Below are 230,686 nucleotides of genomic sequence, written 5' to 3'. Positions count from 1 at the left end.
GATCGGCGGGCTGCGGCAGCGGCTCGTCGGTCTCCCGCCGCGCGGCCAGATGCTCCGGGAACCAGACGGTGACCGGGCCGAGTTCGGAGGCGGGGCCCCAGTTGTCGATCGGTGCCATGCGCGCGGTGTCGACCCGCGCCTGCCAGCTCGATCCGTAACTGAACGCGTGCGAGAGCTCGTTGCTGCGCTGTGCGGTCGTCGTCTGCACGATCTGCGTGACGGACGTCGACAACGACAGCTGGTTGTGCGTCAGTGCCAGCGACGGGCCGAAGTCCACCCCGCGCACCGGCCCTGCGGCCGGGATCGGCAACGTCGCCGACCAGGGCACCGACAGCGTCCGTACGGTCCCCGAGGACTCCGTGTCGCCGGACTCCTGCGCACCGACCCCGCGCCGCTCGACGCGCACGTCCGGGTCGGAGGGGTCCCGCGTGCCCTGACGGGGCGAGGGCACCGGGTCGTGCAGGGACAGCCGTACGTCGACGGTCCGCCGCCGCCCGCCGACCTCCACGGTCAGACGGTGTCCCATGCTGCTCAGCAGATAGGGCAGGTTCAGCACCAGCTGCTCGCCGCCGAGATCACGGCGCAACTGCTCGCGCACCGGGTGCGTCGCCTGTTGATCCGCCGGGACGCCCAGCAGGTTCAGCACATGCCGGTGCAGGCCCTCCACGATCCGCGCCGGAAGCGGCTCCACCTGGACCAGTCCCACGTTGCCGTCGCGGCGACTGCCGTAGGTCTCGACGTACGACGACGGGACGACCGGCGCGAGCGGATCGGCGCCCTCGGTCCGGGCGCGCCGGGGCATCGAGCCGACCGGGTCGTCGGGGCCGCCGACGAGGGCGCTGAGCAGGGAGAGGTGGCGGGGGCGCAGACCGCCCCGGGCGTAACTGCCCCGCTGGTCCTCGGGGACGTCCTCGGTGACGGGGCGCTGGTGGACGCCCATCAGGCTGCCGTCGATGTGGGGGCGCTGCGGCGCGGTCGCGTCGCGGTTCTCGTCGCGCAGACCGAGCTGATGGCCGATCTCGTGGGCGAGGTCCTGTGCGGTGGCGTCGGAGCGCCAGGTGTGCTGCGAGGTGCGCGCCCCGGGGCCGGGGTGCGTCAACTCGACCGCCAGATGCGGCTGCCGGCCGGCGACGGCGGGCACCACGCTGACGTGCAGGCGTTCTCCGGTGGCGAGGCGGTGGCCCGGATCGTTGAACGTCCGCTGCACTCCCGCCGCCATCCGGTCCCACAGCGCCCGGCGCTCGGCGTCGGTGACCGTGTCTGCGCCGGTGAGGGCGAGCTCCACGGTGAGGTCCACGACGGTCTCGCCGTCATGGGTGAAGCGGCGGACGTCGAAGGAGGAGTCGACGGTGTAGCGGGTGGGCCGGCCGTCGGCGGTCAGGGGTGTGGAGACCGGGTCCGTCCAGGTGTGACTGCGGGTGACGGGCGGCACGGCGGACCGTGCGGCGTCCCAGTCCGGCCTCGTCGGCGCGGGACTCGGGGGCGTCGGCCGCTCCGGTGCGGATGCGGTCGCGAGGGGTGTCGGCGGAGCGAAGGACGAGGACGTCGTCACCGGGTCCCCGGCGGTGTCGGAGGTCGTCGCAGGACGCTCCGGACCGGACGACGTGGTGACCGTGTCCCCGGCGGGCGACCCGTCGGCGGGTACGGCCGACGAGGAGAGGGTGCGGACGGGCGTCGGCGCGGCCGGCGGGGCGGAGTCCTCGCCGGGGTCGCCCTCGGTCCCGGAACGGCGCGGTCCGGCGCCGGCGCGCGCCGGCTGGCGGGCGTTCCGGGACGGCTCCGGCGAGGGCGCGGCCGAACGAGGCGTGTCCCGGCCCTCGGCACCGGTCGCCGGCGCGGCGGTGGCCGGGCCGGACGCCGTCTCCTGGACGACGTCCACGGCGCCGTTCGTGTCGACGTGCGCGTCGCCGTCCGCGGCGCCGTTCGCGTCGGACCCGGTGATCTGCGACGAGGACGCCGTCATGGTCGTGGACGTCGTCCCGGGCCGGGCCGCGGACGCGGGGGAGGAGCCGGGCGTGGACCCGTCCGCCGGCTCGGTGTCGGAGGCCTCCGTCAGGCCCTTGTGCGCGCGCTGCTGCGAGGCCGTGCCGCTCGCCGGACCTGCCTGCCCCGGTCCGTGCCCCTGCGCCGCGCCGGTGCCGCCGGGCGTGCCGGAGGCCGTGGCGACGGTCGGGGCGACAGTCGTGCCGACGGTCGGTATCGCCCCGCCGTTCTCCGCCGAGGTCTGCCCGTCCACGGCTGGGGAGGCGGCCTCCTGGGTGCCGGTGCCGGTGCCGGTGCCGGTGCCGGTGGCTGGGTCCTGTCGGCCGGAGTCGGGGCCCCCGCCGGTCGTCTCCTGCGCCGGGGCGATCTCGCCCGTGCTTTCGCCCGAGCCCTCGACGGGGCTGTCGTCCGTGCCGGAGGCCGTCGGATCTTCCTGTACGGCGTCGGAGTCGCCGTCCCGCCGCTGGGCGCCGGGGGTCGTGCCGGGCCGGGCGCCCCCGCCCTGCGGGCTGCCGCTGCCGCTGCCGCTGCCGGTCGTCGGGGGCGCGGAGGCGGAGGAGGAGGTGGGGACCGTGCCGGTACCCACGCCGCCCCCGCGGGGCGTGGTGACGGTGGAGGCCGAGAGGTTCGGCGTACCCGTACCCGTGACGGACGGGTCGGCGGAGGACGTCGTCGGCACCGTCTCCCGTGCGCGGTCGTCGTCGCTCCCGTCCCGCCCGGCGTTCTGCCTGCCGTTCGCGGAGTCCTCGTCGCCGGTGACCGGCAGGACGTTGACACTGCCGAAGTCGAAGCCGGACCCGAACGCGCCGCCGAACTTCGCGGCCGCCGCGAACAGCGCCGCGCCGACCACGGAGCTGACGCCCGCGCCGATGAACGTGTCCGCGCTGCCTTCCCACTTGCCGTGCAGCACACCGTTGACGACGATCTCGGCCACGGCCTCCGAACCGCCCGCCACCAGGAACTCGTTGGCGCCGTCGCCGGTCCCCCGGACGAACCGGTCGCCCACGGACCGCGTCGGCGGCGGATCGTCGAACTTCGAGGTGACGTCGTCGGTGATGTTCTTGGTGTTGGTCTTGCCGAACCGGCTCGCGTCCGGCCCGTCCAGGATGTTGCGGAAGCCCTTGCCGAGGTTCTTGGTCAGGGACTCGAACGCGCCGTGGAACATGCCGGTCACGGCGCCGAAGAAGCCGTCCTCGACGATCTGCTTCCAGTCGAAGCCGTCGGGCCGGCGGCCGGGCGGGGCCATGGTCATCATGGCGAGCCGGACCACGAAGGTCTGGAACGCCTCGTCGAACGCCTCCGAAAGGCTCGGCAGCAGATGCGTCCGCTTGAGCAGCTGGTCCAGGGTGGAGAGGATCGTCACCCGGCTGCGGGCCTTGGCGGTCGCGGTCTGGCTGGACGAGGCCCCGCCGGTGAAGAACGACAGTGCCGCGATGATGGCCAGCTCGATGAGCAGGCGCACCAGTTCGGCGATGATCGACCACTTGGCCTCCATGATGTCCATGGAGATCTTGACCCGGCCGTCGCCGACGTCGTCCAACTGCCGGGCGAACTCCCTCAGGTAGTTCGTCCCGCCGTTGTCCACGAACAGCCGCATGGCCCGGACGTACTGGCGGCCGACCTGCGGGGGCAGCGCCTGGCCCACGCCGAAGACCGACTGCTCGATCAGATCGGACAGTTCCCGGACGTTCTTGCCGAGCCGCTTGTAGGGCTGGTGGCTCCGGTAGGCCAGGTCCTCGTCCGCTTGCAGCATCTTCTCGCCGATGAGCACGAAGAGCAGGTTGTTGAGTTGGGGCGAGACGATGATGCTCATCGCAGTGTCAGTGCTTTCCGCGGCGGGCCGAGTTGATGGAGTCGAGCACACCGCTCTGGGTGGTGCGGATGTTGTCCAGGTTGGCCAGCGTGCCGTCGGCGACACCGGTCACCGCCTCGACGAGCGAGGTCCCGGTGTCCACCGCCATCGTGCGCTCGCGCTTCTCCTGCGGGATCACCTCCTCGGCGAAGCTGTCGTCGTGGCCGGGCCAGCCGACCGTGGCGTTGAGGCCCATGGTGAAATCGCGGAGCATCTCGTGGGCGAGCGTGCTGATCTGGTCGATCTGGCGCACACCGGCCACCAGTCGGTCGGGCTCGGCGTAGTACGCGTTTCCTTCGCTCATCGCTGATCAGTCCTCCTGGTCCTCGTGGATCTCGTCGAGCAGTCGGCGCGACGAGGCATGGCGGTCCCCGCCCGAGGGGCCGTCGAGGACCCCCGGGCCGAAGATCTTGTGCCAGTCGATGTCCACGCCCGGCAGTTCGGGCACGGACTCGTGCGGCCGGGTGAACGGCTCGAAGGTCTCCATCACCCGGCGGGCCATGACCGCCCGCGCCTCCTGGGCGGCCTCCAGCACGCTCGCGGCCAGTTGTCCGGCCGGCATGGTGCGGTACTTGCCCTCCAGGAACCGCACGTCGGTCAGATCGCCCTGCGCGCTGACGGTCACCTCGACCGACCGGTCCTGGGAGCGGATCGTGCAGCTGGCGTGACTGAGCTCCGCCTCCGCCTCCGCGACCGCCGCCGTGGTGGTCTCCAGGTCCGCCACGGCGCGGGCGAGCCGCTGCTCGATCGTCTCTTTCCTGTCGCTCATGCCTGTGCCGTCCTTCTCGTCCGCCGCACCGCGCTCAGCGCCCGATCACGGCGGGCGCGCCGCCCTCGTCGGTTCCCCACACGTCCTCGTCCTCCTCCGTCCAGCTGACGCGGGCCCGGTCGCCGCTCTCGGTGGAACGGCCGTTCTGGCCCGCGCCCGCGCCCGCCGGGTAGACGGATCCGGCGGCGGCGCCGGTCGTCGCGGTCCGGCCCCGCGTCACCACCACGTCCTCGTCCTCGTCCGCGGCCTTCCGGGTCCGGGGCCGGCCACGGCCGGCCGCCGCGGGTCCCGCGTCGGTCAGCACGTTGCGGACGCGTTCCCCGTTGTTGCCGTTGCCGCCGCCGGCTCCCGTGCCGCCCATCCCGCCCATGCCGCCCATGCCCGGGAACAGCGGGCTGCCGCTGGCGCCGGCCGACGGGTCGGCCCCGCCGGCCGGCGCGGCCGTCCCGGCCGGCAGATCCGTGCTCCCGGGCGCGCGCACCGCCCCGCCGGACAGCAGGTCCGCCGAACTGGCGTCGTCGTAGTCGGCGTAGCCGGAGTCCCCGTACCCGCCGCTGTCGAGCAGGGAGGAGCCGCTGCCCAGGGCGAGGCCGTCGCCGAGCGCGCCGCCGGAGGACAGGTTCGACGTCAGGCCGTCCAGGTCCAGGCTGCTGCTCGTGGTCGGCGTCGTGGAGGGGTCGGCGAGGTCGAGGTCGCCCAGGGAGTCGCCGAGACCGCTGCCGATGTTCCCCGTGGTGACCGTGCCGTCGGGGTCGCGCGTGGTGAGCTGTCCGGTCTCCGGGTCGATGGTGGTGGTCGTGCCGTCGGGGAACGTGGTGGTCAGGGTGCCGTCCGGGTTGAGCGTGGTGGTGCTGCCGTCGGGGTTGAGGTGCCCGCCGGGGACGGTCAGGTCACCGGTGGTGACGGTTCCGTCGGGGGACGTCGTCCTGACGATGCCCGTCTCCGGGTCGAGCAGCTGGGTCGTGCCGTCCGGGTAGCGGGTGGTGAGGGTGCCGTCCGGGTTGAGCGTCGTGGTGCTGCCGTCGGGGTTGGTGAGCGTGGACCCCTTGGTCTTGTCGTTGCCGTCGTCGCCGCCGTTCAGCAGGTTGCCGAGACCGGCACCCAGGCCGATGCCCCCGGTGCCGCCGAGGCCGTCGCCCAGCCCGTCCCCGAGGCCGTCGCCCAGCCCGCCGCCGAGGTCACTGAGGCTGTTGCCCAGTCCGTCGCCGAGATCGCTGAAGCTGTCGCCGAGTCCGTCCCCGAAGTCGCTGAGACTGTCGCCGAGCCCGTCCCCGAGGCTGCTGAGGTTGTCGCCGAGCCCGTCGCCCAGGTTGTTCAGCCCGTTCCCGAGGTTGTCGCCGAGGTCGTTCAGCCCGTCCCCGAGGTTGTCGCCCAGGTTGTTCAGGTTGTTGCCGAGGTTGTTGAGCGCGTTGTTGTACTCCTCCTGCTGCCGGTTCGCCTCGTCCTCGGCGATCTGGCGCCGGTCGTCCTGGTACGACTCCGTCAGTGTCGAGGTGTCCTTGGTGCGGATCTCGCTGAAGGCGTCCGAGACGTCGCTCCACGCCGTCTTGAGCGCGGTGAGCGAGACCTGGGCCTTGGCGACGAGGACGTCCTCCACGTGCTTGTTCCACCGGGTCACGGCCTCGTCGCCGATCTTCACCCAGGTGGCCATGTCGCGGAGGTTGCCGTAGGTGGGATGGTGCTGGATGAACCCGGCATCGGTGTTGTAGTCCTTCGCCGCCCCGTTGCTCGTCACCCGGGTGTGCTTGATCTGGTTCTCCAGCACCCACACGGAGACCTCCTGGAGGACCTCCATCAGGATCCGGTGCGGGTCGTGCCTGCCCTCGGCGGCCCAGGTGTCCCAGGCGTCGCTGAGCGCCTTGGCCTCCGTCATGAGGGCCGTCTGGGCGGTCGCCAGCGCCCGGGCGAGCTTCGACTTGGGCACATGACCGTCGAGCATGGCCGCCGCGGTCGTGGTGCCGTCCTCGGTGAGCTGCTCGACGTAGCTGTCGTAGTTCTTGTTGAGCTGGTGGACCAGCTGCCAGAACAGCCCGGCCGCCTGGCCGCGCCAGGCGGCGTTCTCCTCGCCGAGGGACGTCTGCCACTGCTTCAGGACCGCCGCGTGGTCCTCGAAGAACTTCAGTCCCCGGTCGTAGGCCTGTGCGGTGCGCTCGAAGGAGTCGACGTCGACGGCCTCGGTGTCCTGGACGCTCAGGCCGCTGAACTCGAAGTGCCGGGTGGTGTGGTCGGCGCGCAGCTTGTTGAGCGCCGCCTTGGACCCGCTCTGGTACTGCTGGAGCAGGCTCAGGTCCCACTCGTTGCCGAGGACGCCGGTGAACTTCCCGGCGCTCCACAGCTCGCCGGCGTCGAGCAGCCGCCCGTTGCCGTCGGTGGTGGGTATGCCGATGAAGACGATGGTCGCCTGGTACAGGGTGCCGCCGTCGTGCTTGCCGTTGCCGCCCGCCTCGACGAACGCCAGGTCGTAGTCCTCGCCGTGCTGGGTGTGCCAGCCCACCAGGGCGGTGAAGTTGTTCACGGTCAGCTCGGTCGACGCCAGGACCTCGAACCCCAGCCGCATCAGCGGCACGCCCTCACTGCTCTTGAGGGTGTCGAACAGCTTCTTGCGGCTGGGGACGTTGTACCCGGTGTAGAGGGTGACCGCCTGACCCCAGTAGTCGCCGGAATCGGAGGTGACGGGCATGACGGGACTCCGCTGGGTGGAGAGAGGTGGACGTACGGGAGGGGGGGCGCCGGCGGCGCGGTGCCGGGGGAGGCCGCGGCTCAGTCGTCGGAGTCCGACGAGCCTTCGAGGTCTTCGTCGACCCCGGACCAGACGTCCAGGAACTTCTCCCCGCTGATGTTCTCCAGGGAGGAGCCCTGGGTGTTCAGCAGGGTGGTGATGGTGGTCTCCAGGCTGTCGTCGATGTCGTCGAAGAGGAAACCCTGGTCGCCGAAGACGTCGTCGATCGACTTGGCCGACTTGAGCGCGGCGTCCACCAGCGTCTTGCCGTACACCGTGTCGTCGCCCGTCATCAGACCGATGCCGAGCACCGAGTTCTCGCCGATGTACTGCGAGGGGATCGTGCCCCTGACGATGCTGTGCAGCGCGAGGACCCCGTTGGGGTCGTCCTTGACGATGCTCTTCAGGTCGGTGATGAACGTCGCCAGGTCGTGCTCACGGAACTGCTTGAGCTGCTGTCCGTTCAGGTGGGTCAGGTCCGCCATGGCGTGGTCCTCGTGGGTGTTCGGTCGGCGAAGGGACGGGGAGAGGGGCTGGGGCCGGGGGAGGAGGCGCGCGGTGGCAGGGGAACCGGACGGGCGGCGCCCTGGTGGCCGTCAGCCCGGTTCACCGGAGGCCTGGTTCCGCGACGCCCCTCGGTCAGCGGCCGATGCGTACTTCGGACCACATCTGGGAGAGCGAGTTCTCGCTGTAGCGGTAGTTGTCGGAGATGTCCGTCAGCAGCGCGGAGTGCGAGGTCAGCAGGTTCTCCATGTTCTTCACCGCCTGGTCCCACGCCGCCTGCTTCTGGCGGTAGACGTCGGCGTCCTCGCCGTACCAGGACTTGACCAGCTCGTTGAGTTCCGCCTCCAGCGACGCCAGCGTGTTCGCTATCGCCTTGGTCTGCTGGACCATGTCGTCGGCGGCGTTGTTCATGTGGTTGTAGTCGACGTAGATGTAACCGTCGGTCAGATTGTCGGGCATGGGGCCTCCTGCTCGATGGGGACCGCGCCACGCGGGCTGCGCGACGGGAGAGGCGCGGTGGGGATCCGGACTCCGGGGAAGGGCTCGCTCAGCCGATGAGCTGGTCGTAGGCCGCCTGCGACTGGCTGTAGGCCGAGTTGATCGCCTCGTTCGAGGAGCCCTGCGTCTTGCCGTGCTGGGTGAGGCTCTGGTTCAGCTTGTCGACCATGTCCTCAAGACTGCGCAGAATGCCGTTGCACTGCTCGTCCCACTGCTTGAGGAGACCGCCGAACTGGCCGCCGTCACTGCCCTGGTAGCCCGTCGACAGGGTGGCGCGGGTGTTGTCCACGTCCTGCCGGGACTTCAGGATGCCGCTGAAAGCGCTCTCCAGGGCCTGGATCCCGTTCCGGGTCGCCTGTTCGTTCGACTGCTGGCCTGCGCCTGCCATGGGTCCGCCTTTCGAGAAAAACCGGGTGCCGACACAACTGCGGCACCGGCGAGCCTAGGCTCGCCAGGGAGAAGGGTGCAATGCGAAGCGATCGGTGCGTCGACGTATTGACGAATCGTCAACTTATTTAACCCGCTGGCAACTTGCCGCCGTCCGGGGCGGACGGACCGGACGGTGCGCCGGATCCGCCGGATCCGCCGGATCCGCCCGGGGTGTCGGCAAAGGCTTTCGCGCAGGTGCGCGCCGACGACGCGGACGTCCCGCCCGAAGGCGCCGCGCCGGTCGCCGCCTGCGGGCTCAGGTCCGGGCCGGTCGGCACCATCGCCAACAGCGGGGAGGGCAGCCCCCGCACGTCGGACTCCGTCCAACCGAGCGCCGCGAGCGCCTCCTTCGAGCCGACCCGGTACTTCACCCCGTCGTCGGCCACGAAGTACGTGGTGGCGCCGACCGTCCCGCCGCCCGCGCCCAGCGCCCGTGCCAGCACGCCGTGACCGGGCCGGACCACCACCGCGTCCACCGGCAGACAGGCCTGCGTCACCGCGTCGCCGCTGTGCTGGGCGACCGGGGTCAGCGCGTCGGCGGGCACCAGCACCGAGCTGACGCGGACGCCGTCGTCGCCGGGCTGCACCCGCGCGCACGCCGCCCGGCCGTCGGGCACCCGGGCCGCCCGGGGCGGCCTGTCCGGCAGCCCGGCCACCGACGGGTCACGACCGGTGGCGCCCGGCGCCTGGTGGTCCTTGAGCAGGTCCGTGCCGAGGGGCAGCGCCGTCGGCGACGCGCCGCCGTACGCCTTCGACCGCACCGCCGGATCGCCCAGCAGCAGCGCCACCGCGGTCGGCGTCACCGGGACCAGGCCGGAGTCCCGCAGCAGGAAGTACTGGACGTCGTCCGGATCGCCGGAGCCCGTCGCCGTGCCGCCCGGCACCGTCACCTGGAAGACCTGGCCGATCCTGGTCGCCGTGCCGCCCAGCGAGGGGCCCTGCTTCCCCAGGCCCGTCACCGACGGCGGCGCCAGGGCCGGACCGGGCACGAACGCGTCCAGGAACGCGGCCGACACCGTACGGGGCGCCACCGAGCTGTAGCCCAGCGAGAGCAGCGCCCCGGACGCGGTGTCGAGCGGCAGCCGGCTGCCCTGCCAGATCAGGTACTTCTTCTTGTCCGGTCCGCTGACCAGCAGCGCCTCGTCCGCCCCGAGCGCGGTCGAGTCCAGGGGTGTGCCCGCGGCCAGCGCGGTCAACGCCCGTGTCGTCGTCCTGTCGCTCCCGTCGTCGCCGGACGGCGTGGCCGTCGCCGAGCAGACCATCCACGCGTCCGACTCCAGGTCGCCGGAGGAGGGCACCGAGTCCGGCGCTCCCGGGATGCCGACCGCGGCGCCCACCGGGGTGTCCCGCAGCGAGGCCGTCCCCACGTCCGTGGTCTCCAGGTCCGCGCCGCCGATGAGCAGGGCGGAGGAGTAGTTGCGGACCGGCCGCAGCCGTCCGTCGAGGTAGAGGTAGCGGGCCCCGGTGTCCCGGTTGACGATCAGGTTCTTCCCGCTGCGCCAGGAGTCGTTGCCGCCCGGCGAGATCAGCCCGAACACCACCGCCCCCGCGCAGATCAGCACCGTGATCACCACGCCGATGCCGGCCCCGCGCGTGGTGCGCGCCAGCGGGCTCTCGGGGGCGTCCGGGTCGGCGAGCAGCATGCCCGAGGTGAGGCGGCCCATGACGAAGGCGTGCGCCTGCACCTGGTCGCGCTTGGATTGCATGAACCGCGGTCCTTCCGGTCAGCCGGTCCGCACCGGCCGCCGCAGCGCGGGGCCGTTCGCGTCGAAGTTCTCCTGCACGTCGTTCCCGTGGCCCGGGTCAGCCGTTGATGGCGCGCAGCGCGGCGAAGACGCCGAGCACCCACAGCGTCAGCGGCAGCAGGGCGATGGCCAGCAGCGACTGCATCAGCTCCGCCGCCCTGCCCCAGTAGGGCAGCATCCGCCGGCCCGGCACCGTCCAGGAGGCGACCGCCAGCACGGTGGCCGACGCCAGCAGCCCGGCCACCACTGCGGGCCGGTCGGCCGCGGCGGTGGCGGACGTCAGGGCGAACACCAGCAGGGCCACCCCCCAGGCGCCGGGCAGCACCAGCGCCAGCCGCTGCCACACGTTGACCATGCCCCGCCCGTGCACCAGCAGCAGCAGGGCGAGCACCACGGCGGTCAGCGCCTCCGGGAGCACCGGGTTGCGGGCCAGCGGCGCCAGACAGCCCGCGCACAGGACGCCCGAGGCGGCGTAGAGGGCGGTCATCCAGCCGCTCGCCAGCTCGGTGCGCATCGTCACGTCCTCGCCCCGGTAGGGCTCGATGCCCTCCTGGAGCTGCTGCGGGGTGGTCGGCAGGGCCGGCATGCGCATCCCGGCCAGCCGGAACGACAGGGCGGGCACGAAGCCGCCCAGCAGCACGGCCAGCGCGGCCACGGCGGCCGCGGCGCCGTCCACCTCCAGGTCGAACAGGCTCATCAGGACGCCGGCCGCCACCCCGGCCAGCGACACCAGCGCGGAGGCCACGAACAGCGGTGTGCGCACGGCGGTCAGGGCGAGGGCGAGCACCGCTCCGCCCGCCCAGGCGGCCGACGCGGCCAGCAGCCGGGCACCCAGCACCTGGTGGGCCTGGGCGCCCGCGATCTCGCCGCCCGGTTGCAGCCAGCCGGCCAGGGCCAGGAAGGGGCCGGCCATGAACCCGAGCGCGGCGCCGGCCGCCGCGTCGCCCACCGCGCGGCTCGCGGAGGCGGCCCCGGCGAGCAGCAGCAGGCCCGCCACGCCGGCGGTGGCGATCCGAGGCCCCGCCGGACCACCGGGCCACGCCAGTACCGCGAGGGCCAGTGTCAGGACGGCCACCGCCATGCCGAGCAGCAGTCGCCGGCCGGTCGCCGCCTCCCAGCTGTGCAGCCGGTCGCGGGTCACCGTCGCCATGCCGTCCACCAGGTCGTCGAGCCGGACCTCGGGCAGCGACTCGGTCTGCGGACGCAGATACAGGACCTCGCCGTCCTTGAGTTCGAGTGCGGCCAGGGTGGCCTCGTCGTCCAGCGCGGCCCCGCCGAGGCGTTGCAGCAGCCAGCCGTCGTGCTCCAGACCGTTCTCCTCGACCTCCTCGCCCGCGTATTGCAGGACCGTGGGCAGCAGATCGGCCACCGGCACGTCCGAGGGCACGGCCAGATCGATGGTCCTGGCCGGGGCCCGGACGGTGAGGCGGCACAGGCCCGCAACGGAGCTGTCGGTCATCGTGGGTCTCACGTCTCCATGAGTCGAGCCGGGCGAGGCCGGAGGTCGGGCGCCGAACTGGCAGGGCTCCGACGGCAGTTAGGCCGGTGGCTGCTTGGACGTATGTGTCGTCGCCATGCAGACTACCGATGGGCAGTCGAACAGAATTATGGGCCCCGAACCGACGGCGTGTCACAACGCCGGGGGATCAGCGCCCCGTTCCGCGGCGCGAAGCCCCGATCCCGCTAAGGAGCAGTTGCGTTGAGTGTGGTTCTCTTTCGCAGGCCGGCCCGTCGCCGAGGCCCCGACATGCCCGAGGGCGAGCTGAGCCTGCAAGAACCCCCGACGCTCCCGGAGACCGTGCCGGACAGCTCGGCGGTCTGGACGTACCTGCCGATGGCCATGATGTCCGTGTCCATGATGATGATGTTCATCAGGCCGGGCGGCGGCAACAGCTCCTTCACCTACATAGCGCTGGGCATGATGGTGCTGGCCTCCGCGGCCATGATGGTCGGTCAGGTCATGCGCAAGTCCGGCGAACGCAAGCAACGGCTGCGCGGCGAACGCCGGGACTACCTGCGCTATCTCACCCAGATCAGACGCCAGGTCCACCGGGCCGTCGTCGAACAGCAACTGGCCCTCGCCTGGCGGCACCCGCACCCCCGGACGCTGCGCGCGATGGTCCGCACCACCCGGCTGTGGGAACGGCGGGTCAAGGACGAGGACTTCGGCGAGGTCCGGATAGCCGTCGGCGAACAGCAGTTCGCGATGCGGCTCAACCCGCTGTCCACCAAGCCCGTCGAGGACCTGGAACCGCTCAGCGCGCACGCCCTGCGCCGCTTCATCCGCGCCTACAGCACCGTCCCCGGCCAGCCCATCGCGCTCTACCTGCGGTCCTGGTCGCGGGTGCTGACCCGCGGTGACGAGAACGCCACGCGTGCCATGGTCCGCGCGGCGTTGTGCCAGCTCGCGGTGTTCCACCCGCCGGAGGAGCTGTGGATCGCGCTGTGCGTCCCGGACGAGAGGCGCGCGGACTGGGAGTGGGTCAAGTGGCTGCCCCACAACCTGCATCCGCAGGAGCAGGACGGCGCCGGCGCCGCCCGCATGGTGGCCGGCACCTTCAACGACCTGGAGGACCTGCTGGGCGCCGAGTTCACCGAGCGCCCGGTCTTCGACCCGGACGCCGTGCCGGGCCGGGACGAGCCCTACACGGTGATCGTGGTCGACGGCGTCACCGTGCCCGCCGGTCACCGCCTGGACGGCCCCGGCTTCCGCAACACCGTCGTGCTGGACCTCTCCGGAGCCTTCACCTGGCGCCCCGGCCGCACCACCCTGCGCCTCGACGTGACCCCGGAGGCGGTCCGCCTGGTGCGCACCGACCGCAGCCGCAAGGAGCAGACCACCCTCCTCGGCCGCCCCGACCGGGTCGGGCCCGTCGCGGCCGAGGCACTGGCCCGGCTGCTCGCCCCGTACCGCATGAGCCTGGCCGTGGACGTCGCCGAACCCCTCAGCGCCGACGTGCAGCTGACCACCCTGCTCGGCATCCCCGACCTGCACCGGCACACTCCCGACACCCTCTGGAAGCGCCACACGGGGGCCGCCCGGCTGCGGGTCCCCGTCGCGGTGGGCGCCGACGGCACCCCCGTGGAACTCGACATCAAGGAGTCCGCGCAGGGCGGCATGGGCCCGCACGGCATGCTCATCGGCGCCACCGGCTCCGGCAAGAGCGAGCTGCTGCGCACCCTGGTCCTCGGACTGGCCCTCACCAACTCCTCCGAGACCCTGAACTTCGTCCTGGTCGACTTCAAGGGCGGCGCGACCTTCCTCGGCCTGGACGAACTCCCGCACACCTCCGCCGTCATCACCAACCTCGCGGACGAAGTCGCCCTGGTGGAACGCATGCAGGACGCCCTGCACGGCGAACTCATGCGACGCCAGGAGCTGCTGCGGGCGGCCGGCAACTACACCTCCGCCCTGGAGTACGAGAAGGCCCGCGCCTCCGGCACCCCGCTGACGCCGCTGCCCAGCCTCTTCGTCGTCGTCGACGAGTTCAGCGAACTCCTCGCCGCGCATCGCGAGTTCATGGACCTCTTCGTGATGATCGGGCGCCTCGGCCGGTCGCTGGGCGTGCATCTGCTGCTCGCCTCCCAGCGCCTGGACGAAGGGCGCATGCACCAGCTGGAGAGCCATCTGTCCTACCGGATCGGCCTGCGCACCTTCTCGGCCATGGAGAGCCGCGGAGTGCTCGGTGTCCCGGACGCCTACCAGCTGCCCTCGCAGCCCGGCGCCGGCTATCTCAAGAGCGGGGTGGAGGCGCTGACCCGGTTCCGCGCCGCCTACGTCTCGGGGCCCTACCGGCGGCGCCGCGGCGCGGCCGTGCAGGCCAGGGTCGCCAGCCAGGTCGTGCCCTGGACGGCCGGCTGGGTGGTCCCGCGGACCACCGCCGCCCCGGCCCCCCTGCCGGAGGAGGAGACGGAGTCCGCCGAGAGCCTGCTGGCCGTGGCCGTCGACCGGCTGCGCGACTCCGGCCCCGGGGCCCACCAGGTCTGGCTGCCGCCGCTCGACGAGCCGCCCACCCTGGACGCCTTGCTCCCCGGCCTCGAACCCACCGCCGACCGCGGCCTGAGCGCCACCCGCTGGCCCGGCACCGGCCGGCTGCGGGTCCCCGTCGGCCTGGTCGACAAGCCCTTCGACCAGCGACGCGAGCCGCTGGTGCTGGACCTGTCCGCGGGCGGCGGCCATGTCGCGATCGCCGGCGGCTCGCAGAGCGGCAAGTCCACCGTGCTGCGCACTCTCCTCGCCTCCCTGGCCCTCACCCACACCCCGGCCGAAGTGCAGTTCTACTGCCTCGACTTCGGCGGCGGCACCCTCTCCTCGCTCGCCGGGCTGCCGCATGTCGGCGGGGTCGCCTCCCGGCTCGACAGCGAGCGGATCAGCCGCACGGTGGCCGAGGTCACCGCCGTCCTCAACCACCGCGAGCAGTTCTTCCTCGACCACGGGATCGACTCCATGGCCGGCTACCGGCGGCGGCGCGCGGCCGGCGAGTTCGCCGACGAGAAGCACGGGGACGTCTTCCTGGTCGTGGACGGCTGGGCCCAGGTCAAGCAGAACTTCGACCACCTGCTGCCCACCTTCAACCAGCTCGCCACCGGCGGTCTCAACTACGGCATCCACCTCGTCGTCACCACCACCCGCTGGGTGGAACTGAGCGCGCAGGTCCGCGACCAGAGCGCGACCCGGCTGGAGCTGCGGCTCGGCGACCCCATGGACTCCGTGGTGGACGTGCGCAAGGCCGCCGTCGTGCCCCGGCTGCCGGGACGCGGCCTCACGATCGACGGCAAACTCCACTTCCTGACCGCGCTGCCCCGGCTCGACGGCGCCGTCACCACGGAGGACCTCGTCGACGGCGTCACCGCCCTGGTGGAGAGGACCGCCGCGCACTGGCCGGGCGAGCCCGCGCCCGCCGTCCGGATGCTGCCGCACCGGCTGCCGGCCTCGGCGCTGCCCGCCCCCGAGCTGGGCGACGGGCTGCGGCTGCCGTTGGGCCAGGACGAGGAGAAGCTCTCCACGGTGTGGCACGACTTCAGCCGCACCCCGCACCTGGTGGCGGTCGGCGACACCGAGAGCGGCAAGACCAACCTGCTGCGGCTCGTCGCGCAGGCCGTCACCGCCCGCTACGCTCCCCACGAGGCGCGGGTCCTGGTCGTCGACTACCGGCGCGAGCTCGTGGACGCCGTCCCGCCGGAGTACCAGCTCGGCCACGCCGTCTCCGTCGACGCCCTCAAGGAACTCGTCGCCGGCTCGGCGCGCGCGCTCAAGACCCGGCTGCCGGGGCCGGACATCACCCCGGCCCGGATGCGTCTCGCCGACTGGTGGAACGGGCCCCGGCTGTTCGTACTGGTCGACGACTACGACATGGTGGTCGGCAGCGGCAACTACGACCACCCCTTCGCCCCGCTCTTCGACCACCTGGCCCTGGGGCACGAGCTGGGACTGCACGTCGTCGCGGTCCGCTCCGCCACCGGCGCGGGCCGCGGCCTCAACGACCAGTTGCTGCGCCGTCTGGACGAGGTCAACACCCCGGGGGTGCTGCTGTCCTGCCCGCCGTCGGAGGGTTACGTCTTCGGCAACATCAAGCCGCGCAACCTGCCGCCGGGCCGTGCGCAGTACATCGCCCGGCGCAAGGCGAATTTGATCCAGACGGCGCTGGCGCAGCCGGCGGAGCCCGCCGGGGGAGGGGAAGCGGAAGGGGAAGGCGGGAACGCCTGACGGAGGGCGCCCGGGAGTGCCGGGCGCCCTCCGCGTTCGGCTCCGGACGTCCGGGCCTCGGCTCCGCCCCTCAGCTCCGGGCGCCGCCGGGTTCGTCGGCGGCCGGGGCGCCGGCCGGCCGCCAGTTGCGGGTGCGGGCCCGGGGGAGGGCCAGGGCGGCCCAGATCACCAGGAGGACCAGGGCCGCGCCCGCCGCCGCGAACAGCCCGGCCCGCCGGACCGGTCCGGCCGCGTCGTCCCCGGGCAGATGAAGCGGGGCCTGTGGCGCGGGGGCCGCGGCCCGCACGGGCGTCTGAGGGACCACCCCGGTCACCGCCGCGAACGGGTCGAGCCGGGGGACGTCGTCCGGGTAGGCGCTCGCGGTGAGGCGGGCGGCCGTCTGCGCGGCCGTCAGGTCCGGGTGGGAGGAGCGCACCAGGGCCGCCGCCCCGGCCGCGTACGCGGCGGCGAAGGAGGCTCCCGAGCCGATGAAGTGCCCGCTGCCGCGCGGCCCGATCCCGACCACCCCGTCGCCGGGGGCCGCCAGGTCGGCGGCGCGCGGCAGCAGGGCGTCGTCCGGACGCTGTCCCCGCGCGTCGACGTCCAGCACCGACAGCACACCGGACTGCGCGGCGGGCCAGTACGCCCGGGGGACCGGGGCCTCGTCCCGGGCCGAGGACCCGGTCGCGGGGTCGGGCACGGCCGCCGCCACCACCAGCACGTCCTTCGCCAGGGCCGCCTCGACGGACTTCGTCAGCGCGGGCGACCCCTGGGCCAGAGCCGACGAGACGGTGATCACGTCGGCGCCGGCCGCCGTCGCCTCGGCGATCCCCGACGCGACGCTCTGCGCCGTGGCCGCGCCCCGTTCGTCCGTGCCGCGCACCGCGAGGATCCTCGCCCGCCGGGCGACCCCCGCGAACCGCACGCCGTCGGCCGTGGCCGCCGCGACCAGCCCCGCGACGAACGTCCCGTGTCCCACGCAGTCCTGGCCCGCCGCCCCGACCGCGGTGACCCGGCCGGACAGGGCGGGCGCCTTGATGGACACCCCGGTGTCCACCACCGCCACCGTCACCCCGGCGCCGTCCGAGAACGGCCAGGTGGCCGTGAGCTGGAGGTTCCCCTGCTCCCAGGGCGCGGTGGTGGCCCGCTGGGCGGAGGCCCCGGTGCAGGCGGCGTCCGCGTCCAGACGTGCGGGCATCACGGGCAGCCGCACCGGGCCGTCGTCCGCGGCTGCGGTCTCCTGCCCGCTCACCAGCGGAAGGAGGGTTCCCAGGCACAGGGAGACGGTCAACATCCGTGCCGTACGCGGGAGATGAGCCAGTCGGGGGCGGCGAGACATGATCCGCATCCTACGGGCAGCCGCCGCCCGTGAGCGGCCCTCCCCTCGCCCCACCCCTCGCTCCCCGGACCGCCGCGGACGGCTCTCCGGTCAGCTCTCCCCGGCCGGCGTCCGCATCCCCGGCACGTCGTCGGGCAGCAGGAGCCGCAGGTCGTCCAGGCCCGGTGCGGCCATGGCGCTGACCCGGCCCGCCTGCCGGGTCATCATGGACTCCAGCACCTGCCGGGCCAGCCGCCCGTTGCCGAAGAAGCGGTCCCGCGGCAGGGAGTCGAAGTACGCGCGCAGCAGCGCGCCGACCCCGGGCCCGCACTCGTAGCCCGAGGCGTCCGCGTGCATGCGGACGATGGTGACCAGCTCGTCGGAGGTGTAGTCGGCGAACTCGACGCGCCGGGAGAACCGCGACGACAGGCCCGGGTTGGACGCCAGGAAGGACTCCATCTCCCGGGTGTAGCCGGCCACGATGACGACCACCTCGTCACGGTGGTCCTCCATCAGCTTCAGCAGGGTGTCGACCGCCTCCTGGCCGAAGTCGGAGCCGGAGGAGCCGCCCGCCGGCGTGAGCGTGTAGGCCTCGTCGACGAACAGCACGCCGCCGCGCGCCCGTTCGAAGACCTCGCGGGTCAACTGCGCGGTGTGGCCGACGTAGCGGCCCACCAGATCGGCCCGCGCCACCTCGACGAGCTGACCCTGCGGCAGCACCCCGAGCGAGACCAGCAGTTCGCCGTAGAGCCGGGCGACGGTGGTCTTGCCGGTGCCGGGCGGTCCGGTGAAGACGAGATGGTGGCTGACCCGGGGGCTCGGCAGCCCCGCGGCCTCCCGCCGTCGGGCGGTCGACAGCAGGTTGACCAGATCGGTGACGTCCCGCTTCACGGCCGCCAGCCCCACCATCGCGCCGAGCCGCGCCAGGGGATCGCCGCCCCCGGACTCGTCCGCGTCCCCGTGCGGGCCGGCCGGGACCTGCGCCCCGGTGTCCTCGGCGAGCAGCAGGCTCAGGTCCCGTTCGCTCACCTCGGGTCGGGCGGCCAGCCGTACCGCCTGCCGGTCGACCATCTCCTCGAACACCTGGCGGGCGGCGCGGCCGTTGCCGAACGCGGCGTCCTTGGGCATGCGTTCGAAGTGCGCGGCGAGCGCCGCTCCGGCGCCCTCGCCCAGCTCGTACTGGTGCCGCGCGCACATGCTCTCCACGATGGCCACCAGCTCGTGCACCGCGTAGTTCTCGAACTCCACGGTCCGCGAGAAGCGGGAGGCCAGCCCGGGGTTGCTGTTGAGGAAGGACTGCATCTCCCCCGAGTAGCCGGCCGCGACGACCACCACGTCCTCGCGGTGGTCCTCCATCAGCTTCAGCAGGGTGTCCACGGCCTCCCGTCCGAAGTCGGGGCCCGAACGCCCGCCGTCGGCGGTCAGGGTGTAGGCCTCGTCGATGAACAGCACCCCGCCCAGAGCCCTGTTGAAGGTCTCGGTGGTCTTGATGGCGGTGCCGCCGATGACCTGCGCGACCAGATCGGCGCGCGAGACCTCGACCAGGTGCCCGGAGCGCAGCGCGCCCAGCTGGGCCAGGACGGTGCCGTAGAGGCGGGCGACGGTGGTCTTGCCGGTGCCGGGCGGGCCGGAGAACACCAGATGGCGGCTCATCGGCGGTGCCTGCATGCCCAACTGCGCTCGGCGCTGGGCGAGTTGAGTGAGGTTGACGAGGGTGCGGACCTGCTGCTTCACGTTCGACAGTCCGATCAGCGCCTCCAGTTCGGCGAGCGGACCGTTCTGCTCGGGCGCGTCCGGGCCGTCCGGCGTGGTGCCCGCCGGGTCGGTGCCCTCGGCGTCGCCGTATCCCCAGGCGTCGCGACGGCCGTTGCCGCCGGAGGTGAGGCCCTCGACCGCCAGCCGGTCGCCGGGCTGGGACTGGACCAGGCCGCTGCCCGCGTTGTCGCGGACCGTGCAGTTGACGACGGACACCGGCAGGGTGGTCTCCACTCGCAGCCCGTCCTTGCCACTGCCGGCCAGGGTGCACCCGTTCAGCGCGGCCCGCCCGCCCTGCCGGATCACCGCGCCGCACTCCGGGGCGCCCACGACCTGGAGCCGGGCGCCGGTCAGCTCGCCGTCCGCCTCGACGACCACGCCGTCGGCGCCGGCCTCGCGGATCTCGCAGTCGCGGGCCGTGACGGTCCCGTCCGCGCCCACGGACAGGCCTGCGGCGGTCGGCGCGAGCACGGTGGTGCCGCCGACGTAGAGATTGCCCGCGCTCTCCACCTGGATGCCCGCCCCGCCGGTCCGGGCGATCTCGCTGTCCTCCAGCCGGCCCCGGCCGTCCTTGACGACCTCGACGCCGTTGCCGCCCGCGCCGCTGATCCGGGCGCGGCGGATCATCGGGTTGGCGCCGGTCGCGATCCGGATCGCTGCGCCCGCGGCGTCGATCACCTCCACGCGGTCGAGCTCGGCGGTGGACTCCTCCTCCAGCAGCAGGGCGGCCGCGGCGGCGCAGTCCCGCACCGTCAGCGAGGCCAGCGACGGCGAGCCGGAGCCGGTCACCCGCAGCGCGGGCGCCTGGGAGGAGTCCAGCCAGCAGTCCTCGTAGGTGCCGCGCCCCCGGTCGGTGACCAGCAGGCCGTTGCCCGTCGTGCGGGCCGTGCGGCAGCGGCGCAGCAGCGGGTCGCTGCCCTGCGACACGACGAAGGCCGGACCGGTGGTCGCGGTGACCCTGACGTCCTCCAGCACGGTCCGGGAGGCACTGCTCACCAGCACCCCGATCGCCACGTCGTGGACGACCGTGCGCAGCACGCGGGTGGTGCTGCTGCCCTCCAGCGCCACGGCCGGCTGGTCGGTGGAGGAGATGTCGCAGTCCTCGACGGACCCCTGGGCGTCGCCGTTGGCCAGGATCCCGTTGGCCCGCGCGTCGCGCACGGTGCAGCCGCGCACCGTGGCCCGGCCGCGTTCGCCGATGACCACGCCGGACGTGCCCAGATGCTCCACGGTGCAGGACTCGAGCGAGCTCTCCACGGCCGAGGTGACGACCACCCCGGCCCCCGTGCCGTTGCTGATCCGGCAGTCGCGCATGGCCAGCGAGCCGGTCTCCCGGGCGAGGACGGCCGTCCACGCGGAGCCGGTCACGTCGCAGCCTTCCAGTGCCGCCTGACCGCGGACCGCGTCCACGACGGGCAGGTCCTCGTCCCGGCCGCGCAGCACCAGGTCGGTGAGCATCACCGCGTCGGCGCGCAGGCTGACCGCGCTGCCGCGCCGGGGGCGTATCTCCACCGTCCCCCGCGACTGTTCGGCGACGATGGTCACGCGGGTGCCGACGACGAGATTCTCCTCGTAGGTCCCGGGCCCCACGCTGATCACCGCGCCGCTGCGCGCCCCCGCCAGCGCTTCACCGATCGTGCGGAAGCCGCCGGATCCGTCGGGGCGGACCGTCAGTACCTGGCGTGACACGCGCTCTCCATCTCTCGCAGCCCCTCACGGCGCCGGTCGCCCCGTGGCAGGGTGCCGACGGCCCCATCATGCCTGTCGGCAAGGGGTGTTGACACGTCGGCCCGAGTGTCAGGCGCCGGTCCCGTGAGCCGTCGTGTCCCAGTCCAGGCGGAGCACGGCCAGGTCGTCGGTGTGCCGGTCGGCGTTGAGCGTGCGGGTCCTGGCGATGAGCTGGTCGAGGTGGGCGCTCGGGTCGGTGGCCCCGATGGTGTCGATGATGCCCAGCAGGCCTTCCACGCCGAGCCGGGTGCCGCCGGTGTCCGCGAAGCCCTCGATGAGGCCGTCGGTGTAGGCGACGAGGGAGCCGCGCACGGGCAGCCGGAGGGTGGTGGACGGCCACTTGCCCAGACCGGGGGCGACCCCGAGCGCGATCCCGTGGGACGCGGCCACCTGACGGGCGCCGTCGGGAGTGATGAGCAGGGGCTCGTGATGACCGGCCAGGTGCAGGGTGAGGGTGCCCGCGGCGGTGTCCAGCGTGATCAGGGTGCAGGTGGTGAACAGGTCGCTGCCGGTGCGTTCGGCGATGTGGAGGCGCTCCAGCAGGTGGAGCAGCTGCTGGTCGCGGTGACCGCCGAGGGTCAGGGCACGCCAGGCGATGCGCAGACAGACACCGAGCGCGGCGGCGTCGGGACCGTGCCCGCTGACGTCACCGATCACGGCGTGCACCTGCCCGTCGTCGGTCTGGACGACGTCGAGGAAGTCCCCGCCCAGCAGGGCCTGCGCCCGTCCCGGGTAGTAGCGGCTGGAGGCGGTGACGGCGGACGCGGACAGCAGCGGTTCGGGCAGCAGCCCGCGTTCGAGGCGCGCGTTCTCCTCGGCCCGCAGCCGGCCGATCTGGAGCGCGGCGTTGGCCCGCTCGGCCTGCTTGCGCTGGACGGCGTAGCGGACGGCCCGCTGCATCAGGTCCGGCTCGACCTTGCCCTTGATCAGGTAGTCCTGCGCACCGGCGGCGAGGGCGTCGACTCCCGCGCGCGGTTCGTCCAGCCCGGTCAGGACGATGATGGCGGCCTCGGTGTCCGTCTGGATGGCCTGCACGGTCTCCACGCCGGAGGCGTCCGGCAGGTGCAGGTCCAGCAGGACGCAGTCGACCCTGCCCGAGGCGAGCGAGATCCGCGCGTCCGCGGCCGTACGGCAGCGGACGAGGGTGTGCGGCAGATCCGTGTCGTAGAGGAGTTCCTCGACCAGCAGGGCGTCCCCGTCGTCGTCCTCCACCAGCAGAATGCGGTACGGCTCGGCGCGGCCCGCGGCTTGGTAGGTCACTGCTCGGTCTCTCTCTCCGCGGCGGCCGCGGGAGCGGCCGGGGAGACGGGGAGGGTGAAGACGACGCGGGTGCCCGGCGTGTGACCGGGGTCGATCCCGATCGTGCCGCCGTGGAACTCCACGACCTTCTTGCACATGGCCAGGCCGATACCCGTGCCCGGGTAGGCGTCCTTGGTGTGCAGCCGCTGGAAGAGGACGAACACCTTCTCCTGGAACTCCGGCGCGATACCGATGCCGTTGTCGGCGACGGCGAACTTCCAGTCCTCGCCGTCGGCCGCGCAGCTGATGTGGATCCGCGGGGCGCGGTCGGGGCTGCGGAACTTGATGGCGTTGGAGAGCAGGTTCTGCCAGAGCATGCCCAGTTGGGTGCTGTCCCCGACGACGCCGGGCAGCGGGTCGTGCGTGATCTCGGCGCCGCTCTCCTCGACGGCCACGCTGAGCGAGTCGAGGACGGCGCCCAGCGTCTCCTCCAGATCCACGCTCCGTTGGTCGTTGTGCACCCGGCCGACCCGGGAGAAGGCCAGGAGGTCGTTGATCAGGACCTGCATCCGGTTGGCGCCGTCCACGGCGAAGGCGATGTACTGGTCGGCCCGCTCGTCGAGCTGACCGCCGTAGCGCCGTTGCAGGAGCTGGGTGAAGCTGGACACCTTGCGCAGGGGTTCCTGGAGGTCGTGCGAGGCGACGTAGGCGAACTGCTCCAGCTCCGCGTTCGAGCGTTTGAGGTCGGCGGCCTGTTCGTCCAGGAGCGTGCGGGACGTCTCGCTGGACTCCAGTTCCCGCACCAGGCGCAGGCGCATCGATTCCACGTCCGAGGCCAGCCGGCGCAGATCGGCGGGTCCGGTCCCGGTGATGGCCCGGTCGAAGCGGCCCTCGGCCACCTCGCGGGCGGCCAGGCCCAGCCGGTCGAGCGGACCGGTGACGGTGCGCCGCAGACCCTCGAAGACCAGAGCCGCCAGCAGGACGATGACGAGCGCGATGAGGGCGAACACCCAGTTGCGCAGGGTGACCGAGCGACGCAGGTCCCGGGTGGCCGCCGTCCGCTCGGTCTGGAGATGCGCCTGCTGGCGCGCCATCGCGTGCCGCAGCGCGTCGAAGGTCGACTTGCCCTCCGTCGCCCGCAGGCCGGCCAGCTTCACGGCGTCCCCGGCGGAGGCGGTCGAGACGGGCCGGGCTATCCGCTCCTGCCAGCGGCCGGCGAGCGTCTCCACGGCGGCCAGGTCGGCGCGGGCCCGGGTGTCCCCCTGGACCAGGGGCCGCAGCCTGCGCAGCGCGGCCCGCTCGTCGGCCACGCCCTGCTCGTACGGCTGGAGGAAGTCCGCCTCGCCGGAGAGCCCGTAGCCGCGGACGCCCGTCTCCTGGTTGACCAGGGCCTCCTCCACCTGGAGCGAGGCGATCAGGGCGGGGGAGCGCCGGTCCACCAGCTCGCCGGTCAGCTGAGAGGTACGCCACATCGCCCAGCCGCCCAGCGACCCCAGCACGGCCAGGACGACCAGCGCGGCCGCGACCCCGGCCTGAAGCCGGCGCCGGACGGTCCACCCTGCGAACGGTCCCTCGGTGGCGGACGGCCTGCTGCTCATCGCGGTGCGCACTCTTCCTGGACGGCGGGACCACGACGGGGCGCGCGGCAACCACACTGTACCCACCACCCGACAACACATGTTGTCCCCGGTGAGATCGTCGTTCTAGGGTGGGGCCATGTCTGGACCACCTCCCCCTCACCGGCCACCCGGCCACGAGACGACCGCGCTGGTCGTCCAGGTGGTCGACGAGCTCGCCGGACGGCTCGCGCAGGACATCGCCGGGCCGCCCGCGGGACGCGCGGACCCGGTCGGCGACCCCCGGCGGCACGCCCTGGAACGGCTGCGCGTCCTCGCCGGCGTGAAGGAGGCCGTCCGGCACCTGGAGGACCAGGCGGCCCGGACCGCGGCGGCGAACGGCGCGGGCTATCCCGAGATCGGCGAGGCCGTGGGCATCAGCCGCCAGGGAGCCCGGCGCCGCTGGCCCGGACTGACCGCCCACCCCGCACACGGCACCACCCCCGACACACACCCCGGAGCTCGTGAATCATGGCCGCCGCCGCAATCCGCCCCTACGACGTCCTGCTGATCGAAGACGACGTCGCCGACGCCATGCTCATCCAGGACGCCCTGGCCGAGCGGGGCACCCGCAACCTCACCCAGGTCTCCGACGGCATCGAAGCGCTGGAACACCTGCGGGACCCGGACAACCCGCGTCCCGACCTGATCGTCCTCGACCTCAACATGCCGCGGATGAACGGGCGTGAGTTCCTCGCCGTGGTGAAGGAGGACGCCGACCTGCGCACGATCCCGGTCGTCGTCCTGACCACGTCCGCCGCCCCCGACGACGTCACCGGCGCGTACAGCCACCACGCCAACGCCTACGTCACCAAGCCGGTGAACCTCGACGAGTTCGAGGCGGCGGTCCGCAGCATCGACGCGTTCTACCTCGACATCGCCGTCAAGCCCCCCAAGCCGTAGGGCCCGCGCGAGGGCCATCCGAAGGGCGGCGCAGGGGCCGCCGCGACGCCGCGGGGCCTGTGCTCCCGCATTGTTCATGCCCCGGCAGGGGGTGTGATGCACAGTGGTGGGTACACGCATCGGGCGTGACACACGGGGCCGAAGGTTGAGAGCATTGGGTTCAGATTCCGGTACTGACGGCGGTGAGCCGCCGCACGCGTCGATGACGCGGCAGAGCGTGGCACTGGACGGGTCGGGCGGCTGCATCGCCGAGGCCCGCCGGCTGGCGACCGCTTTCCTCGCCCGTGCCGGAGCCGAGCACGGCCTGTCGGTCTCCGACCGGGCGGTCAGCATGGCGCAGCTGGTGGTGAGCGAACTGGTCACCAACGCGCGCAAGTACGCCCCCGGACCGCTCCTGATGGAACTGGGCATCGCCCCGGCCTGGGTCGAGGTGGTCGTGTGGGACAGCGCTCCGGTGCTGCCCGTGGCGCAGGCCGCTGACCCGGGCCGGGTCGGACAGCACGGCCTGGAGATCGTGATGGCCGTGGTCCAGAGTTTCGACGTGCGGCGCGAGGCCGTCGGCAAACGCATCACGGTCCGCATAGCCCTCCAGGACGACCCCGAGGGCGACCTCGTGCAGCGTCCGCTCTCCTAGGGGGCGGGGCGGGGCGGGCGGTCAGGACGGGGGAGCGGGCAGGGGCATCGCGTTGAGCGCCCGGGCCGCGTGGACGAGGTTGGAGGCCATGGCCCGGCCGGTGGACGCGGCCCAGTCGTGCCCCCGGCGGTCGTCGAGGTAGTCGGCGCCGGGGCCGGGACCGAGGTGCCAGTAGGTCCAGGCCTGGCCGGGGATGGTGAAGCCGATGTCCCCCAGCGCGCCGCTGATCTCGCTGATGACGTGATGGGCGCCGTCCTCGTTCCCGGTGACCAGCACACCGGCCACCCGGTTGTAGGCGACCGGGCGTTCCTCGTCGTCTGTCTCGGAGAGCATCGCGTCGAGACGTTCGAGCACGCGCTGGGCGACCGAGGAGGGACGGCCGAGCCAGGTCGGCGAGGCGATGATCAGGATCTCGGACGCGAGCACCTTCTCGTGCACGGCGGGCCACTCGTCACCCTGTCCCATGTCGGTCTCCACCCCCGGCCGCAGGTTGAGGTCGACGGCCCGTACGACGTCCACCTCCACCCCGTGCCCGCGCAGTGCCGTGACGACGGTGCCGGCGAGGGCCTCGGTGTTCGAGGTCTGCGGAGACGGCTTGAGTGTGCAGTTGACGACGAGTGCGCGCATGGAACCACCTGTTCCCCGATCGGCGGCTCCTGCACGGGCGGGCGCGTACCTCTTCTCCCGGACGGTGCGCGGCCGCGCGGCAACACCCCCGCTGACCGGGCAAGATGGGCAGATCGGGTGATGTCGCGGGGATCGGGGGAAGAAGGGGCGGGAACCGACAGGAGGTCGTCGTGGAGGGTGGAGATCTGGAACTGGGCGAGTTGCTGGCCGCCGCGGAGGCGGCCCCGCCCGGAGAGTCCGTCGATGTGGTGGCGCACGACCTGCAGAAGCGCTTCGGTGCCGAGCGGGTGTCCTTCTTGTTCGTCGACCTGATCGGCCGGCGGCTGGTCCGGCTCACCGGGGCCGGCGGTGAGGCCTCCGGGCGGAGCGAGCCCGTCGAACTGCTGGGGAGCGTCTACGACGAGGTGCTGCGCAGCCAGCGCCAGCACGTGGAGCCGGACGGACAGGGCGGGCGGCGCGTGATCACGCCGGTCACCAACCGCGGTGACTGCATCGGGGTCCTGGAGGTGACCTTGCAGTCGGCCGACGAGACCGTGCTGCGCCAGGTCCGCGACGCGGCGCACGCGCTGGCCTACATCATCGTCACGGACCGCCGGTTCACCGATCTGTACCACCTGGGCCGGCGCACCACCGAGACCAGCCTGGCCGCGGAGATCCAGCACCAGCTGCTCCCGTCGTCCCCCTGCTGCGAGGCGGCCCAGTTCACCCTGGCCGCCGGGCTGGTCCCGGCCGACGACATCGGGGGCGACACCTACGACTACACCCTCGACCGCGACACCCTGCACCTGTCCATCACCGACGCCATGGGCCACGACACGAACTCGGCGCTGCTGGCCACCCTGCTGGTCGGGGCGCTGCGGCGGGCTCGCCGCAGCGGCGGCGACGCGCTCGATCAGGCCGAGCACGCCCATCGGGCCCTGCTGGGCCACAGCCGGGGTCTGGCGACCGGGCAGCTGCTCTGCGTCGATCTCCCGACGGGCCGGTGCGAACTGGTCAACGCGGGTCATCCGTGGCCGCTGCGGCTGCGGGACGGAGTCGTCGAGGAGGTCCGGCTCGCCGTCAACCTGCCCTTCGGCGTGGCGGCCCCGACCGCCTTCCGGGTGCAGGAGCTCCAGTTGCGGCCGGGGGACCGCCTGGTCCTGTTCACCGACGGAATGCAGGAGCGCGGTGCGTCGGCGGTGGACCTGGCCTCGGTGGTCCACGACACCCGCGCGCAGCATCCGCGGGAAGCCGTGCGGAGCCTGACCTCCGCGGTGCTCGACGCCTGCCGCGGCAACCTCAGGGACGACGCCACCGTGCTGATACTGGACTGGCACGGCGCTCGCGGCGGGGCGGCGGCCGGGAAGAGACCCGACCGGCGCCGGTGACCCGCGAGGGGCCGCGGCGCGTGCGTCCCGCGACCCGGCCCGGCGGGGGAGCTCAGCCGGCCAGCGCCTGTTCGACGGTGGGGTGGCAGGGGATGAGGGTGTCGATGCCGACCATGCGCAGCAGCCGCACGACGGACTCCTGGGCGCCGGCGATGCGCAGCCAGCCGCCGGCCTCGCTCACGCGCCGGTGCGCCGCCACGAACACGTTGATGCCGCTGGAGTCCATGAAGGTCACGCCGCGCAGGTCCGCCACGATCCGGGGCGGCGCCGGGGCGTCCCGCGACACCAGCGCCGAGCCGAGGACGTCCCGTACGTCGTGGTCGATCTCGCCGTGCACGGTCACGACGAGGACGCCGTCGACGATCACCTGGTGGGCGGAGAGCCGGCCGGGCCGGTCTTCCTTCTGAATGTCGCTCACCGTCTCCTCGACCGTGCCTGAGCCCGCCCCCCGAGGGCGTGCGCGGACGATTCTGCCCCACGACCACCGCCTCGCGCACCCGGACGGCCGTACCCGTTGACCTCCCGGACGGTCCGATCGCGACGAGTGCGTACCCACCGGTAGGGCAGGGCGCCCCCGGCGGGGCCCCCGGCCGGTCGCGCACTGCGCGTACCGGCGACTTTCACACCCCCGTCACCCGGCCCTTCCCTGACGTTCGGTGCCCTTGGAACACTCCTTGCGCGCGCATTGCGCCATGAACCGGCAGGCGCAGCCCTTCCGTACGAGAGGTGCCTCACCCATGCCCGAAGTCAACCGGCGCCGTTTCCTCCAACTCGCGGGCGCCACGACGGCGTTCACCGCGCTCTCCAACAGCATCGAACGCGCCGCGGCGCTGCCCGCGAACCACCGCACCGGGTCGATCGAGGATGTCGAGCACATCGTCGTCCTCATGCAGGAGAACCGCTCCTTCGACCACTACTTCGGCAAGTTGAGGGGGGTCAGGGGCTTCGGCGACCCGCGCCCGGTCACCCTCGCGAACGGCAAGTCGGTCTGGCACCAGCCGGACGCCACCGGCAAGGACGTCCTGCCCTTCCACCCCGACGCGGACGACCTGGGACTCGCCTTCATCCAGGACCTCCCGCACGGCTGGAACGACGGCCACGCCGCCTTCGCCGGCGGCCGGTACGACAAGTGGGTGCCCGCCAAGAGCGCCACGACGATGGCGTACCTGACCCGGGAGGACATCCCCTTCCACTACGCGCTCGCCGACAGCTTCACCGTCTGCGACGCCTACCACTGCTCCTTCATCGGCTCCACCGACCCCAACCGCTACTACCTGTGGAGCGGTCACACCGGCAACGACGGCACGGGCGGCGGCCCGGTCCTCGGCAACGACGAGGCCGGCTACAGCTGGACGACGTACCCCGAACGCCTGGAGAAGGCCGGGGTCTCCTGGAAGATCTACCAGGACGTCGGCGACGGCCTGGACGCGGCCGGAAGCTGGGGCTGGATCCAGGACGCCTACCGCGGCAACTACGGCGACAACTCGCTGCTCTACTTCAAGCAGTACCAGAACGCCGTGCCGGGCGACCCGCTGTACGACAAGGCGCGCACCGGCACCGACGCGCGGACCGGCGAGGGCTACTTCGACCGGCTGAAGGCGGACGTCAAGGGCGGCCGGCTGCCGCAGATCTCCTGGGTCGTCGCCCCCGAGGCCTTCACCGAGCACCCCAACTGGCCCGCGAACTACGGCGCCTGGTACATCGCCCAGGTGCTCGACGCGCTCACCGCCGACCCGAAGGTGTGGGCGAAGACGGCGCTGTTCGTCACCTACGACGAGAACGACGGCTTCTTCGACCACCTGCTGCCGCCGTTCCCGCCCGCCTCGGCGGCCCAGGGCCGCTCCACGGTCGACGTCACCCGCGACGTCTTCCCGGGCGACAGCGGCCACACCGCGGGGCCCTACGGACTCGGCCAGCGCGTCCCGATGCTCGTCGTCTCGCCCTGGAGCAAGGGCGGTTACGTCTGCTCCGAGACCCTCGACCACACCTCGGTCATCCGCTTCATGGAGCGCCGCTTCGGCGTCCACGAGCCGAACATCTCGCCGTGGCGGCGGGCGGTGTGCGGCGATCTGACCTCCGCGTTCGACTTCTCCCGCCGGGACACCCGGCCCGTCTCCCTGCCCGCCACCGACGGCTACGAGCCCCCGGACCGGGTACGTCACCCGGACTACGTGCCCGTCCCGCCGGCCCACCCCGTCCTGCCCAAGCAGGAGCGCGGCACGCGGCCCACCCGTCCGCTCCGTTACGCGCCGTCCGTGGACGCCGCGGTGGACCCGACCGCCGGCACCCTGAGCCTGACCTTCGCCTCCGGGCCCCGGGCGGGCGCCGCCTTCCTGGTCACCTCCGGCAACCGCGCCGACGGGCCGTGGAGTTACACCACGCAGGCCGGCCGCACCGTCTCCGACACCTGGGACCCGGCCCGTTCCGGCGGCTCCTACGACCTGACCGTCCACGGCCCGAACGGCTTCCTGCGCGGCTTCAAGGGAGCGGGCAGGGCGGCCGGGGCCGAGGTGACCGCCCGGCACGCCGGGGACGACCTCGAACTGACCTTCACCCACCGGGGTCACGGCACGGTCGAGCTCCGGGTGTCCGACGGCTACGGCGGCAGGCCCACGACCGTCAGGCTGCGGCCCGGCGCCGTCGTCCGGCGCACCCTGGACCTGCGGGCGAGCCACCGGTGGTACGACCTCACCGTCACGTCCGGCTCGGACCCGGCGTTCCTCAGGCGGCTCGCGGGACACGTCGAGAACGGCAGGCCCGGCGTCAGCGACCCGGCGATCGCCACGGAGTGACCCGCGCGGGCCGAAGGCGCGGCAAATGGGCGGTGCACACCGCATCGTGGGGGCTGGTCAGGTCCGGGCGGGCTCGGGGTAGTGTGCCCCGGTGACCACGCAATCGAACACACCTTCAGGTTGGTACCCGGACCCGCACGGGGCCGACCGGACCCTGCGGTACTGGGACGGCACCCGGTGGACCGAGCACACCCACGCGGAGGGCGCCGGCCAGGCCGCGCCGACGGTGCCCCCGCAGGCGGGCCCGGACGACCGGGTCCGGCGTCAGGTGCAGCAGCAGGCCGGGGTCGCGGCGAGCGGCCCCGGCGGCGGCACGCTGTTCAGCGAGCCGGTGCTGGTGGTGAACCAGAAGGCCAAGCTGATCGAGCTGACCAACGAGTACAAGGTCATGGACCAGCAGGGCAACCAGCTCGGCTCGGTCGTCCAGGTCGGCCAGAGCGCGCTGCGCAAGGTCATTCGCTTCGTCGCCAGCATCGACCAGTACCTGACGCACCGGCTGGAGATCCGGGACGTCCACGGACAGCCCGTGCTCCTGCTGACCCGCCCGGCGAAGATCTTCAAGTCGCGGGTGGTCGTGACCCGGCCGGACGGCGCCACGGTCGGTGAGATCGTCCAGCAGAACGTCTTCGGGAAGATCAACTTCGCGATCAACGCGGACGGCCGGCAGATCGGCGCGATCAAGGCCGAGAACTGGCGGGCGTGGAACTTCGCGATCGTCGACCACGACGGCAACGAGGTCGCCCGCATCACCAAGACGTGGGAGGGCCTCGCCAAGACGATGTTCACCACCGCGGACAACTACGTCCTCCAGATCCACTACCAGTTGCCCGAGCCGCTGCTGAGCCTGGTGGTCGCCACGGCGCTGACGGTGGACACCGCACTGAAGCAGGACGCCCGCGGCCTGGGCTGACGCCCACTCCCACCCGCGAGACCCGGCCGACGCGCCCGCCGCCCACGCGGCCGTGCCGTCCGCCCGGACGTGACCCCGCCGTCGGCGGGGTCACGTCTTTTCCTGCGGAAGCGCGGGAGCGCGTCGGGTCCCGGACCTCTCGGGTCAGAGCGGCGTGAGATGTTCCGGGCCGGGGGCCGGGCGGGGCAGGAGTGCCGGTTCGGGTGACGCGGTCTCCGGCCTGAGGGCCAGCACCGCGGCCACGGGGTGGTCCTCGTCCTCGACGGCGGCCGGTTCCGGCGCGGCCCGGGAGAGCAGCACCACACCCCGGCCCGCTATCCCCGCCCCCGCGAGGGCGAGCAGCACACCCGCCGCCCCGCCCTGGAGGCGTTCGCCGAGGAGCGCGAGGCCGATCACCGCGGCGGCCACCGGGTTCGCCAGGGTGACCATCGCCAGCGGCGCGCCGAGCCCGTCGCGGTAGGCGGTCTGCGAGAGCAGCAGCCCGGCCGTCGCGAAGGCCGCGACCAGCAGCGCCACCCCGATCACCTGCACGCTCAGCAGCGGGCCCGAGCGGTCCGTCGCGGCCACCGTGACGGTCTGGGTGAGGGCCGAGGCGACGCCGGACGCGAACCCGGAGGCGGTCGCGTGCCGCAGGCCCGGCCTCGCGCCGCGGCGGGCGAGCAGTCCGATGAGCGCCGCCGTGGCGCCGGCCACGGCCACCGCCTCCGGCATGCTCAGGACGTCCTCGGGGGCCGGGCCCGAGGCCGTGACCAGGATCGCGGCGAGCCCGGCCAGGGTGAGGGCGGTGCCCCGCCACTCGGCGGCGCGCACCCGGCGCCCCGCGACGCGCGCGCCCATCGGTACGGCCGCGACCAGGGTGAGCGCGCCGAGCGGCTGCACCACGGTGAGCGGCCCGTACCGCAGGGCGACCACGTGCAGCACCGCGGCCGCCGCGTTGAGGCCGACCGAGCACCACCAGGCGCCGTTGCCGAGCAGCCGCAGCAGCCCCGTGCCGGGGTGCCGGGCGGCCAGCCGCTCCTGGGCGACGGCGGCGGCCGCGTAGGCGGCGGCGGAGAAGAGGGACACGACGACGGCGGTCAGGGTGGCGTTCATCGGGCCGCTCCCACGAGGACCGGCTCCTCGGCCGGGACGACGGTGCGCGCGCCCGGTACCGCCGAGGTGACGGCGGGCCGGGGCGGGCGGATCAGGGCGAGGGCGAGGCCGAGCAGCACGGCCGCGGCGATCGCGTCGAGCCAGTAGTGGTTGGCGGTGCCCACGATGACGAGCAGGGTGAGCGCCGGATGCAGCAGCCACAGTCCACGCCACCGCGACCGGGTGGCGACGATCAGGCCGATCGCGACCATCAGTGCCCAGCCGAAGTGCAGGGAGGGCATCGCGGCGAACTGGTTCGACAGATGGTCGGTGCGGGGCGGGCCGTACACCGAGGGCCCGAACACGCGCGCGGTGTCGGTCAGCCCGGTCGCCGCCAGCATCCGCGGCGGGGCGAGGGGGAGGGCGAGGTGCAGCACGAGGGCGGCGGCGGTGACCGCGGCCAGCACCCGGCGGGCCCACACGTAGTGGGCCGGGCGGCGCAGGTAGAGCCAGATCAGGAAGGCCAGGGTCGCCGGGAAGTGCACGGTCGCGTAGTAGGTGTTCGCGATCCGGACGAGGGTGTCGCCGTGGAGCAGCAGGGACTGCACGGAGCCCTCCTCCGGCAGCCGCAGCAGGCGTTCGAGGTGCCACACGTCGTGCGCGTTGCGGAAGGCCTCGCCGGTGTGCCCGGCGGCCAGCTGCCGGCCCAGTTTGTAGACGACGAACAGTCCCGCGACGAGCAGGAGCTCGCGGACTACGGGCGGCCGCGCCGGCGTGACCGGCTCCCCTTGTGCAGGCTCGGTGCGGGCATTCATCCCCCGGCCCCTTCACTGACGGTGGTGCGTGAGGTGGTGCTGCCGTGCTCATTACTCGTGCATGCACCATCGATACGGTGTCGTATCGATACGTCAGTGTACCGGTACGCCCGCGTACCGGTACACTGACGTATCGATTGATGTGCGCCACACTGGACCTAGGCTCCTGCCGGGGCCTCGAGAGACACCGGAGAATCGGTGGAGCGCACCGGAGAAACGGTGGAGAAGGAGGAGGGCGGCCATGACGTCGCAGGCAGCGGACGGACCCGAGTCGGTCGCCGCCACGAACCGTTCCAAGCTCACGCCCGAGCGGGAACAGGAGTTCTTCGACGCCGTTCTCGACCAGGTCCGCGAATGCGGGTACGAAGCCGTCACCATGGAGGGCATCGCCGCCAGCACCCGGTGCAGCAAGTCCACGCTCTACCGGCAGTGGAAGACCAAGCCCCAGTTCGTGGTGGCCGCCCTGCGCTCGCGCCGCCAGGCCAGGCTCACCGGCATCGACACCGGCTCGCTCGCCGGGGACCTGCGCGAGGCCGCCCGCGCCACGGGTCGCTGGTCCACCAACGACACCAAGCTGCTCCAGGCCCTCGGCCACGCCGTCAACGGCCACGAGGACCTCGCGCTCGCGCTGCGCGAGGCGATCGTCCACCCCGAGATCGAGGCGCTGCGGGACATCCTGCGGCGCGGGGTGGAGCGCGGTGAGATCGCCGCCGACCACCCGGCGCTGGAGTACGTCCCGGCGCAGATGTTCGGCGTGATCCGCGCGCGTCCCGTCGTCGACGGGGAGTACGCCGACCAGGAGTACCTGGTCCGCTTCGTGGAGGCCGCCGTGCTGCCGGCGCTCGGCCTCACCTAGAGAACCGCACCTGACCCAGGCCGCCGTCCACGGGATGACTGGACGGTGACCTGTCACGCGCCGCACCGTGGGGACGGGGGCGGCGCGCGCCACCCGGCCGGGTGGGGCACCCCTTGAGCGGAGGGGCGCCCCACCCGGCCGAACGCGTCAGACGTCCTGTCCGCTGCCGCCGCCCGTCGACACCTTGATGCCCTTGGTGACGGTGTCGATGACCGACAGGCTCTGGTCGGCGTCGAGCCCGAACCGCAGCACCACCAGCCGCTTGCCGTCCGCCGGCGCCGGGAAGGCGAGCGATTCGACATAGCCGTCCGCGCCCTTGCTGGTGACCGCCTTCCAGCGCACCAGGTAGCCCTTCTGCCCGGCCACCGTCACCGCCTTGGAGGCGAGCACCTGGTGCGAGGTGATCGCGCCGTAGGTGGTGCCGCCGTAGGACTCCTCGGCGTTGGCGGAGATGTCGGCCTTGGCCACCTCCTCGGCGGTGGCGCCCTTGGTCTTCAGCACCTCCACGGGCGCCGAGTACACGCCCCCCTTCGTGCAGGTCTTGGAGGTGTCGCCCGGGCACTTGTAGGAGGCGTCGGAGGTGATCTGCGCGCCGACGCTCAGCTCCTGGCCGGTCCACCCGGCCGGGATCGGGATGCTGATCCCGTTCAGCGCGTCGGTCACCGAACCGCTCTTGATCTTCGGCGCCTCGGACTCCCCGGGCCCGGGAGAGGCCCCGTCCGAACCGCCGGAGCCGCCGGAACCGCCCTGCCCATCGGACCCGCCGGAGTCGCCGAAGGGGCCGCCCTGGCCGCCCGTGCCACCGGGACCGCCCTGCCCGCCCGGCCCTGGGCCGTGCCGCCGCTCCCGGAGCCGTCGTCACCGGCCAGCGCGTACACGCCGACCCCGATGCTGACGAGGACCGCGACGGCCGCCGCGACGGCTATGCCCGTCCGCAGCCCGCGCCGCCCGCCCGTGCCCGCCGGCGCCGCGGGGTACTGCGGATACCCCGGATGCTGCGGATACGGCCCGTACGCCCCGTGGGGGCCGTCCGCCGGCGTCTGCGCCGGCGGACCCCATGCGGCGGCCGGACCCGCGGCACGGGTCTGGTCCGTCCATGCCTTGCCGTCCCACCAGCGTTCGGTGGCGGGACCGTCACTTGTCTGCCCCGGATCGGGATACCAGCCGGGAGGAGTCACCTGCGTCATGACACCACCGTATGAGGCGTCGGTGAAAGCCGGATGAGAGGGAGGGCACTTCGCCGGAATCCGTTGCGGGCGCCGGTCCCCGGGACTGGCGTGAAGTCGACGTCAATTCGGGTCCCGTCGCTCGCCGTTGACGTCGGGGGAGCACCTGCGCAGGCCCGCCGGGGCCTCCCGGACCGTCCCGTGTCACCCGTCGAGGCGGGACCTGCCCGGACCGCCCTGCGCGCGGGCCCCCGGAGGGCTACGCTCGACGTCGGTACGTCGTTCGGGCGACTTGGGGAGGTAGCGGGATGACGGAGGGCAGGCCGGCGACGGCCGCCTCGGCTTCCCTGTGGGAGCGCGAGCAGGAGGTCGCCGCCATCGCGCAGGCGGTGGAGACGCTCTGCGCCGACCGGTCCTCCTCGGGCCACCTGCTGGTGCTCCGGGGCGAGGCGGGCTTCGGCAAGACCGCGCTGTTGGCCGAGACACGTCGCATCGCCGAGAGCCGCGGCTGCACGGTGTGGTCGGCCCGCGGCGGCGAGACACTGAGGTCCGTCCCCTTCAACGTGGTGCGCCAACTGCTCCAGCCCGCGCTGCTGTCCCTGCACCCGGAGGAGGCCCGCGAATACCTCGGCGACTGGTACGAGATCGCGGGCCCCGCCCTCGGCATCGCCGAACCCGGCGAGGGCCACGCAGACCCGCAGGGCGTCTGCGACGGCCTGGTCGCCGCCGTGACACGGCTGGCCCGGCGGGACTACCCGCTGGTGCTGCTGATCGACGACGCGCACTGGGCCGACCAGGAGACCCTGCGCTGGCTCGAGGCCTTCGTCGAGCGCCTCGGCGAACTCTGCGTCCTCGTCGTCGTGGCCCGCCGCCCCGGCGAGATCACGGGCGACGCCGCCCGGCACCTCGACGCCGTCGGCCAGGCCGCGGGCCGCGCCGTCACCAGCCTCAGCGCCCTGACCCCGGCCGCCGTGGCCGGCCTCACCCGGGCCACGCTCGGCACGCACGCCGACGCGGCGTTCTGCCGCGAGGTGTGGGCCGTCACCGACGGCAACCCCTACGAGACCGTCGAACTCCTCGCCAAGGTCCGCGACAGCGAACTGGAGGCCAGCGAGTCCTCGGCCGGCGAACTGCGCGCCCTGAACCGCGCGGCCCGCGGCGGCGGCCTCGTCGACCGTCTGGAACAACTGGGCGTCGACGCCACCAAGTTCGCCATGGCCGCGGCGATCCTCGGCGCCGACATCTCGGTCACCCAGGCGGCCCGGCTCGCCGGACTCGGCCAGGACGAGGCGGTGCGCTGCGCCGAGCTGCTGCGCAACGCCCGTATCCTCACCGAGCCTTTGCCCGGCGCCGTCCCGGTGGGCGACGGCGACCTGGAGTTCGTCCATCCGCTGATCGCCTCCGCCGTCTACGACTCCATCCCCGGCGGACTGCGCACCGCGATGCACGGCATCGCCGCCCAGGTCGTCACCGACGCGGGCAAGGGTCTCGCGGCCGCCTCCCGGCACCTGCTCCAGGTCCACGCGGAGGGCGACGAGGAACTCGTCGAGCAGCTGCGCGAAGCCGCCCGCGAACACCTCGCCGTCGGCGCCCCCGACGCGGCCCGCCGCTGCCTGGAACGCGCCCTGCGCGAACCGCCCGCCCCCGACGTCCACGCGCACGTCCTCTACGAACTGGGCTGCGCCACCCTGCTCACCGCGCCCGCCAGGACCATCGACCACCTGCGCACCGCCCTCGGCATGCCGGGCCTCGACGGCGCCGAGCGCGTCGACGCCGTCTACCGCCTGTCGCAGGCCCTCCTGCACAACGACCAGCTGGAGGAGGCCGTCCGCACGGTCGAGGCGGAGGCCGCCCGGCACGCCCCGGGCCCCGCCCGGCTGCGGCTCTAGGCCGTGCAGTACATGTGGGAGGGTGTGCACGCCGGAGAGACCATCTCGCCGCGCCGCTCCGAGAAGCTGGCCGCGCTCGCCGCGACCTGCGCCGGCCGGGACAACGCCGAGCGGGCCCTGCTCATCCTGCGCGGCTTCGACGCCATGACCCACGGCGAGAACGCCGAGGAGGTCGTCGAGTTCTGCGACCGCGCCCTGGTCAACGGCGGCCTCGCCCCCGGACTCGGCTGGACCGACCAGGAGTGGGGCATCGAGCTGCTGATGATGCTGGCCAGCTCCTACGCGTACACCGACCGGCTCGACCGCGCCGACGCCCTCTTCAACGAGGCACTGCGCGCCTATGTGTCCGCGGGCTGGAGCGGCGGCCACCTCGCCCTGGCCCACGCCTACCTCGGACTCGGCCTGCGCCGGCGGGGCCGTCTGAAGGAGGCGGAGGAGTCCCTCAGGGAATCCCTGCGGGTCGCCGAACGCGTCGGCCGCGGCCTGCCCCTGTACTGGTCCGCGACCTGCAACCTGATCGACACGCTGCTGGTCCGCGGGCATGTCGCCGAGGCCTGGGAGACGGCCGAACAGTACGGCTTCGCCCCGCCGTACCCGTCGACGATCGTCCTGCCCGATCCCCGTTCGGTGCGCGGCCGGCTCCTCCTGGCCGTCGGCCGGACCAAGGACGGCATCAACGAACTGGAGGCCGCCGAGAAGGCGGCCGCCGCGCGCGGACACCTCAACCCGGTGATGGTGCCCTGGGCCGTCGATCTCGCCCGGGCCCTGGCCACCGAGGATCCGGCGCGGGCGAACCGGCTGGTCTCCGAGGCGCGCCGGCAGGCCGAGCGCTTCGGCACCGACACCGCGATCGGCGAGGCCCTGCGCTGCGCCGCCGCCCTGGAGACCGGCCAGCGCGCGGTCCGGCTGGCCCAGCAGGCCGTCACCTTCCTGGAGTCCTCACCCTGCCAGTACGAACACGCGGCCGCCCGCGTCGAGTACGGCGTCCTCTCCCGCTCGGTGTCCGAGCTGGGCCGCGGCCTGTCACTGGCGCGCTCCTGCGGAGCGGACGGCCTGGTGGACAAGGCGCAGCAGGCACTGCGGGGCCTGGGCGCACCCCAGGTGGGCCTCGTGCCCGGCCAGCAGACCCGGAGATGACCGAGGCCCGGCCGGGTTCCTACCGGCCGGGCCGGCCGGGCGTGTCCCCGGTGTCCGCCCCGTCCTGCGCCTCGTCCTCCGCCAGGACGGGTTCTTCCTCCGCGAGGACCCGCTGGGCCGTCGCGAACGCCGAGTTGGCCGCCGGGACCCCGCAGTAGACGGCCGTCTGGAGCAGCACGGCGCCGATCTCCTCGGGCGTGAGTCCGTTGCGCCGGGCCGCCCGCACATGCATGGCCAGCTCGTCGTAGTGGCCGTGCGCGACCAGGGCGGTCAACGTGATCATGCTGCGTTCGCGGCGGCTGAGCGTCGGGTCGGTCCAGATCTCGCCCCAGGCGTAGCGCGAGATGAAGTCCTGGTAGCGCGCGGTGAAGGCGTTCTGCCGGGACTGCGCCCGGTCCACGTGCGCGTCCCCCAGCACCTGCCGCCGTACCTCCATGCCCCGCTTCGCCGGGCCGTCGAGATGCGTGCGCAGCGCCGTCAGCACGGCCTCGGGACACTGCGCGGGCGCGAGGTGCGAGGCGCCCGGGAGCTCGACGAGGGCGGCGCCCGGCACCGCGTCCGCGATCTCCCGCAGATGCGCCGGCGGTGTCGCCGGATCCTCGCGCCCGGCGATCAGCAGGGTCCGCACGGCGATCTCCGGCAGCCGCTCGCGCACGTCGAACGCGCCCAGCGCGTCGCAGCAGGCCGCGTAGGCCGCCGGGTCGGCGGCCCGGTGGTCGGCGACGAGCCCCGGGACGGAGAAGCCGGGCGTGAACCAGCGGGTGTCCGCCTGGTCGGCGAGCCGGGCGAGTCCCTCGCGGCGCACCAGCGCGGCCCGCTCCTCCCACGGACCGGACCCGTTGAAGTGGGCCGAGGAGCAGATCACCGCGAGCGACGACAGCCGCCCCGGGTGGTGCAGCGCCAGATGCAGCCCCACCGCGCCGCCCAGGGACACGCCCGCGTACGCGAACCGCTCCAGGCCGAGCGAGTCGGCCAGGTCCAGCACCAGGCCGGCGAGGTCGGCCACCGTGGCGCCGGGGCCGATCAGATCCGCCGCCGAACCCCCGTGCCCCGGCAGGTCCCAGCGGACCACCCGGTGGGTCACGGACAGCTCAGGGGCGACCTTGTCCCACAAGGCGTACGACGTGCCGAGCGAGGGGCCGAGCAGCAGCGGACGGGCACCGGCCGGCCCCTCGGCACGGTGGTTGAGCAGTTTCTCGGTCAACGTCGCTCCAGCGCACGGTCGGTGAGGATCCCCGCGGAGCCGGTGTAACGGGCGGGGTCGGTGAGGTCGTCCAGGTCGACGCCCGCCAGCTCGGGCTCGGCGGCCAGGAGTTCGCCCAGCGGACGGCCCTCGGCGCCGGCCCGGCGGGCCAGTCGGGTGAGCAGTTCCCGGGCGCGGGCGCGGCCGAGCACGGCCGACAGCTCGGCGGAGAGCCGCTCGGAGACGATCAGCCCGTGGGTGTCGTCGAGATGCGCGCGCATCGCGGCCGTGTCCACCCGCAGTCCCTCGGTCAGGGCGACCGCGTCCCGGGCGGCCCCGCCGGCCAGTCGCAGCAACTCCCTGAGCGGCTCCCACTCGGCGTGCCAGGCCCCGGCCGGCCGTTCGTCCTCGGCCACCAGCGACCCGTACAGCGTGGCCGCGAGCTGCGGGGCGCGCCGGGCGGCGGCCGCGATCAGCGTGGCCCGCACCGGGTTGGCCTTGTGCGGCATCGCCGACGAACCGCCGCCGCCGTCCTCCGCCAGCTCACCGATCTCCGTGCGCGCGAGGGTCAGCACGTCGGTGGCGGTCTTCCCGAGCGCGCCCGTGACGTGGGCCAGGCAGGCAGCCAGGTCGGCGATCGGGGTCCGCAGGGTGTGCCACGGCAACAGGGGCGCGCGCAGGCCCAGTTCACGGGCGTACGCGGCGGGCAGCGCGGTCGGGTCGGCGGCGCCGTACGCGCCGAAGGCCGCCAGTGTCCCGGCGGCGCCGCCGAGCTGGGCGGGCAGCGCGTCGCGTACCGCCGTCACCCGGTCCCGCGCGTCCAGCACCAGCGACCGCCAGCCGGCCGCCTTCAGACCGAAGGTCGTCGGTACGGCGTGCTGGGTGAGCGTCCGGCCGGGCATCGCCGTGTCGCGGTGCCGGGCGGCCAGCGCGGCCAGCGCCCGCTGGACCCGGTCGAGGTCGCCCAGCAGGAGGCCGAGGCCGCGCACCGCGACCAGCATCGCGGCCGTGTCCATGATGTCCTGGCTGGTCGCCCCGCGGTGGACGTAGGGGCCGTACTCCGCGCCGACGGCCTTCGTCAGATCGGCCACCAGCGGGATCACCGGGTTGCCGCCGGCCCGGGCCCGCTCGGCGAGGGAGCGGGCGTCGAAGCCGTCGCCGTCGGCCGCCGCGGTGACCGCCGCTCCGGCTCCCCGCGGGGCGAGCCCCAGCGTCTCCTGGGCGCGGGCCAGCGCGGCCTCCGCATCGAGCAGCGCCCGCACGAAGGCGCGGTCGCCGGTCGCGGCCGCGACCGCCGAGCCGGTCCAGCCGGGGGCGAGCAGGGAGACGTCGTCAGGGGCAGCTGTCACCGGAACTCCAGGAATACCGTTTCGCCTTCGCCCTGAAGGCGGATGTCGAAACGGTAGGTGCCGAGGTCGCCCCGGCCCGCGACGAGGGTGTCCCGGCGCGCCGGGTCCACCCGGGCCAGCAGCGGGTCGGCGGTCAGCGCGGCCTCGTCGTCCGGCAGGTAGATCCGGGTGAACAGGTGCACCAGCAGCCCGCGGGCGAACACGCACACGCTCAGGTGGGGGGCGCCGCGCCCGCGCCGGCCCGGGCGCAGGGTCCGCGCCGACCAGTGGCCGTTCGCGTCGGTCTGGACGCGGCCCCAGCCGGTGAACTCCACACCGTTGCGGCCGAGGAATCCGCCGCTCGCCGGGTCGCGCCGCATGGAGCCGTCCACCCGCGGGAGGTTCCCCTCGGGGTCCGGGCCCCACAGTTCCAGGAACGCGTCCGGCAGCGGGTCGCCCTGGCCGTCGTACACGTACCCCTGGAGCGTGATCGTGTCCGGGTGGCCGAGCGGGGCGATGTCACCGCCGCCGGGGAAGGGCAGGGCGTGGCCGTAGAACGGGCCGACGGTGTGCGAGGGGGTGGGCAGCACGCTCTGCGGACGGCTCGTGTCGATCTTCGTCATGGCGGGTCAGCGTCCTTCTTCGATCCAGGTGGCCTGCGGCCCGTCGAGCACGATGTCCCAGTGGTAGCCCATGGAGAACTCGGGCACCGACAGGCTGTGGTCGTAGGTGGCGACGAGCCTGGAGCGGGCCGCGTCGTCCGTCACCGACTGGATGATCGGGTCGTAGGGGAACAGCGGGTCGCCCGGGAAGTACATCTGCGTCACCAGTCGCTGGGTGAACGCCGTGCCGAAGAGCGAGAAGTGGATGTGGGCCGGCCGCCAGGCGTTGAGGTGCTGGCGCCACGGGTAAGGGCCGGGCTGGACGGTGGTGAAGCGGTAATGGCCGCCGTCGTCGGTCAGGGTGCGGCCGACACCGGTGAAGTTGGGGTCCAGCGGCGCGTCGTGCTGCTCGCGCCGGTGGGCGTAGCGGCCCGCCGAGTTGGCCTGCCAGATCTCGATGAGCTGACCGCGCACCGGGCGGCCGTCGCGGTCGAGCAGCCGGCCGGAGACCGTGATGCGCTCGCCGACCGGTTCGCCGTCGTGCTGCCGGGTGAGGTCGTTGTCGATCTCGGTGATGTCCCGTTCGCCGAAGGCGGGGGAGGCCAGTTCGACCAGTTCGGGGTCCTGGGTGACGTCGATGGTGACCGGGGGCTGCCCGGGGTGCCGCAGCACCGAGGAGCGGTACGGCGCGTAGTCGCGGCGCGGCTGGTGCTCGACGGGCGCGCCGTCGGCCAGCCGCTTCTCGTACGCGGCGTGCTCGGCAGCGATCTCCCGGTCGATGTCGGCCTGTGTGAGAGTCATGGGGGTTCCCGGATTTCCTAGCGTTCGAGGACGAGTGCGAGGCCCTGGCCCACGCCGATGCAGAGCGTGGCGACGCCCACGCCGCCGCCCCGGCGGGCGAGTTGATGGGCGACCGTGCCGGCGAGCCGGGCACCGGAGGCGCCGAGGGGGTGACCGAGGGCGATCGCACCGCCCTGCGGGTTGAGGACGGCCGGGTCGAGCTCGGGCCATTCGGCGACACAGCCGAGGACCTGGGCGGCGAAGGCCTCGTTCAGTTCGAGCACCGACAGGTCGGCGAAGTCCCGGCCCGCCTTGGCGAGGGCGCGTTCGACCGCCGTGACGGGGGCGAGTCCGAAGTACTGCGGGTCGACGGCGGACACCCCGGTGGCACCGATCCGGGCGAGCGGTTCGCGGCCGGTGGCCCGCAGCCCGTCCTCGTCCACCAGCAGCAGGGCCGCGGCGCCGTCGTTCAGCGGCGAGGCGTTGCCCGCCGTCACGGTCCCCTGCTCGGCCTCCGTCCGGAACGACGGCCGCAATGCGGCCATCGCCTCGGGAGAGGCGTCCGCCCGTACGCATTCGTCGGCGTCGAACACGACCGGCTCGCCCTTGCGGCGCGGGACGGACACGGGCGCGAGCTCGGCGTCGAACAGACCCGCCTCCTGGGCCGCGGCTGCCTTGCGGTGGCTGGAGAGGGCGAACGCGTCCTGCTGCTCGCGGCCGATCCGGTGCTTGTCGGCGATCAGCTCGGCCGACTCGCCGAGCGGGATCGTCCACTGCGGGTCCATCCGCGGATTGACCATCCGCCACCCCAGCGTGGTCGAGTACATCTCGGTGTGCCCGGCGGGGAACGCGCGGTCCGCCTTCGGCAGCACGTAGGGCGCGCGGGTCATCGACTCCACGCCGCCGGCCACGGCGACGCAGGCGTCACCGGCCGCGATCGCGCGGGCCGCCTGGACGACCGCCTCCAGGCCGGAGGCGCACAGCCGGTTGACGGTGACCCCGGGCACGGAGGTGGGCAGCCCGGCGAGCAGGGCGCCCATCCGGCCGACGTTGCGGTTGTCCTCACCCGCCCCGTTGGCGTTGCCGAAGTAGACGTCGTCGATCCGTGAGGGGTCCAACGCGGGTGTACGGGCGACGAGTTCACGGATGACGTGGGCGGCGAGGTCGTCCGGGCGCACCGAGGCGAGCGCGCCGCCGTAGCGGCCGATCGGCGTGCGGACGGCGTCGACGACGTAGACGGTCCTGGAACCGTTGCTCATGACCGGGCCTCCTCGGTGACACGCAGCGGTGCGGCGGTCCTCGCCGCGACCTCCTCGGGGGCGACGCCCGGCGCGGTCTCCACGAGGACCAGACCGCCGGGGGTGACGTCGAGGACGCCCAGGTCGGTGATGATCCGGTCCACGCACGCCTTGCCCGTCAGGGGCAGCGCGCACTCGGTGAGGATCTTCGGTGAGCCGTCCTTGGCGGTGTGGGTCATGACGACGATGACCGTACGGGCGCCGTGCACCAGGTCCATCGCCCCGCCGATCCCCGTGATCAGCTTGCCGGGGACCGCCCAGTTGGCCAGATCGCCGCGCTCGGAGACCTGCATCGCGCCGAGTACGGCGACGTCGATGTGCCCGCCCCTGATCATGCCGAAGGAGAGCGCGGAGTCGAAGAAGGACGCCCCCGGCAGGACCGTCACGGTCTCCTTGCCCGCGTTGATCAGATCCGGGTCCACGGCGTCCTCGGTGGGGTAGGGGCCGGTGCCGAGGATGCCGTTCTCGCTCTCGAGCACCACCTCCACGCCCGCGGGCAGGTGGTTGGGGATCAGGGTGGGCAGTCCGATGCCGAGGTTGACGTACTGGCCGTCGCGCAGTTCGCGGGCGGCGCGCGCGGCCATCTCCTCGCGTGTCCAGGCCATCAGCGGTTCACCGTTCCCTTCGCCGCGGGCGCGGAGACCGTCCGCCGCTCGATCATCTTGTCCGCCGCCTGCTCCGGCGTGAGCGCGACCACGCGCTGCACGAAGATGCCGGGGACGTGCACCGCGTCCGGGTCGATCGCGCCGGGCTCGACCAGCTCCTCCACCTCGGCGACCGTGATCCGTCCGGCCATCGCGGACAGCGGATTGAAGTTGCGGGCGGACCGGTGGAACACCAGGTTGCCGTGGCGGTCCCCCTTGGCCGCCCTGACCAGCGCGAAGTCGGTACGGATGGCATGCTCCAGCACGTACTCCACCCCGTCGAACTCGCGGACCTCCTTGCGGGGCGAGGCCAGCGCCACGCCGCCCTCGCCGTCGTAACGCCACGGCAGTCCGCCGTCGGCGACCTGCGTGCCGACGCCCGCGGGGGTGTAGAAGGCGGGGATCCCGGCGCCGCCGGCCCGCAGCCGCTCGGCCAGGGTGCCCTGCGGGATCATCTCGACCTCGAGCTCACCCGCGAGGTACTGGCGGGCGAACTCCTTGTTCGCGCCGATGTAGGAACCGGTCACCCGGGCGATCCGCCCGGCGGAGAGCAGCACCGCGAGGCCCGACTCCATGGCGCCGCAGTTGTTGGAGACGACCGACAGCGCGGTGACGCCGCGCTCGTACAGGGCCTGGACGAGGACGTTCGGCACGCCGCTCAGACCGAATCCGCCCACTGCCAGGGACGCACCGTCCGGCACGTCGGCCACCGCCTCCAGGGCCGTGGCGACCACCTTGTCCATCCGTGAAGCCCCCTCTCTTCCATGCCCCCCGGCCGCAATCAATCAGGGCACTGATCAATTCCCCGAGGCTGCCCACACGCTGCCACCGTGCGAGGGGGCAGTCAAGACCCCAGGCAGTGGGTCTGCTCCAGGTCACTCCAGCGCGAGACCGGGCCCGGTCCCACGCGCTATCGTTCAGTGCACCGACGAAAAATCGACGACGAAGCTGAGGAGCGCACATGGCCGCGGTGGACCTCACCAGCCACCCCGGGCACCTGGCCCGGCGGCTCCAGCAGGCGCATCACCTGCTGTGGAACGCGATGGTCTCCGAGGAGATCACCTCGCCGCAGTTCGCCGTGCTCAACGCGCTCGTCGCCGAACCGGGGCTCGACCAGCGCACGGCGGGGGAGCGGGTGGGCCTGGACCGCTCCACCATCGCCGAGGTGATCAGCCGGCTCGTCCGCCGGGGGCTCCTGGACAAGGTCCGCGACCCGCGGGACGGGCGCCGTTTCCTGCTCGGGCTCACCGACGACGGGCTGCGCACCCATCGCCGGCTGACCGTGCGCACGGCCCGGATGAACCAGGTCCTGCTGTCCCCCCTCTCGGCCGCGGAGCAGACCGTCTTCCTCGAACTCATCCAGCGGGTCGCGGACGCCGCCGAGGGGCTGCGCAACCCCGCCGAACCCGTGGCCGCCCCCTCCTGATCGCGGGCCGCCGGTCAGGGACGCTGCGCGAACACCACCCACACCTGGCCCCGCGCGAAGTTCACCGGGCTGCCGTCGGCGGTCGTGAAGTCCGTGCCGCCGTCGGCCGCCGGGCGTCTCCAGTCCACGTCGTAGGCCCGCCCGTCGCGCAGCACCCGCGCCTTCCCGGCACCCACCGTCTCGGTGTACGGCGTGTTGTTGCCGAGGAAGTCGTGGAAGCCCGACGCGCGCACCTTCACGTACTGCACGACCACCGTGGCCGGGGCGACCCGCCGCCCGTCGGCCGTCACCGTCGGCGCGCCGTCGGTCGAGACCAGCCAGCGCGCCCGGTCCGCGGACCAGGTGAAGGTGAACCGGGCCGCCGGGTAGCGCACGGTGAGCGAGGGCAGAGCCGTACCGCCCTCAGGCGCCGCCCCGTAGCGGAACCCGGTGGTCAGCGCGGCCGGACCGGGAACGCCGGGCAGCAGCCGGCCCGGACGCAGGAACAGGTTGTGCGGTGCGGCGCGGTCGCCGCCGCGGTAGTAGGCGCCGGACGCGTCCTCGGGGGTGACGGCGTCCAGCGGCGCCCGGTCGATCAGCGGCAGCAGCTTGCCCTGCGCGCCGGAGAACGCCAGCACCGGCTCGTGGAACTGGCGCAGCAGCTCCAGGTCGGACTCGCGGGCACTGCGGACCGGGCCGACGGCCTTCGGGAGCGTGCTCGCGTAGACGGCCATCAGCCGGCTCAGCCCGCCCTCGACCTGCTCGGCGTACACCACGTCCGCGGTGTCCAGGCCGGTCTGCGGCCGGGCGTCGGGGGCGTTGTCGATCTTCACGGCGAGCACGGAACCGGCGACGGACGCCGGACCGGTACCGCTCGGGCTGGGTTTCACCGACGTGGTGCGGCCGTCGTCGGGCGAGGGCTCCCGCGAGCCCGTCGTGCAGCCCGCCGCGAGGGATATCGAGAGCGCGGCGGCCAGGAGCGCCGTGACCACCGCGCAGTGGCCGGCGCGCACCGCGCGCGCCGGACGTCCCGGACGACTCGTGCCCATCGTGACACCCCCGTTCCGTCCCTCGATTGTGCGCTCGGATGTTCGAGTACGGCCATCCGTGGGGCCCGGCGCCTCCGCGGACCGGCGGTTCGGCTGCCCGGAGGCCGGGCGCTCGGGCGGTTCGGTGTCCGGGGGCCGGGTACCCGGCCCGCAGCCAGGCCCGGTGGCCCGGACCCGCCGGGACGTACGGGGCCGGCGGAGGGAGCGCGGCACGATGAAGGCAGTGACCTGGCAGGGCAAGCGGGACGTACGGGTGGAGACCGTCGCGGACCCGAAGATCCAGGAACCGACCGACGCCGTCATCCGCATCACCTCCAGCGGACTGTGCGGCTCCGACCTGCACCTGTACGAGGTCCTCACCCCGTTCATGACGCCGGGCGACATCCTCGGGCACGAGCCGATGGGCATCGTCGAGGAGGTCGGCGCGGCGGTACCCGACCTCAAGGCGGGCGACCGGGTCGTGGTGCCCTTCCAGATCGCCTGCGGCAACTGCTGGATGTGCCTGAACGCGCTGCCCACCCAGTGCGAGACCACCCAGGTCACCGGCGAGGGCATGGGCGCCGCCCTGTTCGGCTACACCCGCCTGTACGGGTCGGTGCCCGGCGCCCAGGCCGAGTACCTGCGGGTCCCGCAGGCCCAGTTCGGCCCGGTCAAGGTGCCCGAGGGGCCGCCGGACGACCGCTACGTCTACCTGTCCGACGTACTGCCCACCGCCTGGCAGGCCGTCGCCTACGCCGACGTCCCCCAGGGCGGCAGCGTCGCCGTGCTCGGCCTCGGTCCCATCGGAGACATGGCCTGCCGCATCGCGCAGGCGCGCGGTGCCGGGCGGGTCTTCGGCGTCGACCTGGTCGGTGACCGGCTGCGCCGGGCCCGTGCCCGCGGCGTGGAGACGTACGACCTGCGCAGCTTCGACAGCGAGAAGGAGCTCGTCGCTGCGATCCGCGAGGAGACCGACGGCCGCGGCCCCGACGCCGTGATCGACGCGGTCGGCACCGAGGCGCACGGCAGCGCGGCCGCCCGGATGGTCCAGAACGCCTCCGCGCTGCTGCCGCGCAAACTCAGCGGCCCGCTCGCGGAACGGTTCAGCGTCGACCGGCTCGCCGCCCTGCACACCGCCATCGAGCTGGTGCGCCGCGGCGGCACCCTGTCCCTGGTGGGCGTCTACGGCGGCATGGCCGACCCGCTGCCGATGCTCACCATGTTCGACAAGCAGCTCCAGATCCGCATGGGACAGGCCAACGTGCGCCGCTGGGTCGACGACATCCTGCCGTACCTCACCGACGACGACCCGCTCGGCGTCGACGACTTCGCCACCCACCGCGTGCCGCTCTCGGAGGCCCCGCAGGCCTACGAGACGTTCCAGCACAAGCGGGACGGCGCGGTGAAGATCCTCATGACACCGTGAGACGGTGACACCGCCCGCGGGTCCGCCCCCGGCCGGGGAACCGGTGGCCGCTCACGCCTCCGGCGGCGTCCCGAGGACCTCCGCCAGGTCGTAGCGCACCGGTTCCTCCAGCTGCGCGTACGTGCAGCTGTCCGCGGTGCGGTCCGGGCGCCAGCGCCGGAAACGGGCGGTGTGCCGGAACCGCGTCCCGTTCTCCATGTGGTCGTACGCCACCTCGGCCACCCGTTCGGGCCGCAACGGCACCCAGGACAGGTCCTTCTTGCCCGACCAGCGGCTCGGCGCACCGGGCAGCCGGGCCGTCTCGTGGGCCGCCTCCTCGGACCAGGACGCCCACGGGTGACCGGACGCGTCCGTCATCCGCAGCGGTTCCAGCTCCTCGACGAGCTCGGCCCGCCGCTTCATGGGGAACGCGGCGGACACGCCGACGTGCTGGAGGACGCCCCGGTCGTCGTGGATGCCGAGCAGCAGCGAGCCCACCACCGGGCCGCTCTTGTGGAACCGGTACCCGGCCACCACCACGTCCGCCGTGCGCTCGTGCTTGATCTTGAACATGGCGCGCTCGTTCTGGAGGTAGCGCAGACCGGGCGGCTTGGCGATCACGCCGTCCAGGCCCGCGCCCTCGAACTCCTCGAACCACCGCCGCGCCAGCTCGATGTCACTCGTCGCCGGCGCCACGTGCACGGGCGCCGTCACCCCCGCGAGCGCCCCGGTCAGCGCCTCGCGCCGCTCGCTCAGCGGCGCGCCGAGCAGCGAGCGGTCGCCGAGCGCCAGCAGGTCGAACGCGACGAACGACGCCGGCGTGCGCTCGGCGAGCGTGCGCACCCGGGAGTCCGCCGGATGGATGCGCTCGGTGAGGGCGTCGAAGTCGAGCCGCCCCTCCCGGGCGATCACGATCTCCCCGTCCAGGACGCACCGCTCGGGCAACCGCTCCCGCAGCGCCTCCACCAGCTCGGGAAAATACCTGGTCAGCGGCTTCCCGGTACGGCTGCCCAGCTCGATCTCGGCTCCGTCGCGGAACACGATCGCCCGGAACCCGTCCCACTTCGCCTCATAGCGCATGCCCGCCGGGATGGCCGCCACCGACTTGGCGAGCATCGGCTTCACGGGCGGCATCACCGGAAGATCCATGGTCCGAGCCTACGAGTCGGCCATGGTGTGCGCACGCTGCGCGTTTCCTCCGGCCGAGCCCGGCTGCACCGGGAGGCGGCCGCGCCATGCGCAGGGCCCAGGGCCTCGCGGACGGCCCGGTTTCAGAGCTCGCGCAGGCCCGCGCCCCACAGCGCGGATTCCTGCATGGCCTCGGCCCGGCCGTCTGCGCTCAACACCCTGCGCAGGAACTCCGCCATGCCGCAGTCGAAGAGCGTCCAGGTGTCCACGCCGTGGCTGAAGAGCACCACCGGCCAGTCCTCGGGATCGCCGTGGGTGAGCCAGCAGTACAGGTCGGCACTGCCATCCGCTCCCCAGGTCACCAGATCCTCGGCTGCCGCATCGACGCCGGTGGGTTCGGTGTCCACCCACGTGGCTCGCGTGTCCGCGGTGATGAACCCCATGCCGCCCTTCGGGGCGCCCGGCTCGTCACAGGTCTCAGGAGTCACCGTGGCAGGAACCAGCACACCGAGGTCCAGGTCCGACAGGCCACCACCGTAGTGCGCGAGGAACTCCTTGAAGTCCGGGGGGAACACGAGCCCCCAGGCCCTTTCCACGGCCTCCCAGTCGACCGTCACCCCCGCTCCGGCCGACGGCGGTATCAAGCGGAGCAGACCAGCGAGAGCGGCTCGGTCGGTGGGGCGCGACCGGGGGTCCGCGACGAGTCGGGCCAGTTCGTGCAGCCGCTGCCAGTACGGGGGATCGTCGGCGTCGCTGAGCGTGGGCAGGATCTGTTCCAGGCGGGCGACGCAGTGAACCAGCACACTGTGTCCGCGCGCGTCGAGCGAGCCGTCGTTCGCGATCCAGGTCGACACGCAGCCCGCGGTGTCGGAGTCGATCATCACCATGTCGAATCCGGCCCGGTCCGCACCGCGCAGTCGAGCCGGAAACGGTGCGCTCATGTGTTCGGTCCACAGGCGCGAGGCAGTCTCGAATGCAGTTCTTCCGGTCACGCGAGCCATCATGGTGCACCGTTCAGCCGGGTGGGTCGGCCAGGACATCGTTCGCTCGACGTCGACCCGGCGATGTGTCCCCATTCCGGTCGCCGGTGCCCGGCCCGTCACGCGTTCGGGTCATGACCCGGGCACACACCGCACGTCGGGTCCCCATCCGTCGCATGATGCGGCCTCCAGTACGCACACGCCGTGGGGGATCCATGAGCCATGACATGCCGCCGCCGATGCCCGACACCCCGCCCCTGCCGCCGGAGCCGGAACCCAGGAAGTCCCGCACGAACGCAATCATCATCGGGTCGGCCGCCGCCGTCATCGCCGCAGTCGTCGCGACCGGCATCGTCATCGTGCAGTCCGGCGACGGCGACAGCAGGCCGAGCGCCACCCCCGGTCCGAGCCTCTACGGGATGGAGGGCACGGCCGCCGCCGTGACGGAAACGTCATCGGAACCGGCCCCGGAGCCCACCTATGCGGCGCTCGACGCCGACAGCTTCACCATCGGGCTCAAGACGAAAGCGAAGCAATGCTTCGGCTCCGCGGGCTGCAACGTGACCGTGGAACCGGAGTTGACCTATGTCGACCTCAGTGCAGACGTCGACCCGGATGCGGTGTACGAGATCACTTATGAGATCCGGGGCGACGAGTCAGGGCCGGTCATTCAGACGGCCACACTGTCGAACGGGACAAGCCTGAACTACCGGCCGTCCATGATCAGTACCGTGTCCTCGGACACGAAGGTGTCTGTGAAGATCACCGACGTGACGGCCCAGGGCGGATGAGACGGCCGGGGGCGCAGGGGCTGCCCGATTCCGGGGATGCGGGTGGTCGTGGGTGTGTTTACCGTGGCTCGCATGGGTGATGCGGTGGAACTGGAAGTGGCCGGGCGGACGGTGCGCCTGTCCAGCCCGGACAAGGTCTTCTTCCCGGAGCGCGGCTTCACCAAGCTGGACCTCGCCCGCTACTACCGGGCGGTCGCCCCCGGGATCCTGCGCGCCCTGCGCGAGCGCCCCACCACGCTGGAGCGCTACCCGGACGGCGTGGGAGGCGAGTCCTTCTTCCAGAAGCGGGCGCCGAAGAACATGCCCGACTGGATCCCGACCGCGCACATCACCTTCCCCAGCGGACGCAGCGCCGACGAGATGTGCCCCACGGAGGAGGCGGCGGTGCTGTGGGCCGCCCAGTACGGCACCCTCACCTTCCATCCGTGGCCCGTGCGCCGCTCCGACGTCGACCACCCGGACGAACTGCGCATCGACCTCGACCCGCAGCCCGGCACCGACTACGAGGACGCGGTCTTCGCCGCCCATGAACTGCGGGCGGTACTGGACGAGTTCGGCGGGCTGCGCGGATGGCCCAAGACCTCCGGCGGACGAGGCCTGCACGTCTTCGTGCCGATCGAACCCCGCTGGACCTTCACCCAGGTCCGGCGCGCCGCCATCGCCGTCGGGCGGGAGATGGAACGCAGGCTGCCGCAGCGGGTGACGATCAAGTGGTGGAAGGAGGAGCGCGGCGAGCGCATCTTCCTCGACTACAACCAGACCGCCCGCGACCGCACCATCGCCTCGGCGTACTCCGTACGGCCCCGCCCGCACGCGCCCGTCTCGGCGCCGCTGCGCTGGGAGGAGGTCGCCGACGCCCGCCCTCGCGACTTCGACCTCGCCACGATGCCCGCCCGCTACGCCGAACTGGGCGATGTGCACGCCGACATGGACGACCACGCGTTCTCCCTGGACGCCCTGCTGGAACTCGCCCGCCGTGACGAGCACGACCACGGCCTGGGCGATCTGCCCTATCCGCCGGAGTACCCGAAGATGCCCGGGGAGCCCAAACGGGTGCAGCCGAGCCGGGCACGGCACGAGGGCGCCCCGGGCGGACCCGGGACGCCCTGAACGCTCCTGCCGTCAGAGCTCCTTGATCCGGATGTCACGGTACGAGACGACGTCCGTCGTGCTGTGCACCTGGAGCCCGATGTAGCCGGAGGCGAACCGCCGGCCGTCCGTACCCGGGTCGTCCGCCCGCGCGGGGTAGAACTCCTGGCCGCCGGTGTTGTCGAACTCGTTGATCAGCACACCGTTGCGGTAGACCGAGTAGTGCTGGTCGACCACCCTGATCTCGTAGTCGTTCCAGGTGCCCTTCTGGGTGACGCCGGCGCCGGCGAGTCCCACCCGGTCGAAGCCGTACACCGAACCGGTCTTGTACATGTCGCCGTCCGGCCGGTCCAGTACCTGCACCTCGTGCCCGTACTTGATGGCGACCCACTCAGGGCGTGACTCCTCGGGATGGTCGAGCACCCACGGGAAGCGCACGAACACACCGGAGTTGGCATTGCCCGTGCCCGGGGCGTCGTCGCGCCACTGGAGCTTCAGCGAGAAGTCGCCGTACTTGCGCTCGGGGAACCACAGCATGCCGAGGCCGTCCCGCGCCGTACCGGAGGTGATCGTCCCGTCGGCGTTGCGCGCGAACGAACCGCCGCCCACCTGCTGCCACTTGGCGAACGACTCGGCGCTGCCGTCGAGGATCGTGCGGTAGCCCTCGGTCTGCCCGGGCTCGCCGATCCCCGACCTGCGCGCGGCCTCCTCGACGGCGTCGTACTCGCGCCGGTCGACGACACCCTCGGCGAAGAGCCGGTCCATGACCGTCTTCACGTGCTTGAGGAACAGCGCGTGCGAGGTCCACTCGCGCTCGTCCTCGATCAGCTCGTTGATCCGGCACCGGTTGCCGGTCAGCCGGTTGAGCACCCCGGAGTCGACCGTGCCGACGATCACCGTCGTCCGCTCGTCGAACTCGGGGCAGCCGGGCGCCGGGACCTGGCTCGGCACCACCGTGAAGCTCACCGTGCGGGCGGCGGCGGTGTTGCCCGCCTTGTCGCTCGCCCGGTAGGCGAGGGTGTGCGCACCCGCCCGGTCGACGACCACCGCGGCGCCGTACGCGAGGTACGGCCCGCCGTCGAGGGAGTACTCGATCCGGTCGACCCCCGACCCGTGCGCGTCCGTCGCGCTCACGGTCACCAGGGCGCGGCCGACGTAGGCCCCGGCGGCGTTGCGCGTGCCGTCGATCGTCACCCCGGTCACCGGCGGTGTGGTGTCCTGGGCCGGCGCCGCCACCACGGTGAACGCGACGCTCTTCTCGGGGGAGACGTTGCCCGCCTTGTCGGTGGCCCGGTACCGCACGGTGTGGCTGCCCGTCTGATGCACCATCACGGGCGCGGTGTACGGCTGCCAGGGGCCCGAATCGACGGCGTACTCGACCGTGTTGACGCCGGTGCCGGTGTCGGATGCCGACACGGTGACCGTCGCCATGTCGATGTACGTCCCGTCGGGGTTGCGCTCGCCGGACACCGTCCCGGAGGTGTCCGGCGGGGTCGTGTCGCCGGACGGGGGAGCGACGACCGTGAACTCGGCGGTCTTCTCCGCGGAGACGTTGCCGGCCTTGTCGAACGCCCGGTAGCGGATCGCGTGGCTGCCGACCTCGTCGACGACGACGGGCGCGGTGTACGGGATCCAGTCGCCCGCGGCGCCGACCGCGTACTGGACGCGGTCCACCCCCGAGCCGCCCTCGTCGGTGGCGCCGATCGCGACGCTCGCCGAGCCGACGTACGCGCCCTGCGCGTCACGCACGCCGGTGACCTGCGCCGACGTCTGCGGGGGCGTGGTGTCCTCGCCGCCGGCCTCGGTCACCACGAGGATGCCCTGCATCTGGCCGTGGCCGGGGATCGTGCAGTGGTAGAAGTAGCGGCCCGGGGTCAAGGTGACCTCGGCGGTGTGCCGGCCGCCCGTGTCGTCGTTCGGGTTGGCCAGGATGTTCAGTGTCACGTCGTCGTTGAACTCGGGGTCGGTGGTGGCGAACGTCAGGGTGTGCGGCATGCCCATGGTGTTGCCGGTGGCCGCGCTGTTCTCGAAGACGATCGTGGCCGGGCCCGCGACCGCCGTCGTGGGCGCCGTACCGTACCGGGTGATGTCGTCGCCGGCGGTCCAGGTCAGCACCTGGGCCGCGGCGGCCACCGGCTCGGACCGCGCCACCGTGGGCGCCGGCCGCAGCCCGAGCGTCAGCAGGACGGCGGCCAGCAGGACCGTCAGGATGCTCCGTTGCCGGATCCGTCGTCTCACAGCGACCCCCTCGCCAGCAGACCGGCGGCCGGTGTCGGACCACCGCCTCGGTAAGTGACCTTCCAGAGCGCCGACTTGGCGTCCGAGGTGAAGAACCCGCGGCCGTAGTCGAGCACGTACAGGGCGCCGTCGGGACCGAACTTCCAGTCCATGAGGTTCTTGATGCCGTCGTTGCCGACCGGCACGATCTTCTTCAGCGACTCCGAGTGGACGGGCAGTCCGCCCGTGCCCTGCGTCCGCGGGTCCATGACCACCGCGTTGCGCGGCTGGTCGGCGTCGTAGAAGTCGCCGACGAACCACTTGCCGTCCCAGTACGCGGGCCACTTGGCGGTGCTCGCGCTCGTGGCGTCGTAGCGGTAGACCGGCCCGTTCATCGCCGCCTGCCCGCCGCCCTTGAGCCACGGCAGCCCGTAGGTCGCCTGGTCCTTGCGGTAGGAGGGGACCCCGTTCGCGTCCCGCGGATAGTCGGGCGCCCCGCCCTGGGGCGAGTACCAGATGTTGTTCCCGGTGACCGGCGGCAGGTTGACCAGCCCGTCGTTGTTCGGCGACTCGTTCTTCGGGTGGTCGCAGTCGTACCAGCCCAGCGGCTTCGAGGGGTCGGGCAGGTTGCGGTCCCGGTAGGGCTGCTTGTTGCCCATGCAGTACGGCCAGCCCCGGTTGCCCGCGCCGGTGATGACGGCGAACGTGTCGTACTTCGCCGGTCCCCACGTCGGCGACGGCTCGCCCGCGTCCGGACCGACCCAGCCCGCGTACAGGACGTCCGTCGTCCGGTCGACGAAGATGCGCGCCGGATTGCGCACGCCCATCACATAGATCTCGCCGCGGGTCTTGCCGCCGCCCTCCGCGGTCTCCCGGCCCGTGAACAGGTTCCCCGCGGGGAGCGTGTACGTGCCGTCGGCCTCCGGATGGATGCGCAGGATCTTGCCGTTGAGGTTGTGGGTGTTCCCGGCCGTCCGGCGCGCGTCGGCGAAGGACACTCCCTTGTAGTTCGGCTGCGGATTGTTGCCGGAGTAACCGTCGCTGAAACCACTGGAGTTGTTGTCCCCGGTGGCGATGTACAGGTTGTCCTTGGAGTCCCAGGCCATCCCGCCCCCGGCGTGACAGCAACTGTGCACCTGGACCGGCCACTCGAGCAGCACCTTCTCGCTGCCGAGGTCGAGCCGCTCGGTGGCCCGGTCGAGCGTGAAGCGCGAGACGCGCCGCTCGGCCATTCGGGTGCTGCGGTCGACGCCCGAGTGCGGCGTGTAGTGCAGGTACACCCAGCCGTTCTGCTCGAAGCGCGGATCGAGCTCGATGCCGAGGAGGCCCTCCTCGACCTTGACGAGTTCGTCCCCGCCGCCCTTGTTGCCGAAGACCGTCAGCTCGCCGGCCAGCGTGACCTTCCCGGTCGCCGGGTCGTAGACGTGGATCTGCCCCTTGCCCTTGCCCACGTCCGGGTTGTTCCAGTCGGTGATCACCGGCTGGGACGAGTCCGCCCCGCCGCGCCCGATGTACAGGACGCGTCCGTCGGGCGCGGTGACCAGGCCGTGCGGTTCGCCGATCTGGTCGTTGCGCCCGGGCAGATTGGCCGCAGTCAGCCGCTCGGCCTTGTAGTTGCCGGTGATGGTCGCCTTGCAGTCGGCCTGCACCAGCCGGGTCGTCCACAGCAGGGCGCCGCGCAGATGCGCCCGGAAGTCCGTCTCGTCGTACGAGGATGCCGTGCCGCCCATGCCGGTGTAGAAGGAGCGGCCCCCGTCGTAGTCCCGGCACCAGCTGATGGGGTGGTCGGCCCCGTTGGCGCCGGTGCCCGGCCGGTACGTCGACTCGCGCACCCGGGCGACGGTGTGCACCTCGCCGGACGGGTTCTTCACCCAGTTCGCCCAGATGTCGGGCCGCTTCCACTCCAGCGGCAGTTCCCCGGTGGCCGGATGCCGGCGGTCGCCCACCTCGACGGTCGCCCGCTGCACGGCCGTCGGACTCGTGGCGGCCGGACGGGCGCCGATGAGGCCGGTGAACCAGTCCGAGTACGGTTCCGCCCGGGCGGCGTCGTGGACGCCGACGAATCCGCCGCCGGCCTCCATGTAGGTCTCCAGCCCCGCCTCCTGCTCGGGGTCGAGGACGTCACCGCCCCCGGTCAGGAACACGACCGCGTTGTACCTGCTCAGTCGCGCTCCGTCGGTGAAGACCGAGGCGTCGTCCGTGGCCTCGACCTCGAAGCGCCGGTCCGCCGGTCCGGACAGGCCGATCCGCTCGATCGCCTCGATCCCGGCGTCGACGACCGGCGACTCCTCCCCGGCGGCGGCCGAACCGTGGAAGATCAGCACCTGTACGTTCGCGCCACCCGGCGGCGACTTGACGGACATCGTTGTCAACGGTGGTTCCGGAGCCGGGCGAGCGTCCGCGGCGGGCGCGGACAGCAGGCCGGCGACGAGCGTTCCGCACGCCACGACGGTCGCCCGGATCCGTTTTCCGGTTCTCAACCCTCGTAAGTGCATGGGCACCTCCTCGGTCACGGCGGCAGCGCCAAGGAAGCTAGACCCCGTTTGCGTGATTCGCCAAGAGCTATGACCGCAATGGCACGAACTTTGTCCTGGGTGTGGAGAAACTGCGGAACGCCCGGTACCGTCTCACGGGTTCACCACGGTCTCGCCCGCTTCATCGTCGCAAATTCCGTACCGGGATGGGGAGTTCGGCATGGACAGACGCGGATTCAACCGCCGGGTGCTGCTGGGCGGCGCCGCTGTCGCGACATCGTTGTCGCTCGGCCCGAGGGCGGCGAGCGCCGAAGGACCGGCGAGCACCGCACCCCCGGGCGGGGCCGTCAGGCACCTCAAGCTCTACATGGAGAAGCTCCCCGACGGGCGGCTCGGCTACGGCCCGGCGAAGGGCGAGGCGACCGTCCCCGGCCCCTTGATCGAACTGACCGAGGGCGACACCCTGCACATCGAGGTGGAGAACACCCTGGACGTGGCCGCGAGTCTGCATGTCCACGGCCTGGACTACGAGACGTCCAGCGACGGCACCAGGATGAACCACAGCGACATCGAACCCGGCGGCACACGCACCTACACCTGGCGCACCCACGCCCCCGGCCGCCGCGCCGACGGCACCTGGCGGACGGGCAGCGCGGGGTACTGGCACTACCACGACCACGTCGTCGGCACGGAACACGGCACCGTCGGCATCCGCAAGGGCCTGTACGGCCCGGTGATCGTCCGGCGCAAGGGCGACCTCCTGCCCGACGTCACCCACACGATCGTCTTCAACGACATGACCATCAACAACCGGCCCGCCCACGCGGGCCATCAGGGCCCCGACCTCGAGGCGACGGTGGGCGACCGGGTCGAGTTCGTGATGATCACGCACGGCGAGTACTACCACACCTTCCACCTGCACGGTCACCGCTGGGCCGACAACCGCACCGGTCTGCTCACCGGTCCCGACGACCCCAGCCAGGTGATCGACAACAAGATCGTGGGCCCGGCCGACTCCTTCGGTTTCCAGGTGATCGCGGGGGAGGGGGTGGGGGCCGGAGCGTGGATGTACCACTGCCATGTGCAGAGCCACTCGGACATGGGGATGGTCGGACTGTTCCTGGTGAAGAAGCCCGACGGCACGATCCCCGGCTACGAGCCCCACGGGGCCCACGAGGCCGGCGAGACCCACGGGGCCGCCGGGACGGGCGGGGCGCACGAACACTGAGGACCGCAGGTCGGAGAGCGCTCTCACCCGGGCCCTCCGCGGAGCTATCCTGAGCCGCAGCCGGCCAGGAGGAGCTCCGAAGTGACCGAGACAGCGTCGCGCCCCACGCTGGAGGCCGTGGCCGCACGGGCCGGGGTCTCCCGGGCGACCGTGTCACGGGTCGTCAACGGCGGGGACGGGGTGCGCGAACCGCTCGTCGAGAGGGTCCGGCAGGCCGTGGAGGAACTCGGCTACGTCCCCAACCAGGCGGCGCGCAGCCTCGTGACGAAGCGGCACGACGCGATCGCCGTGGTCATCGCCGAACCGGAGACCCGGGTCTTCGCCGACCCCTTCTTCGCGCTCCAACTGCGCGGCATCAGCAAGGAGCTGACCGCCCACGACAACCAGCTCGTCCTGCTGCTCACCGAGGGCCGCGACGACCACGCGCGCGTCGCCCGCTACCTCGCCGGGGGCCATGTCGACGGGGCCCTGGTGTTCTCCCTGCACCTCGACGACCCGCTGCCCGGACTGATCCAGGGCGCCGGCGTCCCCACCGTGTTCGGCGGCCGTCCCGGCTGGAGCGACGGCACGCGGGACGTGGTCTACGTCGACAGCGACAACCGCGGCGGCGCCCGTGAAGCCGTACGCCTGCTCGCCGGGCTCGGCCGTACCCGTATCGCGCACATCACCGGCCCTCTCGACCAGACGTCCGCCGCGGACCGGCTCGACGGATACCGCGAGGTCATGGGCGACAGCGATCCGCGGCTGGTCGTCGAGAGCGACTTCACGCCGGGCGGCGCCGAACGGGCCATGCGCGAACTCCTCGCACGCCGTCCCGACCTGGACGCCGTGTTCGCCGCCAACGACCTCGCCGCCTCGGGCGCCCTGCGGGTCCTGCGGGCACACGGACGGCGGGTGCCCGAGGACGTCGCCGTGGTCGGCTTCGACGACATGCTGCCGGTCGCCGAACAGAGCGACCCGCCGCTGACGACGGTCCGTCAGGACATCGAGGAGATGGGCCGGATCATGGCCCGCCTCCTGCTGCGCCGCCTCGACCGCCGGGTCGCCGACGAGGAGACGGGCGCGGTGGTCCTGCCGACCACCCTGGTGCGCCGAGCATCGGCCTAGGCCTGCCCGACGGACGGACGGGGGCGGCGCATTGTGGAGGTCGGGGGTTGGGGGCCTGGGGCGACGGCGTGGTCTCACATGGTCTGCGCCGCGCTCCTGATCACCGCGAAGCGTGCCCCGGAAGGGTCGGCCAGCTTGGCGATGCGGCCCACGCCCTCCACGTCGGTGGCGGGCATCCGCACCCGGCCGCCCAGCTCCTGCGCCCGGCCCGCCACCGCGTCCACGTCGGTGGCCTCGAAGTAGGGAAGCCAGTACGCGCCGGACCCGGCCTCGGTGGGGTCGTCGGCCAGCGGGACGATCCCGCCGAACATCGCATCCTCCCCGGCGCCCGCCGGGTTGACACAGGTGTAGACGCCGCCGGGGAAGGGCGCGGCCGAGGTCTCCAGACCCAGCGTGGCGTCGTAGAAGGCGGCAGCCGCGGCGATGTCCGGCGTGTACAGCTCGACCCAGCACAGCGAGCCCGGTTCGTTCGCCACGTCCACGCCCTTGGTCCCGCCCGGCTGCCAGAGGCCGAACGGCACCCCGGCCTGATCGGCGAGGACCGCCATCGTGCCCTGGCCCATGACGTCCGTCGGCGCGAGGAGGACACGGCCGTGCCTGCGCTCGGCGGTCTCGGCCGTCGCCTGCGCGTCCGGTGTGCGGAAGTAGACGGTCCACGCGGGCGGTCCCTGTCCGGGGCCGGTCTGCATACCGCCGGCCACGGTCCTGCCGTCCAGCCGGAAGAAGCCGTAGCCGCCCGCCTCGGGTCCCGCCGACTCGAACCGCCAGCCGAAGAGAGCACCGTAGAAGGAGGCGGCGCGGTCGATGTCGGTCGCGCCGACGTCGACCCAGTTGGGGGCGCCGTCGACGAAACGGGTGGTGAGCATCATTGCCCTCCTCGCAGGGGTCCCGTCCTGTGCACTGCCGAGTCTCGCACCGCCCACCGACAATCGCTGCCGCAAGACGGTCGGGCGTGCCGCGCGCCGCCGTGCGCCGGAGGGTCCCGCGGGAGCATCATCGATGGGCCGGGGGCTTCGCGACGCCTCGTATATCCGGCGTTGATCGAACGTTTTTCGCCGCCGGGCACGATCCTGGCCATGTACACCGACACGATCCCGACACCCGACCTCGGCTGGCAGCGTGAGGCGCTGTGCGCACAGACCGGGGCGGAGTTCTTCTTCCCCGAGCCCGGCAGTTCGGTCCGGGAGGCCAAGCGCATCTGCGGCATGTGCGACATGCGGCCCGCGTGCCTCGACTACGCCCTGGCCAACGACGAACGCTTCGGCGTCTGGGGCGGCCTGTCCGAGAAGGAGCGCCTCGACCTCCGCCGCACGGCCCGCTGACCGCACGGCCCGCTGACCGCACGGCCCGCCGGCCACCCGGTCGGCGTCGGCGGCCCCGAAAATCCGATGACCGCGTCGCGGGGGTGCGGTTACGATCCGGGGGCACGTCCGGACGGGGTGCGAGGACAGGCGATCCGCCCGACCCGGGAGGATCACGCCGGTCTCGCATCCGGCGGTCCGGACACGTGCGCGGTCCCGTAGAGCAGAGGCAGACTCGCCACCTTCTCAGGGTGGATACGCCGGTTCGAATCCGGTCGGGACCACGGTACGGCGATCACGGGGCGGGGACGGGCGGGGCGGGACGGATGAGCGACGGCACCGAGGGGGCGGCGTCCGGCTCGTCGGTCACCGAGCAGGAACTGGCCGCCTTCCACGACGTCGTGGGCAAGCTGCGGGCCCTGCCCGTGGACGATCCCGTACGCATGCGGGCCGAGCAGGTCGCCGCGTCCTTCGCACGCGACGGACGGCTGCGCCGGCGCAAGGAGCGGAGCACGGAGCTGGCCGCCGCCGACGCGGCGGTGATGGCGGCGACCGCGACCGGCGCCCTGGACCGGCGCGAGGACGCGCCTCTCGCGGACGCGGGCGGCGGCGGCCGCTTCCGCCGGCCGCGCACCTGCTACGTGTGCAAGACGCCCTATCGGGACGTCGACCCCTTCTACCACCGGCTCTGCCCCGGCTGCGCCGCCGACAACACGGCCCGTCGTTCGCTGAGCACCGACCTCGCCGGGCGCCGGGTCCTGCTCACCGGCGGCCGCGTCAAGATCGGCTTCCAGCTGGCGCTGATGATGCTGCGGGACGGCGCGCAGACCGTCGTCACCTCCCGCTTCCCGCACGACACCGTCCGCCGCTTCCGCGCCCAGCCGGGCAGCGCCGCCTGGCTGGACCGGCTCACGGTCGTCGCCGTCGACCTGCGCGACCCGCGCCAGGTGCTGGGGCTGTGCGACGAACTGCGTCGGGAGGGCGCGCCGCTGGACATCCTCGTCAACAACGCGGCGCAGACGGTACGCCGTCCGCCCGAGGCGTACGCCCTGCTGGCCTCGGGCGAGCACGACGCGCTGCCCGAAGGGGCGCGCGGGGCACCCGGGTTCACACCGATGCGTGCGCTGACGGGGCCCGGCGGCTCCGCGGCGGCGCTGCCCGCCGCGCTGCGCGAGGCCGACGAGGCCGGGCTGCTGCCCGATCCCTCCCCGGAGAACTCCTGGTCGGCCCGGCTCGGCGCGCTCGATCCGGCCGAGGTCCTGGAGACCCAGCTCGTCAACGCCCTCGCCCCCGCGCTGCTGTGCGACCGGCTGCTGCCGCTGCTGCTGGCCTCTCCGCACCCGCGGCGGTACGTCGTCAACGTGACGGCCGTCGAAGGCCGGTTCGCGGTGCGCAACAAGATGCCCGGGCATCCGCACACCAACATGGCCAAGGCGGCCCTCAACATGCTCACCCGCACCAGCGCCGCCGCCCTCGCCGAGCAGGGGGTGCACATGTGCGCCGTCGACACCGGCTGGATCACCGACGAGAACCCGGCGCCCAAGAAGGCGCGGATGGCCGGCGCGGGCTTCCGCACCCCGCTGGACGTCGTGGACGGCGCTGCCCGCGTCTACGACCCGATCGTGCGCGGCGAGGCCGGCCACCCGGTGTCCGGCGTGTTCCTCAAGGACTACCGGGAGGCGCAGTGGTGAACGGGGAGAAGGCGACGGAGCCCGGACCGGCCGGGTTCGCCGGTGTCCCGCGGGTCGTGCCCCGCCCTCTCGCCGAACTCGGGCCGCTGCTCGACTGGTTGCGCGCCGGCCGGCCCGCGGGGGAGCGGCTGGACTTCACGGCGGGCACCGCGCTGCCCGACGGCCGCCTCGACCTGTGCAAGCAGGGGCTGGGGCCCCGGGGCGCAGCCCTGGTCGCCGAGGCCCTGGCCGACGGCCCCTCACCGGTACGGCATCTGCTGCTCGGCACCGACGCGCTCGGGGACGACGGCGCGGCCACCGTGGCCGGTGCGCACGCCCCGGTCGAGACGCTGTACCTCGGCTGCAACGGCATCACCGCGGGCGGCGTCTGCCGCATCGCCGACCAGCTCCGTGCCTCGCCCCAGGTGGTCACGGGGGTGTGGCTCAAGCGCAATCCGCTGGGCCGCGACGGAGGCGGCGCGGCGGCCGGACTCCTGGACTCCGCCCGGACGTTGCGCACGCTCGACCTCGTGCAGACCGGGCTGGACGCGGCCGGCGTCGCCGTACTCGCCGACGCGCTGCTCGCCGCCGCGGCCGACGGACGCCGGATCACGCGCCTGTTCGCCGGGGGCAATCCACTGGGGGAGGCGGGTGCCGAGGCGCTCGCCGCGGTGGTCGCCGCCGGGGCGGTCGGTGAACTGTACGTGTCCGCCGCCGGGTTGGGCGACGCGGGCGCACTGCGCCTGGCCGACGCGCTGGAGCGGGCGCCGTACGGACGGCTCACCCGGCTGTCGGTGGCGAGCAACGGGATCGGCCCCCCGGCCGCCGCCCGCCTGGTCCGCGCCGCCACCGCCGCGGGTGTCACCCTGCTCGACCTCGGCCGGGTCCGGGCGGCGGGAGTCCTCGGCGCGGCGGACAACCGGATCGACGGGGCAGCCGCCGAGGAGGTCGGGCGCGCGCTGGCCGACGGCGAACACCGGCTGGCCCACCTCGTGCTGCGGGACACCGGGCTGCGCAGCGCCGAGGCGCACCGCCTCCTCGACCACGCGCCCCGCGCGGTCACGGCCACGCGCTTCGTGCTGGGTCGGGGCGTCGCGGCGAGTGTGAAGCGGCGTCTGGCGGCCCTCGGCGCCCATGTCCCGCCCCCCGCCGTCCCGGCCGACGTCGCGGCCGTCCACAGCGTGCACCGCACGCCGCCACCGGCCCCCACCGGCAACCACTGAGCCCGACTCACCGGGTTCTGCCTGCCGACTCACCGGGTCAGTGCCCCGCCCGGGTCCGCGTCCCCGGGGCAGCGCCCGCGCCCCGTGCCCCCGCGATCTGTGCCGTCGGGCCCGTGTCACCGGGGTCCGCGCCGCTGGCGCCGCGTCGTGCGGCCGGGCTGCCGGGGCGGCGCCCTCAGGGGCCGTGCCGGCGGATTCGCTGCGGCGGCGTCGGCCGGGCCACTACGCTTCGGCGCAAGGCGGGGTCGTAGCGCAGAGGCAGTCGCACCGGTCTCCAGAACCGGAACACGCCGGTTCGAATCCGGCCGCCCCGCCCCCTGGTGCCGTGGGACGCGAACGGCCCGCACCGGGGAGCGGGTCCCGGCGCGAGCCGTCGTTAAGGCGAGGGGCGCGGGTCAGCCCGCCGCGCGGGCGGCCATCCGCGCCTTGCGGATCGCCAGCTTCTCGTCGAACTTGGACGCCTCGGAGTCGAGGCCGCCCATGTACAGACCGATCTCCTCCTGCGCCTTCTGGCCCTCGGGGCCGAGGCCGTCGATCTCCATGACCTTCAGGAAGCGCAGCACGGGCTGGATCACGTCGTCGTGGTGGATCCGCAGGTTGTACACCTCGCCGATGGCCATCTGCGCGGCGAAGCGCTCGAAGCCGGGCATGCCGTGACCGGGCATGCGGAAGTTGACGAGGACGTCGCGCACGGCCTGCATCGTCAGGTCGGGCGCCAGCTGGAACGCGGCCTTGAGGAGGTTGCGGTAGAAGACCATGTGCAGGTTCTCGTCGGTCGCGATGCGCGCCAGCATGCGGTCGCAGACCGGGTCCCCGGACTGGTGGCCGGTGTTGCGGTGCGAGACGCGGGTCGCCAGCTCCTGGAAGGCCACGTAGGCGACCGAGTGCAGCATCGAGTGCCGGTTGTCGGACTCGAAGCCCTCGCTCATGTGGGCCATGCGGAACTGCTCCAGCTTGTCCGGGTCCACCGCGCGCGAGGCGAGCAGGTAGTCGCGCATCACGATGCCGTGCCGGCCCTCCTCGGCCGTCCAGCGGTGCACCCAGGTGCCCCAGGCGCCGTCCCGGCCGAAGAGCGAGGCGATCTCGTGGTGGTAGCTGGGCAGGTTGTCCTCGGTGAGCAGGTTCACGACCAGCGCGATCCGGCCGATCTCGGTGACCTTGGACTGCTCCTTGTCCCAGGCCTCGCCGTCCTCGAAGAAGCCGGGGAAGTTGCGGCCGTCGCTCCACGGGACGTACTCGTGGGGCATCCAGTCCTTGGTCACCTTCAGGTGCCGGTTCAGTTCGGTCTCGACGACTTCCTCCAGGGCGTACAGCAGCTTGGCGTCGGTCCAGACGGCGGGGCTGCCGAGGTGAGGGGAAGTGATCGTCACGAGAACTCCAGGGGACGTGAAGCGGAGTGGCACAGTCCGGCGAGCGGAGCCGGAACTTACGGGATCGTAGGCTACGTATCCGTAGGTTACGAAGCCGTCGGTTAAGCGCTGTGTAAAGATCGCTGATCAGCCGTGTTGCGCCAGACATTCCGGGGCATGCCGAACGGCCCCGGGAACCGCAGGTCCCAGGGCCGCAAGGGTGATGCGATCACCCGGTCAGGCGTACAGCTCGCGCAGCCGGACCGAGAGGCATGTCACACAGCCCTCGAGTTTCTCGAACTCCCCGATGTCGACGACGACGGGCTCGAGCCCGAGGTCGGCGAGCAGCTCGGCGGACTTCGGCGCGGCCGCCGACATGAGCACGTGCGGGCCGCCGAGCAGCACCACGTGCGAGCCGGCCTCCTCGGGCACCGACAGGAAGCGCGGGAACAGCGAGGGCCGGTCCACCTTGGGGATGTGGCCGATCACCGTGCCGTCGGGCAGCGCGGTGACCGCCGACTTCAGGTGCAGGACCTTGCTCACCGGGACGGCCACGACCCGCGCCCCCAGCGGTTCGAACGCGGCGCGCACCTGCTGGACGCCGGCCGCGTTGGTCCGCCCGCCCCGGCCGACGTAGATCGTGTCGCCGATCTTCAGCACGTCCCCGCCGTCCAGCGTGCCCGGCTCCCAGATCCAGTTCACGGAGCAGCCCAGGCGCGCCACGGCCTCCTCGACCCCGAGCGTCTCGTCCCGCCGGGACTCGGCGCCGGAGCGCGCGATCAGGGCGACGTTGCGGTACATCACCACCGTGTCCTCGACGAACACGGAGTCCGGGCAGTCGTCGGCCGGGTCGACCTCCACGGTCTCCCAGCCGTGCGTGCGCAGCGCCTCGGCGTACGCCTCCCACTGCTCCAGGGCGAGCTCCACGTCGACCTTCTCCCGCTCGACGTGCGTGACCAGGCCTTCGGCGAGGCGCGGGCTGGGGCGGCGGATGAGGGCCTTCTTGCTGGGCACGTCCAGGTCTCCGAATCGGGTGGCACGGACCGGCGCCTCGGACGCACGGACCGGCGCCTCGGACACGGCGCCGGTCAGCCATCATGCAGGCCGGGACCACCAGGACAAAACCCCTCAGTAACAATGTGCCCCTCCTGATACCACCCGCCCCGGGCGCACCCGGGCCCCGGGTGCGCCCCGGCCTACGTCGGGCTCGCCACCTCCTCGGCCGTCGTCTCGCGCAGTTCCCCGTCCAGCAGCAGCCAGCGGGTGATGCCGATGGACTCCAGGAACGGCAGGTCGTGGCTGGCCACGACGAGGGCGCCCTCGTACGACTCCAGAGCGGTGGTCAGCTGGCGCACGCTCGCCATGTCGAGGTTGTTCGTCGGCTCGTCCAGCATGAGCAGCTGGGGCGCCGGCTCGGCCAGCATCAGCGCCGCCAGGCTCGCCCGGAAGCGCTCGCCGCCGGACAGCGTCGCCGCCTTCTGGTCCGCGCGGGCGCCCCGGAACAGGAAGCGGGCCAGCCGGGCCCGGACCCGGTTGTTGGTGGCGCCCGGCGCGAACCGGGCCACGTTCTCGGCGACCGTGAGCTCGCCGTCGAGGATGTCGAGCCGCTGCGGCAGGAACCGCAACGGCACGTGCGCGTGCGCCTCGCCCGCCTCCGGCGCCAGTTCCCCCGCGATGGTGCGCAGCAGGGTCGTCTTGCCCGCGCCGTTGCGCCCGATCAGCGCGACGCGCTCGGGGCCGCGCAGGTCGAGACCGCCGTCCACGCGCGCGCCGTACGCCAGGCGCAGGTCCATGAGGGTGAGGACCTCGCGCCCCGGCGGCACGGCCGTGAACGGCAGGTCGACGCGGATCTCGTCGTCGTCCCGCACGGCCTCCACCGCGTCGTCGAGCCGCTCCCTGGCCTCGGCGAGCTTCTCCTCGTGCATGATCCGGTGCTTGCCCGCGGACTCCTGGGCCGAGCGTTTGCGCGCCCCCATGACGATCTTCGGCTCGCGTTTCTGGTCGAACATCTTCTGGCCGTACCGCTTGCGGCGGGCCAGTTTGACCTGCGCGTCGACCAGTTCCCGCTTCTGCTTGCGCAGGTCGGCCTCCGCGACGCGCACCATGCGCTCGGCGGCGTCCTGCTCGGTGGCCAGGGCCTCCTCGTACGCCGAGAAGTTGCCGCCGTACCAGGTGACCTCTCCCGCCCGCAGGTCGGCGATCTGGTCGACGAGGTCGAGCAGCTCGCGGTCGTGGCTGACCACGACCAGCACGCCCGGCCAGGAGGCGACGGCCGCGTAGAGCCGCCGGCGGGCGTACAGGTCGAGGTTGTTGGTCGGTTCGTCCAGCAGCAGGATGTCCGGCCTGCGCAGCAGCAGCGCGGCCAGCCGCAGCAGTACCGACTCGCCGCCCGACAGCTCACCGATGGTGCGGTCGAGACCGACGTGGCCGAGGCCGAGCTCGCCGAGGGTGGCCAGGGCGCGTTCCTCGACGTCCCAGTCGTCGCCGATGGTCTCGAAGTGCCGTTCGTGGGTGTCGCCGGCCTCGATGGCGTGCAGCGCGCGCCGCCGGTCGGCGATGCCGAGCGCCGCGTCGACGCGCAGCGCGGTGTCGAGGGTGACGCTCTGCGGGAGGTGCCCGACCTCGCCGGCCGTGCGCACGGTGCCGTCGGCGGGGGAGAGCTCCCCGGCGATCAGCTTCAGCAGGGTCGACTTGCCGGAGCCGTTGACGCCGACGAGTCCGGTCCGGCCGGGACCGAAGGCGACGTCGAGCCCCTCGAGGACGGGGGTGCCGTCCGGCCAGGAGAAGGCGAGGGAGGTGCAGGTGATGGAATGAGTCAAAACGGGCCTCGTGGATGCGTGTGCGGTCAGGGGCGACACGTGTCGAGACACCGGGAAGCGGCGACCACCGCGGCAGCGGGGAAGCGCGAGCACAGGGAAGAAGTCCTGCTCCGCAAGGACGGCTCGAAGGCCGAGGTCGCACGCGGCGCACACACGACGACGGTGTGGCGCGGTGTCTCAAGACCTCAGACGAGCAACGTCCTTCTCCTATCGGCGGCAACAGAACCGTTCTACACCGTAGGAAGACCCGAGGGGACTGTCAACGGATTAACAGGCGTCGCGCATCAGCTCCGCGAGATCGTGGTCCAGGTCCAGCTGCCGGTGCTCCGTGCCGGCCGGCACCAGCTCGTGCGTGGCCAGCAGGAACCCCTCGATCTCCTCGGAGTGGACGTGCACGACGGCGGTGCCCTCGGGCGCGTGGAACTCCAGCACGGTGCGGCCGAAACCGTAGGGCCGCACCCGGACGTCGCCGTGACCCTCGGCGCCGTGCAGGCCGGCGGTGAGCAGGTCGCGGGCGAAGGTCCAGCAGACCTCGACGCCCTCCAGGGTGGCGGGGGCCGGGAAGGTCATGCGGACGGCGAAGGGATCCTGGCGGTCGTAGTGCAGGGTGGCGGGGATGGTCTGCATCCGGGGTGCCGCGGCGACCAGACGTGCCTCTACGGGCTGCTCGATGACGGTGGACAACGCCTTGCTCCCTCGTGACGGCGGGACGATCTTCCGGGCGGTGCGTCCGGACACTGGAAGAGACGCCGGAACCGGCCGATCCGTGCACACCCATTCCTAGTGACCTCGGTCACCGCCTTCATGCACCTGAGTGACTCACTTCTCCCGCCGCGACCCGTGGGGCGGGCGGGGCGGTCGAGGGCATCTGGACGGCGCCGGGGCCGTGGACTAGCTTCGCCCGCCATGAGGCGCTTGGGGAAGACGCGACGCACGGTACGGACAGGCGAACCACTGGCGGGCACGGGACGTGCGGGCACGGTTCGGGCGGCGTTCGGGCGAGCGGCGCCGGGGCGCGGCCGGGCGGCGGCGGCACTCTGCGGGGCGGCGCTCGCCCTCCTGGCCGCGCTGCCCGCCCAGGCGCACACCCCGGGCCCGCGGGCACCGCACTGGGACCTCGAGGAGACCGGCACGACCGGCGTCCGCTTCCGCGGTCTCGCGGCGGTCGACCGGGACACGGCGTGGGCGGCCGGCACCCAGGGCACCGTCGTGCGGACCTCCGACGGCGGCGCGAGCTGGCGCGACGTCTCGCCGCCCGGCGCCGCCGACCTCCAGTTCCGCGACGTCGAGGCGTTCGACGCGCGCCGCGCCGTCGTGCTCGCGATCGGCGAGGGCGAGGCATCGCGTGTCTACCGCACCGAGGACGGCGGCACGACCTGGACCGAGTCCTTCCGCAACACCGACGCCCGGGCGTTCTACGACTGCATGACCTTCTTCGACCGCCGCCACGGCCTCGCCGTGAGCGATCCGGTGGACGGCCGGTTCCGCGTCCTGTCCACCGCCGACGGCGGCCGCTCCTGGAAGGTGCTGCCGGACGACGGCATGCCCGCCGCCCTGGCCGGCGAGGCGGGCTTCGCGGCGAGCGGTCAGTGCCTGGTCGCCTCCGGGGCGAAGGACGTCTGGCTGGCGACCGGCGGCGCGGCGCACGCGCGCGTGCTGCACTCGTCGGACCGCGGACTGACCTGGACGGCCGCCGACAGCACGATCCCCGCCGGGGACCCCGCGCGCGGTGTCTTCGCCCTCGCCTTCCGCGATCGCGCGCACGGTCTCGCCGTCGGCGGCGACTACCGCGCCGACCAGCCCTCCCCGCGGTCCGCCGCCGGCACCTCCGACGCGGGCCGCACCTGGCGGCCGGCCGCCGTACCGGTGGCCGCCTACCGCTCCGGCGTGGCCTGGCTGCCGCACAGCCGGTCCGCCGCCCTCGCGGTCGGCCCCACCGGCACCGACCTGACCACCGACGCCGGCCGCACCTGGCGCACCGTCGACACGGGCTCGTACGACACCGTGGACTGCACCCGCGACGGCGGCTGCTGGGCGGCCGGGGAGCAGAGTCGCGTGGCACGTCTGGAGAGGTGAGCGCGTTCCGGGGTACCCGGTGGCCGCGGACACGGAAGGAGAGGGACATGCCACGCGGTTCCAGCCCCGAGCGGGAGCGCCAGTACGAGCACATCAAGGAAAGCGCGCAGGACCGGGGAGCGAGCGCCGGCCGCGCCGAGGAGATCGCCGCCCGGACGGTGAACAAGGAACGGGCCAGGTCCGGCGAGTCGAAGACCGCCGGCCGTACCTCTACGCAGGACATGTCCTCCGGCGAGCGGGGCGGACGGCGGTCCGGGAAGGGTTCCCAGGGGCCCACCTACGACCAGCTCTACGAGGAGGCCAGGCGGCGGGGCGTCAAGGGTCGCTCGGACATGAACAAGAGCCGGCTCCAGCAGGCGCTCGGCGACAAGGGCTGACGGGCCCGCGCCGGAACACGATCGCGGGCCGGCCCCCGGGAGCCGTACGCTCGTCCGCACGATGACGACCGTAGAGATTCCGGCGGGCTGGCCCGCGACCGAGGAAGCGGCCCGCGCCGTCCAGGACGAGCTGCGGGCCCGGGTGGTGCTCGGCGAACCGGGTCCACCGCCTGGCACGGGCCACGTCACGGGGGTCGACGTCGCCTACGACGACGAGCGCGACCTCGTCGCCGCCGCGGCCGTCGTGCTGGACGCGGCGAGCCTCGAGGTCGTCGCCGAGGCCACGGCCGTGGGCCGGATCTCCTTCCCGTACGTGCCCGGCCTGCTCGCGTTCCGCGAGATTCCCACGGTGCTCGCCGCCCTGGAGGCCCTGCCCCACCCGCCGGGCCTGGTCGTCTGCGACGGCTACGGCCTGGCCCACCCGCGCCGGTTCGGCCTCGCCAGCCACCTCGGCGTGCTCACCGGTCTGCCCACCGTCGGCGTCGCCAAGAACCCGTTCGCCTTCACCTACGACGACCCGGACGCCCCGCGCGGGTCGGCGGCCCCGCTGCTGGCCGGCGACGACGAGGTCGGGCGGGCCCTGCGCACCCGGGCGGGGGTGAAGCCGGTCTTCGTCTCGGTCGGCCACCGCGTCACCCTGGACGGGGCCTGCGCCCACACCCTCGCCCTCACCCCGCGGTTCCGCCTCCCGGAGACGACCCGCAGGGCGGACGCGCTGTGCCGGCGGGCCCTGCGGGAGGCGAAGGACCACGCCTCACCCGCGGTGGCCCGGCCCGTCACCTGAGTACCTCGCCTGAGTACCCGTACCGATGTACGCCCGGCCCCCGCCCGGCAGGCTGGCCGCATGACGACGCACCGTGCTCCCAAGCCCCTCGCCGACCCGAACCGCCCCGTCGAGCGAGCCGTGAACGCCGCGCTGGTCCTGGCCGTCCTGGCCGGACTCGGCTGGATCGTCGGGATGATCTACACGCTCGTCCAGTGGCCGCTCTGACGCCGAGGACGCCACGGACCCGGCGGACGCCATGGACGCGTCGGACCGCCGGTCAGCGGTGTGCCGCCACCCGGAAGCGGATGCCCGCCCGGGTGAGCCGTTCGGTCAGCGTGTCGCCCATCGCCACGGCCGTCGTCACCTGGCCCGCGGTCGGCGGGAGATCGTCGCAGGCCAGTGCCAGCGCCGCCTCCGCGAACATCTTCGCCGTCTCGTCGTAGCCCGGGTCGCCTCCCGACACCTCGGTGTACACCCGCCGGCCGCCGCCCTCGCCGACGAACCGCACCGAGAACCAGCTCCGCGCCCGCCTCTCGGCGCTCGGGCCCTGACCGGGGCTGAGCCGGCCGGACAGCCAGCGCCGCGCGGGCGGCACCTGAGCCGCCGCGACGAGCGTTCCGACCGCCGCGACCCCGCCCAGGGCGACGGGCAGCCGCCGCACGGCCGCGTAGTGCCGGTAGCGGAAATCGGGCCCGTAGCGCGCCAGCTCCCTCGCCGAGCGCAGCACGACCTGCGCGTCGATGGTCGGCAGGGGCAGGGCCCAGGCGCCGACCTCCGGCGCGAACCGGGGCGCGCCGACCTGCGCGGTGGCCCGGCGGCCCATCAGGCGCGGCTCGTGCCGGCCCCGCTCCCGCGCGGCGGCGACCATCTGCCGCCCGCGCGCGAACTGGCCCAGCGCGGAGGCGAAGGTGCCGCCCGAGAAGGTGGCGCCGGCGGTCACGAAGCCGTCCACCGTGAGCGGCACGCCCTCGGGGAGCCGGCGGACGGTGAAGTACACGCCCAGATCGTGCGGCACCGAGTCGAAGCCGCACGCGTGGACCAGCCGCGCGCCCGTCTCACGCGCGCGTGCGTCGTGCCGGACGTACATCAGATCCACGAACTCCGGCTCGCCGGTGAGGTCGAGGTAGTCGGCGCCGGTGTCCGCGCAGGCCGCCACGAGCTCCTCGCCGTACGACACGTAGGGGCCCACGGTCGTGGCGACCACGCGTGCGTGCTCCGCGAGCGCGCGCAGGGACGCCGGGTCCGAGACGTCGGCGCTCAGCACGCCGACATCGACGCCGAGCCGCTCGCGCAGCCGCTCCAGCTTCTCCCGGCTGCGGCCGGCGATCGCCCAGCGCAGCCCGGAGGGCGCGTGGGCGGCGAGGTACTCCGCCGTGAGCACCCCCACGAAGCCGGTCGCCCCGAAGAGCACGATGTCGTACGGACGGTCCGCCCTTTTCAGCCTGCTCATGACACCCCATCGTCGTTTCAGCCCGCGCCGCCGTCGGGGGCTGAGGCTAGCGTGAGCGGTGCGGAGGCCGACGGCAGGTGCCCCTAAAGTGTCTAAGCGCTTGCTCGCCCACCTCTTGTGCCCATGGGAACACGTTCTTAGCATCACTGGTGTTACATCGGTTGTGTCACAGCAAGGGGGCTGGATGACGACGGGACGGACGGCCGGGCACGGCCCGCTGACGGGCGTGCGCGTGGTGGAACTCGCCGGGATCGGCCCCGGCCCCTTCGCGGCCATGCTGCTGGCCGACCTCGGCGCCGACGTCGTCCGCGTGGACCGGCCCGGCGGCACCGCCCTGTCCATCGACCCCGCCCACGACGTCACCAACCGCAACAAGCGCTCGGTGATCATCGACCTCAAGGCCCCGGACGGCCCCGCGCGCGTGCTCGATCTCGCCGCCCGCGCCGACGTGCTCATCGAGGGCAACCGGCCCGGCGTCGCCGAGCGCCTCGGGGTCGGCCCGCGGGAGTGCCACGCCCGCAACCCCCGACTGGTCTACGGGCGCATGACCGGCTGGGGCCAGGACGGCCCCCTCGCCGACCGCGCGGGCCACGACGTCTCCTACATCGCCGTCACCGGCGCCCTCGGCCTCATCGGCGCCCCGGACCGGCCGCCGCCCGTCCCCGCCAACCTGCTCGGCGACTACGCGGGCGGCTCGCTCTACCTCGTCGTCGGCGTCCTCGCCGCGTTGCACCACGCGCGCGGGAGCGGTGTCGGGCAGGTGGTCGACGCGGCCATCGTCGACGGCACCGCGCATCTGTCCGCGATGATCCACGGCATGCTCTCCGCCGGCGGCTGGCAGGACCGGCGCGGCGCCAACCTGCTCGACGGCGGCTGCCCGTACTACGGCACCTACGAGACCGCCGACGGCGGGTACATGGCCGTCGGCGCCCTGGAACCCCGGTTCTACGATCGGTTCACGGACCTCCTCGGCCTCGCTGACGTGCGGGACGCCCGCACCGACTGGACCCGCTGGGGAGAGCTCCGAGAGGCGGTCGCCGCCCGGTTCGCGACCCGCACCCGGGACGAGTGGACCGCCGTCTTCGAGGGCACCGACGCCTGCGTGGCGCCCGTGCTGTCCCTGCGCGAGGCCCCGCACCACCCCCATCTGGCCGCCCGCGGCACCTTCACCGAACACGGCGGCATCACCCAGCCGGCCCCCGCGCCCCGATTCTCCGCGACGCCCACCGCCGTCCGCACCGCGCCCGCGCTCCCCGGCGCCCACACGCGTGAGGTGGCCGACGACTGGGACGTACCGGCCCTGGCGGCGGACCCCCTGGAGCGGGCCTGCGCCCGGACCACCGCGACCACCGCGACCACCGCTGTGAAGGACCTCCCGCACCGGGGCGACCGACCCCGCCCGGCCCGGCCCACCCTCCCGAAAGGCCCATCAGTGAGCACCGAAGCGTACGTGTACGACGCGATCCGCACCCCGCGCGGGCGCGGCAAGGCCGACGGCGGCCTGCACGGCACGAAGCCGATCGACCTCGTCGTCGGCCTCATCCACGAGCTGCGCGGCCGTTTCCCCGGCCTCGACCCGGCCGCCATCGACGACATCGTGCTCGGCGTGGTCGGTCCCGTGGGCGACCAGGGCTCCGACATCGCGCGCATCGCCGCCCTCGCGGCCGGTCTGCCGGACACCGTGGCCGGCGTGCAGGAGAACCGCTTCTGCGCCTCGGGTCTGGAGGCCGTCAACCTGGCCGCGACGAAGGTCCGATCGGGCTGGGAGGACCTCGTCCTGGCGGGCGGGGTGGAGTCGATGTCCCGGGTGCCGATGGCCTCGGACGGCGGAGCCTGGTTCAACGACCCGATGACGAACCTGTCCGTCAACTTCGTGCCGCAGGGCATCGGGGCCGACCTCATCGCCACCGTCGAGGGCTTCTCCCGGCGTGACGTCGACGAGTACGCGGCCCTGTCGCAGGAGCGGGCGGCGACGGCCTGGAAGGAGGGCCGCTTCGACCGCTCCGTGGTGCCCGTGAAGGACCGCAGCGGCCTGGTCGTCCTCGACCACGACGAGCACCCGCGGCCCGGCACCACCGCCGACTCGCTCGGCAGGCTGAAGCCGTCCTTCGCCGACATCGGCGAACTGGGCGGATTCGACGCGGTCGCGCTCCAGAAGTACCACTGGGTGGAGAAGATCGACCACGTCCACCACGCGGGCAACTCCTCCGGCATCGTCGACGGCGCCTCCCTGGTCGCCATCGGCTCCAAGGAGGTCGGCGAGCGGTACGGGCTCACCCCCCGCGCGCGGATCGTCTCCGCCGCGGTCTCCGGCTCCGAGCCGACGATCATGCTCACCGGCCCCGCGCCCGCCACCCGCAAGGCCCTCGCCAAGGCCGGTCTGACCATCGACGACATCGACCTGGTGGAGATCAACGAGGCGTTCGCCGCGGTCGTCCTGCGCTTCGTCAAGGACATGGGCCTGTCCCTGGACAAGGTCAACGTCAACGGTGGCGCCATCGCCCTCGGCCACCCGCTCGGCGCCACCGGCGCGATGATCCTCGGCACGCTGGTCGACGAACTGGAGCGCCGGGACAAGCGGTACGGCCTCGCCACCCTCTGCGTCGGCGGCGGCATGGGCATCGCCACCGTCGTCGAGCGCGTCTGACCACCCCAGCGGAACCCACAGACTTCAACGGAGACCCCGTCATGACACAGAGCACCACCATCCGCTGGGAACAGGACCGCACCGGGCTCGTCACCCTCGTCCTCGACGACCCCGACCAGTCCGCGAACACCATGAACGCGGCCTTCCGCGCCTCCCTCGCCGCGGTCACCGACCGCCTGGAGGCCGAGAAGGACTCCGTCCGGGGTGTCATCCTCACGTCCGCGAAGAAGACCTTCTTCGCGGGCGGCGACCTGCGCGACCTCATCCGCGTCACCCCCGGCACGGCCCAGGAACTGCTGGACGGCGGGCTGGAGATCAAGCGCCACCTCCGCCGCATCGAGACCCTCGGCAAGCCCGTCGTCGCCGCCCTGAACGGCGCGGCCCTCGGCGGCGGCTACGAGCTGGCCCTCGCCTGCCACCACCGCGTCGCCCTGGACGCGCCCGGTTCGAAGATCGGCTGCCCCGAGGTCACCCTCGGCCTGCTGCCCGGGGGCGGCGGCGTCGTACGCACCGTCCGGCTGCTGGGCATCACCGACGCGCTCCTGAAGGTCCTCCTCAAGGGCACCAAGTACAGCCCGCGGCGGGCCCTGGAGAACGGCCTCGTCGACGAGGTCGCCGACTCGCCCGACGACCTGCTGGCCAAGGCCCGTGCCTTCATCGACGCCCACCCCGAGTCGCAGCAGCCCTGGGACCGGCCGGGCTACCGCATCCCCGGCGGCACCCCGTCGAACCCCCGGTTCGCCGCCAACCTGCCCGCCTTCCCGGCCAGTCTGCGCAAGGAGACCAACGGCGCCCCCTACCCGGCGCCGCGCAGCATCCTCGCCGCGGCCGTCGAGGGCGCCCAGGTGGACTTCGAGACCGCCCAGGTCATCGAGGCCCGCTACTTCGTCGAGCTGGCCGCCGGACAGACGTCGAAGAACATGATCCAGGCGTTCTTCTTCGACCTCCAGGCCGTCAACTCCGGCGTCAGCCGCCCCAAGGGCGTCGCACCCCGCCAGGTGCGCAGGGTGGCCGTCCTCGGCGCCGGGATGATGGGAGCGGGCATCGCCTACTCGTGCGCCCGCGCCGGCATCGACGTCGTCCTCAAGGACGTCTCCCTGGAGGCCGCCGTCAAGGGCCGGGGCTACTCCGAGAAGCTGTGCGCCAAGGCCGTGGCCCGGGGCCGTACGACCCAGGAGAAGGCCGACGCGCTGCTCGCCCGCATCACGCCCACCGCGGACCCCCAGGACCTGGCCGGCTGCGACGCGGTGATCGAGGCCGTCTTCGAGGACACCTCCCTCAAGCACAAGGTGTTCCAGGAGATCGAGCAGGTCGTCGCCCCGGACGCCCTGCTGTGCTCCAACACCTCCACCCTGCCGATCACGGCCCTCGCCGAGGGCGTCCAGCGCCAGGACGACTTCATCGGACTGCACTTCTTCTCGCCCGTGGACAAGATGCCGCTCGTCGAGATCATCAAGGGCGAGCGCACCGGCGACGAGGCGCTCGCGCGCGCCTTCGACCTGGTCCGCCAGATCAGGAAGACGCCGATCGTCGTCAACGACTCGCGCGGCTTCTTCACCTCACGGGTGATCGGCCACTTCATCAACGAGGGCGTGGCCATGGTCGGCGAGGGCATCGAGCCCGCGTCGGTGGAGCAGGCGGCCGCGCAGGCGGGCTACCCGGCCAAGGTCCTGTCCCTGATGGACGAACTCACGCTCACCCTCCCGCGCAAGATCCGCAACGAGTCCCGCAGGGCCGTGGAGGAGGCGGGCGGTGTCTGGCCGGGGCACCCCGCGGAGGCCGTCATCGACCGCATGGTCGACGAGTTCGGCCGCACCGGCCGCAGCGGCGGAGCCGGCTTCTACGAGTACGGCGAGGACGGCGCGCGGGCCGGGCTCTGGCCGGGCCTGCGCGAGCACTTCACGCGCGCGGACGCCCGGATCCCCTTCCGGGACATGCAGGAACGGATGCTGTTCGCCGAGGCCCTCGACACCGTCAAGCTCCTCGAGGAGGGCGTCCTGACCTCCGTCGCGGACGCCAACATCGGCTCGCTCCTCGGCATCGGCTTCCCCGGCTGGACCGGCGGGGTCCTCCAGTACATCAACGGCTACCAGGGCGAGGACGGGGTGGGCACCGGGCTCCCCGGATTCGTGGCACGCGCGCGTCAGCTCGCCGAGCGCTACGGCGACCGCTTCACCCCGCCCGCGCTGCTGGTCGACAAGGCGGAGAAGGGCGAGACCTTCACCGACGGCCGCTGAACCGCCGGGCCCGCCCGCGCCGGTACCGGCGCGGGCGGGCCCGGCGAGGGGGTCCGTCACCGGGTTCCGTCAGCGGGAGCCGTCCGCGGGCGGCTCCCCGAGCCACTCCCGCAGCTCGTCCGTCAGCGACCGCTGGAACGCCGTCAGCAGCGCCTGGACGACCAGGGGCTGCATGTGCGCCGACAACGACCTGACCGCCTGCGCGTCGCCCTGCGGCACCTCCTCGCGCAGCATCCGCGACAACTCGTGGGCCGCGGCGCGCGCGTGGTCGAGGAGAACCGTCCGGGCGGCGCGGATCGCCTCCGGCGACAACGGCACGTCGAGGAGCCGCACGCCCAGCCTCAGCAGCCCGGCGTCGACCCGGTAGACGCCTTCGCCGCCTTCGTCGCCCTCTCCGGCTCCGTCCGCGTCCCCGTCGGCCACCTCCAGCACGCCCATCGCGGTGAGGCGGTCCACGTCCTGCGGGCCCAGCGGCCGCCCCGCCCGCCGCCCGAGTTCCTCACGCCCCACCGTCTCCACGGCGTCCGGCGCCCACGAGGCCACCACCGCGCGGTGCACGGCGAGGTCGTGCGCGTCGAGTCCGGGCGGCAGCCGGTCCAGATAGCGTTCGATCGCCGCCAGCGTCAGGCCCTGCCGCCGCAGCTCCTCGATCAGCGCCAGGCGCGCGAGATGCCCCGCGCCGTAGTGGCCCACCCGGCGCGGGCCGATCACCGGCGGAGGCAGCAGCCCCTTGGTCCCGTAGAAGCGCACCGTCCGTACCGTGACGCCCGCGCGGGCGGCGAGCTCGTCGACCGTGAGGGCCGGCTCCTCGGTCTCGATCGTCATGTGCAGCAGTATCGCTGTCACACCGGTGATGACAAACCGCTCGGTCCGGGGCCCCGGCCGCTGTCGGTGCCGTCGTCTACGGTGGCGGCATGCCGGAGATCACGTACGTCCGGGGCGACGCCACCGTCCCGTCGGTGAAGGGCGCCAAGGTGATCGCCCACGTCTGCAACGACCTCGGGGGATGGGGCAAGGGGTTCGTCCTGGCGCTCTCCCGCCGCTGGCCGGAGCCCGAGGCCGCCTACCGCGCCTGGCACCGCGGGCGCGCCTCGAACGACTTCGCCCTGGGCGCCCTCCAACTCGTCCGGGTCCAGCAGGACGTCTGGGTCGCCAACATGATCGGACAGCACGGCACCCGGACGGGCAGCAAGGGGGTTCCCGTGCGCTACCCGGCCGTCGACACGGCCCTGGCCCGCCTCGCCGACCACGCGATCTCCCTCGGCGCGTCGGTGCACATGCCCCGGATAGGCTGCGGGCTGGCCGGTGGCAAGTGGTCCCGCGTCGAACCGCTCGTCACCGGGCGGCTGGTGGAGCGGGGCGTGGCGGTCACGGTGTACGACCACGGGGAGGGGTAGCGCTCATGCACGCCGACAGCGGGAACCACGACAGCTCCGCAGGGGCCGGGACGGCGGCCGGACGTTCCGGCGACCCCGGAGCCTTCGACGTCCTCGTCCTGGGCGGGGCGGGCGTGGACACGATCGTCCACGTGCCGGAGCTGCCTCTCCCGTACGCAGACAGCTACATGATCGACGGCGGGATCCGCGCCCGCGCCGGACAGACCGGCGACTTCGTCGCCCTGGGCCTGGCCGCCCTGGGCCTGGACGTCCATCACCTCGACTTCCTGGGCGACGACCCCGAAGGGGACCTGGTCCGCGCCCTGCACCGGGACAAGGGCATCGCCCTCACCACCGTCCCGCAGCCCGCGGGCACCAAGCGCGCGGTCAACCTGGTCGGCCCGGACGGCCGGCGCCTGTCGCTGTACGACAACAGCCGCGGGCGCCCGGACGACCGCTTCCCGGCGGACACCCTGCGCGCCCTGGCCGCCGCGAGCCGCCACGCGCACGTGTCCATCACCCACCCCTGTGCCGAGGCCCTGCCCGTCCTGCGCGAGGCGGGCGTCGGCATCTCCACCGACCTGCACAACTGGGACGGGGAGAACCCCTACCACGAGGCCTTCGCCCGGGAGGCGGACGTCGTCTTCGTCTCGGTGGCCGCGCTGGCCGACCCGGAGGCCACCATGCGCCGCATCGCCGAGCGGGGCCGCGCCGAAGTCGTCGTCGCCACGGCCGGCGCGAAGGGCGCCCAGCTGCTCGCCGACGGCGAGATCACCCATGTCCCGGCCGCCGTGCCCCCGGGACCGGTGGTCGACTCCAACGGCGCGGGCGACGCCTTCGCGGCCGCCTTCCTCTTCGGCCGCCTGAGCGGCGAACCGCCCCTGCGGTGCGCCGGGTTCGGCGCGCTGGCCGGGGCGTACGCGTGCACGGTGCCCGCCACGCAGAGCGCCGCGCTGCCGCGTGACGCGCTCCTGGCCCGGGCCGCGGCCAGCGGCCGGTAGCGCCTGCCCGGACCGGAACGGGGGCCGGAAGTACCCGGCCCCCGTGCGCCGGCGACGTTCAGTGCGCGTGCACACCGTTCGTCGCCGCGATCTTCTTCCAGGACTTCGGCTGCACGGGAGCCGCCGACGCCTTCGCGAAGGAGGTACGCGCCGCCGGCGCGGCCGGCTTGACGGGCTGGAACAGCCAGGTGTCGAACAGGGCGCCCAGCTGCCTGCCGGAGATCCGCTCGGCGTACGCCCGGAAGTCGGCGACACTCGCGTTGCCGTACGCGCGCTCGCGCGGCCAGCCCTTCAGCACCGCGAAGAACGCGTCGTCGCCGATCTCCTCGCGCAGCGCCTGGACGGCCAGCGCGCCTCGGTCGTAGACGGCGATGTCGAACTGGTTCGCCGCGCCCGGGTCGCCCGGCCGCACGGTCCAGAAGGCGTCGTCCGCCGGATGCGAGGCGTAGACGTAGTCCGCGAGTTCCCGCGCCGTCCCCTCGTCCTCGTGCTCGGACCACAGCCACTGCGCGTACCGGGCGAAGCCCTCGTTGAGCCAGATGTCCTTCCACCCGGCCACGGACACGTCGTCGCCGTACCACTGGTGGGCCAGCTCGTGCACGACCACGGAGACGTTGGAGCCGTTCGCGAACTGCCGGGGGCTGTAGAAGGGCCGGGTCTGCGTCTCGAGCGCGTACCCGGTGGTCGTGTTCGGCACGTACCCGCCGAGCGCGTCGAAGGGATAGGGCCCGAAGTACCCGCTCAGCCAGTCGGCGATCTCCCCGGTGCGCTCCACGCTCGCCCGCGCCGCCCCGGCGTTGCCGCCCAGGTCCTTGCTGTACGCGTTGACGACCGGGATGCCGCTCTCGCTCGTGCCGGTGGTGACGTCGAACCTCCCGACGGCGAGCGTGGCCAGGTAGGTCGCCTGGGGCTTGGCGGAACGCCAGTTCCAGCGGGTCCAGCCGAGCCGTGAACTCGTCGACTGGAGCGTGCCGTTGGAGATGGCCTGGGAGCCGTCGGGCACCAGCACCGAGACGTCGTAGGTGGCCTTGTCGAGCGGGTGGTCGTTGCTGGGGAACCACCACCAGGCCGACTCGGGCTCGTTGGCGCCGACCCCGCCGTCCGGGGTGCGGTGCCAGCTGGTGAAGCCGTACGCCTGCTTCGAGGAGGGGATCCCGCGGTAGCGCACCACCACCGTCACCGCCGCCCCCTTGGCCAGCGGCGTTGCGGGGGTGATCTCCAGCTCGTGCTCGCCCGAGGTCGTGAACGCCGCCTTGGCGCCGTCGACGCGCACCTCGCTCACGTCCAGCAGGAAGTCCAGGTCGAACCGGGACAGGTCCTGCGTGGTCCGCGCCAGGATCGTCGCCGTCCCCTCCAGCTCGTCCGTGGCCGGCTGGTACTTCAGCCGCAGGTCGTAGTGGGAGACGTCGTATCCGCCGTTGCCGTACGCCGGGTAGTAGGGGTCGCCGATACCCGGGGCGCCGGGGGAGGCGCTCGCGGCCGATGCCGGGATCGCCAGCAGGACGGACGCGGCAGCGAGTGCGCCCGGCGCGATGATTCTGCGGTGCACGGAAGCTCCAAGTCGTAGGGTCGCACGGTCTGTTCGGAGCCTATTGACTCCCTGTGCCCCAGGACCTGCCCACCGCCGCTCCTGTCACACGATCGCCATTCGGCCGTCATGGTCGGCCCCGCCGCAGGGGCGTGTTCCGGCCACCGGGGGCCCGCAACGGCCCTCTTCTGCACGGGAGTCGGCCCCGGTACCGTCCCGCGCATGTCGACACGCATGCGCTTCACGATCTGGAGACCGCTGGCGACCGCCGCCGTCACCCTGCTGGTGGCCGTCTTCCTCACCCCGGGAGCGGCACACGGCGCCCCGCGCGAGAGCCGTCCCGTCTACTCCTACGAGAACGCCGTCCGGGAGGCCGTCTGGGTGGACACCGGGCTCGACGGCGACGCAGACGGCAGGGCGGACCGCGTCGCCGTCGACATCGTGCGCCCCCGCGAGGCCGCCGCCCGGGGCCGCAAGGTGCCCGTCATCATGGACGCCAGCCCCTACTACTCCTGCTGCGGACGCGGCAACGAGAGCCAGCGCAAGACCTACGACGCCGACGGCGACATCGTCGGGATGCCGCTCTTCTACGACAACTACTTCGTGCCGCGCGGCTACGCCTTCGTCGGTGTCGACCTGGCCGGCACCAACCGCTCCGACGGCTGCGTCGACGTCGGAGGCCCCTCCGACATCCGCTCCGCCAAGGCCGTCGTCGACTGGCTCAACGGCCGCGCCAGGGCCTACACCACCCGCACCGGCACCACCACCGCCGAGGCGGACTGGACCGACGGCAGAACCGGCATGATCGGCAAGAGCTGGGACGGCACCATAGCCAACGGGGTGGCCGCCACCGGGGTGAAGGGCCTGAGGACCATCGTCCCGATCTCCGCCATCTCCACCTGGTACGACTACTACTTCTCCCAGGGCGCCCCGCTCTACGACTCCGGGCCCGACTGGCTCTCCGACTACGTCGAGAGCCCCGCGGCCCGCGCCGGGTGCGCCGCGGTCCAGCAGCGGCTCGTCGACGGGGCGCCGCGCACCGGTGACCTGACACCGCTGTGGGCCGGACGCGACTACGTCAAGGACGCGCGCAAGGTGAAGGCCAGCGTCTTCCTCGTCCACGGCCTCCAGGACCTCAACGTCCGCACCGCGCACGTCGGCCGGTGGTGGGACGCCCTCGCGAAGAACGGCGTCACCCGCAAGATCTGGCTCTCCCAGACCGGCCACGTCGACCCCTTCGACTTCCGCCGCTCGGCCTGGGTGGAGACCCTGCACCGCTGGTTCGACCACGAACTGCTCGGCTACGACAACGGCATCGACCGCGAGCCCATGGCCGACATCGAACGCCACCCTGACCAGTGGGCCACCTCCGCCGTGTGGCCGCCGCACGGCACCCGGAACGCGACCCTGCGTCCCTCCACCGGCGACCGGCCCGGCGTCGGCACCCTCGGACTGCGCAGGGGCACCGGCACCGCCGCCTTCACCGACGACCCGCGGCTGAGCGAGAGCGACTGGGCCGCGCGGATCGACACCCCGACCCCCGACAAGGCCGGGTTCGTCACCGCGCCCCTCCGCCGCGACCTGCGTCTGTCCGGTTCCTCCGAGGTCACCGTCACCGCCACGCCCACGACGGCGACGGCCCACCTCACGGCCGTCCTCGTCGATCTCGGACCCGACACCGTCCGGGACTACGCCGCGAGCGGCGAGGGCATCACCACCCTCACCGACCGCAGCTGCTGGGGCGCGAGCACGGCGGGCGACAGCGCCTGCTTCAAGAACACGGCGGCGAAGACCGCCGACGTGGCGCAGACAGTCGTCAGCCGGGGCTGGGCCGACCTCGGCACCTCTGCCGACCCGGGCCACGGCGTCCCGCTCACCCCGGGCAGGGCCTACACCCTCACCCTCGACCTGGCGGCCACCGACCACGTCTTCCCCGCCGGTCACCGGCTCGCGCTGATCGTCGCGGGCACCGACAAGGACCTCATCGATCCGCCCGCCGACACCCCGACCCTCACCCTGGACCTGGCCCGCACCTCCGCCCGGGTCCCCCTGGCCGGAGGCGCCGACGCCTTCGCCCGCGCCACGGCGGGAGCGGCACCGGCCGCCCCCGGATCCCGGCCGCTGGACGGCGTCGGGACACCGCACCGCACGTACCGCGTCCCGTAGGACCGCCGTACCGCGTCCCGTAGGACCGACCCCGGCCGCACCGCGGCCGGATCAGCCGGAGGCGGCCGCGCGCACCAGCGCGGCCGCCTCCCGCGCGCACCCCCACGCCACGGTGACGCCCGCCCCGCCGTGCCCGTAGTGGTGCACCACCGGCCGTCCGTCGGGCAGCTCCGCCCGTTCCAGCCGGACCGCGTCCCGGACCGGCCGCAGCCCCACCCGGTGCTCCAGGATCCGCGCCCCGGCGACCTCCGGCCGCAGGGCGGCACAGCGCCGCACGATCGCCTCGGCCACCTCCGGGTCGGGCTCCAGCGACCAGATCCCGTCCTGCGCGGTGCCGCCCAGCAGCAGCCGCCCCGCGTGCGGGAACAGGTAGGCCATCTCACCGTCCGGGCCCGTCGAGACGAGCCAGGTGTCGAGGCCCGGGTTCTCCACGACGACGAGCTGCCCCCGCACGGGCCGCACCGACGCGTCCGCCGCCAGTTCCCGGGCGCCGAGCCCCGTGCAGTTGACCACCACCGCGGCCTCGGCCTCGGCGAGATCGGCGACCGTGCGCTCCTCGACCGTGCCGCCCGCGAGGCGCAGCCGCTGCCGGAGCCAGGGCAGGAACACCGCCATGTCGATCAGCGGCAGCCGCAACCGCACGCCCGTCCCCGCGCCGTACTCGCGCGCCGTGGAGCTGCGCAGACCCGTCAGCCGGCCAGCCGCCCAGCCCTCGACCTCCGCCGGATCCGTCTCGCCGAGGACCCCCTCGACCAGCCGCACACCGGTCTGCGCGGGCCGTGCGGCCAGCCGTTCGTAGACCTCCAGCGAGCTCAGCGCCCAGGCCCGCGCCGACGCCTCGGGCTCGATGTGGTACGGCCACCACAGCGCACCGGCCACGGCCGAGGTGGTCCGCTCGACCGGCTCGCGGGTCCAGACCCGGACCCGCGAGCCGCCTTCGGCCAGCGCGAGGGCCGTCGTCAGCCCGATGACCCCGCCGCCGACCACGATCACATCGCTGTTCCACCGAGTGTCCACGGCCGGACGGTAACGGAGCGCGCACGGCAGGGCGAGGCGACGGACGGTCCCGCGGCACCGCACCCCGCCACGGCCACTAGGATCTACGACCTGATGACTGCCACCCTCGTCGCCAAGAACCTCGCCGCCGGCCACGGCGACCGCTCCCTCTTCTCCGGGCTCGACCTCGTCGTCGCCCCCGGGGACGTGATCGGGCTCGTCGGCGCCAACGGCGCGGGCAAGTCCACCCTGCTGAAGCTGCTCGCCGGGCTCAGCACGCCCGAGCAGGGCGAGCTCCGGCTCTCCTCGCCGAACGCCACCGTCGGCCATCTGCCCCAGGAACCGGAGCGCCGCCCCGGTGAGAGCGTGCGCGAGTTCCTCGCCCGCCGCACCGGCGTCGCCGAGGCCCAGCGCACCATGGACGAGGCCACCCAGGCCCTGGTGGACGGCGCGCCCGGAGCCGACGACGCGTACGCGACGAGCCTGGAACGCTGGCTCGACCTGGGCGGCGCCGACCTGGACGAACGCGCCGCGGAGGTCGCCGACTCCCTCGGCCTCGGGATCGACCTCGACCAGCCGATGACCTCGCTGTCCGGCGGACAGGCCGCCCGCGCGGGCCTCGCCTCCCTGCTCCTGTCCCGCTACGACGTCTTCCTCCTCGACGAGCCGACCAACGACCTGGACCTCGACGGCCTGGAGCGCCTCGAACGCTTCGTGACCGGTCTGCGGGCCGGCACCGTCGTCGTCAGCCACGACCGCGAGTTCCTCACCCGCACCGTCACCAAGGTCCTCGAACTCGACCTCGCCCAGCAGCAGGTCAACCTCTACGGCGGCGGCTACGACGCCTACCTGGAGGAGCGGGACACGGCCCGCCGGCACGCCCGCGAGGACTTCGAGGAGTACGCCGACAAGAAGGCGGCCCTCCAGGACCGTGCGCAGACCCAGCGTTCCTGGATGGACAAGGGCGTGAAGAACGCCCGCCGCAAGGCGGGCAACGACAACGACAAGATCGGCCGCAAGTTCCGCAGCGAGGCCAGCGAGAAGCAGGCCGCGAAGGCCCGGCAGACCCAGCGCATGATCGAACGCCTGGAGACCGTCGAGGAGCCGCGCAAGGAGTGGGAACTGCGCATGGAGATCGCGGCCGCCCCGCGCTCCGGCGCCGTGGTCGCCACCCTGCGCGAGGCCGAGGTGCGGCGCGAGGGCTTCACCTTCGGGCCGGTGTCCCTCCAGATCGACTGGGCCGACCGCGTGGCGGTGACCGGCGCGAACGGCGCGGGGAAGTCGACGCTCCTCAGCGCGCTCCTCGGCCGGATCCCGCTGGACGCCGGACAGGCCTCGCTGGGCTCGGGCGTCCTGGTCGGCGAGGTGGACCAGGCGCGGCAGCTCTTCCACGGCTCCGAGGCCCTGCTGGACGCGTTCCGTGCGGCCGTGCCCGACACCGAACCGGTCGAGGTGCGCACCCTGCTGGCCAAGTTCGGCCTGAAGTCGGACCACGTCATGCGGCCCGCGGCCACCCTGTCACCGGGCGAGCGCACCCGTGCCGCGCTCGCGCTGCTCCAGGGCCGGGGCGTCAACCTGCTGGTCCTCGACGAGCCGACGAACCACCTGGACCTCCCGGCCATCGAGCAGCTGGAGTCGGCCCTCGACGCCTACGAGGGCACCCTGCTGCTGGTCACCCACGACCGGCGCATGCTGGACGCGGTCCAGGTCACCCGCCGCCTGGAGGTCGCCGACGGCAAGGTGACGGAGCGGTAGGACGCCGGCGCGGTCGCCGGGCGGGGCAGCATGCCCGCCCGTCCGGGCGCCGCAACGGATCCGGCCCGCCCCGCGTCGCGCGGGGCGGGCCGTTCCGTGTGGGCTCAGGGCTGCGCACGGGCCACGGGGGTCCACCGGTCGGGTGCGGACCGGGTGCCCGCGAGGGCTTCCCGGCCCGCCGGAGCGGGCCCTGGCCGGTGTCCCGTCAGCGCCCGCCCTTCTTCGGGTCGACGAGGCCGGCCCGGCGCAGGGCGTCGGCCATCGCGCTGTTGGACGGCGCGGGAGCCTGACGCGAACCGCCGCCGCCTCCACCGCCGCCGGTCCCGCCGCGCTGCCCGCCGCCCCCGCCGCGCTGGCCGCCCTGCTGCCGCTGCTGAGGCGGACGTCCGCCGCCGCGCTGCGGACGGCCGCCGCCGGAGCCCTGGCCCCCCTGCGGGGAGGCCTCGTCGTCCAGCCGGAGCGTCAGCGAGATCCGCTTGCGCGGGATGTCGACGTCGATGACCTTCACCTTGACGATGTCACCGGGCTTGACGACCTCCCGCGGATCCTTGACGAAGGTCTTCGACAGCGCGGACACGTGCGCCAGACCGTCCTGGTGGACACCGACGTCGATGAACGCCCCGAAGGCCGCCACGTTCGTCACGACGCCCTCCAGGACCATCCCCGGGGCCAGGTCGGAGATCTTCTCCACGCCTTCCTTGAAGGTGGCCGTCCTGAACGCGGGCCGCGGGTCACGCCCGGGCTTCTCCAGCTCCTTGAGGATGTCCGTGACGGTCGGCAGACCGAACGTGTCGTCCACGAACTCCGTCGGCCGCAGCGAGCGCAGCACGCCGGTGTTGCCGATCAGGGACGCCACCTCCTGCCCGGAGGTCTTCACCATCCGGCGCACCACCGGGTACGCCTCCGGGTGCACGCTGGAGGCGTCCAGCGGGTCGCTGCCGCCCCGGATGCGCAGGAAGCCGGCGCACTGCTCGTACGCCTTGGGGCCGAGGCGGGCCACCTTCTTCAGCTCGGAGCGGGAGCCGAAGGGCCCGTTGGCGTCCCGGTGGGCCACGATGTTCTCGGCGAGACCCGAGGAGATCCCGGACACCCGGGACAGCAGCGGCGCCGAAGCCGTGTTGACGTCCACACCCACGCCGTTCACACAGTCCTCCACCACCGCGTCCAGCGAGCGCGACAGCTTCACCTCGGACAGGTCGTGCTGGTACTGGCCGACACCGATCGACTTCGGGTCGATCTTCACCAGCTCGGCGAGCGGATCCTGGAGCCGGCGCGCGATCGACACGGCGCCGCGCAGCGACACGTCCATGTCGGGCAGCTCCTGCGAGGCGAACGCGGAGGCCGAGTACACGGAGGCGCCCGCCTCGGACACCATCACCTTGGTGAGCTTCAGCTCGGGGTGCTTCGTGATCAGCTCACCGGCGAGCTTGTCGGTCTCGCGGGACGCCGTGCCGTTGCCGATGGCGACCAGGTCGACCGCGTGCTCCCGGGCCAGCCGGGCCAGCTTGGCGATCGCCTCGTCCCACCGGTTCGCCGGGACGTGCGGGTGGATCACGTCCGTGACGACGACCTTGCCGGTCGCGTCGACGACGGCGACCTTCACGCCCGTGCGGAAGCCGGGGTCCAGGCCGAGCGTCGCGCGTGTGCCGGCCGGGGCGGCGAGCAGCAGGTCGCGCAGGTTGGCGGCGAAGACGTCGACCGCCTCGTCCTCGGCGGCCGTCCGCAGCCGCAGCCGCAGGTCGATGCCGAGGTGGACGAGGAGGCGGGTGCGCCAGGCCCAGCGGACCGTGTCCGCGAGCCACTTGTCCCCCGGACGGCCCCGGTCGGCGATGCCGAACCGGCCGGCCACGATGCCCTCGTACGACGAGGGTCCGGGCTGCTCGGACGGCTCCTCGGGCTCCAGGACGAGGTCGAGGACCTCCTCCTTCTCGCCGCGCAGCATCGCGAGGACCCGGTGCGAGGGCAGGGCGGTGAACGGCTCGGCGAAGTCGAAGTAGTCGGCGAACTTCGCGCCCGCCTCCTCCTTGCCCTCGCGCACCTTGGCGGCGAGCCGCCCGCGGGTCCACATGCGCTCGCGCAGCTCGCCGATCAGGTCGGCGTCCTCGGAGAACCGCTCGGTGAGGATGGCCCGCGCGCCGTCGAGCGCGGCCTGCGGGTCGGCGACGCCCTTGTCCGCGTCGACGAACGCGGCGGCCGCCGCGAGCGGGTCGACCGCCGGGTCGCCGAGCAGCCCCTCGGCGAGGGGTCCCAGACCGGCCTCGCGCGCGATCTGCGCCTTGGTGCGCCGCTTGGGCTTGTACGGCAGGTAGATGTCCTCCAGCCGCGCCTTGGTCTGCGCGCCCAGGATCTGCGCCCGCAGCGCGTCGGTGAGCTTGCCCTGCTCACGCACCGACTCCAGGACCGCCGTCCGCCGCTCCTCCAGCTCCCGCAGGTAGCGCAGCCGCTCCTCGAGCGTGCGCAGCTGCGCGTCGTCGAGCATCTCGGTCGCTTCCTTGCGGTAGCGCGCGATGAAGGGCACCGTCGAGCCGCCGTCGAGCAGCTCCACGGCGGCCTTGACCTGCCGCTGCCGTACGCCGAGTTCCTGGGCGATCCTGTCTTCGATGGACACTACTTCGATGGACCCGGGTGTCGTCACGATCCCGTACCGCCTTCTCCACTGGGGTTGCGCCGCAATTGTGGCAGGTCGCACCGACACCCGGGGATCAGGGCGCGGCCGTCGGCCGGGCTCTCAGCCGGACGTGGTCCAGGTGAAGCGCGGCTCCCTGCGCTCCAGGAACGCGGTGACGCCCTCGGTGGTGTCGCCGTTGCCCCGCGCCTGCGCGTTCCAGTGGGCGTCGCGGTCCACACGCCCGTCGGCGAACTCCTTCGCGGCGGCCTGCGTCAGCTGGGAGCGGGACACCAGCACGCGGGTGAACTCCGCGACGCGCTCGTCGAGTCCGTCGGCGGGCAGCACCTCGTCCACGAGGCCGGTGCGCAGGGCGCGCTCCGTGTCGATCAACTCGCCCGAGAACAGCAGGTACTTGGCGGTGGCCGGGCCCACCAGGGACACCAGCCGGCGGGTCGCGGTGGACGGGTAGACGAGCCCGAGCCTGGCCGGCGTCACGCCGAACAGCGCGCCCTCCTCGGCGAACCGCAGGTCGCAGGCGGCGGCCAGCTGGGCGCCGCCGCCGACACAGTGTCCCCGCACCGCGGCCAGGGTCGGCTTCGGGAACGCCGCCACGGCCTCCTCGGCCCGCGCCGCCAGGGCCTGCGCCTCCTCGGGCGACCCCTGGAGCGTGGAGATGTCGGCTCCCGCGCAGAAGGTGCCGCCGGCGCCGGTCAGCACCAGGGCCCGCACGGCGGGGTCGGCGGCCAGCGCGTCGAGCAGCGGGGGCAGCCCCGCCCACATCGCGGCCGTCATGGCGTTGCGCTTCGCCGGGTGGTGCAGGACGACGGTGGCGACCGCGTCGGTGACGCCGTGCAGCAGTTCGGGCTCCATGCCCCGGATGCTAACCACCGGGCGCCGCCCTGATCACGGCGGCCGGTGCCACCGGGTGCGGTGGGGCCTCGGGAGGGCCGAGTGCTGTGGAGGGGCGCAAAGGACGCGAAGGGCCGCAAAGGGGAGGAGCGGCGCCGCCGAACGCGTACAACCCGAAGAGTGCGCGAAGGCGGCGCGAAACAGACAGGAGCGATCCTCCGGTCGACTTCTGCTTACGCATCCGGTCGAAAACGCTCGATAACCGCTGACTTCTGTTCAGTCATCCGGGACGGGGTGTGTCGTTGCCAACACTTCCCGTGTGGCGACAATCGAGCGCGAGGGTGGCGACCGGACAATGGACGATCAGGGGCGCGGGCCCGACCCACGCCCGGAGGGCGCCCCGGGCGAGGCCCCCGAACCCGGCGCGGGAACCGTGCCGCGGCAGCTGCCCTACGAAGGTGTCTGGCGGTTCACCGCGTCCGCCGTGGACGCCTCGGTCCCCCAGGCGCGGCACGCGGTGCGCGATCTGCTGTACCGCCAGGGCGTGCCGGTCTCCGACGACCTCGCCCAGGGGCTCCTGCTGATCGTCTCCGAGCTGGTGACCAACGCCGTGCGGCACGCGGCGGTGCTCTCGCCGGTCCTCGCCGTGGAGGTCGCCGTCGGGGCCGAGTGGGTGCGGGTGGCCGTCGAGGACAACCACCCCTACCGCCCCACCGCCCTGGAGACCGACCACGGCCGCACGGGCGGCCGTGGCCTGCTCCTGGTGCGCGAGATCACGCGTGAGGCGGGCGGGGTCTGCGACATCGAGCACACGGCGGGCGGCGGCAAGGTGGTCTGGGCCGCACTGCCGCTCAAGCCCGCGCGGGTGCCCTGAGGGTCACCAGCCCGCCGAGGGCCCCGTCAGTTCTCTGACCGCCGGGCGCGCCGCGTCGAGCACGGTCATGAACCAGGAGGAGAACGTGCCCTTCGCGTGCAGCTCCGCCAGCTCGGCGGGTGTCACGAAGGACGTGTCGCCGACCTCGTCCGCGTCCGGCCGCGGCGCCGACTGCACCAGCCCGACGAAGAGGTGGTTGTACTCCTGCTCCACCAGGCCCGAGTCGGGGTCCGGGTGGTTGTAGCGGACCGTGCCCGCCTCGGCGAGCAGCGTGGGGGAGACCCCCAGCTCCTCGAAGGTGCGCCGCGCCGCCGCCGCGAACGGCGCCTCACCGGGGTAGGGGTGACCGCAGCAGGTGTTGGACCACACGCCGGGGGAGTGGTACTTGCCGAGCGCCCGCTGCTGGAGCAGCAGCCGTCCGCGCTCGTCGAAGAGGAACACCGAGAAGGCGCGGTGCAGCTGTCCCGGCGGCTGATGGGCGGCGAGCTTCTCCGCGGTGCCGATCGTGACGCCGTCCTCGTCGACCAGCTCCAGCAAGATCGCGTCCGCGGTGCCGTTCGACGACGTGTGTGTCGCGGTGGCAGGTGTGATCGGCATACCCATCCTTAACATCGGTCCTCGCGTCCCCAGTCTGCCGTACGCGTCCGGCACTCCCGGCACTTCACACGAAAGCGCGCATGTTCCGCGCCCGGCAGGGGCCCCCGCCAGCTGATCTTGCCCGGCGCCGGGCACGGGGAACCGTCCGGAACGCCTGTGCGGACCGGGCCGGACCGCGGCCGCCCGGGCTCAGTGGCAGAGCCGCGCCTCGTGCTCCGCGTGGCCGATCGGCTCCAGCTGGAAGGTGCAGTGCTCGACGTCGAAGTGGTCGCCCAGGCAGCCCTGGAGCTCGTGCAGCATCTTCTCGTGGCCGATCGCGTTCAGGACGTCCGAGCGGACCACCACGTGCGCCGACAGCACCGGCATCCCGGAGGTGATCGTCCACGCGTGCAGGTCGTGAATGTCCTCCACCCCGTCGAGGGCGAGGACGTGGGACCGCACCTCCGCCATGTCGACGTCCTTGGGGGCCGACTCCAGCAGCACGTCCAGTGTCTCGCGCAGCAGCTTCACGGTCCGCGGCACGATCATCAGGCCGATCACGAGCGAGGCGATCGGGTCGGCGGCCTCCCAGCCGGTGGTGAGGATCACCACCGCGGAGATCAGCACCGCCACCGAGCCCAGCGCGTCGGCCGCCACCTCCAGGAAGGCCGCGCGCACGTTCAGGCTCTCCGCCTGGCCGCGCATGAGCAGCGACAGGGAGACCATGTTCGCCACCAGGCCGATCGCGCCGAACCAGATCATCAGCCCGCCCTCGGTGGCCGCCGGCGTGAAGAACCGCTGGACGGCCTCGTACAGGACGTAACCGCCGACCCCGAGCAGCAGCAGACAGTTCGCCAGGGCGGCCAGGATCTCGGCGCGGGCCAGCCCGAAGGTGCGGTTCTCGCTCGGCGGGCGGTTGGCGAAGTGGATGGCGAGCAGCGCCATGCCGAGACCCAGCGCGTCCGTCGCCATGTGCGCCGCGTCCGCGACCAGCGCGAGGGAGTCGGCGAGCACCCCGCCGACGATCTCGACCACCATGACGCCGAGGGTGATCGACAGCGCGGTGCGCAGCCTGCCCCGGTACGCCGCCGCGGCCGTACCGCTGGCCGGCACGTGCGCGTGCGTATGGCCGTGGTCGTGCCCAGCCCCCATGGAAGCAGCCCTTCTGTGGTCCGTCGCGGGCCGTCGCGTTCTGCCCCGGGACCACAGTCAACTACGGGTGGGGGGTATCCGGCAACGCGGCACTGAACACCGTTGTCATATGCCCTGACCTGCGCAAACGAACCGCAGGTCAGAGGAGTCCCGGCCATGCCCGGGGAAGCGGCACGACCGTCCCGTCACACGTCCCGCGCACCGGCCGGCGCCGGGAGCCCGCCCCACCGTGCCCCGGGCCCGCGCCCGCCCGCCGTGCCCCGTGCCCGGTGCCCTGGGCCTCTCGGCCCGTGTCCGCGCCCGGGCGCCGGGCTGCCCGGCCCGCGTCGGGCCCGCGCCCCGGCCCTCTCGGCCCGGGCCCGTGCCCCGGGCCTCCCGGCCCGTGTCCGGGCCCGTGCCCCGGCCCCGCGTCGCGCCCGTGCGCCGGGCTCCCCGGCCCCGTGTCGGGCCCGTGCGCCGGGCTCCCCGGCCCGCGTCGGGCCCGTGCCCCCGGCCTCCCGGCCCCGTCGGCGCCCGCGCTGGGGCGGGCCCCGTGGCGGGGTGGGCTATGTCCTGGGATGTCGGATCCCGGGGGGTGCGGTTTGTCGCCCGGGCCGCCGATCACCGATGATGATCGCGGCGAGGACGGTCCGGACGGGTCCGGGTCGTGCTGCCGGATGCACGTCGATCGTGCCTGAACGGGCGGTGAACACGGCCTTCCCGGCATCCGATAGCCTCTGCCGACATGCCGCCCGCCTGGCGCGGCCACCGGTGAGGTCGCCGGTGCGGCCCAGGGGCGCCTCCACCATGTACATGACCGGCGTGCACGCGCCGGACCCAGGGAGTGAGTTCGGTTGCCGACCGCCATCCTCACCGGCTCGCCGGTTCCCGGATCGTCGATCGAGGGCGACCTGCGGTCCCTCGGCTTCGACGTCCGGACCGCCTCCGACGCCGGTGAAGCCGAGGCCCTCCTCGCCGCCGTCCCCGGAGACCTGCGCGTCGCCGTCGTGGACGCGCGTTTCGTGGGCCACGAGCACGCGCTGCGTCTCGGTCTCACCGATCCCCGCTTCCCGATCGCCGCGATCCCGGGAGCGGTCACCGCTCAGCCGGCCGGCCGTCAGGCCCTGACCCGCGCGATCGCCCGGGAGAACTCGGCGAGCGGCAGTGCCGCCCCTGGCAGTGCCGCCCACGGCAGCGCCCCCGCGCGGGCGGCGGCCGGCGTGGAGGACGTCGACAGCCTCGCCGACCGGATCGTCACCGCCCTCGACGCGGACGGCGCCGACGTGCACCGCCCCGAGCTGGGCAGCCTGGTCGCGGAGGTCCCGGCCGACCCCCAGGCCCGCAACGAGGCACGGCAGGCCGTCGCCGCCGTCGACGACGAGGCCGTCCGCCTGAAGTCGGCCGTCAAGGCCCGCGACGGTTTCTTCACCACCCACTTCATCAGCCCGTACTCGCGCTACCTGGCCCGCTGGTGCGCCCGCCGCGGCCTCACCCCGAACCAGGTCACCACCGCCTCGCTGATCACCGCGCTGATCGCGGCGGCCTGCGCGGCCACCGGCACCCGGGGCGGCTTCGTCGCGGCAGGCGTCCTGCTGATCGCGTCGTTCGTCCTGGACTGCACCGACGGCCAGCTCGCCCGGTACTCCCTCCAGTACTCCACCCTCGGCGCCTGGCTCGACGCCACCTTCGACCGCGCCAAGGAGTACGCCTACTACGCGGGCCTCGCGCTCGGCGCCGCCCGGGGCGGCGACGACGTATGGGCCCTGGCGCTCGGCGCCATGGTCCTCCAGACCTGCCGGCACGTCGTGGACTTCTCCTTCAACGAGGCCAACCACGACGCCACCGCCAACACCAGCCCCACCGCGGCCCTCTCCGACAAGCTCGACAGCGTCGGCTGGACCGTCTGGGTGCGGCGGATGATAGTCCTGCCCATCGGCGAACGATGGGCCATGATCGCCGTTCTCACCGCTGCCACCACCCCCCGCATCACCTTCTACGCGCTGCTCGTCGGCTGCGCGTTCGCCGCGACCTACACCACGGCGGGCCGGGTCCTGCGCTCGCTCACCCGCAAGGCCCGGCGTACGGACCGGGCGGCGCAGGCGCTGGCGGACCTCGCGGACAGCGGCCCGCTCACCGAGCTGCTGGCCCGCAGGCTCCCGGCCGGCATCCGCATCCCGGCGCCGCTCGGCGCGTCCGCCGGCGTCGTCCTGCTGGTGCTCGCGGCCGCGTTCGACGGGCCGGGCTTCTCGCTCCTGCTGGCCGCCGTCCTGTACGTCCTGCTCTGCGCCGACGCCGTCGCCCGCCCCCTCAAGGGCGCCCTCGACTGGCTGGTCCCGCCGCTCTTCCGGGCCGGCGAGTACTGCACGGTCCTGATCCTCGCCGCCAAGGCCGGGGCCGACGGGGCCCTTCCCGCGGCTTTCGGACTGGTCGCCGCCGTCGCCTACCATCACTACGACACGGTGTACCGCATCCGCGGCGACGCCGGAGCGCCGCCGGCCTGGCTGGTGCGCGCCATCGGGGGCCAGGACGGGCGCACGCTGCTCGTCGCCGTGCTGGCCGTGGCGCTCACCGCCTCGCAGTTCACGGTCGCGCTCACGGTCCTCGCCGTGGCCGTCGCCGTCGTGGTGCTCGTCGAGAGCATCCGCTTCTGGGTCGCCGCCCACCGGGCAGGCGCCCCTTCCGTACACGATGAAGGAGAACCCGCATGATCGGCCTCGTGCTGGCGGCCGGCGCCGGACGGCGTCTGCGCCCCTACACCGACAGCCTGCCGAAGGCGCTGGTGCCGGTGGGGCCCGCGGGCATAGAGGGCGAGCCCACGGTGCTCGACCTGACGCTCGGCAACTTCGCCGAGATCGGTCTGACGGAGGTCGCGGTCATCGTCGGCTACCGCAAGGAGGCCGTGTACGCGCGCAAGGCGGCGCTGGAGGCGAAGTACGGCCTCAAGCTGACCCTCATCGACAACGACAAGGCCGAGGAGTGGAACAACGCCTACTCCCTGTGGTGCGGCCGTGACGCCCTCAAGGACGGGGTGATCCTCGCCAACGGCGACACCGTGCACCCGGTCTCCGTGGAGAAGACGCTGCTCGCCGCCCGCGGTGAGGGCCGGCGGATCATCCTCGCGCTGGACACCGTGAAGTCCCTCGCGGACGAGGAGATGAAGGTCGTCGTCGACCCCGCCAAGGGCATGACGAAGATCACCAAGCTGATGGACCCCGCCGAGGCGACCGGCGAGTACATCGGCGTCACCCTGATCGAGGGCGACGCGGCCCCCGAGCTGGCGGACGCGCTCAGGACCGTGTGGGAGACCGACCCGCAGCAGTTCTACGAGCACGGCTACCAGGAGCTCGTGAACCGCGGCTTCCGGATCGACGTGGCGCCGATCGGCGACGTCGAGTGGGTCGAGATCGACAACCACGACGATCTCGCCCGTGGACGGGAGATCGCGTGCCAGTACTGACCCGGCTGATCCCCTCGCCGGTCGTCGTGGACATCCGCCCGGGTGCCCTCGACGACCTGGTCGGGGTGCTCGCCGACGAGCGCATCTCGCACTCGGGCAAGCTCGCCCTCGCCGTCAGCGGCGGCTCGGGCGCCCGGCTGCGCGAGCGCCTCACCCCGGCCCTGCCCGGCGCCACCTGGTACGAGGTCGGCGGCGGCACCCTCGACGACGCCGTCCGGCTGGCCGCCGACATAAAGGCCGGGCACTTCGACGCGGTCGTCGGCCTGGGCGGCGGCAAGATCATCGACTGCGCCAAGTTCGCCGCGGCGCGGGTGGGCCTGCCCCTGGTCGCCGTGCCGACGAACCTCGCCCACGACGGCCTGTGCTCCCCGGTCGCCACCCTCGACAACGACGCCGGGCGCGGCTCCTACGGGGTGCCGAACCCGATCGCCGTCGTGATCGACCTCGACGTCATCCGCGAGGCCCCGGTGCGCTACGTACGGGCCGGCATCGGCGACGCCGTCTCCAACATCTCCGCCATCGCGGACTGGGAGCTCGCCAACCGGGTCAAGGGCGAGAAGATCGACGGCCTCGCCGCCGCGATCGCCCGCCAGGCCGGCGAGGCGGTGCTGCGCCACCCGGGCAGCATCGGGGACACCGACTTCCTCCAGGTGCTGGCCGAGGCGCTCGTGCTGAGCGGCATCGCCATGTCGGTGTCGGGCGACTCCCGCCCGTCCTCCGGCGCCTGCCACGAGATCAACCACGCCTTCGACCTGCTCTTCCCCAAGCGGGCAGCCGCCCACGGCGAGCAGTGCGGACTCGGCGCGGCCTTCGCGATGTACCTGCGCGGAGCCCACGAGGAGTCGGCCTACATGGCCCAGGTGCTGCGACGGCACGGACTGCCGGTCCTGCCGACGGACATCGGCTTCACGGTGGACGAGTTCGTCCGCGCCGTGGAGTTCGCCCCCGAGACCCGGCCCGGCCGTTACACGATCATCGAACACCTCGACCTCAAGACCGAGCAGATCAAGGACATCTACGCCGACTATGTCAAGGCCATCGGTAGCTGAACTCAGACCGGTCGTCCACCCTCCGGGGGTGAAGGACCGGCGCAGCGGTGAGCACTGGATGGGACGCCTCTACATGCGTGAGGTGTCCCTGCGGGTCGACCGCTACCTGGTGAACACCAGGGTCACGCCCAACCAGCTCACGTACCTGATGACCGTCTTCGGCGTGCTCGCCGCCCCGGCGCTGCTGGTGCCGGGGATCACGGGCGCCGTCCTCGGTGTCGTCTGCGTCCAGATGTACCTGCTGCTGGACTGCGTCGACGGCGAGATCGCCCGCTGGAAGAAGCAGTACTCCCTCGGCGGGGTCTACCTGGACCGGGTCGGGGCGTACCTCACCGACGCCGCCGTGCTCGTCGGCTTCGGCCTGCGCGCCGCCGACCCGTGGGGCAGCGGCCGCATCGACTGGCTCTGGGCGTTCCTCGGCACGCTGGCCGCGCTCGGCGCGATCCTGATCAAGGCGGAGACCGACCTCGTCGGTGTCGCCCGGCACCAGGGCGGACTGCCGCCGGTCAAGGAGTCGGCGTCCGAACCGCGCTCCTCGGGCATGGCGCTGGCCCGCCGGGCCGCCTCGGCGCTCCAGTTCCACCGGCTGATCCTCGGGATCGAGGCGTCGCTGCTGATCCTGGTCCTGGCCGTCGTCGACCAGGTCCGCGGCGACCTGTTCTTCTCCCGGCTCGGTGTCGCCGTACTGGCCGGCATCGCGCTGCTCCAGACCCTGCTGCACCTGGTGTCCATCCTCGCGTCGAGCAGGCTGAAGTGAGCGCGCCGGTGAAGGTCGGCGCGGTCGTGATCACGATGGGCAACCGTCCCGAGGAGCTCAGGGCCCTGCTCGACTCGATAGCCGGGCAGGACGGCGACCGGGTCGAGGCGGTCGTCGTCGGCAACGGCTCGCCCGTCCCGGACGTCCCCGAGGGCGTCAGGACGATCGAGCTGCCCGAGAACCTCGGCATCCCCGGCGGCCGCAACGTCGGCATCGAGGCCTTCGGGCCCAGCGGCCGCGACGTCGACATCCTGCTCTTCCTGGACGACGACGGCCTCCTGGCCCGCAAGGACACGGCCGAGCTGTGCCGCGAGGCCTTCGGCGCCGACCCCCGGCTCGGCATCGTCAGCTTCCGGATCGCGGACCCGCAGACCGGTGTCACCCAGCGCCGTCACGTGCCCCGGCTGCGGGCCTCCGACCCGATGCGCTCCTCCCGGGTCACCACCTTCCTCGGGGGCGCCAACGCCGTACGGACGAAGGTCTTCGCCGAGGTGGGCGGACTCCCCGACGAGTTCTTCTACGCCCACGAGGAGACCGACCTGGCGTGGCGGGCCCTGGACGCGGGCTGGATGATCGACTACCGGTCCGACATGGTGCTGTACCACCCGACCACCGCGCCCTCGCGGCACGCGGTGTACCACCGGATGGTCGCCCGCAACCGGGTCTGGCTGGCCCGTCGCAACCTCCCCGCCCCGCTGGTCCCGGTCTATCTCGGCGTCTGGCTGCTGCTCACGCTGGCGCGCCGCCCCTCCGGGTCCGCGCTGAAGGCGTGGTTCGGGGGTTTCCGGGAGGGCTGGAGCGCTCCGTGCGGGCCTCGCAGGCCCATGAAGTGGCGTACGGTGTGGCGGCTGACCCGACTGGGCCGGCCTCCGGTGATCTGACAAGCTCGTTCCTGAGGGCACCCCGGGCCTTTCCGGCGGGCCCCCCGGCTCGTGCCGGCCTCGTCAAGGCTGCGCATCCCGAAGACGAAAGTTCCTACTTGTGAGTGAGACAACGCATGACGTCGGAGTCGTGGTGACGGCGTCTCCGTCGCCCGACGAGGGCCTCACGGCGGCGCAGCTGGCCGCCAGGTACGGGCTGGCCGTGAGCGGCGCCCGGCCTCCGCTGCGGGAGTACGTCCGCCAGCTCTGGGGGCGCCGGCACTTCATCATGGCGTTCTCCCGGGCCAAGCTGGCCTCCCAGTACAGCCAGGCCAGGCTCGGCCAGCTGTGGCAGGTGGCCACCCCGCTGCTGAACGCGGCCGTGTACTTCATGATCTTCGGCCTGCTGCTGAACGCCGGCCGGGGGATGTCGAAGGAGGTGTACATCCCCTTCCTCGTCACGGGCGTCTTCGTGTTCACCTTCACCCAGAGCTCGGTGATGACCGGGGTGCGGGCGATCTCCGGCAACCTCGGCCTGGTGCGCGCCCTGCACTTCCCGCGTGCCTCGCTGCCCATCTCGTTCGCCCTCCAGCAACTCCAGCAGCTGCTGTACTCGATGCTGGTGCTGTTCCTGGTGGTGATCGGTTTCGGCAGCTACCCGGACGCCTCCTGGGCGCTGATCGTCCCGGTGCTGGCCCTCCAGTTCTGCTTCAACTCCGGTCTGGCGCTGATCTTCGCCCGGGCCGGCGCGAAGACCCCGGACCTGGCGCAGCTGATGCCGTTCGTCATGCGGACCTGGATGTACGCGTCCGGCGTGATGTTCTCGATCCCCGTCTTCCTCGCGGACAAGCCGCAGTGGGTGGCCAACATCCTCCAGTGGAACCCGGCCGCCATCTACATGGACCTGATGCGCTTCGCGCTCATCGAGGAGTACGCCGCCGAGAACCTGCCGGCGCACGTCTGGGCGGTCGCGGGCGGCTGGGCCGTGGTCGTGGCGCTCGGCGGATTCGTGTACTTCTGGCAGGCGGAGGAGAGGTACGGCCGTGGTTGAGCCGCTCCCGGGACAGCGGGTCCCCACGGTCATCGCCGACGAGGTCCACATCGTCTACCGCGTCAACGGCGCCAAGTCCGGCAAGGGCAGTGCCACCGCCGCGCTGAGCCGTATCGTCAAGCGCGGTTCCGCCGACTCGGCCCGCGGGGTGCGCAAGGTGCACGCCGTGCGCGGTGTCTCCTTCGTCGCCCACCGCGGCGAGGCCATCGGCCTGATCGGCTCCAACGGCTCGGGCAAGTCCACGCTGCTGCGCGCCATCGCCGGGCTGCTGCCGCCGGAGAGCGGCCGGGTCTACACCGACGGCCAGCCCTCGCTGCTGGGCGTCAACGCGGCCCTGATGAACGACCTCACCGGCGAGCGCAACGTCACCCTGGGCGGGCTCGCCATGGGGATGTCCCGCGAGCAGATCAAGCAGCGCTTCCAGGAGATCGTCGACTTCTCGGGCATCAACGAGAAGGGCGACTTCATCACCCTGCCGATGCGCACCTACTCCTCCGGCATGCAGGCCCGGCTGCGGTTCTCCATCGCCGCCGCCAAGGACCATGACGTCCTGATGATCGACGAGGCCCTCGCCACCGGCGACGCCAAGTTCCGGGGGCGCTCCGAGGAACGCATCCGGCAGCTGCGCGAGCACGCCGGCACGGTGTTCCTGGTGAGCCACAGCAACAAGTCGATCAGGGACACCTGCGACCGCGTGCTGTGGCTGGAGAGGGGCGAACTGCGGCTGGACGGCCCGACCGAAGAGGTCATGCGGGAGTACGAGAAGTTCTCGGGCAAGTAGGGCGATTCGGCCAGGGCCCCGCCGGAACTGTCCGGCGGGGCCCTGCGTCTGCAAAGGAAACGTCAACTCCGGTGAGGCCCAGGAATCTTGACGCCAATCGGTGTGTTGTTGTGATGTCCCGGACACCCCCGCGAACCGTGCAGCGTTGTACAACGTAAGCTGGACCGGCCCCCGAAACGCGTCAAGTGGGGTGATAACGCTCAGCGCCCACCGCCGGGACCCGCGCGAGCGTCCGGGCGGCGTGTCCGAAATAGTGTGTATTAGGTCGGCAGTGTAGAACGGGAGATGTGACGGCGATGGCTACGGAAACTCCCCAGCTCGACGCAGGCCGTGCCGTCCCCGCCCCGGGCGGACGACGATGACGGCACCCGCCGTGCCACGCGTCGGCGATCCGGAGCGCGGCACGCTCGACAAGGCCGCGGACGAGAACTTCCCCGTAGCCCCCTTCTTCCTGCCCAAGGCCTGGCGCGCCGACCTGATGGCGGTGTACGGCTTCGCCCGGCTCGTCGACGACATCGGCGACGGCGACCTCGCCCCCGGCGGCGCCGACGCCCGGCTGCTCGGTGTGCCGGCCGCCGACGCGCACGACCGCCTCCTGATGCTGGACGCCTTCGAGGCCGATCTGCGGCGGGTCTTCGACGGGTCCGACGGCCCGCCGCGCCATCCCCTGCTGCGCCGCCTCCAGCCCACAGTGCGCGCCCGCGCGCTCACCCCCGGGCCCTTCCTCGGCCTGATCGCGGCCAACCGGCAGGACCAGCTCGTCAAGCGCTACGAGACCTATGACGACCTGCTCGCCTACTGCGAGCTGTCCGCCAACCCGGTGGGCCGCCTGGTCCTCGCCGTCACCGGCGCCGCCACCCCCGAGCGGATCCGCCGCTCCGACGCGATCTGCACCGCACTCCAGATCGTCGAACACCTTCAGGACGTGGCCGAGGACCTCGGCCGCGACCGTGTCTACCTGCCCGCAGAGGACATGAAACGTTTCCACGTCCGGGAAGCGGACCTGGCCGCGAAGACCGCGGGCGCGTCGGTACGCGCCCTGGTCGCGTACGAGGCGCAACGCGCCGGCGACCTCCTGAATGAAGGCGCCCCCCTGGTGGGTAGCGTTCACGGCAGGCTGAGGCTGCTGCTCGCGGGATTCGTGGCGGGGGGAAGGGCGGCGATCACGGCGATCACCGCCGCCGGACACGACGTACTTCCCGGCCCGCCCAAGCCCGGCAGGTTCCAGCTGCTGCGCGAGGTGGGCGTGACCCTGCGAGGAAAGGGGTGATCCGGGCCGTGGAGCCGTCACCGCACGTGTCCGCGCCGGTACTCGCCGCCTACGGCTACTGCGAGACCGTCACCGGCCAGCAGGCCCGTAACTTCGCGTACGGCATCCGCCTGCTGCCCACGTCCAAGCGCCGCGCGATGTCCGCGCTGTACGCCTTCTCGCGCCGCGTCGACGACATCGGCGACGGCGCCCTGGACCACGAGGTCAAGACCGCCCGGCTCGAGGACACCAGGGCGCTGCTCGCCCGCGTCCGCGCCGGCGAGGTCGAGGAGGACGACACCGACCCCGTCGCGGTCGCCCTCGCGCACACCGCCCGCACCTTCCCCGTGCCGCTGCGCGGCCTGGACGAGCTGATCGACGGCGTCCTGATGGACGTACGCGGCGAGACGTACGAGACCTGGGACGACCTGAAGGTGTACTGCCGCTGCGTGGCGGGCGCCATCGGTCGGCTCTCGCTCGGCGTCTTCGGCACCGCGCCCGGGGCGCGCGGCGCCGAGCGCGCGCCGGAGTACGCCGACACGCTCGGGCTCGCGCTCCAGCTCACCAACATCCTCAGGGACGTCCGCGAGGACGCCGAGGGCGGCCGTACCTATCTGCCCGCCGACGACCTCGCGAAGTTCGGCTGCTCGGCCGGGTTCGACGGCCCGAAGCCGCCGGAGGGGTCCGACTTCGTGGGCCTGGTCCACTTCGAGGTGCGCCGGGCCCGGGCCCTCTTCGCCGAGGGCTACCGGCTGCTGCCCATGCTCGACCGCCGCAGCGGCGCCTGCGTCGCCGCGATGGCCGGCATCTACCGGCGCCTCCTGGACCGCATCGAGCGCGACCCCGAGGCCGTCCTGCGCGGCCGGGTCTCGCTCCCCGGACGCGAGAAGGCGTACGTGGCCGTGCGCGGGCTGTCGGGCCTCGACACCCGGCACGTGTCCCGCCGCACCGTCAGGAGGAACCCCTGATGGACACGGCGCCGGACACCGAGGGCCGGGGCGACCGCACCGGCGGAAAACGGCACGCAACCCTCCGGTCCGGCGCGGCGTCCCTGACTGCGACGACCGGCGGTGCAGAGTTCGACCACCACGGACGGTCCGCACGGGAGGGCGCAGGATGAGCGACGAGCAGCACGCGGACGCCGCCGGCGCGTCCGGGCCCCCGGCGCGCGGCGCCGTCGTCGTGGGCGGCGGACTCGCCGGGGTGACCGCCGCGCTCGCCCTCGCCGACGCGGGAGTGCGCGTCACCCTGCTCGAAGGCCGGCCCCGGCTCGGCGGCCTCGCCTTCTCCTTCCGGCGCGGCGACCTCACCGTGGACAACGGACAGCACGTCTACCTGCGCTGCTGCACCGCGTACCGCTGGTTCCTCGACCGCATCGAGGGCAGCGCGCTGGCACCGCTCCAGGACCGTCTCGACGTGCCCGTCGTCGACCTGGCCAGACCTGCCGGGCGGCGGCTCGGCCGACTGCGGCGCGACGCGCTGCCCGTCCCCCTGCACCTCGGGCGCAGCCTCGCGACGTATCCGCACCTGTCCCTCGCCGAACGCGCCGCCGTCGGCCGGGCCGCCCTCGCGCTCAAGGGGCTGGACCTCACCGATCCGGCACTCGACACCCAGGACTTCGGCAGCTGGCTGACCGCGCACGGCCAGTCGCCGCGCGCCGTCGAGGCCCTCTGGGACCTGGTCGGGGTCGCCACCCTGAACGCGGTCGCGGGCGACTCCTCCCTGGCGCTCGCCGCCATGGTGTTCAAGACCGGTCTGCTGTCCGACCCGGGCGCCGCCGACATCGGCTGGGCGCACGTCCCGCTGGGCGACCTGCACGACGGGCTCGCCCGCAAGGCCCTCGACTCCGCTGGCGTGCGGACCGAGGTCCGCACCCGCGTCACCTCGCTCTCCCGCGACGGCCGGGGGACCTGGAGCGTCCAGGTCCCCGGCGAGACGCTCCACGCGGACGCGGTCGTCCTCGCCGTACCGCAGCGCGAGGCCTACGACCTGCTCCCCGACGGGGCGCTGGACGACGCCGGGCGGCTGCTGGACATCGGCACCGCGCCCATCCTCAACGTGCACGTCGTCTACGACCGCAAGGTGCTCGACAAGCCCTTCTTCGCCGCGCTCGGCACGCCCGTGCAGTGGGTCTTCGACCGCACCGCCGCCTCCGGGCTGCGCGAGGGCCAGTACCTCGCCCTGTCCCAGTCCGCCGCGCAGGACGAGATCGACGAACCCGTCGCCGCCCTGCGCCGGCGCTACCTGCCCGAACTGGAGAGGCTGCTGCCCCGTACGCGCGGCGCCGAGGTGAGGGACTTCTTCGTGACCCGGGAGCGTACGGCGACGTTCGCCCCCGGGCCCGGCGTCGGGCGGCTTCGGCCCGGCGCCCGCACCAGAGCCCCCGGCCTGTACCTGGCCGGAGCGTGGACCGCCACAGGGTGGCCCGCGACCATGGAGAGTGCGGTCCGCAGCGGTGTCGGCGCGGCGGACGCCGCGCTCGGCACGCTGGGCCGGCCCCGCCCCCGCCACCTCTTCGCGTTCGAGGAGGCGGCCTGATGCTCGATCAGCACGGCTCGGCACACCCCCGCACCCTCTCCGGCACCGCAACAAGAGGAGAAACAGTGCCCACTGTGCCCCCGGCCACGCCGGCCGCTCGGCGGACCGCGGTGGATGTGACCGCGCTCCTGGAGCGCGGCCGCACCCTGGCCACACCGGTGCTGCGGGCGGCCGTCGACCGTCTGGCACCGCCCATGGACACGGTCGCCGCCTACCACTTCGGCTGGATCGACGCCCAGGGCAACCCGACCGACGGCGACGGCGGCAAGGCCGTGCGTCCCGCCCTCGCGGTGCTGTCCGCCGAGGTCACCGGGGCCGCCCCCGAGGTCGGCGTCCCCGGCGCGGTCGCGGTCGAACTGGTCCACAACTTCTCGCTCCTGCACGACGACCTGATGGACGGCGACGAGCAGCGCAGGCACCGCGACACCGTCTGGAAGGTGCACGGTCCCGCCCAGGCCATCCTGGTCGGCGACGCCCTGTTCGCCCTCGCCGGCGAGATCCTCCTCGAACTCGGCACGGTCGAGGCGGCCCGGGCCACCCACCGGATGACCGTCGCCACCCGGGCCCTCATCGACGGCCAGGCCCAGGACATCTCCTACGAGCACCGCGACCGGGTCAGCGTCGAGGAGTGCCTGGAGATGGAGGGCAACAAGACCGGCGCCCTGCTCGCCTGCGCCAGCTCCATCGGCGCCGTGCTCGGCGGCGCGGACGCCCGCACCGCCGACGCCCTGGAGAAGTACGGCTACCACCTCGGCCTGGCCTTCCAGGCCGTCGACGACCTCCTCGGCATCTGGGGCGATCCCGAGGCCACCGGCAAGCAGACCTGGAGCGACCTGCGCCAGCGCAAGAAGTCCCTGCCGGTGGTGGCCGCGCTCGCGGCGGGCGGATCCGCCTCCGAGCGGCTCGGGGAGATCCTCGCCGCCGACGCCAAGAGCAGCGAGTTCGACAGCTTCTCGGAAGGCGAGTTCGCCGCACGCGCCGCGCTCATCGAGGAGGCGGGCGGCCGTGACTGGACCGCCGAGGAGGCACGCCGTCAGCACACGGTCGCCCTGGAGGCCCTGAACGCCGTGGACATGCCCGAGCAGGTGCGGGACCGGTTCACGGCGCTCGCCGACTTCGTCGTCGTACGGAAGAGATGATCCCTATCGGTCGAATAGCCCTCGCGTAGTCGCCGGCCGGTGTGCGAGGAGACGGCACCGGCCGACGGCGGACCCACAGCAGACGCAACGCCATGCACACTGCACGAAGGGGAAGCCATGACAGCGACGACCGACGGAAGCACCGGGGCTCTCCCGCCCCGCGCTGCCGCGGCCAGCGAAACCGACATCACCATCCCCGTGGCGGCCGGGGTACAAGAAGCCGCCGCGCACGCGATGCAACGCGCCACCGACTTCCTGCTCGCCGGGCAGGACGCCGAGGGGTGGTGGAAGGGCGACCTCGAGACCAACGTCACGATGGACGCCGAGGACCTGCTGCTCCGTCAGTTCCTCGGTATCCGCGACGAGGCCACCACCCGGGCCGCCGCCCTCTTCGTCCGCGGCGAGCAACGCGAGGACGGCACCTGGGCCACCTTCCACGGCGGCCCGCCCGACCTGTCCGCGACCGTCGAGGCCTATGTCGCGCTGCGACTCGCCGGCGACGAGCCCGGGGCGCCCCACATGCTCCGGGCCTCCGCGTGGGTCCGCGAGCAGGGCGGTATCGCGTCCGCCCGGGTCTTCACCCGGATCTGGCTGGCCCTGTTCGGCTGGTGGAAGTGGGAGGACCTCCCCGAACTCCCCCCTGAGCTGTTGTTCTTCCCTAAATGGTTTCCCCTGAGCATTTACCAGTTCGGCTGCTGGGCGCGGCAGACGATCGTGCCCCTCACCGTCGTGTCGGCGAAGCGCCCGGTGCGTCCGGCGCCGTTCCCGCTGGACGAACTGCACACCGACCCCGCCCGGCCCAATCCCCCCAAACCCCTGGCACCTGTCAACAGTTGGGACGGGCTCTTCCAGCGGCTCGACAAGGTGGTGCGCGGCTACCGGTCGGTCGCGGTGCGCCGGCTGCGCCGGGCGGCCCTGAACTCCGCCGCCCGCTGGATCATCGAGCGACAGGAGAACGACGGCTGCTGGGGCGGGATCCAGCCGCCCGCCGTGTACTCGCTGATCGCCCTTCACCTGCTCGGCTACGACCTCGCCCACCCCGTGATGCGCGCCGGACTGGAGTCGCTGGACCGCTACACCGTGTGGCGCGAGGACGGCGCGCGGATGGTCGAGGCCTGCCAGTCGCCGGTGTGGGACACCTGTCTGGCGACCATCGCGCTCGCCGACGCCGGACTTCCCGCCGACCACCCGCAACTGGTCAAGGCCGCCGACTGGATGCTCGGGGAGCAGATCGTCCGGCCCGGCGACTGGTCGGTGCGCCGGCCCCAACTCCCGCCGGGAGGATGGGCCTTCGAGTTCCACAACGACAACTACCCCGACATCGACGACACCGCGGAGGTCGTCCTCGCCCTGCGCCGGGTCAAGCACCACGACCAGGAACGCATGGACCGGGCCGTCGCGCGCGGCGTGCGCTGGAACCTCGGGATGCAGTCGAGGAACGGGGCCTGGGGAGCCTTCGACGTCGACAACACCAGCCCGTTCCCCAACCGGTTGCCGTTCTGCGACTTCGGCGAGGTCATCGACCCGCCGTCGGCCGATGTCACCGCCCACGTCGTGGAGATGCTGGCGATCGAGGGGCTCTCGCACGACCCGCGCACCCGGCGCGGCATCGAGTGGCTGCTGACCGAACAGGAGCCGGACGGCTCGTGGTTCGGGCGCTGGGGCGTCAACTACGTCTACGGCACGGGGTCGGTGGTGCCCGCCCTCACCGCGGCCGGCCTGTCCGTCCGGCACCCCGCGATCAGGCGGGCGGTCGGCTGGCTGGAGCGGGTGCAGAACGAGGACGGCGGCTGGGGCGAGGACCTGCGCTCCTACCGGGACGCCGCCCGCTGGAGCGCCCGGGGCGCCTCGACCGCCTCACAGACCGCGTGGGCGCTGATGGCGCTCCTGGCGGCCGGCGAGAAGGACTCCGAGGCCGTCGCGCGCGGTGTGGCCTGGCTGGCGCGGACCCAGCGGGAGGACGGCTCCTGGGACGAGCCGTACTTCACCGGCACCGGCTTCCCGTGGGACTTCTCGATCAACTACCACCTCTACCGGCAGGTCTTCCCGCTGACCGCCCTCGGCCGGTACGTCCACGGAGAACCGTTCGGCCAGCAGTCCGCCCCGCACGCGGCCCACACCGAGGCAGAGGGGAGCTGATGAGCACGCAGCCCGTCCCGGACCCGCTGCTGATCGCCTGCGCCCTCGGCATCGAGCACCTCGCCCTGCGCATGGGCGACCGCGGCGGAGCCGACGGTCCCGTCACCGTCCTGCGGACGGGCATGGGCCCGAGGGCTGCGGAGCGTTCCGTCACCCGGATCCTGGCCGACCCGGTGTTCGCGGGGGCGGCCGTGCTGGCCACCGGATTCTGCGCGGGGCTCGCCCCGGGCATGCACCCCGGCGACCTGGTCGTCGCCGAGGAGACCCGCGACCCGCGCGGCGCCGTCCCCTGCGTCGGCACCGAACTGCTCGTCAAGGAACTCGCGCGCACCCTGCCCGGGCGCACCGTCCACACCGGCCCGCTCACCGGCTCCGACCACGTCGTACGCGGTCACGAGCGGGCCGACCTGCTGGCGACCGGCGCGATCGCCGTCGACATGGAGTCGGCGGCCACGCTCCTGAGCGCCGTGCGCGGGGGAGTACGCCCGGTTGCGGCCGTCCGGGTGGTCGTGGACGCTCCTGAACATGAACTCGTCCGGATCGGCACGGTACGCGGTGGAATATCGGCTTTCCGCGTTCTCCGCTCGGTCCTGCCTGCTTTTTTCGAATGGCACCGTAATGTTCTGCTCCCCCGGAGGTGAGCCGCATGGCCATGCCGTTGCGTCAGTCCATCAAGGTCGCTACATACCTGGCTGAACAGAAGCTCCGCAAGCGGGACAAGTTCCCGCTCATCGTGGAGCTGGAGCCCCTCTTCGCCTGCAACCTCAAGTGCGAGGGCTGCGGCAAGATCCAGCATCCGGCCGGAGTGCTCAAGCAGCGCATGCCGGTCGCCCAGGCCGTCGGCGCGGTGCTGGAGTCCGGTGCGCCGATGGTGTCCATCGCGGGCGGCGAGCCCCTGATGCATCCTCAGATGGACGAGATCGTGCGGCAGTTGGTGGCGAAGAGAAAGTACGTCTTCCTCTGCACCAACGCCATGCTGCTGCGCAAGAAGATGGACAAGTTCACCCCCTCCCCGTACTTCGCCTTCGCCGTGCACATCGACGGGCTGCGGGAGCGGCACGACGAGTCGGTGGCCAAGGAGGGCGTGTTCGACGAGGCCGTGGCGGCCATCAAGGAGGCCAAGCGGCGCGGCTTCCGGGTGACCACCAACTCGACGTTCTTCAACACCGACACCCCGCAGACCATCATCGAGGTGCTCAACTTCCTCAACGACGACCTCAAGGTCGACGAGATGATGATCTCGCCCGCCTACGCCTACGAGAAGGCCCCCGACCAGGAGCACTTCCTCGGTGTGGAGCAGACCCGGGAACTGTTCAAGAAGGCCTTCGCGGGCGGCAACCGGCGCCGCTGGCGGCTCAACCACTCGCCGCTGTTCCTCGACTTCCTCGAGGGCAAGGTCGACTTCCCGTGCACCGCGTGGGCCATCCCCAACTACTCGCTCTTCGGCTGGCAGCGGCCCTGCTACCTGATGAGCGACGGGTACGTGCCCACGTACCGCGAGCTGATCGAGGAGACGGACTGGGACAAGTACGGCCGGGGCAAGGACCCGCGCTGCGCCAACTGCATGGCGCACTGCGGCTACGAGCCGACCGCCGTCCTCGCCACCATGGGTTCCCTGAAGGAGTCCCTGCGCGCCATGCGCGAGACCGTCAACGGGAACCGGGAGTGACCGCGTGAGCGCCGTCGCCCTGGGCCTGCCCGGGATGCCGGTCCGGCCGGTGGCGGCGCGCCGCGTGTCGCGGCGGATCCAGGTGGGGTCCGTCGCGGTCGGTGGGGATGCCCCGGTGTCGGTGCAGTCGATGACGACGACGCGTACGTCGGACATCGGTGCCACGTTGCAGCAGATCGCTGAGCTGACGGCGTCGGGCTGCCAGATCGTGCGGGTGGCGTGTCCGACGCAGGACGACGCGGACGCGTTGGCGACGATCGCCCGTAAGTCGCAGATCCCGGTGATCGCGGACATCCACTTCCAGCCGAAGTACGTGTTCGCGGCGATCGAGGCGGGGTGTGCCGCGGTGCGGGTGAACCCGGGCAACATCAAGCAGTTCGACGACAAGGTCAAGGAGATCGCGCAGGCGGCGAGGGAGCACGGCACGCCGATCCGGATCGGGGTGAACGCCGGTTCGCTGGACCGGCGCCTTCTCCAGAAGTACGGCAGGGCGACTCCGGAGGCTCTGGTGGAGAGCGCGCTGTGGGAGGCGTCGCTGTTCGAGGAGCACGGTTTCCGTGACATCAAGATCTCGGTGAAGCACAACGATCCGGTGATCATGATCGAGGCGTACCGTCAACTGGCGGCGCAGAGCGATTATCCGCTGCACCTGGGGGTGACGGAGGCGGGGCCTGCGTTCCAGGGGACGATCAAGTCGGCGGTGGCGTTCGGTGCGCTGCTCTCGCAGGGGATCGGTGACACGATCCGGGTCTCGCTGTCGGCTCCTCCGGTGGAGGAGGTCAAGGTCGGCAACCAGATCCTGGAGTCGTTGAATCTGAGGCAGCGGGGTCTGGAGATCGTGTCGTGTCCGTCGTGCGGGCGGGCGCAGGTGGATGTGTACAAGCTGGCCGAGGAGGTCACGGCGGGTCTGACGGGGATGGAGGTCCCGTTGCGGGTCGCGGTGATGGGCTGTGTCGTCAACGGGCCGGGTGAGGCGCGTGAGGCGGACCTGGGTGTGGCTTCCGGCAACGGCAAGGGGCAGATCTTCGTGAAGGGCGAGGTCATCAAGACCGTTCCCGAGTCGAAGATCGTCGAGACCCTCATCGAGGAAGCCATGAAACTGGCCGAACGGATGGAGGGGGAGGGGGCCGCCGCGGGCGCCCCCGGCGTCACGGGGAAACCGGCAGTGACGGTGAGTTGAGGCAAGGCACGGACCGAGAGGGGGCCCGACGTGACGATCCTGGAGAACATCCGGCAACCACGCGACCTGAAGGCGCTGTCCGAGGCGGAACTCGGTGAACTGGCCGAAGAGATCAGGGAGTTCCTGGTGCACGCGGTCGCCAGGACCGGCGGACACCTGGGACCCAACCTGGGCGTCGTCGAACTGACCGTCGCGCTGCACCGGGTCTTCGAGTCGCCGGCCGACCGCATCCTGTGGGACACCGGCCACCAGAGCTATGTCCACAAGCTCCTGACCGGCCGTCAGGACTTCTCGAAGCTGCGCGGCAAGGGCGGACTGTCCGGCTACCCCTCCCGCGAGGAGTCCGAGCACGACGTCATCGAGAACAGCCACGCGTCCACCGCCCTCGGCTGGGCCGACGGTCTCGCCAAGGCCCGCCAGGTGCGGGGCGAGAAGGGCCACGTGGTCGCCGTCATCGGCGACGGCGCGCTCACCGGCGGCATGGCCTGGGAGGCGCTGAACAACATCGCGGCGGCCAAGGACCGGCCGCTGATCATCGTCGTCAACGACAACGAGCGCTCCTACGCGCCGACCATCGGCGGACTCGCCAACCACCTGGCGACCCTGCGCACGACCGACGGCTACGAGAAGGTGCTGGCCTGGGGGAAGGACGTCCTGCTGCGCACCCCGGTCGTCGGATCCACGGTGTACGAGTCGCTGCACGGCGCCAAGAAGGGCTTCAAGGACGCGTTCGCACCGCAGGGCATGTTCGAGGACCTCGGTCTGAAGTACGTCGGCCCGATCGACGGACACGACCTCAAGGCCGTCGAGTCCGCGCTGCGCCGGGCCAAGCGCTTCCACGGCCCGGTGCTGGTGCACTGCCTGACCGAGAAGGGCCGGGGCTACGAGCCGGCGCTGGCACACGAGGAGGACCACTTCCACACCGTCGGTGCGATGGACCCGCTCACCTGCGAGCCGCTGACCCCCGCCGGCGGGCCGTCCTGGACGTCCGTCTTCGGGGACGAGATCGCGGCGATCGGCGAGGAGCGCGACGACGTCGTGGCGATCACCGCGGCGATGCTGCACCCCGTGGGCCTCGGCAAGTTCGCCGCACGGTTCCCGGACCGTGTGTGGGACGTCGGCATAGCCGAGCAGCACGCGGCCGTGAGCGCGGCCGGCCTGGCGACCGGCGGCCTGCACCCCGTCGTCGCCGTCTACGCCACGTTCCTCAACCGGGCCTTCGACCAGCTGCTGATGGACGTGGCCCTGCACCGCTGCGGAGTCACCTTCGTGCTGGACCGCGCCGGGGTCACCGGCGTCGACGGGGCGTCCCACAACGGGATGTGGGACATGTCCGTGCTCCAGGTCGTGCCGGGTCTGCGCATCGCCGCGCCGCGCGACGCCGGACAGCTGCGCGCGCAGCTGCGCGAGGCGGTCGCGGTGGACGACGCGCCGACGCTGGTCCGCTTCCCCAAGGAGTCGGTCGGCCCCGAGGTGCCGGCCGTGGGCCGGGTGGGCGGCATGGACGTACTGCGCCGCGACGACCGGGCGCAGGTGCTGCTGGTGGCCGTCGGCGTCATGGCGCCCGTCTGCCTCCAGGCCGCCGAGCTGCTCGCGGCGAGGGGCGTCGCCTGTACGGTCGTCGACCCCCGCTGGGTGAAACCCGTGGACCCGGCGCTGCCCGGTCTCGCCGCGGAACACCGGCTGGTCGCCGTCGTCGAGGACAACAGCCGGGCCGCCGGCGTCGGATCCGCGGTGGCGCTGGCCCTGGGCGACGCCGAAGTCGACGTACCCGTGCGGCGGTTCGGGATCCCGGAGCAGTTCCTCGCACACGCCAGACGCGGCGAGGTGCTCGCCGACATCGGTCTCACACCCGTCGAGGTGGCGGGCCGGATCAGCGCGAGCCTCGCCCTCGGGGAGCCCGGGTCCGCGGCCGCCGGGCCGGCCGGAGAAGTCAAGGAGAGAGCGGAATGAGCACGGAGTTCGACCTCGGCGCCCTCCTGGCCGAGCGCGGAGCCGAGCGGTACGAGCTGCACGGCCGGTACCTCAACCACCAGCTGCCGCGCATGCTGCACACGATCGGCTTCGACAAGGTCTACGAGCGCGGTGAGGGCGCGTACTTCTGGGACGCGGACGGCAACGACTACCTGGACATGCTCGCCGGGTTCGGGGTGATGGGGCTGGGCCGCCACCACCCCGTCGTCCGCAAGGCGCTGCACGACGTCCTCGACGCCGGGCTCGCCGACCTGACCCGCTTCGACTGCCAGCCGCTGCCCGGACTGCTGGCCGAGCGGCTGCTCGCCCACAGCCCGCACCTCGACCGGGTGTTCTTCGGCAACAGCGGTACCGAGGCGGTGGAGACGGCGCTGAAGTTCGCCCGCTGCGCCACCGGCCGGCCGAGGGTCCTGTACTGCGACCACGCCTTCCACGGCCTCACCACGGGCTCGCTGTCGGTGAACGGGGAGTCGGGGTTCCGCGACGGGTTCGCGCCCTTGCTGGCCGACACGGCGGTCCCGCTCGGCGACCTCGACGCGCTGGCCGCCGAGCTGGCGAAGGGCGACGTCGCCGCGCTGATCGTCGAACCGATCCAGGGCAAGGGGGTGCACGAGTCGCCGCCCGGCTATCTGCGGGCCGCACAGGAACTGCTGCACCGGCACAAGGCGCTGCTGATCGCCGACGAGGTGCAGACGGGGCTCGGCCGCACCGGTGACTTCTACGCCTACCAGCACGAGGAGGGCGTCGAACCGGACCTGGTCTGCGTGGCAAAGGCGCTCTCCGGCGGCTACGTACCGGTCGGCGCCACGCTCGGCAAGGACTGGATCTTCAAGAAGGTGTTCTCGTCGATGGACCGGGTGCTGGTGCACTCGGCGAGCTTCGGGTCCAACGCGCAGGCCATGGCGGCGGGGCTCGCGGTGCTGTCCGTGCTGGAGAACGAGCAGATCGTGGCCAACGCCCGGGCCACCGGTGACCTGCTGAGGTCCCGGCTCGCGGCACTGGTCGACACGTACGAGCTGCTGGCCGACGTCCGCGGGCGCGGTCTGATGATCGGCATCGAGTTCGGCCGGCCAAGGTCGCTGAAGCTGCGCAGCCGCTGGAGCATGCTCCAGGCGGCACGCAAGGGGCTGTTCGCCCAGATGGTCGTCGTACCGCTGCTCCAGCGGCACCGCATCCTCACCCAGGTCTCCGGCGACCATCTGGAGGTCATCAAGCTGATCCCGCCGCTGATCATCGCGGAGCCGGAGGTGGACCGGTTCGTCGACGCCTTCACCGCGGTGATGGACGACGCGCACGGCGGCGGCGGTCTGATGTGGGACTTCGGCAAGACGCTGGTGAAACAGGCCGTCGCCCACCGCTAGGCGCCACGACAGGGCACCGGACCCCGCCCGCCGCCGGGACACACCGCCCGGCTTTTGCCTCTGAGGCAAGGGATTTGCCGCAGAGGCAATTCGGGCGGGAGAATGGGCGCATGAGCCCGCTCGAGTCAGCGGCCTCGACGGAACAAGCCGAGGCCCTTCCCGCCGTCGCCCCCCAGCTGCGCTCCCTGCGCCGCCGGGCCGCCCTCACCCTGGAGGCCGCGGCCCGCGCCGCCGGGCTGTCACCCGCCCATCTCTCCCGACTGGAGACCGGACAGCGTCAGCCCTCGCTGCCGATGCTGCTCGCGCTCGCCCGTGTCTACGGTACGACGGTCTCGCAACTGCTCGGCGAGACGGCCCCCGACCGGGACGCCGTGGTGCGCGCCGAGGCCATGGAGCCGACCCACGCGGGCGGCTGGACCTACTGGCCCGCGGGCGCCCCCGGGCGCGGGATGCAGGCCCTGCGCGTCCATGTCCCGCACGGTTCCCAGGGGGACGTCGTGCGGGTGCACCCGGGCGAGGAGTGGCTGCACGTCCTGCGCGGACGGCTGCGCCTGCGCCTCGGCGACACCACGGACGTGCTCGGGCCCGGTGACAGCGCGCACTTCGACTCGCTGACACCGCACCGCATCGCCGCCCAGGACACGGAGGGCGTCGAGCTCCTCTTCGTCCACACCCTGCTCCAGAGCCCCACCGCCGCCCTGTGCCTGGGCCCGACCCCCTCGCGGACCGGAGAGACGTCATGAGCGACCTCGAAGAGAAGTTCCCCCGCACCCTGTGGATCCGGCTGATCATCTACATCGCCGTGGGTCACCTCTTCGCCGGGTTCCTCTGGCTGCTGTTCTCCGTCGGCGCCAACCAGTAGGACCCCGGACCCGGGGTCCCGAACCGACAGGACCCCGGACCGGGAGCGCCCCGGGACCGCCGCCGGTCCCGGGGCGCTCCCGGTTTCAGTCCAGCAGTCGGTCCCGCAGCCGTTCACGGGTCCCGGGGGCGAGTCCGAGGCCCTGCTCCAGGTAGGCGTCGACGCCGCCCCACGTCTCCTCGATGGTCTCGACGGCCGCAGCGAGGTACTCGGCGCGCGCGTCGAAGAGCGGGCCGAGCAGCTCCATGACCTCGGGGGAGTAGGCGGCGGACGAGGTCGGGCTGCGGCGCACCTGGTAGCGGCGGTGCTTGGCGTTGGACTCCAGGTAGTCGGCGAGGATCGCCTCGCGCTCCACCCCGACGGCCAGCAGCGTCACCGCCACGGACAGACCCGCCCGGTCCTTGCCCGCCGCGCAGTGCATCAGCGCCGGCACGCTGTCCTCGGCGAGCGAGTGCAGCACGCGCGCGTGCTCGGCCGTACGCTCCTTGATGATCTTGCGGTAGGAGGCGGTCATCCGCCCCGCCGCCCTGCCGTCGCCGAGGATCGCGCGCAGCTGCTCGATCTCGCCGTCACGCACCATCTGCCAGAACTCGGCACCGTCCGCCGGGTCCGACAGCGGCAGGTTCAGATTGCGCACGCCCGGCAGCGCGACGTCGGGTCCCTCGAGCTTCTGGTCCGCGGCGTTGCGGAAGTCGAAGATCGTGTGCAGCCCGAGCCCGGCGAGGAACGCGGTGTCCGCCTCGGTGGCGTGCGCGAGGTGACCGCTGCGGAACAGCACCCCGTGACGCACCCGCCTTCCGTCGACGGTGGGCAGGCCGCCCACGTCCCGGAAGTTGCGTACGCCGGCCAGCTCGGGCTCGGTCGACGGGACCTGCTGCGTCACGGAAGCTCCCTTCCTGTCGGGTCGGCGCCGGCGCGGCTCTGGGTGGCCGACGGGACGCCACCCCGACGATACGACATGGATTCCCCGGGCAACGAGATGTCCACAGGGTGATGCGGCGGACGTCCGACCAGGTGAGATGTTGTGCGACGGAAGTTGCCCGAGGGGCCGACCGCACTCGATGATGTTGATGCTTGATCGCACCTGTTCGAATCAGTGGGGGTTTGATGCCCGAGATCGCCGACAACGGCCGCACCTGGCTCCTTTCCGGGCCCACCAGCAGCTACGCCCTCCACCTCACCGAGGCCGACGAGCTGATCCATCTGCACTGGGGTCCGGGCATCGCCCTCGCGGACGCCGAAGCGCTCGCCGCGCTCCCGGGGCCCCCGCGAGGGGCGTCCTTCGAGTCCCCGCTCGACGGCCGCGAGGAGTACCCGGTCGAGGGCGGCCCCCGCTTCGTGCGGCCCGCCCTGTCCGTGCGCACCGACGAACGGCGCGGCACGGAGTGGTCCTACGAGGACTTCGACACCGAAGGCGACGAGCTGCGCCTGCGGTTCCGGGACGCCGGCCTGGCCCTCACCCTGCACTACCGGATGCGGGACGACGTCGTCGAGCGCTGGGCGACCCTGCGCAACGAGGGGGAGCGGCCGCTGGAACTGCTGCGCGCCGACTCCGCCACCTGGACCCTGCCCGAGCGCGAGGACTGGCGGCTGTCCCAGCTGCACGGCCGCTGGGCAGCCGAGTCCCGGCTCACACGCTCCCCCCTCACCTACGGCGAGCAGGTCATCGGCAGCCGGCGCGGACACACCGGGCACCAGCACCTGCCCTGGGTCGCCCTGGACACCGATGCGACCGAGGAGCGCGGCGAGGTCTACGGCTGCGCGCTCGCCTGGTCGGGCTCCTGGCGGATCGCCGTCGCGCAGCTGCCGGACGCGCGCGTGCAGATCTCCGGCGGCGCCGGGTACGACGACTCGGGCCTGCTGCGGCTGGCCGCGGGGGAGTCGTTCACCACGCCCGTCTTCGCCGGCCTGTGGAGCGACGGCGGATTCGGCGGCGCGAGCCGCGCCTGGCACGCCTACCAGCGCGCGTACGTGATCCCGGACGCGGAACAGGACCGGCCGGTGCTGTTCAACTCCTGGGAGGCCACCTACTTCGACATCTCCGAGGAGCAGCAGGGCGCGCTCGCCCGGCGGGCCGCCGCGATGGGCGTCGAGCTGTTCGTCGTCGACGACGGCTGGTTCGGGGCGCGCACCGGTGACCACGCCGGGCTCGGCGACTGGCGTCCCAACCCCGACCGGTTCCCGCACGGGCTGAAGCCCCTCGCCGACCAGGTGCACTCCCTCGGCATGCAGTTCGGCATCTGGGTCGAGCCCGAGATGGTCAACCCGGACAGCGAGCTGTACCGGGCGCACCCCGACTGGGTGCAGTTCCAGTCCGGGCGCAAGCGGACGGAGTTCCGCAACCAGCTCGTCCTGAACCTCGCGCGCGAGGACGTCCAGGAGTACCTGTGGGAGCAGCTCCACGGGCTCCTGTCCAGCGCGCCCGTGGACTACGTGAAGTGGGACTTCAACCGCTGCTTCACGGACGCCGGCTGGCCGGACGACCCCTATCCGCAGCGCCTCTGGGTCGATCACGTGCGCGCCCTGTACGCCCTCCTGGACCGGCTGCGGGCGGCCCACCCCGGCGTCGCCTTCGAGTCCTGCTCCGGCGGTGGCGGGCGCATCGACCTCGGGGTCATGAGCCGCACCGACCAGGTGTGGACCTCCGACAACACCGATCCGCTCGACCGGCTCGACATCCAGCACGGCTTCAGTCAGATCCATCCCGCCCGGGTGATGGCGGCCTGGGTCACCGACAGCCCCAACACCCAGCTCAACGACCGGGTCAGCTCGCTGCGTTTCCGCTTCGTCAGCGCCATGGCCGGCGTCCTCGGGGTCGGCGGGGACCTCTCGCAGTGGAGCGAGGAGGAGCTGACGGAGGCGCGCCGGTGGGTGGACCTCTACAAAGAGATCCGTCCCCTCGTGCAGCACGGCGACCTGTACCGGCTGAAGCCCCCGACGGGCGGCGCGAGCGCCGTGCAGTACGTGCGCGGTGACGAGAGCGTCGTCCTCGCCTGGCTCCAGGCGCAGCGGTTCGGCGAGCCCGTTCCCGCGCTGCGGCTGCGCGGGCTCGACCCGACGGCGTCGTACGAATGCCGCGAAACGGGCGAAGTTCACCGAGGTGCCGTACTTCTGCACCACGGGCTGCGCCTGGGGTTGCGTGGTGACCTCGATGCGACGGTTATCCGGCTGCGTCGCATCTGAGCTTTCTGCCCGAATTGGTTCCTTCGTTACAACTCGCTCTGGAATAAAGGAACCTGGAGAGCCGTCACGTGAGCAGCGTCATAGTCGTGACCGTACGTCGTCCGTCATGTCCACGTAATTCGCGTGCTTTTAAGGGCCCTTGGCCGGGAGTGGCCCGGTCGATTCACGGAAAGTGACCAGGGATCCGCACAGGGGATCAAGAGAAACGCGGGGGCAGTGCAACCTCTGCTTGTCCCTGTGCGTCCTGGTCGCTTACGTTCCACACCAATCCGGACGGACGCCGAATCCTGCCACCGCCCGGAACCCGCACACTCACCCGTGCATGGCAGGAGCGGGGGACCCACAGGCAACACCGCCTGTTCCGGTCTCCGGAACAGGCTCAGGGGTAAAGCCGCGCCTCGGCGCGGCCGGGCATCTCCAGTCCGCACCCGACAGCTCACCTCGCAGGCGCCGGAGAGGAATTCCCCATGCCCGCGAAGGGTAAGCACCGCCGCCCGAAGGCCCAGCGCCTCACCCGCTCCATCGCCGCAGCCGGAACCGGCGGCGCCGCGCTGGCCCTCCCGCTCATGGGTGCCGCCGGCGCCCACGCGGCCCCCGCCCAGTCCGTCGCCCGGGCGGCTTCCGAGGCCGCCCCCGCGAAGACCGTCCAAGCCGCTCCGGTGGCGCAGAAGGCGGCCCCCGCCACCAGTGCGAAGAGCTACACCGTGCGCTCCGGCGACTACCTGTCGAAGATCGCCGACGAGCAGGACGTCAGCGGTGGCTGGCAGCGTCTCTACCAGGACAACCGCCAGGCCGTGGGCAGCGACCCGTCGCTGATCCACCCCGGACTGAAGCTGTCGATCGGCAAGAAGGCCGCGACCGGCGGCACCTCCTCGTCGACCGGTTCGTCGTCGAAGCCCAAGTCGTCCTCCTCCTCGAAGGCGTCCGGCACCAGGGCGTCCACCTCGGACTCCTCCGCCTCGTCCTCCGGTTCGTCCTCCTCGAACACGGCCACCCAGGCCTCGCAGAGCGGCGGCGGCAACTCCAGCGGTTACGTCCTGCCGGTGGCGGGCGCCACCGTCGGCACCGCGTACCACACGGCCGGCAGCATGTGGTCGAGCGGCTACCACACCGGCACCGACTTCGTCGTGCCGACCGGCACGACGCTCAAGGCCGTGGGCGCGGGCACCGTCGTCTCCGCGGGCTGGGGCGGCGCGTACGGCAACCAGGTCGTCATCCGGCTCGCCGACGGCTACTACGCGCAGTACGCCCACCTGTCCCAGCTGTCCGTCTCGGCCGGGCAGACCGTGTCCGCGGGCCAGCAGGTCGGTCTCTCCGGTGCGACCGGCAACGTGACCGGCCCGCACCTGCACTTCGAGATCCGCACGACGCCGGACTACGGCTCCGACGTGGACCCGATCGCCTACCTCCGCTCGCACGGCGTCTCCGTCGGCTGACCCCCCGACCCGACGCCCCCGCGCCTGACACGCGGCCGAAGGCCGGACCCCGATCCCCGGGTCCGGCCTTCGGCATGTCCGGCTCCGGAGCCCGGTGGGCGAGCTTCCGCCGGGCGAGGGCTCCCTTTGCGTGTTCATGATCGTTTCATTGCGTTCGTGTGGCAGCCCCCGCCGCCCCGTCGACAGACGGGACGGGGTGCGGGCACAGTGATCCCGGTCAGGGGGCAAGCGCTTTCTGTCGCTCTTCGGAGGTTCGGTGCCGGACTCGTCTGCGTGCCCGCCGCACACGCCGGCGCGGCCGTCCCGCGCCGGATCGTCGAGAGCCTCGGCCGCGGCCTCGTCGCCGCCCTGTCCGGCTCGGGGACCTTCCTCGGCCGGCGGCTGCTCGGCACGGGGGCGCCCCACGTCCACAGGCCGTCCCTCACCACCTCCGCGCACTGAAGGAGCCGACCGACATGACCACCACCCGCAGGGCCTTCGGAGCCCTCGCCGCAGGCACCGCCCTGGCCGCCCTCGCCCCACCGGCCACCGCGAGCACCCGGCCCCGCCGCCACCGCCCGCTCGCCCACGACGACTTCCGCCGCGGCCTCGGCCAGTGGGCCGTCGAACTGGAGCGGGGCGGCACGGTCACCGCCGCCCGCGGAACGCTGGAGGTCGACGTGCCCGCCGGCGCGACGATCTGGTTCAAGCGGCCCTTCCACGGACCGTACGTCCTCGAGTACGTCGCCACGCCCGTCTCGGCGGGCGGGGTCAACGACCGCGTGTCCGACCTCAACAACTTCTGGAACGCCGTCGACGCCCGCTCGCCCGACGACCTGTTCGCCACCCCCCGCAGCGGCGCCCTCGCCGAGTACGACCACCTCAGGACGTACTACGTCGGCTACGGCGCCAACGGCAACACCACGACCCGGCTGCGCCGTTACGTCGGCGAGGCGGGGGTGCGCCCGCTGATCTACGACTACACCGAGCCGCTGCTGGTCGCGAACCGGCCCCACCACGTCCGGATCGTCTCCGACGGCCGGACCGTCCGCTGGTGGAACAACGGTCGCCCGGTCTTCGACTACACCGACCCGGAGCCCTACACGGGCGGGCACTTCGCCTTCCGCACCACCTGGAGCCATTTCCGGATCAACGACTTTCGCGCGTGGTCCCTTATTCCCTGATTGGCAAATTCTTTAAGGGTGTCCTATCTCACCGCCCGTCAACCCTTTCCTACGATCGCGTAGGTCACATTCGAAGGTGAATGATGAACTGCTGTGGCAGACGATTCGAAGAGTGACAACAGATCAGTGATCGGGTCGTACGTGGCGGTGGGGGACAGCTTCACCGAAGGCGTCGGCGACCCTGGCCCCGACGGGGCGTTGGTCGGCTGGGCCGACCGGTTCGCGGTACTCCTCGCGGACCGGCGGCCCGAGGGCGACTTCGACTACACCAACCTCGCGGTCCGCGGAAAGCTGCTCGACCAGATCATGGAGGACCAGCTCGCCAGGGCGGTGGAAATCGCCCCCGACCTGGTCTCCTTCTGTGCGGGCGGCAACGACATCCTGCGTCCCGGAACCGACCCGGACGAGGTCGCCGAGCGCTTCGAGCGCGCGATCTCGGCCCTGACCGCCGCAGCCGGCACCGTCATGGTGACGACCGGCTTCGACACCCGTGGCGTCCCCGTGCTCAAGCATCTGCGGGGCAAGATCGCCACGTACAACGGACATGTCCGTGCCGTCGCCGACCGCTACGGCTGCCCGGTGCTCGACCTGTGGTCCCTGAAGTCCGTACAGGACCGCAGGGCCTGGGACGGCGACCGGCTGCACCTCTCCCCGGAGGGGCACACGCGCGTGGCGCTGCGCGCCGGACAGGTCCTCGGCCTCGACGTACCGGCCGACCCCGAGCAGCCCTGGCCGCTGCTCCCGCCGCGCGGCACGCTGGAGGTGCGGCGCGACGACGTCCACTGGGCCCGCGAGTACCTGGTGCCGTGGATCGGACGACGGCTGCGCGGGGAGTCCTCCGGCGACCACGTGACCGCCAAGGGCGCGCTGTCGCCCGACGACATCAGGATGCGGATCGCCGCCGTGGCCTGAGCCGTGAACGGCAGCCCCGGAGCGGACCGGCCGTGCGGCGACGCGCCGTCGGTCTGCTCCACCGGCGGGGCGGGCGCACGGTCGGTCGGGGTGCCGGCCGGCGCCGGGGCAGGCGGTGGAGGCACCCGGACGGCGTTCACCGCGGGACGGGCGCCGTCGCCCGGCGCCACGACAGCGGTCCGCGTGCGCCTCGGCGCCACGACGGCCGGCCGTTCCTCAGCCTTCCCGGGGGCCCGACTCCGCGTCGTCCAGGCCGAGTTCGCGGGTCAGCGCCTCGTCGACCCACTCCTGGGCTCGGGTCCGCGACACCGTGCCCGCGTAGGACGTCAGCTGTACGGCGAGTCCGTCGAGCAGGGCCGTCAGCCGCAGGGCGGTGCCGGCCGGGTCGGGGCAGGAGAACTCGCCCGCTGCCACGCCTTCCGCGATGACCTCGGTCAGCGCCGCCTTCCACTCCCGGTCGAGCTCCCGCGCCACCTCCCGCAGCGCGGGCTCCCGCAGGGACACCGCCCAGCCCTCGATCCACAGCCGCCAGCCCTTGGCCTGACCCGTGGGCGCGTACCACCGCACCGCCGACCGCAGCCGCCGCAGGGCCGTGGTCCGGCGGCCGGTCAGCTTGCGCAGCCGCGCCAGATCGCCCTCGGCCGCGTGGGCGAAGGCATCGGCGACCAGCTTCTCCTTGGTCGAGAAGTGGTAGAGGACCAGGGCGTTGCTCACCCCGAGGGCCGCGGCCACGTCGGCGATCCTGACCGCCGCCACGCCCCGCGCCTCGATCTGCTCGATGGCCGCCCGCAGCAGCTCCTCGCGCCGCTCGGCCACACTCAACCGGACCCTCGCCACGACGTCACCCTAATCCGTCCCCCCGGCCACCGGCGGACCGGCCCGTGCGCCCGGCGGCCCGTCATGCCGCCCCGCACGCGCGCGTGTCACGAGCCCGGACCGGACGAGAGGGCGGGGCCAGGCCGGTGCGCCCCTGGCGACACGCACGCGTGTCACGAGCCGGGCTCCGCCTCCACCGCGCCCTCGCGCACTGCTGTCCCCCGGGGAGCGGGCCGGTGGCGGCCGAACCGTTGCGCGATCACCGGCAGCCGGGCGGCGGCTACGGCGTGCGCGGCGGTCCGGGGGGTCGTCCCGTCCGCCTGCGCGCGCGCGAGCACCAGCTCCACCAGGGCGCGCATCGAACGGCGGGTGTGCGTGAACGCCTCCTGCGCGTCGGCCCCGATGTCGCCGAAGAGCGTCCACCACCACCAGGCGTTCGTCCCGGAGTTGACGACGACGTCCGGCAGCACGGTCACCCCGCGCGCGTGCAGCAGTTCCTCCGCCTCCGGCAGGACGGGCATGTTGGCCGCCTCGGCGATCCACCGGGCGCCGATCCGCGCCTGCTCCTCGACCCCGATGGCGTACGACACCGCGGCCGGCACCAGCACCTCGGCCGCCACCGACAGCCAGGCGTCGCCCGGCAGCTCCACGTCCCCGGGGCGCAGGGCGGCGCGGTCCACGGTGCCGTGGGCGTCGCGCGCGGCCAGCAGCGCCTCCACGTCGAGCCCGGACGGGCAGGCGATCGTGCCCTTGACGTCGGCGACGGCCACGACCGTCAGCCCCGCGCGCGTGAGGAACCTCGCCGTCGCCCCGCCCATGGTGCCGAACCCCTGGACGGCGACCCGCGTCCCGGCGTGCGGGACCCCGGCCCGGTCCAGCGCGGCCAGGACCGACTCGGCGACCCCGCAGCCCCCGACCAGCTCGTCCAGGCCGATGCCGTCCACCTCGATCGTGAAGGCGGCCGCGAGCCGGGCCCGGGCGGCCGGCTCGTCCTCCAGCAGCGGGTAGACCGCCTGCACGGTCGACACCAGCCCCGCCTCCGCGGCCGCCCGGTCCACCAGGTCCTGGGACAACCCCAGGTCCTCGCCCGTGGTCCAGCAGCTCTCCACGTACGGCCGTACCGCCCGCAGGTACCGCACCAGCAGTCCGTACGCCTCCGGATCCCGGGGATCACAGTCGATACCGCCCTTGGCGCCGCCCAGGGGCACGTAGCGGGCCTCGGGGTCGTAGTGCAGCGCCTCCTTGAGGCTCATGCCGCGCGCGAGCCCGGTCACCTCCTCCAGGGTGCAGCCCGCCCGCATCCGCAGCCCGCCGCTGCACACCCCGCGCACCAGGGCGTCGACGACCAGATGGCCCTGGCGCCCGGTGACGTGGTCGGTCCAGGTGAGCGACAGGAAGGGGGCGGTCATACGGACTCCTCGACCGGCGGGCGGGGTGCACGGCGGCGGAACCCCACCGATACTGAACGGTTGGTCAGTATCGGAAGGCGGACGGCACCGTGTCAAAGGGTCCCTGCGCGCGGATGTGACCGGGGTGACCCGGGCGCCGTCGGCGGGGGCGACCATAATGGAATGCCTCAGCGACTCCACCTGGAGGTACCGTGTCCGGTTTCCGTTCCCTGAGCTCCGGGCTCCGCGCTCTACAGCCCGCGGCCTTCGGCGCGGATCCGAGCGGTGAGCGCCTCGCGCGCATCCGCAGATCGCCCCACTTCAAGGACGGGGTCTTCCAGAACCCCGGCGGCCCGGCGCGCACCCGTCCCTCGGGCTCGACGCTCGACTTCGCCAAGGTCTTCTTCGACAAGGAGGAACGCCCCCGCCGCGCCCCCGCGGGGACCGTGCCGGTGCACCCCACCACCCTCGCCGACCTCGCCGCGCCCCCGGCCTCCGGGCTGCGGCTGACCTGGATGGGGCACTCCAGCGTGCTCGCCGAGATCGACGGACGGCGCGTCCTGTTCGACCCCGTCTGGGGGGAGCGCTGCTCGCCCTTCTCCTTCGCGGGGCCCAAGAGGCTGCACCCGGTGCCGCTGCCGCTGGCCGCGCTCGGCCCGGTCGACGTGGTCGTCATCTCCCACGACCACTACGACCACCTCGACCTGCCCACGATCAAGGCGCTGGCCGGCACGGACACGCTCTTCGCGGTGCCGCTCGGCGTCGGCGCCCACCTCGAGCACTGGGGCGTGTCCGCCGACCGGCTGCGCGAGCTGGACTGGCACGAGGCGACGAAGATCGGCGGGCTCACCCTGACCGCCACCCCGGCCCGTCACTTCTGCGGACGCGGGCTGCGCAACACCCAGCACACCCTGTGGGCCTCCTGGGTGGTCGAGGGCGAGGACCACCGGATCTACCACAGCGGTGACACCGGCTACTTCGACGGGTTCGAGGAGATCGGCGCCCAGCACGGGCCGTTCGACGCCACCATGATCCAGATCGGCGCCTACTCGGACTTCTGGCCCGACATCCACATGACTCCCGAGGAAGGCATGCGCGCCCACCTGGACCTTCAGGGCGGCACCGGCGGAGTGATGCTGCCCATCCACTGGGCCACCTTCAACCTCGCCACGCACGCGTGGACCGACCCCGGCGAGGGCACCCTGGCCGCCGCGCGCGCGGCCGGGGCGCGGGCCGCCCTGCCCCGTCCGGGCGAGCCCTTCGAGCCCACCGCCGAGACGTTCCCGGACCAGCCGTGGTGGCGGGACGTGGCGCTCGCCCCGGCGGCCGGCTGGCGCCCCCCGGTCGAGCCGGCAACAAAGGCCAAAGCCGATACCGAGAGTGACGACAGCCGGGGAGCCGTCGAGGGCGGCGAGGCCCCGGAGGCGATTCCGGCGGGCTGAGCCGGACGGCGACGGGGCGACCGTGCGGGTCGGGGAGTGAAAAGCTCCCCGGCCCGCTTCGTCGTTTCCGGACCGGCTTCGACCAGGTCCGATCGAGTACTTTCCGAGTTGCCTTCGTCGTGGCCCCCGCATATCGCTCTGCCGTGCGAAGCGTCATACCAGAGCGGGACGCTCGCCGGGGGACTTTGTCAACTGCCCACCGCACCTGATGCGTTGCCGACTACTGTGAGTGGCCGTCGGGCGACACCGGGCCGAATTCTTGGGCTCTCCCGACCGACAGCCAGGCTCGACGGACCAGTACGAGGACACCGATGTCTCACCTCCGCGCACCAGCCGCACGCGCAGACCGCCGTGAGGGCGGGCGGCACGGGCGCCCGGTCGCCCGCCCGGCACCGGCGGCGGCCGAGACACACATACGGCCCCAGTTGCTGAGGCTCGCCGTGCTCCCGCCGATCGCGGTCGCCCTCAGCGCCTGCGCGGTGGTCCTGTTCACCGTGCGCTCCACCGGCGTCCGCCCCGGTCCGGTCCTGTGGGCGGTCCTGGCCGGCGGGGTCGCGGTCACCGGCGTCGGCATCGTGATCGCCGCCGTGGCCGCCGACCGTGCCGCCCGCTCGGTCGGCGACCGTCTCGCCGCCCTGCGCCGCGGCAGCGTGCGCGGCGAGGCCGACCTGCGCGCCGCCGTCGAGGCGCTGCGCCGGGGCGAGGTCCCGCCCCAGCGCAGCTCGCGCGGCGGGCCGCCCGGCGACGCGGACGACTTCGAGCTGCTCGCCGCCGACCTCGCACGGGCCCGCGAGGGGGCCGTCACCGCCGTGGTCCAGGCCGCACAGCTGTCCAGCCAGGCCGGCAGCGAACAGAAGCTGGAGGTGTTCGTCAACCTCGCACGGCGCCTTCAGTCCCTGGTGCACCGCGAGATCTCCATCCTCGACGAGCTGGAGAACGCGATCGAGGACCCCGACCTGCTCAAGGGGCTCTTCCACGTCGACCACCTCGCCACCCGCATCCGCCGCCACGCGGAGAACCTCGCCGTCCTCGGCGGGGCCGTCTCGCGGCGGCAGTGGAGCAACCCGGTCTCCATGACGGAGGTGCTGCGCTCCGCCATCGCCGAGGTGGAGCAGTACTCGCGGGTGAAGCTCGTCCCGCCGGTCGACGGCGAACTGCGCGGTCATGCCGTCGCCGACGTCATCCACCTGCTCGCGGAGCTCGTCGAGAACGCCACGGTGTTCTCCGCCCCGCACACCCAGGTGCTGATGCGCGCCAACCTCGTCACCTCCGGGCTCGCCGTCGAGGTCGAGGACCGGGGCCTCGGCATGCCCGCCGAGGAGCAGAGCCGGATGAACGCGCTGCTCGCCGACCCCGACCAGGTCAACGTCGGACGGCTGCTCGCCGACGGGCGCATCGGGCTCTTCGTCGTCTCCCAGCTCGCCCGGCGGCACGGCATCCGGGTCCGTCTCCAGGGCAACATCTACGGCGGCGTCCAGGCCGTGCTCGTCGTGCCGCAGGCACTGCTGGGCTCCGCGCCGGGTGTCCTCGGGGCGGCACCGCGCGGCCCCGGGACCGACGTCGGTGGCCTGCCCCTCGCGCAGGCCACGCCCCCGGCGCAGCCCGGGCGCCCGCCCCTGCCGCCCGCCCCGCGACCCCGGACCACCGGGTCAACGGGCCCGGCCCGGCCACCCGCCCCGCGCTACCCCACCGGCGCGACGACCGCACCGGCGCCCCCGGATCCCTCACCGGCCCCGCCCCTCACGGGAGAAACGGACGGCGCGGGCAGGTCGTACGCCCCTGGCCAGGGCACGGACGGCGCGGGCAGGTCGTTCGTCCCGGGGGACGGCTCCGACGGCGCCGGGCACTCGTTCGTCGCCGGGCAGGGGACGGCCGGCGCGGGCCGGGCGTTCGTTGCCGCGGACGGCTCCGATGGCGCGGGCCGGGCGTTCGTCACGGGGGACAGCTACGACGGTGCCGGGCGCTCGTTCCTCGCCGGGCAGGGCACGGACGGCGCGGGCCGGGCGTTCGTCACTGGGGACGGCTCCGACGGGGTCGGGCGGTCGTTCCAGGGGCTGGGGGAGGGCGGAACGGCGCCCGGTGGGGTCGTGGGGCTGCCGGACGGGCCGGGCGTCACCGGCTCGGGTCCGGTGCACGCGCAGCCCGCCGCGGAGCAGGGGTACGCACCGGCACCGGGGACGGAGGCGGCGCACGAGCCCGGCGCGGGGCCGACGGGGGCCGTGGGGACGGCGGGGTCCGTCGGGCAGGGCGCGCCCGCGCCGCTGCCCGTTCGCGGGGCCCGCGCGGCACGGCCCAATCCGGCCGAGGCCGTGCCCGGCATCCGGCGCGACGACCGCCCCGTCGTCGAAGGGAACGCGGGCCTCGCCCCCACCCCCCGCGTCGGCACCGTGCGCGGCACGATGGGCAAGCCCCAGCTGCCCCGCCGACGCGCCCAGGAGCACATCGTGCCCCAGTTGCGCGGCGGCCCGGCCCCGCGCCCGGACACCGATCAGCCGGTGGGCCACGACCCCGGCCTCATGGCGGCCTTCCAGCGCGGCGTGGGCCTCGCCGAGGCCCAGCAGAGCCTGGAGGCGGACGCAGCGGACCGGGCCGCGTTCCGGCCGCCCGCCCCCCTCGACGTCCTGCTCGCCGAGCCCGCCCGCCCGGCGTACGACGAGGGCCACGGGACCGGCGCACGACCGCGGCCGCCGCACCCCTCCCCGATAGCGCAGGCCCACCCCGCGCACGCCGCCGCGCCGCCCGAGGCGTACGGCACGCGCGACGGGCTGGACCTGCCCGGTCCCGACCGATCCACCGCCCGGCACGACGGGAGCGCACCGGCCGGATGAGCACGGTCACCCCCACCCCCAGCGCTCCCGTAGACCTTCGTACCCCAAGGAGTCGATCCACCATGGCGAGCGATGCGCCGACCGGCCAGGTATCCGATCTCGACTGGCTGATGAGCGGCCTCGTGCAGCGCGTGCCGCACACCCTGAGCGCGGTACTGCTCTCCTGCGACGGCCTCGTGAAGTCGGTCCACGGCCTCGACCCCGACAGCGCCGACCACATGGCGGCCCTGGCCTCCGGCCTGTACTCCCTGGGCCGCAGCGCGGGCGTGCGGTTCGCCGACGGAGGCGACGTGCGGCAGGTCGTCGTCGAGCTGGACTCGACGCTCCTCTTCGTCACCACCGCCGGCTCGGGCGCGTGCCTCGCGGTGCTCGCCGGCCGCGAGGCCGACGCGGCCGTCCTCGGGTACGAGATGGCGATGCTCGTCAAGAGCGTGCGGCCGTACCTCATGACCGCGCCCCGGCAGCACGCCGTGGAGCAGCACACCGTGCAACCGTCGGTGATGGGGCCTTGAGGGTGGCGGCGGCCGGCGACGGGCCCTGGCTCGACGACGCGGCCGGACGGCTGGTGCGCCCCTTCACGGTCAGCAACGGCCGGACCAGACCCAGCGTCGCCCTCGATCTGATGTCACAGGTGATGGCCACCGGGTCGACCCCCCTCGGCTACCTGGGCCCCGAACACGCGACGGCGCTGCACCTGACCAGCGCACCCGTGTCGGTGGCCGAGATCGCGGCCCATCTGAAGCTGCCGGCAGCCGTCACGAAGGTGCTGCTGTCGGACCTCCTCGACTGCGGGGCGCTGACCACCAAGCCCCCCGAGTACCACCACATCCCGACCGACCGGGCCCTTCTGGAGGCAGTGCTCGATGGACTACGACGACAGCTGTGAGTACGACGGGTACGGCGGACAGGGCCCCTACGACGGCGGCGCAGCCGATCCCTTCCCCACCGCCCTGAAGATCCTGGTCGCGGGGGGTTTCGGCGTCGGCAAGACGACGTTCGTCGGCGCCGTCAGCGAGATCGCGCCGCTCAGCACGGAGGAACTCCTCACCACCGTCAGCGCCGCGACCGACAACCTCGACGGCATCGAGAACAAGGTCGAGACGACCGTCGCGATGGACTTCGGCCGCATCACGCTCGATCCGAGCCACGTCCTGTACCTGTTCGGCACACCCGGCCAGGAGCGGTTCTGGTTCATGTGGGACGAGCTGTCCGAGGGCGCCCTCGGCGCCGTCGTCCTCGCCGACACCCGCCGTCTGGAGGAGTGCTTCGCGGCCGTCGACTTCTTCGAGGAACGCGGACTGGCCTTCATCGTCGCCATCAACGAGTTCGACGGATCCCACCGCTACAACCCCGAGGAGGTGCGGGCCGCCATCGACCTCGCCCCCGACGTGCCCGTCGTGCGCTGCGACGCCCGTATCTCGGCCTCCGGGGTGCAGACCCTGCTGACCCTCGTCAAACACCTCATCGCCCACGCCCCGGCCGCTCCCCAGCCGAGCCGCGGCGCCCACATGTGATCCCCGCCCCCGACGCCCCGGAGCCGCACATGACACACGTCCCCCGTGACGGAGCACGGCCATGAGCTACGAGCCGCCGCGCCCCGCCGGACGTCTGCTGCTCACGCCCGAGGACAGCGAGGCCCCCGCCCGTGCGCGGCGGCTGCGCGGGCTCGGTCTGGGCGCCCGGCCGGAGCCCGCCCTGGACGCCTTCGCGGCCCGCCTCGCCGAGGTGGCCGGAGCGCCCTACGCCATGGTCAACTTCCTCGACGAGCAACGCCAGTTCTTCGCCGGGCTGCACACCCCCCAGGGCGGCCCGGCCGCGCGGGGCGGCAAGCCCGAGATGGGCCGCCGGCTGCCCCGCGACTACGGCTACTGCCCGCATGTCGTCGTACGGGGCAGGGCACTGGTCCTGGAGGACGTGGCGGACTACCCGCGCTTCGCGGGCAACCCGGTCGTCGACGAGTTCGGCATCCGCTCCTACCTGGGCGCACCGCTCGTCGACACGAGCGGCATGGTGCTCGGCACGGTGTGCGTCGCCGACCTCACGCCCCGGTCCTGGGGCAGGGCCGGTCTGGAGACCATCAAGGCCACGGCAGCCGACCTGGCCGGCCGGCTGCAACGCCACGAGGCCGGCGGATTCCCCGTGCCCTGAGGGCGGCCGACCCGTCTCAGGGGGCCCGCCAGATGTTGTCGAAGGCCGCGTCCTCGATGGACCTGCGCTGCCGCACCGCCTCCAGTTCCGTCACGGCGTCACCGACCGCCGCGAGGACCGTCCCGACCGCGTCGCCGGGCGGACCGGCGAAGGCGTCGGCCGGCTCCTCGCGCAGTCCGGCGGCCCAACCCAGCACGGCGAGCACCGGCTCGTCCGCCTCCCAGCGCTCGGTGGCCCGGCCGCGCGCCGGTGAGTCGAGCGGCCGTGTGTCCGCGGACCTGAAGGACAGCCGGCCCTGGCGTGACCGTCCCACAAGCCCGTCCGCCTCCAGCCGGGCCGCGTAGGCCGCCGCGAGGCCCTGCCCGCGGCGCCACAGCCAGTCCTCCACCCGCTCGTAGGGCGCCGCCCGCACGAGCGACGACGCGGCGTCCGCCAGCAGCGGGTCGTCGGGGGCCGCAGACGTACCGGGCACGATCAGGTCGCCGTCGACGGCGACCGCCCCGGCGCCGACGAGATCGATCACCTCGGCGCCCGCGAGGGCGAGCGACAGATCGCCCTGTCCGACGGGGCGGACGGGCTTCACGTCCATCGCGACGAGCATCAGGTCCCGTGCTGTGGTCATCAGGGGCTCCACGTCAGTCGGCCGGCCTTGCGAGGGTTGCGGTCCAGGGTGACACGCCCCACCGTGGTGTGCGGGAAGCCGCTGCGGGTGTCCGGGGCCACCCGTGTGAAGCGCAGCTGTGGCGGCGCTTAAGAAAAGCTCGATGGACCCGGCCGGGTGAAGTGCGGCAGATTGCTGGGCGAATCCACCTGTCTTCCCGGACACGGGGCCTTTCGGCCTGCTCGCGTCCGGGCCCTCTCACCACAGGAGCCGTAGCGTGAAGGCGCTGGTCAAGGAGAAGGCGGAGCCCGGGCTGTGGCTCGCGGACGTCCCCGAGCCGGCCGTCGGGCCCGGCGACGTGCTGATCAAGGTGCTGCGCACCGGCATCTGCGGCACGGATCTGCACATCCGGGCCTGGGACGGCTGGGCGCAGCAGACGATCAGCACCCCGCTCGTGCTCGGTCACGAGTTCGTCGGCGAGGTCGTCGAGACGGGCCGGGACGTCGCCGACATCAAGGCCGGGGACCTGGTGAGCGGCGAGGGCCACCTCGTGTGCGGCAAGTGCCGCAACTGTCTCGCCGGGCGCCGCCACCTGTGCCGGGCCACCGTCGGCCTCGGGGTCGGCCGGGACGGCGCCTTCGCGGAGTACGTCGCCCTGCCCGCGTCCAACGTGTGGGTGCACCGGGTCCCGGTGGACCTCGACGTGGCCGCGATCTTCGACCCGTTCGGCAACGCCGTCCACACCGCGCTGTCCTTCCCGCTCGTCGGCGAGGACGTCCTGATCACCGGCGCCGGACCGATCGGCCTGATGGCCGCGGCCGTCGCCCGGCACGCGGGCGCCCGCAACGTCGTCGTCACCGACGTCAGCGAGGAGCGGCTGGAGCTGGCCCGCAAGATCGGCGCGAGCCTCGCGCTGAACGTCTCGCGGGCCTCCATCGCCGACGGACAGCGTGAGCTGGGGCTGCGCGAGGGCTTCGACATCGGCCTGGAGATGTCCGGCCGGCCCGAGGCGATGCGCGACATGATCGCGAACATGACGCACGGCGGCCGGATCGCGATGCTGGGGCTGCCCGCCGAGGAGTTCCCCGTCGACTGGTCCCGGATCGTCACCTCGATGATCACGATCAAGGGCATCTACGGCCGCGAGATGTTCGAGACCTGGTACGCGATGTCGGTGCTGCTGGAGGGCGGCCTCGACCTCGCGCCCGTGATCACCGGCCGGTACGGACACCGCGACTTCGAGGCGGCCTTCGCCGACGCGGCGAGCGGCCGCGGTGGCAAGGTCATCCTCGACTGGACCGCGTAAGTCACCCGCATTCCCTAGGAGCTTCCCCCATGTTCGACTCCGTGCGCGACGACCTGCGCGCCACCCTCGACGAGATCCGCGCCGCCGGTCTGCACAAGCCCGAACGCGTCATCGGCAGCCCGCAGTCGGCGACGGTCGCCGTCACCTCGGGCGGCTGGCCCGGCGAGGTCCTCAACTTCTGCGCCAACAACTACCTCGGTCTCGCCGACCACCCCGAGGTCGTGGCCGCAGCCCACGAGGCCCTCGACCGCTGGGGCTACGGCATGGCCTCGGTCCGCTTCATCTGCGGTACGCAGGAGGTGCACAAGGAGCTGGAGGCGCGTCTGTCGGCCTTCCTCGGCCAGGAGGACACGATCCTCTACTCCTCCTGCTTCGACGCCAACGGCGGCGTCTTCGAGACCCTCCTCGGCCCCGAGGACGCGGTGATCTCCGACGCCCTCAACCACGCCTCGATCATCGACGGCATCCGGCTGTCCAAGGCCCGCCGCTTCCGCTACGCCAACCGCGACATGGCGGACCTGGAGCGGCAGTTGAAGGACGCCTCCGACGCACGCCGCCGGCTGGTCGTCACCGACGGCGTGTTCTCCATGGACGGCTACGTGGCCCCCCTCGCCGAGATCTGCGACCTCGCCGAGCGCTACGACGCCATGGTCATGGTCGACGACTCGCACGCCGTCGGCTTCGTCGGCCCCGGCGGCCGCGGCACTCCCGAGCTGCACGGGGTGATGGACCGCGTCGACATCGTCACCGGCACCCTCGGCAAGGCGCTGGGCGGTGCGTCCGGCGGCTACGTGGCCGCCCGGGCGGAGATCGTCGCCCTGCTCCGCCAGCGCTCGCGCCCCTACCTCTTCTCCAACACCCTCGCCCCGGTCATCGCCGCCGCGTCCCTGAAGGTCCTCGACCTCCTGGAGTCGGCCGACGACCTGCGGGTGCGGCTCGCCGAGAACACCGCCCTGTTCCGCCGCCGGATGACGGACGAGGGCTTCGACATCCTGCCCGGCGACCACGCCATCGCGCCCGTGATGATCGGCGACGCGGCGAAGGCGGGCCGGATGGCCGAACTGCTCCTGGAGCGCGGGGTGTACGTGATCGGTTTCTCCTACCCGGTGGTCCCGCAGGACCGGGCCCGCATCCGGGTGCAGCTCTCCGCGGCGCACTCCACGCAGGACGTCGACCGGGCGGTCGACGCGTTCGTCGCGGCCCGCGCCGAGCTGGAAGCGGCCTGAGCCGGTTCCGGGCCGGGGACCCGGCCGCCGCGGGCGGTCCGGGCGGCCCGGACATATTGCGATAATCGATCCATGATCGAAGCGCGGCGGCTCCACATCCTCCGTGCGGTGGCCGACCACCGCACGGTGACCGCGGCTGCCGCCGCGCTGTACCTCACCCCCTCGGCCGTCTCCCAGCAGCTGACGGCCCTGGAGCAGGAGACCGGTCACCGGCTGGTCGAGCGGGGCGCCAAGGGCGTACGCCTCACCCCCGCCGGCGAGATCCTGCTCGGTCACACCAACGCCGTCCTCGCCCAGCTGGAGCGGGCCGAGGCGGAACTGGCCGCCTACGGTTCCGGGGCGGCCGGCACGGTCACGGTCGCCGCCTTCGCGACCGGCATCGCCCTGGTCGTGGCGCCCGCGGTGGCCCGGCTCGCCCGCTCCGCGCCCGGCATCCGCATCCGCGTCCAGGACGCCGAGGGCGACGCCAGTCTGCCGATGGTGCTCGACCGGCAGGTCGACGTCGCCGTCGCCGTCGAGTACCGCGGGGCCCCGGCCGCCGACGACCCGAGGCTCACGCACGTCCCGCTGTACGCCGAGCCCTTCGACGCCGTCGTACCGGTGTCGCACCGGCTCGCCGACGCCCGCGAGGTCCCCCTCGCCGAGCTGGCCAAGGACCCCTGGATCGGCCCGTACCCGGGCAACCCCTGTCATGACGTGGTCGTCCTGGCCTGCGAGACGGCGGGTTTCCAGCCGCGTCTGGAGCACTCCTCGGACGACTTCCGCGCGGTCGTCGCGCTGGCCTCGGCCGACGCGGGTGTGGCGCTCGTCCCGCGCTCGGCGCTGCGCGGCATGGACCTCACGGGCGTGGTCGTGCGGCCCGTCGACGGTGTCGCGCCCACCCGCCGGGTCTTCGCGGCCGTCCGCCGGGGAGCGGAGGAGCATCCGCTGATCCGTCCGGTGCTGGACGCGCTCGGCGAGGCCGCCGCGCTGTGAGCCTTCCGTAACAGCGCCGTCTCATATCAGGGATACCTTCCCGGATATGAGACAACAGGCGGACGGAACGGGGGCGGCCGGCTCACCGGACCCCGTCGACGTGCGGATCGCCGGGCGACTGGCCCAGCTGCGGGCCGAGCGCGGCTGGTCGCTGGGGGAGCTCGCCGAACGCAGCGGGGTGAGCCGGTCCACCCTGTCGCGGGCCGAGCGCGCGGAGATCAGTCCGACGGCCTCGCTGCTCAACCGGCTGTGCCACGTCTACGGACGGACCATGTCCCGGCTGCTGGGAGAGGCGGAGGCGCAGGCCGCTTTGGTGGTGCGCGCCGGCGAGCAGTCCGTCTGGGAGGACCGGGCCTCCGGCTTCGTCCGGCGCTCCGTGTCCCCGCCGCACCCAGCGCTGCGCGGTGAACTCGTCGAAGGGCGGCTCGCGGCGGGCGCCGACCTCTCCTACGACCGGCCGCCCGTGGCGGGTCTGGAGCAGCACCTCTGGGTGCTGGAGGGCGCCCTGGAGGTGACGGCCGACGGGGTCGCGCACCACCTGGACGCCGGGGACTGTCTGCGCCTGCGGGTGTGGGGACCGACCCGGTTCAGGTGCGCGGGCGACGACGAGGTGCGCTACGTGCTGGCGGTGGTGCTGCCGTGACCGCGTGCGTGATCCGTCTCGACGCGCCCCGACTGCGGGCGTACGAGACGCAGTTGGCCGATCTGCTGGTCGACGCGGTGGACGGGGGCGCCTCCCTCGGCTTCCTCGCGCCGCTGGAGCGGGCGGCGGCGGTCGCCTGGTGGCGGGAGCGGGCGGAGGGGGTGGCCGCCGGGCGCCTCGCGGTGTGGGCGGCCCGGGACGGGGATCGCGTCGTCGGCACCGTCGGGCTGGCCTTCCCCGACAAGCCCAACAGCCGCCACCGCGCCGAGCTCGTCAAGCTGCTGGTCCACCGCGACGCCCGCGGCAAGGGCCTCGGCCGCACCCTGCTGACCGCCGCCGAACGCAGCGCCGCCGCGCTCGGCGTGACCCTGCTCCATCTGGACACCGAGACCGGCAGTCCGGCCGAGCACCTCTACCGCGCCGCCGGGTGGGCCGGGGCCGGGACGATCCCCGACTACGCGGCGGACCCGGCCGGTGTCCTGCGCCCGACCACCCTGTACTACAAGCACGTCACCGCCGGGTGACTGTCAGAGGCAGCGGCTACCGTGCGGAGCATGCCGGACGCCGAAGACGTACGCCGTATCGCCCTGTCCCTGCCCGACACCACGGAGAAGATCTCCTGGAACATGCCCACCTTCCGGGTCGCGGGGAAGATGTTCGCCACCCTGCCCGAGGAGGAGACCTCCCTGGCGGTGCGCTGCCCCAAGGAGGAGCGCGACGAACTGGTGCTCGCCGAGCCCGGGAAGTTCTGGATCGCCGACCACGAGGCCCAGTTCGCCTGGGTGCGGGCCCGGCTGGCCGCCCTGGAGGACGAGGCGGAGCTGCGCGACATCCTCGCCGACTCGTGGCGGCAGGCCGCCCCGCCGCGGCTGCTGGAGGCGTACCCGGATCTGGGGACGCCCCCGGGGGACTGACGGCGTCCGGCCGCCCGTGCCCGGGAAACGGGTGCGCGACCACCGACCCGAGTGCGGTATGGTTTCCCTGCGTGTTCGGCCAGGGGAAACCCCAGGTCAGACGGGCAACGGGACGTGGCGCAGCTTGGTAGCGCACTTGACTGGGGGTCAAGGGGTCGCAGGTTCAAATCCTGTCGTCCCGACCAGCTTCATCGCAGGTCGGAAGGTCGTTTCCACACCATGGTGGAAGCGGCCTTCGTCGTTTCCGGTCCGCCGCCGCCCGCCCGCGCCCGGTCGGCGAGGCCGACCGGCGGCGGCCCCCGCGCACCACGGGCGGGCGGGGGCGGCGGCGGGCGGCACCGGTCACGGCGCCGCCCGGCCCGCCGGTGCGGGGGTCGGGCTCAGGAGGCCGAGAGGCCGACATGGGCCAGGGCCTGCCGCAGCAGGAACCCGTGCCCGCCCGGCATCTCGCTCTGCACGGCGAGCGACGCGGCCTCCTGCGGGCTGAACCACACCAGGTCGAGCGCGTCCTGCCGGGGACGGCAGTCGCCGGTCACCGGCACGATGTACGCCAGCGACACCGCGTGCTGGCGCGGGTCGTGGTACGGGGTGACGCCCTGCGTGGGGAAGTACTCGGCCACCGTGAACGGCTGGAGCGAGGTCGGCACCCGGGGCAGCGCCACCGGGCCCAGGTCCTTCTCCAGGTGACGCAGCAGGGCGTCCCGGACCCGCTCGTGGTGCAGGACCCGGCCGGAGACCAGGGTCCGGCTGACATTGCCGTCCGGCCCCATCCGCAGGAGCAGGCCGACGCTGGTGACTTCGCCGCTGTCGTCGACGCGCACGGGCACGGCCTCGACGTACAGGATCGGCATACGGGCGCGAGCCATCTCGAGCTCGTCGGAGCTCAGCCAACCCGGCGTGGTTTCGGTCAAGTCAGACATTGCTTGATCATACTTTCAGTGTCCGTCGGGAAGCCGGTAGACCCGGCGGGCGTTGTCCGCTCCGGCCCAGCGTGCCAGGCGCAGCGCGTCGGTGAGGCCCAGTTCGTCGGCATCCACCCGGTCCTGGAGGAGATCCCCCAGGCCACGGCGGAACGCCAGCGCCCCGAGCAGGTAGAACTCCGCGACACCGTAGGCGTCGGAGCTGTACAGGAGTTTGCGGAACGGTGTGATCTCCAGGGCCTCCTCCAGGACCGCCCGCGCTCGCGGGGGACCCACATGATGCAGGGTGAGCCCCACGTCCAGATACACCTCCTCGAAGACGGCGGCCAGGTAGGCGGCCTGCCGTTGGTAGGGCCAGCAGTGCAGCAGCAGTACCGGGATCGTGCCCGCCGTCAGGTGCAACCAGTCCGTGAGGAGGCTGGGATCCACGCGGTGCAGCCGGATGTCGTTGTCGCCGAACCCGGTGTGCAGCTGGAGGGGCAGCCCGAGATCGACGGCCGTCCACAGCAGCTCGCGGACCAGCACCGGGTTCGTGAGCCGCCCGCCGTCCGCCAGCCAGCGCGCGGCGGCCCGGGTGACGTCGGCGTCCCCGGGCCGCGCCGGGTCCAGGGCGAAGCCGGTCCGGTAGGCGGCCACCGACTTGACCGCCACCACCCCGGGCCGCCGCACCGCGTCCAGGGCGGCGGCCCGGAACGCGTCGGCGTACGCGTCGGCCTCGACACCCCGGGCGGCCACCGCCTCCGCGACGGACTCCAGCCGGACGACCTCGTGGGCCCGCGCGCCCCCGGCGGCCTCCGCCAGTTCGGCGGGTGTCGTCAGACGCTGCGGAGTGAACCCCGTGTCGACGCAGAACACGCCGGTCCGCGCGGCGCCGAGGAACCGCCGGTTGACCTCGGCCGGGCCCAGTTCGGCGCGGCGGGCCAGGTAGGCGTCGGGCGGGGCGTGCCGTTCCAGGCCGAGCAGGGGCGCGCAGTGGCGGCGCACGGCCACACCGGCGGGTGTGTCGAAGGCGGAGACGCCGGGCCACGGTTCGCCCTCGGTGAGCAGCGCCTCGAAGCCCGGCCGGTCCAGCGTGCCGGTGGTGACCCCGTGGCAGTGGTGGTCGGTCAACTCCATTGCGTCGAGGGCCTCGTGGACCGGGCCGCCGCCCATCTCAGTACTTCCAGCGGTAGGCAGCGGCCACCCGCTCGTCGTCGAGCCCCTCGACGGCGTCGATCTCGCCCTGCCGCACGGCGCTCACCGCGTCGGCGAGCACCGGGCCGAGCGCGGCCCGCAGCACCTCGTCCGCGCGGAACTCGGCGACCGCCCCGGCGAGCGAGACGGGCAGCCGGCGCACGCCCCGGGCCTCGGCCGTCCGGGCGTCGAGCCCGGCCGGGTCCCCGGTCGTCTCCTCGGGCAGGACGGCGCCCGACGCCAGCCCGTCCAGACCCGCGGCGATCAGAGCGCCGAGGGCCAGGTACGGGTTGGCGGCCAGATCGACCGGCTTGACCTCCAGATTGGCCTGCTGGGCGCGCAGGCCCGCCGTACCGCGCACCAGACGCAGCGCGCACTCGCGGGTCTCCAGGCCCCACGCGGTGAACACCCCGGCCCACTGGGACGGCCTGAGGCGCAGATAGCTCGCCGGGCTCGGCGCGGTCACCGCCGTCAGGGCGGGCAGGCGGGACAGGACACCGGCCACGAAGCCCTCCGCGTCGGGCGTCATCCCGTGCCGCCGGTCGCCGCCCGTGTGCAGATTGACGCCGTCCCGCCAGGCCGAGAGATGGACGTGCCCGCCGTTGCCGACCCCTTGCGCGCCGACGGCCGGGGAGAAGGACACCCGCAGGCCGTGGCGCCCGGCCACGGCACGGATCGTCTGGCGGACCAGGACGCTGCGGTCGGCCGCCGCCACCGGGTCGAGCGCGCCCACCGAGATCTCGAACTGGCCCGGCGCGTACTCGGGATGGATCTGGTCGACGTCCACGCCCTGCGCCGCGCACGCCGCCATGAGGTCGGCGGTGTAGTCGCTCAGCTCGACCTGCCGGGTCGCGCCGTACGCCGGACCGGTGGCCGCCGGGACGAACTCCCCGGCGGGCGCCGAGTCCAGGCCGACCGACCACTCGATCTCGACGGCCGCCCGGAAGGCGAGACCGTGCTCGCGGGCCGCGTCCGCGACGACGCTGCGCAGGAAGGTGCGCGAGCAGCCCGGGTGCCGTTCGCCGTCCTGGGTGACACGGTCGACCGGAGCCCAGGCCCAGCCGGGCTGCGCCGCCAGGGCGACGAGCCGGTCCAGGTCCGGGAACAGACGCAGGTCGCCGTCCGGGGAACCGAGCACGTCGGTCGCCACGATGCGGTCGTCGGCCAGGAACGTGTCGAACACCGGCGACATCCCGACGCCCCAGGCCGCCGCCGACCGCAGCGCGGACACGGGGACCGTCTTCACCCGGCCGACGCCCGCCGTGTCGACGTAGGCGAGGACGATGCCGTGGACACCGCCGGCGGACAGCTCGCCGCCGAGCGCGGCGGCCCGCTCGACGTCTCCGAGGCGCCCACCGGGGACGGGGTCGGCAAGGGTCGTCATACGTCCTCCACGGTCGGTACGTCCGTTGCGTGCCGTGCGTCCGTCAGCGTTTCACGGCCACCGCCCCGTACTGCGGCACCACCGCGAGGGAATCGGCCTCGCCGCGCCAGCGCGAGCAGGAGACCAGGCCCGGCTCCAGCAGTTCCAGGCCCTCGAAGAACCCGGCGATCTCCGCGCCGCCGCGCGCGGTGATCGGCGGGGTGGCGTTCTCGTTCCAGAACTTCATCGCCGCGATCTGGCCCTCGCCGCCCACCTCGCTGTCATGGGTGGGGTGCGTCAGCACCAGGAAGCTGCCGGCGGGGACGTCCGCCATGACCTCGCGCACGATGTTCCTGGCCGCGTCGAGGTCCAGTACGAAGTTCAGGATGCCCAGCATCATCACCGCGACCGGGCGGGTGAAGTCCAGGGTGGCCGAGGCGCGTTCGAGGATCTGGGCCGGGTCGTGCACATCGGCGTCGATGTAGTCGGTGACGCCCTGCGTGGTGCCGGTCAGCAGCGTGCGGGCGTGCGCCAGCACGATGGGGTCGTTGTCGACGTACACGATCCGCGAGTCGGGCGCCACGCGCTGGGCGATCTCGTGGGTGTTGTCGGCCGTCGGCAGCCCGGTGCCGATGTCGAGGAACTGCCGCACCCCCTGTTCCTCGGCGAGGAAGCGCACCGCCTGCCCGAGGAACCAGCGGTCCGCGCGCGCGATCTCCCGGATGAGCGGGAACATCCCGGCGACGTGCTCGCCCACCCGCTGGTCGACCTCGTAGTTGTCCTTGCCGCCGATCCAGTAGTTCCACACCCGCGCGTTGTGCGCCACGCTGGTGTTCAGCCGTGCCGACCCGCTCACCCGACCGCTCCCTCTCACGTTCCGCCCGACCGCGGGCCCCGCGGGCCCGCCCTGTCCGCCATTGTGCCGCCGGATGATCAACGGTGTCCCCGGTAGGGTGAAATTCCGGTGACCCCGCAGCAGGAAGCACGACATGCCCTACTCGCACGCCCCCCGTCCGACCACGTCCGACCCCGTGACGGGACCCCTCGACATCCGGCTGATCGTCACCGACATGGACGGCACCCTCCTCGACGACGACAAGAAGGTGCCGCGGGACCTGTGGGAGACACTGGCGCGGCTGCGCGAGCGCGGGGTGCTGTTCACCCCGGCGAGCGGCCGCCAGTACGCCACGCTGGCCGAGGAGTTCAGCGAGGTCGCCGACGGCATGGTCTTCATAGCGGAGAACGGCACGTACGTGGTCCGCGACGGCGAGGAGCTGAGCTCCGACCCGCTGGAGCCCGCGGTGGTCGCGCGGGTGACGCGGATCGTGCGGGACCTGACGGCCGGCGGCGCCGAGGTGGGCGCCGTCGTGTGCGGCAAACGGTCCGCCTACGTCGAGCGCGACGACGAGGCCTTCCTGGCCGAGGTGGGCCGCTACTACGTCAGGCACCGGGTCGTCGAGGACGTCACCGCCGTCGACGACGACATCCTCAAGGTCGCCCTCTTCGACTTCGGGTCCGCCGCGCGCACCACCGCCCCCGCGCTCGCGCCCGTGGCCGGCACCCACCAGGTCGTCGTCTCGGGCGAGCACTGGGTCGACGTCATGAACCGCACCGCCAACAAGGGCGCCGCGCTGCGCGCGCTCCAGCGGGAGCTGGGTATCACCCCGGCGCAGACCATGGTCTTCGGCGACTACCTCAACGACCTGGAGATGCTGGACGCCGCCGACTGGTCGTTCGCCATGGCCAACGCCCACCCGGACGTGGTCGGCAGGGCCCGCCACCTCGCGCCCTCCAACAACGACAACGGGGTGCTGCGCACCGTCACCCGCCTGCTCCACCTCTGACATCCGGCCGCTCCCCGGCCGTCCGGCCCCACCGGCTGCGGCCACGGGGACCGCTCTCGTAGGCTGCGCGGTATGAGCGAACCGGCCGTCGTCGCCCGTCTGACCCGGGAGATCACCTCGGGACTCGACTCCGCCGATCTGGAGGGCTTCTACCAGGACCTGCACCGCCACCCCGAGCTGTCCTTCCAGGAGCACCGCACCGCAGCGAAGCTGGCCCTGCGGCTGCGCGCGGCCGGGTGCACGGTGACCGAGGGGGTGGCCCGCACCGGCGTGGTCGGGGTGCTTTCCAACGGGGACGGGCCGGTGGTGGGGCTGCGCGGCGACATGGACGCGCTGCCCGTGCGGGAGGCGACCGGGCTGCCCTACGCCTCGGCCGTCGACGGGGTGATGCACGCCTGCGGCCACGATCTGCACGTCACCTGGCTGGCGGCCGCCGCCGAGGCGCTCGCCGCGGCCCGCGCGCTCTGGTCCGGGACGCTGGTCGTGGTGGGGCAGCCCGCCGAGGAGGCCGGAGGCGGCGCGGCCGCCATGGTCGCGGACGGGATCCACGCCCGGTTCCCCCGCCCCGACGTGCTGTTCGGCCAGCACGTGGCGCCGGGGCTCGCCGGCTTCTACCCGCACACGCCCGGACTGACCCTGTCGGCCTCGGACGACGTCGACGTCGTCGTGCACGGTGTGGGCGGGCACGGTTCGCGTCCCGAGTCGACGGTCGACCCGGTCGTGACGGCGTCGTACGTCGTGACCCGGTTGCAGACGGTCGTCGCGCGCGAGATCGCGGCGGGTGAGTCGGCGGTGGTGACCGTGGGGCGGTTCCACGCGGGGACCAACTCCAACATCATCCCGGCCGAGGCCCGGCTCGGGGTGAACGTGCGCACGCAGGACACCGGGGTGCGCGAGCGGGTCCTGACCGCGATCCGGCGGATCGTCGAGGGGGAGTGCGCCGCCGCCGGCTGCCCGGTCCCGCCCGAGGTGACGGTCCGCGCCGGTTGCCCGACCACGGTCAACGACGCCGCACTGGACGCGGAGATCGCCGCGGTACACCGGGAACTCTTCGGCGAGGCGACGGTGTTCGACTTCGGCCGGGCGATGGGCAGTGAGGACTTCTCGCTGCTCGCCCCGGCGGGCGTGCCGTACGACTACTGGTACGTGACCTCGACCCCGGCGCCGGTGTGGGACGCGGCACCGGGGGAGGACCTGAGGGAGAAGTTCGCCGCTGTCCCCGGCAACCACAGCGCGCTGTTCGCGCCGGACCCGTCCGTGCTGGTGCCGGGAGTGCGCACGCTGGTGTCGGCGGCGCTCTCCCGGCTCACCGGCTGAGCCGCGGCGAGGACCTCGCGCGGTGCGGGGGCCTACGGCTTGAGCGGATCATGTCCGATCGTCATCAGACGGCGACGCGTGCGGGCGTCCTCGGCCCGGGGTTCGTTCTCCGGGTCGGCCTGCGCGGTGACCGTGTCCACGACCCGGTACATCACCCGGATGTCGTCGTCGGTCAGGTCGGTGCGCCGCTTCTGGAGGATCGCCAGCACATGCTGCCCGGTGGGCGTCCCCGCCTCCTCGGGCAGGGGCTCGGCGTTCTCGTCGGCGTCACGCACCCGCAGCCAGGCGGCCAGTTCCTGCGAGGTCATGTTCACCGCGCGGTGGAAGTCCTCCCACAGCGCGTCGAGTTCGAGGGCGTCGGGCACGACGGGTGCACTCCTCTCGTGTTCTCTCGTGGCGGTTCGCTCACGGCCCGGGTCAGTTCTCGCGCGGCCAGTTCTCCGCCTCGAACATCCACCGCTGCTTCTCCAGGTCGGCGGTGATGGCGATCAGCAGGTCCTGGGTGACCGGATCGGCCTCCTCGGTCGCCGTGATCCGCTCCCGCAGCCGTCCGATGGCCGCCCCGAGGCTCTCCGCGATCAGCCGGACGACGTCCTCGTCGCGCAGCCAGCCGTCCTTCGGCGAGGGCAGGGTGAACGCCGAGGCGATCGTCTCCGGGCGGCCGTCCGGCGGCAGGCCCAGCGCGGCCGCGCGCTCCGCGACGGTGTCGGCGAAGGCGCGGGCGGCGGAGACCACCTCGTCGAGCTGGAGGTGGATCGAGCGGAACCGGGGTCCCACGATGTTCCAGTGCGCCTGCTTGCCGATCAGGGACAGACCCAGGAGGTCCACCAGCGTGCTCTGCAACGCGTCGAAGGTGACCTGGCGGGCCGGTTCGGGCAGGGGGCTCTTCACGACAGTCATACGGTGCTCCTTCTCATCGCGTCGTGTGCGGCGCTTCGTACCGAGGGCGTCGTGCTCATCGCCTCGTACTCAGCGCGTCCTCTCTTGCGGTACGGAGCAGCTGCGCGCGCTCGTGCTCGGCCGTCCCGCCCCACACACCCGACGTCAGCCCGTCGGCCAGCGCGTAGGACAGGCATTCGGGGCGCACGGTGCACCGGGCGCAGACGCGTTTGGCCGCTTCGGTCTCCCGTAGGGCGGGTCCTGCGGTGCCCACGGGGAAGAAGAGCTCGGGGTCCTCACCCACGCAGGCGGCTGCGCGCAACCACTCCATGCAGGCGCGGGTGCCCAGGCCTCACCGGCGCAAACAGCGCGGCCCGGGTCCGTCCCAGGAAGCGAGCACCCCGTCCAGGAACCGTGTCACCTCGGCGAAGGCCTCGGCGCGGTCCGTCTCGTGGAAGACCTCGTGCCGCGCCCCGGGGAAGATCCGGACGGTCGTGGAGTCCGGGGCGAGCCGCTCCACGCCGGCCCTGCTGCCGGGCAGCGGGACCAGCCGGTCGGCGTCCCCGTGCAGCCACAGCACGGGCAGCGGTCCGATGCCGCCGCCGTCGGCCACGGTCCGCAGGGTCCGCGCGAACGCCTCCAGAGTCGGCCGCTTCATCGGCCCGTGCCAGACCAGCCCGTCCGCCGCGTACGCCGCGCCCACCGCCGGGTCGCGGGAGAGGGCGGCGGGAGCGACGGGGACGTCGGGGATCTCCTCCATCGCCAGCAGGCGCCCCGGCAGCTCCCAGTCGCCGATCACCGGGCCGGACAGGACGAGCCCGGCCAGGGTGTCGCCGTACCGCTGGGCGTAGCGGGCGGCGATGAGACCGCCCATGGAGTGCCCGATCACGAACAGCGGCAGTCCGGAGTCGGGGTGGACGCTCCGGGCGAGCCGCGCCACGGTGTGCACGTCGGTGACCACGTCCTCGAAATCCTCGATCACCACGCGTTCGCCCGCCGACCTCCCGTGGCCGCGGTGGTCGGGGGCGAAGACGGCCGCGCCGTACCCCGTCAGGACCGCGGCGAGTTCCCCGTAGCGGCCGGCGTGCTCGCCGTAGCCGTGCACGACGAGGACGAGGCAGCGCGGCCGCGGACAGGGCCACTCCCGCACGGCGATCGCGCCGTGGGTCCCGGTGACGACGTGCTCGGTCATCGCTGCTCCTGCCGACGCGGTGGGGTCCGCCCGGTTCCTCCCGGCGGACCGGGGATCTTTCCAGGGGACGGGCCCGGGGTCTATAGTCCAAAACTAGCAGTGCTAACCAAGGAGTCCTGACGTGCGTCCCGTCCACTTCGCGGCCGCCCGCCGCACCCCCGTCGGCCGGCTGCGCGGAGCCCTGTCCGGCATCCGGCCCGACGACCTCGCCGCCGCGGTCCTGCGCGGCCTCGTCGCCGAGGTGCCCGCGCTCGACCCGGCCCGCATCGACGACGTCTACTGGGGCGCCGCCAACCAGGCGGGGGAGGACAACCGCAACGTCGCCCGGATGGCCGCCCTGCTGGCCGGGCTCCCCGAGACCGTGCCCGGCGCCACGGTGAACCGGCTGTGCGCCTCCGGACTCGAGGCCGTCACGACCGCGGCCCGCACGATCGCCGCGGGCGAGGCCGACATCGTCCTGGCCGGCGGCTCCGAGTCGATGAGCCGCGCCCCCTTCGTGCTGGCCCGCCCCGACGAGGCCCTTCCGCACCGCGTCGAGACCGTCGACACCCGCCTCGGCTGGCGGCTCGTCAACCCGGCCATGCGCGAACTGCACGGCCTGCTGGCCATGGGGGAGACCGCCGAGGAGGTCGCCGAACGGTACGGCATCACGCGCGAACGGCAGGACGAGTTCGCCCTGCGCAGCCACCGACTCGCCGCGCAGGCCCGCAAGAACGGCCACTTCGACGACGAACTCCTCCCCGTGCTGCGCCCGGACGGCGTGCTCGTCGACGCCGACGAGGGCATCCGCGAGGACACCTCGCCGGAGAAGCTGGCGAAGCTGAAGCCCGTGTTCCGTGAGGGCGGCACCGTCACCGCGGGCAACGCCTCGCCCATGAACGACGGCGCCGCGGCCCTCCTCCTCGTCAGCGAGGAGGCGCTCAACGAACTGGGGCTGGAGTCCCTCGGCCGCTATGTCGCAGGCGCCTCCGCCGGGGTCCACCCCGACGTGATGGGCATCGGCCCGGTGCCCGCCACCCGCAAGGCGCTCGCGCGGGCCGAGTGGAGCGTCGACGACATCCAGGAGGCCGAGTTCAACGAGGCGTTCGCCGCCCAGGTGCTCGCCTGCGTGGACCGGCTCGGGATCGACCCGGGCGTGGTCAACCGCAGCGGCGGGGCCATCGCGCTCGGCCACCCCCTCGGCTGCTCCGGCGCCCGTATCCTCACCACCCTCCTGCACCGCATGCGCCGCACGGGAGCCGAACGCGGTCTGGCCACGATGTGCGTGGGGGTCGGCCAGGGCAGCGCGGTACTGGTGGAACGCCACTGACGGCCCTGACGCCACTGACGCCCGCGCGCCGACCGGCGCGGGGCCGGGCCCGGCGGCCACCAGGCGAGACGCCCTTCGGCCCGCCGGATGGGTGTGCGTAGCATCGGTCTCCGCATGAACACGATGAACCTGTGGCACATCACCGGCTGGGAGTTCGCGGCGCTCGCGCTGGCGGCCCTGCTCGTCGGCTTCTCCAAGACGGCCGTCAGCGGGGCCAACACGGTCAGCCTCGCCATCTTCGCGGCGGTCCTGCCCGCCCGCGCGTCCACGGGCGTCCTGCTGCCCGTCCTGATCGCCGGGGACGTCCTGGCCGTCCTCACCTACCGGCGGCACGCCCACTGGCCCACGCTGTGGCGGCTGTTCCCGGCCGTCGCGGCCGGCGTGGTCTTCGGCACGGTGTTCCTGGTGTGGGCCGACGACGGGATCGTGCGCACCTCGATCGGCGCGATCCTGCTGCTGATGGCGGGCGTCACGCTGTGGCGCCGCCGCACCGCCGACGCGGGCGACGCCCCCGACGCGGTGACCACCCGGGCCGGCCGCATCAAGGCCCGCTCCTACGGCGTGCTCGGCGGCTTCACCACCATGGTCGCCAACGCGGGCGGCCCCGTGATGTCGATGTACCTGCTCTCGGCCGGCTTCCGCAAGCTCGGCTTCCTCGGCACCTCCGCCTTCTTCTTCCTGATCGTCAACGTCGCCAAGGTGCCGTTCAGCGCGGGACTCGGACTCATCGACGGCCGCTCGCTCCTGCTGGACGCCGCCCTCGTCGTGTTCGTCGTGCCGGGCGCGCTGCTCGGCAGGTGGGCCGTGCCCCGCATCGACCAGCGGCTGTTCGAGCGGCTGGTGATCGCCGCGACCGTGGTCGGCGCCCTGCAACTGCTGCGTTAGCCCCGGCCCCGCCGCGGCGGCTACGTGCGGTCCGGGCCGCGGCGCAGCAGGTAGGTGTCCATGATCCAGCCCTTGCGCTCGCGTGCCTCGGCGCGCAGCCGCTCGATACGGGGACCGGCCTCGGCGATCGGGCCGGAGACCAGGATCTCGTCCGGTGTGCCGATGTACGCGCCCCAGTAGATGTCGATGTCGTCCCCGGCGTACTGCCGGAAGGCCTGGTGGGCGTCCAGCATCACCACCACGTCGTCCACCCCGTCGGGGAACCCCTCGGCGAGCCGCCGGCCCGTCGTGATCTGCACCGGACGCGCCACCCGGTTCAGCCCCGTGCGGTGCCGGGCGACGAGCGCCGAGACACTGCTGATCCCGGGCACGACGTCGTACTCGAAGGCCACCGTCCCCTCGGCGAGCACCTCGTCGAGGATGCCCAGCGTGCTGTCGTACAGGGCGGGGTCGCCCCAGACCAGGAACGCACCGGTCTCGTCCGGCCCGAGCTCCTCGGCGATGAGCCGCCCGTAGATCTCCGCACGGGCGCTGCGCCAGTCGCCGACGGCGGGGGAGTAGGCCGCACCGCCCGCCCCGCGGTCCCGCTCGGGGTCCCGGGCCTCGACCACCCGGTACGCGCCCTGCGGCAGATGGGTCTCGAGCATCTCGTGCCGCAGCCGCGTCAGGTCGCTCTTCACCTCGCCCTTGTCCAGGACGAAGAACACGTCCGTGCTCCGCAGCGCCCCGACCGCCTGGAGGGTCAGCTGCTCGGGGTCGCCCGCGCCGATACCGATGACATGAATCCTTCGCACGCCCCGAGTCTGCCGTACGTCACCGGCCGTGACCGTGCCGGGTCAGCGCAACCGGGGCGCCAGGGCCCGCGCGTCCACCGCGGCGCCGGACGACTCCACCGCGTCCGCGAGGTCCCGCGCCCAGCGGGAAAGGGCGGCGAGGTCCATCGCGTAGGGCCGGTCCTCTCCTGCTCCGGCCGCCCACTCCTGCGCCCCCGCCGCGCCGCGCCGCAGCAGCCGCGCCCCGCCCCGGGCGTTACCCCGGGCCGCGTGGGTGAGGCCCACCGCGAGCTGGGCCAGGGCGCGCCACAGGGCGCGCTCCGGCGCGGGGCCGGACTTCCAGGCGTCCTCGAACACCTCGTGCGCGTGGAACGGCCGCCCGGCGTCCAGCAGGGCCTGGGCCTGCGTGACGGTCTCCTCCGGCGTGCGCACGACGCCCTCGGGCTGGCGCGCCACCCCGGCCGTGCCGTACGGCAGGGGCCGGCCCAGGCCGTCCCGCGGCCGGGCGTTGCGCGCCCGCCCCTCGTCGTCGCGGTCCCGGGCGGCGGTGGCCCGGCCGCCGCCCGTCCCTGCTGCGCTGTCCGAACGGTCCATACGACGATTGTCCCGCGACCGGGCCCTCTTCGGCGCACTCCCCGGTGTGGGGTAAAGTGCTGTTCGCGCGATCGCACGGCGGACGCCGTGCGAAGCGCACCGGGACGTGGCGCAGCTTGGTAGCGCACTTGACTGGGGGTCAAGGGGTCGCAGGTTCAAATCCTGTCGTCCCGACCAGCTTCACAGCCGGTCGGAAGCCGTTTTCCCGTTCATCGGGAAGACGGCTTCGGTGCGTCCGGGTCCGGTTCTCTGCGGAGGCGGACCCCGGGTACCGGCCGCCCGAGGGTGACCCGGGAGTAACCGGGGAGGCTACGCTGGGATCATGCCGTCCCCGCGCCGTACCGCCCGACAGGCCGACCTGCTGGAACGCCTCGTCGCGCTGCTCACGGCGGAGGGGTTCGCGGACCTCACCCTGGACGACCTCGCCGAGCGGCTGCGCTGCTCGAAGACGACCCTGTACCAACTCGCCCGCAGCAAGCAGGGGCTGGTCGTCGAGGCGGTCAAGCACTACTTCCGCGGGGCCACCGAGGCCGTCGAGAAGCGGGTCGCGCTCACCGTCGACCCCTCCGACCGCGTCCGGGTGTACCTGACCGCCGTGGCCGAACAGCTGCGCCCGCTCTCGCGCCGCTTCCTCGACGACGTGGCGGACTTCCCGCCCGCCCGCGAGGTGTACGAGTCCAACACCCGGATGGCCGCGGAGCGGGTGCGGCGGCTGATCGCCGAGGGCGTCTCGGACGGCGCCTTCCGCGAGGTGCACACCGCGTTCGTCGGCGAGGTCGCCGCGGCGACCATGCGGCAGATCCAGCAGGGCGAGCTCCAGGCCCGCACGGGGCTCAGCGACGCGGAGGCGTACGAACAGCTCGCCTCGCTCATCGTGCACGCCGTGTCCTCCTGAGACGGAGACTTTCCCCCGCTCACCCGCTGTCCCGCGGCACCCTCGTGCAGTACTGTGAATGATACGTTCGTACGCACTTCAGTATCACTTCCAGTACTCACCGGTACTCCTACGTGGAGGTCACCATGCCTGCCACTCGTGCCCTGCCGACCGAGGAAGCCGTCGAGCTCATCCAGCTCACGCGCACCCTCGCCGCCAAGGAACTCGCACCCCGGGTCGCCGACGCGGAGGCGGACGGGGCGTTCCCCAGGGACGTCTTCCGCACCCTCGGGCGCAGCGGCCTGCTCGGACTGCCCTTCGCCGAGGAGGACGGCGGGGCGGACCAGCCGTACGGGGTCTACCTCCAGGTGCTGGAGGAGGTCGCCGCCGTCTGGTCGAGCGTCGCCGTGGGCATCTCCGTGCACGCCCTGTCGTGCTTCCCGCTGGCCCGCTTCGGCACGGCCGAGCAGCGGCGCACGTGGCTGCCGGACATGCTCGGCGGTGAGCTGCTCGGCGCCTACTGCCTCTCCGAGCCGCACGCCGGCTCCGACCCGGCGGCCATGCTCACCCGCGCGGTCCGCGACGGCGACCACTACGTGCTCGACGGCACCAAGGCGTGGACCACGCACGGCGGTTACGCGGACTTCTACACGGTCATGGCCCGCACCTCCGAGGACCGCGCGCACGGCATCTCCTGCTTCCTGGTCCCCGCCGACGCCCCGGGGCTCAGCGCCGACCCGCCGGAGCGCAAGATGGGTCTGACGGGCTCGGCGACCGCGACCATGCGGCTGGAGAACGTCCGGGTGCCCGTCGAGCGCCGGATCGGCGAGGAGGGGCAGGGACTGAAGATCGCGCTCGCCTCCCTGGACTGCGGCCGGCTGGGCATCTCGGCCGTCGCCACCGGACTCGCCCAGGGCGCCCTGGACCACGCGGTGCGCTACGCCCGGGAGCGGGAGACGTTCGGCAAGCCGATCATCGAGCACCAGGGCCTGGCCTTCGTCCTCGCCGACATGGGCGCCGCGATCGAGTCGGCGCGGGCCACCGCGCTGTCCGCCGCCCGGTTGAAGGATCTCGGCCTGCCCTTCACACGGGAGGCGTCGATCGCCAAACTCGTGGCCACGGACAACGCCATGAAGGTGACCACGGACGCCGTGCAGGTCCTCGGGGGATACGGGTACACCCGTGACTTCCCCGTGGAGCGCTTCATGCGCGAGGCCAAGGTCATGCAGATCTTCGAAGGAACCAACCAGATCCAGCGCATGATCATCTCCCGTGCGCTGGACCGCGACGAGGGCGGTGTGCTCACCGTCCTCGGCAAGGAGTGATGATGCAGCTCGAGAACACCGCCGCCCTCGTCACCGGCGGTGCGTCCGGCCTCGGCGCGGCCACCGCGAAGGCCCTCGCCGAGCGCGGCGCCCGGGTCTTCGCCCTCGACCTCAAGGACGGCGTCGACAAGGCGCCCGAGGTACCGGGGGTGACCTACGTGTCCGCCGACGTCACCGACCCCGAGCAGGTCGGCGCCGCCGTCGCCGCGGCGGCCGGCTCCGGTGTGCCCCTGCGCACGGTCGTCAACTGCGCCGGCATCGGCCCGTCCGCGCGGATCCTGGGCAAGAAGGGGGTCCACGACCTCGCCCTGTACGCCAAGGTGATCCAGATCAACCTGATCGGCACCTTCAACGTGCTCGCGCTGGCCTCCGAGGCCATCGCGCAGACCGAGGCCGACGACGACGGTCAGCGGGGTGTCGTCGTCAACACCGCGTCGATCGCCGCCTACGACGGGCAGATCGGACAGGCCGCCTACGCGTCCTCCAAGGGCGGGGTGGTCGGGCTGACCCTGCCCGCCGCCCGCGACCTCGCGCAGTACGGGATCCGGGTGTGCACCATCGCTCCGGGCATCGTGGAGACGCCCATGCTGGCGACGGTGTCGCAGGAGTTCCGCGCCTCGCTCGCCGAGGGCGTGCCCTTCCCGCGCCGTCTGGCCAGCCCGCAGGAGTACGCGAAGCTGGCCCTGGCGATCGTCGACCACGACTACCTCAACGGCGAGACCATCCGGATGGACGGCGCGCTGCGGATGGCCCCGAGGTAGGTCCCTACACCCTGACCAGCAGCTGGAAGTCGAACGCGTAACGGGACGCACGGTAGACGTGCGTCCCGTACTCGGCCGGCCGGCCGGTGTCGTCGTACGCCGTGCGCTGCATGGTGAGCAGGGCCGCCCCCGCCTTCTCGGCGAGGAGGGCGGCCTCCTCCGCGGTCGCGGAGCGGGCGCCGATGGTCTGCCGGGCACTGTGCAGGGTGATGCCGGCGGCCCGCAGCAGCCGGTACAGCCCGGTCGACTCCAGCCGCTGCGTGCCGAGGTCCAGCAGGTCCGGGGGCAGGTAGTTGCACAGGAACGCCACCGGCTGTCCGTGGGTGGCCCGCAGCCGCTCCAGGACGATGACCTCGCTGCCCTCGGCCACTCCCAGTGCGGCGGCCACGTCGGCGGCCGCCGGCACCCTTTCGTTGCGCAGGACGTGCGTGGTGGGCCCCTGTCCGGCCGTCTCCAGATCGTCGTAGAGGCTGCTCAGTTCCAGCGGCCGTTTCACCTGGCTGTGCACGACCTGGGTGCCGACCCCGCGCCGGCGCACCAGCAGGCCCTTGTCGACCAGCGACTGGATGGCCTGGCGGACCGTCGGACGGGACAGGCCGAGCCGGGCCGACAGGTCGATCTCGTTGCCCAGGAGGTTGCCGGGGGCGAGCGCGCCGTGCTCGATCGCCGACTCCAGCTGCTGGGCGAGCTGGTAGTAGAGCGGCACCGGACTGGTGCGGTCGAGGGCGAAGGGCAACGCGTCCAGCGGAGAGCCGGGCACGGCACGGGATCGGTCGCCGGTCTTCGCCACCGGGGCACCTCCTCGGTTCGTCGGGTCGGGCGTGCGCTCGGGCGCCCCGTCCGCACGTGGTCTTCGCGCGTGAGGGGGACGTCCCGGCGCAAAGGGGAGAGATCGACTCGGGTCGACCCGTCGTGATCAGGTCGGTGGCGGGGCCGGGCCGGCCATGTGCGACGCTCCTCCGGGTGGTCGGGGGATCAGGCGTCCCCCAGGTGTAGGTCCAGGGGACCCGCACTGTCAAGAGTTTGTACTTACATTCGGACCTTTACGTGAAATGATGTCTTAACAAAGTATTGACAGTGGGCTCGGCAAGGGATTGGATCCCGTCCCAGCAGCGCACGGCCGGGTCCGAGGCACCTGAACAGTCGCGGACCCGGCTCCAGGGCCCCAATCTGAGTAGAAACGGGCCCCCGGAACCCTTCGACCGCCTCCTTTTCCCGAATTCCCGTCGTGTTTCTCCGTCGCACAGTGAGGTGCAGGAAAGATGGACAGCTCTTCTCCGTTCCGCTCGCGCAGAATCGCTCCGGCCGTGGCCCTGGCCGCCGCTGTGACCCTGACTCTCGCGGGTTGTTCCAGCAGCTCGGGCGGCAAGAAGTCCGAGGAGAGCGCGGACGGCGCTTCCGCGGGCAAGGCGAGCACCCCGCAGATGACGGTCGCGCTGGTGACCCACCAGTCGCCCGGTGACACCTTCTGGGACATCGTCCGCAAGGGTGCGGAGGCGGCCGCCGCCAAGGACAACGTCAAGCTGGTCTACTCCGCCGACCCGAACGCCGGCAACCAGGCCAACCTCATCCAGAACGCCATCGACCAGAAGGTCGACGGCATCGCGGTCACCCTCGCCAAGCCCGACGCCCTCAAGGACGTCATAGCCAAGGCCAAGACCGCGAAGATCCCGGTGGTCGGCCTCAACTCCGGTGTCAGCGAGTGGAAGAACCTCGGTCTGATGGAGTTCTTCGGTCAGGACGAGACGGTGGCCGGCGAGGCCCTCGGCAACCGGCTCAACTCCGAGGGCGCCAAGAAGGCCGTCTGTGTCATCCAGGAGCAGGGCAACATCGGCCTGACCCAGCGCTGCGCCGGTGTCAAGAAGACCTTCTCGGGCACGACGGAGACCCTGTACGTCAACGGCACGGACATGCCGTCGGTGAAGTCCACGATCACCGCAAAGCTGAGCCAGGACAAGGCCATCGACTACGTCGTCACCCTGGGCGCCCCGTTCGCGCTGACGGCGGTGCAGTCCAAGGCCGACGCGGGCAGCAAGGCCAAGATCGCCACCTTCGACCTCAACAAGGACCTCACGAGCGCCATCGACAAGGGCACGATCGAGTTCGCGGTCGACCAGCAGCCGTACCTCCAGGGCTACCTGGCGGTCGACTCGCTGTGGCTGTACAAGAACAACGGCAACTACATGGGCGGCGGCGAGCAGCCGGTGCTGACCGGTCCGGCCTTCGTGGACAAGACCAACGTCGACGCGGTCGCCTCGTTCGCCGCGAAGGGCACCCGGTGATGAGCATGACCCAGCATGCCGAGCCGGCGGTGGGGACACCGCCGGCCCCCGGCCGCAAGGAGAGCGACGGCCGGACCAAGCAACGCCCGCCCGTCCTGCGCCTGTTGGCCCGCCCCGAGGTGGGCGTGTTCCTCGGCGCGGTCGCGGTCTACGTGTTCTTCCTGATCGCTGCGCCGCCGGTGCGCGAGGGCAGCGCGATGGCCAACATCCTCTACCAGTCGTCGACGATCGGGATCATGGCGCTCCCGGTCGCCCTGCTGATGATCGGCGGGGAGTTCGACCTGTCCGCCGGTGTCGCGGTGATCACCTCGGCGCTCACCGCGTCCATGCTCAGCTACCAGCTCACCATGAACGTCTGGGTCGGCGTGGTCGTCGCCCTCCTGGTGTCCCTGGGGATCGGGTTCCTCAACGGCTGGATGGTGGTCAAAACGGGGCTGCCGAGCTTCCTGATCACGCTGGGCACGTTCCTGATCCTCCAGGGCGTGAACCTGGCGGTGACCAAGCTCGTCACCACCAACGTGGCCACGGACGACATCAGCGACATGGACGGCTTCGCCCAGGCCAAGAAGATCTTCGCCTCGTCCTTCGAGGTCGGCGGCGTCCAGGTGAAGATCACCATCGTCTACTGGCTGGTGTTCGCGGCGATCGCCACCTGGATCCTGCTGCGCACCCGGTACGGCAACTGGATCTTCGCGGTCGGCGGCAACAAGGAGTCCGCGCGGGCCGTCGGTGTGCCGGTGACCTTCACCAAGATCTCGCTGTTCATGCTGGTCGGCTTCGGCGCCTGGTTCGTCGGCATGCACCAGCTGTTCACCTTCAACACCGTCCAGTCCGGCGAGGGCGTGGGCCAGGAGCTGATCTACATCTCCGCGGCCGTCATCGGCGGCTGTCTGCTGACCGGCGGCGCCGGCAGCGCCATCGGCCCGGTCTTCGGCGCGTTCATGTTCGGCATGGTGCAGCAGGGCATCGTCTACGCCGGCTGGAACCCCGACTGGTTCAAGGCCTTCCTCGGCGTCATGCTCCTCGGCGCCGTCCTCATCAATCTGTGGGTCCAGCGCACGGCCACCCGGAGGTGACCTCAATGACCACCGACGGAACCGGCACGCACGGCGCCATCCTCGCGGACACCGTCCCCGAGGGCGGGGACACCCCGCTCGTCGAACTGCGGAACGCGGGCAAGTCCTACGGCAACATCCGCGCCCTGCACGGCGTCGACCTCACCGTCCGCCCCGGCCAGGTGACCTGTGTCCTGGGCGACAACGGCGCCGGCAAGTCCACCCTCATCAAGATCATCTCCGGGCTGCACCAGCACACCGAGGGCGAGTTCCTCGTCGACGGCTGCCCCGTGCGCTTCAGCACCCCGCGCGAGGCGCTCGACAAGGGCATCGCCACGGTCTACCAGGACCTCGCCACCGTCCCCCTGATGCCGGTCTGGCGCAACTTCTTCCTCGGCTCCGAGATGACCAAGGGCCCCTGGCCCGTACGCCGTCTCGACATCGACCGGATGAAGAAGACGGCCGACCAGGAACTGCGCAACATGGGCATCGTCCTGGACGACCTCGAACAGCCCATCGGCACCCTCTCCGGCGGTCAGCGCCAGTGCGTCGCCATCGCCCGCGCCGTCTACTTCGGCGCCCGCGTCCTCATCCTGGACGAGCCGACCGCGGCCCTGGGCGTCAAGCAGTCCGGCGTCGTGCTGAAGTACATCGCCGCCGCCCGCGACCGCGGTCTCGGCGTCATCTTCATCACCCACAACCCGCACCACGCCTACATGGTCGGCGACCACTTCAGCGTCCTGCGCCTGGGAACCATGGAACTCACCGCCTCCCGCGACCAGGTCAGCCTCGAGGAACTCACCAACCACATGGCCGGCGGCACCGAACTCGCCGCGCTGAAGCACGAGTTGGCCCAGGTGCGGGGCGTCGACGTCGAAGAGCTGCCGGAGGAGAAGGACCTCACCGCGCCCGTCGCGAACCCCGGCGAGAAGGCGTCCTGACGCGGGGAACGTCCGCGGTCCCACGAGGACCGGGGTCCCTCCTTCCGCCCGGGGCGTGAGGCGGGAAGGGACCGGGCGCGTCGCGCCGCCGCCGACGGGCGGCGGCGCGCCCGCGCTCGTATGGTGGTGGTTGATGGGCCGCATGCGGCCCGTGCCCCATGGTGCGGCCGTGGCCTGCGGCGGAAACCTCCTCATACGGGAGCGAGCCCATGAGACACCCGTATCTCCGACTGCGCACGGGAATCGTCGTCGCCACCGCCCTGGGGGCCCTGGTGGCGGTACCGGCCGCGAGCGGGGCGGTCACCGCGGCCCCGCCCACCGCCGCCACCGCGACCGAGCCGCCGTCGCCGTCCTCGTCCGGGGACGGCGTCGTCGAACTCACCCCGGCCGTGCGGCAGCAGGTGGACGAGGCCGTGCAGCGAGTCATGAAGCAGGCGAGCATTCCCGGAGTGACCGTCGGCATCTGGACGCCCGACAAGGGCGAGTACGTGAAGTCCTTCGGCGTCGCCGACAAGAACACCGGGCGGGCGATGAACCCCGGCCTCTACATGCGTATCGGCAGCGAGACCAAGACGTTCACGGTCACCGCCCTGCTCCAGCTCGTCGACCAGGGGAAGGTCGGCCTCGACGACACCATCGGCAAGTACATCGACGGCGTGCCGAACGGCGACAAGATCACACTGCGTCAACTCGCCGGAATGCGCAGCGGGTTGTTCAACTACTCGGCGGACGAGGACTTCTTCAAGGCGCTGACCTCCGATCCGCAGCGGCCCTTCACCCCGCAGCAGTTGCTCGCCTACTCCTTCAAGCACCCCGTGCTCTTCCCGCCGGGCGAGAAGTTCTACTACTGCAACACCAACCTGATCCTGCTCGGCCTGGTCGTCGAGCAGATGAGCGGCCAGCACCTCGACGACTACATCCAGGACCACGTCCTCGACCCCGCGGGCCTCGACCACACCCTGTTCCCGACCGGCAACGAGTTCCCGACCCCGCACTCGCAGGGCTACACGGACCAGACCGCGACCGGTGCGGTGGAGGACTCGGCCGACTGGGACCCCTCCTGGGGCTGGGCGGCCGGCGCGATGATCTCAAGGCTGGACGACCTGCGGGTGTGGGCGCGCACCGTGGCCACGGGCGTGCTGCCCGACGGCAGCCGGATGATCAGCCCCGCCACCCAGCGGCAGCGGCTGATCACGCCGCCGACGCCCATCCCGGGCGCCGGGTACGGGCTCGGCATCTTCGACGTGCAGGGCTGGATCGGCCACAACGGCTCGCTGCCCGGCTACGAGTCCCTGACCATCTACCTGCCGTCGGCGCGGGCCACCCTCGTGGTCCTGCTGAACACCGACATCAACTACAAGAACCAGGAGCCCAGCACCCTGTTCGGCGACGCCATCACCACGATCGTCTCCCCGCAGCACGTCTTCAACCTGCCGGCGGAACCCGCGGCGCGGTAGGGACGTTCGGACAGGTACAGGATGAGTGGAGTCGTGTACGGGGAGGGCGAGATGCAGGAGCAGGAGCAGGAGCGGACGCCGGAGGGTTCCGGCGCCGCGCAGGAGCGCCGCCGGGCGCGGTTCGGCGCGCTGCCCGAGCGGGTGCGCCCGCAGGACATGGTGGAGGAGCGGCCGGCCACGCCGAGGGACCCGGCGCGGGACGCCTACGACCCGGACGAGTTCGCGGTCCGGTACGGCCTGTGAACGGGTGAGGGCGGCCGGGGAGAGCACGCTCCCCGGCCGCCCTCGTGACGGGCCCGTCGGCTCAGGAGGCGCGGACCTCGGCGATCGTCACCGGCCGGTGCTCGTGCAGGGACAGCGTGCACGCCTCCGCGATCCAGCCCGCCTCGAGGGCGTCCTCGATCGTGCAGGGCGAGGTGCGGGTGCCGGCCACGACCTCGGTGAACGCGGTGAGTTCGGCGCGGTAGGCGGCCGTGAACCGGTCCATGAAGAAGTCGTGCGGGATGCCCGCGGGGAAGGTCACGCCGGGCTCGACCGACCGCAGGGGCAGCTTGTCCTCCAGGCCCACGGCGATCGAGTCGGTGAAACCGTGGATCTCCATCCGCACGTCGTAACCGCGCGCGTTGTGCCGGGAGTTGGAGACCACCGCGATCGTGCCGTCGTCGAGTGTGAGGATCGCGCCGGTGGTGTCGGCGTCGCCCGCCTCCTTGATGTAGTCGGCCCCCCGGTTGCCGCCGACGGCGTACACCTCCGTCACCTCGCGGCCGGTGACCCAGCGGATGATGTCGAAGTCGTGCACCGAGCAGTCCCGGAAGATGCCCCCGGAGGCGGCGACGTACGCGGCGGGCGGCGGGGCCGGGTCCAGCGTGGTCGAACGGACCGTGTGCAGCTTGCCCAGTTCGCCGGCGCTCACGGCCGCCCGCGCGGCGACGAACCCCGCGTCGAAGCGACGGTTGTAGCCGATCTGGATGGGCACGTCGCTTCCACGGACGGCGTCGAGCACCTTCACGCCCTCGCTCATGGTCTTCGCGACGGGCTTCTCGCAGAAGACGGGGATGCCCGCTTCGACGGCGGCCAGGATCAGGCCCGGATGCGCATCGGTCGCCGCCGCGATCACGACACCGTCCACCCCGGCGGCCAGGACGGCCTCGGGGGAGTCGGCGACCTCGGCGCCGAACCGCTCGGCGGCGCTCTTGGCGGCCTCCGCGAACGGGTCGGCCACCACGAGCGACGCGACGGCGTCGAGTCCGGAGAGGGTCTCGGCGTGGAAGGCGCCGATGCGGCCGAGGCCGAGGATTCCGATACGCATGTGCTCCGCTGCTTTCCTGGTGTCTTTTCGGTTGCTGTCTGTCGGCCGGGGCCCGGTTCTGGTCCGGTCGTCCGTCGGGCTCGTTCCCGGTCCCGCCCGGCCGGCCGGTGCGGTCAGTCGGCGAACGTCCCGGGGTCGCGCAGGGCGGTCTTCTGCGGGGCGCTCCGGACGCGGTCGTCGGCGCCGGGCTTCGCGCGGTACCCGCCCGTGCTCGCGCCCGGGGTGCGCTGCCCGGCGACGGGCGCGCCGAGGACGGCGGTGGCGCGGTCGACGGCCGCCGGGGCGGGGAAGGCCCGGCGGAGGGCGAAGACGCCCGGCCCGCCGGTCAGGGGCCGCACACGCCCGGCCGGCCGGCGGTCCGCCGGCGCGGTCCGCGGCCGCGCACCGCCGCGGACGAGGAGGCCGTGCTCGACCGCCGTGGCGTGCGGACGGCCTGCGAGGTCGCAGGTGCGCCCGGTGGGCGTCCGGAAGGCGTCCAGGTCGCAGCCCCGTCCGGTCAGCCGGACAGGACCCCGCACGGAGGTGAAGGACATCGTCGTCCCTTCGATGACAATGGCGGCTCAGCGCTGCCATTCTTGTCATGACAAACCCGTCGAACAACCGGCAGGCGGCCATCAAAAACCCCTCAAGCCGAATCCTGGGAGCTTTCCGTGGGTCACCCGTTCCCCATCCGAGAGATCGCACGTCAGGCGGGGCTCAGCGAGGCCACCGTCGACCGGGTCCTGAACGGCAGGGGCGGGGTGCGTGAGTCGACGGCGCAGGAGGTGCGGCGCGCCATCGCCGACCTGGACCGGCAGCGCACCCAGGTCCGGCTCGTGGGCCGCACGTTCATGCTCGACATCGTGATGCAGGCGCCGGAACGGTTCACCACCGCCGTCCGGGCCGCCCTGGAGGCCGAGCTGCCCTCCCTGCACCCGGCCGTCCTCCGCTCCCGCTTCCATTTCCGGGAGACCGGACCGGCCCGGGAACTGGTCGCGACCCTAGACCGGATAGCCCGCCGGGGCTCGCAGGGCGTCGTCCTCAAGGCGCCGGACGTCCCGGAGACCAACGCCGCCGTCGGCAGGCTGGTGGCCGCCGGCATCCCGGTCGTCACCCTGGTCACGGACCTCCCGGCCAGTGCCCGCCTCGCCTACGTCGGTATCGACGACCGCGCCGCCGGAGCCACCGCCGCCTACCTCATGGGCCAGTGGCTCGGCGACCGCCCCGGCAATGTGCTCACCAGTCTCAGCAGCGGTTTCTTCCGCAACGAGGAGGAGCGCGAGATGGGGTTCCGCAGCGTGATGCGGGCCCGCCACCCCGAGCGCACGCTGGTCGAGATCGCCGGGGGACAGGGGCTGGACGCCACCCAGTACGAGCTGGTCAGGGCCGCGCTGGAACGGGACCCGGACATCCGCGCCGTCTACTCCATCGGGGGCGGCAACCACGCCACCCTGCGCGCCTTCGCCGACCTCGGCCGGGAGTGCGCCGTGTTCGTGGCGCACGACCTCGACCACGACAACACCCGGCTGCTGCGCGGCCACCGGCTGTCCGCGGTCCTCCACCACGACCTGCGTCACGACGTGCGCGAGGCGTGCCACACGGTGATGCGGGCCCATGGCGCGCTGCCGCCCGCCGGTCCCATGCCGCCGTCGGCGATCCAGGTGGTGACCCCGTACAACCTGCCGCCCCGGGTGGCGGCCGGCTGAGACGGCCGTCACCCGGGGCGCGGGTCCCGCGGGAGGTTCAGCGGCGCGGCGCCGGGGCCCCGGCCACCGGGGCGACGCGGGCGGCGCCGCGGCAGAAGGCGATGCCCAGGGCCAGCAGCCAATAGCTGAGCACGGCCCCGAGGAGCGCGGTCGTGCCCCAGCCGTTCGCCGCGTAGAAGAACGCCGGGTCGTTGCCGAAGAACAGCGACGGGACGAAGGCCAGGTTGATCCCGGCCAGGACGTACGCCGAGCGGACGGTCCAGCGCGGCAGGAGCCGGGCGCGGCCGACGGCCTGGCCGAGCGCGGTCAGGAAGAGCGCCAGCATCAGCTTGGAGATCGTCCCGTAGAGGACGTAGGTGCCGCTGACCTCGATCGTCGGGTCGATCGGGTGGTCGGCGGCGATGACCGCGCCGGCCTCCAGCCCCATCGAGACCAGGGTGACCGTGGCGTAGACCAGGCCCGTGGAGAAGGCGAGGGAGCCCGCCCACGCGTGGTCGGGAGCCACCCGGCCGACCAGTTCGCGCAGCGCCGTCACGAAGACGACCAGACAGGCCAGCGCCACGATCCCGATGAGCAGCCGGGACAGGACGTTGCCGTCCGGGGGCGCGCCGTCGTAGACGAAGTAGAGCGGCACCTGGACGATGAGCGCGACCGCGGCGGCCACGGCGGCGAGGCCCGTCAGACGGCGGGCGATGGTTTCGGGCATGAGGGTCCCCCGGGATCTCGGTGCGACGGATTCGGCGCCGGCGTCCGCCGAGCGGTGCTCGCGTTCGCCGACCCCTGAAGCCTGCCGTTCCCGGGCCGCGAGGTCCCTGGGCCTGGGAGCCGGATCGGGGGTGGTCCTGACGCCACCCCTACGGGTGCACGTCCACCCAGGAGCCGCTGTGCGCGGACCGGGTCATCGCCTCCAGCGCCGTCGCGCTGTGCACGGCGTCCGTGAGCGTCGCCCCGCGGGGGACGCCCTCGGCGACCGACCGCAGGAAGCGGTACGCCTCCACGACCTTGAGGTCGTCGTAGCCCATGGCGTTCGCCGCACCCGGCTGGAAGGCCCCGAACTCGCCGTCGCCCGGACCGACGTACACCGTGCTGACGGGCTGGTCCTGGTACGTGGTGCCGCGACTGACGCCGAGCTCGTTCATCCTGCGGAAGTCCCAGAACACCGCGCCCCGGGTGCCGTGCACCTCGAAGCCGTAGTTGTTCTGCTCGCCGACGGAGACCCGGCAGGCCTCCAGCACCCCCCGGGCGCCGGAGGCGAAACGCAGCAGGCAGCTGACGTAGTCCTCGTTCTCGACCGGACCGAGTTCGCCGCCGGCGGCGAGGCTGTGACCCGCGGTGGCCCCCGTCGGGCGGGCCCGCTGGGGGACGAAGACCGCCGTGTCGGCCGTCAGGGACGCGATGTCGCCGAGCAGGAACCGGGCCAGGTCCACGCCGTGCGAGGCCAGGTCGCCCAGGACTCCGCTGCCGCCCCGCTCCCGCTCGTAGCGCCAGGTCAGAGCGCCGTCGGGATGGGCCGCGTAGTCGCTGAAGAGGCGGACGCGGACATGGGTGACGGTCCCGAGTTCACCCGAGGCGACGAGGTCGCGGGCCGCCTCCACGGCCGGCGCGTTGCGGTAGTTGAAGCCGACCGCGCCCTGCACCGAGGCCGCGGCCACCGCGTCGGCCACCGCCCTGGCGTCCGCGGGGGTCAGCCCCACCGGCTTCTCGATCCAGATGTGCTTGCCGGCCTCGGCCATCGCGACACCGATCTCGCGGTGCAGGAAGTTCGGCGCGGTGATGCTGACGGCGTGCACCCGCGGGTCGGCGGCCACCTCGCGCCAGTCCCGGGTGAAGGACGCGAAGCCGAACCGCCGCGCCGCCTCCTCCGCCCGGCCGGGCACCTCCTCGGCGACGGTCACGAGTTCCGGACGCACGGCCAGCTGCGGATAGTGGTGCCGCACCCGGGCGTACGCCTGGGTGTGCACGCGGCCCATCCAGCCGAATCCGACGACGGCCACTCCGAGCGCATCCACCATGCCAGTCACCACAGCCCTTCCTTGGACCGCTCCATCACCCGACCCGGCCACCCTGCGGGCCGCTTCCCTCGCATGTCAAGGCTCCTCGACTCCTTTGACAGCCCGGACGCCGTATGGAACGGTCCAAACATGAGAGCGCCGACCATCCGTGACGTCGCCGACCGCGCCGGGGTGTCCAAGTCACTCGTCTCCCTGGTGCTGCGCGGCTCCGACCAGGTGCGTGCCGAGAAGCGGGAGGCCGTCCTGCGGGCCGTACGCGAACTGGGCTACCGGCCGAACGCGGCCGCGCGCAGCCTGAGCGAACGGCGTGCCCAGCCGGACTCCCCGCCGCCCGCCGCCGGCGCCACCGGGGCTCCCATGGTCGGCGTCCTGCTGCACGACCTGCGCAACCCCTGGTACGTGGACCTCCTGGACGGCCTCAACTCGGTGCTGCACAGCAGCGGTCGCCACATGCTGCTCGCCGACGCGCGGCTGCACCGGCGCGTCGGTCAGGACCCGGCCGGACCCTTCCTCGACCTGGGGGCCGACGGACTGGTCGTCGTCGGCACGCTGCCCGATCCGGCGGCCCTGGAGACCGTGGCCGCCCGGATGCCGGTCGTCGTCGCGGGGGCCCGCGACCCGGTGCCGGACGCGGTGGACGTGGTGGCCGACGACGACGAGCACGGAGCCCGCCTGGTCACCCGGCACCTCCTCGGTCTCGGCCACCGGCGCATCGCCCACCTCACGGGCTACGGCGCCGTCGCCGAGCTGCGCAGGCGCGGCTTCGAGGCCACGATGCGGGAGGCGGGCCCGGGGCACGAGGCGCTCTTCGCGGCCGGTGACCTGACGGAGGAGGGCGGCTACCGGGCGACGGTGCGGCTGCTCGCCCGCGCCGACCGCCCCACCGCGGTGTTCGCCGTCAACGACATGACGGCGGTGGGCGTGCTGTCGGCGGCCGGGGAACTGGGTCTGCGCGTGCCGGACGACCTGTCGGTGGTCGGCTACGACAACACCGGTATCTCGCGGCTGCGGCACGTCTGGCTCACGACCGTCGACGGCGCGGGCCACGAGGTCGGGCGCCGCGCCGCCCGCTGTCTGCTGGACCGCCTCGAACGGCCCGGTGGACCGGGGCGAGAGCACCTCGCCGCGCCGGCCCTGGAGGTCCGGGGGACGACGGCGCGCCCGCCCGCGCTCACAGGGTGATGGCGTAGGCCTTGCGCAGCGTCTCGTGGACGGTCCAGGTGGTCCGGTCGCCCTCGCGCAGCACGGCCAGGTCGCCGGGGCCGACGTCCAGGGTGGGACCGCCTTCGACCTCGATGGTCGCCGACCCGCTGATCACCACGAACAGCTCGTCCGCCTCGGTGTCGGTGACGACGCCCGGCGTGATCTGCCAGATCCCCCTGACCCGGGAGCCGTCCGCCGACTCCCACACCACCTTGCCGGTCACCTCGGGGTTCCCGGCGACAATCTGGCGCGGATCGAGCGGTTCCGGCTCGAGGTCGGCGTCGGGGATGTGGAGGACGAAGCTGGGGTGCAGGGGGCCACGGGGGCCGGCCGTGCTGTCGGGGCTCGTGCTGTCGGCGCTCATGGGGCGACCCTAGCGAGGCCCGCCGGCCCCCGGCTCTGGACACTGTGTGGACCGTCGGTCCAGGTGGGAGGACACTTCGTCACGGCTGGCGGCCGCCCGGGGGCCGGGTGATCGTGGAGCCCATGGCGGACGACACCACGGCGGCGCGCGAACGGCACGGGCACGACCGGCGCGAGGCCCTGCTCTTCGGCGGTGTCTACGGCGCCGTCCTGGCGAGTTCGATGGTCGCCGCGCTCAGCCAGTACGGGCACACCTCCCGCGACAGCCGCCGCTACGACGCCGCCTGGCTGCTCGTCACCGCGTGCGCCTCCGCCCTCGCGCACGGCTACGCCCACTACATCGCCGAGCGGGCCCCGCACCGCCGGGGCGACGCGCTGCGCACCCTCGTCGAGGAGTGGCCTCTCGTCGGGGCCGTACTGCCCACCGTGCTGATCCTGGCGGGCGCCGGCTGGGGCTGGTGGCCGGCGGGCGGGGTGGAGTACGCCGCGTTCGCGCTGAACATCGTCCTGCTGTTCGCCATGGGTCTCATCACCGCGCGCTCGTCGCGCCGTCCGTGGGCGGTCGCGGTGCTGACCGGGGCCGTGGACGCGCTGCTCGGCGTGATCGTGGTCGTAGCCAACGCGGTGATCAAGTAGCCCTCGCGGTCCCTGACCCACCACCTGACGTGAGCCTGGCCCGGACCTGGGCCCGCAATACGGCGGACAAAATTGTTGACAATCTTGTTTCGCTAGATTTAGGTTCGACAGGCACTCACTCAGGGAGGGCAACCATGCCGAAAGAAGCCCGTCCGAGCACCGGGGAGCAGGCCAGACAGCATGCGCTCGCGCAGCTGCGGCAGGCGATCCTGCACGGCGAGATGGCACCGGCCCAGCGGCTGGTGGAGAACGAGCTCGCCGAGCAGTTCGGTGTGACGCGGGCCAGCATCCGCGCGGCACTCATCGATCTGGAGTCCCAGGGACTCGTCGAGCGGATCCGCAACCGCGGCTCGCGGGTGCGGGTGGTGACCGTGGACGAAGCGGTCGCCATCACCGAGTGCCGCATGGTCCTCGAAGGGCTGTGCGCGGCGAAGGCCGCCGTCGCGGCCGACGACGACCAGCTCCTGCGGCTGACCGACCTCGGCACGGCGATGACCAAGGCCGTCGCCGACGGCGAGCCGGTCACCTACTCCGAGCTGAACCACGAACTGCACCTGCGCATCCGGGAGTTCTCCGGACAGCAGACGGCGCAGGAACTGCTGGAACGGCTCAATGCCCAACTGGTGCGCCACCGCTTCCAGCTGGCGCTGAGGCCCGGCAGGCCGCAGCAATCCCTGAACGAGCACCTGACCATGATCGAAGCGATCCGGGCCAGGGACCCCCGGGCGGCCGAGACGGCCGTCCGCGCCCACCTGACCAGCGTGATCGAGGCGTTGCGCGACTGATCACCGCTGCGCCGGGCGGGCGCCCACCTGTCACCAAGGAGATCCGAGAATGACCCAGCCCAACGCGCCCGCCGGCCCCCCACGATCGACCCTTGTCGTCACCGCCCACGCCGGGGACTTCGTGTGGCGGGCGGGCGGCGCCATCGCCCTGGCCGCCGCCCGCGGGGAGAAGGTCACCATCGCCTGTCTGACCTTCGGCGAACGCGGCGAGTCGGCCAAGGCGTGGCGCGAGGGCAGGACGCTCGACGAGATCAAGGCGATGCGGCGGGACGAGGCCGAGCGCGCCGCCGCCACCCTGGGCGCCGAGGTCCGCTTCTTCGACGCCGGCGACTACCCGCTCCTGGCCACCGCCGAGCTGACCGACCGGCTCGTCGCCGTCTACCGCGAGACCCAGCCGGACGTGGTGCTCACCCACCCGACCGAGGACCCCTACAACGGCGACCACCCGGCCGCCCACCGCACGGCGCTGGAGGCGAGGGTGCTCGCCCAGGCCATCGGCTACCCGGGTGAGGGCGAGATCATCGGCGCGCCGCCGGTCTTCTACTTCGAGCCTCACCAGCCGGAGATGAGCGGCTTCAGGCCCGAGGTCCTGCTCGACATCACCGAGGTGTGGGAGACCAAGCGCAAGGCCATGGAGTGCCTCGGCGCCCAGCAGCACCTGTGGGACTACTACACCGACCTCGCCGTGCGCCGGGGCGTCCAGCTCAAGCGCAACGCCGGCCCGAACCTGGGTCTGGCGCACAGGACGATGGCCGAGGCGTACATGCGTCCCTACCCGCAGATCGCCCGGGAGCTGTCATGAGCGGCGTCATCGTCACCGGCCCGCCGAAGGCCGACCTGCCGGACGTCGACGCGCTGGCCGGCTTCGGGGTGGCCACCGTCGGCGAGGCGATGGGCCGGACGGGCCTGCTGAGTCCGGCGATCCGCCCGATCCAGCAGGGCGTACGGGTCGCCGGCACCGCCGTGACCGTGCTGAGCTGGCCCGGCGACAACCTCATGATCCACGCGGCCGTCGAGCAGTGCGGCGAGGGAGACGTCCTCGTCGTGACCACCACCTCGCCGTCCACCGACGGCATGTTCGGCGAGCTGTTCGCGACCGCGCTCCAGCGGCGCGGGGTGCGCGGCCTGATCACCAACGCCGGTCTGCGCGACACGCAGGAACTGCGGGACATGGACTTCCCCGCCTGGTCGCGGGCGGTGTCCGCGCAGGGCACCGTCAAGGCCACCGGCGGCTCGGTCAACGTGCCGATCGCGATCGACGGCCAGGTGATCCGGCCGGGCGACGTGATCCTCGCCGACGACGACGGTGTCGTGGTCGTCCCGCGCGAGCGCGCCCGCGCCACAGCGGAGGCCTCACAGGCCCGCGAGGCCAAGGAGGCCCGCTCCCGCGCCGCCTTCCTCGAAGGCGAACTCGGCCTGGACCGGTACGGGTTGCGGGACACGCTGAAGCGGCTCGGCGTCACGTACCGGACGTACGACGAGTACCGGGGGGAGTCCTCGTGACCCGCCCGCCCGAGGCGCTGCCCTGTCTGCTGATGCGGGGCGGCACCTCCAAGGGTGCCTACTTCCTGGCCTCGGACCTCCCGGCCGAACCGGCGCTGCGCGACGAGCTGTTGCTGCGGGTCATGGGCAGTCCCGATCCGCGGCAGACCGACGGCCTGGGCGGGGCGCACCCGCTCACCAGCAAGGTGGCCGTGGTCTCGCCCTCGGCCGACCCGAATACCGACGTCGACTATCTCTTCCTCCAAGTGGGCGTCGAACGGGCTGAGGTGAGTGACCGTCAGAACTGCGGCAACATCCTCGCCGGTGTGGGCCCGTTCGCCGTCGAACGCGGCCTGGTCGCCGCGGGGGAGGAGCGGACCACCGTGCGGATCCGCATGGTCAACTCCGGCGGCCGCGCCACGGCGGCCTTCCCCACGCCGGGCGGCAGCGTGCGGTACACCGGCGACGCCGAGATCTCCGGGGTGCCGGGCACGGCCGCGCCCGTGCTGATCGAGTTCCCGCCGGGCGACGCCCCCCTGCTGCCCACCGGCCGCGTCCGGGACGAGATCGACGGCGTGCCGGTGACCTGCGTGGACAACGGGATGCCGACGGTGCTGATCGCGGCCGCCTCTCTCGGGGTCACCGGCTACGAGCTGCCCCGGGACCTGGAGGAGGACGTCGCGCTCGCCGACCGCCTCCGCGGGATCCGGCTGGCGGCGGGCCGTCTGATGGGTCTCGGTGACGTCTCGGGGACCACCGTGCCCAAGCTCACCCTGCTCGCCGCGCCCCGGGACGGCGGCGCGGTCACCACCCGCACCTTCATTCCGGTGCGCTGCCATCCCTCCATCGGGGTACTCGGTGCGGCCGGTGTCGCCGCCGGCCTGCGGATCGAAGGCGGCGTGGGAGCGGACCTGGCGAGGATCGATGCCGGAAGTGACCGAATTCGCATAGAACATCCCACGGGATTCCTGGATATCGAAAGTAGCCTCGGGGCGACCCCCGGCGGTCTCCCCTCCGCCCGCCGCACCGCCGTGGTGCGCACGGCCCGCAAGATCTTCGACGGCATCGTCTTCCCCCGGCCCCCCGGGACGGCTCCCCTGCCCGCACGCTCCCCTGGAGGTCCACGATGACTCCGCCGCTCGGCGACATCGCCCACATCGGCCACGCCCAGCTCTTCACCCCGGATCTGGACGCCAGTGTCGGGTTCTTCACGGACTACCTGGGGCTCACCGTCAACGGGCAGGACGGCGACACGGTCTACCTGCGCGCGTTCGACGACTACGAGCACCACAGTCTGGTGCTCACCGCACGCGAACGGCCCGGCCTCGGCCGGCTGGCCCTGCGCACCTCGGGCGAGGAGGCCCTTGGGCGCCGGGTCGCGGCGATCGAGGCGGCGGGCGGTACCGGCCACTGGACCGAGGACGAACCCGGCCTCGGCAAGCTGTACGTCACCACGGACCCGGACGGCCACGAGCACGCCCTGTACTGGGAGAGCGAGTACTACCGGGCGCCCGACGAGCTGAGGCCGGCGCTGAAGAACCAGCCGCAGGCCAAACCCAACCGGGGCGTGGGCGTGCGGCGCCTGGACCACGTCAACTTCCTCGCCGCCGACGTGCTCGCCAACTCCGAGTTCCAGCAGAACCTGCTGGGGGCCCGGCCCACGGAGCAGATCCGCCTCGACTCGGGGAGGATCGCGGCGCGCTGGCTGACGTACACGAACAAGTCGTACGACGTCGTCTACACCTCGGACTGGACCGGCAGTTCCGGGCGGCTGCACCACATCGCCTTCGCGACCGACACCCGCGAGGACATCCTGCGCGCGGCCGACCTGGCCATCGACAGCGGGGTGTTCATCGAGACGGGTCCGCACAAGCACGCCATCCAGCAGACGTTCTTCCTCTACGTCTACGAGCCGGGCGGCAACCGGATCGAGCTGTGCAACCCGCTCACGCGCCTCGTGCTGGCCCCGGACTGGCCGCTCGTCACCTGGACCGAGGAGGAGCGCAAGAAGGGGCAGGCCTGGGGGCTGAGGACGATCGAGTCGTTCCACACGCACGGCACGCCGCCCGTCGGCTGAGAAGCCCGCTTCCGGGTGTGCGCAGGGCGCCGGACCAGGGGGCCGATGGATTGTCGATGAGATTGTTGACAAAAGTGTTGACTCTCTCGGGACCGGTCCTTAGCGTCTTGCGCACACCGGGTCAGCCGCACGAGCCGCGCCGGCCCCCTTCACTCGTCCCCTCCAGGGAACGCCTCCTGGACGAGAGGAAAACAACGATGTCCTCCTCCCCCGTGCTGTCCGCCCGCGGCAGCAGACTGGCCCTCCTGGTCGTCGGTCTGTGCTGGCTGGCCGTCCTCTTCGACGGCCTCGACATGTTCATCTACGGCTCGGTGCTGCCCCACCTGCTGGAGACGAAGACCTTCGGCCTCACCCCGGACACGGCGGGCGACCTCGGCAGCTACGCCACGTTCGGCATGCTGGTCGGCGCCCTCACCGCGGGCACCGTCGCCGACCGGACCGGCCGCAAGAACCTGATGGTCGGGTGCGTGGTCCTGTTCTCGCTGGCCTCCGGCGTCTGTGCCATGGCCGGCAGCGTCGAGGTGTTCGGCCTCGGCCGGACCCTGGCGGGCGTCGGCCTCGGCGGTCTGCTGCCCACCGCGATCAGCATGGTCTGCGACTACGCCCCGCGCGGCCGCGGCGCCCTCGTCATCGGCCTGCTGATGACGGCCCACCACGCCGGCGGCATCCTCTCCGCCTACGTCGCCAAGTGGCTCGTCGACCCGGTCGGCTGGCGCGCCGCGTTCTGGGTGTGCGTCCTGCCGCTGCTCTTCGCCCCGGTGCTCGCCAGACTGCTGCCCGAGTCGCTGAGCTTCCTCCTCGCCAAGGGCCGTACCGACGAGGCCCGCGAACTGGCCACCCGCCACGACGTCGAGCTGCCCGCCGCCACGTCCGGCAAGCAGGGCGCGGCCGACCGCTGGAACGCGCTCAAGGACCTGTTCCGCGGCGGGGAGTGGACCCAGACCCTGCTGTACTGGCTGGCCTCCTTCGGCGGTCTCCTCCTCGTGTACGGCGTCGCCACCTGGCTGCCCACCCTGATGCGGGCCGAGGGCTACGCGCTCGGTTCGGCGCTGTCCTTCGTGGTCGTCTTCAACCTCGGCGGCATCGTGGGCATGCTGGCCGCCGGGCGTGCGGCCGACCGGTTCGGCGCGCCGCGCATCTCCGCGATCTGGTTCGCGCTGACCGCCGCCGGCGTGTTCCTGCTCAGTGTCCACATGCCGATGGCCGTGACGATGGTCGTCGTCTTCCTCACCGGTGTCTTCCTCAACAGTGCCCAGACGATGATCTACGCGACCGTCTCCATCCGCTCCTCCGCCGGCAACCGGGCCACCGCCGTCGGCTGGACCTCCGGCATGGGCCGCTTCGGCGCCGTCTTCGGCCCGTGGCTGGGCGGTCAGCTGCTCGCCTCGAACCACGGGGACCGGGGATTCACCGCGTTCGCCCTCGCGGGCCTGTCGTCCATGGTGTTCATCGGCATCGCCGCGCTGCGCAGTGCGAAGGGGGCTTCGCGGGGGGCGGGGCGGGAGGTGGTGGGCGCGGTGTAGTGCTGCGCACGGCTTGGGGTGGGGGAGGGGGGCGCGGCGTTGTCGGCTGCGGGTGGGTGGGGGCTTGTCGCGCAGTTCCCCGCGCCCCTGAAGGTGCGGGGGGTGGGGATCGGTTGGACGATCGGGGTATGGGTGAGCGGTGGGAGGTTCGGCGGGCGGGGGTGCGGGGCGCGCCGCACCGGGTGCTGATGATTCCGGGCGCGCTGTGCACGACCGAGTTCTACGCGGACGTCATGGCCGAGCCGGCCCTCGCGGGGCTCGACATGGTCGCGGTGACCCAGCCGGGCTTCGGGCCCACCGAAGCGCCCGAAGACGTGTCCATGGAGCACTACGCCCGGCTGATGGCCGGCTTCGCCGCGGACGCCGGCTGCGACACGGTGGTCGGGCACAGCCTCGGCGCGAACGTGGCGCTGGAGATGGCCGCGCTCGGCCTCTTCACGGGCCCGCTGGTACTGCTCTCGCCGACCTTCTCGCGCGGCGACGAGGCGACGTTCCTGACCCTGCTCAACGGCCTGCACCGGGTGCCGGTGCTGCGCGGCGCGGTCTGGGCGGCCATGCTGAAGCTGCTGCCCGTGGGCGTGAAGCGCCAACTGCCGCCGCGGCGCGCCGAGGCGCTGGCGGCGGCGATGACCGGCAACGACCCGACGACGTGCCGCCGGATGGTCCGTGAGTACTACGCCTACCTGGACCGGTACCCCTCGCTGGTCCCGAGACTGTGCGGGGCCGGGGTGCCTGCCTGGGTGGTCCGCGGCGACCACGACGAGATCGGTCTGACCGACGAGGAGCGGCGCGGCCTGGAGGCCTGCCCGCGGATCCGCACCGTCACGGTGCCCGACTCGGGACACTTCGCGCTCGTGGAACAGCCCGCGCTCGTCGCCGAGGTCGTCATGGAGGCGGTCGCGGCGGGCGTGCGCTGAACCCGGCCCGACGGGACGGACGCTGACTCCGCCGGTGATCCGGTTCCCGCCGCCGTCCCTCCCCAAGACATGGCTGTCCGGCGCGAGGAGGTCTTCGGGCCGGTCCTCGTCCTGCGCGCGGTCGACGACTCAGGATTCGGGCTCGCGGCCGCGCTGTTCACCCGCGGCCTCGCCTTCGCCCACCGCTTCGCCGACGAGGCCGAATGCGGGCAGGGCGCCGTCCACTTCGGGGGCTGACGATCGGCGGGCGCCGGGACAGAATCGGCGGCGACGACAACGGAGAGGAGGCGCCGATGGCTGACGAGACGATCGGCATCGTCGGGGCGGGCATCGTGGGTCTGGCCACGGCCCGCGAGATCGCCCTGAGCAGGCCCGGTACCCGGGTCATCGTCTTCGAGAAGGAGCAGGAGGTCTCGCTCCACCAGACCGGGCACAACTCGGGCGTCGTGCACGCCGGCATCTACTACACGCCCGGCAGCCTCAAGGCCGACCTCACGGTACGGGGCGTGGCCCTGCTGCGCGCCTACTGCGAGGACCGCGGGCTGCCGTACCGGGAGATCGGCAAACTGGTGGTCGCCGTCCGCGAGGACGAGCTCGGCCGGATGAACGCCCTGTACGACCGGGCCAAGCACAACCACGTGCCCGACCTGCGGAAGGTCTCCCGCGAGGAGATCCGGGAGATCGAGCCGAACGCCGGCGGGATCGCGGCCCTGTACTCCCCGCGCACCGCGATCACCGACTACCCGGCGATCGCCCGCGCCTTCGCCGGGGACGTCGTCGGCTCCGGGGGGGAGGTCCGCACGGGCTTCGAGGTCACCGGCGTCGGCGAGGTGCCCGGCGGCATCGAGGTGGTCTCCGGGGCCGAACGCGTGCGGGTGGACCGGCTGGTGCTGTGCGCCGGACTGCACTCCGACACGGTCGCCGGGCTCGCGCGGGACCGGCGCGATCCCCGCATCGTCCCGTTCCGGGGCGAGTACATGCTCCTCAGACCGGAGCGCACGGACCTGGTGCGCGGTCTGATCTACCCGGTGCCCGACCCGCGCTACCCGTTCCTCGGCGTCCACTTCACGCCCCGCGTCGACGGCTCCGTGGAGGTCGGGCCCAACGCGGTCCTCGCCCTGGCCAGGGAGGGCTACACCCGCACCCGGATCTCCCCGGCGGACCTGCTCGGCCTGGCCGCCTACCCCGGCACCTGGCGGATGGCGGCCCGGCACTGGCGCACGGGCATCAGGGAGTACCGGGGGTCGTTCTCGGCGGCGGCCTTCATGAAGGACGCGAGGCTGTACGTCCCCGGCGTCGGCGTCCGGGACGTCGTACGCGGAGGCGCCGGAGTGCGCGCCCAGGCCCTCGACCGGGACGGCACCCTCGTCGACGACTTCCGCATCCACCGCGTGGGCCGGGTCACCGCCGTCCGCAACGCGCCCTCGCCGGCCGCCACGGCCTCCATGGCGATCGCCGGGCACATCGCCGACGCCGTCTTCGGCGGCACCTCCGGCGACGGCTGAGCCGCCGGTGCGCAGAGGCCCCGGAACTGATGGACGGGGCCGGCGTGCACCGGTTGTGACGTCTCAGCCCGTCCGTGGAGCGTCCGCGGCGGTCGCCTTTCGGATGTGACGGGCCATCAACAGATAGGTATCGCGGGCTTTTTCCTCGTCCTTGGTGTCGTAGCCGTGGTCGGCCCCGGCGACGTCGTGGTGTCCGGCGAGGGCGCCGGCCGCGCGCAGCCGCTCCGCGTAGCGCACCGCCTCGTCCCTGAGCAGGTCGTGCCCGGCCGTGACGACCAGCGCCGGGGCGATCCCCTCCAGGCCCGCGGTGTCACCGGCGTGCGCGGGCGAGACGAGCCGGTGGGTCCGCTCGCGCGGGTCCGGCACGTACGAGGTGTCGAAGACCTCCGCCATCCAGGGCCGCAGCAGGGGCCTGGCCACGGCGGCCTTCTTGTCCTTCGCGCCGGTCGCGAGATCCAGCGGCGGATAGTGCAGCACCTGGAGCGCGACGGACGGCCCGCCCCGCTCCAGCGCCTGGCGTGCAACGGCCGCCGCCAGTCCGCCGCCCGCGCTCTGCCCGCCCACGGTGAGGCGCCCGCCGTCCCACCCGTGCTCCGCGCCGTGCTCGGCGACCCAGCGGACGACGTCGTAGGCCTGGGTGGTCGGGCCGGGGAACGGGTGCTGCGGCGCGACGACGTACCGGACGTTGATCACGACGACCCCCGCCTCGGCGGCGAGCGCCCGGCACAGGGCGTCGTCCACCTCGGGCATCGACATGACGTAGCCGCCGCCGTGGAAGTTGACGTGCACCGGCGGGCGGTGGGCCGTCCCCGCGGGCGGCCGGTACACCGTCACCGGCGCCGGGGCGACGGAGGTCGGGACGGTGTGGGCGGTGACGTCCCGCGGGTACTCGGGCAGGCGGGCCTGCCAGAAGGCGGTGGACCCCGCCCCGCGCGTCCGGCGGCCCGCCAGCCGCGTGAGGCCCTGCATCGTCTTGGCGGCGAGGGCGGCCACCGCCGGTCTGGCCAGGAGGGACATGGGGTTCCGTTCGTCGAGCCGTACCAACGATCGACAGGATTCCTGTCGAACTCAACGGGGGGAAGCTAACACGGCGGGACCCCGGTGCGCACCCGTCCGTCACTCCCGGCGGGCGACGATCCGGTACGCGTTGGCCAGGCCCAGCCGGTGCGCCAGCGGGCGCACCGCGAACCGGTCCAGCAGGGTCGCCGCGACGAGTACGGGGATGCCCGCGATCAGCAGCGCCGCGCGCAGCGCGCGGCGCGCCCCGTTCGGCGGCCGCGGCAGCCACGGCGCGTCGTCCCGCGGCGCCGTGTGGTCCAGCGCCAGCCACACGGCGGCCAGCAGGTCGACCGGGTCGTGCGGCTCGGCGTGCTGCTCCGCCACCACCGTGAACCCCAGCTCCGTGAGCCGTTCGCGGAGGTTGGCCACCGGGACGAAGTGCAGGTGCTGCGGCTGGAGCCAGGGCAGCCACCACCGCCCCAGCAGCCGCGCGTAACGGCTCTCGGGATCGGGCACCTCGATCAGCAGATGGCCCCCCGGCCGCACCGCCCCGAGCGCGGCCCGCAGTTCACGGTCGGGGTCGGTGCTGTGCTCCAGGTAGTGGAACATGCTCACCACGTCGTAACCCTCGGCGAGTTCGGGCGCGAGGTCGGGGAAGCTGCCCCGGTAGCCGTGCCGCACCCGGCCCTCGCGCTGAGCCAGTTCGACGCCGTCGGTGAAATCGAGCCCGTCGAAGGCCGTCGCGGGCAGCACCTCGCGGGCGGCCGCGCAGAAGTGGCCGTGGCCGGTGCCGACGTCCAGCCAGGTCTTCGGCTCCGGGTCGTGCGCCAGCATCGACTCCGCCCGCCCCCGGTACATCTTCGTGCGGCTCCCGAACGTCTCGCCGAGCTTCTTCTCGCCCAGTCCGTCGTAGAAGTCCCGGTAGTAGAACTCCAGGCCCTCGGCGCTCAGTCGCGGGTTCTGGAAGGTGTGCCCGCAGTCCTCGCAGCGGTCCAGCACGAAGCGGCCCGGCTTGTGCTGGAGCAGGTCGGTGGTGCGCAGCCGGCAGGTCAGCGACCGCGAACCGCACCAGGGGCAGCTGGAGCGCCGCGGTTCGAGGAAGCGTTCCGGGCCGGCCGCGAGGTCCGCCAGGTAGGCGGGACGCGCCTCGGCGATCCGCTCGGCGGGCCTGCTCTCTTCGCTCATCCGAACTCCCCTGCGAGGTCCACGAGATGGGACGCCGCTGCGGAGGACCCGCCCGCGGCGCGGAACACCGTGCCGATGCGGGCCGCGGCGGCGCGGTACCCGGGTTCGTGCAGGACGGCGTCGAGGGCCGCGCCGAGCTGCCGCGCGCCGGTCCGGCCGAACCGCACCCGCCTGCCGGCCCCGGCGTCCACGACCTGTCCGGCGACGACCGGCTGGTCGTCGCGGATCGGCGCCACGACCAGGGGGATCCCGTGCCACAGGGCCTCGCACACGCTGTTGTGCCCGGCGTGGCACACCAGCGCACCGGCCCCCCGGCCCACCCGCTCCAGCAGGGCGAGCTGGGGTACCCACGGCGTGATCAGCACGTCCTTGTCGTCGCCGGGCGGGCCGAGCGTGCCGCCCGGGTCGACGACGACGCCCTGCACCCGGTCGGCCCGCTCCCGCAGCACCTCCCGGCACACGTCCAGGAAGCGCCCGCCGACGTCGGTGTTGGCGGTGCCGAGCGTGACCAGCACGGTCGCGCGGCCGCCGTCCAGCCACTCCCAGGGGAACCCGGACACGGCGGGGCGGGCCGCGATCGAGGGACCGACCCAGCGCACCCCCTCGTGCGGGCCGCCGCCCGCCAACTCAGGTGTGCTGAAGGCCAGGACGAGACGGGGCGAGAACCGCGGGTCGGCCGTGCCCGCCGGGTCGCCGATCGCCGCCCGCAGTGCGGCCAGCCGCTCCGCCAGCCACTCCCTGACCCGGGGCAGCCCGGCGAGGGGGTCGGTGAACTCGGCCGAGGTGGTCGCCGAGGTCGCCCACGGCACCCCCAGCCGCTCCGCGACCAGAGCGCCGGCGAAGGCCTGCTGGTCGGCGACCACGACGTCCGGCCGGAACGCCCCGACGGCCGCCCGCACGCCCGGCGCCATCGTCTCGGCGAGCGGCAGCAGGTACCACTCCCACAGGAACTTCAGCGCCTCCGGACCGCGCAGGTCCGCGGGCCGCTCGCCCCGCGGCGCCGGGCCGCAGGCGTAGACCTCGCCGGCCGCGGGGCCCGCCAGCCCGGCGACGAGGTCCGGGTCGGCGCAGGCCCACGCCACCCGGTGCCCCCGGGCGACGAGTTCGGCGGCGACACCGACGACCGGGTTGACATGACCGGCCAGCGGAGGCACGACGAACAGGAACCGGCTCACCGGGCCGCCTCCGCCGCCACCCGCCCGGCCTCCTCGACGAGGGAGAGGATGTGCCCGCCGACCGTCCCCGGGGCCTCCACGAGGACCGAGTGCTCATGTCCCGGGATCACCACCGTCCGGCAGTCCGGCAGCACCGACCGCAGCCACGGCGCGAGCAGGGCGAGGTCCGAGTCGCCCCCGTACAGAGCGAGCACCGGACAGCGCACGGCGGCGATCTGCTCCTCCGTCAGCACGCGGCTGGCCGGGATGTCCCGGCCGAGCGTGGTCTCCCGGGCGAGCCGGGCCGCGCCCCTGGCCAGGCGGGCGGTGTTGTGGCTGCGGTGCGCGGTGATCCAGGCGATCGCGTCGGCCTCGTTGTGCGCGAGCTCGGTCACGACCCGGTCCAGGATCCCGCCGAGCTTCACCGCCCAGGCGGCGGTGGCCGGTTCGGACTCGACGAGGGTGACGCTCGCCGCCCGCCCGGGGTGCCGGGCCGCGTAGCCGAACGCGATCGTGCCGCCGTAGGAGTTGCCGACCAGGTGCACGGGGCCCGTCACCCCGAGCCGGTCGAGCAGGGCCGCCAGGTCGTCGACGCCGTCGTCCAGCGAGTACCCCGTGGCGGGCCGCTCGCTGCGTCCGTGGCCGCGCAGGTCGTACATGACGACGTCCAGTCCCGCGGCCGCGAACGCCGGGGCCACGGTGAAGTAGTAGCTGGCCAGGCTGTCGGTGAGCAGACCGTGCACCAGCACCACGGTCGCGTCGGCCCGCCGGCCGTGCCGGGGGCCGGTCCGCTGTACGTGCAACCGGACGCTGCCGGTGTCGACCATCGCCATGGCTCAGCTCGCCTCCGCGGCCTTCAGGCTCGTCACGACGTACTCGACGAGCCGGCCGACGGTGAGTTCGATGATCTCGTCGAACTCCATGCCGGCCAGGAACTCGGCGAAGTTGATCCGGTCGCCGTAGCGCTCCTGGAGCAGCCCGGCCAGCGTGACCAGGTCGATGCTCTCCAGCTCCAGGTCGCGGTTGAAGGTGGTCCGCATGCCGATCCCGATGTCGTCGAGGCCGTACTCGTCCCGCAGGAGCCGCGCGAGCATGCCGGTGACGTCGGCGAGGACGGCCTGCTCGTCGGCGGTGACGGGGATGCGGGGGGTGGGGTGCGTCATGGGGTGTCGTACTCCTCTGCGGTGGGGTGTCCCGTCGTCCAGGCCACTACGTACGAACGGGCGGGCAGCCGGGGCGGGTTGGCCGCCGGCGCGCAGTGCACGGGGTAGGCGCGGGCCAGGCGGCCCGCGACGGTCAGCCGGTCACCGGCCGGGCTCGCGTCGAGCACCGTGAAGTCGCGCGGCCGGCCGCCGAATCCGGTCCCCTCCGCCTTGGCGACGGCTTCCTTGGCCGCCCAGAAGCGGGTGAACCACAGCGCCACGGGATCGCCGCCCTCCGCCGACAGGCGGTGCAGCAGCCGCAGTTCGGCCTCACCGAGCGCCGCGGCGAGCGCCTCAGGAGCGCGGTCGGTGACCTCCTCGATGTCGATCCCCGGCCCCGGGCCGGGCCCGCGCGGCCGCGCGATCGCGACGCCCGCCTCGGCGCAGTGCGCCAGCGACACGTCCAGCGGTGGCAGTTCCCGGCCGTGCACCCCGGTGACGTACGGGCGGCCCCGGTCGTCGTTGCCCACCCGCAGTTCGGCCGGGAAGACCGGACCCTCGCCCTGGTCCCACAGCCACTGCCGTACCGCGTCCTTGACCGCGATCCGGCCCAGCAGCCACTGCCGGCGCCCGCGCGGCGTGTGCTCCGCGTACTGCGAACGCTCCGGTCCGCCCAGGGAGTTGCGCATGATCAGCTCCCGGGAGGCCAGGTCGGGCCACCGTTCGTGCAGCAGCTGCCAGCCGCCGGGACGGGTCCGCGACAGCGTGTGGCGCCCCGGGAAGCGCTCGACGGGCCGGGTCTCGGGGTCGTTGTCGAAGCGGCGGTCCTGCCAGCCGTGCAGCTGCGCCCACACCGTCCCGCCGACCGTCAGCTGCACGTCGGCCTCGAGGAACGCGTCGGTCAGCCCGGTGATCCGCACCAGGCACCCCACCTCGCTGCCCGGCGCCGGGTGCGGCCCGTGGAAGCGCATCTCCCGCATCCCCACGGGGAACACCACGGTCCGTTCCGTGCGGGTCGCCATGATCCAGTAGCCCAGGATCTGGCCGACGTTGTCCAGCAGCGCACCGGGAGCGGCCGGGGCGGTGATCACCCCGCGCACATGGCGGTCGCCGATCGCGGTGAGCTCGGTGACGCCCTGGAAGGCCGGGCCGTGGAACATCCACCGCTCGTCGTAGAGCTGCGCCGCGGTGTGCTCCGGGACGCGCTCGGTGCCGGGGTCGACGGCCCAGGGGGCAGGGGGCGGGAGCGGATGGGCATCGGCCAGTTCGACGGTGGCACGGGCCCGCGGGCCGAAGGAGACGGCGAGCCGGTCCGCGCCCTCGGCCGTGACGGTCACGGGCACGTCGACGGCCGGTGTGGCGGTGAGCCACTCCTCGAAGCGCGCGCCGTGCACGGCGACCGGCACCCGGCCGGGCGCCGCCTGCCGGACGGCGTCCATGATGTGCTGCACGATCGTCGTCGCCGGGACGACCGGCCACCGGTCGGCGACGTCGGGCCAGCCGGGCCGCTGGGGGAAGAAGCAGTGGTCCAGCAGATACGGCATGGCCTCGGGGGAGACCCGCACGCTGCCGCGCCAGGGTCCGGCCGCTCGCGCGGAAGCAGGTGCGGGTGCGGGAGCCGGTACGGATGCCGGGGCTCGCGCCGTCATGAGGGCCGCCGCGGTGTCCGCCGTCTCCCGGAGCAGGGCGGACAGTTCCGCCGCCATCGGCGAGCCCCCGGCCAGCGCCTCCAGCCCCGACCCGCCGACAGGGCCCGCCGTGTCCGAGGAGGAGGGCCCCACGGTACGCGGCGCGGTGAGTCCGGCGCGCAGTTCGGCGAGCCGCTCCGGCGCGAGGGACACCAGCGCGCCGTCCAGGTCGAGCCGTACCGGTGGTCGTCCGGTCCGCCCGGGGCGGGTGCGTGGGGAGTCGCGGTCCGTGCCGGGCGGCAGGGCGGGCGCGACCGCGGCTCCCGCCGTCCATACCGCGGTGGCCGCCCGGCGCAGCTGGGCGAGGCCGGTGCGGTGCGGCGAGTTGGCGGCGACGACCAGATGGTCGCGTTCGCCCAGGGTGTCGGAGACCAGGGAGCCCAGCTGACCGGGACCCGCCTGGACGAAGACCCGGTGGCCTGCCGTGTACAGCGCCTCGGTCAGCTGCCGGAAGCGGACCGGCTCCAGCAGATGGCGGACGAACAGGGCCCGTGCCCCCGCCTCGTCGCGGGGGAAGGGCGCGGCCGTGGTGCCCGACCAGACCGGTGTGTGCGGCGGACGCAGCCGGAACCGTCGGGCGGCCTCCTCGATCGGGCCGAGATGCGGTTCCAGCATGGGCGTGTGGAAGCCGGAACGGAACGGCAGCACCTGGCTGAGCACGCCCCGGGCGCGGAAGGCCCGTACGAACTCCTCCACCGCCGGCTCGGGGCCGCACACCATCGACTGGCCCGGCGCGTTGTCGTGGGAGAGGACCAGGCCCGCCCCGGTCCCGCCCTCGTCGCGCAGGGCGGCCAGGACCCGCTCGGCGGACGCGCCGACCGCTGCGAAGGCCAGCCCGGGCACCGACACCGAGTCGGGGTCGAAGCCCGCCATGAACGCGTCGACCTCGTCCCCGGCGTACATTCCGCCCGCCGTCATGGCCGTCCACTCGCCCACACTGTGTCCGGCGACCGCGTCGGGCACGATCCCGCTGCGGCGCAGTGCCGCGTCGAGGAGCCGGCCGACGGCGACGACCGAGAAGCCGTGCCGGCCGACGTCGCCGGTCCGGTCCCCGGCGACCGCGGGCGCGGGCAGCGCGAAGTGGGCGGCCACGTCGTCGACCCGCGGGGTGAAGTCGCCCTCCAGACCGGGGAACAGGAACGCCAGGGTGCCCCGCCCGGCGCCCAGCAGGGGTCCGGGCCGGAACCAGACGTCACCGCGGCCGTGCCAGGCGCGTCCGGCGGCGACCGCGCGGCGCGCCAGCGCGAGCCGTTTCGCGCTCGGCTCGACGACGCCGAGGCGGGCCGGACCCGCGTCCGGGTGCGGCAGGGACGCGGCGAGTCCGGCGGCCCGCACCGTGGCGTCGTCGGCGTCCAGCAGCGCGGCGAGACGGGCGGGGGAACCGGCGGCGAGCAGCAGCACGCGCTCCGGCTCGGCGACCGCGAGCGCCGGCCGGGCAGCCGCCGTCGCGCGGGGCCCCCGGGCTCCCGGCGCCTCCTCCAGCACCACGTGCGCGTTGATCCCGCCGAACCCGAAGGCGTTGACGGCGGCCCGGCGCACCGGCTGCCCGGGGCCCGTCTCCCAGTCGGCCGCCTTCTCCAGGGTGCGGAAGCGGGTGCGGGCCAGGGCGGGATGCGGGTCGTCGCAGTGCAGCGTGGGGAGCAGCGTGCCGTGGTGGACCGCGAGCGCGGCCTTGACCAGGCCCGCGACCCCGGCGGCGGGCATGGTGTGCCCGATCATCGACTTGACCGAGCCCACGACGGCGTCCTCGTCACCCGGGCCGAACACATCGGCCAGGGTGGCCAGTTCGGCTCCGTCGCCGGCCGGGGTCGCGGTGCCGTGCGCCTCCAGCAGCCCCAGCGAGCCCGGCTCGGCCGGGTCCAGACCGGCGGCCCGCCACGCCTGCCGCACGGCCCGCGCCTGACCGCCCGGATCGGGGTTGACCAGCCCGGCCGCGCGGCCGTCGCCGGCCACCCCGGTCCCGCGGATCACGGCGTACACCCGGTCGCCGTCGCGTTCCGCGTCGGCCAGCCTCTTGAGGACGACGACGCCGGTCCCCTCGCCGATCAGGATGCCGTCGGCGTCCCGGTGGAAGGGGCGGATGCGCTGGCTGGGGGAGAGGGCGCGCAGCTGGGAGAAGACGCTCCACAGGGTGATGTCGTGGCAGTGGTGGACCCCGCCCGCGAGCATCAGGTCGCAGCGTCCGGTGGCGAGTTCGCCGACCGCCTGGTCCACGGCGACCAGCGAGGAGGCGCAGGCCGCGTCCACGGTGTAGGCGGGCCCGCGCAGATCGAGCCGGTTGGCGATCCGGGACGCGGCCAGGTTGGGCACCAGGCCGATCGCCGCCTCGGGGCTGTCCGGGCCGAGCCGCTCGGTGAACGCCTCACGGACGCGGTCGAGTTGGCCGGGGGTCAGGTCGGGCAGCAACTCCCCGAGCGTGTGCACGAGTTGTCCGGCGGTGCGGACCCGCTGGTCGAGCCGGACCAGGCCCGGGGTGAGGTAGCCGCCCCGTCCGAGGACCACGCCGACCCGCCCCGGGTCGGGCAGCCGGTCCCGTCCCCCCGCGTCGTCGAGGGCGGCCGAGGCCACGTGCAGCGCGATCAGCTGGTCCGGCTCCGTCCCGGCCACCGAGTGCGGCATGATCCCGAACCGGGTGACCTCCACCTCGGCGAGCGCGTCCACGAACCCGCCGCGCCGCGCGTACACCCGGTCCGCCACGGCGGGACCGGACGCGGTGCCGGGGCGGTAGTAGGCCGCGTCCCAGCGCCCCGGCGGCACCTCGCCGACGGCGTCCACGCCGTCGCGCAGGTTCCGCCAGTACGCGTCCAGGTCGGCGGCGCCCGGCAGCATGACGGACATGCCGACGATGGCGACCGGCACCTGAGAGGCCGTCACCGACGGTCCGCCGGCGCCCTGTCGGGGTGACATCACCGCGCGGTCACCAGCCCGAGGCGGTGTAGACGACGGCCGTGGCGGACTCGTCGCCCCAGGCCAGCTCCCGCAGCAGCGCCGCGGTCCCCTCCTCGGGATCGATCAGCCCGACCCCGCGCCTCGCGTAGGCGCGGGCCAGCTCCGCGCCCACCATGCCGGCGTGTCCGGGCGCGGGCGCCCACGGCCCCCAGTGCACGGTCAGCGCGCGGTGCCCGGTGCGGGCGGCGAACGCCGCGCCGAGGGTCTCCAGCGCGTCGTTGGCGGCCGCGTAGTCCACCTGGCCCCGGTTGCCGAGGACGGCCGAGACGGAGCCGAACAGCACGGTGAACGCGGGCGCGGTGGACAGGTCCGCGAGCGCGGTGAGCAGGGCGTCCGCGCCGGTCGCCTTGGTGGCGTAGACCCGCTGGAAGGACTCGGCGGTCTTCTCCGCGACGAGCTTGTCCTCGATCACTCCGGCGGCGTGCACCACGCCGTCCAGCCGGCCGTGCTCGGCGTGGATCTCCTTCACGGCCTGGAGGACCGCCCCGGGCTCCCGGAAGTCGACGCAGCGGTACCGGGCCCGGCCGCCGAGCGCCGCCACTTCGGCGAGCGTGGCCGTGATCTCCCGCTGGGCCAGCAGCAGCGCGGCCGCCCGGTTGATGTCCGCCGGGGTGCCGCCGCCGCGGGCCGCGAGCACGGCCCGCAGTTCGGCCGGGGTGCGGGCGGCCGCCGTGTCCGCGGCCTCGGGGCCGTCCGGCGCGGGGGTGCGGCCCAGCAGTTCCAGCCGGCAGCGGGCGGCACCGGCGAGCGCTGCGGCGAACTGCGCGGTGATGCCCCGCGCGCCGCCCGCGAGCAGCACCACCGAGTCCCGGTCCAGTCCCAGCGCCGCCGCCTCGGCCGCGCCGTCCCCGGCCGGTCCGGCGCCCGTGCTGCCCAGCGTCCCGAGCGGCGCCTCCACCAGCTCGAAGCCGTGCCGGCCGGCCGCGGTCCGCAGCACCACCGGGAGGCGGTCGGGCGCGACGGCCTCCGCGGCCACGGCGTCCGCGACGGCGGTGGGCGAGACGTCGGCGAGTTCGACGAGCCGGGCCGCGGTCCGCGGGTACTCGCGCACCACGGTCCTGAACAGGCCGCGCAGTCCCGCCGTCCGGGCGTCGGGTGCCCCGTCGTCGGCGCCGCGGACGCACAGCAGCGTGCGCGGACCGCTCGCCAGGGCCGCCTTCAGGACGGGAAAGGCGTCCGGCAGCACGGGGCCGTCGCCCCCGTCCGCGAGCGCCCCGAGATGGAGCACGCCGTCCACGGGCCCGTCCGCCTCCGTCACCAGGTGGTCCCGTGCCCGTACGGCGACCTGCGCGCCGTAGGACAGCAGCCGGGCCGCGGTCTCGGGGGCCTCGCCCAGCAGGATCCACCGGGTGCCCGCGAGCACGGCGGTCGGGGCGCAGTCCTGGGCGGCGCCGGCGCCCGTCAGGTCACCGGCCCGTTCGCCGCCCCGGTCGCCTGTCGCGCCGTCGAGCAGGACCGGCCGCAGGACGTACCTCCTGGGAGGTTCACCGGACACCTCCGGCGCGCCCCCGGACGCCGGCACCGAGGCCTCCCCGGTCTCCGCGGCTTCCCCGGCCCCCGGGCCCGCCGTGGCCGGCACGGGCCGGCCGGGGTGATCCGCGGGAGGCGTGTGCGGGGGAGCGGGCGAGGCGGCGGGTGCGCCCGGGGCGTCCGGCGTGTGCACCGGGTCCGGTCCGTCGGGGCCGTCCGGCGCGGTCAGCCGGGCCGTCAGCCAGTCGGTCACCGCGGCGGCCGTGCGCGCCTTCGCCAGTTCCTCCAGCGCGTCGTCGTCCAGCGAGGCGAGGTCCGCACCGGCCGCCGAGCCCAGGCGCCTGGCCAGCTCGCCCGCGATCTCGGCGCGTTTGATGGAGTCGATGCTCAGGTCGGCCTCGAGGTCGAGGTCGGGCTCGATCATGTCCACGGGGTAGCCGGTGCGTTCGCTGATGATCTCCAGCACGATCCGCAGCACGTCGGCCGGTCCGGTGGGCCCGTCCGGCCCGGGCGGGGCGGAGTCCCCGTCGGCAGGCGTCCGCGGCACCGGGGCCTGCTCCCGGTCCGGCGCGGCGGCGGGCACCGCCGGTTGTCCGGCGGGCACGGTGGGCAGCGCCTGGATCACCTGCGCGGGCCCCGCGACGGGGGCGGGCCGCGCGCCCGGCGCGGCGCCGAAGTAGGTGAGCAGCACGTCCCGTTGGGCGGCGATCATCTCCCGGCTGGTGCGCAGGAACTCGGAGATCAGCGCGTCCCGGTCGGACGGGACGCCGTGCGGTGGGTTCGTCGTCACAGTCGCCACGGTCCTCTCGATGGGTTCCACGACTCGTCGGGCCGGTGCGAGCGCGCCCGGCAGGAGGGCGCCGTCGGCGGTGCGGACCAGGTGCCCGTCGACCGTCCAGCCGGGGCGCGCGGGCACGGGCGTGCGTACCGCGTCCACGGCGTCCCGGCCGCGCAGCAGCCACTCCGTGCGGACCGGCCGGCCCGCGACGGCGAGCCGGGCCAGGGCGTCGAGCCAGTCGCGCAGACCGCCGCCGGGGCGGGGCTCGCAGGCCACCGCGCGGTGCGGACGGTCGCCGAGGATCTGCCCGACCAGCCTGGTGAGCACCGACCCGGGACCGGCCTCCACGAAGACGCGCGCACCCGCCTCGTACATCGCCTCGATCTGCTCGGCGAAGGCGACCGGGGCCCCGATCTGGGCGGCGAGCGCGGCCCGTACGGCGTCCGGTTCCCCGGGGTACGGCGCCGCGGTGCGGTTGGACCACACGGGGAACTCGGGCGCGTGCACGGGCCGGGCCGCCAGCGCCTCGGCGAACCGGTCGGCGGCACCGGCGACCAGCGGGCTGTGGAACGCGCAGGCGACGGGGATGCGCTTGGCCCCCAGACCCGCCTCGCGCAGCAGCCGTACGGTCTCGGTGACGGCGTCCGTCGGGCCCGAGATCACCGTCTGCTCGGGCGAGTTGCGGTTGGCGACGACCACGGAGTCCGGCGCCCCCGCCGTCCGCAGCGCCCGCACCACGTCCTCGGCGCCGGCGGCCACGGCGGCCATCGTCCCGGGATCCCCGCCGGCGGCCTCCGCCTCCCCGCCGGACCCGCTCGCCCCGGCCGGCCCGGTCACGCCCGCGGCGGCCAGGATCGCCGCCGCCCGCTCCGCGCTCAGCTCCAGCAGGGTTTCCGGGCTCAGGGCGCCGGCCGCGCACAGGGCGACCAGCTCGCCGTAGCTGTGCCCGGCGGCCATGTCCGGGACGACCCCGGCGGCGCCGAGCACGGCGTGCGCGGCGAGCCCGGCGACACCGAGGGCCGGCTGCGCCACCCGGGTGTCGGTCAGCGCGGCCTGCTGACGGTCGCGCACGGCGTCGTCGAACGCGGCCGGCGGATACAGCGCGTCCGCGTGGGCGCGTCCCAGCTCCAGGTAGGGGCGCAGCTCCGGGAAGGTGACGAAGAGGTCGGCGAGCATGCCGGTGCGCTGGCTGCCCTGCCCCGGGAAGAGGAACGCGACCTTGCCGTCACCGGGTTCACCGGGCGTGGCCCGGTGGATCCCGCGCACGGCGTCGAGCCCGGCCGGATCGCCCGACAGCCGCCGCAACTTGTCCACCAGGTCGTCCACATCGGTCGCCACGACCGCGATCCACGCCGGTTCCCCGCTCGCGTCCGACCGGCGTGCCGCGCTCAGCGCCAGGTCGCGCAGACGCCAGCGGGCGCCCTGCGCCTGCGCCGCCGCGAGGAGTTCGTCCACCGCGCGCCGGGCCGCGGCGGCGTCCCGCCCGCGGAAGACGAACAGTTCGGCCGGCCAGGCGTCCAGTCCCCGCACCGGTGGCGTTCCGCCGGCGTGCGCGCTCACCACCACATGGAAGTTGGTGCCGCCGAAGCCGAACGCGCTGACCCCGGCGATCCGTTCCCCGGGTGGCGCCGCCCAGGGCCGGGCCCGCGCGTGGAAGGCGAAGGGGCTCCGCTCCGCGTCCCAGGCGGCGTTGGGCGCCTCGACGTGCAGGGTGGGGGGCCGGACGCCGGTGTGCAGGGCGAGCAGCGTCTTGATCAGCCCGGCGAGTCCGGCGGCGCACTTGGTGTGCCCGATCTGCGATTTCACCGAGCCGATGACACAGGAGCCGGGTGCCGCCCCGGCCCCGGCGAACACCTCGCCGAGGACACGCAGTTCGGTGCGGTCGCCGACGACGGTCCCGGTGCCGTGCGCCTCGACCAGACCGACGTCGGCGGGGGAGACGCCCGCGTTGCGGTAGGCGCGTTCCAGAGCGGTGCGCTGGCCCTCGGGCCGGGGCGCGGTGAGGCCCAGGGACCGTCCGTCGCTGGAGGAGCCGAGGCCCTTGATCACGCCGTAGACCCGGTCGCCGTCGCGTTCGGCGTCCGCGAGCCGCTTGAGGACGAGGCAGGCCACGCCCTCGCCGAGGGCGATGCCGTCCGCCGAGGCGTCGAAGGCGCGGGAGCGGCCGGTGGGGGAGAGGGCGTGCACGGAGGAGAACAGCACGTAGTCGTTGATGCCGTTGTGCAGGTCGGCGCCGCCGCACAGCACCAGGTCGGAGGTCCCGCCGGACAGCTCCTTGCAGGCGACGTCCACCGCGGCCAGCGAGGAGGCGCAGGCGGCGTCGACGGTGTAGTTGGCGCCGCCGAGGTCGAGCCGGTTGGCGATCCGGCCGGAGATGACGTTGGCGAGCATGCCGGGGAAGGAGTCCTCGGTGAGCCGTGGCAGCTGCTCGTCCAGTCCGGCCGGCACGGAACCGTGGAAGGAGGGCAGCACCGCCCTCAGCGTGGCCGCGTTCGACAGGTCGCTGCCCGCCTCCGCGCCGAACACCACCGAGGTGCGGGAGCGGTCGAAGTCCCGTTCGCCGTCGCCGTACCCGGCGTCCTCCAGGGCGCGCCGGGCCGCCTCCAGGGAGAGCAGCTGCACGGGCTCGATGCTGCCGAGCGACGTGGGCGGGATGCCGTACCGCAGCGGGTCGAAGGGGATGCGGGGGAGGAAGCCGCCCCACTTGGACGGGGTCGACGTGCCGTGGTGGACGGCCGGGTCCCAGCGGTCGGCCGGCACCTCGCCGACCGCGTCGACGCCCCCCACCACGTTGGCCCAGAAGGCGGGCAGGTCGGGCGCCTGCGGGAACATGCAGGCCATCCCGACGACGGCGACGTCCAACGGGGCCGGGACGGCGGGCTCCCGCTGCGGCTCCACCGCGCCCGACTCGGCCGCACGCTCAGAGAGTTGAACGGCCGCACCTTCCGTCACGGACGTGTGCAGCGCCGCGAGCGTGGTGGTCGCCGAGCGCAGCACCGCCACCTGCCCGGCCATGAACATGCCCTCGGCGAGCTGGCGCCGCTCGTCGACCGGGGCGAGGGCGCCGTCGGGGTCCCGGGTGACGCCCTTGCTCGCGATGCGCAGCCGTCCGACGTTGAGCCGCTCCAGGGCCTCCCAGGTCTGCCGGTCCCCGGCGCCCTCCGCGCGCAGCCGCCTCTCCTGCTCGCGGTAGCCGGCGGCGAACGGGCTCGGCAGACAGCGGGTGGCGTGGCCCGGCGCCGACTCCAGCAGGGTGGTGCGCTCGGCGTCCACGACCTGCCGCTGGAACAGCGGCCGGATGGCGCCGTGGGCGACGGCCTCCTCGGTGAACAGGTACGCGGTGCCCATCAGCAGGCCCACGGCCGCGCCGCGCGCGGTGAGCGGGGCGGCCAGCGCGGCGACCATCGCGGCGGACCGCTCGTCGTGCACTCCGCCCGCGAAGAACACCTCCAGGCCGTCGGCTCCGTGGACGGCCGAGAAGTCCTCCAGGACCGCCAGCTGGGCCTCCCAGAGCGCGAAGCCGGCCCGGGGGCCGACGTGCCCGCCGCACTCGGAGCCCTCGAAGACGAACCGGCGCACCCCGGCCTCCAGGAACTGCCGCAGCAGCCCCGGCGACGGCACGTGCAGGAAGGTGCGGATGCCGTCCCGCTCCAGCGCCTGCGCCTGGGAAGGGCGTCCGCCCGCGATGATCGCGTGCGTCGGCCGCAGCTCCCGTACGGCTTCCAGCTGCGCGGTGCGCACGTCCTCCGGCGCGAAGCCGAGCACGCCCACCCCCCAGGGCAGGCCGGCCACCGCGTCCCGGGTCTCGGCGAGCATCGCCCGGGTCCGCGCGCCGTCCGCCAGGGCCAGGGCGAGGAAGGGCAGCGCCCCGTCGCGGGCCACCGCCGCGGCGAACGGGGCCCCGTCGCTCACCCGGGTCATCGGCCCCTGCGCCACGGGCAGCCGGGTGCCGAGCGCCCGGCTCATCGGGGACCCGGACCGCAGCGCCCGTGAGGCGGTGTCGTCGCGCAGGGCGTCCAGGACGGCGTCCCGCAGCGCCCGCACGCTCCTGCGCACATCGCCCCAGCGTTCGGCGAACCGGGCCGCGAGGAAGCCGTCCTGGCCGACCGGGAGCAGCTGGGTGCGCGGGTCCCGGGCGCCCAGCAGCGCCGCCACGTCGTGCGGCCCCGCGTCACGCGCGGGCCGCGGGGCGTCCGGGCCGCGACGGCGCAGGACCCGGTGTCCGGCGAGGACAACGGTCTCGGAGCCGTCGAGGGTGCGCAGGGTCGCGGCGGCGGGCCCGGTCAGCGCCGACTCGGCGAGCAGCGCGAGCTGGCTGTCCAGGACGACACCTGCCGCGCCGCCGGCCACCGCCGCGGCGGCCGTGTGCGGTCCGATGCCGCCGCACGCCCACACCGGCGAGGTCACCCCGGGTGCCGCGAGGAGCTGCTGGAGCAGGACGAAGGTGCTCAGTTCGCCGATCGGTCCGCCGCACTCGGCGCCGCGGGCGATCAGCCCGTGCGCCCCGGCGCCCAGCGCGTCGAGCGCGCCCGCCAGGTCCGTGACCTCGGCCAGCACCCGGTGGCGCTCCGCCAGGGCGGCGATCGACCGGAGGGTCGCGGCGGTGTCCGAGGTCCCCGGGGCGCCGGCCGGCCACGCGCCCACCACCACGGTGTGCGGGCCGTCTGGCTCCAGGTCGGCGGGGTCGAGCCGGCAGTGCGCGCCGATCCGGACCCCGAACCCGCCGGGGGACGCGCGGCGCATCCGGGAGAGCGCCTCGCGCGATCTTCGGTCACCGGATCCGAGGTCCAGTACGCCGAGTCCGCCGGCCCGGCCGACGGCCAGGGCGAGCCCGGCATCGGGTTCCCCGAAAGGAGTGATGCCGATGATCATGTCCTCGGAACGCACAGCGGACGTCATTGATTCTCCGAATCAAGGTGAGACTGCACGGTGGGGGGTTCGGGACAACAAAGGCGGCTCACCGGATTCCAGCGGGCACAGGACCACCGCGGAACGCCGTTCTGAAGCGCGTGCTCGAAACGCGTTGAAGGTAGTGCGCTGGTTACTCACTGGTCAACGTTCGAACGATCGGCCGGTGACCAGCCGCAACGATCCGGTCAGTCGTGGACGGGGGCCAGGGCGTAGGAAATCGGATGAATTCCTTTCGGGGCCGGCCCCGTTCACCCCCCACTCACACTGTAGAAACATGAACGAACGCAGGAAATGGGTTCCTCTGGACCGCATGTCCGGATCGGAACGCACATTCCCGGCACCGACGGGGCGGCCGGGGAAATTCCGTGTACCGCTCCCGGAGTGACCGGGAAGGGCTCGTGCCGGAAGAATCCTTGTTTCGTCGCCGGATCCGCAGGTCCGGGCGGAGCGGGGTCCGCGCCGGTGCGGCCCGGCCCGTTCGGCGCAGGGCGCCGAGGGCCGTACGGGTCCCGGGCGGCGGAGTCCGGAGTGTTGCCCGTCGGACCGGTATGAAGATCAGCTCATAGTGCGCGTATGACGCGTACTCGTACGGCGCTGCTGTGCGCCGCCGCCCTCCTCGCCTCGACCCTTCAGACGGCCGCCGCGGCCGCGGCCGCCGGACCCGGTCACCACGACCGGGCCTGCGCCGCCACCCGCGCGCCGCGGGGCCAGGCGCGCGAGGTGCTCGCCCTCGTCCGCGCGGCCCGCAAGGAACTCGACCTCAAGGCCGCCCTGTTCAAGGTCACGGTCGACGGGCGCGAGCTGGTCACCGGAGCGGTCGGGCAGTCCCTCACGGACGTGCCCGCCACCCCCGCCCAGCACTTCAGGACGGGCTCGGTCGGCATCGCCTTCATGGGCACGGTGCTGCTCCAGCTCGTCCAGGAGCACAAGGCCCGCCTCGACGACCCGGTCTCCCGCTGGCTGCCCGACCTGCCGCACGGTGACGAGATCACCCTGCGCATGCTCGGCGACTCGACCTCGGGGCTGCACGACTACGTCACCGATCCGCTCTTCCTGAAGAAGCTCTACGCCGACCCGTGGCAGCACTGGACCCCGGAAGAGGTCGTCGGGATCTCCCTCAGTCACCCCCTGTGGTACCGGCCGGGCACCAACTGGAGCTACTCGCACGCCAACTTCGTCCTCCTCGGCCGCGCCCTGGAGAAGATCTCCGGCACCCCGCTCGACCGCCTCCTGCGCGAGCGGGTGATGAACCCCCTCGGGCTGCGCAACACCCGCAGCAACGACACCGCCCTGATCCCGCCGCCGGTGCTGCACGCCTACGACGACGAACGCGGCACCTACGAGGAGTCCACCTACTGGAACCCCTCGTGGACCACCGCTCCCGGCGCGGTCCTCACCCAGGACATCTGCGACCTGGCGCGCTCCGGTCAGGCCGTCGGTTCGGGCGAACTGCTCTCCAGGCGCGCCTTCCGCACCCAGCTGGACCCCGGCACGGTCGGCCTCGGACACCAGACCGCCACCTGCCCCGCGACGGTCTGCCTGCCGATGACCGAGGACTTCCACTTCGGCATCGGCGTCATCGTGAGGAACGGCTGGGTCGTGCAGAACCCGTCCTTCTTCGGCTACGCGGCCGTGATGGCGTACGAGCCGCACAAGCGGCTGTCCATCGCGGTGTCCACGACGGTGGGCCCGGACGCCCCCGACGGCAACACCGCCCAGACGATCACCGAACGGATCGCGGACCTGCTGGACCCGGAGCACCCGCTGTTCGGCTGAGTCGCCCGCTCAGCGCCCGGCGCGCACCCCGTCCAGGGCGATGGCCAGGACGCGGTCGCGCTGGGCGTCGTCCACGAAGGCCGTCGCGGTGACCCCGGCGACGAGCCGCAGCAGATCGCCGAAGTCCATGTCCCGGCGGGCGGCCCCCGCCCGCTGGGTCCGCTCGAACAGCGGGCCGCCCGCCGCGTACATCGACTCACGGCAGGCCTGGAAGATCTCCGACTCGTCCTCCAGCGCCTCGCGCACCGCCCGCTTGGTGACCATGTAGCCGGCGAACCGCTCCAGCCAGGCGGTCAGCGCCTCCCACGGTTCCAGGTCCGCGAACTCCACGGCCGACCGGCACAACGCGTTGACCTCGTCCGCGTACACGCTCTCGAACAGGGACCGGCGGGTCGGGAAGTTCCGGTACAGGGTGCCGATGCCCACTCCCGCGCGCCGGGCGATGTCCTCCAGGGACGCCTCCGCGCCGTGCTCGGCGAACGCCTCGCGCGCGGCGGCCAGCAGCGCGTCGTAGTTGCGGGCCGCGTCCTTACGGACCGGGCGCTGGGCCGCGACGATCTCGCTGACGGGGAACGGCTGAGCCGGCACTGCTGCCTCCCTGGCGTGAACCGGTTGAACCGGAGGGGTGCCTCCGCTACAGTGGAGGAGTGCCTCCACTTTAACAGTCCGAGGCCCCTCCTCCTCTTTCCGGGTCCTTCCGAGAGGTCCGTCATGCCCCGCTCGTCCACGCGCCTCACCTTCGCGGTCCTCGCGACCGGTGCCGGCGTGTTCTCCATGCTCCAGTCACTCATAGCCCCGGCCCTGCCGACCGTGCAGCACGCGCTGCACACCTCGCAGTCCACCGCGACCTGGGTGATGACCGCGTACCTGCTGTCCGCCTCCGTCTTCACGCCGATCCTCGGCCGGGTCGGCGACCTGGCCGGCAAGAAGCGCACCCTCGTCGGCGTCCTCCTCGCCGTCCTGGCCGGCTGTCTCCTCGCCGCCCTCGCGCCGAACATCGGCGTGCTGATCCTCGCCCGGGTGGTCCAGGGCGTCGGCGGCGCGCTGTTCCCGCTCTCCTTCGGCATCATCCGGGACGAGTTCGCCCCCTCCCGGGTGCCCGGCAGCATCAGCAACCTGTCCGCGGTGATCGCCGCGGGCGGCGGCGTCGGCATGGTCGCCGCCGGACCGATCGTCTCCGCGCTCGACTACCGCTGGCTGTTCTGGATCCCCGTCGGCATCGTCGCCGCCGCCACGCTCATCGCCGTGCGCTATGTGCCCGAGTCGCCCGACCGCGCCGAGGGCAGGGTCAGCTGGCTCGGCGCCGTGCTCCTGTCGGGCTGGCTGGTCGCCCTGCTGCTCCCGCTCAGCCAGGCCGGCGGCTGGGGCTGGGGCTCCGCACGGGTGATCGGCCTGTTCGCCCTGGCCGTCGCCCTGTTCGCGCTGTGGCTGCGCACCGAGGCCCGCTCCCGCACCCCGCTGATCGACCTGCGCATCATGCGCCTGCCCGCCGTGTGGACCACCAACCTCGCCGCCCTCCTGTTCGGCGCGGGCATGTACGCGATCTGGTCCTTCCTGCCCGGCTTCGTGCAGACCCCGTCGACGGCCGGGTACGGCTTCGGCGCGAGTGTCACCACCTCCGGGCTCCTCATGCTGCCGATGCTGCTCGCCATGTTCGTCTCCGGGGTGCTCAGCGGGCGCCTCGAACCCCGGGTGGGCGCCAAGGCGCTGCTCACGGCCGGCGCCGCGCTCGGCGCCGTCGCCCTGGGCTTCCTCGCCCTCTGGCACGACGAGCAGTGGCAGGTCGCCCTCGTGGCCGGCGTGTTCGGCCTCGGCATCGGCCTCGCCTTCGCCTCGATGGCCAACCTGATCGTGGGCAGCGTCCCCGCGGGCCAGACCGGCGCCGCCACCGGTATGAACGCCAACATCCGCACCATCGGCGGATCCATCGGCGCCGCCGTCACCGGGGTCCTGGTCACGGGCCGCCTCCAGCCGTCCGGCCTGCCCTACGGCTCCGGCTACACACACGGCTTCACCCTGCTCGCCGTGCTCTGTCTGGCCGCCGCCCTCGCCGCGCTGCTGGTCCCCGTCCGCCGTGCCGCAGCCCCCCTGCCGGACCCGGCCGCACCGCAGGTGCCGACCGCCGCACCCACCCCCGTGCGCTAAGCTCTCCCTGCGCGTTACCGCAGCTCACCGCGGCGGCAACGCCTCGGGACGTGGCGCAGCTTGGTAGCGCACTTGACTGGGGGTCAAGGGGTCGCAGGTTCAAATCCTGTCGTCCCGACTTTGCGAAGTCGCAGGCCAGAGGCCGTACCGGAGACACTCCGGTACGGCCTCTCGCTGTGTGCGCGCTCCGGCGCTCCGCCTCCGCACGCTCCGGTCCTGCGCTGCCGCTGAACGCGCGCCTTCAGGACTCGAGGATCCTGCGCTTCTGGTCCTCGAACTCGGCCTCGGTGAGGACGCCTTGCGCCTTGAGTTCGCCGAGCTGCTTGAGCTGGTCGATCTTGCTCGTCATGTCGGGCGGCGGCGGGGCCTGGGGTGCGGCCGCGGCCGGCGCCGGCTGCGGTGCGGCCTGCTGGTATTCCTGCTGGGCCCAGCGCCCCTGCTGGCGGCGCGAGACCCGGTTCGACACCGCGGTCGCCGTACCGGCCACCACGGCTGTGCGGGCGACCCCGCGGAGGAGACCTGGCACGGTGGTTTCCTTTCTCGCCGGAACTACGGAGAACTACGAGGAACCGAGGAATCAAGGGGAACTGCGGGGGAGATGCGAGGGGAACGGAGAAGACGCCGGGCTGTCGACGCCTGCGGCGGGTGCGTGATTCCGGGCGCACCTGACCTCTCCATTGCACCACCTCCGTATGCCCCGCGCACCTCGGCCGGTGAGCCGTCCGGCGTGCATTGCGGTGGGCCGTTCCGGGGGAATTGCTGTGCGCTGCCGGTCGGTGATTCCCGTGGCAAGCTGATATCTGGGCAACCGAACGGCCACATCTCCGTGGCGCGCTTCAGGCGGGAGGAGCCCGAGATGACCGCAACCGGAATGCATCACCGGCACGGATCGGCGAGCGGCGGAGCATGGGTGTCCGGCTGGACCGGCTTCGCCGGGGTCATGATGATCTTCGGCGGACTGATGGCGATCTTCCAGGGGATCGCCGCGATCGCCGAGGACGACGTGTTCGTCGTGACCGGCAACTACGCGTACAACTTCAACCTCACGAGCTGGGGCTGGATCCACCTGGTCCTCGGTGTGCTGGTCGTCCTCGCGGGTGCCGCGCTCTTCCGGGGTGCGCTGTGGGCGCGGATAATCGGCATCACCGTGGCGGGTCTGTCGATGATCGCCAATTTCATGTGGCTGCCGTACCAGCCCGTCTGGGCCATCGTGCTCATCGCCGTGGACGCCTTCGTCATCTGGGCGCTGTGCATCGGGACGGGGCGCGATTAGTCCCGGATCCGGGACACCGCGAACAACTCCGGTCCCGGCGGGATGCGATCGGTTCCCGGTACCGGGGAACGGTGTGATCGGATCGGTGTGATCGAATTCTGTGTCCGGGAATTCGGCATCGTGACATCAGCGGCAAGCAAGGGAACTCGTCCGGCCGTGCATTCGGCCGGACGAGTTCCCTTCTTTCTTCTGACGTTCTGCGCGGTCACCGACCACGTCTACGCGGGCCGCCCCGCGTCCGTGTCGTCCAGCGCGGCCAGCACCGCGGGCACCGGGATCCGCCCGGAGGCGACCAGTTGGGCGCCGCCGCGGCGCAGTGCGGCGGCGAAGGGGGCGGCCCACAGGTTCTCGTAGACCAGGATCGCCGCGGAGTTGCCGGGCTCCAGAGCGCCGCCCGCCTCCGCGATGTCGTCCTGGCCCAACAGGCCCGAGGACGCGCCCTCGAAGACCGCCAGGTCCAGGGCGCCGTCGCCGGTGAGGTCGGCGACCTCCATGCCGACCACGGACCCGTCCTCGTCCTTCCTGACGAACAGCAGGTCGAGGATCCGGATGAGGCCCCGGTCCACCAGGTCGACCAGCAGGGGGAACCCCTCGCCGGTCATACGGTTCCCCGGGAACTCGACGACCAGGTAGTCGATCGGTCCCATCTCGACGAATTCATCGCTCACGGCTTCACCCCTGGGTGGTCACGACGCTCGAACCCCCCTCCTCGGAACTCATTCCAGCATCGGACCCGCAGGGGCGCATCTCCGTACGGTCCTCACGCGGTCCGGCGGGCCACGCGCCCCTGTCGGCGTTCGCTCACCCGCCGCCAGACGGCCCGCTGGCACTTGAGCGTGCCGGTGCCGACCACGATCAGGACGACGATGTTGAGCAGCAGCTGCAACAGCGAACCCCGCGCCTCCCCCCAGCTGCCGAACGCCACGGAGACCCCGATGTCCGCCCCCGCCGGGATCGTGGTCACCGAGATGAAGACGCCGAGCAGGGCGCTCGTGCGGGCCTCCGTCAGGGAGACGATGCCGACGACGCCGGCCAGCACTGCCACCACGGCCGAGAAGAAGTTGGGGGTGTTGATCAGGTTCGAGACGGGCCGCACGCCCAGCTCGAAGGCCTCCGGCTGGAGCTCCAGGGCGCGGACGAGGAGCGCGAAGAGGAACGTCGCGGCGACGGCCAGCGCGAAACCCACGAGCAGCGCCACGAGTCCCTGCACGATCCTCGGCCGCGAGCGGTTGTCGATCCCGAGGGCGACGCTGGTGATGGCGCCGTACTCGGGACCCACCACCATCGCCGCGACGATGAGGATCTGGGAGTTGGTGATGATGCCGACCGCGCCGATGATCCCGGCGATGACCAGGAAGAGGTAGAAGCTCGGGGGATAGCTGCCCTCCGCGCGGATGCGGGCCTCGACCTGCGCCCACACCGGGGCGCGCAGCCGGGCGCCGAGTTCGGTGGCCCAGACCCGGGCGGCGCGGTCCGAGAAGACGGTGCCCACCGGGTCCAGGACGATCGAGCCGCGCTGTTCGAGGCCGAGGTCCCGCAGCCCGCGCAGCACCTCGTTCGCGGCTCCCGTCAGGACGTCGCACTGGACGGCGTCACCGTCGGGACGGCGGACGCCGCCCGGCTGGAGCTGGAGGTTGAGGACGCACGGCTCGGCGCCCAGCAGGGCCATGGCGCGCTCCGTGAGGTCCGGCGGGCACACCGCCCGTACACGGATCATGTCCATCGGGACCTCCGCGGTTCGGTACGGCGCGTTCCTCCGGCTCCCGGCCCCTGCCGGCCCGGCCGCCCTCGTGCCGACGCGGCGCCCCGCGGGCCCGGCGACTCGGCGTACAGGGGGCACGGTCCCCGTGCGGCGGGTGTGCCATGAACACTGCGCCGTCCCCTGTGCGGCGGGCGCGCCGCAAGGACTCCGACGCTCCGTGCCAAGAAGCCCGCGTTCACCCTCGTCATGGCCGCGGGGACGCCGGACGAGGCTTCCGACGCCGCCCCGCGGCGAAGGCGGGGATGCCCGGCCCCTGCGGCAGCAGCTCGGTGGTCACGAACGCCACGACCGCGGCCAGCACGATCACCGGCACCGATCCCGGGTGGCCCACGATGAGCACGACCAGCACCACGCAGCTGACGGGCAGCCGGAGCGCGGCGGCGGACGAGGCGGCCATGCCCGCCGCCATGCCCGGCACCACACCGAGCCCGGGCAGCGGCGCCAGCAGCACGCCCAGCGCGCCGCCGAGGAACAGCGAGGGGAAGACGGGACCGCCGCGCAGGCTGCCCAGGCAGAGCGAGTAGGCCAGGGCTTTGAACACCAGGACCGCCACCAGGCTGCCGACCGGCCATGCGTGGGGGTCGGCGGCGAGCTGGGACAGGGTGCTCTGGCCGGACAGCGAGACCTCGGAGGGCGAGCGGTCGGTGAGGACCGCGTAGAGCGCGGCGCAGCCGGCGGCCGCGAGTGCGCAGAGCACCGTGTTGCGCCACGGGTGCGCGGCGACGAGTCCGGCCACGACGCGCCCTCCGACGATGACGTAGTGGATGGCGGCCCCGACGGCCACGGCCATCAGGAGCGACCACACCACGTCCCCGGTGTCCAGGATCGGCGGCGCGGGCAGCCCGATGTCGAGGCTTCCGGTCTGGAGCCCGGTCCAGTGCCCGAAGCCGGTGAAGACGATGGCGCCCACGCCACTGGCCAGGAGGGCGGGCAGCATCACGGCGAAGAGCTGGGTGCCGCCCACTCCGGCCACCTCCATGAGCAGCACGGCCGCGACGAGCGGGCTGCCGAAGATCGCGGAGATGGCCGCGGCGGACCCGGCCGCACCGAGGAGCGCCGTGCCGGCCTCGGTCGCCGGGGCGCGGACGAGATCCCGCAGGAGCAGCATCAGACCGCTGCCGAGGGCGATCATCGGAGCCTCGGGCCCGAGCACGGCGCCCAGCGGCAGACTCGCCAGCGCGGCGATCATCACACCGGGCAGCGCGGCCTTGGACGCCCCGCCCGGGTGGAGGCCGGCCGCCGGGATGTGCCCGCCCCGGCCGGGCAGGCGCGTGACGACCAGTGTGACGAGCAGACCCGACACCAGGGCCTGCGGCAGCGGCCACCACCAGGGGGGATCCGACCAGCCCAGGTGGTGCGGCCAGTCCACCCAGAGCAGGTGCTCCAGTTCGTGCAGGAGGACGAGGAACCAGAACGCGGCCAGGGACACCGGGATCCCCACCAGGCCGCAGAACACCAGCGCGCGCCGGTACTCGGGGCGACGCAGCATGTCCCTCAGCTGGTCGGCTTCCTGCGGCTGGTTTCCCGGGGCGGTCCCGGCCTCTTCGCGACGCGGCTCGGCGATGGGTCTCTCCGGTTCGGTTCGATGAGGACAACGCGGCGTGGAGCAGCGCGAGAGTACTCACGGGACCGTGCGATGCCCCTGCGAGCCACGCGGTGCCGTCCGGAAACCCTCCGGTTGAGCACCGGCCGGGCGTCCGGGGCGGCCGGATCCGCAGGGTGACGGGCGTCAGGTGAAGAGGTGCACCAGATGGATCGGGCCCACTGGATGCGCGTCGAACCCGTCGAGCTCCTCGGCCGGCACCCGCAGTTCGCCTACCGGGGCGCGTAGCGGGCGACGACCTGCGTGAGGTAGGAGCGCAGCATCGCCTTGGCTTCGTCGAGCAGCTCCGCGTCGCCCTCCGGCGTACGGCGGAAGGCCTCCTGGGCCAGGGCGTCCGCGGCGAGGATCGCGGCGTGGCAGGCCCGCGCGAGCGCCGCGTCGTCGCGGGCGACGCCGAGCGCGAGCAGCACCCGGCGGACCCCGTCGGCCATCCGCCGCTTGTGCTCCCGGTCCGCAGCCCGGGTCCGCTCCGTCAGTCCGCTGCCGAACCACAGCGCGCGGAAGCCGTGTTCGGTGCGGTAGACGCGGGCGAACGTGTCGACGAGCAGGCCCACCGGATCGTCCCACCGTCCCTGCTCCTCCCCCTGCCGCTGCTCCTTGCCCTTCCCCTGTTCCGGCGCCGCGGTGCGTACCAGGTCGTCCATGACGTCCTCGAGGCGGGCGAAGTACCCCGACGCGAGGGAGTCGATGATCGCGTCGCGGTCGGGGAGGTACTGGTACAGCGAGCCGACCGACACCTTCGCCTCGGCGGCGACCCGGGTCGTGGTGAGCGCCTCGACGCCCTCGCCGACCAGGATGCGTTCCGCCGCCTCCAGCAGGAGGGCCAGTCGTGCCCTGCTGCGCGCCTGCCGGGGAGTGCGGCGCAGCGGGGTGCCGCCGTCGGGTCCGGTGCTCGCGTGGACCAAGGAACTGCCTCCGAACCTGAACGTGACTTTGTTTCATGTTTACGCTACCTTCGCGCCCATGACCGCCTCAAGCTCGGCGATGGATCGGGAGCGGACCGCCGTCGCGGACGCCTGCCGGCGCCTGGGGGCCGAAGGCCTCCTCATCGGTACGGCCGGGAACGTGAGCGTACGGGCCGGGGACCGGGTCGCGATCACCGCGACCGGAGCGGTCCTGGCCGCGCTCACCCCCGACCAGGTGACCGTCGTCGACCTCGGCGGCGAGGTCGTGGCCGGAAGCCTGCGGCCGACCTCCGAACTGGACCTGCACCTCGGGGTCTACCGCCGCTACGGAACCGGCGCGGTCGTCCACACACATGCCCCCATGGCCACCGCGGTCTCCTGCGTTCTCGACGAACTGCCCTGTATCCACTACCAGTTGCTGGCCCTGGGCGGCACCGTCCGCGTCGCGCCCTACGCCACCTTCGGCACCCCGGAACTCGCCGAAGCGGTGCTCGCCGCGCTCGACGGCCGCAGCGCCGCCCTGCTGGCCAACCATGGTGCGGTCACCCACGCCCCGACCCTCGACACGGCCGTCGAGAACGCGCTGCTCCTCGAATGGGCCTGCGGTGTCTACCAGCGCGCGGCGGCCATGGGCCGGCCCCGGGTCCTCGACGAGCGGCAGCAACTCGCCGTGGTGGAGGCCGCGATCGCCCGTGACTACGGCACCACCCACCCCGTACCACCCGCGCAGTGACACAGCCGACCGCGGCCGACCGGGCCGTCGGGGCCTAAGAAGCCGAAGAAGCCGAAGAAGCCGAAGAAGCCGAAGAAGGGGGACAGTCGATGAAGGTCTTCACGATGGGCGTGCACGTCCTGGACGTGCTGGTGCGGCCGGTGGCGGGGATACCCGAGGGACAGGGGGCGACGCTGGTCGACGACATCAGGATGACCGCCGCCGGGACCGCGGGCGGCACCGCCCTCACCCTGGCCAAACTGGGCGCGCGGGTGCGCAGCGCGGGCGCCGTCGGTGCGGACGCGACCGGGGACCTGCTGGTGCGGCTGCTGGAAGACGCGGGCGTCGACACGGAGTTCCTGGTGCGGCGCACCGACACGGCCACCTCCGCGAGCGTCCTGCCGATCCGGCCCAACGGCGACCGCCCCTCCCTCCACCTGCTCGGCGCGAACATCACCTACGGTCCCGACGACGTCCCCTGGGACGCCCTCGCCGAGGCCGACCACCTGCACCTGGGCGGACCGGAGCTGATCGGGGTGGACGCGGCCGCACGCATCCTGGCGTTCGCCAAGGAGCACGGTGTCGGTACCTCCGTGGACCTGCTGGCCCCCGGTGTCCTCGGCAGCTTCGAGCAGATCGAGGCGGCACTGCCCCACATCGACCATCTGCTGCCCAACGAGGACCAGGTGCTCGGCTTCACCGGCGAGAGCGACCTGCTGACGGGCGCGCGCAAACTCCTGGGCGCCGGTGCGGGCGTCGTCGCCGTCACGCGCGGCGGCGACGGAGCGCTGGTGGTGACCGCGGACGGCGCGGAGCCGGTGCCGGCCTTCGTGGTCGACGTCGTCGACACCACCGGGTGCGGCGACGCCTTCTCGGCCGGATACCTGAGGGGCGTGAGCCTCGGCCGTACGCCCGGTGACGCGGCCGTGCTCGGCAGTGCGGCGGCGGCGCTCGTCGCGCAGGGGCTCGGCAGCGACCACGGCGACTTCGATCTCGCGGCCGCCGACGCGTTCGCCGCGACGGCCAAGCCGCGGACCTGACCCGACGGGCCGCCGGCGCGGCGGGGGAGTGGCGGACGACCGCCGTGCGGGAGCGGCGGCGGACGGGCCGGAAAGACTCGCGCCTGCCGTGTCCATGTTCAGGCGGGCCCCGCGGGTGGTACGCCACGAGCAGGCGGACGCGGGGCGCACCACCGGCGTACGCCCGACCGCTCACGTCCGGCACCCGCGCGCGCTCGCCTTCGTCGCCGAGCGCGCGCCCGGCGTCCGGACGCTTCCGACGCAGAAGGGGACATGGCCATGGGCGAGGCTTCGGACACCGCGCTGCTGCTCGTACGGATCGTGCTGGGTGCGGTGATGCTGGCGCACGGCTGGAACCACTGGCGCGGGGGCGGCGGTATAGCGGGCACCGCCGGCTGGTTCGGCGGGCTGGGGCTGACCCGTCCGAGACTCCAGGCGTGGCTCAGCGTCCTCACCGAACTCGGCGCGGGCGCCCTGCTGCTGGCCGGCTTCCTCACTCCGCTGGCGTGCGCGGCGGTGCTCTCCGTGATGCTGGTGGCGGGCCTGCTCGCGCACCGCCGCAACGGCTTCTTCGTCTTCAAGGAGGGCTACGAGTACGTCCTCGTCCTGGGCGTCCTGGCGGTGGCGCTGGGCGCGTGGGGCCCCGGGGAATACGCGGTGGACGAGGCCGCCGGCATCGACGTGAGCGGATGGACGGGCGCCGGTGTGGTCCTCGGGGTGGGCGTCGTCGCGACGGCCGGACTGCTGGCCGTGTTCTGGCGCCCCCGGCAGGAGGGCTGAGGAAGGGACCGCGGCGCGCCGGTCCCGTACCCCTCCGGGGCGCCGGTCCCGCACCCCTCCGGCGCCCCCGTGGCCTGCCCGCCGCCCCCGCGGTACTCACCTGGTGGACGCCCCCTTGACGGAGACTCCGGGCGGGATCGACACTCGATCCGGGAATCCTAGTGAACGGGTAGGGAAACAATGGGGCGACAGGAGCCGGTCACCGGCCGGGCGAGCCGCACGGTGTGGTCGTCACCCCTTCTCACCTCCCGTCGTCACATCGACCTGAAGCGCGTCTCCAGCGCCATCAGGCACCAGGGCTGAGCCGGGGCCGTCCCCGCGCCGCACCGCACCGTCGGTGTCCCCCCGGGCGCGGCCGTGCCCGGCACGCGCGGGCGAGACCCGCACCTCCCTCTTCGACGTCGCATCCGCCGCGCGCACGTCCGCCGTGCGTCCCGCCCCCGGGGAGAAGCATGTCCGTCACACCACTGGCCGCCCACCCGTCCGCCCGCCCCGCACCCGCCTTCCGGGGCAGGATCGGGCGCGACGCGCGCAGCGGCCACTACGCGGTGCCGCGCCGCTACCGCCTCCATCTGGCGGCGGCCGACCCCGACTGTCTGCGCATCGCCGTCACCCACAGCCTCCTCGGCCTGGAAAGGGCCTGCCCGGTCACCTTCCTGCCCGCCGTCCCCGACTGCGCCGACGGAGGCCACTCCGCGCTGCGGCCGCTCTACGACGCCAGCGCACACCGGTACACGGGACCGGCCCTCGCGCCGGTGCTCAGCGACGACTGGTCGGGACGCATCGTCAGCAGCCACGGACCCGACATCGCCCGCGACCTCGCCCGCAGGTTCGGCGGCGGCCGGCCCACCCTGTACCCCTGTGCCGCCGAATCCCAGATCGAGGCCGTGGAGCGGATGTGCGGCCAGGGCATCGAGGAGGCCGCCCAGCGCGCCGGAGCGGCCGACGCGCCGGAGGCCGAGCGCGCCGCCGCACTCGACACGCTGCTCGGCACGCTCGGCGTACTGGAACGAGGACTCGGCTCCCACGCGCACCTGATCAGCAATCAGATCACGGCCCCGGACGTGGAGTTGTGGGTGGCGCTGGTCCAACTGGACACCGTGCACCGCCACCACCTCGACGCGGCCGCCGTGCACCGCGTCGCCGACCACCCCGCGCTGTGGGCCTACGCCCGCCGCCTGGCCGCCCACCCCGCCTTCGGCGCGCACCTCGACCTGGACGCCATCGCCCGCCGCCACCACGCCCGTTGCCAGGGCCTGGAGGCAGCCGGCGCCGCCGTCCAGATCCTGGACTGGAAGACCCACACGGCAGAGGTGACGACGGTCCGGCCGCAGGTCGAACGGCCGTGAGCCGGTCCATCCACCGGACAGCCGTTGACATTCCACCGGGCAAGTGTCTTAACTTACGGCCCAGAACGGTCATGAGTGTCGGTGACAAGCCCTGGCTGGCCGACCGGCAACCCTCGCTCCGCGGTGGGGTGCCCCAGGTGACGACCGGACCGACGTTTCGGTGACGACGAATCGGTAAGCGCGAGGCTCTCTCGAGGGCCGGAAACCAGAGACGGTGACGGACATGTACGCAGCTCATCGGACGGCGCCCCGCCGCTCCCGGGGCTGCGTACGGCCGTACCTCGACATCCTCGTCGCCAACCGCGCCGTCGACCTCCTCCGCGTGAACAGCGCACTGTGTACCGCACCGGGCCGCGCCCGCTGTCGGGGCTGAACGAACCCCTCGCCCCCGGCCCCGCGCCGCGTTCCTGACGAACACCGCCCGAGCGGTGTGCCGTTGTCCGCCCCACCCCGGTCTTCGTACGCATCCGTGCGCCCTGCCCCGTGCGCTGCCGCCGAGCGGTCCCCGCCGCCCCGCCGAAGCGCACACCGCCGCACACGCCTGCCGTGACCCGGGGTGTCCCACTCCCGGAGCCCCTCATGAGTGAACCCCCAGGTGCCGTGACCCTCGCCGAGGCCGCACCCGTCGTCGACACACCCCCGCGCAAGCCCACCGCCCAGCGCGTCCAGCCGCTGCGCCGGCCGGGCCGCTGGATCGCCACCGCCGTCGTCCTCGTCCTGGTCGCGCAGTTCGCCCACGGCCTGGTCTCCAACCCCTTCTACCAGTGGGACCGCTTCGGCTACTGGTTCCTGCGGCCGGTGATCCTCGACGGACTGCTCATCACCCTCGAAGTGGCCGCCTACAGCGCGGTGCTCGGCCTGCTCGGCGGCATCCTGCTCGCCGTCGCCCGGCTCTCGAAGAGCCCGGTGCTGCGCGCCGTCAGCTGGACCTACGTCTGGGCGCTGCGCTCGATCCCGCTCATCGTGGTGCTGCTCTTCCTCTTCAACTTCAGCGCCCTCTACCAGACCCTGAGCGTGGGCGTCCCCTTCGGCCCGGCGTTCTTCCGCTTCGACGAGTCCCGGCTGGCCACCGACATGGTGATCGCCGTCGTCGGCCTCAGCCTCAACGAAGCCGCCTACGCGGCCGAAGTGGTCCGCGGCGGCATCCTCTCCGTCGACCAGGGCCAGCACGAGGCGGCCGCCGCGCTCGGCCTGCCCAGGGGCTACCAGTTCTGGAAGATCGTCTTCCCGCAGGCCCTGCGGTCGATCACCCCGAACTACGTCAACCAGCTGATCGGCCTGGTCAAGTCCACCTCGCTGGTCTTCTACGTGTCGCTGCTCGACCTGTTCGGCACCGCGCAGACCATGGGGTCCACCTACCCCGGCGACATCGTGCCGCTGCTGCTCGTGGTCACCGTCTGGTACCTGATCCTGACCAGCCTCGTCTCCGTCGTCCAGTTCTACGTCGAGCGGTACTACGCCCGGGGCGCCACCCGGTCCCTGCCGCCGACACCGTTGCAGAAGCTGCGGACCGGTCTCACCGACCTGCGGGCCCGCATCCGCCGGGAGGCCGCCGTATGACCGCCGAGACCGTACGGAGCGCCGGGGCCACCGACATCGTCCCCGCCGCCGTCGAGGTGCACGACGTGCACAAGTGGTACGGCGCCCACCGGGTCCTGGACGGGGTGAACCTGACCGTGCGGCCCGGCGAGGTCACCGTGATCCTCGGCCCGTCCGGCTCCGGCAAGTCCACCCTGCTGCGGGTCGTCAACCACCTGGAGAAGCCCGAGAGCGGCTACGTCAGCGTCAACGGCGAGCCGATCGGCGTCCGCAGGCACGGCGACCGGCTGCGCGAGCTGAGCGAACGGGCCATCCTCGCCCAGCGCTCCCGGATCGGCTTCGTCTTCCAGAACTTCAACCTGTTCCCGCACCTGACCGTGCTGGACAACGTCGCCGCCGCGCCGGTCGCCACGGGCCGGCTCGCCAAGCCCCAGGCCCTCGAACTGGCCCGCGAACTCCTCGGCCGGGTCGGCCTCGCCGACAAGGCCGCCGCCTACCCGAGGCAGCTGTCCGGCGGCCAGCAGCAGCGCGTCGCCATCGCCCGGGCCCTCGCGCTGCGCCCCGGCGTCATCCTCTTCGACGAGCCGACCTCCGCCCTCGACCCCGAACTCGTCGGCGAAGTCCTCGCCGTCATCAAGGACCTGGCGACCAGCGGCACCACGCTCGTCGTCGTCACCCACGAGGTCGGCTTCGCCCGTGAGGTCGCCGACAAGGTCGTCTTCATCGACGGCGGGAAGATCCTCGAACAGGGCCCGCCCGGCGAGGTCCTCGACCGGCCGCGCCACGAGCGGACCCGGGAGTTCCTCAGCAAGGTGCTCTGATCCCGAGGCGCTCGCGCACCGAGCCGCCCGGACCCCGGCACATCACGACCTCCCCCCACGCCACCACCCTCTCCTCCAGTCACAAAGGACGGCCATGTCTGCCCACTTCACCCGACGCAGCCTGATCCGCGGCATCACCGCGGCGACCGCGGTCGCCACCCTCGCCACCGGGCTCGCCGCCTGCGGTGGGGACAGCGAAGCGGCCACCGGGACCGACAGCGCCGCCGCAGGCAGCGTGACCATCGGCCGCGTCTCCAACGGCGCCGCCAAGGAGACCGACCTGAAGGTCACCGAGGTCAAGTCCATCAGCGACGAACTGCCCGCCGCCGTCAAGAAGAGCGGCAAGCTGACCATCGGCATCGGCGCACTGCCCTCCGGCTTCGCCCCGCTGGCCTACGTCGGCGACGACCAGAAGACCCTCACCGGCGCCGAGCCCGACCTCGGCCGCCTGGTCGCCGCCGTCCTCGGCCTGAAGCCCGAGACGAAGAACTTCACCTGGGAGAACCTCTTCGTCGGCATCGACAGCGGCAAGGTCGACGTCGCCTTCTCTAACGTCACCGACACCGAGGAGCGCAAGAAGAAGTACGAGTTCGCCTCCTACCGCCAGGACAACCTCGGCTGGGAGGTGAAGAAGTCCAGCAAGTGGAACTTCGACGGCGACTACGCGAAGCTCGCCGGCCTGACCGTCACCGTCGGCTCCGGCACCAACCAGGAGAAGATCCTCCTGGAGTGGAAGAAGAAGCTGGAGTCCGAGGGCAAGAAGCTCACCATCAAGTACTACCCGGACCGCAACGGCATCTACCTGGCACTCAACAGCGGCAAGATCGACGCGTTCTTCGGACCCAACCCCGGCATCGCCTACAACGTCGCCAAGACCGCGGGCACGGCCAACGCCACGCGCAGCGCCGGCACCTTCTCCGGGGCCGGCGAGACGCTCCAGGGCCTGATCGCCGCCACCGCCAAGAAGGACAGCGGCCTGGCCAAGCCGGTGGCGGACGCCATCAACCACCTCATCAAGAGCGGGCAGTACGCCAAGTGGCTGGCCGCCTACAACCTCTCGAACGAGGCCGTCGCCAAGTCCGAGATCAACCCGCCGGGACTCCCGCTGGACAACTCCTGACGGACCGTCGGCCCGCGCCCTCCCCGCGCGGGCCGACCCGACCGGCGCGTGGCCGGCGCGCCGGCAGCCGCCGACCCCTCCCCGGCCCTCGGCCGGACCCTCCAGGAAGGCACCCTCGTGTCCTCGACCTCATCCCCGCTGCATCTCGCCGTCGCCCTGGACGGCACCGGCTGGCACCCCGCCTCCTGGCGTGAGCCCGTCGCCCGCCCCCGTGAGCTGTTCTCCGCCCGCTACTGGGCCGACCTGGTCGCCGAAGCCGAGCGCGGACTGCTCGACTTCGTGACCATCGAGGACGGCCTCGGACCGCAGTCCTCCCACTTCCTGGACCCCGACGACCGCACCGACCAGGTCCGCGGCCGCCTCGACGCCGTCCTCGTCGCCTCCCGCGTCGCCCCGCTCACCCGCCACATCGGCCTGGTCCCGACCGCGGTGGTCACCCACACCGAGCCCTTCCACCTCTCCAAGGCCATCGCCACCCTCGACTACGTGAGCGGCGGCCGCGCCGGACTGCGCGTCCAGATCACCGCCCGCCCCACCGAAGCCGCCCACTTCGGCCGCCGCACGATCCCCCGCATCACCGCCTACGACGACCCGGCCACCCAGGACCTGGTGACCGACCTGTTCGACGAGGCAGCCGACTGGGTCGAGGCCGTGCGCCGCCTGTGGGACAGCTGGGAGGACGACGCGGAGATCCGGGACGTCGCGACCGGCCGGTTCATCGACCGCGACAAACTCCACCACATCGACTTCGAGGGCAGGCACTTCAGCGTCAAGGGGCCCTCCATCACCCCGCGGCCGCCACAGGGCCAGCCCCCGGTCACCGCCCTCGCGCACGACACCGTCCCCTACCGCCTGGTCGCCCGCGCCACCGACGTCGGCTACGTCACCCCGCGCGACGGCGACCACGCCCGGGCGATCGTCGCCGAGGTCCGCGCCGAGCAGGAGCGGGCGGGCCGCGCCGCCGAGCCGCTGCACCTCTTCGCCGACCTGGTGGTCTTCCTCGACGACGACCCGGCCGAGGCCGCGGCCCGCCGCGACCGCCTCGACACCCTCGCCGGCGAGGAGTACCGCAGCGACGCCCGCGTCTTCACCGGCTCCCCCGCCCAACTCGCCGACCTGCTCCAGGAACTCCGGGCGACCGGCCTGACCGGGTTCCGGCTGCGCCCCGCCGTCGCCGGCCACGACCTCCCGGCCATCACCCGGGGCCTCGTCCCCGAACTCCAGCGCCGCGGCGCCTTCCGCACGGCCTACGAGGCCGACACCCTGCGCGGGCTGCTCGGCCTGACCCGCCCCGCCAACCGCTACGCCGCCCCGGCCCACGCCTGAGCGGGAGGGAGACCCACCATGAGCAAGCCCCGCAAGCAGATCCACCTGGCCGCGCACTTCCCCGGTGTCAACAACACCACCGTGTGGAGCGACCCGAAGGCCGGCAGCCACATCGAGTTCGACTCCTTCGCCCACTTCGCCCGCACCGCCGAACGGGCCAAGTTCGACTTCCTCTTCCTCGCCGAGGGGCTGCGGCTGCGCGAGCAGGGCGGCCGGATATACGACCTCGACGTGGTCGGCCGCCCCGACACCTTCACGATCCTCGCCGCGCTCGCCGCCGTCACCGAACGCCTCGGTCTCACCGGCACCATCAACTCCACCTTCAACGAGCCCTACGAGGTGGCCCGCCAGTTCGCCAGCCTGGACCACCTCTCCGACGGCCGCGCCGCGTGGAACGTCGTCACGTCCTGGGACGCCTTCACCGGGGAGAACTTCCGCCGGGGCGGCTTCCTCCCGCAGGACGAGCGCTACTCCCGGGCCAAGGAGTTCCTCGCCACCGCGGGCGAGCTCTTCGACTCCTGGCGGGGCGACGAGATCGTCGCCGACCAGAGCACCGGCACCTTCCTCACGGACGCCAGGGCCGGAGCCTTCGTCCACGAAGGCCCGCAGTTCGACATCCGGGGCCGGTTCAACGTCCCGCGCAGCCCCCAGGGCCGCCCGGTGATCTTCCAGGCCGGGGACTCCGACGAAGGCCGCGAGTTCGCCGCCTCCACCGCCGACGCGATCTTCAGCCGGCACGCCACCCTCGACGCCGGCCGGGCCTTCTACCGCGACGTCAAGTCCCGCCTGGCCGCCTACGGCCGGCGCTCCGACCAGCTGCTGATCCTGCCTGCCGCGAGCTTCGTCCTGGGCGACACCGACGCCGAGGCCGAGGAGATCGCCAAGGACGTGCGCCGCCGGCAGGTCAGCGGCGCCACCGCCCTCAAGCACCTGGAGTTCGTCTGGAACAGGGACCTGTCCGGCTACGACCCCGACGGCCCCCTGCCCGACATCGACCCCGACCCCGGCGAGCACCACATCGCACGCGGCCGCGCCCAGGTGCGGATGTACCGCGACCCGCTGGCCACCGCCCGGGAGTGGCGCGAGCTGGCGCAGGCCCACAACTGGTCGATCCGTGACCTGGTCATCGAGACCGGCAACCGCCAGAACTTCGTCGGCTCCCCGGAAACCGTCGCCCGCACGATCGACGAGTACGTCCAGGCCGACGCCGCCGACGGCTTCATCCTCGTCCCGCACATCACCCCGAGCGGCCTCGACGGCTTCGCCGACCACGTCGTCCCGCTCCTCCAGGAACGAGGCGTCTTCCGCACCGAGTACGAGGGCACCACGCTCAGGGACCACCTCGGCCTCGCCCACCCGGACGACTCCGCCGCCGAGCGGGCGGCCTCGTGAGGCCCCGCGCCGCCACCCGTCCGCCGGCCGTGGGGGAGGCGGCCTGTGACTGAGATCCCGCTCGGCGTCCTCGACCTGGTGCCCGTCTCCTCCGGATCGACGGCCGCGCAGGCCCTGCGCAACTCCATCGACCTGGCCCGGCGGACCGAAGGCCTCGGATACGCCCGCTACTGGTTCGCCGAGCACCACCTCAACCCCGGTGTCGCGGGCACGTCCCCGGCCGTCCTCCTGGCCCTGACCGCGGCCGCCACCTCCACCATCCGGCTCGGCTCGGGCGCCGTACAGCTGGGCCACCGCACCGCCCTGTCCACGGTGGAGGAGTTCGGCCTGCTCGACGCGCTGCACCCCGGCCGCTTCGACCTGGGCCTCGGCCGCTCGGGCGGCCGGCCGCCCGGCGAGCCGGGGAGTCCGCCGCCCGCGGCCACCCCGGTCGTCGACGGCCGGGCCCCCAACGGCCTGCTGATCCCGCCCCGCTTCTCCTTCGAACGCCTCCTGGGCTCGCCGCGGATCGCCCTGCACCGCAGACTGCTCCTGCTGCCCCACGCCGAGTCGCAGGACTACGCCGAGCAGGTCGACGACGTCCTCGCCCTGCTGGCCGGCACCTACCGCTCCCCGGAGGGCGTCGAGGCACATGTCGTACCCGGCGAGGGTGCCGACGTCGACGTGTGGATCCTGGGCAGCAGCGGCGGACAGAGCGCGCAGGTCGCGGGTGACCGGGGGCTGCGCTTCGCCGCGAACTACCACGTCAGCCCCGCCACCGTCCTGGAGGCGGTGGACGGCTACCGGGCCCGCTTCAAACCGTCCGCCGCCCTGGACACGCCGTACGTCAGTGTCTCCGCCGACGTCGTCGTCGCCGAGGACGACGACCGCGCCAGCGAACTCGCCGCCGGCTACGGCCTGTGGGTGCGCAGCATCCGCACCGCCGAGGGCGCCGTCCCCTACCCGACGCCCGAGGAGGCACGCGCCCACGTCTGGACCGAGGAGGACCGGGATCTCGTCCAGGACCGGATCGACACCCGGTTCGTCGGCTCCCCGGCCCGGGTGGCCGACCTCCTGGAGCAGCTCCAGGAGGCCACCGGCGCCGACGAACTGCTGGTCACCACCCTCACCCACGGCCACGCGGACCGTGTCCGCTCCTACGAACTGCTCGCGCGGGAGTGGCGCCGCCGGGGCCACTGACCCCGGGCCGACCGCCGACGGCTGCCGCGGGGCCGAGGCGCCGGTGCGGCCGGGGACACGTCTCCCTCCCCCGAAGGCGACGTGCCCCCGGCGCACCCCCCGGCGCCGGACTGCGGTCTTCGTGTGGCCTTGCGGCTCACCAGCACATGAGTGCCGTCTCGCCCGAACCCCAGCCGGAGTACAGGCGTACGCGCACGACGTAGCGGCGGCCCTTCACCAGCCGGGCCCGGATCGTGGCGTTGTGCGCGGTGCCCCCGTCGTCGTGCCCCGCGAGGAAGCGGGGCTCGCCGTCCCGTTCCTCGAACAGCACGGCCATCGAGTCGCTCGCACCGAACGTGGCGACGGTGTACTCGCGGGTCTCACGCGGCTCGACGGTGAAGTCCGCCTGTTCCCCCGGCGCCAGCGACAGCGCCGCCGACCGGTACGGCACCAGCGCGGGCGGCCGCGGCGTCGCGGGCGGCGGGTACCAGCCGAGGACGAACTCCTTGTCCATCGGCGACAACCCGCCCGACGGGTGCACGCCCCCGCGGAACTGCTCCGGCTCCAGGATGAGGCCCGCCGGGAAGGCGTACTCCATGATGGACTGGGAGTCCCACACCGATCCGTTGACCTCGGCCGGATCCAGTTTGCGCAGGACGTTGACGTCGGTGCGCGACCGGCTCCAGTAGTTCGGCGGGCCCGCCAGATCGGCGTACACGGCCTCGTCGTCCCAGTGCAGACCGGCGAACGGGCTCTGGTGTTCGTGCTGCATGCCGAGCGCGTGCCCGATCTCGTGCAGCGCCGTCGCGCGTTCGCCCGGCGCGGTCAGGTCCCAGCCGAAGTTCATGGTGCGCTCGTTGAGGCCCGCCGACAGCGCGTCGCGGCCCACCGCCGACCAGGAGCCGCCCCCCGCCTGGAAGCCGATGCGCAGCTCCGCCTCCGAGCGGTCCGCGACCTCCCTGAAGACCACGCCGATGCCCAGGTCCCGCCACTCACGGAAGCAGTCCCGCACGACCTCCCGCTGCTCCTCGCCGCCGACCCACGAGACCCGGCGGGTCTCCCCGGTGCCCGGCAGCGCGATCACCGACGCGTCGCTCTCACGGTCGAAGAAGCAGTAGTGCAGCACGGTGCCGTTGACCCACATCCGCCGCCCGCTCAGAAGCGCGCCGAGCCGCTCTGCGGCCAGCCCCGGCGCGTACACGGGGACCGACTGCGGGGCGAGCGAGCAGTATCGGGCGGTCATGCGCCCAGGCTGCCGTGCGCGGTCGCCGACGGCCTGAGTCGGGGCCTACTCAAGTCGCCCTGTATCAGGAGTGAGTACACCGGCTCCAGTTGAGGTGACGACGATCGAGAACCCGCCCGAGACCCTGCGACTCCCCTGGCCGTTCACCGGCCGCGACGAGGAACTGGAGCTCGTCCGGCGCGCGTCGGCGGCGGGCCGGCCTGGCGTCGTGATCACCGGACCGGCGGGCTGCGGCCGCACCCGCCTGGCCATGGAGGCCGTCCGCGGCGCCGACTGCGCCCGGGTGGCCGGCACCCCCGGCACCCGCTCCCTGCCCTTCGCCGCCTTCGCGCCCCTGCTGCCGGAGGGCGTCGGCCTGCACCGCGCCGTACAGCTCCTCACCGGGGTGCGCATGCTGCTCGTCGACGACGCCCATCTGCTGGACGACGCCTCGGCCGCCCTGCTGCACCAGCTGGCCGTCCTGGGCCGCACCCGGCTGCTGGTCCTCGTCACGGACGGTGCCCCCGCACCCGGTGCCGTCACCCGGCTGTGGACCGGCGGACTCCTGCCCCGGCTGGCCCTCGCGCCCCTGTCCCGAGAGGCGGTGGGCCCGCTCCTCACGGCCGGCGCGGGCGGGCCCCTCGAGCCTCTCACCGCCAACCGTCTGCACCGCCTGTGCGGGGGCGACCTGCGCCTCCTGCGGGACCTGCTGGACGCGGTGCGCGAGCGGAGCCTGCTCACCGTCGACGCGGACACCGACGAGCGGACGTGGCGCGGCCGGGTCCCGGTGACCCCGGCCCTGCGCGAACGCACCGCCGCCGTCCTCGCCCGCGCCTGCCCCGACGAGCGCGAGACCCTCGACCGCCTCGCCTTCGCCGAGCCCCTGCCGCTCGCGGCGGACACCCTGGACCTGCGGGTCCTCGAACGGCTCGAGGCGGACGGACTCCTCGACGTCGGCGACGACACGACCGTCCGCCTGGCCCACCCCCTGCACGGCCCGGTCCTGCGCGCCGCGGCCGGCCGGCTGCGCACGCGACGGCTCACCGGCCTGCGCCGCCCCCTCGACGGCGCGCTCGACGCGGAGGCGGCCGGGCTGACCCGCCGCATCGACCGGGCCGACGTCCGCACGGTGCCCACGCCCGTGGGGGAGTGGCTGGTGGCGGAGGGGGAACAGGTACCCGCGCCGTACGCCGCCGTCCGCGCGCGGTTCTCACGGCTGCGGGGGGAGCTGCGCGAGGCGGCGGCCTGGGCGGCGGAGGGCCTGGCCGCCGCCGCGCACGACCGGGCCTGCCGCACCGAACTCGCCCTGGCCGCGGTCCAGTCGGGGGAGACCGGCGCACCGGTCGACCTGCTCGCCGAGCACCCCGGCACGGCCGCCTGGCCCCCGGCGGCCCGCGGTGACCTCGAAACGGCCCTGAGAGCACTGGACCCGACCACCCCGCCCGGAGCCGGCCCACGGCCCGCCCCGGGCGCGACCCGCACGTCCGACACGGCCCACGCGACCGACACGACCGCCGGGGCCCACGCAGCCCGCGCGACCGCCGCGGCCCGCACGTCCGACTCGGCTCACGCGGCCCACGCGTCCGACGCGGCCCGCACGTGCGACGCGGCCCGCACGTCCGACGCGGCCCGCACGTCCCACGCGGCTCATGGGCCCGGCGTGGCCGCCCACGACCCCTACGCGGCCCATGACCCCTACGCCGTCTACGACGTCGTCCGTCTCGGCGGGGTCGCGCAGGGGGTCCGGCTGCTGCCCTGCGACGGACTCTTCGGCCGTCACGCCCGCGCGCTGGCCCGGGGCGACGGGCCCGCGCTGGACTCGGTGGCCGCCGAGCTGGAGGAGCGGGGGTTCCTGCTGTTCGCGGCCGAGGCGTACGCGCAGGCGGTGCGCGTCCACCGCGATCCCAGCGCGGCCCGCACCGCCCGCACCCGTGCCGTCGCCCTGGCCCGGCGCTGCCAGGGCGCCCGCACCCCCGCCCTGTCCGGCCTGGTCCTCGGCGAACTCACCGCCCGCCAGCGGCAGATCGTCACGCTGGCCGCGGCCGGTCTGAGCAACCGGCAGATCGCCGAACGGCTCACCCTGTCCGTGCGGACGGTCGGCAACCACCTGTACAGCGCCTACACCCGGCTCGGCGCGGGCGACCGGGGAGCCCTCCCGTGGCTGGTGGAACAGCCCGCGTGAACCGGCGGCGCGGCGCGGCCCCGCTCACGCCGCACCGAACGCCGTGAACGCCCATCCCGTAGCCCGGTGCAGCGCGTCGTCCGGCAGCGCGGCCCGGGCGTCCCGCAGCGCCTCCGCCAGCGGGAGACCGGCGCTGACGCCCTTGTGCAGGGCCAGCATCAGCGGGACGACCGCCTCGTCGTTGACGGGCGCGCTGCTCGCCACCACGCCCGCGGTGCCCAGCGGCAGCAACGCCGCTACCAGGCCCAGGAGTTCGTCAGCGCCGACGGAGGCGAGCCGCGCGGTGTCGCAGCTGGAGAGGATGATCCGGTACGGACTGCGCGCGAGCCGTTCGAAGTCGTGGACGATCAGCGGCCCGTCCGCCATCCGCAGCGAGGAGAACATCGGGCTGTCGGCGCGGAACGTGCCGTGCGCGGCGATGTGCGCGAGCGCCGCCCCGTCCAGCTCCTGAAGCACCCGCGGCACCCGGGCGTCGTCCGCCTCCAGCACGACGGGCCTGCCGTAGCGCCCGGCCACCTCCGGCACCTCCGCCCCGCAGGACGCCAGCCCCGGGCCGCGCACCAGGACGTGCCGCCCGCCCGGGGGCGGTTCGGTCTGCCGCGCGCGCAGCCAGCCGCTCGCCGACGGCGACACACTGACCACCCGGTCCCGCAACGACGGCAGCAGTGCCCACGGCACCCGGTGCAGCCGGGCCGGCGGGACCACCACGAGCGGACCGGGCCCCAACTGCCCCGCCGCGTCGCCCAGCAGCAGCTCCTCCAGCCGGCGTCCGGCCTCCTCCACCACCGGCAGCCGGCCGGCCGCACCGGGGTGCGCGAGGCGGCGCAGCCCGGCCTGGACGTGTTCGGCCTCCCGCTCCGCCTCGGCCAGCAGCCCGCCCGCGAACCGGCGCACCCGCCCGCCCCCGCACAGCAGCACCTGCACCCGTCCGTCCAGGACGGCCAGTTCGACCAGCCGTGCGTCCCCGAGCCGTTCGAGCAGCAGCGCCGCGTCGAAGCGGTCCCCGCCGAACCGGTCCCCGCCCCAGGGCGTCACCCCGCGGATGTGCAGCGTCCGGGACCGGATCTCCCGTTCCAGGCGCCGTTGTTCACGCTCCAGCGTCGGGACCGGCCGGCCCTCCATCCGCGCGGCCTCCGCACGGGCCGCGATGACCCGGAACGCGGTCAGCCCGCTCAGCAGCGCCGGGTCGGCCGGCGGCCGGGTGGGCGGTGTCGACAGCGCCGTGGCCCGCCAGCGCTCGCTCCACACCAGCAACTGCCGCGGCCCGCCCCCCTCCAGACTGGCCTGCTGGGCCAGCGCGGCGAGTTCCGCGCCCTGCGCGGTGGCGCGGGCCCGCAGTTCCGAGGCGCCCAGGGTCGTACGGTGGTCGTCGAGGACGTCGAGCCCGCGCCGGCAGGCCTCGAGGACACCCCGGCGCGAGCCGGTGGCCCGCGCCCACAGCGCCTGCGCCGCCCAGCCCGTCATCCGGGCCAGCGGCGGACCGCTGCGCCGGCTGTGCGCCGCCCGCCGCAGATACCGTTCGGCGTCCGTGCTCCAGTCCAGCTCCAGCGCGATGCGGCCCGCCAGCAGCCACGCCTCCGGCGCGGCCGGTGCCTGGAAGGCGGCCAGCCGCTCGGCGAGCCCGGCCGCGTCGGCCACCAGCCGTCCCGAGGCGCGCCCGGTCGCCACCCGCGCCTCGATCAGCACCAGCCGCGCGTGCGTCTCCCACCAGGTGCGCCGCTGCCCGGCGAAGAGCCGTTCGGCCACCGCCGCGCGGGCGATGGCCGTTCCGGGATCGCCCGCCAGCCGGGCCGCCCTCGCCGCCGCGAGCAGCAGCTCCGCCTTGCGGGTGGACTGCCCGCCGATGCCGTCGAGCACCGCGATCGCCGCGTCCGCCTCCGCCAGCGCCTCCGGCGCGAGACCGGCCGCCATCAGGACCTCGCAGCGCCGGATGTCGAGCATGAACGTCGGGGTGCCGAGCTTGGCGTACCGCTCCTCCGCCTCGTCCAGGAGCCGCAGCGCGGCGGGGACGTCCCCGGAACGGAACGCGGCCAGCCCCCGGCTCTCCACCGCGTCCGCCTTGTCGTGCTCCTGGCCGGTGGTGTCCCACAGCGTCTCGGCCGCGGTGAAGTCGGCCTCCGCCCGGTCCACCGCCCCGAGGGCCAGGTGCACGGTGGCGCGCAGGGTGAGGGCGCGCGCCGTCCAGATGACGTCGTCGGCCTGACGCAGGACGGGGATGGTCCGGCGCAGGTCCTCCAGCGCCTCGCGGTGATGGCCGAGGACCCACAGGGAGTAGGCCCGCCGGTAGAGCACGCGGGCGCGGGTGTGACCCGTGCCGCGCTCGACACCCCGCTCGAAGGCGGCGAGTCCCTGCCGGGTGCGGCCCGCGTGCACCAGCGCCACACCGAGGGTGCCGAGGACGTCCGCCTCCCGCTCGGCCGACTCCGCGCGCGCCGCGAGGTCCCGGGCGCGGCGCAGGTGGTCCAGGGCGAGGCGCATGTCGCCCCAGTCCCGCTGCCAGATGCCGATCACCTGGTGGGCGACCGAGGCGTGCAACGGTGTCGGGTCGGTGTCCAGGACCCCTTCGGCCCGCGACAACGCGTCGCCCGGTGCGGCGAACACCATCGGCAGCAGTTCGAGAACCGAGTCGTTTCCCGCTGTCACTCCACGGATGGTAGTGCTCCGGCCTGCGCACCACACCGGTTCGGCACCGTATCCACCAGTAACGATCGGACGTCGCACGGACGGACCCGGCGCCGGGAAGGGGCGTGCGGCCGCAACCGCGCGACCCCCTTCTGCCGTCGCACCACCTGTATCAGACCACCGTCCCGCGGGTCTTGCTCACGGACACCGGCTGTATGGGGAGGACACGCCATGGCACCACAACGATTCCACGAGCAGTTCGATCACCTCCAACGCGCCCTGCCCGACGTCCCGTTGGCGATGGGACCGGACGACTCCGCCGAGTTCATCTATGAGAAGGGCGTGGTCCTCGCGCGGGACGGCGAGGAGGCCCGGGTCGTCGAGGACGCCGTCCGCGCGCACTTCACCGCGACCGACGGCCTGGACCCGGAGCACGTGCGCCGGTCCGGTTCGCGCGACAACCGCTCGGGCATCACCCGCATCCGGGTCGGCGACCCGGGCGAGGGCGGCCGCGGCACCGACCGCACCGTGGCGGGGGCCCTGCGCGCGCTGCGCCAGGCGGAGGGACGCGCGGGCCGCCGGCTGGTCAGCCGCAACCACCTGGTGTCGATCGCGGTCAACGCCTGCCCCGGCGACGAGCCGGTGCCCGCCGCGCCCAGCGCGCAGCCCAACCCCGCCGCGGCCCCGGCGGCGCGCAACGCCGACGGCGGCGACGGCACGGACGGCGCCGTAGGCGTGCTCGTCGTCGACACCGGCCTGACCCACGACTACCGCTCCTACCCGCTGCTGGCCCGCACCGAGGGCGACGCCCAGGTCAGGGAGACCGACGAACAGGGGATCCTCCAGCAGTACGTCGGTCACGGCACGTTCATCGCCGGGCTCGTCGCGGCCGTGGCGCCGCACACCGACGTCACCGTGCGGGGCACCCTCCACGACGCCGGAGCGATCCTGGAGTCCGAGTTCGGCGAGCGGCTCTTCGACGCCGTCGAGGACGGCTGGCCCGACATCATCAGCCTCTCCGCGGGCACCTCCAACGGCCGCGTGGACGGACTGCTCGGCGTCGCCGCGTTCATGGAGGAACTCCGGTCGCGCGACACCCTGTTGGTGGCGGCGGCCGGCAACAACGCCAGCTCCTCGCCGTTCTGGCCCGCCGCCTACGCCTCGCTGCCCGAGTACGCCGACGCCGTGCTGTCGGTCGGCGCGCTGCGCGGCGACGGCGAGTTCGGCGCCTGCTTCAGCAACCACGGCCCCTGGGTGAAGGTCTACGCGCCCGGCGAGCGCCTGGTCAGCGCCCTCACCGGCTTCGACACCCCCGTCCCGTACGTCTACCAGCACTCCACCTACGACAGCTGCCGCTACGGCTTCACCTACACCTGCACCTGCCGGTCCCCGCGCCACACCGGCGTGCTGAGCGAGGCGCAGCAGACCAGCCCGGGCAAGCCGGACCAGGTGATGTTCGAGGGCCTGGCGTCGTGGAGCGGCACGTCCTTCGCCACACCTGTCGTGGCCGGGCTCGTCGCGGCGTACATGACCGCGAACGGCGTGACCGACCCGCGGGCCGCCGCCCGCCGACTGCTCGCCGACCGGGCCGAGTTCGCGGAGGTGCGGGGCACCCACGTACCGGCGCTGCTCCCGCCCACCTGGCGGCCGGTCCCGGTGGGTCCGGCGTGAGGCCGGCATGACGTCCGAGAGGGGCCCCGCCACGGCGTACGATGACAGGCCGTACACGAGGGGTGGGGCCGTGGACCGTACTGATGTCGGCGCGCTCGTCCAGTCCGCCGTCGACGGCGACACCGCGGCCTGGAAAGCGCTGGTGGACGGGTTGAGCCCGCTGGTGTGGTCGGTGGTGCGCGCACACCGGCTCTCCGACGCCGACGGACACGAGGTGTACCAGACCGTGTGGTTCCGCTTCGCCCAGCACCTCGGGCGGATCCGCGAACCCCACAAGGCGGGTTCGTGGCTGGCGAGCACGGCCCGCAACGAGTGCCTGAAAGTGATCAAGAGCTTAAGGCGGCTGACCCCGACCGACGATCCCCTGGTGCTCGACCGGGCCAGCGAGGACCGGACGCCGGAGCAGACCGTCCTGGACTCCGAGGAGGCGGCCGCGCAGAGCGAGCGGGTCCGCTTCCTCTGGCAGGAGTTCGAGGCGCTCGGCGAGCGCTGCCGCCAACTGCTGCGGGTGCTGATCGCCTCGCCGCCGCCCAGTTATCAGGAGGTGTCGGCCGCCCTGGGCATCGCCGTCGGCAGCATCGGACCGATGCGCCAGCGATGTCTGCGCCGCCTGCGCGCCCGACTCGACGCACGGGGAGCCCTGTGAACGGCATGAACGGACCCGACGGACCCTACGGACCCGACCGGCCCAACGGCAGGGACGACGAGGGGGACGACATCTTCGGCGACGTCCCCTTCGTCGACGAGGAGTTCGACCACGACCGCCTGGAGGAGGAACTCCGCCAGGCCGCGGCCGTCCTGGACCCGGTCCCCGCCGAGCTGCGCCGGGCCGCCATCGAGGCGTACGCGCTGCACGACCTGGACGCGCGGATCGCCGAGCTGACCTTCGACTCGCTGGTCGACGCCATCCCGGTGCGGGGCGCGATGGACGTACCGCGGATGCTGACCTTCCACACGGGTGGCCTGACGGTCGACGTCGAGGTGACCGACGAGGGGCTGCTGGGGCAGCTGCTGCCGCCCCAGCCGGCCTCGGTGGAGGTCCTGCACGGCCCCCGGGCGGGCGCCGCGCTCACCGCGGACGACCTGGGCCGCTTCGCCTGCGACGCCCCGCCGAGCGGTCCCTTCGCCCTGCGGCTGCGCACGGCCGCGGAGGTGGTCGTGACGGAGTGGCTGAAGGCCTGACCCGGCCGTCCGGCCCGTGCGGGGCGGGGGGCCGATCCGGTCACCGCCGGCGCCACGGCGCGCTGCGCTGCCTGTGACCGGCTGTCCGGCCGGGCGCCGCCGAGCCCGCGTCCGGGCGGGAGGGCCGGCCGGGTCAGCCGGTGACGGCGTCCACCAGGACCGCCAGGGCCGTGGCGAGCCGGTCGAGTCCCGGACCGGCCGGACCGCCCGGCTCGCTCATGTACGTGTCCCGCCGGATCTCCACCATCAGCGCGCTCACCCGCGGGTCCTTGCCGTAGTGGGCCAGGGGCACGTACGTCCCGGAGAAGGGGCTGTCCAGCCCCACGTCCGCGACCTCCCCGAACGCCGCGCGCGCGGCGGCGAGCAGCTCGGGCGGGGTGTGAAAGGCGTCGGTGCCCAGACAGACCGGCGGGCGCGGCCCCTCGCCGTGCAGCTCGTAGGGCAGCGGCTCGGTGGGGTAGGAGTGCACGTCGACGACCACGGCCCGCCCGACGGCCGCCAGCCGTTCGGCGACGGCGTCGGTCATCGCCCGGGCGTACGGCCGGAAGTACCGGGCGACGAGCGGCTCGGGATCGGTCTGACGCGGCCGCAGTTCCCCGCCGTGCGTGGTCCGCGTGTACACGGCGCCCATGCCGACGGCCCCCATCTCCTCGCGTTCGTCGGGGAACCGCTCCGGGTCGACGACCAGCCGCGAGAGCCGGTTGACGAACAGCCAGGGCGCCGTCCCCGCCCGCCGCGCCGCCTTCTCGGCGATCCGCGCGGTGTGCGCGTCGGTGATGTGGTCCAGCTCCCGTTCCAGCGCGCCGTCGTCCAGGACGATGCCCGCCCGCACCTCGGCCGGTATCTCCCGCGCCGAGTGCGGTACGTGCAGGATCACCGGCGACGCGGCCGCCCCGGGCAGGAGGGCGAAGGAGGGCGCGGCAGAGGTCATGGGGCTGCTCCGGGGGCGTCGGCGGTGTGTCGCACGATCACGGTGCCACACCGCGCGGCGCCGGACGCACCTGCGCCCCGCGCCGGGGTACCCGGGCGGGGCGCAGGCGGACGGACGGAGCGGCGTCAGCTCAGGGAGGCCAGGGCCTCGTTCCAGGTGGCCGACGGACGCATGTACTGCGCCGCCTTCGCCGGGTCGGGCTGGTAGTAGCCGCCGATGTCGGCCGGGCGGCCCTGGACGGCGATCAGCTCCTCGACGATGGTCTGCTCGGCGGCGGCGAGCGTCTCGGCGAGCGGGGCGAAGGCCTTGGCCAGGTCCGCGTCGTCGGTCTGCGCGGCCAGCTCCTGCGCCCAGTACAGGGAGAGGTAGAAGTGGCTGCCGCGGTTGTCGATGCCGCCGACGCGACGGGTCGGGGACTTGTCCTCGTTGAGGAAGGTCGCCGTGGCGCGGTCGAGCGTGTCGGCGAGCACCTTGGCGCGGGTGTTGCCGGTGAAGTCGGCGTACTGCTCCAGGGAGGGCACGAGCGCGAAGAACTCGCCCAGCGAGTCCCAGCGCAGGTAGTTCTCCTTGACCAGCTGCTGGACGTGCTTGGGCGCGGAACCGCCGGCGCCGGTCTCGAACAGGCCGCCGCCCGCCATCAGCGGGACGACCGACAGCATCTTGGCGCTGGTGCCCAGCTCCAGGATGGGGAAGAGGTCGGTGAGGTAGTCACGCAGCACGTTGCCGGTCACCGAGATGGTGTTCTCGCCGCGGCGGATGCGCTCCACCGACAGCTTGGTGGCCTCGACCGGGGCGAGGACACGGATGTCGAGGCCCTCGGTGTCGTGCTCCGACAGGTACGCCTCGACCTTGGCGATCAGGTTGGCGTCGTGCGCGCGGGTCTCGTCCAGCCAGAAGACGGCCGGGTCGCCGGTGGCGCGGGCGCGGGTGACGGCCAGCTTCACCCAGTCCTTGATCGGCGCGTCCTTGGTCTGGCAGGCGCGGAAGATGTCGCCGGCGGAGACCGTCTGCTCGATCACCACGTCGCCGGCCTGGTCGACGAGGCGGACCGTGCCGGTGACCGGGATCTCGAAGGTCTTGTCGTGGGAGCCGTACTCCTCGGCCTTCTGCGCCATGAGGCCGACGTTCGGGACGGAGCCCATGGTCGACGGGTCGTAGGCGCCGTGGGCGCGGCAGTCCTCGATCACGGCCTGGTAGACGCCGGCGTAGGAGGAGTCCGGCAGCACCGCGAGGGTGTCGGCCTCCTCGCCGTCGGGGCCCCACATGTGACCGGAGGTGCGGATCATGGCCGGCATGGAGGCGTCGACGATGACGTCGGAGGGCACGTGCAGGTTGGTGATGCCCTTGTCGGAGTCGACCATCGCCAGGGCCGGGCCCTCGGCGAGCTCGGCGTCGAAGGAGGCCTTGATCTCGGCGCCCTCCGGCAGGGACTCCAGGCCCTTGTAGATACCGCCCAGGCCGTCGTTCGGGGTCAGGCCGGCCGCGGCGAGCGCCTGGCCGTACCGGGCGAAGGTCTTCGGGAAGAAGGCGCGCACCACGTGACCGAAGATGATCGGGTCGGAGACCTTCATCATCGTGGCCTTGAGGTGCACCGAGAAGAGCACGCCCTCGGCCTTGGCCTTGGCGATCTGGGCGGTGAGGAACTCGCGCAGCGGGGCGACGTGCAGCACGGAGGCGTCGACGACCTCGCCCGCGAGGACCGGTACCGACTCGCGCAGCACCTTGGTGGTGCCGTCGTCGCCGACCAGCTCGATGCGCAGGCTGCCGGCCTCGGAGATCACGACCGACTTCTCGGTGGAGCGGAAGTCGTCCACGCCCATGGTGGCGACGGCGGTCTTCGAATCCGCGGACCAGGCGCCCATGCGGTGCGGGTGGGTCTTCGCGTAGTTCTTGACCGATGCGGGGGCGCGGCGGTCGGAGTTGCCCTCGCGCAGGACCGGGTTCACGGCGGAGCCCTTGACCTTGTCGTAGCGGGCCTGGATGTCCCGCTCCTCGTCGGTCTTCGGGTCGTCCGGGTAGGCCGGCAGCGCGTAGCCCTGGCCCTGGAGCTCGGCGACGGCCGCCTTGAGCTGCGGGATCGACGCCGAGATGTTCGGCAGCTTGATGATGTTGGCCTCGGGCGTCTTGGCCAGCTCGCCGAGCTCGGTCAGCGCGTCCGGGATCCGCTGCTCCTCGGTGAGGTACTCCGGGAACACGGCGATGATGCGTCCGGCCAGCGAGATGTCCCGCGTCCGGACCGCGACACCCGCCTGCGAGGCGTACGCCTGGACCACCGGCAGGAAGGAATACGTCGCCAGGGCCGGGGCCTCGTCAGTGTGCGTATAGATGATGGTCGAGTCAGTCACCGGGTGCTCCGCTCCACGTCTGCAACATTGCTCGACATCAAGATATCTCGTGACCGCCACCGGCTCGACAGGGGTCTCCTCCCGTCTCTGCATGTACATGTTTTTTCGGACGGCAACCGAACCGGCGGTTCTCGTAGTCCCTCAGGTAGATCCTCGACCTGATCCGACGGCCGGACCGACCACCCGGCCGCCCGAGCGAAAGCGGACCATGAGATATCGCAGCAGAGTGACGGCCCCGGCCGCACTGATCGGCACGGCAGCAGTCCTGGGCGGGGGAACCACGGCGTACGCGGCCCCCGGACCCGACGGCGCACCGGCTCCCGAGACCCTCGGCGACCCCGTCTTCCCGGCCCTCGGCAACGACGGCTACCGCGTCGGCTCCTACCACCTCGACCTCTCCTACGACCCCACCACCACGCTCGTCGACGGCACGGCGACCCTGGAACTGCGCACCACCCGGGCCCTCACCCGGCTGTCGCTCGACTCCCTCGGCCTCGACGTCCGCACGGTCCGCGTCGGCGGCCGGGCCGCGGCCTTCGAGCAGGTCGACGAGAAGCTGCGGATCACGCCCGCCCGCGCCCTGCCGGCCGGGGCCCGGGTCACCGTGTGCGTGACCTACTCGGCCGACCCGCGCCGCAAGCTCGCGCACACCGCGTGGGTGCCCACACCGGACGGCTTCGCGATCTGCCCGCAGCCCGACTCGGCGCACACGGTCTTCCCGTGCAACGACCACCCGTCGGACAAGGCGGACTTCACCTTCCGCCTCACGGTCCCCGCCACGCTGCGCGCCGTCGCCAACGGCTCGCTGGTGCGCACCGAGAACCTCTCCGGCGACCGCACCGCCTACACCTACTGCTCGCGGTCGCCGATCGCCACCGAGCTGGTGCAGATCACGGTCGGCGACTACGTCGTCAAGGAGCGCGTCGGCCCGCACGGACTGCCGCTGCGCGACGTCGTCCCGGTCGCGCGGGCCGAGGCCCTGGAGCCCGCCCTCGCGCTCACCCCGGGCCTGGTCGAGTGGCTGGAGGCGCGGCTCGGCGCCTACCCCTTCGAGACGTACGGGCTGCTGCCCTGCAACTCCGACGACCCGGCCGCCTTCGACTTCACCGGCCTGGAGACCCAGACCCTCACGCTCTACAAGCCGAACTTCCTGCTCCAGCCGGAGCCGAAGATCGGCTCGCACATGATGCACGAGCTGGTGCACTCCTACTTCGGCAACAGCGTCAGCCCCGCCACCTGGGCCGACCTGTGGCTCAACGAGGGCCACGCCGACTTCTACGGGCTGCTGTACCGCTACGAGCGGGGCTGGGCCGACTCCCTGGGCCTGACCACGCTCGAGGCCCGGATGAAGGACACCTACGCCCGCGGCGACCAGTGGCGCCGCAGCTCCGGCCCGGTCGCCGCGCCGAACGCGGCCGACCTCTTCGACAGCCAGCGCTACCTGGGCGGCGTCCTCGTCCTGTACGCACTGCGCCAGCTGATCGGCGAGGACGCCTTCCACGCGGTCGAGCGGGCCTTCCTCGCCCGCCACCGCAACTCCTCGGCGTCGACGGAGGACTACATAGCCGTCGCCACGCAGGTCGGCGGGCAGGACGTCTCCGGCTTCCTGCGGGACTGGCTGTACGGCACGACGACACCGAGGATGCCCGGCCATCCGGACTGGACGGTCACCCCGGTGCCGCCGGCCCTCACCGCCCCGCGCCGCGCGGCGGGCGCTGCGCGGTGGCACGAGAACTCGGCCACGCTCTGACCCCGACGGGCGCCGTCAGTCGTGCAGGGCGGGCATCTCGCCCTGCACGACCGTGTCCACGGTCCGCTGCTGCGGGATGACGACGGTGCCGGACTGAAGCGCCACCGTGCGGGCGGGCGCCGGGATCCGGATGCCCTCCTCGCGGTAGCGGCGGTGCAGGCGCTTGATGAACTCGTGCTTGATCCGGTACTGGTCGCTGAACTCGCCGACGCCCAGGATCACCGTGAAGCCGATCCGGGAGTCGCCGAAGGTGTGGAAGCGGATGGCGGGTTCGTGGTCCGGGAGGGCGCCGTCGACGCCCTTCATGACCTCCGCGATGACCTCCGAGGTCACCCGCTCCACATGCTCCAGGTCGCTGTCGTAGGCCACGCCCACCTGCACCAGGATCGTCAACTGCTGCTCGGGACGCATGTAGTTGGTCATGTTCGTCTTGGCGAGCTGCCCGTTGGGGATGACGACGAGGTTGTTGGAGAGCGCGCGCACGGTCGTCTGACGCCAGTTGATGTCCTCGACATAGCCCTCCTCGCCGCTGCTCAGCTTGATGTAATCACCGGGCTGGACGGTCTTGGAGGCGAGGATGTGGATGCCCGCGAAGAGGTTCGCGAGGGTGTCCTGGAGGGCCAGCGCGACGGCCAGACCGCCGACGCCGAGGGCGGTCAGCAGCGGGGCTATGGAGATGCCCAGCGTCTGAAGCACCACCAGGAAGCCGATCGCGAGGACCAGGATCCGGGTGATGTTCACGAAGATCGTGGCCGACCCGGCGACTCCGGAGCGGGAGGTCGTCACCGACTGCACGAGCCCGGCGACGACCCGCGCCGCCGACACGGTCACCACGAAGATCAGCAGCACCGTCAGGCACTGGTTGACGCTGTGCTGCACGGCCTTCGTCAGCGGCAGCACCGCGGCCGCGGCCGCCGCGCCCCCGGCGATCATCGCCCACGGCACCACCGTGCGCAGCGCGTCCACGACGACGTCGTCACCGCTCCACCTGGTGCGCTTGGCGTGCTTGGCCAGCCAGCGCAGCAGCGTGCGCGACAGGAAGGCGGCCAGCAGACCGGTAGCGAGGGCGATTCCGGCGACGGCCGAGTCGTCCAGGGTCAGGGCGCGGTTCACCGGTCACCTCCGGTAAGTCGGTCCGCGGCACTCGGAGCCGCCGACGGCCGCCGGATGTGAAGTCTCGTCACGATGTCACCTGTTCGTTCCGGGATGTGCGGTCGCCCCGCCCGCAGCGGGGGCGCGACCGTCCATCCTGCCGTATCCGGTACGGCAGTTCGTAACCGAGGCCGCGGCCCCGGCGCACCGGATCCCGCGGCCCGGGCGAGGCCCCGGCCGCGGCCGCCGCCGGCTCAGATGACCTTCATCCGGACCAGGGCGCCGAGCGTCAGCGCACCCGGCACCAGCGGCAGCCACACCGTGATGATCCGGTAGCCGAGGACCACGGCCGTGGCCACCGCCACCGGGCCGCCCGCCGCCACCAGGGCCACGACCAGCGCCGCCTCCACCGAGCCGATCCCGCCCGGCGTCGGCACCAGCGCGACCGCCACCGTCGCCGCCAGATAGGCGACCGCCATGTGCGCCACCGGCACCGGCAGCCCCAGCGCCAGGCCCACCGCGGCCAGGCCCGCCGCCTGGAGCACCGGGAACGCCAGCGAGCCGCCCCACAGGGCGAGCGCGCGGGCCGGACGCGCGTGCACCGAGCGCGCCTCGCCGAGCGCGGTGCGCAGGAAGGACAGGACCGCCGAGCGCAGTCGCCGCACGAGGGCGAGCGCGCCCGCCAGCAGGAGCGCGAGCGCCCCGAGCCCGGCGAGGAGCGGGCCGAGCGCGTCCTTCGGCAGCAGGGAGCCGAGCCGCAGCGCGTCGGGGAAGGCGAGCAGCAGCACGCTCAGCAGGCCCACCCGGGCCACTCCCTCGGCCAGGAGGTACAGCGCGAGGGCGGCGGAGGAACGGGCCAGCGGCACCCCGCACACGGTCATGAACCGTAGGTTCACCGCGCTCGCGCCCAGGCCGGTCGGCAGCAGGTGGTTGGCCGCGCCCGCGGCGAACTGCGCGGCCAGCAGCCGCCGTCCGGGCAGCCGCTCGACCACGGCGCCCTGCCGGGTGACGGCCGCCGCGACCCAGGTGAGACAGGTCGTCCCGACCGCGGCCAGCAGCCAGGGCCAGTGCGCGCCCCGCAACTGCGCGAAGCCCTCGACGAGAACCGAGCGGTGCTGCACGGCGACCACGGTGACGAGCAGGAGCGGAAGCAGACACAGGATCCGGCGCACCGGCACGCGCCGGGCCGGACCGCCGGGGGGCAGGGGAACGGGAACCGCTGTCACACTCGGAGAGGTTCTCCGCCCGGCGCCAACTGCGGGTTGCGGGGACGGGGACGGAACATTGCGTACGGTCATCGGGTCCTTCGTCTGGTCCCTGGTCCGGCTTCCGGCGCGGGCCTTCGTCACCGAGGAGGCCGTCACCGGGCAGACGCGGACAGAGCTTGTGGGGAGAAGGTTGACCTCAACATTGCTTGAGGTCCTACGGTCTTCCCCATGAGCATGGAGAGCACCGCCTGGACGCAGTTGTACAGCGTCATGAACGCCCGCCGGGAACGCCGGCCCTTCGACCGCGCCACCCTGCGGCGCATCGGCGCGTTCGCGCGCCCCCACCGCCGCCGGATCGCACAGTTCGTCCTGCTGGGGGTGCTGACCGCGCTGCTGGCCGTCGCCACCCCCGTCCTGGCCGGCCGGGTCGTCGACGCGATCGTGTCGCACGGCGACGCCGACGCGGTCGTCCGGCTGTCGCTGCTCATCGCGATGATCGCGGTGGTGGAGGCGGCGCTCGGCATCCTGGGCAGGAGGCTCTCGGCGACGCTCGGGGAGGGGCTCATCCTCGATCTGCGCACGGCTGTGTTCGATCATGTGCAGCGGATGCCGGTCGCGTTCTTCACACGTACCCGTACGGGTGCGCTCGTCTCCCGACTCAACAACGACGTGATCGGCGCCCAGCGGGCCTTCAGCAACACCCTCTCCGGCGTGGTCTCCAACCTGGTCACCCTGGTCCTGACCCTCGCCGTGATGCTCACCCTGTCCTGGCAGGTCACCCTGCTCGCGCTCGCCCTGCTGCCGGTGTTCGTTATCCCGGCCCGGCGCATGGGCAGCAGGATGGCCGGCATGCAGCGCGAGGCGGCCGCGCTCAACGCGGCGATGGGCACCCGGATGACCGAGCGCTTCTCGGCGCCCGGCGCCACGCTGGTCAAGCTCTTCGGCCGGCCCGAGGAGGAGTCAGCCCAGTTCGCGGCCCGGGCCGCCCGCGTCCGCGACATCGGAGTGCGCACCGCCACCGCCCAGTCGCTCTTCATCACGGCCCTGACCCTCGTCTCCGCCCTGGCGCTCGCCCTGGTCTACGGGCTCGGCGGCCGCCTCGCCCTGAACGGCACCCTGGAGCCGGGCGCCGTCGTCGCGCTCGCCCTGCTCCTGACCCGCCTCTACGCCCCGCTCACCTCCCTCGCCGGGGCCCGCGTGGAGGTGATGAGCGCCCTGGTCAGCTTCGAGCGGGTCTTCGAGGTGCTCGACCTGGAGCCGCTCATCACGGAGAAACCCGACGCGCGCGAGGTGCCCCCGGGCCCGGTGTCGGTCGAGTTCGACGACGTCCGCTTCGGCTATCCGTCCGCCGACAAGGTCTCCCTGGCCTCGCTGGAGGAGGTCGCCTCCCTCGACACCCGCGGCGGCGCCGAGGTCCTGCACGGCGTCTCCTTCCGCGCCGAACCCGGACAGACCGTCGCCCTCGTCGGCTCCTCCGGCGCGGGCAAGTCGACCGTCGCCCAGCTCCTGCCGCGCCTGTACGACGTCGACGAGGGCGCCGTCCGGATCGGCGGGATCGACGTCCGTGACCTGAGCGCGGGCTCCCTGCGGGCCACCCTCGGCATGGTCACCCAGGACGGCCACCTCTTCCACGACAGCGTCCGCGCGAACCTGCTGCTGGCCCGGCCGCAGGCCGGCGAGGACGAGCTCTGGGACGCGCTGCGCCGCTCCCGCCTGGACGATCTCGTCAGGTCCCTGCCCGACGGCCTGGACACCGTGGTCGGCGAACGCGGCTACCGGCTGTCCGGCGGCGAACGCCAGCGCATGACCATCGCCCGGCTGCTGCTGGCCCGTCAGCGGGTCGTCATCCTCGACGAGGCCACCGCCCACCTCGACAACACCTCCGAGGCGGCCGTGCAGGAGGCCCTCGCCGAGGCCCTCGCCGGGCGCACCGCGGTGGTCATCGCCCACCGGCTGACGACCGTGCGCGCCGCCGACCTGATCCTCGTCGTCGAGTCCGGCCGGATCGTGGAGCGCGGCACCCACGACGAACTCCTCGCGGCCGGCGGCCGGTACGCGGAACTGCACCGCACCCAGTTCGACGAGCCGGGGATGAGCGGGGCGTCCGTCGGGTGAACCCCCCGTGGACCTGCGCCGGATGACGTGCGCGTACCGCGGACGGCGCCGCGGCCCGGCGCGCACGCCGGGGCAGGTCAGCGCTTGGCGAGCAGGTCCCGCGGGAAGGCGCCGGCGGCGAGGGCGGTGCGGACGAAGGCCGAACCGAGCTCGGTCAGACGCGCCACCCCGTCCGCGCCGAGATGGCGGTACGGGGCCTCGTCCAGCCGGTCCGTCTCGTGCTCGATCTCCTGGCGCAGCCCCACGCCCCGCTCGGTCAGCTCCCCGCTCTCGTCGAGCAGGCCGCGCTCGCGCAGCCGGCCGCTCGCCGCGTCCCAGTCCTCCTGGCTCCAGCCGCGGGTCGCGAACACCCACTTGGGCGCCATGCCCTTGCCGGTCGCCGTGTGCGTCACCAGCGCCTCCAGACCGTCGAGTCCCGCGGCCATCAGCACCGCGAGATGCCCGTCGCCCCGGTGCTCGCGCAGCAGCGTGGCCGCGTGCCAGTAGGCAAGGTGCGGCTCCTCGGGGACCGGCAGGTCGGCGTGGGCCGCGTACAGGGGGCGGGCGGCGCGCGAGCAGGCCTCGGCGGCGCGCAGGGCGAGGCCGGCCGCCTCCGCCATCTCCGCGGAGGTCACCGCGTCGGCGCCCAGCTGACGGCGCAGCGTGGTGTCGACGGCACGCGTGCGGGCGGCCAGGACCTGGGCGGGCGTGGCGGATTCCCACACGGCGGGCACGTGCCGGGCGACGAGGGAGTGCCGGTAGTTGTAGAACGTTGCCGTCACCGCGCCCGCGCCGACGGGTCCGAGGGCCGCGGCCCGCACGGCGAAGTTGACGGCCCGCGGGTGGGTGACGCCGAGCGCCTCCAGTTCGCGGCCCAGGTCGGGGGAGAAGTAGTGCGTGGCGTGCAGCGAGTTGAGGGTGCTGTGACAGTGACGGCCGGCCCGCGGGCCCAGAGCTACGGTGGTCATGACGGGCACGATACCGACCGGTCGGTAACTTGGACAGTCCCGTACGGCCGCCGACGTGTGCGCCCCGCACGTCGGCGGCCGTCCGGGTCCCGGCGGACTCCCGCGGCCCGGCCCCGGGTCACATCCGGGCGTAGGGCTGGGGCGACAGCGTCTCGAACGGGAGCCGGACCGTGGTGGCCGTCCCGGTGTCCGCGTCGGACGTGCGCAGGGCGGTCAGCTCCTGCGCCGTCAGCGCGCGCCGCACCAGACGGAACTCGTCCAGGGAGCCCTTGAGCCGGTCCTGGCCGTCCGGCCGCGCCCCCAGATGGAGGCCCAGCACGGCGAAGCCGTCGTCGTAGGTCACCGACCCGGCCGGGGCCGCGGCCTCGCCCGGCGGGCCGCCGTCCACGGACAGGCTCAGCTTCCCGCCCGAGCGCTGGAGGACCACGTGGTGCCAGGCGCCGTCGCCGAAGGCGTGGGACGCGCCGCCGTCGCCCAGGTACACCGTCGTGGCGGCCGCGTCGGTCTGGAGCACGGCGGCGAGCCGGTCCTGGCCCGGCTGGGCCCGCAGCCACAGCTGCCGTTCGCTGCCGCCGACGCCGTACGCCCAGAAGAGCACCTGGTCGCCGCTGCTCCCGTCGGCCGTGTAGCGCAGCCAGGTCGCCACGGTGAAGTCACGGGAGCCGAGGACCTCGTCCGCGCCGTACGGCAGCTCGACGGAGTCGTCCGTGCCGTCCAGCGCGAGTCCCGCGCCGAACCTGCCGCCCCCGGCCACCGGACGGGCGCCGCCCCGCACGAAGGCGTGGTTGCAGTGCGCCGACGAGTCCGGGGTGGCCGGGCCCGGCGCCGGCCGGACCACCTGGTGGGCCTCGGTGTGGCCGTTCTCCATCGACCACGCCACGGCGGGCCTGTCGGCCGGGTAGCCGCCGGTGGAACCGACGGCCGACTGCGCGACCCTCGTGAGCTCGTCCGTCGTCAGGGCCCGCTTGTGGAGCCGGACCTCGTCCAGGGAGCCGGTGAACACATCGAGGGTGCCCGGCTTGGAGCCGACCCTCAGACCCTGCGGCGTCGCGGCGGACGTGAGCGCGCCGGACAGCCCCGTCGCCTCGGCGGTCCGGGTCGCGTCGACGCTCAGCCGCAGCGTGCCCCCGCTGCGGGTGACGGCCAGCAGGTGCCAGGCGCCGTCGCCGAAGGCGGCCGACGCGCCGGTGTCCGCGAGCGCCACCTGCACCGCGCCCGCGGGCGTCTCGGCCCACGCGAGCAGCCGTCGCTGGGCGGGCTGGGCCCGCACCCACAGCGAGGGTTCACCGGAGACCGATCCGTAGGCCCACAGCAGCGCGGCGTTCGGGTCGGTCCCGGTCAGCGTGTGCCGGAACCACAGGGTGTAGGTGAAGTCGCCCGACCCGACGTCGAGGGCCGGCAGATGGGGGACCTCGACGCCCGGCCGGGACGCCGAGACGGATATCGCGCCCTTGCCGACCCGGCCCGCCACCTCACCGGGAACCCCGCCGAGCAGGGTGCCGTCGGCGCAGTGCCCCGAGACGTCGTCCTCGATCGCCACCGAGGTCAGCGCGGGCACGTCGGCCGTGTCGACGACCTGGAACGGCAGCCGCACACCGAGCGAACCGTCCGCGGAGGGAGCCGCGTTCGCCGTGCGCAACCCGGCCAGCTCGGTGTCCGTCAGCGCCTGGCGGTACAGGCGGAACTCGTCCAGGACGCCGCCGAAGGGCTCGCCGGCCGCGGCGTCCGGCCTGGCCCCGAGCCGGATCCCGTCGACACCGTCGGCCCGGTCCGCGGTGACCGGCCCGGCCACTCCCGTGGCCTGCGCCGAGAACGCGCCGTCCACGGAGAGGGTGATCCGTCCGCCGCTGCGCACCAGCGTCAGGTGGTGCCAGGCGTCGTCGCCGAACGCGGTGGACGGGCCGGGATCGGGCAGCGGCACGGAGGCGGTGCCGCCGGCGCCCTGCACCCACGCGTACAGCCGGTCCTGGCCGGGCTGGGCGCGCATCCACACCTGCGGCTTCGCCGAGCCGGACCCGTAGCCCCACATCAGCACCCGCTGCTGGGTGTCGCCGGCCTGCGCCCGGTACCTGAAGAACAGCGAGCAGGTGAAGTCCCCGTCGCCCGGGTCGGTTCCCGGGGTGTACGGCACGTCGGCGTACTCACCGGCGGCGTCCAGGGCCAGCCCCTGGCCCCAGCGGCCGGTCCCGAGCGACGCGCTCCCCGCCAGGTAGGCGTCGCCGGCGTCGGGCGTGACGTCGGGGGTGGTGCGTCCGGCGGCCCGGGAGGCCTGCGGGTGCACCGCGCCGGTGAAGGTGCCCGGGACACCCGCCTGGGCCGGGGTGAACCGGTTGAAGTAGACGTTGGCCGCCGAGAAGCCCTCGCCGCCCTCGTAGACCAGGCCGATCTCGCCGTCGGTCAGCTCGACCAGGTCCGAGTAGCCCGCCCGCGCGGCGCTGACCTGGGCGGCGGCGTGCCAGGTGGTGCCGCGGTCCGTGGAGTAGCGGATCCGCATGTCCTGGCGGTCCGTCGCGTGCGCGGGCGCCGAGAGCACGAGCGTGTCGCCGGGCGTGGAGCGGTACGTCCGTTCCAGGGCCAGGACCGAGGCCTGGACCTCGGGTGTGGTCAGTGAGGGGACGACCTGCTGCGCGGGCACGGTGGCGCCCGCGTCGGTGCTGACGGCGTGCGTACGGTGCCCGGACGAGGTCCCGTTGTTGTTGCGGGCGTTGATGTAGACGTGCCCGTTGTCGAGTTCGGCCACCGAGGGCTCGCCCGGCGACATCCCCGGACCGGCGGAGTCGGCCGTGGTGCTCGGGAACCACGTGTCGCCGTCGTCGCTGTAGAGGACGCCGACGAGCTGCGGGTCCTGACCGGGCCGCGGCGGGGATTCGTAGGCGCCCACCACCAGCCGGCCCGGTCTGTCGCCGCGCTCGAGCTGGATGCCGTGCGAGGGGCCGGTGCCGAACCAGCCGTCCTGCGGGTCCGACAGCCGCGGGAGGGGTTTCGGTGCGCCGAAGGTCAGTCCGTCGTCCGTGCTGTGCTGGATCCGGGCCAGCCGCTTGCCGCCCGGCTCGGCCGGTTCCGAGGTGGAGAGCAGATGGACGTCACCGGTGCGCAGATCGGCGACGGGGGAGGGGTTGCCGCGGGTGTAGGGCGTCTCCGCGTCGGTGTCGCTGCCGGCGAGCACCACGCGGACGGGGCCCCAGGTGCGGCCGCCGTTGGTGGAGCGGCGGACGACGATGTCGATCGCGCCCCGGTCGGCGCACGAGGGCGAGCGGCGGGCCTCCGCGAAGGCGAGCAGCGTGCCCGCCTTGGTCCGCACGACGGTCGGTATGCGGAAACAGCCGTAGCCGGCGGTGCCGGAGCGCAGCAGGACCTGTTCGGTTCCGATGAGGCCGTCGGCCGAGGGCTGGGTGCCGCCGGCGGCGGCGGGCTGTGCGACCGCGAGGAGCAGCAGGGGCAGTGTGACGAGGAGGGCGCCGAGAGCGCGCATGCGTGACCGGGACACGGCGGTGCGGACCTTTCT

Annotated in this window: 191 protein-coding genes, 5 tRNA genes, 4 pseudogenes and 2 riboswitches (1 of these 202 cut by a window edge); of the genes and pseudogenes, 116 read left to right on the top strand and 84 right to left on the bottom strand. The window is 73.3% G+C overall.

The genetic code is table 11. The features are described 5' to 3' along the window. From Saso_RS28860 to eccD, 9 genes are all read right to left on the bottom strand, one after another. Positions 1-3,796 carry the start of a hypothetical protein gene (locus tag Saso_RS28860; RefSeq protein WP_203833565.1) on the bottom strand. Its footprint begins 10,769 nt before the window's first position, so the window shows 3,796 of its 14,565 coding nt (coding positions 1-3,796); its start codon is at positions 3,794-3,796; its stop codon lies off the left edge, out of view. A gap of 7 nt (positions 3,797-3,803) precedes the next feature. Beyond that, complete coding sequence (locus Saso_RS28855; RefSeq protein ID WP_189928181.1) at positions 3,804-4,139, bottom strand: hypothetical protein; 336 nt, start codon at positions 4,137-4,139, stop codon at positions 3,804-3,806. Positions 4,140-4,145: 6 nt separating this feature from the next. Then, positions 4,146-4,604: a YbaB/EbfC family nucleoid-associated protein gene (locus Saso_RS28850; protein WP_189928180.1), complete on the bottom strand. Its 459-nt coding sequence runs from the start codon at positions 4,602-4,604 to the stop codon at positions 4,146-4,148. A 34-nt stretch (positions 4,605-4,638) separates the two neighbouring features. Next, positions 4,639-7,284: an AAWKG family protein gene (locus Saso_RS28845; RefSeq protein WP_189928178.1), complete on the bottom strand. Its 2,646-nt coding sequence runs from the start codon at positions 7,282-7,284 to the stop codon at positions 4,639-4,641. An 80-nt stretch (positions 7,285-7,364) separates the two neighbouring features. Next, positions 7,365-7,808 (bottom strand): type VII secretion system-associated protein, encoded by a 444-nt coding sequence (locus Saso_RS28840; RefSeq protein ID WP_189928176.1) that lies wholly within the window; start codon positions 7,806-7,808, stop codon positions 7,365-7,367. Positions 7,809-7,962: 154 nt separating this feature from the next. After that, a complete protein-coding gene (locus Saso_RS28835; protein ID WP_152889135.1) occupies positions 7,963-8,286 on the bottom strand; it encodes a WXG100 family type VII secretion target in 324 nt (107 codons plus the stop codon). Positions 8,287-8,374: 88 nt separating this feature from the next. Then, complete coding sequence (locus tag Saso_RS28830) at positions 8,375-8,713, bottom strand: hypothetical protein (RefSeq protein WP_189928174.1); 339 nt, start codon at positions 8,711-8,713, stop codon at positions 8,375-8,377. 127 nt (positions 8,714-8,840) lie between these two features. Further along, the gene (gene eccB / locus Saso_RS28825; RefSeq protein WP_189928172.1) at positions 8,841-10,460 is read right to left on the bottom strand and encodes a type VII secretion protein EccB; all 1,620 of its coding nucleotides are present in this window, start codon (positions 10,458-10,460) and stop codon (positions 8,841-8,843) included. A 97-nt stretch (positions 10,461-10,557) separates the two neighbouring features. Next, positions 10,558-11,958, bottom strand: a complete 1,401-nt coding sequence (gene eccD, locus Saso_RS28820; RefSeq protein WP_189928170.1) for a type VII secretion integral membrane protein EccD — start codon at positions 11,956-11,958, stop codon at positions 10,558-10,560. A 288-nt stretch (positions 11,959-12,246) separates the two neighbouring features. Here eccD and eccCa point away from each other — a divergent pair, with 288 nt between their 5' ends. After that, on the top strand, positions 12,247-16,206 hold the full coding sequence (gene eccCa / locus Saso_RS28815; RefSeq protein ID WP_189928168.1) for a type VII secretion protein EccCa: 3,960 nt from the start codon (positions 12,247-12,249) through the stop codon (positions 16,204-16,206). Between the two features lie 70 nt (positions 16,207-16,276). Here eccCa and Saso_RS28810 read toward each other — a convergent pair whose 3' ends face one another. The 4 genes from Saso_RS28810 to Saso_RS28795 form a co-directional block, all read right to left on the bottom strand. Next, positions 16,277-17,524, bottom strand: a complete 1,248-nt coding sequence (locus tag Saso_RS28810) for a S8 family serine peptidase (RefSeq protein ID WP_372442505.1) — start codon at positions 17,522-17,524, stop codon at positions 16,277-16,279. 90 nt (positions 17,525-17,614) lie between these two features. Further along, positions 17,615-20,947: a right-handed parallel beta-helix repeat-containing protein gene (locus Saso_RS28805; protein WP_189928164.1), complete on the bottom strand. Its 3,333-nt coding sequence runs from the start codon at positions 20,945-20,947 to the stop codon at positions 17,615-17,617. Positions 20,948-21,055: 108 nt separating this feature from the next. After that, a complete protein-coding gene (locus tag Saso_RS28800; RefSeq protein ID WP_189928162.1) occupies positions 21,056-22,246 on the bottom strand; it encodes a PP2C family protein-serine/threonine phosphatase in 1,191 nt (396 codons plus the stop codon). After that, positions 22,243-23,823, bottom strand: a complete 1,581-nt coding sequence (locus tag Saso_RS28795) for a sensor histidine kinase (protein ID WP_189928160.1) — start codon at positions 23,821-23,823, stop codon at positions 22,243-22,245. Before Saso_RS28795 ends, Saso_RS28800 begins: the two co-directional genes overlap by 4 nt. A gap of 118 nt (positions 23,824-23,941) precedes the next feature. Between Saso_RS28795 and Saso_RS28790 the strand changes: the two genes are divergently transcribed. The 3 genes from Saso_RS28790 to Saso_RS28780 all read left to right on the top strand — a co-directional run bounded on the left by Saso_RS28790 (position 23,942) and on the right by Saso_RS28780 (position 25,378). Continuing rightward, positions 23,942-24,352: a hypothetical protein gene (locus Saso_RS28790; RefSeq protein ID WP_189928158.1), complete on the top strand. Its 411-nt coding sequence runs from the start codon at positions 23,942-23,944 to the stop codon at positions 24,350-24,352. Then, a complete protein-coding gene (locus Saso_RS28785) occupies positions 24,313-24,744 on the top strand; it encodes a response regulator (protein WP_189928156.1) in 432 nt (143 codons plus the stop codon). The genes Saso_RS28790 and Saso_RS28785 overlap by 40 nt, the downstream gene beginning before the upstream one ends. A 202-nt stretch (positions 24,745-24,946) precedes the next feature. Continuing rightward, a complete protein-coding gene (locus Saso_RS28780; RefSeq protein ID WP_189928154.1) occupies positions 24,947-25,378 on the top strand; it encodes an ATP-binding protein in 432 nt (143 codons plus the stop codon). 21 nt (positions 25,379-25,399) lie between these two features. Here Saso_RS28780 and Saso_RS28775 read toward each other — a convergent pair whose 3' ends face one another. Then, positions 25,400-26,005 carry a flavodoxin family protein gene (locus Saso_RS28775; protein WP_189928153.1) on the bottom strand — a complete coding sequence of 202 codons (606 nt, stop codon included), beginning with the start codon at positions 26,003-26,005 and terminating at the stop codon, positions 25,400-25,402. 170 nt (positions 26,006-26,175) lie between these two features. On the opposite strand from Saso_RS28775, the gene Saso_RS28770 reads away from it, so the two are divergent. Continuing rightward, on the top strand, positions 26,176-27,372 hold the full coding sequence (locus Saso_RS28770; protein ID WP_189928152.1) for a PP2C family protein-serine/threonine phosphatase: 1,197 nt from the start codon (positions 26,176-26,178) through the stop codon (positions 27,370-27,372). 52 nt (positions 27,373-27,424) lie between these two features. Here Saso_RS28770 and Saso_RS28765 read toward each other — a convergent pair whose 3' ends face one another. After that, positions 27,425-27,790 carry an STAS domain-containing protein gene (locus Saso_RS28765; RefSeq protein ID WP_189928150.1) on the bottom strand — a complete coding sequence of 122 codons (366 nt, stop codon included), beginning with the start codon at positions 27,788-27,790 and terminating at the stop codon, positions 27,425-27,427. Positions 27,791-28,109: 319 nt separating this feature from the next. Here Saso_RS28765 and Saso_RS28760 point away from each other — a divergent pair, with 319 nt between their 5' ends. Both Saso_RS28760 and Saso_RS28755 read left to right on the top strand, forming a co-directional pair. Further along, the gene (locus Saso_RS28760; RefSeq protein ID WP_189928148.1) at positions 28,110-30,164 is read left to right on the top strand and encodes a phosphocholine-specific phospholipase C; all 2,055 of its coding nucleotides are present in this window, start codon (positions 28,110-28,112) and stop codon (positions 30,162-30,164) included. A 91-nt stretch (positions 30,165-30,255) separates the two neighbouring features. Beyond that, positions 30,256-31,074 (top strand): phospholipid scramblase-related protein, encoded by an 819-nt coding sequence (locus Saso_RS28755; protein WP_189928146.1) that lies wholly within the window; start codon positions 30,256-30,258, stop codon positions 31,072-31,074. Between the two features lie 144 nt (positions 31,075-31,218). Here Saso_RS28755 and Saso_RS28750 read toward each other — a convergent pair whose 3' ends face one another. Together Saso_RS28750 and Saso_RS28745 are read right to left on the bottom strand one after the other, a co-directional pair. Continuing rightward, positions 31,219-32,166, bottom strand: a complete 948-nt coding sequence (locus Saso_RS28750; RefSeq protein ID WP_189928144.1) for a DMT family protein — start codon at positions 32,164-32,166, stop codon at positions 31,219-31,221. Further along, complete coding sequence (locus Saso_RS28745) at positions 32,163-32,960, bottom strand: phosphatase PAP2 family protein (protein WP_189928142.1); 798 nt, start codon at positions 32,958-32,960, stop codon at positions 32,163-32,165. Before Saso_RS28745 ends, Saso_RS28750 begins: the two co-directional genes overlap by 4 nt. 241 nt (positions 32,961-33,201) lie before the next feature. Here Saso_RS28745 and Saso_RS28740 point away from each other — a divergent pair, with 241 nt between their 5' ends. Beyond that, entirely contained in the window at positions 33,202-33,816 is a 615-nt protein-coding gene (locus Saso_RS28740; protein WP_189928140.1) for a TetR/AcrR family transcriptional regulator, read from the top strand. A 147-nt stretch (positions 33,817-33,963) separates the two neighbouring features. Here Saso_RS28740 and Saso_RS28735 read toward each other — a convergent pair. Continuing rightward, positions 33,964-35,003, bottom strand: a pseudogene (locus tag Saso_RS28735) (DUF2510 domain-containing protein). 287 nt (positions 35,004-35,290) lie between these two features. Between Saso_RS28735 and Saso_RS28730 the strand changes: the two are divergent. Further along, positions 35,291-38,008: pseudogene (locus Saso_RS28730) on the top strand (ATP-binding protein). Between the two features lie 19 nt (positions 38,009-38,027). Here the strand turns inward: Saso_RS28730 and pcaDC are convergent. The 7 genes from pcaDC to Saso_RS28695 are packed head-to-tail and all read right to left on the bottom strand — an operon-like array spanning position 38,028 to position 44,586. Then, entirely contained in the window at positions 38,028-39,212 is a 1,185-nt protein-coding gene (gene pcaDC, locus Saso_RS28725) for a bifunctional 3-oxoadipate enol-lactonase/4-carboxymuconolactone decarboxylase PcaDC (protein ID WP_229901591.1), read from the bottom strand. Further along, entirely contained in the window at positions 39,209-40,540 is a 1,332-nt protein-coding gene (pcaB, locus tag Saso_RS28720) for a 3-carboxy-cis,cis-muconate cycloisomerase (protein WP_189928136.1), read from the bottom strand. Before pcaB ends, pcaDC begins: the two co-directional genes overlap by 4 nt. Beyond that, positions 40,537-41,142: a protocatechuate 3,4-dioxygenase subunit alpha gene (pcaG, locus tag Saso_RS28715; protein ID WP_189928134.1), complete on the bottom strand. Its 606-nt coding sequence runs from the start codon at positions 41,140-41,142 to the stop codon at positions 40,537-40,539. The genes pcaB and pcaG overlap by 4 nt, the downstream gene beginning before the upstream one ends. Before the next feature lie 6 nt (positions 41,143-41,148). Continuing rightward, entirely contained in the window at positions 41,149-41,922 is a 774-nt protein-coding gene (gene pcaH, locus Saso_RS28710) for a protocatechuate 3,4-dioxygenase subunit beta (RefSeq protein ID WP_189928132.1), read from the bottom strand. Between the two features lie 17 nt (positions 41,923-41,939). Continuing rightward, positions 41,940-43,160, bottom strand: a complete 1,221-nt coding sequence (locus Saso_RS28705) for a thiolase family protein (protein ID WP_189928130.1) — start codon at positions 43,158-43,160, stop codon at positions 41,940-41,942. Further along, entirely contained in the window at positions 43,157-43,804 is a 648-nt protein-coding gene (locus Saso_RS28700; protein WP_189928128.1) for a CoA transferase subunit B, read from the bottom strand. Before Saso_RS28700 ends, Saso_RS28705 begins: the two co-directional genes overlap by 4 nt. Then, a complete protein-coding gene (locus Saso_RS28695; RefSeq protein WP_189928126.1) occupies positions 43,804-44,586 on the bottom strand; it encodes a CoA transferase subunit A in 783 nt (260 codons plus the stop codon). Before Saso_RS28695 ends, Saso_RS28700 begins: the two co-directional genes overlap by 1 nt. A gap of 218 nt (positions 44,587-44,804) precedes the next feature. Between Saso_RS28695 and Saso_RS28690 the strand changes: the two genes are divergently transcribed. After that, positions 44,805-45,269 (top strand): MarR family winged helix-turn-helix transcriptional regulator, encoded by a 465-nt coding sequence (locus tag Saso_RS28690; RefSeq protein ID WP_189928124.1) that lies wholly within the window; start codon positions 44,805-44,807, stop codon positions 45,267-45,269. A gap of 14 nt (positions 45,270-45,283) precedes the next feature. On the opposite strand, the gene Saso_RS28685 is transcribed toward Saso_RS28690, so the two are convergent. After that, positions 45,284-46,297, bottom strand: a complete 1,014-nt coding sequence (locus Saso_RS28685; RefSeq protein WP_189928122.1) for a DUF3048 domain-containing protein — start codon at positions 46,295-46,297, stop codon at positions 45,284-45,286. Positions 46,298-46,511: 214 nt separating this feature from the next. On the opposite strand from Saso_RS28685, the gene Saso_RS28680 reads away from it, so the two are divergent. Beyond that, positions 46,512-47,702: a zinc-dependent alcohol dehydrogenase gene (locus tag Saso_RS28680; RefSeq protein WP_189928120.1), complete on the top strand. Its 1,191-nt coding sequence runs from the start codon at positions 46,512-46,514 to the stop codon at positions 47,700-47,702. A gap of 51 nt (positions 47,703-47,753) precedes the next feature. Here the strand turns inward: Saso_RS28680 and Saso_RS28675 are convergent, their stop codons facing one another. Beyond that, positions 47,754-48,830, bottom strand: coding sequence for an ATP-dependent DNA ligase (locus Saso_RS28675; protein ID WP_189928118.1), 1,077 nt, complete (start codon positions 48,828-48,830; stop codon positions 47,754-47,756). A 122-nt stretch (positions 48,831-48,952) separates the two neighbouring features. After that, positions 48,953-49,750 carry an SMI1/KNR4 family protein gene (locus Saso_RS28670; RefSeq protein ID WP_189928116.1) on the bottom strand — a complete coding sequence of 266 codons (798 nt, stop codon included), beginning with the start codon at positions 49,748-49,750 and terminating at the stop codon, positions 48,953-48,955. A gap of 254 nt (positions 49,751-50,004) precedes the next feature. Between Saso_RS28670 and Saso_RS28665 the strand changes: the two genes are divergently transcribed. Continuing rightward, entirely contained in the window at positions 50,005-50,580 is a 576-nt protein-coding gene (locus Saso_RS28665) for a hypothetical protein (RefSeq protein ID WP_229901590.1), read from the top strand. A gap of 72 nt (positions 50,581-50,652) precedes the next feature. After that, positions 50,653-51,690: a non-homologous end-joining DNA ligase gene (gene ligD, locus Saso_RS28660; protein ID WP_189928114.1), complete on the top strand. Its 1,038-nt coding sequence runs from the start codon at positions 50,653-50,655 to the stop codon at positions 51,688-51,690. A 12-nt stretch (positions 51,691-51,702) separates the two neighbouring features. Here the strand turns inward: ligD and Saso_RS28655 are convergent, their stop codons facing one another. Then, positions 51,703-53,907 (bottom strand): OmpL47-type beta-barrel domain-containing protein, encoded by a 2,205-nt coding sequence (locus Saso_RS28655; RefSeq protein ID WP_189928112.1) that lies wholly within the window; start codon positions 53,905-53,907, stop codon positions 51,703-51,705. After that, on the bottom strand, positions 53,904-56,381 hold the full coding sequence (locus Saso_RS28650) for a ThuA domain-containing protein (RefSeq protein ID WP_189928110.1): 2,478 nt from the start codon (positions 56,379-56,381) through the stop codon (positions 53,904-53,906). The genes Saso_RS28655 and Saso_RS28650 overlap by 4 nt, the downstream gene beginning before the upstream one ends. 199 nt (positions 56,382-56,580) lie before the next feature. Between Saso_RS28650 and Saso_RS28645 the strand changes: the two genes are divergently transcribed. Both Saso_RS28645 and Saso_RS28640 read left to right on the top strand, forming a co-directional pair. Further along, positions 56,581-57,588, top strand: coding sequence for a multicopper oxidase domain-containing protein (locus Saso_RS28645; protein ID WP_189928107.1), 1,008 nt, complete (start codon positions 56,581-56,583; stop codon positions 57,586-57,588). 81 nt (positions 57,589-57,669) lie between these two features. Continuing rightward, positions 57,670-58,695 (top strand): LacI family DNA-binding transcriptional regulator, encoded by a 1,026-nt coding sequence (locus Saso_RS28640; protein ID WP_189928105.1) that lies wholly within the window; start codon positions 57,670-57,672, stop codon positions 58,693-58,695. 74 nt (positions 58,696-58,769) lie between these two features. On the opposite strand, the gene Saso_RS28635 is transcribed toward Saso_RS28640, so the two are convergent. Continuing rightward, a complete protein-coding gene (locus Saso_RS28635) occupies positions 58,770-59,561 on the bottom strand; it encodes a VOC family protein (protein WP_189928103.1) in 792 nt (263 codons plus the stop codon). Positions 59,562-59,771: 210 nt separating this feature from the next. Between Saso_RS28635 and Saso_RS28630 the strand changes: the two genes are divergently transcribed. The 5 genes from Saso_RS28630 (at position 59,772) to Saso_RS28610 (ending at position 63,204) form a co-directional block, all read left to right on the top strand. Next, a complete protein-coding gene (locus Saso_RS28630; protein WP_189928101.1) occupies positions 59,772-60,017 on the top strand; it encodes a WhiB family transcriptional regulator in 246 nt (81 codons plus the stop codon). A gap of 191 nt (positions 60,018-60,208) precedes the next feature. After that, positions 60,209-60,280, top strand: a tRNA-Glu gene (locus Saso_RS28625). 42 nt (positions 60,281-60,322) lie between these two features. Beyond that, a complete protein-coding gene (locus Saso_RS28620) occupies positions 60,323-61,687 on the top strand; it encodes an SDR family NAD(P)-dependent oxidoreductase (protein ID WP_189928099.1) in 1,365 nt (454 codons plus the stop codon). After that, complete coding sequence (locus Saso_RS28615; protein WP_229901589.1) at positions 61,684-62,889, top strand: leucine-rich repeat domain-containing protein; 1,206 nt, start codon at positions 61,684-61,686, stop codon at positions 62,887-62,889. Before Saso_RS28620 ends, Saso_RS28615 begins: the two co-directional genes overlap by 4 nt. 239 nt (positions 62,890-63,128) lie before the next feature. Beyond that, positions 63,129-63,204, top strand: a tRNA-Trp gene (locus tag Saso_RS28610). 80 nt (positions 63,205-63,284) lie between these two features. Here the strand turns inward: Saso_RS28610 and Saso_RS28605 are convergent. The 4 genes from Saso_RS28605 to ssgD all read right to left on the bottom strand — a co-directional run bounded on the left by Saso_RS28605 (position 63,285) and on the right by ssgD (position 67,741). Beyond that, positions 63,285-64,259: an acyl-ACP desaturase gene (locus Saso_RS28605; protein WP_189928096.1), complete on the bottom strand. Its 975-nt coding sequence runs from the start codon at positions 64,257-64,259 to the stop codon at positions 63,285-63,287. Positions 64,260-64,475: 216 nt separating this feature from the next. Continuing rightward, positions 64,476-65,252 carry a dimethylargininase gene (gene ddaH, locus Saso_RS28600; RefSeq protein ID WP_189928094.1) on the bottom strand — a complete coding sequence of 259 codons (777 nt, stop codon included), beginning with the start codon at positions 65,250-65,252 and terminating at the stop codon, positions 64,476-64,478. A 182-nt stretch (positions 65,253-65,434) separates the two neighbouring features. After that, on the bottom strand, positions 65,435-67,057 hold the full coding sequence (locus Saso_RS28595) for an ABC-F family ATP-binding cassette domain-containing protein (RefSeq protein WP_189928092.1): 1,623 nt from the start codon (positions 67,055-67,057) through the stop codon (positions 65,435-65,437). 267 nt (positions 67,058-67,324) lie between these two features. Continuing rightward, positions 67,325-67,741 (bottom strand): spore wall synthesis regulator SsgD, encoded by a 417-nt coding sequence (ssgD, locus tag Saso_RS28590; protein WP_189928090.1) that lies wholly within the window; start codon positions 67,739-67,741, stop codon positions 67,325-67,327. A 222-nt stretch (positions 67,742-67,963) separates the two neighbouring features. Here ssgD and Saso_RS28585 point away from each other — a divergent pair, with 222 nt between their 5' ends. The 4 genes from Saso_RS28585 to mmpA all read left to right on the top strand — a co-directional run bounded on the left by Saso_RS28585 (position 67,964) and on the right by mmpA (position 70,501). Then, positions 67,964-69,133, top strand: coding sequence for a WD40/YVTN/BNR-like repeat-containing protein (locus Saso_RS28585; protein WP_229901588.1), 1,170 nt, complete (start codon positions 67,964-67,966; stop codon positions 69,131-69,133). A 47-nt stretch (positions 69,134-69,180) separates the two neighbouring features. Continuing rightward, positions 69,181-69,510, top strand: a complete 330-nt coding sequence (locus Saso_RS28580) for a plasmid stabilization protein (protein WP_189928088.1) — start codon at positions 69,181-69,183, stop codon at positions 69,508-69,510. Between the two features lie 61 nt (positions 69,511-69,571). Then, positions 69,572-70,294, top strand: a complete 723-nt coding sequence (locus tag Saso_RS28575) for an endonuclease V (RefSeq protein ID WP_189928086.1) — start codon at positions 69,572-69,574, stop codon at positions 70,292-70,294. 60 nt (positions 70,295-70,354) lie between these two features. Then, complete coding sequence (gene mmpA / locus Saso_RS28570) at positions 70,355-70,501, top strand: morphogenic membrane protein MmpA (RefSeq protein WP_189928084.1); 147 nt, start codon at positions 70,355-70,357, stop codon at positions 70,499-70,501. A 52-nt stretch (positions 70,502-70,553) separates the two neighbouring features. Here mmpA and Saso_RS28565 read toward each other — a convergent pair whose 3' ends face one another. Next, positions 70,554-71,726: a saccharopine dehydrogenase family protein gene (locus tag Saso_RS28565; protein WP_189928082.1), complete on the bottom strand. Its 1,173-nt coding sequence runs from the start codon at positions 71,724-71,726 to the stop codon at positions 70,554-70,556. 184 nt (positions 71,727-71,910) lie between these two features. Here Saso_RS28565 and Saso_RS28560 point away from each other — a divergent pair. The 3 genes and pseudogenes from Saso_RS28560 to Saso_RS28550 all read left to right on the top strand — a co-directional run. After that, positions 71,911-73,029 (top strand): annotated as a pseudogene (locus tag Saso_RS28560) (CaiB/BaiF CoA transferase family protein); the annotation flags it as partial. A gap of 129 nt (positions 73,030-73,158) precedes the next feature. Continuing rightward, entirely contained in the window at positions 73,159-74,373 is a 1,215-nt protein-coding gene (locus Saso_RS28555) for an acetyl-CoA C-acetyltransferase (RefSeq protein WP_189928188.1), read from the top strand. A gap of 41 nt (positions 74,374-74,414) precedes the next feature. Continuing rightward, complete coding sequence (locus Saso_RS28550; RefSeq protein ID WP_189928080.1) at positions 74,415-76,610, top strand: 3-hydroxyacyl-CoA dehydrogenase NAD-binding domain-containing protein; 2,196 nt, start codon at positions 74,415-74,417, stop codon at positions 76,608-76,610. A 69-nt stretch (positions 76,611-76,679) separates the two neighbouring features. Here the strand turns inward: Saso_RS28550 and Saso_RS28545 are convergent, their stop codons facing one another. Continuing rightward, positions 76,680-77,435, bottom strand: coding sequence for a MerR family transcriptional regulator (locus tag Saso_RS28545; protein WP_189928186.1), 756 nt, complete (start codon positions 77,433-77,435; stop codon positions 76,680-76,682). An 89-nt stretch (positions 77,436-77,524) separates the two neighbouring features. On the opposite strand from Saso_RS28545, the gene Saso_RS28540 reads away from it, so the two are divergent. Beyond that, a complete protein-coding gene (locus Saso_RS28540) occupies positions 77,525-78,007 on the top strand; it encodes a macro domain-containing protein (RefSeq protein ID WP_189928078.1) in 483 nt (160 codons plus the stop codon). Positions 78,008-78,012: 5 nt separating this feature from the next. Then, a complete protein-coding gene (locus Saso_RS28535; protein ID WP_229901587.1) occupies positions 78,013-78,987 on the top strand; it encodes a PfkB family carbohydrate kinase in 975 nt (324 codons plus the stop codon). Positions 78,988-79,045: 58 nt separating this feature from the next. On the opposite strand, the gene Saso_RS28530 is transcribed toward Saso_RS28535, so the two are convergent. Next, a complete protein-coding gene (locus Saso_RS28530) occupies positions 79,046-80,536 on the bottom strand; it encodes a M1 family metallopeptidase (RefSeq protein WP_189928075.1) in 1,491 nt (496 codons plus the stop codon). Positions 80,537-80,737: 201 nt separating this feature from the next. On the opposite strand from Saso_RS28530, the gene Saso_RS28525 reads away from it, so the two are divergent. Then, positions 80,738-82,681, top strand: a complete 1,944-nt coding sequence (locus tag Saso_RS28525; protein ID WP_189928073.1) for a Xaa-Pro dipeptidyl-peptidase — start codon at positions 80,738-80,740, stop codon at positions 82,679-82,681. A gap of 51 nt (positions 82,682-82,732) precedes the next feature. Here Saso_RS28525 and Saso_RS28520 read toward each other — a convergent pair whose 3' ends face one another. Further along, positions 82,733-83,698, bottom strand: a complete 966-nt coding sequence (locus Saso_RS28520; RefSeq protein ID WP_189928071.1) for an FAD-dependent oxidoreductase — start codon at positions 83,696-83,698, stop codon at positions 82,733-82,735. A gap of 93 nt (positions 83,699-83,791) precedes the next feature. On the opposite strand from Saso_RS28520, the gene Saso_RS28515 reads away from it, so the two are divergent. Further along, on the top strand, positions 83,792-85,432 hold the full coding sequence (locus Saso_RS28515) for an ABC-F family ATP-binding cassette domain-containing protein (protein WP_189928069.1): 1,641 nt from the start codon (positions 83,792-83,794) through the stop codon (positions 85,430-85,432). A 205-nt stretch (positions 85,433-85,637) separates the two neighbouring features. On the opposite strand, the gene Saso_RS28510 is transcribed toward Saso_RS28515, so the two are convergent. Then, positions 85,638-88,067, bottom strand: a complete 2,430-nt coding sequence (locus tag Saso_RS28510) for a Tex family protein (RefSeq protein WP_189928067.1) — start codon at positions 88,065-88,067, stop codon at positions 85,638-85,640. A gap of 93 nt (positions 88,068-88,160) precedes the next feature. Further along, on the bottom strand, positions 88,161-88,910 hold the full coding sequence (locus Saso_RS28505; RefSeq protein ID WP_189928066.1) for an enoyl-CoA hydratase/isomerase family protein: 750 nt from the start codon (positions 88,908-88,910) through the stop codon (positions 88,161-88,163). A 334-nt stretch (positions 88,911-89,244) separates the two neighbouring features. Here Saso_RS28505 and Saso_RS28500 point away from each other — a divergent pair, with 334 nt between their 5' ends. Beyond that, the gene (locus Saso_RS28500; protein WP_189928065.1) at positions 89,245-89,763 is read left to right on the top strand and encodes an ATP-binding protein; all 519 of its coding nucleotides are present in this window, start codon (positions 89,245-89,247) and stop codon (positions 89,761-89,763) included. A 3-nt stretch (positions 89,764-89,766) separates the two neighbouring features. Here the strand turns inward: Saso_RS28500 and idi are convergent, their stop codons facing one another. Further along, positions 89,767-90,360, bottom strand: a complete 594-nt coding sequence (gene idi, locus Saso_RS28495; protein ID WP_189928064.1) for an isopentenyl-diphosphate Delta-isomerase — start codon at positions 90,358-90,360, stop codon at positions 89,767-89,769. Positions 90,361-90,549: 189 nt separating this feature from the next. After that, positions 90,550-91,491 (bottom strand): cation diffusion facilitator family transporter, encoded by a 942-nt coding sequence (locus Saso_RS28490; protein WP_189928063.1) that lies wholly within the window; start codon positions 91,489-91,491, stop codon positions 90,550-90,552. An 833-nt stretch (positions 91,492-92,324) separates the two neighbouring features. Between Saso_RS28490 and Saso_RS28485 the strand changes: the two genes are divergently transcribed. The 20 genes from Saso_RS28485 to Saso_RS28395 all read left to right on the top strand — a co-directional run bounded on the left by Saso_RS28485 (position 92,325) and on the right by Saso_RS28395 (position 113,536). After that, positions 92,325-94,178 (top strand): DUF5941 domain-containing protein, encoded by a 1,854-nt coding sequence (locus Saso_RS28485; RefSeq protein ID WP_189928062.1) that lies wholly within the window; start codon positions 92,325-92,327, stop codon positions 94,176-94,178. Next, positions 94,175-94,927, top strand: coding sequence for a phosphocholine cytidylyltransferase family protein (locus Saso_RS28480; protein WP_189928061.1), 753 nt, complete (start codon positions 94,175-94,177; stop codon positions 94,925-94,927). The genes Saso_RS28485 and Saso_RS28480 overlap by 4 nt, the downstream gene beginning before the upstream one ends. Further along, positions 94,915-95,976, top strand: coding sequence for an iron-containing alcohol dehydrogenase family protein (locus tag Saso_RS28475; protein WP_189928060.1), 1,062 nt, complete (start codon positions 94,915-94,917; stop codon positions 95,974-95,976). Before Saso_RS28480 ends, Saso_RS28475 begins: the two co-directional genes overlap by 13 nt. After that, entirely contained in the window at positions 95,954-96,733 is a 780-nt protein-coding gene (locus tag Saso_RS28470) for a CDP-alcohol phosphatidyltransferase family protein (RefSeq protein ID WP_189928058.1), read from the top strand. The genes Saso_RS28475 and Saso_RS28470 overlap by 23 nt, the downstream gene beginning before the upstream one ends. 35 nt (positions 96,734-96,768) lie before the next feature. Then, complete coding sequence (locus Saso_RS28465; protein ID WP_234482331.1) at positions 96,769-97,614, top strand: glycosyltransferase family 2 protein; 846 nt, start codon at positions 96,769-96,771, stop codon at positions 97,612-97,614. Between the two features lie 100 nt (positions 97,615-97,714). Continuing rightward, a complete protein-coding gene (locus Saso_RS28460) occupies positions 97,715-98,644 on the top strand; it encodes an ABC transporter permease (RefSeq protein WP_189928054.1) in 930 nt (309 codons plus the stop codon). Continuing rightward, positions 98,637-99,425 carry an ABC transporter ATP-binding protein gene (locus Saso_RS28455; protein WP_189928052.1) on the top strand — a complete coding sequence of 263 codons (789 nt, stop codon included), beginning with the start codon at positions 98,637-98,639 and terminating at the stop codon, positions 99,423-99,425. The genes Saso_RS28460 and Saso_RS28455 overlap by 8 nt, the downstream gene beginning before the upstream one ends. A gap of 358 nt (positions 99,426-99,783) precedes the next feature. Further along, positions 99,784-100,695 carry a squalene synthase HpnC gene (gene hpnC, locus Saso_RS28450; RefSeq protein WP_189928051.1) on the top strand — a complete coding sequence of 304 codons (912 nt, stop codon included), beginning with the start codon at positions 99,784-99,786 and terminating at the stop codon, positions 100,693-100,695. Continuing rightward, a complete protein-coding gene (hpnD, locus tag Saso_RS28445) occupies positions 100,692-101,642 on the top strand; it encodes a presqualene diphosphate synthase HpnD (protein WP_189928050.1) in 951 nt (316 codons plus the stop codon). Before hpnC ends, hpnD begins: the two co-directional genes overlap by 4 nt. After that, the gene (locus tag Saso_RS39150; protein ID WP_351008924.1) at positions 101,642-101,794 is read left to right on the top strand and encodes a DUF6380 family protein; all 153 of its coding nucleotides are present in this window, start codon (positions 101,642-101,644) and stop codon (positions 101,792-101,794) included. The genes hpnD and Saso_RS39150 overlap by 1 nt, the downstream gene beginning before the upstream one ends. Next, positions 101,791-103,212, top strand: a complete 1,422-nt coding sequence (hpnE, locus tag Saso_RS28440) for a hydroxysqualene dehydroxylase HpnE (protein ID WP_189928049.1) — start codon at positions 101,791-101,793, stop codon at positions 103,210-103,212. Before Saso_RS39150 ends, hpnE begins: the two co-directional genes overlap by 4 nt. Before the next feature lie 110 nt (positions 103,213-103,322). Continuing rightward, positions 103,323-104,351 carry a polyprenyl synthetase family protein gene (locus Saso_RS28435; RefSeq protein WP_189928182.1) on the top strand — a complete coding sequence of 343 codons (1,029 nt, stop codon included), beginning with the start codon at positions 103,323-103,325 and terminating at the stop codon, positions 104,349-104,351. Positions 104,352-104,468: 117 nt separating this feature from the next. Further along, a complete protein-coding gene (shc, locus tag Saso_RS28430) occupies positions 104,469-106,490 on the top strand; it encodes a squalene--hopene cyclase (protein WP_189928048.1) in 2,022 nt (673 codons plus the stop codon). Further along, positions 106,490-107,131, top strand: a complete 642-nt coding sequence (locus Saso_RS28425; RefSeq protein WP_189928047.1) for a phosphorylase family protein — start codon at positions 106,490-106,492, stop codon at positions 107,129-107,131. The genes shc and Saso_RS28425 overlap by 1 nt, the downstream gene beginning before the upstream one ends. 5 nt (positions 107,132-107,136) lie before the next feature. Continuing rightward, on the top strand, positions 107,137-108,159 hold the full coding sequence (gene hpnH, locus Saso_RS28420; RefSeq protein ID WP_189928046.1) for an adenosyl-hopene transferase HpnH: 1,023 nt from the start codon (positions 107,137-107,139) through the stop codon (positions 108,157-108,159). A 4-nt stretch (positions 108,160-108,163) separates the two neighbouring features. After that, entirely contained in the window at positions 108,164-109,339 is a 1,176-nt protein-coding gene (ispG, locus tag Saso_RS28415; protein WP_203833564.1) for a flavodoxin-dependent (E)-4-hydroxy-3-methylbut-2-enyl-diphosphate synthase, read from the top strand. Between the two features lie 30 nt (positions 109,340-109,369). After that, positions 109,370-111,292 carry a 1-deoxy-D-xylulose-5-phosphate synthase gene (gene dxs, locus Saso_RS28410; protein WP_189924023.1) on the top strand — a complete coding sequence of 641 codons (1,923 nt, stop codon included), beginning with the start codon at positions 109,370-109,372 and terminating at the stop codon, positions 111,290-111,292. Then, positions 111,289-112,674 carry an aspartate aminotransferase family protein gene (locus Saso_RS28405; protein ID WP_189924025.1) on the top strand — a complete coding sequence of 462 codons (1,386 nt, stop codon included), beginning with the start codon at positions 111,289-111,291 and terminating at the stop codon, positions 112,672-112,674. Before dxs ends, Saso_RS28405 begins: the two co-directional genes overlap by 4 nt. A gap of 110 nt (positions 112,675-112,784) precedes the next feature. Next, entirely contained in the window at positions 112,785-113,417 is a 633-nt protein-coding gene (locus tag Saso_RS28400; protein WP_189924027.1) for a helix-turn-helix domain-containing protein, read from the top strand. Next, entirely contained in the window at positions 113,414-113,536 is a 123-nt protein-coding gene (locus Saso_RS28395; RefSeq protein WP_189924028.1) for a DUF6126 family protein, read from the top strand. The genes Saso_RS28400 and Saso_RS28395 overlap by 4 nt, the downstream gene beginning before the upstream one ends. A gap of 85 nt (positions 113,537-113,621) precedes the next feature. Here the strand turns inward: Saso_RS28395 and Saso_RS28390 are convergent, their stop codons facing one another. Further along, entirely contained in the window at positions 113,622-114,419 is a 798-nt protein-coding gene (locus tag Saso_RS28390) for a tyrosine-protein phosphatase (RefSeq protein WP_189924030.1), read from the bottom strand. Between the two features lie 224 nt (positions 114,420-114,643). Here Saso_RS28390 and Saso_RS28385 point away from each other — a divergent pair, with 224 nt between their 5' ends. From Saso_RS28385 to Saso_RS28365, 5 genes are all read left to right on the top strand, one after another. Further along, entirely contained in the window at positions 114,644-116,719 is a 2,076-nt protein-coding gene (locus Saso_RS28385) for an alpha-galactosidase (protein WP_189924032.1), read from the top strand. A 303-nt stretch (positions 116,720-117,022) separates the two neighbouring features. Then, a riboswitch (cyclic di-AMP (ydaO/yuaA leader) is annotated at positions 117,023-117,182 on the top strand. Between the two features lie 4 nt (positions 117,183-117,186). Then, positions 117,187-118,155 carry a M23 family metallopeptidase gene (locus Saso_RS28380; RefSeq protein WP_189924034.1) on the top strand — a complete coding sequence of 323 codons (969 nt, stop codon included), beginning with the start codon at positions 117,187-117,189 and terminating at the stop codon, positions 118,153-118,155. Positions 118,156-118,428: 273 nt separating this feature from the next. Further along, complete coding sequence (locus tag Saso_RS28375) at positions 118,429-118,596, top strand: hypothetical protein (RefSeq protein WP_189924037.1); 168 nt, start codon at positions 118,429-118,431, stop codon at positions 118,594-118,596. Between the two features lie 14 nt (positions 118,597-118,610). Continuing rightward, the gene (locus Saso_RS28370; RefSeq protein ID WP_189924038.1) at positions 118,611-119,318 is read left to right on the top strand and encodes a DUF6250 domain-containing protein; all 708 of its coding nucleotides are present in this window, start codon (positions 118,611-118,613) and stop codon (positions 119,316-119,318) included. Positions 119,319-119,444: 126 nt separating this feature from the next. Further along, positions 119,445-120,230 (top strand): SGNH/GDSL hydrolase family protein, encoded by a 786-nt coding sequence (locus Saso_RS28365; RefSeq protein ID WP_189924592.1) that lies wholly within the window; start codon positions 119,445-119,447, stop codon positions 120,228-120,230. Positions 120,231-120,446: 216 nt separating this feature from the next. On the opposite strand, the gene Saso_RS28360 is transcribed toward Saso_RS28365, so the two are convergent. Continuing rightward, the gene (locus tag Saso_RS28360; protein WP_189924040.1) at positions 120,447-121,067 is read right to left on the bottom strand and encodes a TetR/AcrR family transcriptional regulator; all 621 of its coding nucleotides are present in this window, start codon (positions 121,065-121,067) and stop codon (positions 120,447-120,449) included. Between the two features lie 152 nt (positions 121,068-121,219). Then, positions 121,220-122,455 (bottom strand): Glu/Leu/Phe/Val dehydrogenase dimerization domain-containing protein, encoded by a 1,236-nt coding sequence (locus Saso_RS28355; RefSeq protein ID WP_189924042.1) that lies wholly within the window; start codon positions 122,453-122,455, stop codon positions 121,220-121,222. Between the two features lie 191 nt (positions 122,456-122,646). Here Saso_RS28355 and Saso_RS28350 point away from each other — a divergent pair, with 191 nt between their 5' ends. The 6 genes from Saso_RS28350 (at position 122,647) to Saso_RS28325 (ending at position 128,852) form a co-directional block, all read left to right on the top strand. Continuing rightward, on the top strand, positions 122,647-123,876 hold the full coding sequence (locus Saso_RS28350; protein ID WP_189924044.1) for an MBL fold metallo-hydrolase: 1,230 nt from the start codon (positions 122,647-122,649) through the stop codon (positions 123,874-123,876). 311 nt (positions 123,877-124,187) lie between these two features. Next, complete coding sequence (locus Saso_RS28345) at positions 124,188-126,704, top strand: ATP-binding protein (protein ID WP_189924046.1); 2,517 nt, start codon at positions 124,188-124,190, stop codon at positions 126,702-126,704. Between the two features lie 62 nt (positions 126,705-126,766). Then, the gene (locus Saso_RS28340; RefSeq protein WP_189924048.1) at positions 126,767-127,216 is read left to right on the top strand and encodes a roadblock/LC7 domain-containing protein; all 450 of its coding nucleotides are present in this window, start codon (positions 126,767-126,769) and stop codon (positions 127,214-127,216) included. A gap of 2 nt (positions 127,217-127,218) precedes the next feature. Next, positions 127,219-127,590, top strand: coding sequence for a DUF742 domain-containing protein (locus Saso_RS28335; protein WP_189924050.1), 372 nt, complete (start codon positions 127,219-127,221; stop codon positions 127,588-127,590). Then, positions 127,568-128,218 (top strand): GTP-binding protein, encoded by a 651-nt coding sequence (locus tag Saso_RS28330; RefSeq protein ID WP_189924052.1) that lies wholly within the window; start codon positions 127,568-127,570, stop codon positions 128,216-128,218. Before Saso_RS28335 ends, Saso_RS28330 begins: the two co-directional genes overlap by 23 nt. Before the next feature lie 61 nt (positions 128,219-128,279). After that, positions 128,280-128,852: a GAF domain-containing protein gene (locus tag Saso_RS28325; protein ID WP_189924054.1), complete on the top strand. Its 573-nt coding sequence runs from the start codon at positions 128,280-128,282 to the stop codon at positions 128,850-128,852. Between the two features lie 16 nt (positions 128,853-128,868). Here the strand turns inward: Saso_RS28325 and Saso_RS28320 are convergent, their stop codons facing one another. Continuing rightward, entirely contained in the window at positions 128,869-129,474 is a 606-nt protein-coding gene (locus tag Saso_RS28320) for a GOLPH3/VPS74 family protein (protein ID WP_189924056.1), read from the bottom strand. Between the two features lie 256 nt (positions 129,475-129,730). Between Saso_RS28320 and tdh the strand changes: the two genes are divergently transcribed. The 7 genes from tdh to Saso_RS28285 all read left to right on the top strand — a co-directional run bounded on the left by tdh (position 129,731) and on the right by Saso_RS28285 (position 134,702). Continuing rightward, positions 129,731-130,759, top strand: coding sequence for an L-threonine 3-dehydrogenase (tdh, locus tag Saso_RS28315; protein WP_189924058.1), 1,029 nt, complete (start codon positions 129,731-129,733; stop codon positions 130,757-130,759). A gap of 29 nt (positions 130,760-130,788) precedes the next feature. After that, positions 130,789-131,985 (top strand): glycine C-acetyltransferase, encoded by a 1,197-nt coding sequence (locus Saso_RS28310; RefSeq protein ID WP_189924060.1) that lies wholly within the window; start codon positions 130,789-130,791, stop codon positions 131,983-131,985. Positions 131,986-132,057: 72 nt separating this feature from the next. Then, positions 132,058-132,960 (top strand): LysR family transcriptional regulator, encoded by a 903-nt coding sequence (locus tag Saso_RS28305; protein WP_189924062.1) that lies wholly within the window; start codon positions 132,058-132,060, stop codon positions 132,958-132,960. 46 nt (positions 132,961-133,006) lie between these two features. After that, positions 133,007-133,603, top strand: coding sequence for a helix-turn-helix domain-containing protein (locus Saso_RS28300; RefSeq protein WP_189924064.1), 597 nt, complete (start codon positions 133,007-133,009; stop codon positions 133,601-133,603). After that, the gene (locus Saso_RS28295) at positions 133,600-134,127 is read left to right on the top strand and encodes a GNAT family N-acetyltransferase (protein ID WP_229901365.1); all 528 of its coding nucleotides are present in this window, start codon (positions 133,600-133,602) and stop codon (positions 134,125-134,127) included. Before Saso_RS28300 ends, Saso_RS28295 begins: the two co-directional genes overlap by 4 nt. Positions 134,128-134,157: 30 nt before the next feature. Next, a complete protein-coding gene (locus Saso_RS28290; protein WP_189924066.1) occupies positions 134,158-134,517 on the top strand; it encodes an MmcQ/YjbR family DNA-binding protein in 360 nt (119 codons plus the stop codon). A 108-nt stretch (positions 134,518-134,625) separates the two neighbouring features. Beyond that, positions 134,626-134,702, top strand: a tRNA-Pro gene (locus tag Saso_RS28285). Between the two features lie 195 nt (positions 134,703-134,897). Here Saso_RS28285 and Saso_RS28280 read toward each other — a convergent pair. Genes Saso_RS28280 through Saso_RS28265 form a run of 4 tightly spaced genes read right to left on the bottom strand, consistent with a single transcriptional unit; the run spans position 134,898 to position 138,829 of the window. After that, positions 134,898-135,437, bottom strand: a complete 540-nt coding sequence (locus Saso_RS28280; RefSeq protein WP_107085148.1) for an NUDIX hydrolase family protein — start codon at positions 135,435-135,437, stop codon at positions 134,898-134,900. Positions 135,438-135,452: 15 nt separating this feature from the next. Further along, positions 135,453-136,589 carry an amidohydrolase family protein gene (locus tag Saso_RS28275; protein ID WP_189924068.1) on the bottom strand — a complete coding sequence of 379 codons (1,137 nt, stop codon included), beginning with the start codon at positions 136,587-136,589 and terminating at the stop codon, positions 135,453-135,455. Between the two features lies 1 nt (position 136,590). Further along, entirely contained in the window at positions 136,591-137,994 is a 1,404-nt protein-coding gene (locus tag Saso_RS28270) for a type I glutamate--ammonia ligase (RefSeq protein ID WP_189924070.1), read from the bottom strand. Positions 137,995-138,037: 43 nt separating this feature from the next. Further along, on the bottom strand, positions 138,038-138,829 hold the full coding sequence (locus tag Saso_RS28265; RefSeq protein WP_189924072.1) for an SAM-dependent methyltransferase: 792 nt from the start codon (positions 138,827-138,829) through the stop codon (positions 138,038-138,040). A 133-nt stretch (positions 138,830-138,962) separates the two neighbouring features. On the opposite strand from Saso_RS28265, the gene Saso_RS28260 reads away from it, so the two are divergent. Together Saso_RS28260 and Saso_RS28255 are read left to right on the top strand one after the other, a co-directional pair. Next, complete coding sequence (locus Saso_RS28260; protein WP_189924074.1) at positions 138,963-139,817, top strand: Cof-type HAD-IIB family hydrolase; 855 nt, start codon at positions 138,963-138,965, stop codon at positions 139,815-139,817. Positions 139,818-139,889: 72 nt separating this feature from the next. Next, entirely contained in the window at positions 139,890-141,134 is a 1,245-nt protein-coding gene (locus tag Saso_RS28255; RefSeq protein WP_189924076.1) for an amidohydrolase, read from the top strand. Between the two features lie 32 nt (positions 141,135-141,166). Here the strand turns inward: Saso_RS28255 and Saso_RS28250 are convergent, their stop codons facing one another. Genes Saso_RS28250 through Saso_RS28235 form a run of 4 tightly spaced genes read right to left on the bottom strand, consistent with a single transcriptional unit; the run spans position 141,167 to position 143,205 of the window. Then, positions 141,167-141,499 carry a DUF3140 domain-containing protein gene (locus Saso_RS28250; RefSeq protein WP_189924078.1) on the bottom strand — a complete coding sequence of 111 codons (333 nt, stop codon included), beginning with the start codon at positions 141,497-141,499 and terminating at the stop codon, positions 141,167-141,169. A gap of 52 nt (positions 141,500-141,551) precedes the next feature. Continuing rightward, positions 141,552-142,034: a Dps family protein gene (locus Saso_RS28245; RefSeq protein WP_189924080.1), complete on the bottom strand. Its 483-nt coding sequence runs from the start codon at positions 142,032-142,034 to the stop codon at positions 141,552-141,554. Between the two features lie 55 nt (positions 142,035-142,089). Next, positions 142,090-142,344 (bottom strand): WhiB family transcriptional regulator, encoded by a 255-nt coding sequence (locus tag Saso_RS28240; RefSeq protein WP_189924082.1) that lies wholly within the window; start codon positions 142,342-142,344, stop codon positions 142,090-142,092. A gap of 21 nt (positions 142,345-142,365) precedes the next feature. Beyond that, positions 142,366-143,205: an alpha/beta hydrolase gene (locus Saso_RS28235; protein ID WP_189924084.1), complete on the bottom strand. Its 840-nt coding sequence runs from the start codon at positions 143,203-143,205 to the stop codon at positions 142,366-142,368. 121 nt (positions 143,206-143,326) lie between these two features. Between Saso_RS28235 and Saso_RS28230 the strand changes: the two genes are divergently transcribed. Continuing rightward, complete coding sequence (locus Saso_RS28230; protein WP_189924086.1) at positions 143,327-144,514, top strand: thiolase family protein; 1,188 nt, start codon at positions 143,327-143,329, stop codon at positions 144,512-144,514. A 114-nt stretch (positions 144,515-144,628) separates the two neighbouring features. After that, the gene (locus tag Saso_RS28225) at positions 144,629-145,399 is read left to right on the top strand and encodes a sulfite exporter TauE/SafE family protein (RefSeq protein ID WP_189924088.1); all 771 of its coding nucleotides are present in this window, start codon (positions 144,629-144,631) and stop codon (positions 145,397-145,399) included. 20 nt (positions 145,400-145,419) lie between these two features. On the opposite strand, the gene cobF is transcribed toward Saso_RS28225, so the two are convergent. Both cobF and Saso_RS28215 read right to left on the bottom strand, forming a co-directional pair. Beyond that, positions 145,420-146,193 carry a precorrin-6A synthase (deacetylating) gene (cobF, locus tag Saso_RS28220; protein ID WP_189924090.1) on the bottom strand — a complete coding sequence of 258 codons (774 nt, stop codon included), beginning with the start codon at positions 146,191-146,193 and terminating at the stop codon, positions 145,420-145,422. 42 nt (positions 146,194-146,235) lie between these two features. Further along, the gene (locus Saso_RS28215; RefSeq protein WP_189924092.1) at positions 146,236-146,766 is read right to left on the bottom strand and encodes a DUF309 domain-containing protein; all 531 of its coding nucleotides are present in this window, start codon (positions 146,764-146,766) and stop codon (positions 146,236-146,238) included. Between the two features lie 100 nt (positions 146,767-146,866). Between Saso_RS28215 and Saso_RS28210 the strand changes: the two genes are divergently transcribed. The 4 genes from Saso_RS28210 to Saso_RS28195 all read left to right on the top strand — a co-directional run bounded on the left by Saso_RS28210 (position 146,867) and on the right by Saso_RS28195 (position 149,726). Next, positions 146,867-146,943 (top strand) — tRNA-Pro (locus Saso_RS28210). A 145-nt stretch (positions 146,944-147,088) separates the two neighbouring features. Continuing rightward, positions 147,089-147,661, top strand: a complete 573-nt coding sequence (locus Saso_RS28205) for a TetR/AcrR family transcriptional regulator (RefSeq protein WP_189924094.1) — start codon at positions 147,089-147,091, stop codon at positions 147,659-147,661. A 125-nt stretch (positions 147,662-147,786) separates the two neighbouring features. Continuing rightward, complete coding sequence (locus Saso_RS28200) at positions 147,787-148,965, top strand: acyl-CoA dehydrogenase family protein (protein ID WP_189924096.1); 1,179 nt, start codon at positions 147,787-147,789, stop codon at positions 148,963-148,965. 2 nt (positions 148,966-148,967) lie between these two features. After that, positions 148,968-149,726 carry an SDR family NAD(P)-dependent oxidoreductase gene (locus Saso_RS28195; RefSeq protein WP_189924595.1) on the top strand — a complete coding sequence of 253 codons (759 nt, stop codon included), beginning with the start codon at positions 148,968-148,970 and terminating at the stop codon, positions 149,724-149,726. A 4-nt stretch (positions 149,727-149,730) separates the two neighbouring features. Here the strand turns inward: Saso_RS28195 and Saso_RS28190 are convergent, their stop codons facing one another. After that, positions 149,731-150,516 (bottom strand): GntR family transcriptional regulator, encoded by a 786-nt coding sequence (locus Saso_RS28190; protein ID WP_189924098.1) that lies wholly within the window; start codon positions 150,514-150,516, stop codon positions 149,731-149,733. Between the two features lie 472 nt (positions 150,517-150,988). Between Saso_RS28190 and Saso_RS28185 the strand changes: the two genes are divergently transcribed. The 5 genes from Saso_RS28185 to Saso_RS28165 all read left to right on the top strand — a co-directional run bounded on the left by Saso_RS28185 (position 150,989) and on the right by Saso_RS28165 (position 155,704). Next, the gene (locus tag Saso_RS28185) at positions 150,989-152,008 is read left to right on the top strand and encodes a sugar ABC transporter substrate-binding protein (RefSeq protein ID WP_189924099.1); all 1,020 of its coding nucleotides are present in this window, start codon (positions 150,989-150,991) and stop codon (positions 152,006-152,008) included. Continuing rightward, a complete protein-coding gene (locus Saso_RS28180) occupies positions 152,008-153,084 on the top strand; it encodes an ABC transporter permease (protein WP_189924101.1) in 1,077 nt (358 codons plus the stop codon). Before Saso_RS28185 ends, Saso_RS28180 begins: the two co-directional genes overlap by 1 nt. Positions 153,085-153,089: 5 nt before the next feature. After that, positions 153,090-154,004 (top strand): ATP-binding cassette domain-containing protein, encoded by a 915-nt coding sequence (locus Saso_RS28175; RefSeq protein WP_189924103.1) that lies wholly within the window; start codon positions 153,090-153,092, stop codon positions 154,002-154,004. Positions 154,005-154,213: 209 nt separating this feature from the next. After that, positions 154,214-155,461: a serine hydrolase domain-containing protein gene (locus tag Saso_RS28170; RefSeq protein ID WP_189924105.1), complete on the top strand. Its 1,248-nt coding sequence runs from the start codon at positions 154,214-154,216 to the stop codon at positions 155,459-155,461. A gap of 51 nt (positions 155,462-155,512) precedes the next feature. Beyond that, positions 155,513-155,704, top strand: a complete 192-nt coding sequence (locus Saso_RS28165) for a hypothetical protein (protein ID WP_189924597.1) — start codon at positions 155,513-155,515, stop codon at positions 155,702-155,704. Between the two features lie 61 nt (positions 155,705-155,765). Here Saso_RS28165 and Saso_RS28160 read toward each other — a convergent pair whose 3' ends face one another. Next, entirely contained in the window at positions 155,766-156,770 is a 1,005-nt protein-coding gene (locus tag Saso_RS28160; protein ID WP_189924107.1) for a Gfo/Idh/MocA family protein, read from the bottom strand. A 113-nt stretch (positions 156,771-156,883) separates the two neighbouring features. Then, positions 156,884-157,303, bottom strand: a complete 420-nt coding sequence (locus Saso_RS28155) for a hypothetical protein (protein WP_189924108.1) — start codon at positions 157,301-157,303, stop codon at positions 156,884-156,886. Positions 157,304-157,420: 117 nt separating this feature from the next. Between Saso_RS28155 and Saso_RS28150 the strand changes: the two genes are divergently transcribed. Beyond that, positions 157,421-158,455, top strand: a complete 1,035-nt coding sequence (locus Saso_RS28150; protein WP_189924109.1) for a LacI family DNA-binding transcriptional regulator — start codon at positions 157,421-157,423, stop codon at positions 158,453-158,455. 37 nt (positions 158,456-158,492) lie between these two features. Here the strand turns inward: Saso_RS28150 and Saso_RS28145 are convergent, their stop codons facing one another. Together Saso_RS28145 and Saso_RS28140 are read right to left on the bottom strand one after the other, a co-directional pair. Further along, positions 158,493-159,161 carry a hypothetical protein gene (locus Saso_RS28145; RefSeq protein WP_189924110.1) on the bottom strand — a complete coding sequence of 223 codons (669 nt, stop codon included), beginning with the start codon at positions 159,159-159,161 and terminating at the stop codon, positions 158,493-158,495. 148 nt (positions 159,162-159,309) lie between these two features. Then, positions 159,310-160,467 (bottom strand): Gfo/Idh/MocA family protein, encoded by a 1,158-nt coding sequence (locus Saso_RS28140; RefSeq protein WP_189924599.1) that lies wholly within the window; start codon positions 160,465-160,467, stop codon positions 159,310-159,312. Between the two features lie 129 nt (positions 160,468-160,596). Here Saso_RS28140 and Saso_RS28135 point away from each other — a divergent pair, with 129 nt between their 5' ends. Further along, positions 160,597-161,649: a LacI family DNA-binding transcriptional regulator gene (locus Saso_RS28135; RefSeq protein ID WP_189924111.1), complete on the top strand. Its 1,053-nt coding sequence runs from the start codon at positions 160,597-160,599 to the stop codon at positions 161,647-161,649. Here the strand turns inward: Saso_RS28135 and Saso_RS28130 are convergent. Further along, positions 161,639-161,983: a cupin domain-containing protein gene (locus tag Saso_RS28130; RefSeq protein WP_189924601.1), complete on the bottom strand. Its 345-nt coding sequence runs from the start codon at positions 161,981-161,983 to the stop codon at positions 161,639-161,641. The genes Saso_RS28135 and Saso_RS28130 overlap by 11 nt on opposite strands. A 173-nt stretch (positions 161,984-162,156) precedes the next feature. On the opposite strand from Saso_RS28130, the gene Saso_RS28125 reads away from it, so the two are divergent. From Saso_RS28125 to lhgO, 10 genes and pseudogenes are all read left to right on the top strand, one after another. Further along, complete coding sequence (locus Saso_RS28125) at positions 162,157-162,669, top strand: hypothetical protein (protein ID WP_189924112.1); 513 nt, start codon at positions 162,157-162,159, stop codon at positions 162,667-162,669. Positions 162,670-162,803: 134 nt separating this feature from the next. After that, on the top strand, positions 162,804-163,454 hold the full coding sequence (locus Saso_RS28120; protein WP_189924113.1) for a GntR family transcriptional regulator: 651 nt from the start codon (positions 162,804-162,806) through the stop codon (positions 163,452-163,454). A 49-nt stretch (positions 163,455-163,503) separates the two neighbouring features. Beyond that, positions 163,504-164,256 (top strand): PIG-L deacetylase family protein, encoded by a 753-nt coding sequence (locus tag Saso_RS28115; protein WP_189924114.1) that lies wholly within the window; start codon positions 163,504-163,506, stop codon positions 164,254-164,256. After that, a complete protein-coding gene (locus tag Saso_RS28110; protein ID WP_189924116.1) occupies positions 164,253-164,957 on the top strand; it encodes a 4-carboxy-4-hydroxy-2-oxoadipate aldolase/oxaloacetate decarboxylase in 705 nt (234 codons plus the stop codon). The genes Saso_RS28115 and Saso_RS28110 overlap by 4 nt, the downstream gene beginning before the upstream one ends. After that, positions 164,954-166,066, top strand: a complete 1,113-nt coding sequence (locus tag Saso_RS28105) for a 4-oxalomesaconate tautomerase (protein WP_229901366.1) — start codon at positions 164,954-164,956, stop codon at positions 166,064-166,066. Before Saso_RS28110 ends, Saso_RS28105 begins: the two co-directional genes overlap by 4 nt. Beyond that, on the top strand, positions 166,063-167,013 hold the full coding sequence (locus Saso_RS28100; protein ID WP_189924117.1) for a VOC family protein: 951 nt from the start codon (positions 166,063-166,065) through the stop codon (positions 167,011-167,013). Before Saso_RS28105 ends, Saso_RS28100 begins: the two co-directional genes overlap by 4 nt. Positions 167,014-167,210: 197 nt before the next feature. Beyond that, positions 167,211-168,536: an MFS transporter gene (locus Saso_RS28095; protein ID WP_189924119.1), complete on the top strand. Its 1,326-nt coding sequence runs from the start codon at positions 167,211-167,213 to the stop codon at positions 168,534-168,536. Between the two features lie 128 nt (positions 168,537-168,664). Next, positions 168,665-169,453 (top strand): alpha/beta fold hydrolase, encoded by a 789-nt coding sequence (locus Saso_RS28090; RefSeq protein WP_189924122.1) that lies wholly within the window; start codon positions 168,665-168,667, stop codon positions 169,451-169,453. A 60-nt stretch (positions 169,454-169,513) separates the two neighbouring features. Next, positions 169,514-169,690: pseudogene (locus tag Saso_RS28085) on the top strand (aldehyde dehydrogenase family protein); the annotation flags it as partial. Between the two features lie 56 nt (positions 169,691-169,746). Beyond that, positions 169,747-170,958 carry an L-2-hydroxyglutarate oxidase gene (lhgO, locus tag Saso_RS28080; protein ID WP_189924128.1) on the top strand — a complete coding sequence of 404 codons (1,212 nt, stop codon included), beginning with the start codon at positions 169,747-169,749 and terminating at the stop codon, positions 170,956-170,958. A 63-nt stretch (positions 170,959-171,021) separates the two neighbouring features. On the opposite strand, the gene Saso_RS28075 is transcribed toward lhgO, so the two are convergent. The 7 genes from Saso_RS28075 to Saso_RS28045 all read right to left on the bottom strand — a co-directional run bounded on the left by Saso_RS28075 (position 171,022) and on the right by Saso_RS28045 (position 187,222). Continuing rightward, the gene (locus Saso_RS28075) at positions 171,022-171,975 is read right to left on the bottom strand and encodes an alpha/beta hydrolase fold domain-containing protein (RefSeq protein ID WP_189924131.1); all 954 of its coding nucleotides are present in this window, start codon (positions 171,973-171,975) and stop codon (positions 171,022-171,024) included. A 99-nt stretch (positions 171,976-172,074) separates the two neighbouring features. Further along, the gene (locus Saso_RS28070; protein WP_189924143.1) at positions 172,075-173,142 is read right to left on the bottom strand and encodes a class I SAM-dependent methyltransferase; all 1,068 of its coding nucleotides are present in this window, start codon (positions 173,140-173,142) and stop codon (positions 172,075-172,077) included. After that, positions 173,139-174,317 carry a glycosyltransferase gene (locus Saso_RS28065; RefSeq protein ID WP_189924144.1) on the bottom strand — a complete coding sequence of 393 codons (1,179 nt, stop codon included), beginning with the start codon at positions 174,315-174,317 and terminating at the stop codon, positions 173,139-173,141. The genes Saso_RS28070 and Saso_RS28065 overlap by 4 nt, the downstream gene beginning before the upstream one ends. Next, positions 174,314-175,129: an alpha/beta fold hydrolase gene (locus Saso_RS28060; protein ID WP_189924147.1), complete on the bottom strand. Its 816-nt coding sequence runs from the start codon at positions 175,127-175,129 to the stop codon at positions 174,314-174,316. The genes Saso_RS28065 and Saso_RS28060 overlap by 4 nt, the downstream gene beginning before the upstream one ends. 3 nt (positions 175,130-175,132) lie before the next feature. Next, the gene (locus tag Saso_RS28055; protein WP_189924150.1) at positions 175,133-175,459 is read right to left on the bottom strand and encodes an acyl carrier protein; all 327 of its coding nucleotides are present in this window, start codon (positions 175,457-175,459) and stop codon (positions 175,133-175,135) included. Beyond that, the gene (locus Saso_RS28050; RefSeq protein ID WP_229901383.1) at positions 175,456-179,964 is read right to left on the bottom strand and encodes a type I polyketide synthase; all 4,509 of its coding nucleotides are present in this window, start codon (positions 179,962-179,964) and stop codon (positions 175,456-175,458) included. Before Saso_RS28050 ends, Saso_RS28055 begins: the two co-directional genes overlap by 4 nt. A 79-nt stretch (positions 179,965-180,043) precedes the next feature. Further along, entirely contained in the window at positions 180,044-187,222 is a 7,179-nt protein-coding gene (locus Saso_RS28045; RefSeq protein ID WP_189924156.1) for a type I polyketide synthase, read from the bottom strand. A gap of 585 nt (positions 187,223-187,807) precedes the next feature. On the opposite strand from Saso_RS28045, the gene Saso_RS28040 reads away from it, so the two are divergent. Then, positions 187,808-189,010, top strand: a complete 1,203-nt coding sequence (locus Saso_RS28040; protein WP_189924160.1) for a serine hydrolase domain-containing protein — start codon at positions 187,808-187,810, stop codon at positions 189,008-189,010. Between the two features lie 9 nt (positions 189,011-189,019). On the opposite strand, the gene Saso_RS28035 is transcribed toward Saso_RS28040, so the two are convergent. Beyond that, on the bottom strand, positions 189,020-189,598 hold the full coding sequence (locus tag Saso_RS28035) for a TetR/AcrR family transcriptional regulator (protein WP_189924164.1): 579 nt from the start codon (positions 189,596-189,598) through the stop codon (positions 189,020-189,022). 123 nt (positions 189,599-189,721) lie between these two features. Here Saso_RS28035 and Saso_RS28030 point away from each other — a divergent pair, with 123 nt between their 5' ends. Both Saso_RS28030 and Saso_RS28025 read left to right on the top strand, forming a co-directional pair. Then, positions 189,722-191,155 carry an MFS transporter gene (locus Saso_RS28030; RefSeq protein ID WP_189924167.1) on the top strand — a complete coding sequence of 478 codons (1,434 nt, stop codon included), beginning with the start codon at positions 189,722-189,724 and terminating at the stop codon, positions 191,153-191,155. A gap of 44 nt (positions 191,156-191,199) precedes the next feature. Continuing rightward, positions 191,200-191,273: transfer RNA gene (locus tag Saso_RS28025), tRNA-Pro, on the top strand. Between the two features lie 123 nt (positions 191,274-191,396). On the opposite strand, the gene Saso_RS28020 is transcribed toward Saso_RS28025, so the two are convergent. After that, a complete protein-coding gene (locus Saso_RS28020; protein WP_189924169.1) occupies positions 191,397-191,681 on the bottom strand; it encodes an SHOCT domain-containing protein in 285 nt (94 codons plus the stop codon). Positions 191,682-192,011: 330 nt separating this feature from the next. On the opposite strand from Saso_RS28020, the gene Saso_RS28015 reads away from it, so the two are divergent. Then, a complete protein-coding gene (locus Saso_RS28015; protein WP_189924171.1) occupies positions 192,012-192,428 on the top strand; it encodes a DUF7144 family membrane protein in 417 nt (138 codons plus the stop codon). 218 nt (positions 192,429-192,646) lie between these two features. On the opposite strand, the gene Saso_RS28010 is transcribed toward Saso_RS28015, so the two are convergent. The 4 genes from Saso_RS28010 to Saso_RS27995 form a co-directional block, all read right to left on the bottom strand. Beyond that, on the bottom strand, positions 192,647-193,096 hold the full coding sequence (locus tag Saso_RS28010) for a DUF6325 family protein (protein WP_229901367.1): 450 nt from the start codon (positions 193,094-193,096) through the stop codon (positions 192,647-192,649). 92 nt (positions 193,097-193,188) lie between these two features. Beyond that, positions 193,189-194,151, bottom strand: coding sequence for a DUF389 domain-containing protein (locus tag Saso_RS28005; protein ID WP_189924173.1), 963 nt, complete (start codon positions 194,149-194,151; stop codon positions 193,189-193,191). 223 nt (positions 194,152-194,374) lie between these two features. Then, complete coding sequence (locus tag Saso_RS28000; RefSeq protein ID WP_189924175.1) at positions 194,375-195,679, bottom strand: chloride channel protein; 1,305 nt, start codon at positions 195,677-195,679, stop codon at positions 194,375-194,377. Between the two features lie 326 nt (positions 195,680-196,005). After that, entirely contained in the window at positions 196,006-196,698 is a 693-nt protein-coding gene (locus Saso_RS27995) for a TetR family transcriptional regulator (protein WP_189924177.1), read from the bottom strand. Between the two features lie 58 nt (positions 196,699-196,756). Between Saso_RS27995 and Saso_RS27990 the strand changes: the two genes are divergently transcribed. The 11 genes from Saso_RS27990 to Saso_RS27945 all read left to right on the top strand — a co-directional run bounded on the left by Saso_RS27990 (position 196,757) and on the right by Saso_RS27945 (position 207,935). After that, complete coding sequence (locus Saso_RS27990; protein ID WP_189924179.1) at positions 196,757-197,431, top strand: class II aldolase/adducin family protein; 675 nt, start codon at positions 196,757-196,759, stop codon at positions 197,429-197,431. Between the two features lie 89 nt (positions 197,432-197,520). Next, the gene (locus Saso_RS27985; RefSeq protein WP_189924181.1) at positions 197,521-198,450 is read left to right on the top strand and encodes a carbohydrate kinase family protein; all 930 of its coding nucleotides are present in this window, start codon (positions 197,521-197,523) and stop codon (positions 198,448-198,450) included. A 258-nt stretch (positions 198,451-198,708) separates the two neighbouring features. Beyond that, positions 198,709-199,209: a DoxX family protein gene (locus Saso_RS27980; RefSeq protein ID WP_229901368.1), complete on the top strand. Its 501-nt coding sequence runs from the start codon at positions 198,709-198,711 to the stop codon at positions 199,207-199,209. A gap of 180 nt (positions 199,210-199,389) precedes the next feature. Further along, positions 199,390-199,512, top strand: coding sequence for a putative leader peptide (locus Saso_RS39145; protein ID WP_351007773.1), 123 nt, complete (start codon positions 199,390-199,392; stop codon positions 199,510-199,512). 149 nt (positions 199,513-199,661) lie between these two features. Then, complete coding sequence (locus Saso_RS27975) at positions 199,662-200,558, top strand: glutathione S-transferase C-terminal domain-containing protein (protein ID WP_189924185.1); 897 nt, start codon at positions 199,662-199,664, stop codon at positions 200,556-200,558. Positions 200,559-200,625: 67 nt separating this feature from the next. Beyond that, positions 200,626-200,745: riboswitch (SAM riboswitch) on the top strand. Between the two features lie 392 nt (positions 200,746-201,137). Further along, positions 201,138-202,118, top strand: a complete 981-nt coding sequence (locus Saso_RS27970; protein WP_189924187.1) for an amino acid ABC transporter permease — start codon at positions 201,138-201,140, stop codon at positions 202,116-202,118. Continuing rightward, positions 202,115-202,918 (top strand): amino acid ABC transporter ATP-binding protein, encoded by an 804-nt coding sequence (locus Saso_RS27965; RefSeq protein WP_189924190.1) that lies wholly within the window; start codon positions 202,115-202,117, stop codon positions 202,916-202,918. Before Saso_RS27970 ends, Saso_RS27965 begins: the two co-directional genes overlap by 4 nt. A 94-nt stretch (positions 202,919-203,012) precedes the next feature. Further along, positions 203,013-204,038: an ABC transporter substrate-binding protein gene (locus Saso_RS27960; protein ID WP_189924191.1), complete on the top strand. Its 1,026-nt coding sequence runs from the start codon at positions 203,013-203,015 to the stop codon at positions 204,036-204,038. Positions 204,039-204,155: 117 nt separating this feature from the next. Beyond that, positions 204,156-205,364, top strand: coding sequence for an LLM class flavin-dependent oxidoreductase (locus Saso_RS27955; RefSeq protein ID WP_189924194.1), 1,209 nt, complete (start codon positions 204,156-204,158; stop codon positions 205,362-205,364). Between the two features lie 18 nt (positions 205,365-205,382). Beyond that, entirely contained in the window at positions 205,383-206,756 is a 1,374-nt protein-coding gene (locus Saso_RS27950; RefSeq protein ID WP_189924196.1) for an NtaA/DmoA family FMN-dependent monooxygenase, read from the top strand. A gap of 45 nt (positions 206,757-206,801) precedes the next feature. Then, positions 206,802-207,935, top strand: a complete 1,134-nt coding sequence (locus Saso_RS27945) for an LLM class flavin-dependent oxidoreductase (protein WP_189924199.1) — start codon at positions 206,802-206,804, stop codon at positions 207,933-207,935. 136 nt (positions 207,936-208,071) lie between these two features. Here Saso_RS27945 and absR1 read toward each other — a convergent pair whose 3' ends face one another. Continuing rightward, complete coding sequence (gene absR1 / locus Saso_RS27940; protein WP_189924201.1) at positions 208,072-209,157, bottom strand: beta-glucuronidase AbsR1; 1,086 nt, start codon at positions 209,155-209,157, stop codon at positions 208,072-208,074. Between the two features lie 94 nt (positions 209,158-209,251). Here absR1 and Saso_RS27935 point away from each other — a divergent pair, with 94 nt between their 5' ends. Further along, entirely contained in the window at positions 209,252-211,318 is a 2,067-nt protein-coding gene (locus tag Saso_RS27935) for a LuxR family transcriptional regulator (protein ID WP_189924203.1), read from the top strand. 24 nt (positions 211,319-211,342) lie between these two features. Here the strand turns inward: Saso_RS27935 and Saso_RS27930 are convergent, their stop codons facing one another. Continuing rightward, positions 211,343-213,922, bottom strand: coding sequence for a CHAT domain-containing protein (locus tag Saso_RS27930; RefSeq protein ID WP_189924604.1), 2,580 nt, complete (start codon positions 213,920-213,922; stop codon positions 211,343-211,345). A gap of 249 nt (positions 213,923-214,171) precedes the next feature. On the opposite strand from Saso_RS27930, the gene Saso_RS27925 reads away from it, so the two are divergent. The 3 genes from Saso_RS27925 to Saso_RS27915 all read left to right on the top strand — a co-directional run bounded on the left by Saso_RS27925 (position 214,172) and on the right by Saso_RS27915 (position 216,793). Further along, positions 214,172-215,611, top strand: coding sequence for a S8/S53 family peptidase (locus Saso_RS27925; RefSeq protein ID WP_189924204.1), 1,440 nt, complete (start codon positions 214,172-214,174; stop codon positions 215,609-215,611). Positions 215,612-215,681: 70 nt separating this feature from the next. Then, positions 215,682-216,257 (top strand): RNA polymerase sigma factor, encoded by a 576-nt coding sequence (locus tag Saso_RS27920; RefSeq protein ID WP_229901369.1) that lies wholly within the window; start codon positions 215,682-215,684, stop codon positions 216,255-216,257. Positions 216,258-216,262: 5 nt separating this feature from the next. Beyond that, on the top strand, positions 216,263-216,793 hold the full coding sequence (locus tag Saso_RS27915; protein ID WP_189924208.1) for a hypothetical protein: 531 nt from the start codon (positions 216,263-216,265) through the stop codon (positions 216,791-216,793). Between the two features lie 133 nt (positions 216,794-216,926). On the opposite strand, the gene Saso_RS27910 is transcribed toward Saso_RS27915, so the two are convergent. Then, positions 216,927-217,724, bottom strand: a complete 798-nt coding sequence (locus tag Saso_RS27910; protein ID WP_189924210.1) for an N-formylglutamate amidohydrolase — start codon at positions 217,722-217,724, stop codon at positions 216,927-216,929. Between the two features lie 125 nt (positions 217,725-217,849). Next, positions 217,850-220,069: an NADP-dependent isocitrate dehydrogenase gene (locus Saso_RS27905; RefSeq protein WP_189924212.1), complete on the bottom strand. Its 2,220-nt coding sequence runs from the start codon at positions 220,067-220,069 to the stop codon at positions 217,850-217,852. Between the two features lie 208 nt (positions 220,070-220,277). Here Saso_RS27905 and Saso_RS27900 point away from each other — a divergent pair, with 208 nt between their 5' ends. Further along, a complete protein-coding gene (locus Saso_RS27900; protein ID WP_189924214.1) occupies positions 220,278-221,819 on the top strand; it encodes a M1 family metallopeptidase in 1,542 nt (513 codons plus the stop codon). A gap of 15 nt (positions 221,820-221,834) precedes the next feature. Here Saso_RS27900 and Saso_RS27895 read toward each other — a convergent pair whose 3' ends face one another. Together Saso_RS27895 and Saso_RS27890 are read right to left on the bottom strand one after the other, a co-directional pair. Next, entirely contained in the window at positions 221,835-222,932 is a 1,098-nt protein-coding gene (locus Saso_RS27895; RefSeq protein ID WP_189924218.1) for a mechanosensitive ion channel family protein, read from the bottom strand. A 233-nt stretch (positions 222,933-223,165) separates the two neighbouring features. Continuing rightward, a complete protein-coding gene (locus Saso_RS27890; RefSeq protein WP_372442503.1) occupies positions 223,166-224,137 on the bottom strand; it encodes a lysylphosphatidylglycerol synthase transmembrane domain-containing protein in 972 nt (323 codons plus the stop codon). Positions 224,138-224,353: 216 nt separating this feature from the next. Between Saso_RS27890 and Saso_RS27885 the strand changes: the two genes are divergently transcribed. After that, positions 224,354-226,234, top strand: a complete 1,881-nt coding sequence (locus Saso_RS27885) for an ABC transporter ATP-binding protein (RefSeq protein WP_189924606.1) — start codon at positions 224,354-224,356, stop codon at positions 226,232-226,234. Between the two features lie 77 nt (positions 226,235-226,311). Here Saso_RS27885 and Saso_RS27880 read toward each other — a convergent pair whose 3' ends face one another. Both Saso_RS27880 and Saso_RS27875 read right to left on the bottom strand, forming a co-directional pair. Next, complete coding sequence (locus Saso_RS27880) at positions 226,312-227,181, bottom strand: SCO6745 family protein (RefSeq protein ID WP_189924220.1); 870 nt, start codon at positions 227,179-227,181, stop codon at positions 226,312-226,314. A 118-nt stretch (positions 227,182-227,299) separates the two neighbouring features. Further along, on the bottom strand, positions 227,300-230,668 hold the full coding sequence (locus Saso_RS27875) for a sialidase family protein (protein WP_189924222.1): 3,369 nt from the start codon (positions 230,666-230,668) through the stop codon (positions 227,300-227,302). Positions 230,669-230,686: the final 18 nt, after the last annotated feature.

It is taken from the genome of Streptomyces asoensis, from assembly GCF_016860545.1.
In the GTDB taxonomy this organism is placed as follows: Bacteria; Actinomycetota; Actinomycetes; order Streptomycetales; family Streptomycetaceae; genus Streptomyces; species Streptomyces asoensis.
The sequence above is the reverse complement of the archived record's forward strand: the minus strand, read 5'-3'. Positions and strand labels throughout refer to the sequence as shown.

Bases quoted from the DNA above. Each gene is read 5' to 3' on its own strand.
- eccB (WP_189928172.1), bottom strand. From the start codon at position 10,460: ATGCAATCCAAGCGCGACCAGGTGCAGGCGCACGCCTTCGTCATGGGC.
- Saso_RS27980 (WP_229901368.1), top strand. From the start codon at position 198,709: ATGGGCGAGGCTTCGGACACCGCGCTGCTGCTCGTACGGATCGTGCTG.
- Saso_RS27910 (WP_189924210.1), bottom strand. From the start codon at position 217,724: ATGACCTCTGCCGCGCCCTCCTTCGCCCTCCTGCCCGGGGCGGCCGCG.
- Saso_RS39145 (WP_351007773.1), top strand. From the start codon at position 199,390: ATGGGGCGACAGGAGCCGGTCACCGGCCGGGCGAGCCGCACGGTGTGG.
- Saso_RS27960 (WP_189924191.1), top strand. From the start codon at position 203,013: ATGTCTGCCCACTTCACCCGACGCAGCCTGATCCGCGGCATCACCGCG.
- Saso_RS28125 (WP_189924112.1), top strand. From the start codon at position 162,157: ATGGCGGACGACACCACGGCGGCGCGCGAACGGCACGGGCACGACCGG.
- Saso_RS28480 (WP_189928061.1), top strand. From the start codon at position 94,175: ATGATCGGCCTCGTGCTGGCGGCCGGCGCCGGACGGCGTCTGCGCCCC.
- Saso_RS28575 (WP_189928086.1), top strand. From the start codon at position 69,572: ATGACGACCGTAGAGATTCCGGCGGGCTGGCCCGCGACCGAGGAAGCG.
- Saso_RS28580 (WP_189928088.1), top strand. From the start codon at position 69,181: ATGCCACGCGGTTCCAGCCCCGAGCGGGAGCGCCAGTACGAGCACATC.
- Saso_RS28300 (WP_189924064.1), top strand. From the start codon at position 133,007: ATGAGACAACAGGCGGACGGAACGGGGGCGGCCGGCTCACCGGACCCC.
- Saso_RS28785 (WP_189928156.1), top strand. From the start codon at position 24,313: ATGGCCGCCGCCGCAATCCGCCCCTACGACGTCCTGCTGATCGAAGAC.
- Saso_RS28270 (WP_189924070.1), bottom strand. From the start codon at position 137,994: ATGACGACCCTTGCCGACCCCGTCCCCGGTGGGCGCCTCGGAGACGTC.
- hpnH (WP_189928046.1), top strand. From the start codon at position 107,137: ATGGCCATGCCGTTGCGTCAGTCCATCAAGGTCGCTACATACCTGGCT.
- Saso_RS28155 (WP_189924108.1), bottom strand. From the start codon at position 157,303: ATGTCCTTCACCTCCGTGCGGGGTCCTGTCCGGCTGACCGGACGGGGC.
- Saso_RS28075 (WP_189924131.1), bottom strand. From the start codon at position 171,975: ATGTCCCTCCTGGCCAGACCGGCGGTGGCCGCCCTCGCCGCCAAGACG.
- Saso_RS28200 (WP_189924096.1), top strand. From the start codon at position 147,787: ATGCCTGCCACTCGTGCCCTGCCGACCGAGGAAGCCGTCGAGCTCATC.
- Saso_RS27990 (WP_189924179.1), top strand. From the start codon at position 196,757: ATGACCGCCTCAAGCTCGGCGATGGATCGGGAGCGGACCGCCGTCGCG.
- Saso_RS28205 (WP_189924094.1), top strand. From the start codon at position 147,089: ATGCCGTCCCCGCGCCGTACCGCCCGACAGGCCGACCTGCTGGAACGC.
- Saso_RS28325 (WP_189924054.1), top strand. From the start codon at position 128,280: ATGAGCTACGAGCCGCCGCGCCCCGCCGGACGTCTGCTGCTCACGCCC.
- Saso_RS28240 (WP_189924082.1), bottom strand. From the start codon at position 142,344: ATGGAGTGGTTGCGCGCAGCCGCCTGCGTGGGTGAGGACCCCGAGCTC.
- Saso_RS28670 (WP_189928116.1), bottom strand. From the start codon at position 49,750: ATGAGCGCACCGTTTCCGGCTCGACTGCGCGGTGCGGACCGGGCCGGA.
- Saso_RS28425 (WP_189928047.1), top strand. From the start codon at position 106,490: ATGAGCACGCAGCCCGTCCCGGACCCGCTGCTGATCGCCTGCGCCCTC.
- Saso_RS28160 (WP_189924107.1), bottom strand. From the start codon at position 156,770: ATGCGTATCGGAATCCTCGGCCTCGGCCGCATCGGCGCCTTCCACGCC.
- Saso_RS28740 (WP_189928140.1), top strand. From the start codon at position 33,202: ATGACGTCGCAGGCAGCGGACGGACCCGAGTCGGTCGCCGCCACGAAC.
- Saso_RS28545 (WP_189928186.1), bottom strand. From the start codon at position 77,435: ATGACGATCGAGACCGAGGAGCCGGCCCTCACGGTCGACGAGCTCGCC.
- Saso_RS28330 (WP_189924052.1), top strand. From the start codon at position 127,568: ATGGACTACGACGACAGCTGTGAGTACGACGGGTACGGCGGACAGGGC.
- eccCa (WP_189928168.1), top strand. From the start codon at position 12,247: ATGCCCGAGGGCGAGCTGAGCCTGCAAGAACCCCCGACGCTCCCGGAG.
- Saso_RS28005 (WP_189924173.1), bottom strand. From the start codon at position 194,151: ATGGACATGATCCGTGTACGGGCGGTGTGCCCGCCGGACCTCACGGAG.
- shc (WP_189928048.1), top strand. From the start codon at position 104,469: ATGACAGCGACGACCGACGGAAGCACCGGGGCTCTCCCGCCCCGCGCT.
- Saso_RS28135 (WP_189924111.1), top strand. From the start codon at position 160,597: ATGAGAGCGCCGACCATCCGTGACGTCGCCGACCGCGCCGGGGTGTCC.
- Saso_RS28780 (WP_189928154.1), top strand. From the start codon at position 24,947: ATGACGCGGCAGAGCGTGGCACTGGACGGGTCGGGCGGCTGCATCGCC.
- Saso_RS28235 (WP_189924084.1), bottom strand. From the start codon at position 143,205: ATGACCGAGCACGTCGTCACCGGGACCCACGGCGCGATCGCCGTGCGG.
- Saso_RS28140 (WP_189924599.1), bottom strand. From the start codon at position 160,467: ATGGTGGATGCGCTCGGAGTGGCCGTCGTCGGATTCGGCTGGATGGGC.
- Saso_RS28030 (WP_189924167.1), top strand. From the start codon at position 189,722: ATGCCCCGCTCGTCCACGCGCCTCACCTTCGCGGTCCTCGCGACCGGT.
- Saso_RS28695 (WP_189928126.1), bottom strand. From the start codon at position 44,586: ATGGACAAGGTGGTCGCCACGGCCCTGGAGGCGGTGGCCGACGTGCCG.
- absR1 (WP_189924201.1), bottom strand. From the start codon at position 209,157: ATGACCGCCCGATACTGCTCGCTCGCCCCGCAGTCGGTCCCCGTGTAC.
- Saso_RS28095 (WP_189924119.1), top strand. From the start codon at position 167,211: ATGTCCTCCTCCCCCGTGCTGTCCGCCCGCGGCAGCAGACTGGCCCTC.
- Saso_RS28470 (WP_189928058.1), top strand. From the start codon at position 95,954: ATGTCAAGGCCATCGGTAGCTGAACTCAGACCGGTCGTCCACCCTCCG.
- Saso_RS28170 (WP_189924105.1), top strand. From the start codon at position 154,214: ATGAGACACCCGTATCTCCGACTGCGCACGGGAATCGTCGTCGCCACC.
- Saso_RS28400 (WP_189924027.1), top strand. From the start codon at position 112,785: ATGAGCCCGCTCGAGTCAGCGGCCTCGACGGAACAAGCCGAGGCCCTT.
- Saso_RS27915 (WP_189924208.1), top strand. From the start codon at position 216,263: ATGAACGGACCCGACGGACCCTACGGACCCGACCGGCCCAACGGCAGG.
- Saso_RS28260 (WP_189924074.1), top strand. From the start codon at position 138,963: ATGCCCTACTCGCACGCCCCCCGTCCGACCACGTCCGACCCCGTGACG.
- Saso_RS28705 (WP_189928130.1), bottom strand. From the start codon at position 43,160: ATGAGCAACGGTTCCAGGACCGTCTACGTCGTCGACGCCGTCCGCACG.
- Saso_RS28855 (WP_189928181.1), bottom strand. From the start codon at position 4,139: ATGAGCGAAGGAAACGCGTACTACGCCGAGCCCGACCGACTGGTGGCC.
- Saso_RS28665 (WP_229901590.1), top strand. From the start codon at position 50,005: ATGAGCCATGACATGCCGCCGCCGATGCCCGACACCCCGCCCCTGCCG.
- Saso_RS28680 (WP_189928120.1), top strand. From the start codon at position 46,512: ATGAAGGCAGTGACCTGGCAGGGCAAGCGGGACGTACGGGTGGAGACC.
- Saso_RS28310 (WP_189924060.1), top strand. From the start codon at position 130,789: ATGTTCGACTCCGTGCGCGACGACCTGCGCGCCACCCTCGACGAGATC.
- Saso_RS27880 (WP_189924220.1), bottom strand. From the start codon at position 227,181: ATGACCACCGTAGCTCTGGGCCCGCGGGCCGGCCGTCACTGTCACAGC.
- Saso_RS28290 (WP_189924066.1), top strand. From the start codon at position 134,158: ATGCCGGACGCCGAAGACGTACGCCGTATCGCCCTGTCCCTGCCCGAC.
- Saso_RS27985 (WP_189924181.1), top strand. From the start codon at position 197,521: ATGAAGGTCTTCACGATGGGCGTGCACGTCCTGGACGTGCTGGTGCGG.
- Saso_RS28840 (WP_189928176.1), bottom strand. From the start codon at position 7,808: ATGGCGGACCTGACCCACCTGAACGGACAGCAGCTCAAGCAGTTCCGT.
- Saso_RS28525 (WP_189928073.1), top strand. From the start codon at position 80,738: ATGTCGACACGCATGCGCTTCACGATCTGGAGACCGCTGGCGACCGCC.
- pcaG (WP_189928134.1), bottom strand. From the start codon at position 41,142: ATGACGAAGATCGACACGAGCCGTCCGCAGAGCGTGCTGCCCACCCCC.
- Saso_RS28690 (WP_189928124.1), top strand. From the start codon at position 44,805: ATGGCCGCGGTGGACCTCACCAGCCACCCCGGGCACCTGGCCCGGCGG.
- Saso_RS28500 (WP_189928065.1), top strand. From the start codon at position 89,245: ATGGACGATCAGGGGCGCGGGCCCGACCCACGCCCGGAGGGCGCCCCG.
- Saso_RS28585 (WP_229901588.1), top strand. From the start codon at position 67,964: ATGAGGCGCTTGGGGAAGACGCGACGCACGGTACGGACAGGCGAACCA.
- Saso_RS28380 (WP_189924034.1), top strand. From the start codon at position 117,187: ATGCCCGCGAAGGGTAAGCACCGCCGCCCGAAGGCCCAGCGCCTCACC.
- Saso_RS28060 (WP_189924147.1), bottom strand. From the start codon at position 175,129: ATGGCGATGGTCGACACCGGCAGCGTCCGGTTGCACGTACAGCGGACC.
- Saso_RS28000 (WP_189924175.1), bottom strand. From the start codon at position 195,679: ATGCTGCGTCGCCCCGAGTACCGGCGCGCGCTGGTGTTCTGCGGCCTG.
- Saso_RS28345 (WP_189924046.1), top strand. From the start codon at position 124,188: ATGTCTCACCTCCGCGCACCAGCCGCACGCGCAGACCGCCGTGAGGGC.
- Saso_RS28275 (WP_189924068.1), bottom strand. From the start codon at position 136,589: ATGGGCGGCGGCCCGGTCCACGAGGCCCTCGACGCAATGGAGTTGACC.
- Saso_RS28040 (WP_189924160.1), top strand. From the start codon at position 187,808: ATGACGCGTACTCGTACGGCGCTGCTGTGCGCCGCCGCCCTCCTCGCC.
- Saso_RS28650 (WP_189928110.1), bottom strand. From the start codon at position 56,381: ATGCACTTACGAGGGTTGAGAACCGGAAAACGGATCCGGGCGACCGTC.
- Saso_RS27970 (WP_189924187.1), top strand. From the start codon at position 201,138: ATGAGTGAACCCCCAGGTGCCGTGACCCTCGCCGAGGCCGCACCCGTC.
- Saso_RS28355 (WP_189924042.1), bottom strand. From the start codon at position 122,455: ATGACCGCCCCCTTCCTGTCGCTCACCTGGACCGACCACGTCACCGGG.
- Saso_RS28050 (WP_229901383.1), bottom strand. From the start codon at position 179,964: ATGTCCGTCATGCTGCCGGGCGCCGCCGACCTGGACGCGTACTGGCGG.
- ligD (WP_189928114.1), top strand. From the start codon at position 50,653: ATGGGTGATGCGGTGGAACTGGAAGTGGCCGGGCGGACGGTGCGCCTG.
- mmpA (WP_189928084.1), top strand. From the start codon at position 70,355: ATGACGACGCACCGTGCTCCCAAGCCCCTCGCCGACCCGAACCGCCCC.
- Saso_RS28620 (WP_189928099.1), top strand. From the start codon at position 60,323: ATGAGCGACGGCACCGAGGGGGCGGCGTCCGGCTCGTCGGTCACCGAG.
- Saso_RS28110 (WP_189924116.1), top strand. From the start codon at position 164,253: ATGAGCGGCGTCATCGTCACCGGCCCGCCGAAGGCCGACCTGCCGGAC.
- Saso_RS28835 (WP_152889135.1), bottom strand. From the start codon at position 8,286: ATGCCCGACAATCTGACCGACGGTTACATCTACGTCGACTACAACCAC.
- Saso_RS28100 (WP_189924117.1), top strand. From the start codon at position 166,063: ATGACTCCGCCGCTCGGCGACATCGCCCACATCGGCCACGCCCAGCTC.
- Saso_RS28115 (WP_189924114.1), top strand. From the start codon at position 163,504: ATGACCCAGCCCAACGCGCCCGCCGGCCCCCCACGATCGACCCTTGTC.
- Saso_RS28550 (WP_189928080.1), top strand. From the start codon at position 74,415: ATGACACAGAGCACCACCATCCGCTGGGAACAGGACCGCACCGGGCTC.
- Saso_RS28215 (WP_189924092.1), bottom strand. From the start codon at position 146,766: ATGGACCGTTCGGACAGCGCAGCAGGGACGGGCGGCGGCCGGGCCACC.
- Saso_RS28405 (WP_189924025.1), top strand. From the start codon at position 111,289: ATGAGCACGGAGTTCGACCTCGGCGCCCTCCTGGCCGAGCGCGGAGCC.
- Saso_RS28490 (WP_189928063.1), bottom strand. From the start codon at position 91,491: ATGGGGGCTGGGCACGACCACGGCCATACGCACGCGCACGTGCCGGCC.
- Saso_RS28675 (WP_189928118.1), bottom strand. From the start codon at position 48,830: ATGGATCTTCCGGTGATGCCGCCCGTGAAGCCGATGCTCGCCAAGTCG.
- Saso_RS28540 (WP_189928078.1), top strand. From the start codon at position 77,525: ATGCCGGAGATCACGTACGTCCGGGGCGACGCCACCGTCCCGTCGGTG.
- Saso_RS28515 (WP_189928069.1), top strand. From the start codon at position 83,792: ATGACTGCCACCCTCGTCGCCAAGAACCTCGCCGCCGGCCACGGCGAC.
- Saso_RS28700 (WP_189928128.1), bottom strand. From the start codon at position 43,804: ATGGCCTGGACACGCGAGGAGATGGCCGCGCGCGCCGCCCGCGAACTG.
- Saso_RS28340 (WP_189924048.1), top strand. From the start codon at position 126,767: ATGGCGAGCGATGCGCCGACCGGCCAGGTATCCGATCTCGACTGGCTG.
- Saso_RS28305 (WP_189924062.1), top strand. From the start codon at position 132,058: ATGATCGAAGCGCGGCGGCTCCACATCCTCCGTGCGGTGGCCGACCAC.
- Saso_RS28845 (WP_189928178.1), bottom strand. From the start codon at position 7,284: ATGCCCGTCACCTCCGATTCCGGCGACTACTGGGGTCAGGCGGTCACC.
- Saso_RS28565 (WP_189928082.1), bottom strand. From the start codon at position 71,726: ATGAGCAGGCTGAAAAGGGCGGACCGTCCGTACGACATCGTGCTCTTC.
- Saso_RS28055 (WP_189924150.1), bottom strand. From the start codon at position 175,459: ATGACGCACCCCACCCCCCGCATCCCCGTCACCGCCGACGAGCAGGCC.
- Saso_RS28685 (WP_189928122.1), bottom strand. From the start codon at position 46,297: ATGGGCACGAGTCGTCCGGGACGTCCGGCGCGCGCGGTGCGCGCCGGC.
- Saso_RS28245 (WP_189924080.1), bottom strand. From the start codon at position 142,034: ATGACTGTCGTGAAGAGCCCCCTGCCCGAACCGGCCCGCCAGGTCACC.
- Saso_RS28165 (WP_189924597.1), top strand. From the start codon at position 155,513: ATGCAGGAGCAGGAGCAGGAGCGGACGCCGGAGGGTTCCGGCGCCGCG.
- Saso_RS28120 (WP_189924113.1), top strand. From the start codon at position 162,804: ATGCCGAAAGAAGCCCGTCCGAGCACCGGGGAGCAGGCCAGACAGCAT.
- Saso_RS27925 (WP_189924204.1), top strand. From the start codon at position 214,172: ATGGCACCACAACGATTCCACGAGCAGTTCGATCACCTCCAACGCGCC.
- hpnC (WP_189928051.1), top strand. From the start codon at position 99,784: ATGACGGCACCCGCCGTGCCACGCGTCGGCGATCCGGAGCGCGGCACG.
- Saso_RS28745 (WP_189928142.1), bottom strand. From the start codon at position 32,960: ATGAATGCCCGCACCGAGCCTGCACAAGGGGAGCCGGTCACGCCGGCG.
- Saso_RS28630 (WP_189928101.1), top strand. From the start codon at position 59,772: ATGTACACCGACACGATCCCGACACCCGACCTCGGCTGGCAGCGTGAG.
- Saso_RS39150 (WP_351008924.1), top strand. From the start codon at position 101,642: ATGGACACGGCGCCGGACACCGAGGGCCGGGGCGACCGCACCGGCGGA.
- Saso_RS28635 (WP_189928103.1), bottom strand. From the start codon at position 59,561: ATGCTCACCACCCGTTTCGTCGACGGCGCCCCCAACTGGGTCGACGTC.
- Saso_RS28850 (WP_189928180.1), bottom strand. From the start codon at position 4,604: ATGAGCGACAGGAAAGAGACGATCGAGCAGCGGCTCGCCCGCGCCGTG.
- Saso_RS28015 (WP_189924171.1), top strand. From the start codon at position 192,012: ATGACCGCAACCGGAATGCATCACCGGCACGGATCGGCGAGCGGCGGA.
- Saso_RS28145 (WP_189924110.1), bottom strand. From the start codon at position 159,161: ATGCCCGAAACCATCGCCCGCCGTCTGACGGGCCTCGCCGCCGTGGCC.
- Saso_RS28750 (WP_189928144.1), bottom strand. From the start codon at position 32,166: ATGAACGCCACCCTGACCGCCGTCGTCGTGTCCCTCTTCTCCGCCGCC.
- Saso_RS28810 (WP_372442505.1), bottom strand. From the start codon at position 17,524: ATGTCTCGCCGCCCCCGACTGGCTCATCTCCCGCGTACGGCACGGATG.
- Saso_RS28465 (WP_234482331.1), top strand. From the start codon at position 96,769: ATGGGCAACCGTCCCGAGGAGCTCAGGGCCCTGCTCGACTCGATAGCC.
- Saso_RS27950 (WP_189924196.1), top strand. From the start codon at position 205,383: ATGAGCAAGCCCCGCAAGCAGATCCACCTGGCCGCGCACTTCCCCGGT.
- Saso_RS28645 (WP_189928107.1), top strand. From the start codon at position 56,581: ATGGACAGACGCGGATTCAACCGCCGGGTGCTGCTGGGCGGCGCCGCT.
- Saso_RS28090 (WP_189924122.1), top strand. From the start codon at position 168,665: ATGGGTGAGCGGTGGGAGGTTCGGCGGGCGGGGGTGCGGGGCGCGCCG.
- Saso_RS28070 (WP_189924143.1), bottom strand. From the start codon at position 173,142: ATGAGCGAAGAGAGCAGGCCCGCCGAGCGGATCGCCGAGGCGCGTCCC.
- Saso_RS28395 (WP_189924028.1), top strand. From the start codon at position 113,414: ATGAGCGACCTCGAAGAGAAGTTCCCCCGCACCCTGTGGATCCGGCTG.
- Saso_RS28045 (WP_189924156.1), bottom strand. From the start codon at position 187,222: ATGACGTCCGCTGTGCGTTCCGAGGACATGATCATCGGCATCACTCCT.
- Saso_RS28225 (WP_189924088.1), top strand. From the start codon at position 144,629: ATGAACACGATGAACCTGTGGCACATCACCGGCTGGGAGTTCGCGGCG.
- Saso_RS28760 (WP_189928148.1), top strand. From the start codon at position 28,110: ATGCCCGAAGTCAACCGGCGCCGTTTCCTCCAACTCGCGGGCGCCACG.
- lhgO (WP_189924128.1), top strand. From the start codon at position 169,747: ATGGCTGACGAGACGATCGGCATCGTCGGGGCGGGCATCGTGGGTCTG.
- Saso_RS28505 (WP_189928066.1), bottom strand. From the start codon at position 88,910: ATGGAGCCCGAACTGCTGCACGGCGTCACCGACGCGGTCGCCACCGTC.
- eccD (WP_189928170.1), bottom strand. From the start codon at position 11,958: ATGACCGACAGCTCCGTTGCGGGCCTGTGCCGCCTCACCGTCCGGGCC.
- Saso_RS28185 (WP_189924099.1), top strand. From the start codon at position 150,989: ATGGACAGCTCTTCTCCGTTCCGCTCGCGCAGAATCGCTCCGGCCGTG.
- Saso_RS27930 (WP_189924604.1), bottom strand. From the start codon at position 213,922: ATGGTGTTCGCCGCACCGGGCGACGCGTTGTCGCGGGCCGAAGGGGTC.
- Saso_RS27975 (WP_189924185.1), top strand. From the start codon at position 199,662: ATGTCCGTCACACCACTGGCCGCCCACCCGTCCGCCCGCCCCGCACCC.
- Saso_RS28180 (WP_189924101.1), top strand. From the start codon at position 152,008: ATGAGCATGACCCAGCATGCCGAGCCGGCGGTGGGGACACCGCCGGCC.
- Saso_RS28775 (WP_189928153.1), bottom strand. From the start codon at position 26,005: ATGCGCGCACTCGTCGTCAACTGCACACTCAAGCCGTCTCCGCAGACC.
- Saso_RS28790 (WP_189928158.1), top strand. From the start codon at position 23,942: ATGTCTGGACCACCTCCCCCTCACCGGCCACCCGGCCACGAGACGACC.
- Saso_RS28535 (WP_229901587.1), top strand. From the start codon at position 78,013: ATGCACGCCGACAGCGGGAACCACGACAGCTCCGCAGGGGCCGGGACG.
- Saso_RS28385 (WP_189924032.1), top strand. From the start codon at position 114,644: ATGCCCGAGATCGCCGACAACGGCCGCACCTGGCTCCTTTCCGGGCCC.
- Saso_RS28795 (WP_189928160.1), bottom strand. From the start codon at position 23,823: ATGAGCAGCAGGCCGTCCGCCACCGAGGGACCGTTCGCAGGGTGGACC.
- Saso_RS28370 (WP_189924038.1), top strand. From the start codon at position 118,611: ATGACCACCACCCGCAGGGCCTTCGGAGCCCTCGCCGCAGGCACCGCC.
- Saso_RS28255 (WP_189924076.1), top strand. From the start codon at position 139,890: ATGAGCGAACCGGCCGTCGTCGCCCGTCTGACCCGGGAGATCACCTCG.
- Saso_RS28280 (WP_107085148.1), bottom strand. From the start codon at position 135,437: ATGTCTGACTTGACCGAAACCACGCCGGGTTGGCTGAGCTCCGACGAG.
- Saso_RS28830 (WP_189928174.1), bottom strand. From the start codon at position 8,713: ATGGCAGGCGCAGGCCAGCAGTCGAACGAACAGGCGACCCGGAACGGG.
- Saso_RS28320 (WP_189924056.1), bottom strand. From the start codon at position 129,474: ATGACCACAGCACGGGACCTGATGCTCGTCGCGATGGACGTGAAGCCC.
- idi (WP_189928064.1), bottom strand. From the start codon at position 90,360: ATGCCGATCACACCTGCCACCGCGACACACACGTCGTCGAACGGCACC.
- Saso_RS28195 (WP_189924595.1), top strand. From the start codon at position 148,968: ATGCAGCTCGAGAACACCGCCGCCCTCGTCACCGGCGGTGCGTCCGGC.
- Saso_RS27965 (WP_189924190.1), top strand. From the start codon at position 202,115: ATGACCGCCGAGACCGTACGGAGCGCCGGGGCCACCGACATCGTCCCC.
- hpnE (WP_189928049.1), top strand. From the start codon at position 101,791: ATGAGCGACGAGCAGCACGCGGACGCCGCCGGCGCGTCCGGGCCCCCG.
- Saso_RS27885 (WP_189924606.1), top strand. From the start codon at position 224,354: ATGGAGAGCACCGCCTGGACGCAGTTGTACAGCGTCATGAACGCCCGC.
- Saso_RS28175 (WP_189924103.1), top strand. From the start codon at position 153,090: ATGACCACCGACGGAACCGGCACGCACGGCGCCATCCTCGCGGACACC.
- Saso_RS27900 (WP_189924214.1), top strand. From the start codon at position 220,278: ATGAGATATCGCAGCAGAGTGACGGCCCCGGCCGCACTGATCGGCACG.
- pcaH (WP_189928132.1), bottom strand. From the start codon at position 41,922: ATGACTCTCACACAGGCCGACATCGACCGGGAGATCGCTGCCGAGCAC.